The sequence below is a fragment of the Marinobacterium lutimaris genome, assembly GCF_900108065.1.
In the GTDB taxonomy this organism is placed as follows: Bacteria; Pseudomonadota; Gammaproteobacteria; order Pseudomonadales; family Balneatricaceae; genus Marinobacterium_D; species Marinobacterium_D lutimaris.
The window spans coordinates 1485159-1708664 of sequence record NZ_FNVQ01000001.1; the positions used below are offsets into that span (position 1 = coordinate 1485159).

General features: G+C 57.1%; 260 protein-coding genes and 4 tRNA genes (1 of these 264 cut by a window edge). 88 read left to right on the forward strand and 176 right to left on the reverse strand.

Going from position 1 to position 223506, the window contains the following annotated elements:
* The first annotated feature begins 128 nt into the window (after positions 1 to 128).
* Positions 129 to 833 (forward strand): hypothetical protein, encoded by a 705-nt coding sequence (locus tag C4S72_RS06620; protein ID WP_104002236.1) that lies wholly within the window; start codon positions 129 to 131, stop codon positions 831 to 833.
* A 137-nt stretch (positions 834 to 970) separates the two neighbouring features.
* On the opposite strand, the gene C4S72_RS06625 is transcribed toward C4S72_RS06620, so the two are convergent.
* The 10 genes from C4S72_RS06625 to C4S72_RS06665 all read right to left on the reverse strand — a co-directional run bounded on the left by C4S72_RS06625 (position 971) and on the right by C4S72_RS06665 (position 11276).
* A complete protein-coding gene (locus C4S72_RS06625) occupies positions 971 to 2707 on the reverse strand; it encodes a putative bifunctional diguanylate cyclase/phosphodiesterase (RefSeq protein WP_104002237.1) in 1737 nt (578 codons plus the stop codon).
* A 327-nt stretch (positions 2708 to 3034) separates the two neighbouring features.
* The gene (locus tag C4S72_RS06630; protein WP_160115456.1) at positions 3035 to 3523 is read right to left on the reverse strand and encodes a GNAT family N-acetyltransferase; all 489 of its coding nucleotides are present in this window, start codon (positions 3521 to 3523) and stop codon (positions 3035 to 3037) included.
* A gap of 93 nt (positions 3524 to 3616) precedes the next feature.
* Positions 3617 to 4018: a hypothetical protein gene (locus C4S72_RS25610; RefSeq protein WP_146071867.1), complete on the reverse strand. Its 402-nt coding sequence runs from the start codon at positions 4016 to 4018 to the stop codon at positions 3617 to 3619.
* A 270-nt stretch (positions 4019 to 4288) separates the two neighbouring features.
* Positions 4289 to 4786, reverse strand: a complete 498-nt coding sequence (locus tag C4S72_RS06635) for a nuclear transport factor 2 family protein (RefSeq protein WP_104002239.1) — start codon at positions 4784 to 4786, stop codon at positions 4289 to 4291.
* A gap of 115 nt (positions 4787 to 4901) precedes the next feature.
* Positions 4902 to 5261, reverse strand: coding sequence for a hypothetical protein (locus C4S72_RS06640; protein WP_104002240.1), 360 nt, complete (start codon positions 5259 to 5261; stop codon positions 4902 to 4904).
* Positions 5262 to 5669: 408 nt separating this feature from the next.
* Positions 5670 to 6488: an alpha/beta hydrolase gene (locus C4S72_RS06645; protein WP_104002241.1), complete on the reverse strand. Its 819-nt coding sequence runs from the start codon at positions 6486 to 6488 to the stop codon at positions 5670 to 5672.
* A 145-nt stretch (positions 6489 to 6633) separates the two neighbouring features.
* Positions 6634 to 8973, reverse strand: coding sequence for a TonB-dependent siderophore receptor (locus C4S72_RS06650; protein ID WP_104002242.1), 2340 nt, complete (start codon positions 8971 to 8973; stop codon positions 6634 to 6636).
* Between the two features lie 172 nt (positions 8974 to 9145).
* Entirely contained in the window at positions 9146 to 10141 is a 996-nt protein-coding gene (locus C4S72_RS06655) for a FecR domain-containing protein (RefSeq protein ID WP_104002243.1), read from the reverse strand.
* Between the two features lie 50 nt (positions 10142 to 10191).
* Positions 10192 to 10716: a sigma-70 family RNA polymerase sigma factor gene (locus C4S72_RS06660; protein ID WP_104002244.1), complete on the reverse strand. Its 525-nt coding sequence runs from the start codon at positions 10714 to 10716 to the stop codon at positions 10192 to 10194.
* 200 nt (positions 10717 to 10916) lie between these two features.
* Positions 10917 to 11276: a YbaY family lipoprotein gene (locus C4S72_RS06665; protein WP_160115457.1), complete on the reverse strand. Its 360-nt coding sequence runs from the start codon at positions 11274 to 11276 to the stop codon at positions 10917 to 10919.
* Positions 11277 to 11771: 495 nt separating this feature from the next.
* Between C4S72_RS06665 and C4S72_RS06670 the strand changes: the two genes are divergently transcribed.
* From C4S72_RS06670 to C4S72_RS06695, 6 genes are all read left to right on the forward strand, one after another.
* Complete coding sequence (locus C4S72_RS06670; protein ID WP_104002246.1) at positions 11772 to 12824, forward strand: CobW family GTP-binding protein; 1053 nt, start codon at positions 11772 to 11774, stop codon at positions 12822 to 12824.
* A 505-nt stretch (positions 12825 to 13329) separates the two neighbouring features.
* Positions 13330 to 14481: an FUSC family protein gene (locus tag C4S72_RS06675; protein ID WP_160115458.1), complete on the forward strand. Its 1152-nt coding sequence runs from the start codon at positions 13330 to 13332 to the stop codon at positions 14479 to 14481.
* A gap of 10 nt (positions 14482 to 14491) precedes the next feature.
* Positions 14492 to 16129, forward strand: a complete 1638-nt coding sequence (locus C4S72_RS06680) for an MATE family efflux transporter (protein ID WP_104002248.1) — start codon at positions 14492 to 14494, stop codon at positions 16127 to 16129.
* A gap of 731 nt (positions 16130 to 16860) precedes the next feature.
* On the forward strand, positions 16861 to 18480 hold the full coding sequence (locus tag C4S72_RS06685) for a GMC family oxidoreductase (RefSeq protein WP_104002249.1): 1620 nt from the start codon (positions 16861 to 16863) through the stop codon (positions 18478 to 18480).
* Between the two features lie 27 nt (positions 18481 to 18507).
* Positions 18508 to 19998 (forward strand): aldehyde dehydrogenase family protein, encoded by a 1491-nt coding sequence (locus C4S72_RS06690; protein ID WP_104002250.1) that lies wholly within the window; start codon positions 18508 to 18510, stop codon positions 19996 to 19998.
* Positions 19999 to 20303: 305 nt separating this feature from the next.
* Positions 20304 to 20765 carry a MarR family winged helix-turn-helix transcriptional regulator gene (locus tag C4S72_RS06695; RefSeq protein ID WP_200826680.1) on the forward strand — a complete coding sequence of 154 codons (462 nt, stop codon included), beginning with the start codon at positions 20304 to 20306 and terminating at the stop codon, positions 20763 to 20765.
* Between the two features lie 6 nt (positions 20766 to 20771).
* Here the strand turns inward: C4S72_RS06695 and C4S72_RS06700 are convergent, their stop codons facing one another.
* The 4 genes from C4S72_RS06700 to C4S72_RS06715 form a co-directional block, all read right to left on the reverse strand.
* The gene (locus C4S72_RS06700; protein WP_104002252.1) at positions 20772 to 21053 is read right to left on the reverse strand and encodes a putative quinol monooxygenase; all 282 of its coding nucleotides are present in this window, start codon (positions 21051 to 21053) and stop codon (positions 20772 to 20774) included.
* An 84-nt stretch (positions 21054 to 21137) separates the two neighbouring features.
* Complete coding sequence (locus tag C4S72_RS06705; protein WP_104002253.1) at positions 21138 to 21683, reverse strand: DUF6624 domain-containing protein; 546 nt, start codon at positions 21681 to 21683, stop codon at positions 21138 to 21140.
* A 355-nt stretch (positions 21684 to 22038) separates the two neighbouring features.
* Positions 22039 to 22632, reverse strand: a complete 594-nt coding sequence (locus C4S72_RS06710; RefSeq protein ID WP_104002254.1) for a glutathione S-transferase family protein — start codon at positions 22630 to 22632, stop codon at positions 22039 to 22041.
* Between the two features lie 69 nt (positions 22633 to 22701).
* Positions 22702 to 23118: a VOC family protein gene (locus C4S72_RS06715; protein ID WP_235009064.1), complete on the reverse strand. Its 417-nt coding sequence runs from the start codon at positions 23116 to 23118 to the stop codon at positions 22702 to 22704.
* Between the two features lie 126 nt (positions 23119 to 23244).
* Between C4S72_RS06715 and C4S72_RS06720 the strand changes: the two genes are divergently transcribed.
* Entirely contained in the window at positions 23245 to 24183 is a 939-nt protein-coding gene (locus C4S72_RS06720; protein ID WP_104002256.1) for a LysR family transcriptional regulator, read from the forward strand.
* Between the two features lie 136 nt (positions 24184 to 24319).
* On the opposite strand, the gene C4S72_RS06725 is transcribed toward C4S72_RS06720, so the two are convergent.
* Together C4S72_RS06725 and C4S72_RS06730 are read right to left on the reverse strand one after the other, a co-directional pair.
* Entirely contained in the window at positions 24320 to 25855 is a 1536-nt protein-coding gene (locus tag C4S72_RS06725; RefSeq protein ID WP_104002257.1) for an EAL domain-containing protein, read from the reverse strand.
* A gap of 691 nt (positions 25856 to 26546) precedes the next feature.
* Positions 26547 to 27446, reverse strand: coding sequence for a hypothetical protein (locus C4S72_RS06730; RefSeq protein ID WP_104002258.1), 900 nt, complete (start codon positions 27444 to 27446; stop codon positions 26547 to 26549).
* Positions 27447 to 27599: 153 nt separating this feature from the next.
* Between C4S72_RS06730 and C4S72_RS25990 the strand changes: the two genes are divergently transcribed.
* Together C4S72_RS25990 and C4S72_RS25995 are read left to right on the forward strand one after the other, a co-directional pair.
* A complete protein-coding gene (locus tag C4S72_RS25990; RefSeq protein ID WP_235009112.1) occupies positions 27600 to 27767 on the forward strand; it encodes a phage integrase N-terminal SAM-like domain-containing protein in 168 nt (55 codons plus the stop codon).
* 273 nt (positions 27768 to 28040) lie between these two features.
* Positions 28041 to 28556 carry a tyrosine-type recombinase/integrase gene (locus C4S72_RS25995; RefSeq protein WP_456085541.1) on the forward strand — a complete coding sequence of 172 codons (516 nt, stop codon included), beginning with the start codon at positions 28041 to 28043 and terminating at the stop codon, positions 28554 to 28556.
* A gap of 52 nt (positions 28557 to 28608) precedes the next feature.
* Here the strand turns inward: C4S72_RS25995 and C4S72_RS06740 are convergent, their stop codons facing one another.
* From C4S72_RS06740 to C4S72_RS06770, 7 genes are all read right to left on the reverse strand, one after another.
* The gene (locus C4S72_RS06740; RefSeq protein WP_104002259.1) at positions 28609 to 28902 is read right to left on the reverse strand and encodes a HigA family addiction module antitoxin; all 294 of its coding nucleotides are present in this window, start codon (positions 28900 to 28902) and stop codon (positions 28609 to 28611) included.
* Positions 28902 to 29180 carry a type II toxin-antitoxin system RelE/ParE family toxin gene (locus C4S72_RS06745; protein ID WP_104002260.1) on the reverse strand — a complete coding sequence of 93 codons (279 nt, stop codon included), beginning with the start codon at positions 29178 to 29180 and terminating at the stop codon, positions 28902 to 28904. Before C4S72_RS06745 ends, C4S72_RS06740 begins: the two co-directional genes overlap by 1 nt.
* A gap of 131 nt (positions 29181 to 29311) precedes the next feature.
* A complete protein-coding gene (locus C4S72_RS06750; RefSeq protein ID WP_104002261.1) occupies positions 29312 to 30550 on the reverse strand; it encodes a saccharopine dehydrogenase family protein in 1239 nt (412 codons plus the stop codon).
* Between the two features lie 36 nt (positions 30551 to 30586).
* Entirely contained in the window at positions 30587 to 31684 is a 1098-nt protein-coding gene (nspC, locus tag C4S72_RS06755; protein ID WP_104002262.1) for a carboxynorspermidine decarboxylase, read from the reverse strand.
* A 170-nt stretch (positions 31685 to 31854) separates the two neighbouring features.
* Positions 31855 to 33027, reverse strand: coding sequence for an NAD(P)/FAD-dependent oxidoreductase (locus C4S72_RS06760; protein ID WP_160115459.1), 1173 nt, complete (start codon positions 33025 to 33027; stop codon positions 31855 to 31857).
* Between the two features lie 32 nt (positions 33028 to 33059).
* Positions 33060 to 34976, reverse strand: coding sequence for a sensor domain-containing diguanylate cyclase (locus C4S72_RS06765; RefSeq protein WP_160115460.1), 1917 nt, complete (start codon positions 34974 to 34976; stop codon positions 33060 to 33062).
* 111 nt (positions 34977 to 35087) lie between these two features.
* A complete protein-coding gene (locus C4S72_RS06770; RefSeq protein ID WP_104002265.1) occupies positions 35088 to 36434 on the reverse strand; it encodes an ABC1 kinase family protein in 1347 nt (448 codons plus the stop codon).
* 115 nt (positions 36435 to 36549) lie between these two features.
* Here C4S72_RS06770 and C4S72_RS06775 point away from each other — a divergent pair, with 115 nt between their 5' ends.
* Genes C4S72_RS06775 through C4S72_RS06785 form a run of 3 tightly spaced genes read left to right on the forward strand, consistent with a single transcriptional unit; the run spans position 36550 to position 40145 of the window.
* The gene (locus tag C4S72_RS06775; protein WP_160115461.1) at positions 36550 to 37989 is read left to right on the forward strand and encodes a 3'-5' exonuclease family protein; all 1440 of its coding nucleotides are present in this window, start codon (positions 36550 to 36552) and stop codon (positions 37987 to 37989) included.
* Positions 37986 to 38399 carry a DUF3429 domain-containing protein gene (locus C4S72_RS06780; protein ID WP_104002267.1) on the forward strand — a complete coding sequence of 138 codons (414 nt, stop codon included), beginning with the start codon at positions 37986 to 37988 and terminating at the stop codon, positions 38397 to 38399. The genes C4S72_RS06775 and C4S72_RS06780 overlap by 4 nt, the downstream gene beginning before the upstream one ends.
* A gap of 45 nt (positions 38400 to 38444) precedes the next feature.
* A complete protein-coding gene (locus C4S72_RS06785) occupies positions 38445 to 40145 on the forward strand; it encodes a VRR-NUC domain-containing protein (RefSeq protein WP_104002268.1) in 1701 nt (566 codons plus the stop codon).
* On the opposite strand, the gene C4S72_RS06790 is transcribed toward C4S72_RS06785, so the two are convergent.
* The 18 genes from C4S72_RS06790 to C4S72_RS06875 form a co-directional block, all read right to left on the reverse strand.
* On the reverse strand, positions 40142 to 41062 hold the full coding sequence (locus tag C4S72_RS06790; protein WP_104002269.1) for a LysR family transcriptional regulator: 921 nt from the start codon (positions 41060 to 41062) through the stop codon (positions 40142 to 40144). The two genes, C4S72_RS06785 and C4S72_RS06790, sit on opposite strands and share 4 nt — an antisense overlap.
* The gene (locus tag C4S72_RS06795) at positions 41056 to 42702 is read right to left on the reverse strand and encodes a dipeptide ABC transporter ATP-binding protein (protein WP_235009065.1); all 1647 of its coding nucleotides are present in this window, start codon (positions 42700 to 42702) and stop codon (positions 41056 to 41058) included. Before C4S72_RS06795 ends, C4S72_RS06790 begins: the two co-directional genes overlap by 7 nt.
* Before the next feature lie 20 nt (positions 42703 to 42722).
* Entirely contained in the window at positions 42723 to 43961 is a 1239-nt protein-coding gene (locus C4S72_RS06800; protein ID WP_104002271.1) for an ABC transporter permease, read from the reverse strand.
* On the reverse strand, positions 43961 to 45148 hold the full coding sequence (locus C4S72_RS06805; RefSeq protein WP_104002272.1) for an ABC transporter permease: 1188 nt from the start codon (positions 45146 to 45148) through the stop codon (positions 43961 to 43963). Before C4S72_RS06805 ends, C4S72_RS06800 begins: the two co-directional genes overlap by 1 nt.
* 152 nt (positions 45149 to 45300) lie before the next feature.
* Entirely contained in the window at positions 45301 to 47355 is a 2055-nt protein-coding gene (locus C4S72_RS06810) for an ABC transporter substrate-binding protein (protein WP_104002273.1), read from the reverse strand.
* A 15-nt stretch (positions 47356 to 47370) separates the two neighbouring features.
* Positions 47371 to 48114 (reverse strand): HAD family hydrolase, encoded by a 744-nt coding sequence (locus C4S72_RS06815; RefSeq protein ID WP_104002274.1) that lies wholly within the window; start codon positions 48112 to 48114, stop codon positions 47371 to 47373.
* Complete coding sequence (locus C4S72_RS06820) at positions 48114 to 48932, reverse strand: alkaline phosphatase family protein (protein WP_104002275.1); 819 nt, start codon at positions 48930 to 48932, stop codon at positions 48114 to 48116. The genes C4S72_RS06815 and C4S72_RS06820 overlap by 1 nt, the downstream gene beginning before the upstream one ends.
* Positions 48933 to 49168: 236 nt before the next feature.
* Positions 49169 to 50002, reverse strand: coding sequence for a phosphonoacetaldehyde hydrolase (gene phnX, locus C4S72_RS06825; protein WP_104002276.1), 834 nt, complete (start codon positions 50000 to 50002; stop codon positions 49169 to 49171).
* A gap of 10 nt (positions 50003 to 50012) precedes the next feature.
* Positions 50013 to 51164: a 2-aminoethylphosphonate--pyruvate transaminase gene (locus C4S72_RS06830; RefSeq protein WP_104002277.1), complete on the reverse strand. Its 1152-nt coding sequence runs from the start codon at positions 51162 to 51164 to the stop codon at positions 50013 to 50015.
* 214 nt (positions 51165 to 51378) lie between these two features.
* A tRNA-Gly gene (locus tag C4S72_RS06835) sits at positions 51379 to 51452 on the reverse strand.
* Between the two features lie 122 nt (positions 51453 to 51574).
* Positions 51575 to 51811: a hypothetical protein gene (locus C4S72_RS06840; protein WP_104002278.1), complete on the reverse strand. Its 237-nt coding sequence runs from the start codon at positions 51809 to 51811 to the stop codon at positions 51575 to 51577.
* Positions 51812 to 52003: 192 nt separating this feature from the next.
* A complete protein-coding gene (gene tcdA, locus C4S72_RS06845; RefSeq protein ID WP_104002279.1) occupies positions 52004 to 52801 on the reverse strand; it encodes a tRNA cyclic N6-threonylcarbamoyladenosine(37) synthase TcdA in 798 nt (265 codons plus the stop codon).
* 57 nt (positions 52802 to 52858) lie between these two features.
* Complete coding sequence (locus tag C4S72_RS06850) at positions 52859 to 53074, reverse strand: hypothetical protein (RefSeq protein WP_104002280.1); 216 nt, start codon at positions 53072 to 53074, stop codon at positions 52859 to 52861.
* A 27-nt stretch (positions 53075 to 53101) separates the two neighbouring features.
* The gene (locus tag C4S72_RS06855) at positions 53102 to 53806 is read right to left on the reverse strand and encodes a TIGR01621 family pseudouridine synthase (protein ID WP_104002281.1); all 705 of its coding nucleotides are present in this window, start codon (positions 53804 to 53806) and stop codon (positions 53102 to 53104) included.
* 55 nt (positions 53807 to 53861) lie between these two features.
* Positions 53862 to 54227, reverse strand: a complete 366-nt coding sequence (locus C4S72_RS06860) for a hypothetical protein (RefSeq protein WP_104002282.1) — start codon at positions 54225 to 54227, stop codon at positions 53862 to 53864.
* A gap of 241 nt (positions 54228 to 54468) precedes the next feature.
* Positions 54469 to 55176: a DnaA regulatory inactivator Hda gene (gene hda / locus C4S72_RS06865; RefSeq protein WP_104002283.1), complete on the reverse strand. Its 708-nt coding sequence runs from the start codon at positions 55174 to 55176 to the stop codon at positions 54469 to 54471.
* A 1-nt stretch (position 55177) separates the two neighbouring features.
* Positions 55178 to 56260, reverse strand: coding sequence for an AI-2E family transporter (locus C4S72_RS06870; RefSeq protein ID WP_407657699.1), 1083 nt, complete (start codon positions 56258 to 56260; stop codon positions 55178 to 55180).
* Positions 56253 to 57329, reverse strand: a complete 1077-nt coding sequence (locus tag C4S72_RS06875) for a DUF2066 domain-containing protein (RefSeq protein WP_146071869.1) — start codon at positions 57327 to 57329, stop codon at positions 56253 to 56255. The genes C4S72_RS06870 and C4S72_RS06875 overlap by 8 nt, the downstream gene beginning before the upstream one ends.
* A 283-nt stretch (positions 57330 to 57612) precedes the next feature.
* On the opposite strand from C4S72_RS06875, the gene purM reads away from it, so the two are divergent.
* From purM to C4S72_RS06895, 4 genes are read left to right on the forward strand one after another with little or no spacing between them, the layout of a single operon-like run.
* Positions 57613 to 58671, forward strand: a complete 1059-nt coding sequence (gene purM, locus C4S72_RS06880; protein ID WP_104002286.1) for a phosphoribosylformylglycinamidine cyclo-ligase — start codon at positions 57613 to 57615, stop codon at positions 58669 to 58671.
* A 1-nt stretch (position 58672) separates the two neighbouring features.
* Positions 58673 to 59323, forward strand: a complete 651-nt coding sequence (gene purN, locus C4S72_RS06885) for a phosphoribosylglycinamide formyltransferase (protein ID WP_104002287.1) — start codon at positions 58673 to 58675, stop codon at positions 59321 to 59323.
* Positions 59324 to 59331: 8 nt separating this feature from the next.
* Positions 59332 to 60048 (forward strand): DUF3108 domain-containing protein, encoded by a 717-nt coding sequence (locus C4S72_RS06890; RefSeq protein ID WP_104002288.1) that lies wholly within the window; start codon positions 59332 to 59334, stop codon positions 60046 to 60048.
* Complete coding sequence (locus tag C4S72_RS06895; RefSeq protein ID WP_104002289.1) at positions 60045 to 60329, forward strand: YfcL family protein; 285 nt, start codon at positions 60045 to 60047, stop codon at positions 60327 to 60329. Before C4S72_RS06890 ends, C4S72_RS06895 begins: the two co-directional genes overlap by 4 nt.
* On the opposite strand, the gene C4S72_RS06900 is transcribed toward C4S72_RS06895, so the two are convergent.
* The 25 genes from C4S72_RS06900 to C4S72_RS07020 all read right to left on the reverse strand — a co-directional run bounded on the left by C4S72_RS06900 (position 60263) and on the right by C4S72_RS07020 (position 82881).
* Positions 60263 to 61510, reverse strand: a complete 1248-nt coding sequence (locus C4S72_RS06900) for an EAL domain-containing protein (RefSeq protein WP_104002290.1) — start codon at positions 61508 to 61510, stop codon at positions 60263 to 60265. The genes C4S72_RS06895 and C4S72_RS06900 overlap by 67 nt on opposite strands.
* A 163-nt stretch (positions 61511 to 61673) precedes the next feature.
* On the reverse strand, positions 61674 to 62336 hold the full coding sequence (locus tag C4S72_RS06905; protein ID WP_104002291.1) for a PASTA domain-containing protein: 663 nt from the start codon (positions 62334 to 62336) through the stop codon (positions 61674 to 61676).
* A gap of 17 nt (positions 62337 to 62353) precedes the next feature.
* The gene (locus C4S72_RS06910) at positions 62354 to 63514 is read right to left on the reverse strand and encodes a PASTA domain-containing protein (protein WP_104002292.1); all 1161 of its coding nucleotides are present in this window, start codon (positions 63512 to 63514) and stop codon (positions 62354 to 62356) included.
* Positions 63514 to 64155, reverse strand: a complete 642-nt coding sequence (locus C4S72_RS06915) for a hypothetical protein (protein ID WP_104002293.1) — start codon at positions 64153 to 64155, stop codon at positions 63514 to 63516. The genes C4S72_RS06910 and C4S72_RS06915 overlap by 1 nt, the downstream gene beginning before the upstream one ends.
* Before the next feature lie 75 nt (positions 64156 to 64230).
* Complete coding sequence (locus C4S72_RS06920; RefSeq protein ID WP_104002294.1) at positions 64231 to 65190, reverse strand: hypothetical protein; 960 nt, start codon at positions 65188 to 65190, stop codon at positions 64231 to 64233.
* A 3-nt stretch (positions 65191 to 65193) separates the two neighbouring features.
* Positions 65194 to 65760 carry a hypothetical protein gene (locus C4S72_RS06925; RefSeq protein ID WP_104002295.1) on the reverse strand — a complete coding sequence of 189 codons (567 nt, stop codon included), beginning with the start codon at positions 65758 to 65760 and terminating at the stop codon, positions 65194 to 65196.
* Positions 65761 to 65800: 40 nt separating this feature from the next.
* On the reverse strand, positions 65801 to 66538 hold the full coding sequence (locus C4S72_RS06930; RefSeq protein WP_200826681.1) for a hypothetical protein: 738 nt from the start codon (positions 66536 to 66538) through the stop codon (positions 65801 to 65803).
* Positions 66539 to 66550: 12 nt separating this feature from the next.
* Entirely contained in the window at positions 66551 to 67015 is a 465-nt protein-coding gene (locus C4S72_RS06935; protein ID WP_104002296.1) for a hypothetical protein, read from the reverse strand.
* Between the two features lie 19 nt (positions 67016 to 67034).
* A complete protein-coding gene (locus C4S72_RS06940; RefSeq protein WP_104002297.1) occupies positions 67035 to 68825 on the reverse strand; it encodes an OmpA family protein in 1791 nt (596 codons plus the stop codon).
* Between the two features lie 30 nt (positions 68826 to 68855).
* The gene (locus C4S72_RS06945; RefSeq protein ID WP_104002298.1) at positions 68856 to 69476 is read right to left on the reverse strand and encodes a tetratricopeptide repeat protein; all 621 of its coding nucleotides are present in this window, start codon (positions 69474 to 69476) and stop codon (positions 68856 to 68858) included.
* Positions 69473 to 70600, reverse strand: coding sequence for a pectate lyase (locus C4S72_RS06950; protein WP_104002299.1), 1128 nt, complete (start codon positions 70598 to 70600; stop codon positions 69473 to 69475). The genes C4S72_RS06945 and C4S72_RS06950 overlap by 4 nt, the downstream gene beginning before the upstream one ends.
* Before the next feature lie 413 nt (positions 70601 to 71013).
* Positions 71014 to 71811 (reverse strand): M15 family metallopeptidase, encoded by a 798-nt coding sequence (locus C4S72_RS06955; RefSeq protein ID WP_200826682.1) that lies wholly within the window; start codon positions 71809 to 71811, stop codon positions 71014 to 71016.
* A 116-nt stretch (positions 71812 to 71927) separates the two neighbouring features.
* Positions 71928 to 72365, reverse strand: coding sequence for a secondary thiamine-phosphate synthase enzyme YjbQ (locus tag C4S72_RS06960; protein ID WP_104002301.1), 438 nt, complete (start codon positions 72363 to 72365; stop codon positions 71928 to 71930).
* Between the two features lie 63 nt (positions 72366 to 72428).
* Entirely contained in the window at positions 72429 to 73934 is a 1506-nt protein-coding gene (locus C4S72_RS06965; RefSeq protein ID WP_104002302.1) for a diguanylate cyclase domain-containing protein, read from the reverse strand.
* Between the two features lie 160 nt (positions 73935 to 74094).
* Positions 74095 to 74838 carry a spermidine synthase gene (locus C4S72_RS06970; protein WP_104002303.1) on the reverse strand — a complete coding sequence of 248 codons (744 nt, stop codon included), beginning with the start codon at positions 74836 to 74838 and terminating at the stop codon, positions 74095 to 74097.
* 7 nt (positions 74839 to 74845) lie between these two features.
* Positions 74846 to 76015, reverse strand: coding sequence for an HD-GYP domain-containing protein (locus tag C4S72_RS06975; RefSeq protein ID WP_200826683.1), 1170 nt, complete (start codon positions 76013 to 76015; stop codon positions 74846 to 74848).
* Between the two features lie 103 nt (positions 76016 to 76118).
* Positions 76119 to 76895 (reverse strand): CLCA_X family protein, encoded by a 777-nt coding sequence (locus C4S72_RS06980; RefSeq protein WP_104002305.1) that lies wholly within the window; start codon positions 76893 to 76895, stop codon positions 76119 to 76121.
* A 3-nt stretch (positions 76896 to 76898) separates the two neighbouring features.
* A complete protein-coding gene (locus tag C4S72_RS06985) occupies positions 76899 to 77822 on the reverse strand; it encodes a ZIP family metal transporter (RefSeq protein ID WP_104002306.1) in 924 nt (307 codons plus the stop codon).
* A 279-nt stretch (positions 77823 to 78101) separates the two neighbouring features.
* Positions 78102 to 78698, reverse strand: a complete 597-nt coding sequence (locus tag C4S72_RS06990) for a DUF3833 domain-containing protein (RefSeq protein ID WP_104002307.1) — start codon at positions 78696 to 78698, stop codon at positions 78102 to 78104.
* 6 nt (positions 78699 to 78704) lie between these two features.
* Complete coding sequence (locus C4S72_RS06995) at positions 78705 to 79220, reverse strand: chalcone isomerase family protein (protein WP_104002308.1); 516 nt, start codon at positions 79218 to 79220, stop codon at positions 78705 to 78707.
* Positions 79201 to 79770 (reverse strand): DUF2878 domain-containing protein, encoded by a 570-nt coding sequence (locus C4S72_RS07000; protein WP_160115462.1) that lies wholly within the window; start codon positions 79768 to 79770, stop codon positions 79201 to 79203. The genes C4S72_RS06995 and C4S72_RS07000 overlap by 20 nt, the downstream gene beginning before the upstream one ends.
* 50 nt (positions 79771 to 79820) lie before the next feature.
* Positions 79821 to 80666, reverse strand: coding sequence for a M48 family metallopeptidase (locus tag C4S72_RS07005; RefSeq protein WP_104002310.1), 846 nt, complete (start codon positions 80664 to 80666; stop codon positions 79821 to 79823).
* Between the two features lie 68 nt (positions 80667 to 80734).
* On the reverse strand, positions 80735 to 81982 hold the full coding sequence (gene stpA, locus C4S72_RS07010; protein WP_104002311.1) for a glucosylglycerol 3-phosphatase: 1248 nt from the start codon (positions 81980 to 81982) through the stop codon (positions 80735 to 80737).
* Positions 81983 to 82075: 93 nt separating this feature from the next.
* Positions 82076 to 82567 (reverse strand): gamma-glutamylcyclotransferase, encoded by a 492-nt coding sequence (locus C4S72_RS07015; RefSeq protein ID WP_104002312.1) that lies wholly within the window; start codon positions 82565 to 82567, stop codon positions 82076 to 82078.
* The gene (locus C4S72_RS07020) at positions 82564 to 82881 is read right to left on the reverse strand and encodes an antibiotic biosynthesis monooxygenase family protein (protein WP_104002313.1); all 318 of its coding nucleotides are present in this window, start codon (positions 82879 to 82881) and stop codon (positions 82564 to 82566) included. Before C4S72_RS07020 ends, C4S72_RS07015 begins: the two co-directional genes overlap by 4 nt.
* Positions 82882 to 83056: 175 nt before the next feature.
* Between C4S72_RS07020 and C4S72_RS07025 the strand changes: the two genes are divergently transcribed.
* Positions 83057 to 83713: an HAD family hydrolase gene (locus C4S72_RS07025; protein ID WP_104002314.1), complete on the forward strand. Its 657-nt coding sequence runs from the start codon at positions 83057 to 83059 to the stop codon at positions 83711 to 83713.
* Positions 83714 to 83788: 75 nt separating this feature from the next.
* Here the strand turns inward: C4S72_RS07025 and C4S72_RS07030 are convergent, their stop codons facing one another.
* The 24 genes from C4S72_RS07030 to C4S72_RS07150 all read right to left on the reverse strand — a co-directional run bounded on the left by C4S72_RS07030 (position 83789) and on the right by C4S72_RS07150 (position 111169).
* Entirely contained in the window at positions 83789 to 84841 is a 1053-nt protein-coding gene (locus tag C4S72_RS07030) for an ELM1/GtrOC1 family putative glycosyltransferase (protein ID WP_104002315.1), read from the reverse strand.
* 371 nt (positions 84842 to 85212) lie between these two features.
* Positions 85213 to 85440: a hypothetical protein gene (locus C4S72_RS07035; RefSeq protein WP_104002316.1), complete on the reverse strand. Its 228-nt coding sequence runs from the start codon at positions 85438 to 85440 to the stop codon at positions 85213 to 85215.
* Positions 85441 to 86259: 819 nt separating this feature from the next.
* Positions 86260 to 88464 carry a hypothetical protein gene (locus C4S72_RS07045; protein WP_104002318.1) on the reverse strand — a complete coding sequence of 735 codons (2205 nt, stop codon included), beginning with the start codon at positions 88462 to 88464 and terminating at the stop codon, positions 86260 to 86262.
* Positions 88465 to 88468: 4 nt separating this feature from the next.
* Positions 88469 to 89038 carry a hypothetical protein gene (locus tag C4S72_RS07050; RefSeq protein WP_104002319.1) on the reverse strand — a complete coding sequence of 190 codons (570 nt, stop codon included), beginning with the start codon at positions 89036 to 89038 and terminating at the stop codon, positions 88469 to 88471.
* Complete coding sequence (locus tag C4S72_RS07055) at positions 89039 to 90130, reverse strand: RCC1 domain-containing protein (RefSeq protein ID WP_104002320.1); 1092 nt, start codon at positions 90128 to 90130, stop codon at positions 89039 to 89041.
* Positions 90127 to 93630: a hypothetical protein gene (locus C4S72_RS07060; protein ID WP_104002321.1), complete on the reverse strand. Its 3504-nt coding sequence runs from the start codon at positions 93628 to 93630 to the stop codon at positions 90127 to 90129. The genes C4S72_RS07055 and C4S72_RS07060 overlap by 4 nt, the downstream gene beginning before the upstream one ends.
* 1 nt (position 93631) lies before the next feature.
* Positions 93632 to 93982, reverse strand: a complete 351-nt coding sequence (locus C4S72_RS07065) for a hypothetical protein (RefSeq protein WP_104002322.1) — start codon at positions 93980 to 93982, stop codon at positions 93632 to 93634.
* A complete protein-coding gene (locus C4S72_RS07070; RefSeq protein WP_104002323.1) occupies positions 93982 to 94368 on the reverse strand; it encodes a hypothetical protein in 387 nt (128 codons plus the stop codon). The genes C4S72_RS07065 and C4S72_RS07070 overlap by 1 nt, the downstream gene beginning before the upstream one ends.
* A 70-nt stretch (positions 94369 to 94438) precedes the next feature.
* A complete protein-coding gene (locus tag C4S72_RS07075; RefSeq protein WP_104002324.1) occupies positions 94439 to 99061 on the reverse strand; it encodes a phage tail tape measure protein in 4623 nt (1540 codons plus the stop codon).
* 327 nt (positions 99062 to 99388) lie between these two features.
* Positions 99389 to 100138: a phage tail tube protein gene (locus C4S72_RS07080; RefSeq protein WP_104002325.1), complete on the reverse strand. Its 750-nt coding sequence runs from the start codon at positions 100136 to 100138 to the stop codon at positions 99389 to 99391.
* 13 nt (positions 100139 to 100151) lie between these two features.
* Complete coding sequence (locus C4S72_RS25740; RefSeq protein ID WP_160115463.1) at positions 100152 to 100325, reverse strand: hypothetical protein; 174 nt, start codon at positions 100323 to 100325, stop codon at positions 100152 to 100154.
* 4 nt (positions 100326 to 100329) lie between these two features.
* Positions 100330 to 100611: a co-chaperone GroES gene (locus tag C4S72_RS07085; RefSeq protein ID WP_104002326.1), complete on the reverse strand. Its 282-nt coding sequence runs from the start codon at positions 100609 to 100611 to the stop codon at positions 100330 to 100332.
* Positions 100604 to 101077: a hypothetical protein gene (locus tag C4S72_RS07090; protein ID WP_104002327.1), complete on the reverse strand. Its 474-nt coding sequence runs from the start codon at positions 101075 to 101077 to the stop codon at positions 100604 to 100606. The genes C4S72_RS07085 and C4S72_RS07090 overlap by 8 nt, the downstream gene beginning before the upstream one ends.
* A complete protein-coding gene (locus C4S72_RS07095) occupies positions 101074 to 101709 on the reverse strand; it encodes a hypothetical protein (RefSeq protein WP_104002328.1) in 636 nt (211 codons plus the stop codon). Before C4S72_RS07095 ends, C4S72_RS07090 begins: the two co-directional genes overlap by 4 nt.
* Complete coding sequence (locus C4S72_RS07100; RefSeq protein WP_104002329.1) at positions 101709 to 102020, reverse strand: hypothetical protein; 312 nt, start codon at positions 102018 to 102020, stop codon at positions 101709 to 101711. The genes C4S72_RS07095 and C4S72_RS07100 overlap by 1 nt, the downstream gene beginning before the upstream one ends.
* Positions 102020 to 102355: a DUF2190 family protein gene (locus C4S72_RS07105; RefSeq protein WP_104002330.1), complete on the reverse strand. Its 336-nt coding sequence runs from the start codon at positions 102353 to 102355 to the stop codon at positions 102020 to 102022. Before C4S72_RS07105 ends, C4S72_RS07100 begins: the two co-directional genes overlap by 1 nt.
* A 36-nt stretch (positions 102356 to 102391) precedes the next feature.
* Positions 102392 to 104368, reverse strand: coding sequence for a prohead protease/major capsid protein fusion protein (locus C4S72_RS07110; RefSeq protein ID WP_104002331.1), 1977 nt, complete (start codon positions 104366 to 104368; stop codon positions 102392 to 102394).
* Positions 104369 to 104410: 42 nt separating this feature from the next.
* Positions 104411 to 105919, reverse strand: coding sequence for a phage portal protein (locus tag C4S72_RS07115; protein ID WP_104002332.1), 1509 nt, complete (start codon positions 105917 to 105919; stop codon positions 104411 to 104413).
* Positions 105916 to 106125 carry a phage head-tail joining protein gene (locus C4S72_RS07120; RefSeq protein ID WP_104002333.1) on the reverse strand — a complete coding sequence of 70 codons (210 nt, stop codon included), beginning with the start codon at positions 106123 to 106125 and terminating at the stop codon, positions 105916 to 105918. Before C4S72_RS07120 ends, C4S72_RS07115 begins: the two co-directional genes overlap by 4 nt.
* Positions 106122 to 106400: a hypothetical protein gene (locus C4S72_RS07125; RefSeq protein WP_104002334.1), complete on the reverse strand. Its 279-nt coding sequence runs from the start codon at positions 106398 to 106400 to the stop codon at positions 106122 to 106124. The genes C4S72_RS07120 and C4S72_RS07125 overlap by 4 nt, the downstream gene beginning before the upstream one ends.
* A gap of 62 nt (positions 106401 to 106462) precedes the next feature.
* On the reverse strand, positions 106463 to 109579 hold the full coding sequence (locus tag C4S72_RS26000; protein ID WP_235009067.1) for a phage terminase large subunit family protein: 3117 nt from the start codon (positions 109577 to 109579) through the stop codon (positions 106463 to 106465).
* Complete coding sequence (locus C4S72_RS07140; protein WP_104002335.1) at positions 109563 to 110102, reverse strand: terminase small subunit; 540 nt, start codon at positions 110100 to 110102, stop codon at positions 109563 to 109565. The genes C4S72_RS26000 and C4S72_RS07140 overlap by 17 nt, the downstream gene beginning before the upstream one ends.
* A gap of 404 nt (positions 110103 to 110506) precedes the next feature.
* Positions 110507 to 110845: a hypothetical protein gene (locus C4S72_RS07145; RefSeq protein ID WP_104002336.1), complete on the reverse strand. Its 339-nt coding sequence runs from the start codon at positions 110843 to 110845 to the stop codon at positions 110507 to 110509.
* Between the two features lie 30 nt (positions 110846 to 110875).
* The gene (locus C4S72_RS07150) at positions 110876 to 111169 is read right to left on the reverse strand and encodes a BrnT family toxin (protein ID WP_104002337.1); all 294 of its coding nucleotides are present in this window, start codon (positions 111167 to 111169) and stop codon (positions 110876 to 110878) included.
* Between the two features lie 359 nt (positions 111170 to 111528).
* On the opposite strand from C4S72_RS07150, the gene C4S72_RS07155 reads away from it, so the two are divergent.
* Entirely contained in the window at positions 111529 to 112278 is a 750-nt protein-coding gene (locus C4S72_RS07155; RefSeq protein ID WP_104002338.1) for a hypothetical protein, read from the forward strand.
* Between the two features lie 3 nt (positions 112279 to 112281).
* On the opposite strand, the gene C4S72_RS07160 is transcribed toward C4S72_RS07155, so the two are convergent.
* The 13 genes from C4S72_RS07160 to C4S72_RS07225 form a co-directional block, all read right to left on the reverse strand.
* Positions 112282 to 112665: a hypothetical protein gene (locus tag C4S72_RS07160; RefSeq protein WP_104002339.1), complete on the reverse strand. Its 384-nt coding sequence runs from the start codon at positions 112663 to 112665 to the stop codon at positions 112282 to 112284.
* 5 nt (positions 112666 to 112670) lie between these two features.
* Positions 112671 to 112826, reverse strand: a complete 156-nt coding sequence (locus C4S72_RS26255) for a hypothetical protein (RefSeq protein WP_456085543.1) — start codon at positions 112824 to 112826, stop codon at positions 112671 to 112673.
* Positions 112753 to 113127: a hypothetical protein gene (locus C4S72_RS07165; RefSeq protein WP_146071870.1), complete on the reverse strand. Its 375-nt coding sequence runs from the start codon at positions 113125 to 113127 to the stop codon at positions 112753 to 112755. The genes C4S72_RS26255 and C4S72_RS07165 overlap by 74 nt, the downstream gene beginning before the upstream one ends.
* A gap of 38 nt (positions 113128 to 113165) precedes the next feature.
* Positions 113166 to 113459 (reverse strand): hypothetical protein, encoded by a 294-nt coding sequence (locus C4S72_RS07170; RefSeq protein ID WP_104002341.1) that lies wholly within the window; start codon positions 113457 to 113459, stop codon positions 113166 to 113168.
* A gap of 2 nt (positions 113460 to 113461) precedes the next feature.
* Positions 113462 to 113986: a transglycosylase SLT domain-containing protein gene (locus C4S72_RS07175; protein ID WP_327332540.1), complete on the reverse strand. Its 525-nt coding sequence runs from the start codon at positions 113984 to 113986 to the stop codon at positions 113462 to 113464.
* A complete protein-coding gene (locus tag C4S72_RS25615; RefSeq protein ID WP_146071871.1) occupies positions 113952 to 114188 on the reverse strand; it encodes a hypothetical protein in 237 nt (78 codons plus the stop codon). Before C4S72_RS25615 ends, C4S72_RS07175 begins: the two co-directional genes overlap by 35 nt.
* 313 nt (positions 114189 to 114501) lie before the next feature.
* Complete coding sequence (locus C4S72_RS07185; protein ID WP_104002344.1) at positions 114502 to 114978, reverse strand: hypothetical protein; 477 nt, start codon at positions 114976 to 114978, stop codon at positions 114502 to 114504.
* A complete protein-coding gene (locus C4S72_RS07190; protein ID WP_104002345.1) occupies positions 114971 to 115213 on the reverse strand; it encodes a hypothetical protein in 243 nt (80 codons plus the stop codon). Before C4S72_RS07190 ends, C4S72_RS07185 begins: the two co-directional genes overlap by 8 nt.
* A 352-nt stretch (positions 115214 to 115565) precedes the next feature.
* Positions 115566 to 116246, reverse strand: a complete 681-nt coding sequence (locus C4S72_RS07205) for a replication protein P (protein ID WP_104002348.1) — start codon at positions 116244 to 116246, stop codon at positions 115566 to 115568.
* Positions 116246 to 117103: a helix-turn-helix domain-containing protein gene (locus C4S72_RS07210; protein WP_104002349.1), complete on the reverse strand. Its 858-nt coding sequence runs from the start codon at positions 117101 to 117103 to the stop codon at positions 116246 to 116248. The genes C4S72_RS07205 and C4S72_RS07210 overlap by 1 nt, the downstream gene beginning before the upstream one ends.
* Positions 117100 to 117399 carry a hypothetical protein gene (locus tag C4S72_RS07215; RefSeq protein ID WP_146071872.1) on the reverse strand — a complete coding sequence of 100 codons (300 nt, stop codon included), beginning with the start codon at positions 117397 to 117399 and terminating at the stop codon, positions 117100 to 117102. Before C4S72_RS07215 ends, C4S72_RS07210 begins: the two co-directional genes overlap by 4 nt.
* The gene (locus tag C4S72_RS07220; RefSeq protein WP_104003076.1) at positions 117396 to 118199 is read right to left on the reverse strand and encodes a BRO-N domain-containing protein; all 804 of its coding nucleotides are present in this window, start codon (positions 118197 to 118199) and stop codon (positions 117396 to 117398) included. The genes C4S72_RS07215 and C4S72_RS07220 overlap by 4 nt, the downstream gene beginning before the upstream one ends.
* Positions 118200 to 118579: 380 nt before the next feature.
* Entirely contained in the window at positions 118580 to 118822 is a 243-nt protein-coding gene (locus tag C4S72_RS07225; protein WP_104002351.1) for a hypothetical protein, read from the reverse strand.
* A 653-nt stretch (positions 118823 to 119475) separates the two neighbouring features.
* Between C4S72_RS07225 and C4S72_RS07230 the strand changes: the two genes are divergently transcribed.
* Complete coding sequence (locus C4S72_RS07230) at positions 119476 to 119844, forward strand: hypothetical protein (RefSeq protein WP_104002352.1); 369 nt, start codon at positions 119476 to 119478, stop codon at positions 119842 to 119844.
* A 228-nt stretch (positions 119845 to 120072) separates the two neighbouring features.
* On the opposite strand, the gene C4S72_RS07235 is transcribed toward C4S72_RS07230, so the two are convergent.
* Together C4S72_RS07235 and C4S72_RS26210 are read right to left on the reverse strand one after the other, a co-directional pair.
* A complete protein-coding gene (locus C4S72_RS07235) occupies positions 120073 to 120507 on the reverse strand; it encodes a phage regulatory CII family protein (protein ID WP_104002353.1) in 435 nt (144 codons plus the stop codon).
* Positions 120508 to 120549: 42 nt separating this feature from the next.
* Positions 120550 to 120750, reverse strand: coding sequence for a Cro/CI family transcriptional regulator (locus tag C4S72_RS26210; protein ID WP_104002354.1), 201 nt, complete (start codon positions 120748 to 120750; stop codon positions 120550 to 120552).
* Positions 120751 to 120868: 118 nt separating this feature from the next.
* Here C4S72_RS26210 and C4S72_RS07245 point away from each other — a divergent pair, with 118 nt between their 5' ends.
* Positions 120869 to 121585 (forward strand): XRE family transcriptional regulator, encoded by a 717-nt coding sequence (locus C4S72_RS07245; RefSeq protein WP_160115464.1) that lies wholly within the window; start codon positions 120869 to 120871, stop codon positions 121583 to 121585.
* 10 nt (positions 121586 to 121595) lie between these two features.
* Positions 121596 to 122108 carry a hypothetical protein gene (locus C4S72_RS07250; protein WP_104002356.1) on the forward strand — a complete coding sequence of 171 codons (513 nt, stop codon included), beginning with the start codon at positions 121596 to 121598 and terminating at the stop codon, positions 122106 to 122108.
* On the opposite strand, the gene C4S72_RS07255 is transcribed toward C4S72_RS07250, so the two are convergent.
* The gene (locus C4S72_RS07255; RefSeq protein ID WP_104002357.1) at positions 122065 to 122775 is read right to left on the reverse strand and encodes a BRCT domain-containing protein; all 711 of its coding nucleotides are present in this window, start codon (positions 122773 to 122775) and stop codon (positions 122065 to 122067) included. The two genes, C4S72_RS07250 and C4S72_RS07255, sit on opposite strands and share 44 nt — an antisense overlap.
* Before the next feature lie 158 nt (positions 122776 to 122933).
* Here C4S72_RS07255 and C4S72_RS25745 point away from each other — a divergent pair, with 158 nt between their 5' ends.
* From C4S72_RS25745 to C4S72_RS07340, 18 genes are all read left to right on the forward strand, one after another.
* Positions 122934 to 123089 (forward strand): hypothetical protein, encoded by a 156-nt coding sequence (locus C4S72_RS25745; protein ID WP_160115465.1) that lies wholly within the window; start codon positions 122934 to 122936, stop codon positions 123087 to 123089.
* Positions 123089 to 123388: a hypothetical protein gene (locus C4S72_RS07260; RefSeq protein ID WP_104002358.1), complete on the forward strand. Its 300-nt coding sequence runs from the start codon at positions 123089 to 123091 to the stop codon at positions 123386 to 123388. The genes C4S72_RS25745 and C4S72_RS07260 overlap by 1 nt, the downstream gene beginning before the upstream one ends.
* A gap of 12 nt (positions 123389 to 123400) precedes the next feature.
* Complete coding sequence (locus C4S72_RS07265) at positions 123401 to 123742, forward strand: hypothetical protein (protein ID WP_104002359.1); 342 nt, start codon at positions 123401 to 123403, stop codon at positions 123740 to 123742.
* A 6-nt stretch (positions 123743 to 123748) separates the two neighbouring features.
* A complete protein-coding gene (locus C4S72_RS07270) occupies positions 123749 to 124561 on the forward strand; it encodes a DUF2303 family protein (RefSeq protein WP_104002360.1) in 813 nt (270 codons plus the stop codon).
* A gap of 76 nt (positions 124562 to 124637) precedes the next feature.
* Positions 124638 to 124958, forward strand: a complete 321-nt coding sequence (locus C4S72_RS07275) for a hypothetical protein (protein WP_104002361.1) — start codon at positions 124638 to 124640, stop codon at positions 124956 to 124958.
* A complete protein-coding gene (locus C4S72_RS07280; protein WP_104002362.1) occupies positions 124955 to 125713 on the forward strand; it encodes a 3'-5' exonuclease in 759 nt (252 codons plus the stop codon). Before C4S72_RS07275 ends, C4S72_RS07280 begins: the two co-directional genes overlap by 4 nt.
* A complete protein-coding gene (locus C4S72_RS07285; protein ID WP_104002363.1) occupies positions 125710 to 125919 on the forward strand; it encodes a hypothetical protein in 210 nt (69 codons plus the stop codon). Before C4S72_RS07280 ends, C4S72_RS07285 begins: the two co-directional genes overlap by 4 nt.
* A gap of 10 nt (positions 125920 to 125929) precedes the next feature.
* Positions 125930 to 126832, forward strand: a complete 903-nt coding sequence (locus C4S72_RS07290; protein ID WP_104002364.1) for a hypothetical protein — start codon at positions 125930 to 125932, stop codon at positions 126830 to 126832.
* Positions 126829 to 127116, forward strand: a complete 288-nt coding sequence (locus C4S72_RS07295; protein WP_104002365.1) for a hypothetical protein — start codon at positions 126829 to 126831, stop codon at positions 127114 to 127116. Before C4S72_RS07290 ends, C4S72_RS07295 begins: the two co-directional genes overlap by 4 nt.
* Entirely contained in the window at positions 127113 to 127985 is an 873-nt protein-coding gene (locus tag C4S72_RS07300; protein WP_104002366.1) for a DNA cytosine methyltransferase, read from the forward strand. Before C4S72_RS07295 ends, C4S72_RS07300 begins: the two co-directional genes overlap by 4 nt.
* 10 nt (positions 127986 to 127995) lie before the next feature.
* Positions 127996 to 128202, forward strand: coding sequence for a hypothetical protein (locus tag C4S72_RS07305; protein ID WP_104002367.1), 207 nt, complete (start codon positions 127996 to 127998; stop codon positions 128200 to 128202).
* Between the two features lies 1 nt (position 128203).
* Complete coding sequence (locus C4S72_RS07310) at positions 128204 to 128410, forward strand: hypothetical protein (protein WP_146071873.1); 207 nt, start codon at positions 128204 to 128206, stop codon at positions 128408 to 128410.
* Between the two features lie 64 nt (positions 128411 to 128474).
* A complete protein-coding gene (locus tag C4S72_RS07315) occupies positions 128475 to 128819 on the forward strand; it encodes a hypothetical protein (protein WP_104002369.1) in 345 nt (114 codons plus the stop codon).
* Positions 128816 to 129145, forward strand: coding sequence for a hypothetical protein (locus tag C4S72_RS07320; RefSeq protein WP_104002370.1), 330 nt, complete (start codon positions 128816 to 128818; stop codon positions 129143 to 129145). The genes C4S72_RS07315 and C4S72_RS07320 overlap by 4 nt, the downstream gene beginning before the upstream one ends.
* Positions 129142 to 129753 (forward strand): hypothetical protein, encoded by a 612-nt coding sequence (locus C4S72_RS07325; RefSeq protein ID WP_104002371.1) that lies wholly within the window; start codon positions 129142 to 129144, stop codon positions 129751 to 129753. Before C4S72_RS07320 ends, C4S72_RS07325 begins: the two co-directional genes overlap by 4 nt.
* A gap of 201 nt (positions 129754 to 129954) precedes the next feature.
* Entirely contained in the window at positions 129955 to 130194 is a 240-nt protein-coding gene (locus C4S72_RS07330) for a hypothetical protein (RefSeq protein ID WP_200826684.1), read from the forward strand.
* 2 nt (positions 130195 to 130196) lie between these two features.
* Positions 130197 to 130409 (forward strand): hypothetical protein, encoded by a 213-nt coding sequence (locus C4S72_RS07335; protein WP_104002372.1) that lies wholly within the window; start codon positions 130197 to 130199, stop codon positions 130407 to 130409.
* Between the two features lie 25 nt (positions 130410 to 130434).
* Entirely contained in the window at positions 130435 to 131625 is a 1191-nt protein-coding gene (locus C4S72_RS07340) for a tyrosine-type recombinase/integrase (RefSeq protein ID WP_104002373.1), read from the forward strand.
* A 2-nt stretch (positions 131626 to 131627) separates the two neighbouring features.
* Here C4S72_RS07340 and C4S72_RS07345 read toward each other — a convergent pair.
* From C4S72_RS07345 to C4S72_RS07375, 8 genes are all read right to left on the reverse strand, one after another.
* Positions 131628 to 131703: transfer RNA gene (locus tag C4S72_RS07345), tRNA-Ala, on the reverse strand.
* An 18-nt stretch (positions 131704 to 131721) separates the two neighbouring features.
* Positions 131722 to 131797, reverse strand: a tRNA-Glu gene (locus C4S72_RS07350).
* Positions 131798 to 131894: 97 nt separating this feature from the next.
* Positions 131895 to 131970 (reverse strand) — tRNA-Ala (locus tag C4S72_RS07355).
* 186 nt (positions 131971 to 132156) lie between these two features.
* Positions 132157 to 133644, reverse strand: coding sequence for a glutamate--tRNA ligase (gltX, locus tag C4S72_RS07360; RefSeq protein WP_104002374.1), 1488 nt, complete (start codon positions 133642 to 133644; stop codon positions 132157 to 132159).
* A 498-nt stretch (positions 133645 to 134142) separates the two neighbouring features.
* Entirely contained in the window at positions 134143 to 135090 is a 948-nt protein-coding gene (locus C4S72_RS07365; protein WP_104002375.1) for a TAXI family TRAP transporter solute-binding subunit, read from the reverse strand.
* A gap of 18 nt (positions 135091 to 135108) precedes the next feature.
* Positions 135109 to 135285 carry a hypothetical protein gene (locus C4S72_RS25750; RefSeq protein ID WP_160115466.1) on the reverse strand — a complete coding sequence of 59 codons (177 nt, stop codon included), beginning with the start codon at positions 135283 to 135285 and terminating at the stop codon, positions 135109 to 135111.
* A 9-nt stretch (positions 135286 to 135294) separates the two neighbouring features.
* Positions 135295 to 136056: a hypothetical protein gene (locus C4S72_RS07370; protein WP_104002376.1), complete on the reverse strand. Its 762-nt coding sequence runs from the start codon at positions 136054 to 136056 to the stop codon at positions 135295 to 135297.
* Between the two features lie 606 nt (positions 136057 to 136662).
* Positions 136663 to 137037: a diacylglycerol kinase gene (locus C4S72_RS07375; protein ID WP_235009068.1), complete on the reverse strand. Its 375-nt coding sequence runs from the start codon at positions 137035 to 137037 to the stop codon at positions 136663 to 136665.
* A 232-nt stretch (positions 137038 to 137269) separates the two neighbouring features.
* Here C4S72_RS07375 and C4S72_RS07380 point away from each other — a divergent pair, with 232 nt between their 5' ends.
* Together C4S72_RS07380 and C4S72_RS07385 are read left to right on the forward strand one after the other, a co-directional pair.
* Positions 137270 to 137965, forward strand: a complete 696-nt coding sequence (locus tag C4S72_RS07380; protein WP_104002377.1) for a class I SAM-dependent methyltransferase — start codon at positions 137270 to 137272, stop codon at positions 137963 to 137965.
* Between the two features lie 342 nt (positions 137966 to 138307).
* The gene (locus C4S72_RS07385) at positions 138308 to 138562 is read left to right on the forward strand and encodes a hypothetical protein (protein ID WP_104002378.1); all 255 of its coding nucleotides are present in this window, start codon (positions 138308 to 138310) and stop codon (positions 138560 to 138562) included.
* Between the two features lie 2 nt (positions 138563 to 138564).
* Here C4S72_RS07385 and C4S72_RS07390 read toward each other — a convergent pair whose 3' ends face one another.
* From C4S72_RS07390 to C4S72_RS07455, 14 genes are all read right to left on the reverse strand, one after another.
* Positions 138565 to 139110 carry a hypothetical protein gene (locus tag C4S72_RS07390; RefSeq protein WP_104002379.1) on the reverse strand — a complete coding sequence of 182 codons (546 nt, stop codon included), beginning with the start codon at positions 139108 to 139110 and terminating at the stop codon, positions 138565 to 138567.
* Positions 139111 to 139121: 11 nt separating this feature from the next.
* Positions 139122 to 139751, reverse strand: a complete 630-nt coding sequence (locus C4S72_RS07395) for a LamG-like jellyroll fold domain-containing protein (protein WP_104002380.1) — start codon at positions 139749 to 139751, stop codon at positions 139122 to 139124.
* Positions 139751 to 140440 carry a hypothetical protein gene (locus C4S72_RS07400; RefSeq protein ID WP_104002381.1) on the reverse strand — a complete coding sequence of 230 codons (690 nt, stop codon included), beginning with the start codon at positions 140438 to 140440 and terminating at the stop codon, positions 139751 to 139753. The genes C4S72_RS07395 and C4S72_RS07400 overlap by 1 nt, the downstream gene beginning before the upstream one ends.
* On the reverse strand, positions 140430 to 141404 hold the full coding sequence (locus tag C4S72_RS07405) for a hypothetical protein (protein ID WP_104002382.1): 975 nt from the start codon (positions 141402 to 141404) through the stop codon (positions 140430 to 140432). Before C4S72_RS07405 ends, C4S72_RS07400 begins: the two co-directional genes overlap by 11 nt.
* Entirely contained in the window at positions 141404 to 143203 is a 1800-nt protein-coding gene (locus C4S72_RS07410; RefSeq protein ID WP_104002383.1) for a hypothetical protein, read from the reverse strand. Before C4S72_RS07410 ends, C4S72_RS07405 begins: the two co-directional genes overlap by 1 nt.
* On the reverse strand, positions 143200 to 143625 hold the full coding sequence (locus tag C4S72_RS07415; protein WP_104002384.1) for a hypothetical protein: 426 nt from the start codon (positions 143623 to 143625) through the stop codon (positions 143200 to 143202). Before C4S72_RS07415 ends, C4S72_RS07410 begins: the two co-directional genes overlap by 4 nt.
* Positions 143625 to 143858: a DUF6171 family protein gene (locus C4S72_RS07420; RefSeq protein WP_104002385.1), complete on the reverse strand. Its 234-nt coding sequence runs from the start codon at positions 143856 to 143858 to the stop codon at positions 143625 to 143627. The genes C4S72_RS07415 and C4S72_RS07420 overlap by 1 nt, the downstream gene beginning before the upstream one ends.
* A 23-nt stretch (positions 143859 to 143881) precedes the next feature.
* Entirely contained in the window at positions 143882 to 145846 is a 1965-nt protein-coding gene (locus C4S72_RS07425) for a phage tail length tape measure family protein (RefSeq protein ID WP_104002386.1), read from the reverse strand.
* Positions 145843 to 146025 carry a hypothetical protein gene (locus C4S72_RS25620; protein WP_146071874.1) on the reverse strand — a complete coding sequence of 61 codons (183 nt, stop codon included), beginning with the start codon at positions 146023 to 146025 and terminating at the stop codon, positions 145843 to 145845. Before C4S72_RS25620 ends, C4S72_RS07425 begins: the two co-directional genes overlap by 4 nt.
* Positions 146026 to 146090: 65 nt before the next feature.
* On the reverse strand, positions 146091 to 146468 hold the full coding sequence (locus C4S72_RS07435; protein ID WP_104002388.1) for a hypothetical protein: 378 nt from the start codon (positions 146466 to 146468) through the stop codon (positions 146091 to 146093).
* A gap of 47 nt (positions 146469 to 146515) precedes the next feature.
* A complete protein-coding gene (locus C4S72_RS07440; RefSeq protein WP_104002389.1) occupies positions 146516 to 146938 on the reverse strand; it encodes a hypothetical protein in 423 nt (140 codons plus the stop codon).
* A gap of 20 nt (positions 146939 to 146958) precedes the next feature.
* Positions 146959 to 147348, reverse strand: coding sequence for a hypothetical protein (locus tag C4S72_RS07445; RefSeq protein WP_104002390.1), 390 nt, complete (start codon positions 147346 to 147348; stop codon positions 146959 to 146961).
* A gap of 4 nt (positions 147349 to 147352) precedes the next feature.
* Entirely contained in the window at positions 147353 to 147931 is a 579-nt protein-coding gene (locus C4S72_RS07450; protein WP_104002391.1) for a phage tail protein, read from the reverse strand.
* A gap of 84 nt (positions 147932 to 148015) precedes the next feature.
* Complete coding sequence (locus tag C4S72_RS07455) at positions 148016 to 148396, reverse strand: hypothetical protein (RefSeq protein WP_104002392.1); 381 nt, start codon at positions 148394 to 148396, stop codon at positions 148016 to 148018.
* Positions 148397 to 148458: 62 nt separating this feature from the next.
* Between C4S72_RS07455 and C4S72_RS07460 the strand changes: the two genes are divergently transcribed.
* Positions 148459 to 148911, forward strand: coding sequence for an Arc family DNA-binding protein (locus C4S72_RS07460; RefSeq protein WP_104002393.1), 453 nt, complete (start codon positions 148459 to 148461; stop codon positions 148909 to 148911).
* Here the strand turns inward: C4S72_RS07460 and C4S72_RS07465 are convergent.
* The 22 genes from C4S72_RS07465 to C4S72_RS07565 form a co-directional block, all read right to left on the reverse strand.
* Entirely contained in the window at positions 148908 to 149243 is a 336-nt protein-coding gene (locus C4S72_RS07465; protein WP_104002394.1) for a hypothetical protein, read from the reverse strand. The genes C4S72_RS07460 and C4S72_RS07465 overlap by 4 nt on opposite strands.
* Entirely contained in the window at positions 149240 to 149614 is a 375-nt protein-coding gene (locus C4S72_RS07470; RefSeq protein ID WP_104002395.1) for a hypothetical protein, read from the reverse strand. The genes C4S72_RS07465 and C4S72_RS07470 overlap by 4 nt, the downstream gene beginning before the upstream one ends.
* Before the next feature lie 2 nt (positions 149615 to 149616).
* On the reverse strand, positions 149617 to 149823 hold the full coding sequence (locus C4S72_RS07475; protein WP_104002396.1) for a hypothetical protein: 207 nt from the start codon (positions 149821 to 149823) through the stop codon (positions 149617 to 149619).
* Between the two features lie 609 nt (positions 149824 to 150432).
* The gene (locus C4S72_RS25755) at positions 150433 to 150570 is read right to left on the reverse strand and encodes a hypothetical protein (RefSeq protein ID WP_160115467.1); all 138 of its coding nucleotides are present in this window, start codon (positions 150568 to 150570) and stop codon (positions 150433 to 150435) included.
* Between the two features lie 44 nt (positions 150571 to 150614).
* The gene (locus C4S72_RS07480) at positions 150615 to 150932 is read right to left on the reverse strand and encodes a DUF2190 family protein (protein ID WP_104002397.1); all 318 of its coding nucleotides are present in this window, start codon (positions 150930 to 150932) and stop codon (positions 150615 to 150617) included.
* An 86-nt stretch (positions 150933 to 151018) separates the two neighbouring features.
* Entirely contained in the window at positions 151019 to 153187 is a 2169-nt protein-coding gene (locus C4S72_RS07485) for a ClpP-like prohead protease/major capsid protein fusion protein (RefSeq protein ID WP_200826685.1), read from the reverse strand.
* A 24-nt stretch (positions 153188 to 153211) separates the two neighbouring features.
* Positions 153212 to 154699, reverse strand: a complete 1488-nt coding sequence (locus C4S72_RS07490; RefSeq protein ID WP_104002398.1) for a phage portal protein — start codon at positions 154697 to 154699, stop codon at positions 153212 to 153214.
* The gene (locus C4S72_RS07495; RefSeq protein ID WP_104002399.1) at positions 154699 to 154911 is read right to left on the reverse strand and encodes a primosomal replication protein PriB/PriC domain protein; all 213 of its coding nucleotides are present in this window, start codon (positions 154909 to 154911) and stop codon (positions 154699 to 154701) included. The genes C4S72_RS07490 and C4S72_RS07495 overlap by 1 nt, the downstream gene beginning before the upstream one ends.
* A 3-nt stretch (positions 154912 to 154914) precedes the next feature.
* Complete coding sequence (locus tag C4S72_RS07500) at positions 154915 to 156933, reverse strand: phage terminase large subunit family protein (protein ID WP_235009069.1); 2019 nt, start codon at positions 156931 to 156933, stop codon at positions 154915 to 154917.
* The gene (locus tag C4S72_RS07505) at positions 156824 to 157330 is read right to left on the reverse strand and encodes a terminase small subunit (protein WP_104002400.1); all 507 of its coding nucleotides are present in this window, start codon (positions 157328 to 157330) and stop codon (positions 156824 to 156826) included. The genes C4S72_RS07500 and C4S72_RS07505 overlap by 110 nt, the downstream gene beginning before the upstream one ends.
* 205 nt (positions 157331 to 157535) lie before the next feature.
* Positions 157536 to 157718 (reverse strand): hypothetical protein, encoded by a 183-nt coding sequence (locus C4S72_RS07510; RefSeq protein ID WP_104002401.1) that lies wholly within the window; start codon positions 157716 to 157718, stop codon positions 157536 to 157538.
* A complete protein-coding gene (locus C4S72_RS07515; protein WP_104002402.1) occupies positions 157693 to 158220 on the reverse strand; it encodes a hypothetical protein in 528 nt (175 codons plus the stop codon). The genes C4S72_RS07510 and C4S72_RS07515 overlap by 26 nt, the downstream gene beginning before the upstream one ends.
* Positions 158220 to 158435 (reverse strand): phage holin family protein, encoded by a 216-nt coding sequence (locus tag C4S72_RS07520; RefSeq protein WP_104002403.1) that lies wholly within the window; start codon positions 158433 to 158435, stop codon positions 158220 to 158222. The genes C4S72_RS07515 and C4S72_RS07520 overlap by 1 nt, the downstream gene beginning before the upstream one ends.
* Before the next feature lie 10 nt (positions 158436 to 158445).
* Positions 158446 to 158928 carry a lysozyme gene (locus tag C4S72_RS07525; RefSeq protein ID WP_104002404.1) on the reverse strand — a complete coding sequence of 161 codons (483 nt, stop codon included), beginning with the start codon at positions 158926 to 158928 and terminating at the stop codon, positions 158446 to 158448.
* 127 nt (positions 158929 to 159055) lie between these two features.
* A complete protein-coding gene (locus tag C4S72_RS07530; RefSeq protein WP_104002405.1) occupies positions 159056 to 159466 on the reverse strand; it encodes a hypothetical protein in 411 nt (136 codons plus the stop codon).
* Positions 159467 to 159468: 2 nt separating this feature from the next.
* Positions 159469 to 159948: a hypothetical protein gene (locus C4S72_RS07535; RefSeq protein WP_104002406.1), complete on the reverse strand. Its 480-nt coding sequence runs from the start codon at positions 159946 to 159948 to the stop codon at positions 159469 to 159471.
* A 285-nt stretch (positions 159949 to 160233) separates the two neighbouring features.
* Positions 160234 to 161694, reverse strand: a complete 1461-nt coding sequence (locus tag C4S72_RS07540) for a DUF5906 domain-containing protein (RefSeq protein ID WP_104002407.1) — start codon at positions 161692 to 161694, stop codon at positions 160234 to 160236.
* On the reverse strand, positions 161691 to 162128 hold the full coding sequence (locus C4S72_RS25900; RefSeq protein WP_200826686.1) for a hypothetical protein: 438 nt from the start codon (positions 162126 to 162128) through the stop codon (positions 161691 to 161693). The genes C4S72_RS07540 and C4S72_RS25900 overlap by 4 nt, the downstream gene beginning before the upstream one ends.
* Positions 162125 to 163186 (reverse strand): PriCT-2 domain-containing protein, encoded by a 1062-nt coding sequence (locus C4S72_RS07550; RefSeq protein WP_160115468.1) that lies wholly within the window; start codon positions 163184 to 163186, stop codon positions 162125 to 162127. The genes C4S72_RS25900 and C4S72_RS07550 overlap by 4 nt, the downstream gene beginning before the upstream one ends.
* A 10-nt stretch (positions 163187 to 163196) precedes the next feature.
* Positions 163197 to 163577, reverse strand: coding sequence for a hypothetical protein (locus C4S72_RS07555; RefSeq protein WP_200826687.1), 381 nt, complete (start codon positions 163575 to 163577; stop codon positions 163197 to 163199).
* Positions 163577 to 164173 (reverse strand): deoxynucleotide monophosphate kinase family protein, encoded by a 597-nt coding sequence (locus C4S72_RS07560; RefSeq protein WP_104002409.1) that lies wholly within the window; start codon positions 164171 to 164173, stop codon positions 163577 to 163579. The genes C4S72_RS07555 and C4S72_RS07560 overlap by 1 nt, the downstream gene beginning before the upstream one ends.
* Positions 164174 to 164253: 80 nt before the next feature.
* Positions 164254 to 164466 (reverse strand): helix-turn-helix domain-containing protein, encoded by a 213-nt coding sequence (locus C4S72_RS07565; RefSeq protein WP_104002410.1) that lies wholly within the window; start codon positions 164464 to 164466, stop codon positions 164254 to 164256.
* A gap of 71 nt (positions 164467 to 164537) precedes the next feature.
* On the opposite strand from C4S72_RS07565, the gene C4S72_RS07570 reads away from it, so the two are divergent.
* The 25 genes from C4S72_RS07570 to C4S72_RS07685 all read left to right on the forward strand — a co-directional run bounded on the left by C4S72_RS07570 (position 164538) and on the right by C4S72_RS07685 (position 176984).
* On the forward strand, positions 164538 to 165377 hold the full coding sequence (locus tag C4S72_RS07570; protein WP_104002411.1) for a LexA family transcriptional regulator: 840 nt from the start codon (positions 164538 to 164540) through the stop codon (positions 165375 to 165377).
* A 50-nt stretch (positions 165378 to 165427) separates the two neighbouring features.
* Positions 165428 to 165739 (forward strand): hypothetical protein, encoded by a 312-nt coding sequence (locus C4S72_RS07575; protein ID WP_104002412.1) that lies wholly within the window; start codon positions 165428 to 165430, stop codon positions 165737 to 165739.
* A gap of 26 nt (positions 165740 to 165765) precedes the next feature.
* Positions 165766 to 166029 carry a hypothetical protein gene (locus C4S72_RS07580; RefSeq protein ID WP_104002413.1) on the forward strand — a complete coding sequence of 88 codons (264 nt, stop codon included), beginning with the start codon at positions 165766 to 165768 and terminating at the stop codon, positions 166027 to 166029.
* Between the two features lie 196 nt (positions 166030 to 166225).
* Complete coding sequence (locus C4S72_RS07585) at positions 166226 to 166774, forward strand: response regulator transcription factor (protein WP_160115469.1); 549 nt, start codon at positions 166226 to 166228, stop codon at positions 166772 to 166774.
* Entirely contained in the window at positions 166771 to 166953 is a 183-nt protein-coding gene (locus C4S72_RS07590) for a hypothetical protein (protein WP_104002415.1), read from the forward strand. The genes C4S72_RS07585 and C4S72_RS07590 overlap by 4 nt, the downstream gene beginning before the upstream one ends.
* A gap of 14 nt (positions 166954 to 166967) precedes the next feature.
* Positions 166968 to 167276, forward strand: coding sequence for a hypothetical protein (locus tag C4S72_RS07595; protein WP_104002416.1), 309 nt, complete (start codon positions 166968 to 166970; stop codon positions 167274 to 167276).
* Positions 167273 to 167494: a hypothetical protein gene (locus C4S72_RS07600; protein WP_104002417.1), complete on the forward strand. Its 222-nt coding sequence runs from the start codon at positions 167273 to 167275 to the stop codon at positions 167492 to 167494. Before C4S72_RS07595 ends, C4S72_RS07600 begins: the two co-directional genes overlap by 4 nt.
* Positions 167491 to 168213, forward strand: a complete 723-nt coding sequence (locus C4S72_RS07605; protein ID WP_200826688.1) for an ASCH domain-containing protein — start codon at positions 167491 to 167493, stop codon at positions 168211 to 168213. Before C4S72_RS07600 ends, C4S72_RS07605 begins: the two co-directional genes overlap by 4 nt.
* A complete protein-coding gene (locus tag C4S72_RS07610; RefSeq protein ID WP_104002418.1) occupies positions 168210 to 168500 on the forward strand; it encodes a phage antirepressor KilAC domain-containing protein in 291 nt (96 codons plus the stop codon). The genes C4S72_RS07605 and C4S72_RS07610 overlap by 4 nt, the downstream gene beginning before the upstream one ends.
* Positions 168500 to 168697: a hypothetical protein gene (locus tag C4S72_RS07615; RefSeq protein WP_104002419.1), complete on the forward strand. Its 198-nt coding sequence runs from the start codon at positions 168500 to 168502 to the stop codon at positions 168695 to 168697. Before C4S72_RS07610 ends, C4S72_RS07615 begins: the two co-directional genes overlap by 1 nt.
* Entirely contained in the window at positions 168664 to 169116 is a 453-nt protein-coding gene (locus C4S72_RS07620; RefSeq protein ID WP_146071875.1) for a hypothetical protein, read from the forward strand. Before C4S72_RS07615 ends, C4S72_RS07620 begins: the two co-directional genes overlap by 34 nt.
* Positions 169117 to 169151: 35 nt before the next feature.
* On the forward strand, positions 169152 to 170057 hold the full coding sequence (locus C4S72_RS07625) for a DUF2303 family protein (protein ID WP_104002421.1): 906 nt from the start codon (positions 169152 to 169154) through the stop codon (positions 170055 to 170057).
* Between the two features lie 50 nt (positions 170058 to 170107).
* Positions 170108 to 170590 carry a carbon storage regulator gene (locus C4S72_RS26215; protein ID WP_104002422.1) on the forward strand — a complete coding sequence of 161 codons (483 nt, stop codon included), beginning with the start codon at positions 170108 to 170110 and terminating at the stop codon, positions 170588 to 170590.
* Positions 170587 to 170832, forward strand: coding sequence for a hypothetical protein (locus C4S72_RS07635; RefSeq protein ID WP_104002423.1), 246 nt, complete (start codon positions 170587 to 170589; stop codon positions 170830 to 170832). The genes C4S72_RS26215 and C4S72_RS07635 overlap by 4 nt, the downstream gene beginning before the upstream one ends.
* On the forward strand, positions 170829 to 171122 hold the full coding sequence (locus C4S72_RS07640; protein ID WP_104002424.1) for a hypothetical protein: 294 nt from the start codon (positions 170829 to 170831) through the stop codon (positions 171120 to 171122). Before C4S72_RS07635 ends, C4S72_RS07640 begins: the two co-directional genes overlap by 4 nt.
* Positions 171119 to 171415, forward strand: coding sequence for a pyocin activator PrtN family protein (locus C4S72_RS07645; RefSeq protein ID WP_104002425.1), 297 nt, complete (start codon positions 171119 to 171121; stop codon positions 171413 to 171415). The genes C4S72_RS07640 and C4S72_RS07645 overlap by 4 nt, the downstream gene beginning before the upstream one ends.
* Positions 171412 to 172146: a 3'-5' exonuclease gene (locus C4S72_RS07650; protein ID WP_104002426.1), complete on the forward strand. Its 735-nt coding sequence runs from the start codon at positions 171412 to 171414 to the stop codon at positions 172144 to 172146. Before C4S72_RS07645 ends, C4S72_RS07650 begins: the two co-directional genes overlap by 4 nt.
* Positions 172143 to 172319, forward strand: coding sequence for a hypothetical protein (locus tag C4S72_RS25760; protein WP_160115470.1), 177 nt, complete (start codon positions 172143 to 172145; stop codon positions 172317 to 172319). The genes C4S72_RS07650 and C4S72_RS25760 overlap by 4 nt, the downstream gene beginning before the upstream one ends.
* Complete coding sequence (locus C4S72_RS07655; protein WP_104002427.1) at positions 172316 to 173968, forward strand: DNA cytosine methyltransferase; 1653 nt, start codon at positions 172316 to 172318, stop codon at positions 173966 to 173968. The genes C4S72_RS25760 and C4S72_RS07655 overlap by 4 nt, the downstream gene beginning before the upstream one ends.
* A gap of 68 nt (positions 173969 to 174036) precedes the next feature.
* On the forward strand, positions 174037 to 174507 hold the full coding sequence (locus C4S72_RS07660; protein WP_200826689.1) for a hypothetical protein: 471 nt from the start codon (positions 174037 to 174039) through the stop codon (positions 174505 to 174507).
* A gap of 3 nt (positions 174508 to 174510) precedes the next feature.
* Complete coding sequence (gene ssb, locus C4S72_RS07665; RefSeq protein WP_104002428.1) at positions 174511 to 175047, forward strand: single-stranded DNA-binding protein; 537 nt, start codon at positions 174511 to 174513, stop codon at positions 175045 to 175047.
* A 32-nt stretch (positions 175048 to 175079) separates the two neighbouring features.
* Positions 175080 to 175571, forward strand: coding sequence for a hypothetical protein (locus C4S72_RS07670; protein WP_104002429.1), 492 nt, complete (start codon positions 175080 to 175082; stop codon positions 175569 to 175571).
* Positions 175568 to 176257 carry a hypothetical protein gene (locus tag C4S72_RS07675; RefSeq protein WP_104002430.1) on the forward strand — a complete coding sequence of 230 codons (690 nt, stop codon included), beginning with the start codon at positions 175568 to 175570 and terminating at the stop codon, positions 176255 to 176257. The genes C4S72_RS07670 and C4S72_RS07675 overlap by 4 nt, the downstream gene beginning before the upstream one ends.
* An 11-nt stretch (positions 176258 to 176268) precedes the next feature.
* Positions 176269 to 176538 (forward strand): hypothetical protein, encoded by a 270-nt coding sequence (locus C4S72_RS07680; protein ID WP_104002431.1) that lies wholly within the window; start codon positions 176269 to 176271, stop codon positions 176536 to 176538.
* A 44-nt stretch (positions 176539 to 176582) separates the two neighbouring features.
* A complete protein-coding gene (locus C4S72_RS07685; RefSeq protein WP_104002432.1) occupies positions 176583 to 176984 on the forward strand; it encodes a hypothetical protein in 402 nt (133 codons plus the stop codon).
* A 37-nt stretch (positions 176985 to 177021) separates the two neighbouring features.
* Here the strand turns inward: C4S72_RS07685 and C4S72_RS07690 are convergent, their stop codons facing one another.
* Positions 177022 to 178197, reverse strand: a complete 1176-nt coding sequence (locus C4S72_RS07690; protein ID WP_104002433.1) for a site-specific integrase — start codon at positions 178195 to 178197, stop codon at positions 177022 to 177024.
* A gap of 107 nt (positions 178198 to 178304) precedes the next feature.
* Here C4S72_RS07690 and dusA point away from each other — a divergent pair, with 107 nt between their 5' ends.
* The 9 genes from dusA to C4S72_RS07735 all read left to right on the forward strand — a co-directional run bounded on the left by dusA (position 178305) and on the right by C4S72_RS07735 (position 186500).
* A complete protein-coding gene (dusA, locus tag C4S72_RS07695) occupies positions 178305 to 179390 on the forward strand; it encodes a tRNA dihydrouridine(20/20a) synthase DusA (protein WP_104002434.1) in 1086 nt (361 codons plus the stop codon).
* Entirely contained in the window at positions 179368 to 180315 is a 948-nt protein-coding gene (tal, locus tag C4S72_RS07700; protein ID WP_200826690.1) for a transaldolase, read from the forward strand. The genes dusA and tal overlap by 23 nt, the downstream gene beginning before the upstream one ends.
* 210 nt (positions 180316 to 180525) lie before the next feature.
* Positions 180526 to 181314, forward strand: coding sequence for a putative hydro-lyase (locus C4S72_RS07705; protein WP_104002436.1), 789 nt, complete (start codon positions 180526 to 180528; stop codon positions 181312 to 181314).
* A gap of 24 nt (positions 181315 to 181338) precedes the next feature.
* On the forward strand, positions 181339 to 182073 hold the full coding sequence (locus tag C4S72_RS07710; RefSeq protein ID WP_104002437.1) for a 5-oxoprolinase subunit PxpA: 735 nt from the start codon (positions 181339 to 181341) through the stop codon (positions 182071 to 182073).
* Positions 182070 to 182747 (forward strand): 5-oxoprolinase subunit PxpB, encoded by a 678-nt coding sequence (pxpB, locus tag C4S72_RS07715; protein ID WP_104002438.1) that lies wholly within the window; start codon positions 182070 to 182072, stop codon positions 182745 to 182747. The genes C4S72_RS07710 and pxpB overlap by 4 nt, the downstream gene beginning before the upstream one ends.
* Positions 182744 to 183685, forward strand: a complete 942-nt coding sequence (locus C4S72_RS07720) for a 5-oxoprolinase subunit C family protein (protein WP_104002439.1) — start codon at positions 182744 to 182746, stop codon at positions 183683 to 183685. The genes pxpB and C4S72_RS07720 overlap by 4 nt, the downstream gene beginning before the upstream one ends.
* A gap of 17 nt (positions 183686 to 183702) precedes the next feature.
* The gene (locus tag C4S72_RS07725; RefSeq protein ID WP_104003084.1) at positions 183703 to 184539 is read left to right on the forward strand and encodes a DUF4392 domain-containing protein; all 837 of its coding nucleotides are present in this window, start codon (positions 183703 to 183705) and stop codon (positions 184537 to 184539) included.
* Between the two features lie 24 nt (positions 184540 to 184563).
* On the forward strand, positions 184564 to 185451 hold the full coding sequence (locus tag C4S72_RS07730; RefSeq protein WP_104002440.1) for a LysR family transcriptional regulator: 888 nt from the start codon (positions 184564 to 184566) through the stop codon (positions 185449 to 185451).
* Positions 185452 to 185636: 185 nt separating this feature from the next.
* Complete coding sequence (locus C4S72_RS07735; protein WP_104002441.1) at positions 185637 to 186500, forward strand: aminotransferase class IV; 864 nt, start codon at positions 185637 to 185639, stop codon at positions 186498 to 186500.
* Positions 186501 to 186752: 252 nt separating this feature from the next.
* Here C4S72_RS07735 and C4S72_RS07740 read toward each other — a convergent pair whose 3' ends face one another.
* From C4S72_RS07740 to C4S72_RS07825, 18 genes are all read right to left on the reverse strand, one after another.
* Positions 186753 to 187238, reverse strand: coding sequence for an STAS domain-containing protein (locus C4S72_RS07740; protein ID WP_104002442.1), 486 nt, complete (start codon positions 187236 to 187238; stop codon positions 186753 to 186755).
* 2 nt (positions 187239 to 187240) lie between these two features.
* The gene (locus C4S72_RS07745) at positions 187241 to 188404 is read right to left on the reverse strand and encodes a PP2C family protein-serine/threonine phosphatase (RefSeq protein WP_104002443.1); all 1164 of its coding nucleotides are present in this window, start codon (positions 188402 to 188404) and stop codon (positions 187241 to 187243) included.
* Positions 188405 to 188478: 74 nt separating this feature from the next.
* Positions 188479 to 189186: an MlaA family lipoprotein gene (locus C4S72_RS07750; RefSeq protein ID WP_104002444.1), complete on the reverse strand. Its 708-nt coding sequence runs from the start codon at positions 189184 to 189186 to the stop codon at positions 188479 to 188481.
* 338 nt (positions 189187 to 189524) lie between these two features.
* Entirely contained in the window at positions 189525 to 191441 is a 1917-nt protein-coding gene (htpG, locus tag C4S72_RS07755; protein WP_104002445.1) for a molecular chaperone HtpG, read from the reverse strand.
* An 87-nt stretch (positions 191442 to 191528) separates the two neighbouring features.
* On the reverse strand, positions 191529 to 192242 hold the full coding sequence (locus tag C4S72_RS07760; protein ID WP_104002446.1) for a DUF599 domain-containing protein: 714 nt from the start codon (positions 192240 to 192242) through the stop codon (positions 191529 to 191531).
* A gap of 411 nt (positions 192243 to 192653) precedes the next feature.
* The gene (locus C4S72_RS07765) at positions 192654 to 193376 is read right to left on the reverse strand and encodes a tellurite resistance TerB family protein (protein WP_104002447.1); all 723 of its coding nucleotides are present in this window, start codon (positions 193374 to 193376) and stop codon (positions 192654 to 192656) included.
* A gap of 316 nt (positions 193377 to 193692) precedes the next feature.
* Positions 193693 to 194907, reverse strand: coding sequence for a 4-hydroxybenzoate 3-monooxygenase (gene pobA, locus C4S72_RS07770; RefSeq protein ID WP_104002448.1), 1215 nt, complete (start codon positions 194905 to 194907; stop codon positions 193693 to 193695).
* Positions 194908 to 195115: 208 nt separating this feature from the next.
* Complete coding sequence (locus tag C4S72_RS07775) at positions 195116 to 196090, reverse strand: porin (protein ID WP_146071876.1); 975 nt, start codon at positions 196088 to 196090, stop codon at positions 195116 to 195118.
* A 93-nt stretch (positions 196091 to 196183) separates the two neighbouring features.
* Positions 196184 to 197371: an ABC transporter substrate-binding protein gene (locus tag C4S72_RS07780; protein WP_104002450.1), complete on the reverse strand. Its 1188-nt coding sequence runs from the start codon at positions 197369 to 197371 to the stop codon at positions 196184 to 196186.
* A gap of 93 nt (positions 197372 to 197464) precedes the next feature.
* Positions 197465 to 198163: an ABC transporter ATP-binding protein gene (locus C4S72_RS07785; RefSeq protein ID WP_104002451.1), complete on the reverse strand. Its 699-nt coding sequence runs from the start codon at positions 198161 to 198163 to the stop codon at positions 197465 to 197467.
* Positions 198160 to 198882, reverse strand: a complete 723-nt coding sequence (locus tag C4S72_RS07790) for an ABC transporter ATP-binding protein (RefSeq protein ID WP_104002452.1) — start codon at positions 198880 to 198882, stop codon at positions 198160 to 198162. Before C4S72_RS07790 ends, C4S72_RS07785 begins: the two co-directional genes overlap by 4 nt.
* Positions 198879 to 199859 carry a branched-chain amino acid ABC transporter permease gene (locus C4S72_RS07795; protein ID WP_104002453.1) on the reverse strand — a complete coding sequence of 327 codons (981 nt, stop codon included), beginning with the start codon at positions 199857 to 199859 and terminating at the stop codon, positions 198879 to 198881. The genes C4S72_RS07790 and C4S72_RS07795 overlap by 4 nt, the downstream gene beginning before the upstream one ends.
* A 19-nt stretch (positions 199860 to 199878) precedes the next feature.
* Complete coding sequence (locus tag C4S72_RS07800) at positions 199879 to 200730, reverse strand: branched-chain amino acid ABC transporter permease (protein ID WP_104002454.1); 852 nt, start codon at positions 200728 to 200730, stop codon at positions 199879 to 199881.
* Between the two features lie 57 nt (positions 200731 to 200787).
* Positions 200788 to 201570 (reverse strand): SDR family NAD(P)-dependent oxidoreductase, encoded by a 783-nt coding sequence (locus tag C4S72_RS07805; protein WP_104002455.1) that lies wholly within the window; start codon positions 201568 to 201570, stop codon positions 200788 to 200790.
* The gene (locus tag C4S72_RS07810) at positions 201567 to 201902 is read right to left on the reverse strand and encodes an NIPSNAP family protein (RefSeq protein WP_104002456.1); all 336 of its coding nucleotides are present in this window, start codon (positions 201900 to 201902) and stop codon (positions 201567 to 201569) included. Before C4S72_RS07810 ends, C4S72_RS07805 begins: the two co-directional genes overlap by 4 nt.
* Complete coding sequence (locus tag C4S72_RS07815) at positions 201880 to 203664, reverse strand: FAD-dependent oxidoreductase (protein WP_104002457.1); 1785 nt, start codon at positions 203662 to 203664, stop codon at positions 201880 to 201882. Before C4S72_RS07815 ends, C4S72_RS07810 begins: the two co-directional genes overlap by 23 nt.
* 41 nt (positions 203665 to 203705) lie before the next feature.
* Positions 203706 to 204491: an SDR family NAD(P)-dependent oxidoreductase gene (locus C4S72_RS07820; protein WP_200826692.1), complete on the reverse strand. Its 786-nt coding sequence runs from the start codon at positions 204489 to 204491 to the stop codon at positions 203706 to 203708.
* Positions 204492 to 204797: 306 nt separating this feature from the next.
* Positions 204798 to 205835: a TRAP transporter substrate-binding protein gene (locus C4S72_RS07825; protein WP_104002459.1), complete on the reverse strand. Its 1038-nt coding sequence runs from the start codon at positions 205833 to 205835 to the stop codon at positions 204798 to 204800.
* A gap of 169 nt (positions 205836 to 206004) precedes the next feature.
* Here C4S72_RS07825 and C4S72_RS07830 point away from each other — a divergent pair, with 169 nt between their 5' ends.
* Complete coding sequence (locus tag C4S72_RS07830) at positions 206005 to 206895, forward strand: helix-turn-helix domain-containing protein (RefSeq protein WP_104002460.1); 891 nt, start codon at positions 206005 to 206007, stop codon at positions 206893 to 206895.
* A 217-nt stretch (positions 206896 to 207112) separates the two neighbouring features.
* Entirely contained in the window at positions 207113 to 208084 is a 972-nt protein-coding gene (locus C4S72_RS07835) for a helix-turn-helix domain-containing protein (RefSeq protein ID WP_104002461.1), read from the forward strand.
* Here the strand turns inward: C4S72_RS07835 and C4S72_RS07840 are convergent.
* The gene (locus C4S72_RS07840; RefSeq protein ID WP_104002462.1) at positions 208012 to 208797 is read right to left on the reverse strand and encodes a cytochrome c oxidase assembly protein; all 786 of its coding nucleotides are present in this window, start codon (positions 208795 to 208797) and stop codon (positions 208012 to 208014) included. The two genes, C4S72_RS07835 and C4S72_RS07840, sit on opposite strands and share 73 nt — an antisense overlap.
* A gap of 30 nt (positions 208798 to 208827) precedes the next feature.
* Positions 208828 to 210837 (reverse strand): primary-amine oxidase, encoded by a 2010-nt coding sequence (locus C4S72_RS07845; protein WP_104002463.1) that lies wholly within the window; start codon positions 210835 to 210837, stop codon positions 208828 to 208830.
* 324 nt (positions 210838 to 211161) lie between these two features.
* Here C4S72_RS07845 and C4S72_RS25625 point away from each other — a divergent pair, with 324 nt between their 5' ends.
* The 3 genes from C4S72_RS25625 to C4S72_RS07855 all read left to right on the forward strand — a co-directional run bounded on the left by C4S72_RS25625 (position 211162) and on the right by C4S72_RS07855 (position 212917).
* Entirely contained in the window at positions 211162 to 211362 is a 201-nt protein-coding gene (locus C4S72_RS25625; protein WP_146071877.1) for a hypothetical protein, read from the forward strand.
* Complete coding sequence (locus C4S72_RS07850; protein WP_235009070.1) at positions 211362 to 212267, forward strand: phosphatidylglycerol lysyltransferase domain-containing protein; 906 nt, start codon at positions 211362 to 211364, stop codon at positions 212265 to 212267. The genes C4S72_RS25625 and C4S72_RS07850 overlap by 1 nt, the downstream gene beginning before the upstream one ends.
* Before the next feature lie 95 nt (positions 212268 to 212362).
* Positions 212363 to 212917: a hypothetical protein gene (locus C4S72_RS07855; protein ID WP_104002465.1), complete on the forward strand. Its 555-nt coding sequence runs from the start codon at positions 212363 to 212365 to the stop codon at positions 212915 to 212917.
* A gap of 80 nt (positions 212918 to 212997) precedes the next feature.
* Here C4S72_RS07855 and C4S72_RS07860 read toward each other — a convergent pair whose 3' ends face one another.
* From C4S72_RS07860 to C4S72_RS07880, 5 genes are all read right to left on the reverse strand, one after another.
* Positions 212998 to 214422, reverse strand: a complete 1425-nt coding sequence (locus C4S72_RS07860; RefSeq protein WP_104002466.1) for a gamma-aminobutyraldehyde dehydrogenase — start codon at positions 214420 to 214422, stop codon at positions 212998 to 213000.
* Positions 214423 to 214437: 15 nt separating this feature from the next.
* Positions 214438 to 215244: an ABC transporter permease gene (locus tag C4S72_RS07865; RefSeq protein ID WP_104002467.1), complete on the reverse strand. Its 807-nt coding sequence runs from the start codon at positions 215242 to 215244 to the stop codon at positions 214438 to 214440.
* Complete coding sequence (locus C4S72_RS07870) at positions 215234 to 216181, reverse strand: ABC transporter permease (protein WP_104002468.1); 948 nt, start codon at positions 216179 to 216181, stop codon at positions 215234 to 215236. The genes C4S72_RS07865 and C4S72_RS07870 overlap by 11 nt, the downstream gene beginning before the upstream one ends.
* Positions 216178 to 217203 carry an ABC transporter ATP-binding protein gene (locus C4S72_RS07875; RefSeq protein ID WP_104002469.1) on the reverse strand — a complete coding sequence of 342 codons (1026 nt, stop codon included), beginning with the start codon at positions 217201 to 217203 and terminating at the stop codon, positions 216178 to 216180. Before C4S72_RS07875 ends, C4S72_RS07870 begins: the two co-directional genes overlap by 4 nt.
* 108 nt (positions 217204 to 217311) lie before the next feature.
* Entirely contained in the window at positions 217312 to 218466 is a 1155-nt protein-coding gene (locus tag C4S72_RS07880) for an ABC transporter substrate-binding protein (RefSeq protein ID WP_104002470.1), read from the reverse strand.
* Between the two features lie 358 nt (positions 218467 to 218824).
* Between C4S72_RS07880 and C4S72_RS07885 the strand changes: the two genes are divergently transcribed.
* The 6 genes from C4S72_RS07885 to C4S72_RS07910 form a co-directional block, all read left to right on the forward strand.
* Complete coding sequence (locus C4S72_RS07885) at positions 218825 to 219742, forward strand: LysR substrate-binding domain-containing protein (RefSeq protein WP_104002471.1); 918 nt, start codon at positions 218825 to 218827, stop codon at positions 219740 to 219742.
* Between the two features lie 24 nt (positions 219743 to 219766).
* Positions 219767 to 221200: a gamma-aminobutyraldehyde dehydrogenase gene (locus tag C4S72_RS07890; RefSeq protein WP_104002472.1), complete on the forward strand. Its 1434-nt coding sequence runs from the start codon at positions 219767 to 219769 to the stop codon at positions 221198 to 221200.
* Between the two features lie 246 nt (positions 221201 to 221446).
* On the forward strand, positions 221447 to 221788 hold the full coding sequence (locus tag C4S72_RS07895) for a YegP family protein (RefSeq protein ID WP_104002473.1): 342 nt from the start codon (positions 221447 to 221449) through the stop codon (positions 221786 to 221788).
* Positions 221789 to 221792: 4 nt separating this feature from the next.
* Positions 221793 to 222434 carry a hypothetical protein gene (locus C4S72_RS07900; RefSeq protein WP_104002474.1) on the forward strand — a complete coding sequence of 214 codons (642 nt, stop codon included), beginning with the start codon at positions 221793 to 221795 and terminating at the stop codon, positions 222432 to 222434.
* Positions 222435 to 222515: 81 nt separating this feature from the next.
* Positions 222516 to 223208: a hypothetical protein gene (locus tag C4S72_RS07905; protein WP_104002475.1), complete on the forward strand. Its 693-nt coding sequence runs from the start codon at positions 222516 to 222518 to the stop codon at positions 223206 to 223208.
* Positions 223209 to 223306: 98 nt separating this feature from the next.
* Positions 223307 to 223506, forward strand: the beginning of a protein-coding gene (locus C4S72_RS07910) for a LysE family translocator (RefSeq protein WP_104002476.1). It continues 400 nt past the right edge of the window; 200 of the gene's 600 nt are visible here — the first part of the coding sequence; it begins with the start codon at positions 223307 to 223309; its stop codon lies beyond the right edge, outside the window.

The window sequence follows — 223506 nt, forward strand, 5'->3', positions numbered from 1 at the left end:
CTGCGGCCCGAACAGGCATCAGGGCGAATGAGTTCATAACACGACATTGCAGATCGTAGCGAAGAAGCAGATCATGTGGTCTTTCAAAAGTTGGATAGTCTGTACGGGATTAAGCATCGAATAGCAGTATGGATATAAAGCACCTCGATATTTTTAAAAAATACTACCGGCATTCAAGCCACTCCGGGCAGAAACTGGAAGCGGGCTTCGCGCTGCGAACAAAAGGCCAGGTCAAACTCGGTAGTGATTTCGTTGAAATAGGCTGCTCACTGGACGACGGCTATTTTAAGTTTTCAGTCAGTGACGATGGCTACACGCTTTCGCTCTCCAACGCCCACAAGACCATCTCCAAGGGTCCGGGACTGGTGCGTTTCATCGAGCGTCTGTACGGCATCGGCGATAAATTCAAGAAGCTCCACACCGACATCACCGATCACCAGTCGGTTGCGCTGGAGTGGGTCTGGATCAACCTGCCTGACTGCAAGCTGGGGCTCTACCTCTACAAAGGGACCTTTGGCCTGGATATACGCTATGACGGCTACCCCAGACGCAAGCTGGAACTCGGTGCCTTTACACTGGAAAACATCGAGATATTCGATCACCAGGTGAAACAGGTGATGGATGCATTCATCAGAGCCTATGTGCGCGCCATCGGCCTGACCGAAACGGCCCCCGATGCGACTGAAGAGTCCAAGACGAAGACCGCTGTCGTTGCCGAACCTTCGCGGCCCCTGGTCTCGGATAAGGCATTCAAAACAACCGGTATCGCAGCGGCACTGATTATTGGCACGGCGCTGCTGGCAGTCGGCTACTGGGCGACTCACCTGATCTGATCAAGCAAACGGAAGCAGGCCCGGATATCCTCCAACCTAAGAGGCGGCATTGGGGTCTGCAGTGGCGACTCGCTCTGGCGACTTACTCTGGCGCTAACGGAGCGCTCTCGCCACTCAAGGCTTGATTACACCCAGCCCTATTCGTTTACAGCAGACTGCTCGAAAAACCGGGTCACTTCATCTGCCGACAGGGGTTTGCTGAACCAGTACCCTTGCGCGTAATCGATTGCCAGGCGCCTGCAGAACTCCGCCTGACGCTCTGTCTCTATACCTTCAACGACAATATCGAACTTGAGCCGGTGGCCAACATGAACGATCGCCTCCAGAAGCGCTCCGTCGAGCTCATTCTCTGGGGCTTCCGCCACAAAGGCGCGATCAATCTTCAAATTCGTAATGGGGAAGATCTTCAGGTAGTTCAGTGACGAGTAGCCGGTACCGAAGTCATCGATCGATATCTCTACCCCCTTCTCCTTCAGCTCCCTTAATCCGGCAAGCATCCGGTCATTGGATTTGATCAGCACATGCTCGGTCAGCTCTATCCCCAGGTCCCCGGGCGACAAACCAAAGCTACTGCGGCACTGCTCAAGCCGGGTAAAAAAGTCGGCCTGTTCCAACTGCTTGCCCGACACATTGATATCTACCCGCACATTAAAGCCGCGCTTTTTCCACGCACTGACCTGAGCGCAGGCCTGCTCCATCACCCAATCGCCGATCAGAATGATCAGATCAGAGCGCTCGGCAATCGGAATGAATATATCGGGAGATGCCCCAATGCCAGCAACCTGAGGACGCCACCGCAGCAGGGCTTCACAGGCTTTCACTGTCTGACCAGTCATATCGAACTGAGGTTGGTAGACCAGCTCAAATTCGCCCTTACCGATCGAGTCACGCAATCCCGAGCCGATCTCCCGTTGAGCCTGGAGCTGCCTGCTAAGTTCAGCGGTGAAAAGGTGCGCACGGTTACGCCCGCTCTCCTTGGCGCAGTACATCGCCGCATCCGCATGCTTTAACAGCGTCTCAGGTTCGGTACCGTCTGCGGGATAGGTACTGATACCGATACTTGCGGTGATATAGACACTTTCGTTATCAAACGAGAAGCTTTGACGGAAGAGTAGCAACAGGCGCTCTGCCAATGCGCTGACCTCAGCAACCGATGCAATATCGGGCGCTACCAGCACAAATTCGTCGCCGCCAAAGCGGGCAAGAAGGTTAGCCCCCAGGAGCTCAGACTTGAGCCGCTCGGCAACAGCGCCCAGCAGCTTATCGCCCCAGGTGTGGCCGAGGGTATCGTTGACCTCTTTAAACAGATCCAGGTCGATAAAAAGCACTGCAAACTGCTCATTGCTCACCTGTTTCTGACAGATCAAGCGCGACAGTTCTCCGGCGAGGAAGCGCCGGTTTGGCAAACCGGTCAGCGCGTCCGTCGTTGCAAGCGCCCTTAGCTCTTCACGTGCCGTGTACTGTTCCCGCAGATCCACATCGATACAGAACATTTCCGGTGATGAGGTATGCTCCTTGAGCATCACATGTGAGGAATATACGGGGACCGGGCGCCCATCCTTATGCTTGAGCACCAGTTCTGCGGACGGGATCGCAATACCTTTTTCCATCCAGTCTTTATGCAGCCGGATAACATCGGCAGCCATTTCAGCCGGGATAATTAAATCCTCCAGCTTGCGACCTAGCGCCTCCTCTTTTGAATAGCCGTAGATGTCGGCGCTAGAACTGTTCCAATAGATCACCCGCCGATTCCGGTCGTACCCCTGAACAGAGACCTTCGGCAGAGTGTCGATCAGCTGCACAAACAGTCGTTCACCAGAAGCGTCACTCTCTGCTGATGTGGTGCAATCCTTCTCTTCCGGTTCCTTCGCCACCGATGCTGCTCCCTGTCTCTTCAGATGAGCTATGTCGCCAGGTACAAGCGCCTGATACGGTTCACACTGCTATTTATCCTGCATTTATACGCAGGGCGGAATTCATCCAGACCACCGCAGCAAGGCTAAACCTGAGTTTCCCAAGCAACCGGCCCAGATTAAAGACGGTTTACCCACCTAAAGGTAGCAGATTGGGGTTAAAGCAAAGCAAACCTGCCCCTTCGAGTGGTACTTAATAGAGCGGCCGGTAAGCGGAGCGGTTTATGGGGAATGAAACATGGAGAGCGGAGCATTGAGAGCATCAGCCCCAGCCTCCTAACCGGCAGGCTAGAACACCAGGGCCTTTTCCATCATAACGGCATCATTCCCATAACTGGGGCAGACGCGGGTTGTCCTTACCTCGTTAAAACCAAGCCTCGCCCAGTAGCTTGCTGCCCCCTGCACCGCGACGAGCCTCAGCTTAGTAATCCCGCGCTCACGCGAAACCCTCTCCAGAGCCTCGAACAGCTCGCCACCAACACCCTGTCCCCGTGCCCTGGAGCTTACGGCTATATCATGCAGGTATAAGTGATCTCCCGCCTCAATCACCGGTAACCGGGTAAACAACTTCGGCGGTTGATGGCCACTCCAGAGGTGCGCCAGCAGATAACCCTGTACCTGCCCCTCGTCCGAAAGGCACACAAAGCAGGTCTCGGGGGAAGCTTCCGACTTGCTTTTCAGTACTGCCAAATCCTCGAGGCCGACCTGCTGATAGGCTTCGCTTTGAATCTCCAGAACACCTTCCCAGTGCGCTGATTCGATCGCTTCAATTTTCATCGGTATCCAAAAGATATAAGGCGCAATTAGCACCATACTTCAAAGAGCACTGATAGCGCCTTAATCAGCTCCGCTTTACTCCGCTGTGCTTTATCAGGTTTTATCGCGCATTATTTTCAATATCTCTCTCGAATGAGCAGCATTTTCTGCCGTCGATTTTGTCACTTCTCCAGCAGCGATAATCAAGAGCCCAGAGATAGAAAAGCCGACACAGGTCAATACAGCGGGAGGTCCGCCCGACAGCATCAACAGAGATCCAACTGCGCCCAGGGAGAATACAACCCAGCCAATAATGGAAATAAGCAGCGCTATTTTATGGGTAGACTGAGTCGAGAAATCTACCGTTGTCGATGGCCCTCCTGTAGGAGCAGGCTTTATTAAACCCGCTGCGACCTGATCCATTATTTCCTCAGAAGAACTGCATCCGTTACAAAGCACTGCGTTTGAATTACCGTAGTTAATTCCGGTTTCCGCGTTACAAATATCACATTTCATATCTAAACATTAATCAATAAAACATCTAAAAAATCGGATAATTAAACCCTAATGGCTATTAGTCATTTAATATCAAATTACTTTCATCTGCCCGCGAGCCGTCTGCTTGTCTCTGTCGCCAAACAAGGGATCCGGGGCTTCCAGATCTCCTGAGCCAAGCGGGTTTTGAGGCATACAGCTGTCAACCCATGCGACTCCTAACCCGCGAAACTGTCGCCTGAAAAGCTCTCTGGTGAAGGGCCTTCACCCTAGCCGCACTGCGAGCAACAATCAGGGTGCAGGAATCGTCGCCGGATCCCAGTGCTCGTCGGCCTTGCCATCCACAAAGCGGAAGGTGTCGTACCAAGTGGTGGTGTAGGTCTCACCTTCTTTGGTCGGGTGCGGATAGGTACGGGGCATCATCACCGTTACCAGATCGTCCTCAGCCATCACCGCCACAACCGGAGTCTTCAGCTCACCACAGTTCTCGGTGGGCTCGCGCTTCAGCACCTGCGTGAAGTAATAGATCACACCTTCCACGCCAGAAGCGGCATTGGGGTTGTGCTGGATGTACTGCTCGGTCATCCATTCCCGCGCGCGATCCCACTGGTTGCACTGGAGCAGCTCACGCATGATATGTAGCGTTGCCTGCTTGTTCTTGTGCAGCAGCGGATCCTCATCGACAAACAGTGACTCCGGGTTGGCGACACCGACCACCGGTTCCTGGGCGTGAACGGAGCTGCTGAGTGCTAGCAGTGCAACGGGGATAAGCTTTGTGAGGGTTTTCATTCTGGCTACCTTATCTGACATCCTTGAAGTACCGGGCTGGATACTCAGCTCCAGCCCGGTGAGCAGATGAAAGATACTACAGGTATGAGTGAGGGTGGGAATACAAATTATCTTTTTATTTGGCGGCTTTACTATGGTGGTAGAACAAATATGCCAAGCCCACTGGTGCTATAAAAATAGAAAGGAACCAGCACATCACTATAGTGAAAAACTTCACTATCAACATAAAAATAGCATTAACAAAAAATACGTTATCTCCTAGGACGAAGTTAACAATACTTTCATAGACAAAACGTGAGTATGGATATAGTAGAGTGGCAATAACAGCATAAATGATTGACCCAATATCCATCGACTGCTTTGCGTTGATAGTCATAAAAATAAAAAACGCAGCCACAAGTACACCAAAGAAAAACTGGCGTAGGTAATACTGGGTAGTCAGGCCACCGAATGTCTTTCGAAAAACATCTTGCATATTTCCTCCTTGAATTTTAAAGCTCAATCCTTGAGCCGAGATTTATAGCACTGAAATCATTTACAGAAAGAAACGCGCCTGTAAATGTATTTACGAAGCATAAAATTCGCTACTATCTTCAGCCCCGACAATTCTGCAATAAACAGCCTGCCCGTTTCAATAGTGAAATGCACCCCTGCTATCTCAGGATCATCCTGGCACTTACATCTATAAGTGAATACCAGATTGAAGAAGCTCTAAAAACTCACTTCAAGGCCCTGGTCCGATCGCTACAGCCCGCTCGAACAGCGGCTGTAAACGACCTGGAAGCAACCTAGAAACAATCTAGAAACAATTTAGAAACAACAACGCCGCCCCTCGCATGCGGGACGGCGTTCAGGTGGTCTGGCCAAGCCGCGCTGTCGATTATTATTCGCTACGACTCTGGAGCACCTGCCTCAGCACCCGTGCGCCGATACTAAAGGGTACAGACATGTGGTCTTCATCATCCGCCACATAGAAGCTGCTACGCAGCCCATAGGCAGACAGCCCCGTTACCCGCTGATAAAGCTGCTCAGCATCCTGTTGCGTCTGCAGTGATTCCTCTCCACCGACGATCAGCGACAGGCTGCGATGGATAACATCTACCTGCTGGGCTTCAACCTGCTGCCTGAAACGACGCTCATGCTGGAGCAGATAACGGTCGCTCCACCAGAGGCTTGGGCTAGCCGCGACATAGTGATTAAACATCGCTGGCCGGGTAAACAGGGCGTAGAGAGCAAACATGCCGCCAAACGAGTGCCCATAAAGGCTTTGCTGACTGGCATTCACCGGAAAGCGTTCTGCCACGGCAGGCATCACTTTAGCGCTGAGAAAATCGAGCAACTCATCCTGCCCGCCCTGTGGCGGATCATTCTTTCCCTCCGGCGCTGGCGGCGAGAAATCGTAGGCGCGACGCATAAAGTTATGTGGGTCCTCGCCTGGATAAGCAATGCCCACGATAATCGCCTGACGAAACTGCTTTTGTGCCCTCTTGGCCTCGTGCAGCGACGCAAAATAGGCGTTGGCATCCAGCACGTAAATCACGGGATATCCGCCGGTATAGGGCAGATCCCCCTCCGGTTTACTCACCAGGATTCGGTAGCTGTCGCCCCGCTGGTTCTGCATCTGCCACTCCAGCGTCTGGTCGAGCTCTACGCGTGATTCCCGTTGTTCCTGCCCCGTTTCGCGCTCTACCGTCTGCGCCATTACTCTGTCTGCTTGCACTGCTGATACCCCTGTAATCAAACTTATCGTCAAAATGGCGCGCGCGAAGAAACCCGGTGTAATACAGATACCTTTCATCACCAGGCTCCCGCTTTTTCGCTGCGGCCAACACCTGCCAGCACACCCATTACCAACGGTAAGCAAGGCTGGCGATCAGGCTGCGACCCGCCCCCCGGTAGCAGTAAGCACCTTCACAGGAGATATGCTCTTCATCGAACACATTGGTGGCATTGATGTTCAGACGAACGCCATCGAGAGAGCCGCCAAACTCATAACGGGCGGCGAGATCAACCAGGTGATAGGCCTCATTCTTGTCGCTGTTGGCGTTGTCGATATATTCACTGCCGATATAGCGCGTACCACCGGATAGGGAGAGCCGTTCGATGGCCGGTACATCGTAATCGAGCCAGACCGATGCCAGATGACGCGGGGTGTTGGCGAGGTCATTACCCTCGTTGCCATCGTTGTCTGCCGAGAGTTCGGCCTGGTTGTAGTTGTAGCTGGCGGTCAGGCGCAGGTTCTCGCTGACGTTGCCCACCGCTTCCAGTTCAACGCCTCGGGTGCGCACTTCACCGGTCTGCACGCTGAAACCCGGGTTATCCAGGTCGGTGGTGGTGCGGTTGGATTCGGTAATTTCATAAAGCGCCGCGGTAAACAGCGCCTCGGTGTCCTGCGGTTGATACTTCAGACCGAGCTCAAACTGTTCACCTTCGGTGGGATCGAAGCTGTTGCCGTTAACGTCGGATCCACTTTCAGGAACGAAAGACTGGGCATAGCTGAAGTAAGGAGAGATACCGCTATCAAAGGCGTAAAGCGCACCAAAGCGCCAGGTGTTTTTCTCATCATCGGTTTTATCGGTGATGCCGGTCAGGTTGTTACGTGTTTCATCACGCACCCAGTCACGTCGCACACCAGCTGTCAGATGCCAGTTGTCGATCTTCACCTGGTCCTGCAGATAGACGCCGGTTCTATGGGTCTTGCCGCTCGAATCGGTCCAGACACTGGTCGGTCTGGGCACCGACTGGCTGTAATCGGGGTTGTCCATATCGATGCTTGGCGCACTGCCACCAGCGTAAATAACCTCATGCTCCAGATCGGCGTAATCGAGGCCCAGCAGCACCTTATGTTGCAGTTCCCCCTGGGCAAAGCGCGCCACCAGGCGGGTATCGGTGCTGAGTGATTGCATATCTTCATAAAGGCCAACGCTGCTGCGGCTCAGTGTAGATCCACTCAAAGTACCCGGCGACAGATACTGGTTGGTCGTATCGACCTCGCCATAGCGAACGTTCTGCTGCAGTTCCAAGTGTTCGTTGAAAACATGATTCAGCTCGTAACCCACCGCCCACTGCTCTTGGTCGAGCTTGTCGAAATCCTCATCCCCGGCCCAAAAATGGGTCAGCTTTTCGCCATCCTGGTAGGGTCGTGGCGAAGCTGAGGTGAGACGCTCCTGATACTGGGAGATAAAGGTAATATCGGTACGGTCGCCGATCTGCCAGTGCAGCGTAGGCGCGAGCATTTTCACATCATTATCGACCTGCTCAATATCGGTCTGGGCATCACGCACCAAGCCGACCAGGCGCACCTGAACGTCCGGGTTCAGCGAGCCACCTAGATCGAACTGGCCCTGCAGGTGATCATGACTGCCCACCTGGACCTGAACCTCCTGCTCAGCATCCTCCCGTGGACGTTTGCTGACACGGTTAACCAGTCCACCCGGCGAAATCTGACCATAAAGCACAGAATCCGGGCCTTTGACTACGTCGATCCGCTCCAGGTTATAAGGCTGGGTGGCGAAGTAAGACAGCCAACCCGAGTTTGGCTGACGCAGGCCGTCGAGGAAGTCACCGTTATAGACGGTCGGAAAGCCTCGCAGCGTAATGACATCGAAACGCGGATCCAGCCCGGAGGCTTCAACCCGCACACCGGCGGTGTAAGCCACCGCCTGATCCACCGTCTGGGGCTGGCGGTCCTGCAGCTGCTGCTCGGTTATCACACTGATGCTTTGCGCCGTTTCCAGCAGCGGAGTATCGGTTTTGCTCGCTGAGCGGCTGGAAACTGCCATGTAGCCCTGATTAACGCCTTCACCCAATACCTGAACTGGATCCAGAACAACGGAACCGTCCTGCTCGACCCGCTCAAGCACATAGTCTGCGGCTCCCTGCTTGACCACATACAGACCGGTGCCAGAAAGCAACTGAGCAAAACCCTGCTCAACATTGTAACGACCGTTTAGCCCCTGGCTTTGCAAGCTGGCGGTCAGCTCGGCGGAAAACGACAGCACAATATTTGAGTCGCTGGCGAACTGGCTCAATACACTGCCCAGCGAACCCGGCTCGATGCTGTAGCTTTGCGCTCCCGGAACACTTTGCTCAGCGGCATGCACCGCTTGCATCGGCAGGAGGACCGCCGGGCTAGTCAGCGCACAGCTGACCGCGATGTTTCTCAGCACCCGGCAAACAGGTTTCATGCGAAAAGGAGTCACCGTTGGGAGGGGTTGCTTAGGCGTATTCATTGTCTGCTCGCTCATACCAAAATTGTTGAATTAACCTTGGGTCGAACGAGATCGGAAAAAGGACAATATTTTCTCATTTTTTGCAGGCGCCATTTCAGAGGACCAGAGTCGGACTGATAACGAATGCCTATAAAAGCGCTGTAACGGTTACCCAGTAATCGGTAATACGTGACACCCTGACAGGCAACGCATTGCTGATCGCCTGCAGCGCCCTCTCGGTATCATCCAATGGATAAGCGCCCGATATCCGCAACGCCGCAACCGCCGGATCACAGCGCAGTACGCCGGCACGATAGCGGCTAAGCTCCGCCACCAGCCGGCTCAACGGCCAGTCCACCGCCACCAGCAGCCCACGTGTCCAGCTATCCATCTGCGGGCTGGCCGGCGATATGGCCACACCGCCGCTGCTCATCTCAGCCTGCTCACCGGCATCCACAAACTCTGATTGGCCCGCAGCCGATACCGGGATCAATTCCACGCGATCTTCAATCACGGTTACCGAGGTCGATACCGGGTGCTTTCGCACGGTAAACACAGTCCCGAGAGGGATCACCATGCCCTGTTCCGTATGCACCTGCAGAGGCTTGGCCCCCCTGCCTGGCTCATTGCCAGACACCCCGCTGCCGGTGCGCACGAAGATCTCGCCGTCATACAGGCGGACTAGCCGTGAGGTGTCAGTCTCCAGCAGATCCAGTGCCGTGTCGGTATTCAGGATCAGTTGCGTACCATCATCGAGTGCCAGCTCGCGACGTTCGCCGGTAACGGTGCGATGGCCCGCCGTCCAATCTTTTATCAGGCCGTTAACCGGCGTCTGTCGCCAGGCCAGGCTGCCCAGGGATGCTCCGCCGGCCAGGAAGGCGAAACTGCGCAGCACGGCGCGCCGTTTCTGGCCTTGCTGCTGTTTGATCTGCAGGGTATGAAAGGCAGACGCGCCGGGTACCGATTGCAGCTGCTGGCGAAGTTTTTCCACCTGCTGCCAGGCAAGCTGGTGAGAAGGATCAGCCTCTACCCACTCGGCATGTTCCCGCTTCTGCTGCTCCGTGACATCCTCACCGCAGAGCACTGAATACCAATGCGCCGCGGCTCGAAGAATCTCTTTCTGCGCCGACTGAGAACTACTCAAGGTGTTTGCTCATAGGTTGTACTCATAGCGGGTTAGATACAGCGAGCTGCTTACAACGAGTCTTCGCACATCAGTAAAAGACAGTGCTCGGTGGCCTTGGCCATATATTTTTTAACTGAACTGACCGACACACCGAGGCGTTCAGCAATTTCGCTGTAGCGCAGTCCTTCAAGCTGCGACAGCAGAAAGGCCTGGCTGACTTTTTCGCCCAGCCCCTCCAGCATCGCGTCCACCTGGAACAGGGTTTCCAGAATCAGCGTCTGCTCTTCGGCGGAAATGGCCACCGGTTCCGGTTGCTGCTGCAGCGCTTCCAGCCAGGCCTTTTCCAGCGCGTCACGACGCACGAAGTCTATCCAGACGCGGCGGGCGATGGTGGTGAGATAGCTGCGGGGTTCACGCACCTCCGCCAATTGAGCGCTATTACGAGGGGATGTCAGGATACGCAGAAAAGTGTCCTGAGCCAGATCGGCAGCCTGCCAGCTGCAACCGGTTTTGCGCTGCAGCCAGCCCCGCAGCCAGCCGTGATGCGCATCATACATCTGCGCGAATGGCGTCGTTTTAGCGGAGCTTCGCATCCACTTCCCTCTCAAGTTCGGCACTGAATCAGAGGGGATTCTAAGCAGCACGACTCATTAACGCAAATCATTCGCATTCGTGTTATTCGAATTTCAGCGACAAAAAAGCCCATCACGATGATGGGCTGTCTGATCTCTACTAATGGTGTCCCTGCCAACCAGCACCTGGCGCTATCGATAGCAACCCTGGCCGTCTGGGATTACTGCTTCACCACCATAATACGTACCGGCTCGCCAGGCTCGCCGGCAAACGGATCGATATGCTCGGTGCTGGTGAACAGCAGCTTACCGTTGTATTCGATTTTTGCTCTCAGCCCGTAGCGCATACGCTCATCAATGGCTGAAGGGTCATACACCAGCCTGAACGTCAAAGGCCCTGCCCCATCTACGATATGGGTATAGTCAGTTATGACCTTGGCAGGCGCGTCCATACGCGACTGATCTTCAAGCGTTACGTGAACTTCGGCGCCCGGCGGTAAGGCGATGCGCTCGCGATACCAGACCTCACCGGTGATCACCCGCATCAGCGAGTTGTCAGCTTTCTGAGTTTGTTCCGTCATCGATCCCTCCATACTGCTGCACGCTGCCAGAAACACAGCACAAACACCCAGCAACCAACTTCTAGCCTGAATCATGTTTCCACCCTCCTTGAGACAATCCATCTAGCCGTTACCTGTTAAACCCACACCCGATAACCGATCGCGGGCAAACAAGTATCTGAAACAACCGTTTAGTCTAAGCCTGATCCAAAGATAGCGACTTCAGGGCGAAAAAGCTCGCCACATGAGCGATTTCGCGAATACGGGACCCACAGGCCGCTGCCAACTCTGAACGAGACGCAGAGGCGCAGGCCCAGTGATCCGAAGTGTTTTATTCTATCCTGCGTGAAGGGCGCGAACCTCTCCAGAGTTCGCACATCAATCCTCGCAGTACTCGCAACGGAAATGGTTATAAAGTAACATCCCGGCCGAATCGAGCGCGTGACCACTCAACTGTTACGCACCAGCTTCATCGAACAGTCTCCCCACAGCTGTTTCCAGAACCGAAGAGTCACTATGAACGAGCAACCCAGAGCCATCCCGACCAATATCATTACCGGCTTCCTTGGTGTCGGCAAAACCACATCGATCAATTCGCTGCTGGCCAACAAGCCGGAGGGCGAATCCTGGGCGGTGCTGGTGAACGAGTTCGGTCAGGTCGGCATCGACCAGGAGATGATGCCCGACCAGGAAGGGCTGCACGTTCAGGAACTGGCCGGCGGCTGCATCTGCTGCGCCCTGGGCCCTTCGCTGCATATGACGGTGAAGAATCTGATTGAACAGGCCAAACCCGACCGCCTGATTATCGAGCCCACCGGCATCGGTCATCCTGAGGGCATTATCGATACTCTGATGAGCCGAGCGTTCGCCGACAAGCTCGACCTGCGCGCGACCATCTGCCTGCTGGACCCACGAGTACTGGAGCAGGAAGAGGTGATCAACGATGAAACCTTCCATGACCAGCTGAACCTGGCGGATGTGGTGCTGATCAACAAATGCGACCTGGCAGAAGCTGCCCAGGTCGAAACCGCTGAAACCAGCCTGGGCAATATGTTCCCGCCCAAGCAGCATATCGGTCGGATTACCCGCGGCGTGATCGAACCCGCCCTGCTGGATCTGGTGCGTAATGGCCAGCTCAAGGCGCAGTTCCCCAATGCGCATCAGCACGATCATCATCACGGACACGAACATCACCACGACCATGATCATGAACACGCGCATAAGGCTGAATCTGAGCACGTACAGGAAGCCCTGCCCGAGCCCGGCCAGCCGATCCGCAAGGCGGGTAACGGCAGCGGGCGTTTCAGCTGCGGCTGGATCTTCCACCGCGATGACTGCTTCGATTACTGGGCGCTGGAAGAGATTCTGAACGGGCTGGAAGGCGTTAACCGCATCAAGGGCGTGATCCGCATTGGCACCGCCTGGGTGTTCTACAACCGGGTTCAGGACAAACACGATTTCGACAAGGTCGCCTACCGCCGCGACAGCCGTATCGAGATCATCAGCCCACGGGAGTTGGACTGGGAACAGATCGAGCGGGATATGCTCGCCTGCCAGATCAACGAGTGACCGCTCTGAACGCCAAGGCCTGGTAAACCCGGGCCTTGGCTTTATCGAACCGCAGCTCAGCACTGAGCTGTGGTAACACATCCTCTGCTCAGCCGATTAATCTGTCTGCCTGTAGCCAGGCCAGACCTGCCTTAAAAGCCTCCCTGCTCGACCTGGTTGAATCTATACATTCACCCCGACGCCACTCTCTGCAACGCCCCGCACTCTCGCCGACGTTATCCAAACACCGCACAACATCCAGATTCATTCGCCAATACAAAAGCTTAGCGTTTCCCCGACCGCCAGCACCTTTGTTCTACAAATACCTGACTGCTGAACTATGAAATACAAGGTTCCAGTAACGGAACAATAATTTGATTTGAAACTCAAACTATTTGATCAATAATTAACTCATCCGGATATGCGCTCCACAAGAGCTTTGCCACTCCCGGAAAAGACAGATCGCCATACCAGTCACCCACCGCACTCAAGCGGGCACCGATTTCTTCGAGACAAGCCAGAACCAATGAGCCAGTCCAACCAAAAACAGACCACAACACCCGATACTGCAGAGATAGGACTCCTGCGCACTGTCATGCATCTGCTGCATGGCCAGCAGGTCAAAAGTTGTGTGTATGTTGGCAAGCTGCCCTCTTTCCGCAATGAGTGTCTGGCCGGGGCTCAAACCGGCTTGACCGCGGTGCTTGCGTTAATCGCTGTGTACCTGTCGCCCTGGTCGGATATGGTGGGTTTTGCCGGCATCGGCTCTCTGATTGCGCTGTTTGGCCGCTTCGAGTCACGCTCTGGCCGTAACCGTCTGCTGCTGCAAGCTGCGGCGATCCAGACTCTTTCCGTACTGCTCGTCTCCTCTGCTAAGTTCGCCGGACTTCCCGAAGCCGGCCTGCTGCTACTTCTGGCTTTGCTGTGCGGCATCTACCTGTTTATCTGTGTCACCGGCCGTTATGGCGCGCCGGGCCCGCTGATTTTCGTCTTCGCTGCCGGTTCCTGCATCGGTGGTGACGTGACTCAGCAGGTTATTCTCGAACGCACCCTGGTCACCGGTGGCGCTGCTCTGCTGGGCTGGTTTATCTGCATCTCCACGGCCTTTCTGCGCCATCCGCCCAGCGCTGAGCGGAATTTTCCGCAGGTACCGCCAGCCCCACCGGTGAGCCATCGACTGATCGCATCAACACGTACCTTTATCAGCACCGCGGTCGCCATGTTTATTGTTCGCTACGGCTTTGACGCCCACTACCCTGCCTGGGCCGGCATGGGTGCGCTGGCGGTCACTCAGGGAGCCTATCTGCACGTCAGTATGAACCGCGCCATGCAGCGTATGGCCGGCACCACTATCGGCGCCATGATGGCCTGGGGAGTGTTGCAGTTTGAGCCCAATATCTGGGGGCTGATCGCCGTTATCGGCGTGTTCCAGACGGTTACCGAGATGGTGATTGGCAAGAACTACGCGCTTGGTCAGATGTTCGTAGCCCCCACCGCGCTGCTGGTCACCCACCTGGCTGCGCCCTGGATCCCGAGCGAAACCCTGGTGCCGGAACGGGTGCTGGATACGGTGATAGGCCCCTGTATCGGTATGCTAGTGGCAGTGATTCTCTCCACCATGGATGACCGGCGTTATCTCGACAAACTGCGCAAGTCCGCCGCAGAGAAACAGGCGTAACGGAGCAACTATGCCTGAGACTAACGCCAATCGCCTCACCGCCGGATCGATTCCGCGCCAGCTGATCCTCTTCGCCATCCCGACACTGGCCAGCTCCATGCTGCAGTCGGCAGGCGGCTCCATCGACAGCGCCTGGGTCGGTAATCTGCTGGGCGAAGCCTCACTGGCAGCCACCACCAACGGCAATCTGGTGATGTTTATCATGACCAGCTTTGTGTTCGGCTTTGGCATGGCGGCGACCATCCTCATTGGCCAGTCGATTGGTGCGGGTAATCTCGTGCAGGCACGTCGCGTTGTGGGCACCACCGCCGGCAGCTTTGTACCAGCGGTGCTGGCACTAGCCATAGTCGGTTACTTCACCGCACCCTATCTGTTGCAGCTACTTGGTACCGCGCCAGAGATCATCGAACTGGCGCGCGATTACCTCAAACTCACCTTTGTCGGCCTGCCCGCCGTTCTGCTGCAGACAATCCTGATGATGGCGCTGCGTGGCTCCGGCGATGCCAACACGCCGCTGAGATTCATGTTACTGGCGGTAATTCTGGCCACCATGCTCAACCCGGTGTTCATTCTCGGCCTCGGCCCGCTACCGGCGTTCGGTATCGGTGGATCGGCCCTGGCACTGGCGGCTTCAAACTACATCAGCCTGGCGGCCATGGTGGTCTACATCTATCGCAAGGATCTGCCGCTGCGGCTGCGCGGTGAAGAACTGCGCTGGCTGCGCCCAGATCCACAACTGCTGAAAGTGATGGTGACCAAGGGTGTGCCGATCGGCCTGCAGATGATTATCGTGACCACGGCGGCGCTGACGGTGCTGCGGATCATCAATGGTGAAGGCGTGAATACCATCGCCGCCTTCGGCGCCACCCAACAGCTCTGGACTTACGTACAGATGCCCGCCATGGCGCTGGCCGGTGCAGTGTCTGCCATGGCCGCGCAGAATATCGGCGCCGGACGACTGGATCGGGTTAAACGGATTACCCGCGTTGGCATCGGCTATAACTTTCTCCTCACTGGCGGCCTGATACTGCTGCTGTCCTGGCTCGACCGCTGGGCACTGGGGATCTTCCTGACCGATTCCGGCGACGCCATGGAGATCGCGATCCATATATTTCAGGTGGCCACCTGGGGCTTTATCGCCTTTGGCATCAGCCATGTGCTGTTTGGCACCGTCCGCGCAGCCGGTCAGGTGATCTGGCCCATGGTGATTCTGGCCGTTGCACTCTATCCGGTCCGGCTCGGTGCGATTCATCTGCTACAACCCACGCTGGGCAGCGATGCGATCTGGTGGAGTTTTCCGGCCGCGTTTATCGCCACCATGCTGATGGCCATGGCCTATTACCTCTGGGGTAACTGGCGTCAGACCCACCTGGTTATAGACTCTGCGCAGCATCGGCCCAAAGATAGCGAGTATCTGATCGACGAAGGCCCCCGAGTGATCGAAGCGCCCGCCAGTGCCGACCCGACCCAGTGTGTCGTCTGCTCGGGTTCAGAGAGAAGCCCCGATCAGAGCCTTAACAATCGCAATGATGAAACGCTGGGCGCTACAGCGAATCGGCGTTGCAGCAAACACTCTTTCACGGGTGCCGAGGCAGAAGCCAATACCGAAACAAAGGCGAACGCACAGATGACAGAAGGCTACCCGTAATTTTTTAAGACACCGGAATTTAAACCTTTGGGTTTATGCCGATTTAATTGAAAGAAATATATAACTAACGGTTTGATACCAACGGTTAATAGCCCATCCATACTTACGCAAAATAGATCACATAAAATGGAACACTAAAAACCCGTATAAAAACGGTCAGCATTAGCAGAATGGAGGTATGATTAAACCATAAATACAACAGAGTAATTTGCAAAGTATATTAAACTAACTCCTTTTTATTGAGTCATAAAACGTATCGAACATTAAATGCTTTAAAGCTTAACCTGTAACCTTCTCTGCCCAACCTACCGAGGGTAATTGTTCGACAGAGAGCATCGCAACCCGCTGCCACATCTTATCTTTCAGTGCTGTTGCAACGCCGATGCCTTGCCAGGTTCCAAGGCCCTTAATCCAGGTGCCTGAATGAGCTTGAAAGCCTTATGAGCTAGGGACTCCACGCTTGGGCGTGTCTGTTCCACAGGAGTTAGTAGAGAAAAAATCTAGTTTTATTTATCCAGCCATCAATGTCATGGCGCCAGCATCGTCACGCCTATACACGCCGAACGTTGAATATGGATAAACACTAAGATGCAGAACAACAGGTAAAGCCCGCGAATAGATAGCACGAATACCAATCCATTAAAGCTATCCAGGACGGGATATTAAAGCATATCGATAGACAGAAATAAGAGGCTATCGGTCGCGCACTAATGCGCACGGAGGGAATAAAAATGGCTAATCAAACTTTCGACTATATCATTATCGGCGCCGGCTCTGCCGGTTGTGTGATCGCTTATAACATCCTCACACAAACCAACAGCAGCGTACTGCTGCTGGAAGCCGGTGGTAGCGACAACAACCTGTTTATCAAAGCGCCAGGCGGTATGGCCAAGGTGATTCCGACCAAATCCTGGCCTTATATGGCTGAACCGGAAACCTACACCCAGAACCGTAATATGGATGTGCTGCAAGGCCGCGTGCTCGGCGGCGGTTCATCGATCAACGGCATGGTGTACGTGCGCGGCCAACGCTCTGACTACGATGCCTGGGAAAACGATTTTGGCGCCACCGGCTGGAACGGCGACTCCATGCTGCACTACTTCATCAAGGCGGAAAACAACGAAGCCATGGGCAACAGATACCATGGCGATCACGGCCAGCTGTATGTCTCTGAAAACCGCTACCGCCACCCCATGAGCGATGCCTTCGTCCGCGCGGGTCAGCAGGCCGGTTATGAATATATCGTCGACCACAACGGCGCCCGCATGGAAGGCGTAGGCTTCTACCAGACCACTACCCACAACGGTGAACGCGCCTCTACCGCCCGCACCTACCTCAAACAGGTGCGCGACCATAAAAACCTGAAGCTGCAACTCAATGCAATGGTCAGCCGTGTCGAGATCGAGAACGGCCGCGCCAAAGGCGTGACCTACAAGGTACATGGCCATGAGGTCACCGCCAACGCCCGTAAAGAGGTGATCGTATCCGCCGGTGCCATCGGTTCCGCCAAAGTGCTGCAGCTCTCCGGCGTTGGCCCTGCCGATGTACTTGCCCGTGCCGGTGTAAAACAGATAGCCGAACTGCCGGTGGGCAAAAACTTTCACGATCACCTGCACATGTCGGTTAACGCTACCATCAAGGAGCCGATCTCTCTCTATGGCCAGGACAAAGGCCTGAAAGCACTGCGCCATGGCATCGAATGGGTATTCATGCGCTCCGGTGTGCTCACCTCGCCGATCCTGGAAGCCTTTGCCTTTATCGACAGCACCGGCTCCGGTCGGCCGGACGTACAGTTCCACTTCCTGCCGATTCTGGATACCTGGGATGACCCGGACCTTAACCAGAAAGGCCAGACCCACGGTGTCACCATCAAAGCCGGCCATTTGCAGCCGAAGTCCCGTGGTGAAGTCGAGATTCGCTCGGCCAACCCGGAAGATCTGCCCAAAATCCGCGCCGCCTACCTGGAAAAAGAAGAGGACGTACAGGGCCAGATCCGCGCCACCAAACTGGCACTCAACTTCTTCGCCCAACCGGCACTGGCCGACCATGTGGTCGAGATCTTTAACCCCAACTGCGCCGCCGATGACGAAGCCGCTCTTGAAGACTATGTCCGTCGCGTCTCACGCACCGTTTACCACCCGGTCGGCACCTGCCGCATCGGACAGAGCCCGACCGACTCGGTCGTCGATCCAGAACTGAAGGTTCACGGTATCGAAGGCCTGCGCGTGGCCGACAGTTCGGTCATGCCTCACATCCCATCAGGCAACACCAACGCCCCAACCATAGCCATCGCCGAGAAAGCCAGTGACCTGATTCTGGGCATCTCCGACGCTGTTAAAGCGGCTAGTTAATTGGATTCAACAAAAGGAAATAACATCATGGCTACTGTAGAACTACTTCCTGAAGTAAAAGCATTTCTTGCACGTCAGCAAGGTCATTTCATCAACGGCCGCTCAGTACCCGGCTCCGCCGATGACCGCGAAGAGATCCGCAACCCCGCCAACGGCGAGCTGATCGGCACCGTGGCCCGCGCCACCCAGGATGAAGTGGAGGAAGCGATCGCTACCTCTTACGCCGCTTTCAAAGGCGCCTGGGCCGATACCACACCGGCACAGAAAGAGCGCATTCTGCTTCGCTTTGCCGATCTGATCGAAGAACACGGCGAAGAGATCGCCCAGCTGGAAACCCTGCAATCCGGCAAACTGCTGAGTCTGTCGCGCATGATCGAAGTCGGCTGGGCGGCACAGTTCCTGCGCTACTACGCAGGCTGGGCCACCAAGGTATCGGGCCAGACCCTGACCCCATCGGTACCTTCCGCCAACGGCGAGCGCTACACCGCCATGACCCTGCGTGAACCGCTGGGCGTGGTATTCGGCATCATCCCCTGGAACTTCCCGGTCATGATTCCGATCTGGAAACTGGGCGCCGCACTGGCAACCGGTAACACCGCGCTGCTGAAGTCCGCCTCCCCCACTCCCTATTCACTGCTGCGCGTGGCAGAGCTGGGTAAAGAAGCCGGCCTGCCCGACGGCGTGCTCAACGTGATCAACGGCCCGGGCAAACTGGGCGACCAGATCATCCCCGATAGCCGTATCGCCAAGGTGTCGCTGACCGGCTCCGTGCGCACCGGTCATATCATTGCCGACGAAGCGATGAAGGCAAACCTCAAACACGTCACCCTGGAACTCGGCGGTAAAAATGCTGCGGGCTTCCTGCCGGATATGAGCGTCGAAGAGATCGTGAACGGCATGTTTGAAGCGGGCTTTATGCATACCGGCCAGATCTGTGCGTCTGCCGAGCGCTTCCTTGTTCACTCCAGCCAGATCGATGAGGTGGAGGCTGCCATCCGCGCCCGCCTTGAGGGTATCGAGGCCGGTGATCCCATGGATGAAAATGCCGCTTTCGGCCCCGTTGCCACTGAAGACCAGTACAACAAAGTGATTCAGGCATTTGAAACCGCCACCAAAGAGGGCGACCGCTTTGTGGTCGGTGGCGAAACCTATAACCGTCCGGGCTTCTTCGTGAAGCCGACCGTGATCCGCCCGAAATCCCTCGAAAGCACCTCATGGCGTGAAGAGGTGTTCGGCCCGGTAGCCACACTGGTGAGCTATGAAACCCAAGAGGAGATGGTGCGTGAAATGAACGACACCCCCTATGGCCTCACCGCCTCTGTCTGGACCCACGACCTGTCCAAAGCACTGCGTCTGGTGCCTCAGGTGGAAGCCGGTACCGTATGGGTGAACATGCACACCATCGTTGATCCGGGCGTACCCTTCGGTGGCGCCAAAGGGTCAGGTATCGGCCGCGAGTATGGTTCTGCATTTATAGAGGATTACACCGAGCTAAAATCGGTGATGATCCGCTACTAAAAAGCCATATTTAGCGCAGTTCCGTCACCCAGGGAGCAGCGGCGTGGATCATCCCTCCATAGCGCCCCCTGTTCCCACAAACAGCGCCCCGACCTTTACTGGTCCGGGGCGCACAACAGCGGCTTTTTTAAACACAGCAAAGCAACATCCTTTCAACGGCAAGCTGCTCTGGGAACAGATAACGTACCACCACGAAATCAAAGCGGTGCAAACCAGGCGCTCAGGCATCACCCACGTTTAGCCCCTGCAAGACTTATTTGATTTGCATTTCAAACCAGTTTGCCAATAATTGCGCCATGACCACTATGACTACTCCCCGTGCCCGTTTTGGCCTTCAATTCTCGCTGATCGCCCGCCAATGGCGCCGCGTGATGCAAACACACCTGGCGTCCATCGGCCTGACCGATACCACCTGGGTCCCCCTGGTACACCTGAGCGAATGCGAAGATGGCATCACCCTGAAAGATTTGGCGTTACGGGTGGGGGTGGGCGGCTCCAGCCTGGTTCGTATCATCGACTCGCTGGAACGTGATGGGCTAATAGAACGCAAACGCGATGCCGCCGATGGCCGCGCCAAACAGATCGTTCTGACACCGGCCGGGCAAAGCCGCGTTGACTGCATCCGTAACGAGCTCAGCCGCTTTGAGGAAACCCTGCTAATCGACCTGAGCGATGAAGAGCTGGAGGCAATGGCCGGTGCATTTGAGCGCCTGCAGAAGCGTCTTGATGCGTATGAGAGCAATGCGGGGGCAGAGGCTTCGACCTGATCCGAGCTAATCCTGCTCTCTGACCGTGTAATGCCGCTCTACGTTGGTGGTGATCGCGCCCCAGGCCGATTGCCTTACACGCTGCTGATGTAATTCAAATGCAGACTGGTCGACAAACTCCTCATAAACATTGAAAACGTTCGGGGCGCCGGGCTTCTGTGTCACCTGAAACAACAGGCACCCCTCCTCTTCGTGAGTTAACGCTATATGGGTTGGGAGCTCTGCGGATACGGCTTCGAGATCATCATCTGGAACGACGATATAACCCTCGAGGATTATTTTGGACATGCGGTTTCTCAATAATTTCAAATACGTAAGGTGCTGGCCACCAGGTTACAGCGATACGGATATAAGAATATCTCTAGTGCTTAGCTAATGCCCGTGTTCGGTATTAGCCCGGCGTTGGCGCTCCCGTTCCTTCATCTCCTCCAGGCGCTCTTCGAGAGAGTTCAGCCCAAGCCGTGCACGGCGCTCATTAACGCCGGCGGCATCCTCGATAGGAAACGGCGTCGGCCAGCCCTCATCATCAATATCAAACTGGGTGCCGTAATACTGCGGCTTACCAGCTAGCGTACATACCCGATCCTGAAGGAACGCCAGTTGCCAGCCCGCGACATCGGACCGCCCAACAGCGGCTTCCAGCAAGCCGACACACTCCGCCATAAACTCAGGGTCTGAAACAGAATGCTGAGCCACCAGCCATGCCGCTTTGGCGCCCTCTTCACCCACTAACGAAATGCCGGGCCAGCCGTGCGCGCTGATCATCTCTTTCAGTCGGGAGGTATTGGCCTGGTGCAGGGCTTTTATCCGGGGATGATAAGCATCGGAGGGCAGCTCACCGGAGTCGAAAAGCTGCTGCAATAACTGCTGGTCTTCGGTCATCATGCTGATGAGTTCATCTGCGAGGCTTTGACTCATGGATTCCTTTTCCTGCTAACACCCTGATTGCCTTTCACTTCTACGCCAATAACCACCCAATCTATCGTGCCAGCGGGAAAGCTGATGGCAACCGCGACCTACAGGGCTAGATTGGCAATGCCCTGATGGGTTTCAAAGCCGGCCGTATACCGAGTTTTGATGGGCTAGGTGCTGCGCCAGGTTCAGGGCTAACCAGGGTTCATCCTTGGTTCTTTTGAGGGCTTTACCCTATCTATTGGTAAAACCATCGTAGCGAGCGTGGGACGAAAAAGCAGTAAGCGATTGAAATAACCAGAGTTGTTATTGGCTATACCGGCTGCTTTGCACAGCCGATATAGCAACAGGCCAGCCTTTACTAAATACCCGGCATATCGATGTAGCCCGGCAGCTGCTTGATACGCCCAATCCAGGCCTGAATGGCCGGATATTCGTCCAGCGTTACGCCACCCTCCCAACCCAGCGCCACATAAGGGAATACCGCCAGATCGGCAATCGTCGGGCGATCCAGAGCCAACCATTCATTGCGCTGCAGATGCTGCTCCAGCAACGGCAAAATGTGAGCACTGACGGCCAGAGCGCGCTCCTTATCCAGGGCTAAGCCGAATTTGTCGACCAGTCGCGCGGCATTGGGGCCGTTGAATATTTCGTTGGCAGCAGTCGACAGCCACTGCATCACCTCGCCTTGCTGGGCAGCGCCGTCCGGCCACCACTGGTGTCCACCGTATTGGCGCGCCAGGTACACCAGAATGGCTTGCGAATCGCGCAATACCACCTCGCCATCCACTAGCACCGGCAATTCGCCAAACGGGTTGAGGTCGATCACCGGTAAGCGTTTGTGAGCACCGTCAAGGAAGTCGACCGGCTCGATGTCGAGCTCCACACCAATCAGCGCCGCCAGCAGGCGCACCTTGTAGCAGTTACCGGAGAGTTCAAGATCGTAGAGTTTCATTTCAATACCTTTGGGGTTTTATTGTTATCTAACGGTGGTTAAATCCGCACCGGCTCGGGAAATCAACGGTCACGACTCAGGCACAGCCAACAGCTGATTGAATTCCAGCACGTTACGGTCAGGGTCGCGGATAAACAGAGTGATGCGTCGCGGGCCAATTGGATGAATACCTTCGGTAATGGCGATGCCCTGCTGATCAAGCCAATCTTTCATGGCGTGGAGGTCATCCACTACAAACGCGGCGTGAGTGACGCCGGGCAGTTTGACCGGCTCGTCGAGCAACGCATTACGCCCGCACCGCGCCTTGCTCGCATTGAAAATAAGATTAATGCGCACGCCGTCCGGCGATTCCATTTCATTGGCTTCATAGGCGCCAAAGCAGCGCACCTCTTCAAAGCCCAACTGCTGGTAAAACGCCACCGCAGTCTGGCGGTCGCTGACACGAATTCCGACATGGTCGAAGGCACGAATAGCTTGTGGGTTCACAACGGGCTCCAAAGTACGAGAAGACGCCCCCAGTAAACGCCTTTCGGACAGTGCAATAAATGTCGCTGGGCTGTAAGGTTTATTGAGTTTTTTGCACAAATACATTTTTACGGTGGGCAGACGGCGATGGATAAGCTCAAAGCCATGACAACCTTTGTGGCGATTGTGGATCACGGCAGCATGAGTGCAGCAGCAGAGCAGCTATCTCGCTCCCCCGCTGCGGTGGTGCGAAGCCTGGCCGAACTGGAAAAGCAGCTCGGCGTGCGCTTGCTAAATCGCAGTACCCGCAGACTGGCGCTGACCGATGAGGGACGTGACTACCTGCAACACTGCAGGCAGATTCTGGCAGACATCGATGCGGCCGAATTCCAGCTCGACAGCCGACGGGCCAACCCGGCAGGCAAGTTAGCGATCACCGCGCCGATCATGTTCGGTCGCTTGCATATTGCCCCGGTGCTGACCCAATGGCTGCAACAACACCCTTCCATGAGTGCCGAGCTGACCTTGCTCGATCGTACCGTCGATCTGATTGAGGAAGGCTTTGATCTGGCTTTGCGCATAGGATGGTTGGCCGACTCATCGCTGGTTGCCAAGCCTGTCGGGGCCGTGAAGTGGGTTCTGTGCGCGAGCCCGACGCTGCTTGAATCCCTGCAGCTGAAATATGGAGCGATTAAACAGCCCGATCAGTTAAGCCAGCTACCAACGCTTGGCTTTGCGGCCGCTGGCAACCAGTGGCAATTTAACGAACATGGCCGCGATCTAAGCGTGCCAGTTAATCCGCTATTCACCTGTAATCAGATCGATACCCTGCTCCAGGCCTGCCGCGATGGTCTTGGAATAATCCGGGTATTGTCGTATCAAGCGCAACGGGATTTTGAACGAGGCACCCTGGTCCCCCTGTTCCCCGACTTCGGCCCGGCGCCATTGCCGGTTCAATTCGTGATGCCGCACAACCGGCTGGTTTCACCCAGAGTGCGGAGCTTTTTGAGGAGCGCGACAGAGCCTCTGCAACAGCGCCTCACGACGGTAGAAACCACGCTATCTGCTTGCTCCATATCCCTGTAGTCCTGACGGCAGGTGAGCCTTGGCGATGTGAATACAACGGTGATTGACACCCATCTATTGAAGCAAGCTGCTCTGGGAGTGCGGAGTTCCCTTCTCATAAAAGGCCCTACAGCGGGAGCTGGCCCCTGTCTCCGCCTCAACTGTCGTTCTGTGCCTCAATAAGCGCGACCAGATCTTTGAAGCTAGTCGGTTTACCGAACAGGTAGCCCTGACCATAATGCACCCCTACATCGACCAGTGCCTTTTGCTGCCTGCTGGTTTCGATACCTTCGGCAACCACTTCCGCGCCTATTTTAGCGGCGATATCGACAATATGCGGGATCAACGTAGAACGCACCGAGCCCCCATCCATAGCGCTGATAAAGCTGCGATCAATCTTCAGGGTATTGCATTGAAAGTCCCGGATCTGGCTCAGGTTCGAATACCCGGTGCCGAAGTCATCGACCGCGACCTGGAAGCCATTCTCTGCCATGGTCACCAGCACGTCTGAGCTCTCCAGCGTGGAGAGGCGCTCATTCTCGGTCACTTCAAGCACATACTGAATGCCCTCCCGTTGTAGCTCACTGCTGGAGAGCAACTCCAGTATGCGGGCATTCTCGATATCCTGGGCGAAGAAGTTGATATTGATCTTGAACGGCTTCGGCAATATAGCGATTGACCCCACATCATCCAGCATTCGGTTGATGATCAGCTGCGTAAAGGGCCAGGTTTTGTTTCTGGAATGAATCACCGGAATAAACAGATCGGGGCCTATATCGCCATTAGCATCCCGGAAACGGGCCAAAGCCTCACAGCCGATAATCTTGCCGCTGCGAAGCTCTACGATGGGTTGATAAAGGCAATGAAAGGCATCGGCATTAAGCCCACGCATGACCCGTGCCTCGGTGGAACGGTAACGGCGGATAAAGCTCGCAACGCCTAACGCGCTGAACAGCGCCAATAAAAACGAAACGGCCACCCAGCCCACCAGAGCCTGGTAATACTGCCGGTGGAAAAACAGATTGGTCGCAGTAATCGTGATACAGAACGGCAGGGTCTTTATGCAGTCGTGTACTTTGAATGCTTTACCCAGTCTGCGCGCAGGCCCTGCAGCAACGAGACTGTCTTCCAGACGACTGGTTACTCCGTCCGCCACATCGAGACGCCAGGCGGTATCCAGAGTAACCAGTTTCTCAAGAAAATCACGATGGATAACCCCGCTGAAGCTACCGGACTGGATAACCATCGCCTGAAGCTCTTTATCGGTCAGCCGGATCGGCACATCTATCCAGACCGAAGCGCCACTGTCGGTAATAAAATCCGGCTCTTCAATCTTTACGGCCTGCTCCAGCCGCCCCAACGCGGCGCTGCAGATCAGATACCCCTCTTTTACAAAACTGACGCCCTTGATGTTGGCTGAGACAAACATCGCCTGGCGCATCTCAAGCAGCGTATCGGCATCGCAATCCTGACTGCGGCCGGCATCGAGTGCATTAAGCGTATCGAGTGTCGACAGTACATCGTCGGCGACCACTTCGATCTGATTCAGACTGGCGCTAGCCTGACGCTGAAGAGAAGCCTCAAAGTCCCCTTTTAACAGGATGTAGCTGGTGAAATAGGTCGACAGGCCCACAAGTACGCTGATGAAAATCACGCAGACCTTGTCAAATACTCCGTTTGCAGTGCTGTTCACCCTAGGCCCCTACTCAGACACTTTCCGTGTGGTTATCCGCTAACCCGAATGCAATCCACCGCACTTTGGGATCAGCTGCCTTTCGATAATCCTGTTCTTATATCTTTGCGTTAAGGGTCCTGTAGCTCAATCCAGCCCAGCGCTGAACCACCAGGGAGCCCTGCGCCTTAGCCTTTAATAGATCGCATGTTCTCGGGAGCAACATTTCCATCACGCTCCCAGATTATAGATCGCCAGGGGGGCACAGATGACCGAGTGACGGGAATGAACTCGCTGGCCGCAGCGAGCCGCGGCTGGCTCACTTTTTGGGCGGAGGTGCTCTGGCTATCTGAGGCAGCCACTGAGCGAAGATAACAGCCTGTGGCTATGCGTTATTACTGCACCGCCGCCGATTGATAAGATACAAGACTAAGCTGAAGAACGCCCCGCCTGCGACACAGACAACCGCAAACCAACCGACCCACAACATGAACAAATAAAGCCAGTCCACCGAACCATCACTGTGGAGTTCACATTGAACGTTGTGTTGCCAGCCGATGTAACTCATTAGCAAACCAACTAATGCTCCAACTACACTGCTGGTTTTAAGGGCCGTTGCTATCGTTTTCATGTCAATGTGGGTACATTAGGCCTGTAACACTTGACCGGAAAAGCGTAGTTTTTTTGGGTCAAGTGCTTACGTTTTTTATGCCTATTTCTTTAAGTTCATGTATTTTTTACATACCCACTTGAATTGTTCTGTAGGAATGTATTCCGCATGTTGAGGAATGGGTTGGTCCTCTGTTCCTTCACCTATAAATAGCAAAGGAGATGTATCCTTTGGAATCCCAAAAATTTTGTAAAATGTAGATATATAAGAATTACACGATATTAGATCTTCAGCGTGTAGATCAATATATTTAACCAGTAATTTTTTAAGGATACCGAAATAAATATCTACAAGAGGAATGATATCTATATTTTCACCCTGATTTTCTATTTCCGCCCTTAATTTTCTCCAATTAAAATCATCTTCCAAAAGGCTATTTCGAGACACATACACAGATAATTCAATAGACTTATCGTTTGTGAGCATATTATCTATTAAAACATTATGCCCTGATATAGGAAGACCATAATGCTGAGAGTAATTCCGTAGATCGTACATAAATCGATAGGCAAAACTCTCTTCATGCATACTTCGTCTATACTCATTCCATGAAGCTAGCTCACTAGATTTTTTACCAAATACTTTTTTAATAAGCACTTCACTATTAGTTAAATATAAACTAGCAGAAGCTAGAAAGTTACTAACTCTCTGAGCAAAAATCACCATAGCATCAAGTGATTCATCAACAACTATAGGACTAGGTGCTTTCACACTTTTTAGGTCTTCGATATGCTCTTCAACTGAAGATTTAATTTCATGAATATTATTTTGAACAATCTCGAAAGAAGTAATAGCTGGTTTTATTTTATTTATTACGTCTGTTATATGGTTCAACTCAGCATAGCATTCATCATCGAAGTCTTGGCTGTGAATGGAAATATCAAAACCGCCATTTTCCCCTTCTTTAAAAAAGCCTACTCTTCGACGAATACTTGAACTCACGATGATACTTTCTCCATATAAGCATAACAGCCTGTTAAAGGGGCATCGTGCTCGACGGATGCCAGCTCCAGGGGATACAACGTTTTCAAAAATTTCATGGATAAGGTGTTACACATGGCAAGATCCCCTTTTCTTCAATCCGTCGAAAATTATATGCGGGTACACCGTTACAGCCGGCGGACCATTGATTCCTACCTGTACTGGATCAAATTTTTCATTCTGTTCTGGAACAAACGGCATCCGTCCGAGCTTGGTGATGCTGAGATCGAGGGTTTTCTTACCTTTCTCGCGACGGAGCGCAACGTATCGGCGGGCAGCTAAGCATTGGCGTTGAATGCGATCGTATTCCTGTAAACCAAATTTCTGAAACAAACGGTAGGCGACGTCTCCGGCTTCAGCAGGTCTCAACGACAACCTAAACTGCCAGTCGTTTTGACACATAACGAGGTGAGTGCATTGCTCTCGACGCTCAGCGGACACCACTACCTTATGGCCGCTTTGCTTTACGGATCTGGGTTGCGGCGTATCGAACTTATTCGCCTTAGAGTGAAAGATGTCGATTTTAGCTTTTGACAGATTACGCGGCAGATTCGAGTGAACTACGGCAAAGGCGGCAAGCACCGACTTGCAACCTTGGCTGATGAACTCCCTGAACCTTTGAATAGCCAGGTAAAGAAAGTTAAAGCCTTCCTGGGGATGGATAAAGCTGCCGATGGGTATTCCGGCGTATGGTTGCCAGATGCACTGGCCCGGAAATATCCAAGCGCACCTTTTGAGCTTGGTTGGCACTATCTCTTCCCTGCCTCTCGCTTGAGTATCGATCCTGAAAGCGGCTGTTTACGGCGACATCACTTTGACGAGCATAACCTTAATAAAATTGTGAAGAAAGCGGCCAGGGAATCCGGCATCAGGAAGAATGTCTCCTGTCATACCCTAAGACATTCATTTGCGACTCACCTGCTGGAGTCGGGAGTAGATATCCGAAGTGTCCAACAGCAACTCGGCCATGCCGATGTAAAGACCACAGAGATATACACCCATGTATTAAAGCAAGGCACTCAGGGTGTGAGGAGTCCACTGAGTGGACTGACCCGGCAAAGGGAAAACTAAGAACGCCCTCGCTTTCGCCTGGTAACCAACAGCATCAACTTCTCAGACACGCTCATGCAACGGCAAAATCCATAGGCTCAATACCATCAAGATCGACGGTATTACGCGCCACCCAAAGATCATACTTATCCTGCATGGCGAGCCAGCTTTCCGGCGTACGGCCAAGCACTTTAGAGAGGCGCAGCGCCATTTCCGGGCTGATGCCGCTGGTGGCTTTCAGCACACGCGTCAGCGTTGAGGGCGAGACGCCCAGCTTTTTCGCCAGCTGCCTTGCGCTGATCGCGTAAGGTTCCATGTAAACATCATGGATGAACTCACCGGGGTGTGGCGGATTATGCATGGTCATCAGTGATAATCCTCGTAATCAAGAATGTAGGCATTCCCATCGCGAAACTCGAAGGTGAGACGCCAGTTGCCATTGATCCATATGGACCAACGGTCTTTGTCTTTTCCCTTCAGCGGATGGAATCGGAAGCTTGGGATATCCATATCATCGATGGTCATGGCCGTATCCAAAGCCGCCAGTTGCATGCGCAGTTTACGAGCATGATCTGCCCGGATTCCCGCTGTGCTTCCCGATAAATAAAACCGCTTCAGTCCTTTGTGGCGGAATGATTTAATCATAAGGCCCAGTGTAGACCGTTGCGCACTGTGCAACAACCTTGGCGCTGAATGACGTGATCGGGGCAAACAAAAACGCCGCCCCACAAATGTGGCGCGGCGTTCAGAATCAGCTAAGGCTGATCGTACAGGACTTACTCGAAAGAGACCGGACGGTCGCCCTCTTCGTCCTTGATGCGGGTTGGCAGGCCGATTTTGTTCAGGATGTTGATGAACGGACGCGGGTCCAGTTCTTCAACGTTGACCATGGTCTTGGCATCCCACTCGCCGGTAGCGACGAGCATGGCGGCAGCGACCGGCGGTACGCCTGCGGTGTAGGAGATGCCCTGGCTGCCCACTTCGTTGTAGGCTTCCTTGTGGTCTGCAACGTTGTAGATGAAGACCTCTTTCTCCTTGCCGTCTTTGGTGCCCTTGACGAAGTCACCGATGCAGGTTTTGCCGGTGTAGTTCGGCGCCAGTGAAGACGGGTCCGGCAGTACGGCCTTGACCACTTTCAGCGGTACCACTTCCTGACCTTCTGCGGTCATGACCGGCTGCTCGGAGAGCAGGCCCAGGCTCTGCAGAACGGTGAAGACGTTGATGTAGTGCTCGCCAAAGCCCATCCAGAAGCGCACGTTAGCCACGCCCAGGTTCTGGGACAGGGAGTGAACTTCATCGTGGCCGCTCATGTAGGTGGTCTGCGAACCCACCACCGGCAGATCATCGGTACGGCTGACTTCGAACATCTTGTTGGACTGCCAGGCGTTGTTCTGCCAGGAGTAAACAGTGCCGGTGAACTCGCGGAAGTTGATCTCCGGATCGAAGTTGGTGGCGAAGTACTTGCCGTGGTTACCGGCGTTCACGTCGACGATATCGACGGACTCAACGGTATCGAGCATATCGCAGCCGAGGCGCGCATAGGCGTTAACCACACCCGGGTCGAAGCCGACGCCGAGGATCGCGGTCAGGCCCTTGGCCTTGAACTCGTCGCGACGCTTCCACTCGTAGTTGGCGTACCAGGGCGGCTGCTCGCAGATCTTGTCCGGCTCTTCGTGGATCGCGGTATCCAGGTAGGCCACTTCCGCTTCGAGACAGGCGCTCATTACGGACATGTTAAGGAACGCGGTTCCCACGTTGATAACAATCTCGGAACCGGTTTCGCGGATCAACTCGACCGTGGCGTTCACATCCAGGGCATTCAGTTCGTGAGCGGTCAGCTGACCATCCACTTTCATGGCGCCCTTTTCTTTGACACTGGCCACAATCTCTTCGCACTTGGAAAGTGTGCGCGATGCGATTGCGATATTACCCAGTACGTCGTTGTTCTGGGCACACTTGTGCGCCACAACCTGTGCGACGCCCCCTGCCCCGATAATCAACACGTTTTTGCTCATCGCGTTCCTCAACTTCTTTTATCGCTGGGTGAATCCTCAAGAGAGGTTTTTTACAAAATCCTGATAGTCAAAATCCCGCACCAGGCGTTCGCTGCCATCGAGCTCACGCACGGCGATGGCCGGCATCTTGACTCCGTTAAACCAGTTTTTCTTTACCATCGTGTAACCGGCGGCATCTTTAAAAGAGAGCCGATCCCCGATCTTGAGTTCATTCGGGAAGTTAAATTCGCCGAAAATATCGCCTGCCAGGCAGGACTTGCCGCACACTTCATAGGTGTGCGGACCTTCGTTCGGTTCCATCTTCGCTGTTTCGCGGTAGATCAGCAGATCGAGCATATGTGCTTCGATCGATGCATCGACCACCGCCAGGTTCTTGCCGTTGAACAGGGTGTCCAATACCGTGACTTCCAGTGAGGTGGTCTTGGTGATGGCCGCTTCGCCCGGCTCCAGGTAAACCTGCACGCCGTAGGTTTCAGAGAAGCTACGCAGACGGTCGCAGAACTGATCAACCGGATAGCCTTCACCGGTAAAGTGGATGCCGCCACCGAGGCTGACCCAGTCCACTTTATGGATCAGATGGCCGAAGCGCTCTTCGATCTGGCAGAGCATCTCGTCAAAACGCTCGAAGCTGTCGTTCTCACAGTTGTTGTGGAACATGAAGCCGGAGACCTTATCGATCACTGTTTCGATCTTCTCCGGGTCCCACTCGCCCAGACGGCTGAACGGGCGCGCAGGGTCAGCGATGATAAAGTCGGAGGTGCTCACCTTCGGGTTAACGCGCAGACCTCGGATCACGCTTTCAGACTGGTCGCTGAAACGTTCCAGCTGGCTGATGGAGTTGAAGATGATCTTGTCGCAGTTGGCGATCACCTCTTCAATTTCTTCATCGGAGTACGCCACGCTGTAGGCGTGAGTCTCGCCGGCGAACTTCTCGCGGCCCAGCTTCACCTCGAACAGGGAAGACGAAGTGGTGCCGTCCATGTACTCCTGCATCAGGTCGAACACAGACCAGGTGGCAAAGCATTTGAGCGCCAGCAGGGCCTTGGCTCCGGAGCGCTCACGCACGTAGGCGATCTTCTCCATGTTGGCTTTGAGGCTGGCCTTGTCGATCAGGTAGTAAGGTGTCTTAAGCATCTCGATCCGGGCTGAAAATTAAAAGTCGTGCATTGTAGTGAAGCGGCACAGCGGGGGCCATTCCCCGGGCGGCAAAAATAGTATTTTTTGCGTTTTTTTCCTGTACCGGCCCCTTATCTTAGCCGATCCAGGCCGGTATTGATGTGACAGAGCCGCTTAGTCGGGAAAATCTAATCGGTCAGTGGCTTCGAAACCTGGATGATCGCCTCGATAAATCGCCGCTCGATCAGCTCCTGTTTACGCCGGTTTCCCTGACTGCATGAGGTGAACGGCCCGAAGCGGCCGATGGCTCTGCCGCCGCTACTGGCGATGGGCGCAAGGCCCGCAGAACGTTCGGGGAGCGATTTCAGCCCGCGGCCAGCAACACCGGCCAGCAGGTTGTTTGACAAGACTTTCCCGTTAGCGGCCAATACTTTGGCCGGGTGCGTAGCTGAGGTTCGCGGGCGGGATGATATCCAGCCCAGGGCGATTAGATTCGGGTGGGAATTACTGCGCTGACAGCCATCGACGCTGATTCGGCCCTTTTCCGTCATTTGCAGCCCGGCAGTTTCCAGCCAGGGCGGCAATGCGGGGGTATCGACGATAATCAGACCGTCTGGGCTGAGCAGCTGACCATCGCTCAGGCGCAGTTGGTTGTTTTCCAGCCGCACCGAAGTTTGCTGCAGTTTGATCCCGGCCTGCTCAAGCTCACGTACTGCTCGCTGGCGGATACCGGATGGGTACTGCGCCAGCAGGGTTTGCTGACCGGTGTACAGGCTTATATTCAGGGACGCACTGGATTGAGACTCACGAATCGCCAGCGCCAACTCTACCACTCTCGGGCCACTACCGACCAACGCCAGCTCTGCGCCTGGCTTTTTGCCGAATGACTTTTCAGCCAGGGATTCGCTGAGGTTTTTCCAGCCACGCAGAAAGCGCTCGCCGGTTTCATAGCGCAGCAGGTTATCGGCCCCAATATCGATATCGGTCAGATCTTCGCCGAGATCCAGAGAGAGCCACTCGTAGCCCACCTCGGTATCGTCATCGAGCACCAGGGCGTTATTTTCAAGATCCAGCAGTACCGGCGTCTGTTCGATAAAGCGGATACCGGCGCGCTGCGCCAGGTTGCGCAGATCAATGCGGCACTGCTCCTTGCTGTATTGGCCGGAGATCACACCGGCGATCAGCCCCGGCGGATAGAACCAGCGCGATGGCGATACCCAGGCCGCATCGGGGCAGACTTTTTCACCCTCGATCATCGCCGCCAGCGCATACAGCTGAGCGTAACCGGCACCCACCAGCAGCAGTTGATGCGGGCTACCCGGGCGCTTGGTGGGCTTGATGGCGAGCTTTCTCACAGGCATGGCGTGGCTCCTGAAATAGACTTCGGCTCTATTTACGCACATTCAACCCGGTTACGCCCGCTGTGTTTGGCCTTGTAGAGCGCCCCATCGGCACGCCGCAACAGGTCGCTGGCATCACGCTCATTCTGCTTGAGTTCACAGATCCCCACGGACAGTGTCATGGAGATCTCATCCCCCGCCTCAGAGCGGGTCGTAGAATTTTCAACCTGTTCGCGCAGACGCTCCGCCAGAATACGGGCGCCTTCGATATCGGTATCCGGCAGCAGCACAGCGAGTTCCTCACCGCCGATGCGGCCCAGCACGTCGGTCTCACGCAAACACTGGCGCGCCAGCTCCGACACATGCTGCAGCACCCGGTCGCCGGCATCGTGACCGTAGGTATCGTTGATCTGCTTGAAGTGATCGAAGTCGATCATCATCACCGCACTGTTGGCGCCGCTACGGTGCAAACGCGCAATCTCGGCAGAGATCGCCGCCATCAGCGCCCGGCGATTCAGCAGGCCGGTCAGCTCATCAACGGTGGCGAGACGCGCCAGCCGCTCCTCCATTTTTTTACGCTCGGTGATATCGCGGAACACGGTCACCACGCCGGCGATGTGTCCATCCTCTATCATCGGCCGGCTGGTGACGACAACCGGGAAGCCACTGCCATCCCTATGCATAAACCATTCGTCGCCCTCGTAGGGCACGCCGGTTTGCAGGGTTTTAAGAATCGGACAGGGCGCCCCCTTATCATCGGGGCCGTGCCGATGGATGAGCGAATGTATATCGCTGTTCAACAGCTCTTCAGGGCTATAACCGGTGAGCTGACAGGCGCTGCGGTTGACGTAGACCGACTCGCCTCTGTGGCCCAGAACGAAGATCCCCTCGCCCACCGCGGCGCTGATCGCGTCCATGCTGCGGTTGTTGCGTCGCAGACGGTTGTGCTGAAACGACAGCACCGCCAACAGAATGCTAATGACTGAAATCACCAGTAACCCAACGGTGAGATCATGACGGTAATCCTTTTCTACGCGGGCCAGCAGCGGCGCATCGCCGTAGGAAACCAGGTAAGCCGCCACCTGCTGATCCACATCAAACACCGGCACAAACGCGGCTTTATAGACGCGACCGTCCAGGCTGAGCGAAAGACTGAACGCTTTTTCACTCGCCAGCCCCTCTGTAAGCCCCTCGGCTTCGGCAAATAGCGGCGCCAATCGATCTCGTGGAATCGGCGTACCGGTAGTCGAGCCTTTGGCGGTTTCATCGATCACCAGGTAATTCGGTAACAGCTGGGACTGAAGCAGTGGCTGCCGCTCCCGGTAGCGGTTCAATGTCACCGACTCGACGGGGTTGGCGCGCAGCAGAAACTGGTAGGAGTTGCCGGGTTCGATCTCGGTCAGCTGCTCACGAACGCGCTGAAAGGAAACCGCCATTTCGACGGAGCCAATCAGCCGCTCATTGATAAACAGTGGCTGGATATGGCGGAAACCGATAAACAGCCGCCCCACCTCGAACACATCCATCGGCTGCCGGCTGTCGGCCAGTAATCTTAATGAAGGACGGTAAGGCAGCAGAAAGTCGTCGTGACGGTCCGGCGCATGAAAACGCAGGTAGCTGTAGCCATCCGGGGTATGAAACTGCAGATCGGTGAAGCCCTCTGACTGCAGGCGTTCGTAACTGGCGGTCAGGTCCGCATGCAACTGCGCACGCAGCAGATCACGCTTGTTACCCTCAGCCTTGATACCGGAATCCAGCAGGTATTTGATATTGTCGTTGTTGGCGGCTTCATTCAGAAATACCGACATCGCCGTGTCGAACCGCCCACGGCTATAGGTCAATGCCAGTTCACTCAGCGCTGTCGTCTGAGCGAGGTACTGCTTTACCGTCGTGTCCCTGACCTCACGCAGATGCGCGTAAGCCATCAGGGCAAAAACGACCGGCACCAGCAGGTAAACGAAACGCCGCATCATCTGAACCTGAAATATAAAGGTATCCTAATGAAGTGTAGCTCCGCGCCTCCGCGCGGCACAGCATTTCGTCTACTATTTAAGTCAAAAGAACTCCAACTCACGCATCTTTTAATCTACCTCAGCGCCGAGCGCCATTTTGAACGGGGTCGCCACATCGATCTTGGCGCCAAAGCGCGCCGCCATCAAATAAAGACCGGCCATTTTTCGGTGCAGGAAGAGCACATCCGGCGGTGGTGTGTGCCAATCCTCCGGGTCTTTGCTCACGGACATACCGCGGCTGTGAATACGGCGGGCCAGATCAGAAGCACCAAAATCGTAGGGGCCGCTCTGGCGCAGCGGCTCTGCCGCCATCAGGAAGATATCCAGCACCACATCGCGGTTGGCCACATCCGCTCCGCTGCGGAAAAAGCCCAGCACCTCCAGCGCATGGGCCAGTTGCTGGCGGTCATTATCGGCAGCAGCATTGAGCGCAGCGCCATAGCGGCCGACAAAATCGGCAGAGAAGTGACGCACGGCGCCGAAGTCCAGTAACACCAGCCTGTCTTCGGCCCGGTTGTAAAGATAGTTGGCAGGATTGGGGTCGGTCTGTACCGCATGGAACTGGAACAGCTCAGCGAAGAACAGCTCCATCAGCAAAGACAGCACCCGGTTAGCCAGGTCAGGACGAACCGTCAAAATCTGCTCCAGCGGTTCTCCATCCAGATAATCCATCGCCAGAATACGGTCCGTGGAAAGCGCCTGGTGAAAGCCCGGGATCGCCAGCTCATCCCGACGCGCAAAGCCGGTCAGCAGATTGCGATAGTGCTCCAACTGGGTGCCTTCATGCCGGTAATCGGCCTCCTGCTTCAGTTGGTATCGCGCTTCATCGATCAGCGGCTCTATATCCTGGCTGCGCGGCAGCAGACCGGCCATACGCAGCAGCGAGCAGACGTTGGCGATATCGCTGTCGATGCTTTCGCGAACGCCCGGATACTGAATCTTGATTGCCAGCCGCTCGCCATCGTGACTCAGCGCTTCGTGTACCTGACCAATGGAAGCGGCAGCCACCGGCTCGAAAGAAAACCGCGCCAGCTTGCGATCCCACTCTTCGCCCCAGTTGCTCTCAAGCACTGACACCAGCTGTGCCGACGGCATGATCACCGCATCCTGACGCAGTCGGTCCAGGATAGACGAGAGCTCCCGAGGCAACACCGTGCCCGCATCCATGGAGATCAGCTGCCCCACTTTCATGGCGGCACCGCGCATGGTCGCCAGTTTGTCCGCGACCTGGGTAAGGTTGCGCGGCGTCAGCAGCAGATCATTGATCGCCGGCCGTTTACCCTGCGCCAGGTGACGGCTGCCATCGGCCAGCACGTTGCCGGCGATACGACCGGCGAGGCCACCCAGACGAACCATCCGTGAGAAACGCCCCTGTGGAACGGCGGCTGATCGGCGTTGCGGCTTGTCGTTGGACATCTCTAATCCCTGAAAGAGTGTTTACTGATTGGCTGAAGTTATGGGCTTGATACGCAATAAAACGGGCGCTGGATTCTGCTTAATCCAGTTTCAGCGCCGCCCCGTACAACAAGGCATGACAACAGGATTCCCCGACCAGTACCTGGTGCTTGATTGTCAAAGCACCGGCCCACGCCCCACTCGTGACCGTTTGATCGCTGTCACGCTGACGCTCATTGAGCAGAGCAAGGTGCGCAACCAGTGGCAGACGCTGATCAATCCGCAGATGCGGGTAGCTGATCGAAGCTTCGCACCGCTGGGGATTGCGAACGGCGATCTCGACGCCGCTCCCGATTTTGCCAGTATCGCCTCGTTGCTGGAGACCATGCTGACAGGCCGGGTTCTGCTCGCTCATCACGCACGGCTTCAATACGCCTTTCTTAAGCAGGAGTTTCGCCGGGTCGGTGTCAGGTTCAATGCCCGACCGATCTGTACGCTTAAACTGTTGCGGCAGCTGCTACCGGGCCAACAGGACTATACCCTGAATCATCTCTGCTCTCTGTTCGGAATCTCAGCATCCCACTATCGCGACATTGCTCAAAACAGCGACCGGCTGGTTCAGCTGCTGGCCGCGCTGGAACGGGAACTGCCCGCGGCACAGCTTGAATCGGCATACCGTTCGCAGCTTAGCCATCGCGCCCTGCCTGCGGCTATCAGTAAGCAGATGCTTGATGCCATCCCCGACCTGCCCGGCGTGTACCGCTTTTACGGCGACAACGACCGCCTGCTTTATATTGGTAAATCGGTGGGTCTGCGCAGCCGTATCCTCAGCCACTTCAACCAGGACCACAGCGACCATCGCGAAATGCGGCTGGCGGAAACGGTCCAGCGCATCGAACATGAACTCTGTCTATCTGACTTCAGCGCCCAACTGCTGGAAAGCGAGCAGATCAAGGCACTGAGCCCGGCGTACAACCGGCGCCTGAGACGCACTCAGACACTCTGGCAGATTGTGCTCAAACCGGACGCTAACGGCTATCTCGGCATCAGTTTTGTTTCCGCCGGGATGGATGAGCCGGATCTGATCACCCAGCGTTATGGCCTGTTCCGTAACCGCACCCAGGCGCAACAGCGGATCACCCGGCTCATTGATGAGCAGGGTATTTGCCGTAAAACCGCGTGGTTGGAAAAAGGCGCCTTGGGCAAGCCTTGCTTCGGCTTTCAACTGCACCGCTGTCGGGGAGCCTGTTGCGGCAAAGAAAGCCCGAAAGATTTTAACGCAAGGCTGCTGGCTGCCATGGATAAACTGCGTAACCAGACCTGGCCCTGGCAAGGCCCCGTGTTGGTCGAAGAATCCGGCGATGCGCGCAAAGACCTGCATCTGATCGAACAGTGGGTTTACTACGGTAAGGTCCGCGGTCAGGATAAGGCCCACGAAAGGCTCGCATCCGATGAACGGCCAGCCTTCGATCTGGACAGCTACCGTATACTGCTGCGGTTTCTCAGTGATGAGACGCTGATGAGAACTAACCGGCTGAGAATCCAGCCGCTCTTCAAGGAGGATACACCCCAATGACACCCTGGCACTCACGACTCGGTTACGCCGGCCTGATTCCCTTTATCGGCCTGAGTGCCCTGGCGCTGCAGTCTTTTCCCGGCGCTTCCTACTGGCTGCTCACCTACGCGGCACTGATCCTCAGCTTTCTCGGAGGCCTGCTCTGGTGCGCGAGCCTCAACCGGCAGGTGCCCACCCATGCCCTGTTTGTCTCGGTCGGCGTGATGATCTGGGCCTGGGTCTGGTTGCTGATGCCGCAGTTCAGCTGGTATCTGCCGGGGGCGATCACCTTTGTACTGCTCTGGCTTTATGAACGTATCTACCTGTCCGATGCCTACCCACGCGAATTCATGCGCCTGCGCGAGTGGTTAACAGGCTTGGCAGCACTCAGCCTGTTTCTGGCGGGCAGCTTCGCAACCCCGGGGGTATAATCCCGCTGTTCCGGTCTTACTCGCATACCAGAAGCCTGATATCAGATGCCCACAAGCAGCACCGACCTGTTCCAGTTAGATACGCCTAAAGGCGCTGATTTGGACGATCCCCGCTATTACCTGCGCAACTTCCATACCCTGACCGACTGGGTGGAGACCTACCACGGCGATCTGCTGCTGGATAGCGAACGGAAGCGGCTGGCGGCGCTGCGGGATCTGCCGGAAGAAGCGCGCTGTCTGCTGGTGCGGATGGTGATGCGCTCCGGTGAGCTGTTTCGGCAGAGCAAGCTGAACTACTTAGAGATCGGCGATATCGCTACGCCCCTTCAGTTACTGGAGCAGCAGGGCTGGGTAGAACTGGACCCCGCCATCGATGTTGTTCATTTCTGTGCCCTGGTAACCCGTCCGGAACTCAGTGCAGCCTTTAAAGATGAACTGGCCCCCCTTCCCGCTTCGGCAAAAAAAGCGAATCAGATCGCCCTGTTGGCGGACCTATATGGTGACGAACTCAAACCGTTCAGCCAGTGGTGGCCCGAAAGCCAGGACCTACTGGCGAGACTTACCGATGATGACCTGCTCAGCCGTCTGCGGCTGATGTTCTTTGGCAACCTGAGCCAGGACTGGAGCACCTTTGTGCTGACCGAGCTGGGCCATCACCGTTACGAAAGCGTGGCGTTCTCACCGGAATCCCGCGCCTTCGCCAGTCGCGACGAGGTGGATCATTATCTGCAGATGCACGCGCTTAGAGATCTGTTGGATTGCGCTGAAAACCCTGCGGATATCTACCATGCTCTGCCGACAAGGCCCGAAAACAGCTGGCTGCAAAGCCGCTACAGCCGCCTGCTGTTCCAGATCGCCCGTGAGGCGGAACGTGCCGGTGACAGCGAGTTTGCCGCAGAACTTTATGCGCAAAGCCAGCATCGTGAGGCTTTGATCCGGCGCTTTCGTGTGCTGGAAAAACTGACACCGACCGAGGCGACGCTGGCAGTTCTGCGCGAACAGATGGATGATCAGCTGCGCCCGGAGGTTCAGGAGGCACTGGAGCGTATAGAACATCGCTTGGCCCGTAAGCTGGGCGAAAAAAAGAGCGCCTCTCGCAAGACCGACAACCTGCCCCGTATGGATCTAAGCCTGCCGGCATCGGGCTACGTGGAAGGTGCCGTGGCAGAGCATCTCGGCAGTGAATCAGCGCCCTGTCTGCATGTGGAGAACAGCCTGATAAACGGCCTCTTTGCCCTGCTCTGCTGGGATGTGCTCTACGCACCGCTGCCCGGTGCTTTCTTTCATCCCTTTCACGCGGCTCCCGCCGACCTTAATCGACCCGACTTTGTCGAACGGCGCCGGGCGCTGTTTGAAGAGCGCCTGGCGGGCCTGACCAGCGATGAGTACAAAATCCTTATCCGACAGAACCTGGCCGACAAATGGGGTATCACCAACCGCTTTGTACACTGGGGGCTGCTGACGGCAGACGTTGTTGAGCTCGCCCTGGAGTGCATCCCCGCAGCGGATCTGAAGGTCTGCTTCCGCCGTCTGCTGGAGGATATTCCCGCCCACCGCTCTGGCCTGCCGGATCTGGTGCAGTTCTTCCCGGCAGAGCGCCGCTATCGCCTGATCGAGGTAAAAGGCCCCGGCGACCGCCTGCAGGATCACCAGCGCCGCTGGCTCGATTTCTGTCTGGCAAAGGGTATGGATGTGAGCGTCTGCTATGTGACCTGGTCGGATCTGGCTGATCTGTCCGATGCTTAGATTCCCGAAGCTTGACCAAACTGACGCGAGCGCATCTCCAGCGCCATCGACACAAAAAGCTGGATCTCCGGCAGATGGGTGCGCGACTTCAGCCAGACCAGGTGCTCCTGCACCTCCTGGCTTGCCTCTTTGATCGGCACCGCGCTGTAGCTCGGGTCAGGCCGGATATCGTGGCTTAGCGCAAACCCCACCCCCAACCCCTGAGCCACCGCTTCGCAGATATCGGAGCGCACGTTCATCAGGATATTGGAGCTGGGCGCGAGCCCCTCGCCCGCGAATGCTGCATCTACCATCTGCTGGGTGAAGGACTCTCTGCGCGAGAAGATCAATGACTCATCGATCAGGTCATGGACGCTGACACTTTCATCAGCGGCGAGAGGATGTTCAGGATGCAGGATCGCCACCAGCTGATGCGCATGAAAGGTCAGGTGGGAGAGTCCAGCACCAGGTTTAGGCAACGGAAACAGACCTATATCCACCTCCCGCGCCAGCACATGTTCACGGCATTCGTCGGTCGTGCCAGAGGTTATCTTCAGCGTCGCCTCGGGGTATTGCTGGCGAAACGCGGCCAGCAGCGGCATAAAGACGAGCGGCGATGCGGTGGCGATATGGATCTCCAGCGAGCGCTCGTCACCGGCAGGGTTGATCAGCGACTGCACCGAGGCATCCAGGTCCACATACTGACGGGTAATCTTGTACAGGCGCTGGCCCAGATCGGTGGCCCTGACCCCCTTGCTGGTGCGCTCCAGCAGTGGCACATCGAAGCGGCCTTCGATCTTGCGGATCTGCGCCGTAACCGCGGGCTGGCTGACACCGAGCAGATCAGCGGCGCGGGTAAAGTTGCCCTGCTGAATGGTGGCGTTAAAGGCGCGGATCTCGGTCAACGTAAGATCCGATACCGACTCTTTCTTCAGCATCTGGCGATAACTGGCTCACGACTGGGCGCTTCAATCACCGGAATCGCCGAGATCAAACGACGCGTGTACTCCTCCTGCGGGTCTAGGAAGATCTGTCGCACACTGCCCTGTTCCACCAGCTTGCCGTGCTGCATGACGCAGATATGGTCGCAGAGGTTCGCCACCACACTGAGGTCGTGGGAGATAAACAGAATCGTCAGGCCCAGCTCATCGCGCAGTTCCCGCAGCAGGGTCAGAATCTCTGCCTGAATCGATACATCCAGCGCAGCTACCGCCTCATCCGCTACCAGAAACTGGGGATCGGACACCAGCGCCCGGGCGATACTGATGCGCTGCCGCTGACCGCCGGAAAACGCATGGGGAAAGCGGCGCAGATGACTGACCTCCAGATGGCAGCGTTTGGCCACCGCGATCACTCGCTGATCCACCTCTTCGCGGGAGGAGCAGATTTTCATCGCCTCCAGCGGCTCGGCGATGATATCGCGCACGGTCATGCGCGGGTTCAGCGAGCTGTAGGGATCCTGAAATACCAGTTGCGCCACCCGGGCGAACTTGCGTCGGTTGATCCGGCTCTTGCCATCCAGCCGGATCGGCGAATCTACATGGTAAACCACCTCGCCAGCGCTGATCGGCGCAGCGCCAAGCAGCGCCTTACCCAGCGAGGTTTTGCCCGAGCCACTTTCGCCCACCAGCCCGATAATCTGCCCCCTGGGCAGATCCAGGCTCACATCAGGTACCGCGTTGAACGCTTCCGCCTTGCGCCGCCCGGACTGAGGGTAGCTGATCGACAGGTTACGCACCGACAGCAGCGGCTCGGGTTTATGCGCCGGCGGCTGCGGCAGGTTATTCAGGTGCGGCAGCGCATCCAGCAGCTTGCGGGTGTAGTCATGCATCGGCGCATGCAGCACCGCCTGGGCGTGGCCTTCTTCCACCATGCGGCCGCGCTTCATCACCGTGAGCCGGTCAGCCACCTTGGAGATCACACCCAGGTCATGGGTGATAAACAGGATCGCCATGCCGAGCTGTTCGCGCAGCTCCATCATCAGATCCAGCACCTGGGCCTGTATGGTCACATCCAGCGCCGTGGTGGGTTCATCGGCGATCAGCAGTTTCGGTTTGGTGGCCAGCGCCATGGCGATCATGGCGCGCTGGCGCATACCGCCGGAGAGTTCGAACACATACTGATCGAAGCGCTTCTCCGGCTCGCGGATACCGACCCGCTCGAAGAGTTCGATACCGATCTTACGGGCGGTCTGCTTATCGTGGCCGAGGTGCAGGCGGATGGTTTCCACGATCTGGTCACCGATGCGGATCGCCGGGGCGAAACTGGCCATCGGCTCCTGGAAGATCATCGATACTTCGCCACCGCGGACGATGCGCAGGTCCTTCCCGCGCAGTTTCAGTACATCCACACTGGGATCACGATGCAGCTGGATACGGCTCTGGCGCTGGATCATCGCATTGCCGGGATTGAGCCGCATGATCGTTTTGGCGGTGATCGACTTGCCGGAACCGCTCTCACCCACCAGCCCCATCACCTCGCCCGGTTCGATATGCAGGTTGAGATGATCGACGGCGCGGATCTGGCCTTCCGGGGTGTTGAAGTCCACGGTCAGATCGTTGATTTCGAGTAATGGCATACGGGGCTTCTGCTCCAGTCTCATTGGTTGCGCTCCGAATAGGGATCGGCGGCATCTCGCAGGGCATCACCCACGAAAACAAACGCCATGATCAGGGCAACGAACACCACCACCGGGAAGAACTGCCACACCATGTTCTGCTGGATATCCGGATCCTGGGCTTTCTGCAGCAGCACACCCAAGCTGTTGACCGGCTCGGTCAGGCCTAACCCAAGGAAGCTCAGGCTGGTCTCGGCGAGGATCACGTAGGGGAAGTTGATCAACGTATCGACGATGATGTAGCTGGAAAAACTCGGCACCAGGTGGCGCCAGATAATACGCCCGGTGGAGGCGCCGGAGAGCTGCGCCGCCAGCACGTAATCCTGGTTGCGCTCTACCAGGATATGGGTGCGCAGGCGCCGACCCAGGGTGGCGAAGTCCAGCGCGCCGATTACCAGGGCGATGGCAAAATAACGCTGCACCGGGGTCAGATCGATCTGCGACAGCGCCACGGCGCAGGCCAGGTAGATCGGGATCGGCGGAATCACCCGCACCGCCTCGGTAAAGCTCATCAGCACCGCGTCCACCCGGCCACCAAAGTAGCCGCTGACGCCGCCCACCAGCAGCGAGGTGAACAGCTTTACGATCAGCGCGACGATGGCGATGCTGATGGTGACCCAGACCGCATGCAGGGTGCGGCTGAACACATCCTTGCCATCCTCATCCGTGCCCATCAGATGCAGCTTGCCCTGCTCCACGCCAAACAGATGCAGGTCGGAGCGGAGATCGATACCGAGCCAGCCGATCTCCAGCAGGCTGTATTCCCAGCCGCGTACGAAAAACTGCAGGTAGCGGCGCTGCTCCCTGTCTTCGATAAATTTGTTCTGTGACGAGGCGCTCAACGCACCGCTGGAGGTGAGCTGATCCAGCGCATTCAGATCGCCACCGGCCAGCGCGCTGAGATCGAACTTCGGCTTCTCTTTCGAATAGGTGTAACTGAACGGGCGCAGCGAGCAGCCGTTCTCATCGCAGAAGTTCAGCGCCTGGGGCGCACCGCGACGATACTCGGCATCGGCACCGCGGATGGTCGGGTCCACCGGTGAGAAGAACGGCGCAAACAGCCCCATCAACACCAGCGCCAGCAGAATAGTCCCGGCGATCAGGCCACTGGTTTTCTTCATGAACCGGGCGCGGATCAGCGCGAACTGTCCGGCGGTGTAATAGGCCTCCTCCTCGGAGGCGGCTCCCTTGCGGCGCCACTTGGCGGGAATGGCAAACATCACTGGCCTCCTGAAATAACACTGCGGCGTACGCGGGGGTCCACGGCGGCCAGAATCACGTCGGTGAGCAGGTTCATACCGATCACCACCAGCGCCACCAGAAACAGGATTGCGGCGGCCAGCTCCTGATCGTTGGTCATCGCCAGCGCCTCGATCAGCAGACCGGCGGCATCGGTGAGGCCGATCACCACGGCCACAATTGGCAGGTCATTGAACACACGCTGGAAGTCGAAACCGACGGAGTTGAACAGCGGGCTGATGGAGTGGCGCACCGGGTAGCGAGCCCAGAGCGAGAAACCCTCGACGCCGCGCGCCCGGGCCGCCTCGACGTAGAGTTTGTTGGACTCATCCACCACCAGCGCACGCACGGTCTGCAGCTGCAGCGCAGTGGCAGCCCAGCCGATAACGAAGATCGGCAGCCAGATATGACCGAGGAAGTCGCTAAGCTTGCCGAACTGGAAACCGCTGTCGGTAAACCAGGGCACGTTTCGCCACTCATCGGAGAACAGGCCAGTCGGCGTGGGTTCGCCGGCAAAGACGTAAAGCAGGATGATCGACAGTGCCAGCAGGAAGTTGGGCAGCGCTAAACCTAAGTAGCTGATGATGCGCAGCTGCAGGTCGATCAGCTTATTGAAGCCGAGCAGCAGCGTATTGGTGAAGCGCTCACGCGGAGAGCTCTGCGGATCACGATCCGCCCATGGCTTGTTCAGCACATAGGCAGAGAGGATGCCGAACGGCACCGCGATCAGGTATGCCAGCAGCAAACCCGCCAGACAGAAACCCAGGCTCATCCAGAAACGGTCGCCCACCGCGAGGTTCACCGACTGGCGCTTGGCGCAGCTGAAGCCCAGATCGCCACGCAGGGTAAGGTCGGTCACCCAGTTGCCCCAGCGCTGCAGCATCGGCTGATCCAGCCCCATGCGGGCGCGCTCGGCATCGATGGTGGCCTGACTGATCATCTCCCCCTGGGTGTTTTTGTAGGCGATGTACTTCTCGGCGCAATCGCCGGGCAACACCTCCATCAGACCAAAGACGACAAAGCTGACCAGCAGCAGCGTGCCCAGCGCCATCAGGTAGCGGTGCAGTACGTAATGAAAGTAGTCGCTGTTGCGCGCCGCCAGCCAGAGCACGGCGCCGGTGATGAGCAGAATCCAGAGCAGCCAGGTGTTGGCAAAAAAGTCGATCATGCTGCGTTCCAGTTAACTATCGGATATTTCGGAAGAGGCGTGTCCTTCTGCGAAAGGTCGCCGCGGGTGCGTACGGCACTTCCAGAAAGAGGCCGGTACCGCGGCTGCGGCACCGGCACTTAACCTTGCAAAGAGCGCTTATAAAGCGAGTCTTACTCGGTCAGGAACCACTGCTTGGGCTGGTACGGATAATCCCAGTAGTAGTCGGCAGATGCTGTCTTCTGAACGTTGAAGTTCTTCAGCTTGTTGTTGTAGTAGATCGGGCTCACCGCCTTCACGGTACCGATGATGAACAGATCATCCACGGTGCGCTTGGCGATCTCGAGGCCTACCTTCTGCGACTCTTCGCTGCCCAGCTCCAGGGTGCCGAACTGCTCGGCCAGCTTCTGCATCTCGTAGACGGTCTGCGGCGGCTTGGTGCCTTCGGCACCGTTGGAGCTCAGGTACTGCCCCCACTCCATACCGGTACGCAGTTCGAAGAAGGTGCCATACGGCGGCAGCATCCATGCAGGGTCGGTGGCCAGGGAGAACTGCGGCTTGCCCATGTTCCAGACGCTGACTTCCAGATCGTTTGCGGTCTGGGAGTTGCGGTACTCGTCGCTGGTTACTTCCTTGATGCTGGTTTTCACGCCCACATCGGTCCAGTTGGCGGCGACCATCTCAACCACCTTGGTAGCTACGCCCTGGGTGGTGTACTGGATATCCAGTTCGAACTTGGCGCCGGAAGGCAGATCGCGCAGGCCATCGCCATCCTTGTCGATCACGCCGGCGGCATCCAGCAGCTCGGCGGCATTGGCGGTGTCGAACTCGGTCCAGGCTGACTTCACCTCATCGGTAACGAACGGCGCGGTATCGGCATCGAACGCGGTGTACTGGGCCGGTTTACCCAGGCCAAAGTAGGCTACCTCGTTGATCTGGTCGCGGTTGATCGCCACGGACATGGCGCGACGGAAGTTGACGTCGTTGAAGACTTCACGCTTCTCCGCATCCTTTTCGGTCAGGTTGAACGAGAAGGTGGTCATGCCGATGGTCGGACGTAGCGCCACCTGGTAGCCGCCCTTCTCCTTGTTCTCCAGCAGTACCGGTGCGGAGGTCAGGTTGACCGCCTGGGTTTTGTAGTCGATCTCGCCGGCGATCATCTTGGCGCTCTGGATATCCTCGTCGCCGATGTAAACCTCGCTGATCTCGTTGATATACGGCAGCTGGTTACCGGCGGTATCCACCTGGAAGAAGTACGGGTTGGCCACCAGGCGACGGCCTTCCAGCGTATCCTCAACCACGATGTGAGATTCCAGCGTCGGTGCGGTGGCGGTGAAGCCAGCGTCGACCAATGCCTTGGCCTTGGCGGCATCCTTCAGCAGTGGTGTCGGTACGTCTTTCCAGTCGGACTGACCGTAGTAGAACTTCACCGCTTCGTAACCATTCTCGAAACCGAGTGACTGCGCCAGCTTGTCGGCGTCCGGGTTAACCTCCGGGTGGAACTTGCCGATGAGGTGCTTGGGCTGGAACGGCTGAGCGTAATCGGAGGCGAACATGGAGGTCATGCCCGGCTTCGGCAGGTTCAGGGTAAAGCGCACGGTGGTGTCGTCCACCGCTTCAACCTTCATCGGCTTGCCATCGGAAAGGAAGCGCGCGTTCGGCTCGGCGATCACGTTCTTGTCGAGAATCAGGTTGTTGTACCAGAAGACGATATCTTCAGCGGTGAACGGCGCGCCATCGGACCACTTGTGACCTTCACGCAGCTTCAGCGTCAGCTCAGTGTAGTCGTCGTTCCAGCTCCAGGAGCGGGCCACGTTAGGCACCACGGTGCTCAGGTCATCGCTGAAACGAAGCAGGTTCACATGACGCACAGAGAGCAGATCGGAGGTACCGGACTCGGTGGCCTTGGAGATACCATCCAGCACGCCACCGTAGCGACCCACTTCGCTGTAAGGCACAACCACCAGCGGCTCCTGCGGAATGCGGTTAGCCAGCGCGGGCAGTTCCGGGTTTCCGGCGATGCGTGCGTTCAGCTCGGCAATTTCCGGGTTGGCGCTGAAGTTCATCACGCAGTCATGACTCGCCTCGAATTCGTCCTTTTCGAACAGGTGCGGGTACTTGCCGCCCTGCTCCGGACCTGCCACGGTGGGGCAAGCGGCCAGCGCGCTGCCTGTCACCAGCGTTGCAATACCGGCTGCGATACTTTTCGCTAGGAACTGCTTGGTCATGCTTATCTTCCTGTATTAAGCGGTTTCGGGAGTGTTGGATCGCGGTGTCACGGAATCGCGGGGTGCTGCCCCCTGCACAAAGCAGATATTTTCCGGGTCATCCCAGCGCAGAATCGGCCAGCCGCGGCGTTCGGCGATTTTTGTCAGCCGCTCATCCGGGTTGGTGGCAAAGGGGGTATCGACCTGTTCCAGCAGTGCCAGGTCATTGATCGAATCGGTGTAGAAACGGGCGCCCGCCAGCGTCTTCTGCTGCTGTTCCAGCCAGGCGTGCAGGCGGGAAACCTTGCCTTCGCGGTAGGTCGGAATACCCTCAATCGCGCCGGTATAGCGGCCGCGTTCAGACAGTTCCAGATCGATGGCCAGCACATCGGCCACGCCCAGTTCCCCGGCCACCGCCTGCACCAGAAACGCAGGGGTTGCCGAGATAATCAGCGGGAAGCGCCCTTTCTCACGCTGATGCTGGATCAGCGCCCGCGCCTGCGGATAGATACGCTCGCGTACATAGCCATCGATAAACGCCGGCATCAGCGCCTGCACCTCTGCCGCCGGGATATGCCGCAGCGGCTTGAGCATGAACGCCACATATTCCGGCATCGACAGGGTCTCGTCGGCGTAGCGCTGCATCAGCTCCTGTTCGTGATCGACAAAGGTGCCATCGGCAAGCCCGGTATCGACCATGAAGCGGCAGAACAGCGAGGCGGTATCGCCGCGAACCAGGGTTTCATCCAGATCGAAAATCGCCAGTGTCTCAAGCGTCATCAGGGCGTCTCCTTCAACAGCGCGCGGATCTCCGGATTCTCGCTGCGCTGGATGCCTAGCAGCTCAAGCGCCAGCGGGCAGATTTCGGTCTGGCGCAACGCCGAGTGTTCCACCTGGCTGAAGCGCCCGCCGATGGTGAACAGCGGCACTTCGCGCTCCTCCGCCAAAGTGCCGCCGTGGGAGCAGTCGTTATTCATGCCATGATCGGCGGTGATCAGAATCTGGTAGCCGGCGCGGATCCATTCCGGCAGATGGTGCGACAGGGCCACATCGGTCATGCGTGCGGCGTTGCGATAACGGCTGCTGTCGAGGCCTTCCTTGTGGCCAGCATCGTCGATATTCATCGGGTGGATCAGCAGAAAATCCGGGTCGTGCTTGCGACGCAGCCACTCGCCGTCGAGCATCAGGTGGTCGTCCGGGTAGTGGTCCAGGTGGTAAAAGCAGCCGTGCTGGATCGGCAGTTCCGGATCGTCGGTGAAGCGGTCTCGTACTGCATCGTAGGGGGTGCGGTTGTACAGCTCGGAGATCCAGTGGTAAGCCGCAGCGGCCGTCACCATGCCGGCATCACGTGCGCGGTGGAAGATGCTGCGCTGGTTGGAGTTGCGGGTGATGTTGTTGTGACTGATACCGCTGAGCGCAGGTGTCACGCCGGTGAGAATAGTTTCGTAGAGCGGGCGTGATAGAGAGGGTAACTCACACTCCAGCTTATACAGCCGGGCGATTCCCTGCTCCGTCAGGGCATGCATAAAGCCCATGCAGCTGCGGGCCGTTTCATATGCGAGGCCGTCCAGTACGACCAGTATCACCTTGTCTCTCATAAATACCTGAATCACGGGTTAGTGTGCCCAACAGGTTAAAAATAAGAGATTGCCGATTCGTGACGGCTTAAAGATATATTGATGACCAGCTTATGTATTTGCTTAGAGACCCAAGGATTATTTATGCGATGACTTCAAACCGTCATCACTTTTTCCTGGCCAGCAAAAAGCCCCGCTGCCACCGCCCTTTTCTGGGGAAGTTACAACGGGGCTGAATGTTTTAGTGCGATCAAGCGCTAACCTGCAGGATGCTCTCCCTTGGCCAGACGGCGTTCGATCTCTTCAATCACCGGAATGATATCGGCCACCGAATCGATGACGTAATGGGCACCGGATCTGGCCATAATATCCGTCGCCGCGGCTCTTTTTTCCGCCTGTTCATTGATGCTGAGGGCCTGCCACTGCGGCAGATCCAGCCCCACCTGGTTGCCGCTAATAGCAACACCGATGGTCCACATACCGGCGTTAAGCCCTTCCTCTATTCCCGTGGGCGTATCGTCCACCTTGATGCAGGCGGCCAGATTACTGACACCCAGTTCCATGGCGTTACGCAGACTCATATGCGGCCAGGGTCGCGCCTTGGGGACTTCGGTGGCACAGACATTGGAGCCGGGTGCATAGCCTTGGTTTGCCGCGAGTTGCAGCAACTCAGGTACCATTTCCGTGGCGTAACCGGTGTTGCCACCCAGGCCGATGCCGCGTTTGCCGGCCCAGGCGGCGAACTCCGCCATACCGGGAATCAGCGTTGCGCGCTCGCGGATCGATTCCACCTGCAGCGGGATCAGCTTCTCGTAAAGACGATCCACATCTGCACTACTCGGCACTGAGCCAAACCGGGCCTTCCAGCTTTCAGCCACGCGCGGCATCTCGCAGATCAGCCGCACATGTTCGCGCTTCTCACTGCCCATGGGCTTGCGCGCCTCTGCTTCGGTGATAGGAACACCTTCTGCTGCGAACAAGCGGGTAAATGCATGGATAGGCGCCAGTGAACCGAAGTCCACCGTAGTGCCGGCCCAATCCAGAATCACGGCCTGAACGGGGCCGGTATAGTGTCGTTTATACGAGTACATAGTCAGTTCCTCAGGCTTGGGTGGCATTGCTGACCCGGTTGGGCAGTGTGATATTCATCTCATCAAGCGCGGCGCTGACAGCATCCAGCAGCTCCTTAATATCCTCAGAATAAAGCTGGCCGATCACACCCAGCCGAAAGGTTTCCGCCTGGGTCAACTTGCCGGGATAGATAATGAATCCGCGTTTTTTCATCGCCGCATAGAAGCGAGCAAAAACAAAATGTTCGTCGGCCGGTGAGAGAAAAGTGATGATCACCGGCGAGAGCCAGTTGTCATCCAGCAGGGTTTCAAAGCCAAGGCCTCGCATGCCGCTCACCAGCAGATCACGATTGCGGCTGTATCGGGCAAGCCTGCCTTCCACACCGCCCTCTTCTGCATGCTCCTTCACCGCCTGCAGCGCTGCCGCTACCACATGGGTCGGCGGCGTGTAACGCCACTGCCCGCTGCGCTGCAGATAGCGCCACTGATCGTAAAGATCCAGGCTCAGCGAGTGCGCACGCCCTTCGGCTTGTTGAAGTACCGTCTCGCGGATCAGCGCAAACGCGAACCCGGGCACCCCTTCAAGGCACTTGTTCATGGAGGAGATCAGCGCGTCGAAGCGGATCCGCTGCGCATCGACAGGGATAGCACCGAAACTACTCATCGCATCGATTATCAGCGACCGCCCTTCACGTTCGACCAGCTCGGCGATCTCTTCCAGCGGATTTAATATGCCGGAGCTGGTTTCACAGTGAACCAGCGCCACCTGGGTAATTTCTGGATCGGCTGCCAGCGCAGCACGCACATCCTCGGCACGCGGTGGCTCGTAATCGCCCTTGTCGAGCAGTACAAAGGGGCGGCGTAAACGGGAAAGAATCGCGGCGATACGCTGGCCGTATGCACCGTTCGCCAGCACCAGCACCTTGTCCTCAGGGCCAACTAAGGTGCCCAGCGTCGCCTCCACCGCAAAGGTGCCGCTGCCCTGCACTGGCACACAGACATGGCTGGAGCCCGCGTTGGCAATATCGGTAAGTTGGCAGCAGAGCGAGGCTGTCAGCTCGCTAAAATCACTGTCCCAGGAACCCCAGTCTTTCAGCATCGCCTTTTTCACGCTGGCGGTCGTGGTTATGGGACCCGGCGTCAGCAGCTTGGCCGGCTTATCGATGGCTGGATCATCACACATGCAGTTATCCCGTTCCTGTTGGTCTGGAATAGCACTCTAAGCCAAGGCGACCGGGAGAAGCGTGACGTTTGGGTGACCGTAAAAAAGCTGCAGTTAGCGCTATAAGAAACGGTTATGGACGAGATCCGTTACTTAACTCTTTGCAACGAAGCGCAATAGGAATACGGGTCAGAGGTGAGAAGCTTGAGAAGTCGCCGAAACGAAGGGAAAGGAGTGGAGCGGGTGATGGGAATCGAACCCACGTTAAGAGCTTGGGAAGCTCCCGTTCTACCATTGAACTACACCCGCTCTACGAGCTACTCGATTAGAGCACAGCTTAGCCAAATGGCGCAACGTACTGATTGAAAGGGGTTAAACCAGTTAGCCCCGATAAAACTCGGGGGCACTGGCTTCGCTAGGGGTTCTGCCGCTTAGTGGCTGAACACGCGCCCGGTCATGGAAGACAGGGATGCGAAAAAGTGTTTGATCTGGTTTGCAACCTGGCCTTTGAACTCTTTCATGGCAAGGGTCCGCAGTTCGTCTTCGCTCAGCTGGCAAAGCTCAAGTGCAACCTTGAAGCCTTCGTCGATATCCTGACGATAGCGGTCCCCGCCCAGGTTGTATGCAGATCTCATATGTGAGTTGTAGTAAGCATACGGATATTTCATGCGGGTCACCTTAGTATCTAATTCGTACCTGTTTGAGAGACTGGCTATCCTCTTTCACCCATTTAATGGCTGGTTGAGGAGGATTATCGCTCTCGACAGGTATTAGACTAACGTCTTAGATCCTGAATGACTAACGCTTAGATGTACACCAAAAGATGAATATAATTCATCTATATTGCAGCTACTGAATTCTCAGCCGGCGTTGGCCCGCTGATGACGCTCATACAGTTTCAGCAAGACGCGCGATACCGCCACAAAACCGAAGGTGGCGGTAACACAGGTGGATGCGCCAAAGCCACCGGAGCAATCGAGACGGGTCTGGCCATCGTGCAGGGTTTTCTGCTGGCAGACGGAGCCATCCGGCTGGGGATAACGCAGCTGCTCGGTGGAGTAGACGCAATCTACGGCAAAACGGCGACCGCTCTTGCTGAAACCGAAGTGGCGACGCAGCAGGTTGCGCAGCTTGGCGGCCAGCGGGTCGTGTTCGGTACGGCTCAGATCCGCAATGGTGATGCAAGTGGGGTCGATCTGACCGCCGGCGCCGCCCACGGTGATGACCGGGATCTTGTTGCGCTTGCAGTGGGCGATAATCGCGGCCTTCACGCCAACGGAATCGATGGCATCGATGACGTAATCAAAGCGGTCATCGAGCAGATCGCGCACATTGTCCTGGGTAACAAAGGACTCCACCTCATGTACCAGACAATCAGGGTTGATATCACGCATGCGATCCGCCATAACCGCCACCTTGGACTGCCCCACCGTTGAGCTGAGCGCATGGATCTGGCGGTTAGTGTTGGTGACACAGACATCATCCAGATCGATCAGCGTAATCTCGCCCACGGCAGAACGGGCCAGCGCTTCCGCTGCCCAGGAACCGACGCCGCCGATGCCGATCACCGCGATATGGGCGTTGCGGTAAAGCTCCACCGCTTCCTGCCCGTAAAGCCTTTCGGTGCCGCCAAACCGCTGGTCCTGCTCTGCTGTCACAATCCGCCTCGATGCTCTTTAATAGGGATAGAATATGGATAAAAGTCTAGATGATGGTCAGAAATCGTCGTCGGTCAGTTCGGTGAGAACCGTCTCGCCGCATTTGTTGCAGCGTCCTTCGATAAAGATGATGCCGTAGAGTTCGTACTCTTTCGGTTCGCTCATGCCCAGGTTCAGCTCCTGGCAGTTGTCGCACCAGGTTTCCTGCAGGAACAGCGCCTGCTCGTCGGCATCGCGCGCATAGAAGTCTCGGGGAATGGCTGTTTCACTCATCGCTTTGCCTCCGCTAAAACCGGCGCATCATACCGCCGGGTGTCCTGCCTTGCCAGCGGAGCGCCATTTCAGCGCAGCAGGATCACCGATAGCAGCGATGGCATCGATCACCTCCACTCGCTGAAACAGCTCGCCCTGCTGCGGATCGGCGCGAAAGACATACTCCTGCGCATCCAGTGTGAAGCTTAGCTGCCAGGCGTGCAGGTAACCGCGATCCGGCGCTTCAGTTACCGCCTCGTGGTAGATCGGATCACCGATGATCGGCGCGCCCACGCTTTTCAGCGCGACACGAATCTGGTGGGTTCGGCCGGTGCCTGGCTTACAGAGAAGCAGTCGCAGACCAGGAGCGGCGGAGTAGCTGTAAAACTCGGTGATTGCCGGATTCTCGCGGCTGCGCAGCAGTTTCCAGCTACCGCGACGGCCCCGTTCCATATCACCGATCACCTGCCCCTGCTTTTTAGTGGGCTTTTTATCGCTGAGCGCGAGGTAGAACTTTTCCACCCGCTGCTCACGAAACAGCTCGGCCAGGCGGTTACAGGCATCGGCGGAACGGGCCAGCAGAAGCAGCCCGGAGGTGATGCGATCGAGGCGGTGCACCAGCCAGAGCTTCTCGCCCCGGTCCTGCTCCACCTGCATCACCAGACCCGTTTCGGACTGGTCGCGATGCACACTGATACCAGGTGCTTTATCAATCACCAGGAAGTGTTCGGTCTCTGCATGGAGTCTGTACATCGGCTGATCCGGCGGCGTTAGGGAGACGCGATTTTCCGGAAAAGCCGATGGGGGATCAAGCGGATGCGGACAAAAGCCGGGCGATCTGCTCAGCCTGACCGCTGAAAATACGCAGCTCCCAGTAGCCGTGCAGATGGTCTGTGCAGCGCTCCGCATCCAGGTGCAGCTCAAGACATCCCGGCGTGGGCAGTTCCAGTTCAAGGAAACCGTCAGGCTGACGCGGCCGGATCACGTCGAGCACGATCAGCCCGGTACTCGAAGCGATCAAGCGCGATGGAGCCACAGCCACGCTGCCATGAAACCAATGACGCGCCATTACCGCGCGGGTGCCGCGAAGCGGCGAGACCCGGTGCGCCAGTGTCATCCTGACATCGGGGATTTCGAGCCAGTAGAGACTCTCTTCCCCAGCCGTGTCATCCATGGAGACACTTTCCGGACAGGGGAAAGATCGAGATTGAACCACCGAAGCATCAAACATGCAGTCCTCCCAAAACGGATTCGTTAAGGCAGTCTTGTTAAGGCCAAGTATCGTTTAGGCAAAGCACTCCCGAACCGGTGCACACTAGGTGCGTCCGCTGTTCAGAATTCACTCAAGCATAAAACTTTCGGTGGATGAGAATGTGAAGCTGTGGTGACGTCTTGATGACAACGCTGGAAGCGTCTTACCAATCCATCACCTGTTTGACGAAGGGCACGGTGATGCGGCGCTGAGCGCTGAGAGATTCGTGATCGAGCTTATCGAGGGTAACCAACAGGTTGGCCATATCGCGGCTGCCGTGATGCATCAGGTAACGCACCACCTCGTCGCTCAGCTTCAGGCCGCGGGCCTCGGCGCGGGCCTTGAGGGCGATCTCCTTGGTCTCATCGTCAAGCGGGCGTACCTGGAACACCAGACCCCAGTTCAGGCGCGATTCCAGGTCCGGCAGTTTCAGCCCCAGAGAACGCGGCGAACGGTCCGCCGCCAAAATCAGTACATGACCAATGGCACGCATGCGGTTGAACAGGTGGAACAGCGCCTCTTCCCATTCCGGTTGCCCGGCCACACGTTCGACATTATCGATACAGACCAGCTGCAGCTGGTCGAGATCTTCCAGCAGCTCGGGGCCTGCATGGCTCAACTCGGCCAGCGGCATGTAGACAGCGGTACGGCGCACCGGATCGGCGGCATGGCAGCAGGACTGCAGCAGATGAGAACAACCGACGCCGGCATGGCCCCAGAGGTAGATATACTGCTCCCCCTGCCCCTGAGCGGCACGCTCGAGCTCGGCACGGGCCAGCCCGTTGTCGCCCGACACGAAGTTCTCGAACCGCGCGTCGTCACGCAGGCCGATACCCAGAGGTAGCTGAATTGGCGCCTTTTTCCTACTCATTTCACTCTACTTCACCGGTCGATTCCGGCTTGTCGGAGCTATACAGCCGACTGCTTTTATAGCCTTCGTGCAGGTGCCGCAGCAAAACCATGATTACTGCAGCCACCGGCAGCGCCAGCAACACACCCACAAATCCGAACAGCTGGCCGCCCGCCATAATGGCGAAGATCACGGCAACCGGATGCAGACCGATGCGATCACCCACCAGCAGCGGCGTGAGCACCATCCCTTCCAGCGCCTGACCGATACCGAACACCAAACCAACCCAGATCAGAACCATGGGTTCCTGAAACTGTACGTAGGCCGCAACCGCAGCCACCACGATGCCAACGAAGAACCCCATGTAGGGAACGATGCTCGCAAGGCCGGCAAGCATACCAATGAGCAGCGCAAGATCAAGTCCGACTATCGATAACCCCAATGCATAGATCACGCCCAGGGCGCACATCACCAGCAGCTGACCCTTGATAAACGCACCCAGCACCTCGTCGCACTCCCGCGCCCACAAGGTTACCCGCGGCTCCAGGTTGCGCGGCAGCAGACGCTGAATTTTCTCCATCATCAGGTCCCAGTCGCGCAGCAGGTAAAAGGTCACCACAGGGATAAGCACCAGGTTGGCCACCCAGGCGGCTACGGCAAGGCCGGAACGGGTCAAGCTGCCCATGATCTGCGCCGCGAGGTTGCCGGTCTGCTGCCAGTGACTGCGGAAGAACTCCCGCACGCTGTCGATATCCGGACGGTTAATCGGCACACCCAGGGTGTTTTCGATCCACGGCAGCAGACGGTTATGCAGCACATCCAATGCCAGCGGGATCTGCCGGATCATGGTCTGGATCTGTTCGCTGAGCTGCGGAATCAGCAGCAGCACCGCCGCCACCATGATCAGCGACAGGAACAGGAACACGATCACCACGGCAAGGGTACGACTGGCCCCGCGCGCTTCCAGACGGTCGGCGACAGGGTCAGTCAGATACGCCAGCAGCGCCCCGACCAAAAAAGGAGAAAGTATCGGGGCAAGCAGGTAAACCAGTACACCGACGACCAGCGTCGTGATCAGTAAAAACCAGCGTTGGGACTCACTCAGTTCCATCCAGTTGTTCCTCCGTTTCCCCACTCGGGAGTTCTTCTACCGCCGGGGCGGTGACCTGAGGCCCCACCCAGGAGTAGACGCCGCTACTCAATTCCGTGATACGGCTGTCGCCCACCAGCAGTGAGCGCAGGCTCGGGCCGGTGCCATCCAGTTCGATAATCAGTTTGAGTCCGCTGCCGGTGCGACCGGCGGTCACCACCCGGGTCACACCCGGCTGCTGGTTGAGCCAGCCACTCAGGGTCAGATAAGCAGCAGCGCTGTTGAGCCCCTGTATCTCGATCTCTTCGCCTGATGGCAGGTATTCGTCAACTGCAACCGGCTGCAGCGGCAGAGAACGCTGACCGCCGCTGATCTCCTCAACGCCAAAAAGACTGTTGGCGACCTGATCGACCATGCGGCGCAGATCGATCGGTTCGAGCTCGCTGTTAAGGCTGACCTGGCTGGCATCGCTGAGCAGCATCCAGTCCGCATTGGACTCCATCAGATGACCTACCAGCACCGCATCCGTGCCATAGCGCTGCGAAGCCTGAAGCACCGCTTCGGTGGCAAATCCCGCGAGCTGTGACGGCTCCAGCGCCAGTTGATCGGTCAAATCCAGCAGCGGATCGCGCATCGGCAGGCCGCGTTCGGCGGCGGATGCGTGCAGCTGGCGGTAAATCTCGGCTGAGGGTTCGACAAGACTGGCGTCGGCGCCGTTGCCGCGTACCAGCCAGACCAGCAGTTCGGGGCGATCTTCCGGCATCACCGGCATATCCAGGCTGTTCATCAGCTTGGTCAGGGCCAGCGGATCAAAGGCGATACGATCCGGCTCCGCGGCGGGAGCCAGCAGCAGAGAGGCGTTATCGAGCACCGTCTCATAGGCGGGATTATCCAGAATCTCACGACGTCCGCTCACCTTCACCATCACCTGCGCCAGGGCGCTGCGCAGCTGCTGCTCCTGCGGCGCCTGAGCGTTAACACTGGCACTGAACAGTTGCTCTACCGGCGCCGCAGCCACCGACAGGGGCATCACGGGCAGAAGAGCAAGAAACAGGTTTCTAAGCGTGGACTTGAACAACAACATCAGCGCCTTTTCCTCTGGCTGGGGCAAACACCGGTATCAGCCCTCCCTGCGCCGCACTGAGCAGCTAGGGGCCGGTTCATCATGGGCGCTGCCAACTCTATCACAGAACGAAGAAAACTATGATTAGCACTGTAGCCAGCCTCACACATTGAGGCGCCACGAATTTGTTCAGCCTTTCCTGAACAAGGGTGGCGCGAAAACTGGCCTTACACCCACCCGGCGCTGTAAACTAGGCGCCTTCTTTAACGCTACTCTTCCCGCTGTTGAAAGGTTGATTCGATCCATGTCTACAGGTTCTGAGAAAACATCCCTGAGCTACAAGGATGCAGGTGTTGATATCGATGCCGGCAATGCGCTTGTCGAACGTATCAAAGGCGTCGCCAAACGCACCTCGCGCCCCGAAGTGATGGGCGGTCTGGGCGGCTTCGGCGCACTGTGCGAACTGCCCGCCGGATATCGCAAGCCGGTACTGGTCACTGGTACCGACGGCGTCGGCACCAAGCTGCGCCTGGCGATGGACCTGGGCAAACATGACACCATCGGTATCGACCTGGTGGCCATGTGCGTCAACGACCTGGTCGTTGCCGGTGCCGAGCCGCTGATATTCCTCGACTACTACGCTACCGGCCACCTGAACGTGGATATGGCCGCTGACGTGGTGACCGGCATCGGTGCTGGTTGTGAACTGGCAGGCGCTGCGCTGGTTGGCGGTGAAACCGCCGAAATGCCGGGCATGTACGAAGGCGACGACTACGATCTGGCCGGCTTCTGTGTCGGCGTGGTCGAAAAAGACGACATCATCGACGGCAGCAAGGTCAGCACCGGCGACACCCTGATCGCCCTCGCCTCTTCCGGCCCGCATTCCAACGGCTACTCCCTGATCCGCAAGATCTTGGAAGTCAGCGATGCAGACCTGCAGATGCCCATGGGTGACAAGACCCTGGCCGACGCACTACTGGAACCGACCCGGATCTACGTCAAACAGCTGCTGAAACTGATCAAGGAAAGCCAGGTTAACGCCCTGTCCCATATCACTGGTGGCGGCCTGCTGGAAAACATCCCCCGCGTACTGCCGGACAACGCCAAGGCAGTGATCGATACCAACTCCTGGGAAATCCCGGCCGTGTTCAAATGGCTGCAGGAGCAGGGTAACGTCGAGCAGCGCGAAATGTACCGCACCCTGAACTGCGGCGTGGGCATGGTGATCTGCGTTCCGGCCGACAAGGCTCAGGAAGCACTGGACCTGCTGGCTGGCGAAGGCGAAACCGCCTGGGTGATCGGCTCCATCGAAGAAGCCGCCGCAGGCGAAGAACAGGTGGAACTGCGGGGACTCAGCGCCTGAGATGAGTGACAAAAGGATCGTCGTACTGATCTCCGGCAGTGGCTCCAACCTGCAGGCGATCATTGATCAGATCGACAGCGGCCGGATCTCCGGCCGCATCGCTGCGGTTATCTCCAACAAGGAAGAAGCGTACGGCCTGACCCGTGCGGCGAATGCCGGTATTGCCACGACGGTGCTGAACCACCGCGACTACGCGGACCGGGAAGCGTTCGATGGCGCCCTGCAGGCGACCATCGATGCCCATTCACCGGACCTGGTGGTACTCGCCGGCTTCATGCGGATTCTGACTCCGGAGTTTGTGCGTCACTACGCCGGACGCCTGTTCAATATCCACCCGTCACTGCTACCCAAGTACAAAGGACTGCACACTCATCAGCGCGCGCTGGAAGCGGGTGATGCGGAACACGGTTGCACCGTGCATTTCGTCACTGAGGAACTGGATGGCGGTCCGCTGGTCGTACAGGCAGCCACCCCGGTGCAGAGCGGGGACGATGCCGACAGCCTGCAGCAGCGTGTACATCGACTCGAGCACCGGATCTATCCACTGGCGGTAGAGTGGTTCTGCAGCGATCGCCTGCGCCTCGATAACGGCCAGGTGCTTCTGGACGGAGCCCCCCTTCCCTCATCGGGATACCGCTACGCTAACGAGTAGTAGTCTTGATGCGACAGAGCCTTAGCACTCTGCTGTTTGTATTGAAAGGGATGTTTGTATTTGCCGCGCTGGCCCCAGCGGTCAGCGCGGATACTCTTACGCCCTTTCGCGCCAATTACACCGCCAGCCTCGACGCAGGGGTTGAACTAAACGCCAACGCCTACCGTGAACTGCGCCAGCAGGAAGACGGCAGCTGGGTGTTCGACTCCACCGCTGACGCCGTGGTCGCACGCCAGCACGAAGGCTCCCACTTTACCTACAGCAATAACGAGATTCAGCCGCTGGAATACCGCTACGAGCGCAAGCTCCTGGGGCGGGAACGGCTGGTGGATCTGAAGTTCAACTGGTCCGATAACCAGGTAACCACCACGGTGGAAGAGAAGCCCTGGCGGATGAAAATACCCGCCGGCACCCAGGACAAGCTCAGCTACCAGTTGCAGCTGCGGCTGGACCTGGCAGCGGGCAAAACGGATCTTGTCTACCAGGTCGCTGATGGTGGTTTGCTGTCGGAATATCACTTCCGCGTGATCGGTGAGGAGACGGTAGAAACGCCTGCGGGCAAGTTCAACGCGCTGAAAGTGGAGCGCGTGCGGGGTGAAGACGCCAAACGCACTACCCATCTCTGGTTTGCGCCGGAGCTGGAATACCTGATCGTAAAACTTTACCAGGTGGAGTCCGATGGCAAGGAATACGGGCTCCTGCTGAATCAACTGGAGAATGAATGAGCGCTTTTGAACAGGCCGCAGACCAGGCCTATAACCAGCTGACCCAAATGGAAACCGAAGCAGGCTTTGACGATAACGATAAACGCTTCTTCGCCAGCTACCTGCTTGGCCATCTGAGCCTGGTCGCCGCCGAGGGTGGCGACGACCTGGAAGCGCTGGACCGCGAGGTCAACGCCAGCCTGGATAAAGCGTTCAGCGTTGACCGTCTTTCCGATCAGGACAAGCTGGGCATCCGGTCGCTCTGGCAGGCGATTAACGCCGACATCGGCCGCGGGCTCTGAGCCCGGTCGACCACATCCACCAGCAGCACCCGGCGCTCATCCAGCGCCAGCGACAGCGTATGGCAGACCCGACCAGTCGATATATCGCTGTAGCTGGTTGAGCTCATCACCCGGGTGTTGTAATCGTCCGATCCCACCAGCTGATAGAAGTACGGACGCCAGCTCCAGTTGGCGCCGATCACCCGTTCATCCGCGCACCACTGCTCATCCTTGAACGACCAGTTCGGTGAAATCTGGTTGCCCTGGCGATCACAGATGTAGAACCGCAGAATGTCCGGGTCGGGGCGGAAACTGGACAGGTGGGTATCGCCACCAGCCAGCAGCAGTTCACGTAGCGCCATCAACTCAGACTTAAGCCCCTCATGATGAAACTGACGCCGGGCGGTTTCATCGATGGCCAGATCCAGATGGTTCTCCAGCAAACCCTTTACCTGCGCCTTGAAACACTCTCGCGGCGCCAGCTCTGCCTGGGCCGGCGAAAACAGAAAGCCCTGGATATGGCTCGCGTTACAGTGCAGCGCGAGGAAAAACTCATCCTCGGTCTCCACCCCTTCGAAGACCACCTTGCAGCCCATGCGCGCACCAAGGTCACCCACCATCTGCATCAGCGCGCGTTTTTGGTGCGTGATCTCGCCAGCGCTGAACATGCGGATATCCACCTTGATCACATCCGGCGTGAACGCCATAAGGCGATCAAGTTGCTGGAAGCCGGCACCAAAGTCGTCATAGGCAACACGCACCCCCGCCTTGCGGTAAAGCGTGGCCAGTTCACGAATGCGATCGATATCGCCGTTGATCTCGGTAATTTCGAGCAGTACCTGCTCCGGCTTAACACCGGCTTCGCGGATCATATCCAGGGTGGGCAGGTTCTCGAACGACTCCAGGGAGTCGATCCACTCAGGGGAAAGGTTCAGCGCCAGCACCTGGCCGGCTTCAGCCTTGGCGGCGAACATTTTCAGCGCCTGGACACGCAGGCTGCGATCAAGCTCCAGCCGCTGCTCCGGGGAGGAGCTGTTATCGGCTCTGAGCAGATGAGCGGCAGACACCACTTCGCCCTGCTCGTTATAGCGCCGGGCCAGCGCCTCGTATCCGATGATCGTCCCCGTAGCCACATCCACAACCGGCTGAAACCAGGGAAACACGTTATTAGATGTTATTGTTGAATTCGTATCTTTTTGCATAGCTACCTCAAATCATGCGCCTGCGCATTAAGCAAAGCCCGGGCCAGAGTCCTGCAGACAACCGTCAGACGGGAATATCGCTAAGCATCAATTCTAAAGGTAGCACCAGAGTTGTAGGTGGGAAGCGTCTTATTATCATCGGCCCAACAATTCAGCCGCCGCCCTATTCAGCCAGTGTTAGTTTGATCGAATCCCCCACCCTGGCGATGCCGCCGGCGACTGGTTCCTGGCTCAAAATCTCGGGATCGGCGTCTTCAGCCGGATCGGCATCAATCTCAAGTTCCAGCTCGTAAGCCTCCAGCAGCAGCCGTGCCTGCGACAGCTTTTTGCCTGTCAGTTCCGGCACCAGGCGCAGCTCGTCGACACCTTCCGGCGGCGGTATCGGCACGATGCGAAAGGTGAGCTTGGCACTGATATCAGCGCTGTAGCCGTATTGGTTGCTGTAACCTGCGTCCACCGGAGAAGCGTAAAGTTTCTGACTCAGATTCAAGCCACGAGCGCCCAACCGGGCCATCACAGCCGTTGGCGCCGAGCTCTTGCTTACCGCCTTGGCTGACGAAGCGCCGGCAGCACCCTGTCCGAGCTTCAGCGCCACCCGCACCTCACCCGTGGTATCGGGCAGCGTATAAAAGGTAGGGCGGTAACCGATTTCACGCAGCAGCTGCATTTTTGCATCATCACCATCGGCATACAGCTCAAGCACCGCCGCCAGCGAGCCCTCATCCAGAGCATGTTGGGCCGCGGCCACTCCTTCACCCACCGAGGCAATAACATCACCCAGAGGCGCCGCCACCACATCGTTCACCAGGTTGCGTATATTCTTCATCGCCCTAAGCCTCCTGATCAGACTGAATCGCCCGAGCCTTCACCAAACACCACCATCACCTCGCTTCCGTGCGGCAGCGCCCCACCGGCAGCCGGGTGCTGACCTATCGCCTGCCCCGGCACACCCTGCCCCGGCTTCAACTGCTGATGGGCGACACTCATGCGTAACCCAACCGAACGCAGCACCCGTCGCGCCGCCGATTCGGTCAACCCCTGAATGGCGGGCACGGGTACCTTCACCTCTTCGCCGGCGGTTTCCTCATTGATCAGCTCGGTGCTGATCACGCCCCCCTCGCCAAACACCAGGGACTTGCCATCCGCCGTTAACGCGCCGTGCAGATCCACTTTGATATTGCCGATACGGTAAGGCAGCTGCTGTTTCTGCATCTGCTTACGCGAAGCATCCAGTTTGCTGCCGAGCCCAAGCAGCATCCCCTCGATCTCCGCCGGCTGCTTCGTCCTGGCCTTGATCAGCTCCAACTCCCGGTTCAATGTCTGCCTTTCGACCTGGATAGAAGCCAGATCCCGCTCCAGCAGCGCGATACGCTTGTCGGCAGTGGCGATCTGCTCCACATAGAGAGTGTTCTCCCGGGTTTTGTCCATCAGGTCCGCGTTCAGCTCCAGCTCCCTGGCCTTAAGTACCTGTAGCTCTTTATTCTTCAATAGCTCCGCCTGAATCAGCGGCGTCGCGGTAATCTTCGGGTCCACCTCGGCGGCCAGATTGACGCCGGTGAACAGCTGCGGATTCGCGATGGCGACACGGTTCAGTGTCAGCCGGGAGGTCTGTGCCGGCACCGCTGCGGCGCCAGCCACAGTTTCACCGTTTTGTGCGAAGCGGGTTTGCGTGTGCTGCAGCGCATGGGCGGTTTCCTCAAGACGCTCGACCTTGCCAAAATCCAGATACAGCAACTGCGAACGGGGAACATAGGACATCAAGCCACCATGGGCGAGCACGCGGGGAGCGGGATTGCCCGCCTCCACCAGCCGCAGCGATGGCGCCAATGCTCCGCTGACCACACCCGCCGTCATCTGGATATTGCCTTTGGCATCGGTCTTGCCACTGGCCACCGCCAGCCAGGCATTTCGCTCCAGGTTAAAAGCTTCAAGCTTCAGCGTATGCCCCGACGCCGGCTTGCCCTCATCAGTAAACAGCTGGACCGTTGCGACCACCTTAGCCATCACGCTATCTCCTTGCCGATTACCACACGCAGACGCTCAGCGCCCAGTTCTGCCACCAGCACGATCACGGCCTTGGTCTGCAGCGCAGGCCCGAGCGTCACTTCGACTGCTGCCTCGCCGGCCTCATCGGTCTGCACCAACGCCCGCGCCAGCTGTACCGATGCCAGCTTGGGAGCGGCAACACCGGCCGCACTGGACAGACCTATCGAGGCTTCCCTGTCCAGGTTCAACTCGATTTCGGCGCCCTGCAGCAGTTGCCCGGCGCTGGTACTGGCCTGCAACACCAGGGTTCGTTTCGCGCCCTCGGACAGTACCTCAGCCTCAAGCCTGGGCACCGGCATCCCCTCGCCGGGGGGCACGGCAATGAATCGGCCGCTGATTCGGCTCGCTACCTCCCTTGAGCTTTTCTCCTGCTTCAGCGGCAGAAACTTGAGGCGGAAACCGCCGGCGGGAGTCGACTCCGACTTCAACTCAAAGCCGATCTCAAAATCCAGATGGGGAATGCGGTACTGCGGCATGGGCCTGCCATAGCTATCCAGCGGAGCCAGGGTGTTCAGCTCCTCCTGGGCCTCGCGCAGACTTTCGGCCATACCGGCGAGCAGGCTTTCCAGGGTATCTGCGATGAACTGTCCTTCGCTCATTCCAACAACCTCATACAGGTGACTTCATAGAGATGACTGCATACAGATAAGCAACAAGGTTCTATGTACCGGGCACTAGCCTTCAGTTTCTTCCCGTTGACGTTCACGGTGTTTCTCTCTGGCACGCTGCCGACGCTGCTCGTCGCGTTGTTCTTGCAGCATCGCATCACGTCGGCGCTCCAGCGCACGCTGGCGATTAGCCCGCATCCGCTCAAACAGATCGCCGGAGCCACCCCGCTCCAGCGACATTTGTTGTTCGCGGCGCTCGGCATAACCGGAGTACCTATCCATGGCGCCGGTGATCTTCCGCTGCCGACCGAGCCAGCCGGATTCGATCTGTTCCGCTGCCCGTTTCGGCCTGTCCATTACTGCGTTGACCCGATCCAATACGGCGCCGGCCTTGTCGATTTTGTCGCCATGGAGCGCCTTTCGCACTTCGCTTCGCTCCGCGTCCGATACCCCTTCGCTGGCAAGCTGGCGATCAAGATCACGCAACTGGGTGCGTGCACCGCTGACAGAGCGCTGCGCACTGTCGAGCGTATCGCTCAGCGGCCGCACCGCCTCCGCGCTCCTGGCCAGCGCACTGCGCGCTGCACCCAAGCCACTGCTGAACCGGTCGCCTATACCTCCAGCCAAACCACTACGCCCCGCCAGCCCTGCATCCATTCGTCCTTCCAACGGAGATGGACCCAACTGTCGTTCAGACCGACCGGTCCCACTGCGTTGCTGACCCGCGGCACGCTGGACCGCCCAGGCCTGCTCCTGCGCACGTCGTTCGGCAAAGCTGGCCACCGGGAAGCGTTGTCGCATCGCATCATCGGCGCTTTCTTCGCCGGTGACCTGCCGAAGTCTGGCTTCAAGCTCATTACGCTTCTCAAGTAAGCGGCCCAGCTCAGTACCCGGTGCGAGATTGGCGGCCTGTTCCAGGTTGCCCTGTGCGCCGGGCGTGATGGATGGCAGCCCGGGAAACAACGCCGCCGACGACTCCGTATCAGCAGCGGTGGCTTCCAGGTCTCGCCAGCTACGCCTGGGCATGATTCAGCCGTTATCCGCTTCGGCCTGGGTGGCGGCGATCATCGCGCGAATCCGTTCTTCGAGAATCGCCGGCGGCGGCACCGGGACCAACTTGGTGCGCAACAACGACGAGCCCTCGGCTGAGTACTGGTACTTGGAGGAATAACTCGCCGAAACTGAGCTGACGCTCATTTTGGCTGAGGCAGAGAAGAACCCCACCTTGCCGCTGACCGAAGCGTTTACCTGGGTAGACGAACGCTTGAAGTTGGTCTCCCGTGACATGGAGATCGAGAGCTTGAGTTCGATCAGCGTATCGACAAACTGGTAGAAGGTCGGTACGAAACCGAGCTCAAGCAGCGAGTACTCCTGACCATCGCCCAGCTTCACCAGTATGTTGCGCTCCGGCGGCTCCGCAGCCGGCGGCGACGGTTCCCCCTCTTCCGGCTCAGGATCCGGCGCGTAGCCCGCCATCATCCTGGCAATCTTCAGCGACACCAGATCGAGCTCGTACTGGGCCTCTGCGATACCCACCCCCAGCGCCCGCACCATCTCGGGGAAGGGGGTATTCTGCATTTCTGTGCCAATAGACATGGGCTTACCCTCTGCTTGGTAGCGAACAAAGGCTCAGGCGTCAGCTGTTGTCGGCCTCTTCAAGACTGGCATTACGCCGCGCCTCTTCAGTTTCCATAAACGAACGGATGCGATCCTCCAGCACTGCCGGTGGCGGCACGGGGACGATTTTTGTCCGCAGAATCGACGCGCCCTCCGCCGAGTAGGAGTACTTGCTCGAGTAGGTTGCATCGACCTGGCTGGTGGCTACCGAGCTGCTGCTACCACTGGAGCGGCTGGTCCCCCAGAAGGAGCGCTTGCGTTTATAGGCGTTGGCCTTGTCGGTTTTGGTGTCGCTGCGGGTACGGCTATATTCGCGCTCGCGGGTGATCTTGATGGCTATCTTCACCTCGATGATGGTATCGACGAACTGGTAGAAGGTCGGTGTAAAACCCAGCTCCATCATCGAATGCCGCACCGGCACGCGGATCTCCGCGTTTTCATCAAGCCCTTCGATCAGCGGCGCCAGCACCTCGGTAAGCTTGATGACGTCATCGCCGAGGGTGCCGCTGAGCGCATCGTCCACGGCGGCGTAGGCAACCGCCTCCTTAACGGTCATATATTCGTAGCCGAAGAAGACCCGGCTATCGTCAAAGCTGACCTTGCCTCTCTCGTCGTAAACCGTGGTCAGGCCGCCCATCATCTCGGCCACGTTGATGGAGTTTTCGTCGAGCTGGTACTGACCGTCGGCGATGGCAAAGGCCATCTGCCGGATCATGTCCCCCATAGGTACGTTAAGCAGTTCCTGTCCGATAGCCATCGTCGTTCTCCTTTAGATCTCTTGCTGATACTGCTGCTTGAGCAGCAGCAGAAACGTCTCCGGGGCCGGCAGTGAAACCAGGCGCGCCGCGATGGACGACATCCCCTCCGCCGACACGGAAAACTTGCGCGCATAGCCCACATCCACCGATGCCGCCGCCATGAAGATGCCGTAGTTGACGCCCGCCTGGACGCCCACATTGACCGAGGTTTCGGTGCTTTCGGTCATACTGAAACTGAGCTTCGCCTCCACCGTAGCTTCGGTGAAGGCATAGAAACTCGGTACAAACCCCAGCGACAGCAGGTTGTAGGTGTTGTTACCGATCTCCACCTCCGACTCGGCCAGCGACTGCGCGATGTCGATGGAGTTCTTGTCCAGCGCCAGCTGCGCCTGCGCCACGGCAACCCCGAGCTTTTCGATAATCTGGGGCAGCGGCGCCGACATCAGCGAGCGGGTGACCGCAGGTACCTCACTCATGACACTCCCTCCCTGCCAATCAGTCGTTCGGGGTCAAAAAGGATTTGATCGTCTCCAGAAACTCCGGCGGCGCCGGAATGGAGACAAGCCGCGCCGAGATCGCCGAATTGCCGCTCACGTTCATCTCGAACTGGCGCGAGTAGCGCACATCCAGCGAAGCGCCCACGGCCACCGCCCGGTTGCCCGTGTTCTGGCGCGTGAGGCTGGAAGACTCGGTGCGGGTAAAGCTGCGGGTAATGGTGATCCCCTCACTGCCGCTAAGCTGAATCGAACGCTGCTCTGACGAGATCAGCGTGAGGCGGAACGGTGTGCTCTTGCCGAAAACGGTGACCATATTGGCTTCGGCGGAAGCGCTGAAATCGACTCCGGCATTGGCATTGATCGCGTTCTTTAGGTTCTGCGCATAGGCAGAGGGACTGCCCGCGGCATGCCCTCCCGCCGAGGCGCCGGAGAGCAGGAAGTCGGTGCCATCGATGCTGACCTTTTTTCCACTGAGGGAGAGTGCTTGCGGACGATAGAGCCAAACGAAGCCGTTACCGCTGCTGCCTGGCGCCGTTTTGTCTGGCGCTATATCAACGATTGTCAGGCTCGCCGAGGTTGAATGCACGATCAGCAGATATGCGCTACGACCACGAATACGCACCTCCGCCTTGCGAAACGCCACATTGTCCGCCGGCCCGCCGGCAGCCTGGGCTGCAGCACGGCCCCGGGAGGCGGTGCGATGCACCTTGCCGGCTTCCATACCGTTGGCAAGCAGCACCCGGATCACCTCATCGGCACGCCGGTTACCCAGCTCGATATTGCTCTGGTCCGAGCCGGATTCAGACTGGTTCTGGTAACTCTGGGCGTCTGCAAACCCTTCAACATCGAGATCGTAGTTATGAGCGCGTGCGAAACTGGCCAGATCGCTCAGGCTCTGGAATACGCCGTCGTTATAGGTGGTGCCATCGACATCGAAGGTTTCAAGGTGATGGCGCCCTGTGCGGAAGTGAGTGGTATAGATGGGCGTCGAGGTGGGGAATATGCCGGCGTTATAACCCGCTGCACGAACCTGCGCCTCGACATGGTTAGCATAGGCCTCAAGCGACGCCTGCGCCGTTGTATTCACGGTCACGCTGCCATTGAAGACATAATCGGTCGCGCTGTTTGTATCGATCTGGATCAGGCAGCGATCAAAACCGCCGCCATTGAAGACCACGGTTTTGTCGGTCGTTTGAACCTTCTCCGCATCCGCATCGGTGGTGATCACGAAACTGCGCTCGCCCGGCTCATAAAGAAGGCGCGGCACCCCCGCTTCGGCGTCGTTCATTACTGCATCCTGAAGCGCACGGATGCGAGTCAGCGGATCATCCCCACTGAGGTTAAACGAGCGCCCACCGATGCTCAGCGCACCGGTGCTGGCGGACTCGATGCTGACCTCAGCGGTGCGCTCCCGCGTGGCAGTAGTGGTACCACTTTCGGTGCTTTCACTGCTGTCCGACTGGTTGGAGTTACTGGTCTGGTTGTCGCTGTAGGAGCCATTCAGATTAAGGCCGACACTGAGGTCTTTTTCCACCCTCAGGCTCAGCTGCAGCGAACAGCTGATATCGGCATGCTGATAGTGGTAAAACGCCGGTGACAGCCCCAGATCCAGCAACGTTTTGCCACCCAGGGATTCCCGCGGGACCAGAAACTCGCCGATCTGGTCCACCGAATTTTCGTCCAGCGCCTGCTGCGCTTCGGCTATCGACAACCCCAGCGTCTTGATAAATTCGGCAACGCTGGCGTCGGCCAGCACCTGCCCAGGGGTCAATCCATCGTAATCGGCCATTGCTCTGCTCCCGACCGCCAGTGGGCGGCGTCAGTCCGAGATATTGAAGGGGTTCACCCCTCGGTGATGCTTGCTCCCCTGATCGGCGGTCAAGGGTCGTGCCCGGCGGGCATCAACCTGCTCAGCCCGGACGGTAAAATATTGGTGCTTGCGCTGCGCGGCAGTGAGTCGCGCCACATCCGGCACCATGCCGCGGCGCAGCCAGCCATAAACCTGTTCGGTCAGTGCCAGCCTTTCACTGCCAGCCAGGGTACGCGCCTTCTCGAGGCAGGCGATGGCCGCCTCACTCTCTCCCTGCTTGGCGTAGATCAGCCCCAGGCGTTCCAGGATGCTGGCGTGATCTCTGCCGTGCAGCTGGCTGGGGGCTTGCTTCTGACTGCTGATCTGCTCGTAGTAGGCGTCGGCCTTCTCGCAATACTCGATCACTTCCTGAAACTGACCGGTGAGCTCCAGGCTCTCCAGCACACACTGGCAGTAGTGACGGAAAAACACCTCAGGCGCTGACGCAGACACCGCCAGCCGCATCGCTTCGCGGTAATGGCGCAACGCCTCGCGATGATCTCCCTTCAGGGCGAAACACTTGCCCGCCTCGGCGACGCCCAGATGATAGGCATGGGCTTCCGCCGCCGCGGCCTGATGGTTCTGATTCATGCGGCCACCTCCACCAGCTCCACCTCTGTACCTGCAGCCTTGAGCGCGCTGCGAATAATGCGTGCCTGCAGCTCGGGAAAGCTGCAAGGTAGAGAAAAAGGCAGCTCCGGCAGGGAGTTCTGCCCCGGATCGAGCAGCCCCAGACTGCTCAAGGTGCTGTGCAGCCGCGCCGGTTGTGAGGTACGCGTTATTCTCAGCCCCAGATGCATAAAGCTGATCAGGTCCGCACGTACATTGAGTCCAGCGGCACAACAGGCCTCCATGGCCGCTTCGAGCTGCGCCGCCGGCAGCGCTTCGATCAGCGTAATCGGCGTTGCCGCGAACACCTTATCGATCAGCCCTGGCGGGATACCGGCCAGCTCGGTCAGTAACCTTCGAGCCGGTTCGGTCGCTCCACTGCCGGAGTCGACCAGCACCAGGTCATAGCGCAGAAAGTCACGATTGATCACACGTAGGGAGTTTGACCTGTGGAACACGGACCAGAGCTCGTCGGCTTGCTGCTTACCGAGGTTCATCAGCACGCAGCCCTGCTCTGCCTGCAGCGCGTAGCCCCTGCGCCTAAGCTCGGCACAGGTGCGCCGGGCCTGATCCGCCGATTCAGCCGCAAGAAACAGATCGTAGGTCGCCTGCTTTGGATTAGAAGCGATCAGCTCAATCCCCTCTCCCAGCCGTTGGCGCAGCGCCTGAAGCGTGGCGTCGCTGACGCTCCCGAGCACCACTCCGGGCGGCGTGCTCAGCAGGCGGGAGGCATCCGCCTCGCTGGCGCCGATAAAGCCAGCCAGCTCAGCGGCAACGCGATCAAATTGGTCGACATCGGTGAGGTAGGCGGCGATATCCAGGTATTCGCTGGGGACGGGTAACTTGTCCGCGATGGACTCGATCGCCGTTTCGTATCCGAGGGATTCCAGCAGCGTCTGCATCTGCTCGGCTATTTCCCTCGGGATCTGGTCCACCAGAACGGAAGGGGCACGGTAAAAGGCATCCAGCACCGTCTGTACCGAGACATTGAGCCCAACCGCAATGGAGCGTGCCGTGGCGGGCGAGGCGGTGCCGATGGAGGTGACAACAAGGCGATAGTCGCCGCTTGGCGCCTCAGGCTGGAACCGGACTGCGGATTCCTGCATGAACCAACTCCTTGTCCAGAGTTATTATTTTTTTCGCTTGTCCGTGACGGTTTTATGACCTGATAAATTCGCGCAAAAGAACGATCACCGCAGCGCTCAGGCTGATTCCATCAGCGGGCAAAGGAAGAAAAGCAGCAGATCCAGGAAAGGTCAAACGACCGTTTTACTGTTTTTAAGCGGTGTCTTAAATAGGCCACAAATCTATATTAAAACGAATTCATCTTGGTTATTAAATTCGTACCTAATAGATAACATCCGTTTTAAGTAGTATTAATCCAGGCCAAAAAAATGCATATCCCCGCTGTAAATAGCGGGGATCGATAGAAAGAAAGAGGTAAAAAAACCAACGATACGACTATGAAAAATTCTAATTCAACATATCTTGAACATTTAGAGTAACTTGGCCACCTCGATTAGAGTAACTTGGCCACCTCGAAATGCATGCCATCGGGCCGTCCCTTAAAGTGACCACCCCAGAAAAAGCCAAACTGATTTGCGATCGCCACCAGCTCACGGACCGATCCTTCCCGCCCCATGGCAACGGGAATGGCGCCCAGCGGATTCCAGCGGGCATTGATATCGAACGCGCTACCAAAGGCATGATTACTGAGCGTGGTGCGACTGCCGCGAATAAAACGGGCATTAAAGCTGCCATCGTAGGTCAGGACTGTGCGCAATACCCCGGCATCTTCCCAGGCGGCCCACATCGCTTTCAGTTGCTCCACTGCGAGTCGATGAAACCGCATCCGGCCGCTGCTGCGTTTACCGAAAACCGAAATACCCTCAAGCTGTGGAATATAAACGGTTACGATATTCTGCTTTTCCCAGTCGCCGATAATATTGATCGCTTCCCGATTTCCAGGCCTGGGATCCGGCTCGAAATCGAACTCTCCAAACAGGCGTATGCGGGTAGCTGCAGTCGCGGGTTTTAATACCGCGTTGCCCGGTAAAAGATCCTCGGCATCGCCCTGATCCGGATCACTGAAACCCGCGTCAAAGCCAAGAAGAATCGCCTTACCAATGGTTTGAGGCCCAACGATACCGTCGGCAGAAAGGCCCTGTGAGCGCTGGAACGCTTTGCTCGCTTCTTCGGTACGCGGACCAAAATCGCCATCGACCGCAAAGTGCAGAAACCTCAACCCGACTAGAAAAGTCTGCCAGCGCTCTACAAACTTGCCCTGACTACCGCGACGCAGGATCTGGATAGACATACTGTCCCCCTCCTTGAGATACGGTGAGTGATGCAGCGACTTACCCATTCAGTCTATAAGGGTAAATCCTGAGGCGTTTCAGTATAGACAAGAATCATTGACTGGCACTTTGGCCTTTAAACGCTGCCGGTCAGCGTTGCGACAATCCGGCGGGCACCGGCATGATCACGATGCTCACAGAGGTACATGCCCTGCCAGGTACCCAGCGCCAGCCGCCCGCGGCTGACCGGAATAGTCAAAGCGGGTCCAAGAATACTGCTTTTGATATGCGCGGGCATATCGTCCGGCCCTTCATAGTCGTGACGATAAAGCCCCGGCTGCTCCGGCACCGCGCGGGTGAAGTGACTTTCAAAGTCCTGACGTACCGTAGGGTCGGCGTTCTCGTTGATGGTCAGCGATGCAGAGGTGTGCTGAAGAAAGAGATGCAGCAGGCCGCAATCGAGCCGCCCGAGCTGTACACTCAGCTCGCGCTCGATCTCATCGGTAATCAGATGAAAACCCCGACGCCTGGCCTTGAGGGTCAGAACCTGCTGGTACCAAAGGGTTTCGGCCATGCTGTTCTCCTGTTACGAAGCTGGAATGAGGCCATTATCCGCACCTGACCGGCGCTGACAACGTCAGGACTCCAGATCGCTCCAGAACGCGATACTGCCGGGGATATGGTGCTTGGCCCAGTACATCGCTTCATCGGCATGTTTGAGCAGGGTTTCGGCGCTGTCACCATCCTCAGGAAAACTGACCACGCCGATACTGGCTCCGACCTGCATCTCCCTGCCTTCGATAAAGTAGGGTTTGGTGATCTCCTGGTGCAGGTTGAAGACCAGCTTTTCACACACCGAACGTACCGGAATATCGGTCAAAATCAGGGTGAATTCGTCACCACCGCGCCGCGATACCGTATCGGTGCTGCGCAGCGAGTTGTTCAGCCTGGCCGCAAACTGACGTAACAGCTGGTCGCCCACATCGTGGCCATATTTATCGTTGATCGGTTTGAACTGGTCCAGGTCGATAAACAGCACCGCCAGGCGGCTATCCAGTCGACGGCAGTGGTTGAGTTCCAGCTTCAGACGGTCATCGAACAGCAGCCGGTTAGGCAACCCGGTCAATTGATCGTGATAAGCCAGGATCGAAAGGCGGTCGTGGGTTCGTTTCTGCTCGGTCACATCATTGATGGTGTAGACCTCAACCGGCTTACCGGCCAGCTGCGCCAGGCTCACATCGACCGAGCAGTAGTAGCTTTTGCCATCCCGGTTGACCGCAATCATCTCTTTACCGCTGCGACGTAGAACCTGCTGCACCGGGCGCGACAGCAGCTCCGACTCGCTATAGCCACAGAGCAGCTCCATCGCCTCATTGGCACGGATGATCTGCTGACCGCGATCGACCACCAGAATGCCTGAAGCAACCCGATCGATAACACTGTCGATCAGATCCCTTTCCTGGTGGGCACGCTGCATACGCACCAGGTAGATGGTGATCGCCACGCAGAAGTTAAGCAGCGCCAACAGGAAAGCGATCCCCTGGAACAGGCGGATTTGCGACGCTTCATGGCTGGTATTCTGCTGCAGTTCGAAGGTGAGCCGGTTCATCAGCTCAAGCAGATCATCGTTCCGATCCTGCGCCAGCGCCACGGCGTTCTTAAGCGCCTCTTCACCGGGCTCATAGAGCAGTTCAACCATGGCGCCGCGATAGGGAAGCCAGATTCTCTGCGCATCCTCAACCAGAGCTTTCGGCTCCTCCCTGTCGAGCGGTTCCAGGTAGATCTCTTTACCGAGGCCGTCACGGGTGAGACCTCCCCCGTCAAAAGCCAACAGGGTGCGGTCAAACAGGCTAAAGGTGTGTTCCAGCCGCTGTTTCAGCTCGGCGGAATCCTGCTCCGTCTGTTGTGGACTCTCGATTTCGAGCAGTGTTTTTACCATCTGCTGCGACAGCATCCGTTGCCGTCCAGCAAGGTTGATATAAACGGTTTGAGATTCAATCCGGTAAGTTAACCAGATATTCAGTGCCAGGGCGGTGAAATCGAACACAAGAAACAACACGACAGCCGCAAGCGCCAGACGTGTACTCAGACATCTGTTCAGCCCACCTAACCACTGCACGACCCGCTGTAAAATCCCTTTCATACGGCGTCTGCCCGGGTTGGATAGAAAATCAATGATGAACTGTCACTCCTTGACGGTTCATCAAGAACAACTGTAGGTCTACCCTCAAAGCAAACCTCATACCAATATTTTTTTGGAATTGATCAGCAGAAGCTGCGATACCGCTTTTTCTACCGTGCGTTCAAATTAGGGATTGTAGACGCTTAAAGCCCGGATGAAGAGAGAAACCTAGCTGCTTTTCCAACTGTTTTAGCCTGGACTTGATCTGGCTGTTACTCAGCTGGCTTGGCTTTTTGCCGGCAAACAGCACCCAGTTGCCATCGCTGGTACGCACGCTGTAAAGCTCTGTGAACCAGGTGGATAGCAGGTTGGGCAGCTCGCTGCTTTCATGTTCGCGCCAGCAGTTGAGCACCAGCCAGCCGTCGGCCTTGATCAGATCTGCGCAGCGCTCGATAAAGTCCGGATCGAGCTGCATCTCATCCATGCCATCCGATCCGTAAAGATCACTGAACAGAATGTCGACGCCGGATACCTCCGGCGCCCCGAGATAGACTTTGGCATCCATCTCATGCAGCACCAGCCGCTTGCTGCGCGGCAGCTGGAAAAAGCGTCGCGCCGCCTCAATCACGGCGGGGCGCAACTCAACCACCTCCTGCTTGATGCCGGGAAAGCGGTTATGCAGGCAGGTGTTGAGGCTGCCGGCGCCCAACCCCAGGGTTAGCACCCGGCGCGGCTCGTTGAATATCAGCGCCAGCAGCATCGCACGGGTGTACTCGTGCTGCAGGTCGGTAACATCGGTTTTCAGTACGCAGCTCTGCTCATCGTCATCGCCGAAGCTCAGGATGCGGCGGTTGCCGTCATCAAGCACACGGACAACGCCGTACTGATCATATTCACGGAAGATTTCTCGGGCTGAAGCGGTCATTACAGGATCAGTTTTCCTTGTAAGGCTGGCGTTCGCCACCAGCCTCTTGCGGGGATACCAGGTCTTCGATGGAATGGAGGCTAAGGTCGGTCAGTGATGGGAAAAGATCCTCCAGCACCAGAGATATGCGCGCGAAGGTATCTTTAAGATCGATAAACGCATCGACCACATCGGGATCAAAATGTGTGCCGCGACCGGCAGAGATCACCTCGACCGCGGAATCGTGGCCCAATGCATCCTTGTAAGGGCGGCGCGAGGAGATAGCGTCGTAGACATCGGCCACGGACATCAGGCGTGCGGCTACCGGGATCTGTTCGCCCTTGAGCCCCTGGGGATAGCCTGCGCCATCCCAGCGCTCGTGGTGACTCAAGGTGACCTGTTGCCCCACCTTGAGAAACCGCGCTGCGCGCTCGCCCAGTGAACGCTCCATCAGTTGTTCAGCTGTGTGCATCGCCTGGTATCCAAACCAGGCATGCTGTTTCATCACCTCGAACTCTTCCGGCGTTAAGGGCCCCGGCTTTTGCAGAATGGCATCGGGAATCGCCACCTTGCCGATATCGTGCAGCGCCGCGGTCTTGTAGAGCAGTTCGATGGTGTCTGAATCCAGCTCTTCGCTAAACCTGGGGTGGTGACGCAGATGCTCGGCCAGCGCTTTGACATAGTGCTGGGTTCGCAGAATGTGGTTACCGGTGGAGTGATCGCGGACTCGCGCTACCGAGGCCAGGCAGAGAATCGCCGCATCCTGAACCACCGAGAGCTCAGTCATTACATGCGCCATGGCATCGCTCTGCTCGTCATAACGCTGCTGCAACTCACTCAATTTGAAATGACTGCGCAGTTTAGCTTCGACAACCGGCGCCAGAAACGGCGCGGCAAGATAGTCGTCACAGCCCAGTTCCAGCGCCGATAAGCGGGCCTCGGGAGTCGCCTGACGATTCAGCATCAGTACCGGTAATGAGCGCTCCTTGGCCTCACTGACAACGGCGCGGCAGTTGAGCTCGCCGAGATATCCAGCGGCGGCGTCATCGAGCAATACCGCGTCAAAACCTCCGCTTTTCAGCCGCATCTGCACCTCTTCGGGAAGTGTCAGTACCTCCAGGGCATATGCGGGGTCTAGAACCTTGATGAAGCCTTCGAGGATAGCCTCATCTGCGGAGAGGTAGATCAGTTTTGCCATCAGCATTCCTTGATCCGATGAACAGTCGGGCTGGGGACGTCGCAATTCATATACACCATTACAGCAATGACCGACATCTTACCACAACCCTTATAACAACCATTTAACGTCGCAGGGCTCTACCGAGCAGACTGAAATAGTCGGCGAAAGCCTGCCCTATCAGATCTCTCTCGGCGCCACGCGGATAAACACCGGCCTTGGCCTCGGGAGATTCCTTGGTGCCTTTCACCAGGAAGTGATTCTTCAGCCTTGCATCCTGAATCCAGGATTCGAAGGCACGGGCGCACACCTCTTCCGGCAAACTGAAGTAGAGATGCCCCTGGGCCCGATCCACCTTCATCGACCGCTTCACCAGGTCACTGGGAGCGCTGCCGTCAGCGTTAAGCATGATCGCGTTATAGCAGGCGAAGAGCCGCTGGTTCAGTGGATGCTCGATCTGTTCTTCATCGTGCAGCCAGGCACGAGAGCCAAACACCGAGGGGGAAAGTGCATTGAACGCCTGGCCGGCGATGTAATGATCGAAGGCATGAAACCACTCATGGGCAATACTGCCCGGGCCGGCGTTTTTAGCCAGTGCAAAGGTGTGCTGCGCCGCATCGTAATGCGCAGCGACGCCCGGACGGCCCCCGGTGCCGTAATGCAGCGCCAATGAGCCGCGCAGGGAGATAACAACCTCCGGCACCTGAAGAATCTGCATCAGATCGCAGAGCGCTGCATGAAACTGGGGCGCCACACTCGCCTGCTCCGCCTTGGTTACCCAGCGGCCGATCCGGATACTGCGGAAATCGAACTGGCGCCGGATCGCGGCAAAGTCGGAATTTTCCAGCTCGGCGTAGATCGGGCCGTTGCGGTAAAACTGCCTTTCGCGGATAGAACTCATCGATTAACCCAGCGCCGTATCCAGGATCATCATCAGCCCAAAGCCGGCCATCAGGCCGATGGTCGCCGGCGTTTGGTGACCATTACGATGAGTTTCGGGAATAACCTCGTGGGACACGACAAACAGCATCGCCCCTGCCGCCAGCCCCAACCCGACCGGGTAAGCGATAGGCACGCCGCTGGCCACACCTATGCCAAGGAAAGATCCCAGCAGCTCCATTAACCCGGTGGCGCCGGCCAACAGCACCGCGGTGGACGCTTTCATTCCGGCGGCGCGCAACGCCATGGCGACCGCCAGCCCTTCGGGAATATTCTGCACCGCAATGGCCGTGGTCAGCGGCAGACCAACACTCAGATCACCACCGGAAAAGCTGACGCCGATCGCCATGCCCTCGGGCAGGTTGTGCAGCGCAATCGCCAGGGTAAACAACCAGACCCGGCTCAGCCGCTGATAGTCTGGCCCATGCGCGCCCAGGTGCTCGTGCTGATGGGGCGTAAAGCGATCCAACCCCAGCATCAGGGCGACACCAAGCGCCAGCCCGAGGGACAGAATCAGCGACGAAAGGACCGGACTGCCGGTAAGCCGCTCACCTTCGGCAAGCCCTGGCAAAATCAGCGAAAAAGAAGAAGCGGCCAGCATCATGCCCGCTGCGAAACCGAGCATGGAGTCTTCCGTGCGCGCCTTGAGATTGGTTAACAGCAGTGCGCCACAGGCACCGAGCGCGGTGGAAGCAAAGCCTATAAAACCGCCAATCGCCGCCTCGCCGAAGGAAACAGACAGAACCGATGCTCCCAGCAACTGGCTCAGTAACAGCACCAGGATAGCCAGCACCGCAGTCAGCAGCGCTGCCGCCGTCCGGGGACGCCCACGGATTTCAGCCAGCCAGGCATTGATAAAACCCTGAGAGGGTGGATCGTAACTACTCATAAAATGAAGTCATAACGTCCTGTCATAAAATGCTGTCATAAAGCCCTGTCATAACGCCCTAATAGAACTCCTTGTGATCAATCGTCTGCGGTTCGGGAGCTCTCGATATCTGCCGCATCAGCTCAAGCAGGGCTCGCTCAAATACCGTTTTTCAGATCATATCGAGCACCCAGTATACCCAAGAGTCGTCCGCAGGCCTTACCCATCAATGGTGAACACTTGCCCGAATCACCGGAATGTAAAACCTCCCGACACGATGCCAGGATGCAGGCGGCTAACTTAATCCAGCGTACAGTCTTCTGAGAGCGGCCGCTGCGCGCTGCCGTCTGTTTTCGTGATATACAGCGTTACCTCACCGACCGCCAGGCCCCACTTAGACATTTGTGTCCGATTGATCAGGGTCCGGTCATCCACCAGATACATCCAGTCATCCATGGCCAGTACCCACTCTTTTCCAGACACCGGTACCCGCAGTTTGTACTGCCAGTTCAGCGCGTTGCCCTCGGCACTGCCTGCGGCCTCGCCTACCACATCGCCGGCGGTTCCGGTGTAGGCGTAGGCGCCGCTTCGATCGTCCTCAGCGAGACGCCAGCAACGAGTCTGCTCACTGCCATCGGCATAGATAAAGCGCTCATCCAGAACACCTCGCCCATTCTCATCCCAGTGACCGACAATATCGGCACTGAAACGGCGTACCACCTTGCCGGTGAAGTCCTGCACTATGCCCTTGGCTTCCAGCTGGCCGGAAAAGAACTCGCTGAGCTTGAGACGCGGCTTCTCGTTTCGATAGTCACTGAGGTTCGCCGAGCAACCTGCAATCAGTACCGCGCCAATCAGCGCAACGGATAGCCGGGTCAATCTGATCTTGGGTATCACCTTCTCTTACTCCTTTCCTTTAAGCCGCCGGGTCAGCTCCGGATACTCGCTATCAGGGGCCAGCCAGATATCCAGAAACGCACGATTGAAGTCGGAGTCATCCAGCTCACCCAGGTATTTGCCATTGAAATAGAACGCACCAGCGCCGTCCGCTCGCAGGTAGAACGCCAGTTGGTCGCCATCATCGACGCTGGGCAGCAGGTCGTTTAATTCACCGGGTACCGCAGCCCTCTCGAAGCGCCCCTCCAGCTGATTGAGCGTCTCGTCGACAAGCTCGCGACTAGAGATAGCGCGATGGTAGGTCAGCTCAAGCAGTAGCGGTGCCTCACCCGGTCGATAGGACCCATCGGCGCTGAAAAGCCGGGCGTCGTAGATATCCAGCCAGAGCAGACTGAAACGCGCCTGCCCCACCTGCTCCAGCCCCTGCGGATAACGGCTTTGCGCCGTCGACGTCAGCGATACGCAGAGCAGTGCAACCAGCAGATAAACGCTGAGAAAAGGTTTAACGCGACATGCAGACATGATGCACCTCGATACGATCTTTCAGCAGGATCAGCAGCGGAAACAGCAACGCCCAGACCAGTGTCAGTAGAGCGACAGAGGACAGCACGCCTGGACCAAAGGAAACCGCGCCAAGCTCAGACGCCGCCAGGTAAGTGCTGCTACCGCCAGGCCCACCGATCAAGGCGGCAAGACGGTAACGACCGGAAAACCAGTTGAGCGTCTGGTTCAGCGTCGCCGCAAAGGCAAACCAGAGCACCAGCAGCCAGAGAGGTGGCCAGATTGGCGAGGGCAAATCAGCGGAAGAAAATCGAAAAACACCAGACAGGGTCAGCAGCGAGTCGACCGCAAAGCCAACCACGGCCACAACCAGCATCAGTTGCAGCTCTTTACGCGGCGAGAAATGCAGAAAAACGTGGATCAGCAAGAGCAGCAGCGCGACAGGCATCGCCGCGTTGCCCCAGAGCACCAGCGACCACCAGATCAGCTGAAAGCCGACCAGGTTAATCCAGAAATTAGATGAGAGACCCGATCCACCTAAATCGGAGAGCCGGGAAAGCCGCGATGCCATAATCTGCTCCAACATTGATGCTGGAGTTACGCATCCCGGTCAGGGGTGGATCAGCGCAGAGCATCACACTGGGGCGCCCTGCCCTGAGCTCGCGCCTGCTGGTAGATCGGCAGCAGCTCATTGACACGATCGCCAAGGATGGTGACGCGGCTGGTGGGCGCCGGGTGGGTCGACATAAACTCCGGCGGTGCGGAACCGCCCTCTGCCGCCATCTTGCGCCAAAGGCTGGATGCCTCACGTGGATCAAATCCGGCGTCCGCCATCAGATCCTGGCCAAGCACGTCCGCTTCACGCTCGTGAGACCGGCTGTATGGCAGGATAACGCCATACTCTGCGCCCAGCCCCATGGCGCTCATCAGCGCCTGCTGGGTGCCCGCTTCAACCCGGTTGGTCAGCAACAGGTTGGCCAGGTTGAGACCGGTAGACGTCACCTGCTGCTGGCTGAGCCGGGCATTGCTGTGCTGGGCCAGTACATGGGATATCTCATGACCGATAACCGCCGCCAACTGATCCTGGTTATCGACCATTTTGAGCATGCCGGTGTAGACGCCGATTTTACCGCCCGGCACCGCGAAGGCATTGACCGCGTCGTCCTTGAAGACACGGATCTCCCACTGTTCGGACTGCAGCCCGTAGCTGGCAGGAATCCGGTCGATCAGCGCCTCACTGACACAGCGGACATAGCGGTTTACCTTATCGCCTGAGTCGATAGGCGTTTTGGCCTTGATCTGCTCGAAAGATTGCTCGCCAATCGCATTCATCTGTGTCGGCGAATTCAGCAGCAGAGTGCTCTCACCGGTCGGTGAGGTCGCGCAGCCGGCCAGCAAGGCGCCGCCCAGCAGAGGAAAAAAGGTGGTGCGGAAAAACCGCGCTAAGGGTTTGGCGCTCAGGTTCATCAACTCAACGTCCTGGTCAGGTTTATGGTCAGATTCAACGGATTCAAAGGCAGCCAAGCCGCCCGATCTCACTGCGCCCGGCGCGACGCCAGCTCGCAGAAGAAATTCACATATTCGCTATGACCGCGGGTGAACAAAAAATTCAGTCGCAGCTCATCTTCAGGATCGGTAATTCCACTCAGCGCTGCACAAACATCGCTAGCGAGCCGGTCTATGTCGACCCCGGGGCGCACCACTTCACCACCGCTGCTATCGATAAACACGCAGGCGTTATCGGTAGCAAAGCTTTCTCCCAGTGCCTGCACCAGGGTCAGGAAACCGCGGTCGCTGCCGCCGCGCTGATAACCGCTCTCGGCACGCCTGTGCGAGGTGACCGTATCGCCGACAGCGACGATACGCGGCATCTCGGCCGGGTCAAAGTGGCTCTGCGCCAACGCCAGCAGCTGATCGATATCCGCCGGCGCCTCACGGGCATTAAAGTGCTCTCCAAGGGGATACTCGCCGGTGCGGCGGTAATAATAGTGGTTCAGCAGCACGAGTACACCCACCTCTTTTACCGCCCCCTGCAGCATGAACTGAAAATCGGTGGTACCGGCATCGGAACCATCACTGATGCGCGGCTGTTCGTGACCGTCAACCCGACCGAGATTGGGTGCATAGTGGATGAAGAAGGAATCTTCGAGACCGGCGGTTACAGCCTTCTGCAACAACCCTTCACTGAAATGGACAGCAAGCCTCTGAATCCGCGTATACAGCTCCGGTCGCTGACGAAAATGGTGGTAGAGCACGTTGATATTCAGCGTTGGCGAGACGCGGTTATCGAGCACGCAGGCCTCTACCAGTGCAGAGAGCGTCTCACCACTGAGAGAAAACGGCGCTCGTCCGAGGCTTTCAGCGAGAAACTCCCGTCCCCATTGCGGCACCTGCGCCAGAAACCCGAGCTCTGCATCACTAACACCGGGGTGGCTCACGCGCCCCGATGAACCCTGCAGCTGCACACCGCCGCCGGCGAGGCCTGGCAGATACAACCCACGTTCAAACGCCTCTTCCGGCGCATCGAAGGCGCGCTCGACGATATCGTTCACACCTCGCGAGCCGATATGCTCACCATTGGTCAGCACGAAAAAATGCCCATCCATCAGCTTGCCCGCCTCAACGTAACGGCGCTCAATCTGACGTGTCAGAGGATCACTGACCAGCCCCATACAGACGCCATCCAGATCCTGGATGATGAGCAGGTTTTCACAATCAGACAGGGTATCGAGCAGCGTGGCGTGATCGAGCGAGTAGCGGGCTTCATGCAGTGATATGGGCATCGTCCAAGGTGACCTTTCCTGACCTAGGGAGACCCAACATGGTTGCGGCTCTGCGCCGATCAGTCAACCGAGCACCTGAACACCAAGTTCCACTCAGAGATACAAAGCACGCTGACGAGCCTCACGCTCAAGGTCGGGATCGTCAACAAACCCTGCCGCCTCGATCCGCTGCAGGTAGCTTTGCGGCAGACCCAGTTCTTTTGCGCCCACCAACACATGCTGGAGGTACCAGCCGTACGGCAGCAAACGGGGGTCGATCAACGTGGCGTAGTAGGTAAAAGCGGTATATTCACGACCGAGCACATCCACCACGTTGACAGACTTTTTATCGTAGCCCCGTCCCAGCCCCTCAACCCTGTCCAGCTCACGTTCCGACGCCGTACCCAGCTCGTAGATCGCGCCCAGCACCCGATCGTCGCGATTACCGGTATAGAAACTGTCACACTTGGCTGAGCCATCGGGGCTTATCTTGTGAAAGCGCAGGTCGTGCTCGAGCAGCGCACAGGTAGCGATTCGCTGTGCATCCGGCGCACGCTCCCTCAGCCTCAGTAACGACATATTGGAACCATAGGCAAAGTAGATCATCCGCCCTCCCCGGGCATCACCACCCATTCGGGTTCTTCGAACTCGCCCAGGGTTTCGATCTCTACAAACGGGGCGGCGCTGAGAATAATCTCTTTGACCTGCTGACTCGGCTTTGCCTCCATCGCATCACGCTCCGCCTTGCTATTCCAGTGGGCGATGGCGATCAACCTATCCGGATCGCCAATCTTGCGATGCAGCTCAGTTCCCAGTGCCCCCGGGGCCCGCTGAATCAACTGACTGGCCCGTACCCAGGCATCTGCATACTGCTCAGCGGAATAGCCCGGTTTGATTCTGACCTGGAAGATATATTTCACCTGTTTTCCTCCTTAACTCCCTGTCATTAACGCCCTGTCATTGCCGCTTTTAGCGGCGCTCGTTCTGGCACTGCTACTGACTCCTCAGCTTGTCATCTCTATAGCTGAGTATAGCGATCTGCAACCTGCGGTCTGCGTGTTAGACTCGCCAATCCAAACCCGGTATGGAGGTACGATGAAGTTCAACGCGGTGTTATTCGACCATGACGGCACCCTGGTCGATTCTGAAGCGATCCACATGCAGCTCTGGCGTGAAGTGATGGCGCCCTATGGTGTGATGATCAGCGATGAGGATTACTGGGAAAAGATGCTGGGTGTGCCGATGGAGCAGAGTGCGGCAGAGCTGATCGAGCGCTATCGCCTGGATACCAGCGTAGAAAACATCTCGGCCGCCAAAAACAGCGCCAACAGAGAGTTCCTCAGCAGCAACTGTTTTCCGCAGATAGCCGGCGCCTCCGACACCCTTAACTCTCTGGCTCAGCGTACCCGGCTCGCCCTGGTGAGCGGCTCCCAGCGCGATTGCGTTGAAGCGTCTATTCGCGGCCATGGCTGGAGCTCTATTTTTGAGCAGGTGGTCAGCGGCGACGATGTGGAACGCAACAAGCCACACCCGGACAGCTACCTCAAAGCACTGGACCTGATGGGACAGTCTGCAGAGAACAGTGTCGCCGTAGAGGATACGGAAACCGGAATTATCGCCGCACGCGCCGCCGGCCTCGAAGTCATCGCAATTCGCAGCCCGCTATCGGACAGCCACGATTTTTCTGCCGCGACAGCAGTCGTGGACAGCCTGAACGAGGCGCATCAGTGGCTATTGGCAAGGCTGGCATAAACGCCTGAATAGATGATTGGGCGTGAGCCAACTGTTGCTGACCCACGCCCAGATGCGGCCCGTAACGCGGCCTGCTCAGTAACTGCGCGGCAGGTATTCCAGCGCTGCTTTCGGCGGACGCGAAAGCCCCGCAACAACCTGGCTGGTCGCCGCCTCCAGCACCTGATCGTAGGTTGCGAGAATCTCCGGGCGCGCGGGTACAAACTGCGCCATGGCGGCGATATCGCAGAACTGCAGCCAGTTCGCATCCACGTAGTGCTGCAGTGTCTGGCGATGCACACCATCCTTGAGAGTGACCTTCTCAGGCCTTAGCCCGACTACAGGCAAGGCTCGGTTTTGCGCTACTGCCTCGGTCAGCATACTGAGACTGTCGGCGGTGACGAATATGCGCTCCGCCCCCTTAAGATAAGCGCCAAGACCAGCTCTCGATTCCTGATAATCGATAACATCATGGCAATAAGCGCGCAGCTCAGCATCGGATAACAGGGCGGTCCCCGCTGCAGGGGTGCGACGCGAGTTGCTAACCAACCAGCGGATATCGTACTTTTCGGCCAGATCGATCATTGCCGCTTTCAGCCGCTGCCAGTCCTGATCCTGGTAACAGAACCCCGACCCCTCTCCACCTATCAGCAGTAACCAAAGCGGGCGTGAAGCACTCCTGAGATAGTCGGCTCTGCGAACATCATCTGCACTCTTTCCCTGACCTGCACAGCTGAAAGGAACACGAGTGGCCACCTGATTCGGCAAACCTTCATCCCTGGCGGTCACGAGCACGGAAAACAACCTGGCCGGGATTCCATACCGATTACCGATAAGAATATTGTCACAGTGATACAGCGACGCCAGCGCGACATTCAGCGGAACGATTTTTCCGCCAAAGGATAGAATCTGTTGCGGCATTCCCTGAGGCAGCTCACAGCGATAGAAGCTAAGAAGCAGGCGCGGTGAGATCATTCCCAGACGACAGAGCCACACCGCCAACAGCCGCAATAGTCCGGACCGGGGATAGGCTTTGATCGTCCTCACCTCTGCTCCGGTTCGATTAGCCAGCCGTTGCGCCAACCCCTGAGACTGGCTCAGGTGACCCGCCTTGCCATCGTAAAGTACCCAGATTTGCGCGTTAGTCATCGACTTACCTCCTAAGTTGAAGGCAAGGCTAGACAAGAAACATTAGAGTTAACTTAAGGGAGGGTGACAGTTTGACTACAGCTAAAATCCACACGAGACAAAGCGACGGCCGTCATCGATATCAAACGATCAGGTATTTAATCTTAGGAGGAATTGGTGGAGCCTAGCGGGATCGAACCGCTGACCTCAACACTGCCAGTGTTGCAAGGACAAAAAATTAAGCGCCTGATCAGACTGAGGATTTCAGGTGTTCGGCTGTCGTCATTTTGTCTACATGTGTCAGCAACCGACGTGTGAGGATTTGTCACAGATAGCGCTACACCAGGCTGCCACTCCAGACACAAGAAAGGGCGCCAGCGGCGCCCACCCCTTCAGAGTCCTGACGCTTCGATTTCTTGAACAATTCCGTTGAACTGGCGATAGATACTGTCGAGCGCGAACACCAGCTCTTCGGTCGAAGCAGACTTTATCAAATCCTCATTCGACAGCGCGCTGGCATGTATCTGACCGGTGACGGCTAAGCGGCGGATTTCATCGAACGCTATCCCTGCGGTGACAGCCTTCTGACGATCTCGAATCCTCTGTGTTAGACTACCCATCGGGCAACCCCTCCTGCTATGTAACTGGCTATGTGATTGGTTGTTCATGAGCGCTGGGGGGCGGAATCCCCCAGCTGCTCCCCCTTCCTTTTGTCGTCACATCCGAACTGCTGTATATAACCGACAAAGCCAATCATAGAGCGACATTTTAAAATCGCAACAACTTTTTGCGAAAAATTATATTTTGCAGGATTTTTGTCACCGTTAGAAAAATCTAAAAAGCGTTAGAGCCCAGCAGTAATCAATAGATGGCATGTTGTAGAATGCCCAACATACCTCCCTACACTGTAGATTGTCCTGTCGACACAAACTACAGTCAGTTATTACTTACGTAAGTCTTTGTCCTGACAGTACAGTTTTACACATAGATAGCTCACAGATAGCGTTTCCTTTAACGATTTAACGATTTAACGATTTAACGATTTAACTCATTACATAATTAACGAATTAACGTGGCCACGACTTAGCTTACATTTGGTGTAATCAAATAAACGCTTTGTGTGTATCTTACTGCTGCTGGCTATCTATTAATAAGTGTAGAATTAATACTGCCTAATAACTATTTAATAACACTATTTAATATTAAGTCAGTGGTTATCTACTTAATAAAGGATCATATTGTATTGAGTTAACGTACCAGCTTCCTGGATTATCTCCCCTCCTCGTACGTAAACCTTGCCGCCTACGGTACCGGTACCTCGCACTGCCAGCATATCGCCAGACAGTAGCTCTACTGTGCTGGTAGTACCGTCAGTGCTGCTTACTGTAGCCACTAGCGTTACGTCTTCCGGTATCAGGCTTTTGAACTGGGTCCAGATGTTAGGCATTGGTCACACTCCTTTCCGCTGTCAGCGTCTGCCGGACTATCAGCTCATCTTCACTGCTCTGTGCGCTGATACTGGTGCCAGTAATCTGGACTGGGTAGGTTTCGGCGGTGTCCTGCAGCTCTACCAGGTAGCCAGGCAGTATCAGGCCGGGGGCCTCGCCTTGCTGGGTGAGCCAGGTGGTTAGATTCATGGTTTCCCAGACGCCACCTTTGCCGATTTCTACGCGGCCGCGTTCATAGCCGGCGTTTTGGTGAGTAATCAGGTTATCCGTGATCTGGGGCGCCAGCACATCGCCAGCGGTACCGTCGCGGGTGACGGTGACAATTACCCCGCCATTGATGCCACCGGCAACGATAGCGCGGTTGTAAGCCGGGCGGCTGGTGTTGTCACTACTGATCTGCTGAACCAGGTCAGCGGGTAAGATCGCATCGAGCTGGGTACCAGCATTGCTCCAAAGATGCGGGCTTACGGGGTGGCGCGATTTGACGATCAGTGTTTTGCTAGCCGGGTCGCTCATGACGAATGCGCCAATACTTTCGGCAAGGCGTTTGATTGCGCCGATCGGGGTCAGTGTCTCGTAGCTGTAGGCACCAGCCGGAATAAGCCAGTCCTGTGCCTGCCAGTCCAACGTCCATCCTGTGTTCTGCAGCTCCAATTCAGCCAGCTGGCTGGCTGTGTAAGGTGCAGTGATCAACTTGCTGCGGGCCGGGGCATGAGGATCTGACAGCCAGCCAGATAGGCTCACACCTCGGATCGTAACGGTTTCGCCGTTGGCAAAGTCTCGCGTCGGTGCGCAGCCCCGTACCATGCCAGTGAACGTATGCCCATTGATCTCGCAGGCAATCTCTCTAGGGCCATTGCTGTCCGCCTTGAGCAGTGCCTTCTGTGAAGGGTCGGCTAGTGTTGCGTTGAAGCGCCAGCCCCAGGAGTCGGTATCGGTGGACCAGGTGACGTTGGTGGCCTCGATCTCGGTGCCGTCCGGGGTGCGGTAGAGTGTGATGCTCGGCATAAATATATAGACCTCTCTGATCGTGGGCTGAACGGGCCGATCTGCAGTTTCACCTGGCTCTGCGTTCCATCCCGGCTCTGCAATGTAATCTGGCAGCGGTCGGGTCCAGCTTCCGGCGCCCCATGGCACGGTTCGGCTTGTATCTGCGGTCGGTGATATTTCATGAGGGATGGCGACGCCTGGATCTGCCGGCCTAATCCCAACGGTGCGCTCTGGCTCTACCACTTCGACAATCTCACCGAAGTTGATTGCCCCAGCGTCTGGCGGGATGTAGTTCGGGTAACCTGCAGGCGTGAAATTGACAGCGTTCCAGAGCGGCGGCGTGTAGGTGATATCCTCGCCGCCTTCATCGGCTACAACTTCCGGGTCGAAAAATAAAGCGGTGCTGAACCAGCGGTAATGGCTTCCGCGATCCACTGCCGGCGGAATGAGCCAGGCCGGCAGCTGGTACCGATCGATATGGTCTTCAAAATCTGCCCACGGCAGGCCCTTGTTGATATCGGTGGGCAGCGGGTAGTTTTCGGGCAGCTCGGTGTCGCTGTCTGCCCAGGTATCAAAATCGCCCCATGGCTGCCCCTGTTCCCGTTCAACGACCGGCATCATGTTGATGGGGACGGCCGTTCCGGCATCGCGGTGCTCGCCCTCTGCCCACGCGCTGCCGGTCATCGTGTCTATCTTGTCCGATGCGGTGAAGCTGGCGTTAAGCTCTGCCTCTGGCTGTGTGGCCTTCGACCAGGGCAGGGTTTTGATATCGGCAGATAGTGCGGCCGTCGGTACCGGGTCGCCCCAGGCGGCGCTAAAGCTGACGGTTTCGGCCTGGTTGATGTTTATGGTCGCATCGATCGGGACGATAAACGTCAGCTGCAGGCTAACGGCTTCAGCGGGCTCGCTGACGGCCATTGAGGCGGTTGCCGGTGCGTCTGCCGTGATCTGGAACAGCACCGTTTCTGCCGGCTCTGTTACGGCCAGGGCAATGCCGATTTCTGGGAGGCTTGAAACCCCACCAAAGCGGACGTCATCCCACTGCGGCGGGGTGTAGCCATCCTCAAACGCGAAGTTGATAGCGCCCGCGTCGGGCGGTGCGTAGTCAAACGCTACCTCGGCCGCATTCCAGACCGGCGGCGTGTATCCGTCGCTAAAGCTGAAATCCAGCGCGGCCGGGTCTGGCGGGTAGTAGTGCTCGGCCATGCCGTTACTCGATCGTCAGCGAATCGGGGCGCAAAGGTCCACCCTGGACAAGTTCCAGGGTGTTCAGCTCAACAAAGGCGCCGCTGCCGGTCAGGTCGCAGTCGCCCTGGTAGATCCAGGTTCCGGCGCCGTTCTCCAGTCTGGCCCAGGCGGCAGTTCCGCCGGCGGTCACAAATTGAGTGACGGTTGCGACCAGCGTCAGCCTGCCATCTGCATCTACGGTACCGGCCGGCTGATCCAGTGCCAGAGTGCCGAGCAGTGCCGGGATCTCGCCCATGTCCTGCCAGGTGATGTCGTTATCTGTAACGGTTTCGCCGGTGGTCGGCCAGGTGGGCCCGGTACCGGCGCTGGTGCCGTCGTTTTCGGCGCGGTAGTAATGCAGGCCAGCGGTCACGTAGTCGCCGGTGGTGTAAGCGGTACTGACCGCGTGGGCTGGAATGGCATCGATCGCTCGGCCTTCGTCCGGCTGTCCGCCGGAGTAAAACAGCAAGGCGGCCGGGTTGGCGTCTGCGTCCATCAATCCGAGGCGGGCTTGCGCTACCACCACTTTTAATTCAGTGCTGCGGTAGAGCATTTAAACCTCCGGCGGCGGCGCTATCGGTCCGTGGACTTGGGGTTGGTAGCCGTTGTCGTAGATCGCCATGACGTAGGCGTTCCAGCGGCGCGGAAGCCTGAATGAATAGGTGCCATCGACCGGGGAGCTGGTTGTTTCCCACACCTTTGAGCCTGTATCGGCGTGGTAGGCTCTTAGCGTAGCCTGTACTGGCGTTCCGTCAGTGAGCGCTGTGACGCCAACCATGTCATAAGTTGGTTCTGTGTCCACGTCGGTTAAAGCTGCGGCTCCTGATACTTGTCCATAGGTATCACTACCAAAGGCTGTAACCGTACCATCGGTATGTAGGGCTAGTGAGTGTGCCCCTCCTCCAGCCACCTGCACCACCCCCGTCAATGCGTTTGCGATATTTGTAAGGGCTGCTGACAGACCTATGGCTGTTACCGTTCCGTCAGAATGCAAAGCCAGAAGGTGGTAATAACCGCACGAAATCTGGACCACATCCGTTAATCCGCCGGCACCTGTTACCTGCCCGGTATTATCCTGACCAAATGCCGTAACCGTTCCGTCTGAGTGGAGCGCTGCCGTAAATCCATAGCCGCATTCAATCTGCACCACATCTGTCAATGCGGCAGCGCCAGAAACTTTACTGTACTGGTCATACCCAAAACCAGTAACGGTTCCGTCTGAATGCAAAGCCATTGAGTGGTTCCAAAAGCCCCCCGCAACCTGCACAACATCAGTTAGCGCTGCTGCGCCTGATACTTGGCCGAGGTTATCAGAACCAAAGGCGGTAACGGTTCCATCAGAATGCAATGCAAGTGAATGATCGCCACCACCAGCAATCTGCACCACGTCGGTTAATGACGCGGCTGGGGATACTTGCCCTGATGCGTTATAGCCAAATGCGGTCATTGTTCCGTCAGCGTACAAAGCAAGCGTATGGTAGTTGCCACATGACACTTGGATTACGTTTGACAGCGTTGCCGCTCCAGTCGTCTGGCCATAGTTATTCTGCCCAAAGGCTGTGGCCGTACCATCGGTATGTAGAGCTATTGAGTGGTTTCCCCCTCCAGATATGGACCCTATGTGCTTATCATCGTAATAACTCATCCCGCATCCCCCCTGATCTGCAGCTTAAAGCTGTCATCCTCGGTTGTTGGTGTGCCGCTGACCGTGGTTCGCGCTATCCAGATCGGCGCGTGGGCGGCGTCGGTGTTGAAGCGCATCACGTAGTTGGTTGCCCATCCAGAGCCCCATCCGGCCGCCAGGATTGTGAAATACGGCGCCCCTGTCACCGGGTTAACCGGAGCGCAGTCGGTGCCGGTGTTGCCGGTGGCGATCTGGCCGCTGGTTTCACCAACTACATTGAAGGTGGTCGATCCGGTGAAGATGATCGCCCAGCGCTCGCGGATCGCGTTCTGGTTGTCCACCTGGATCGGGTAGAGCAGGTCGTTGTATTGGGCGGTTGTGGTGCTGCCGATCCGCGCATCGGACCATGTACCCGTCCAGGTTGCCTGACTAAACATGTGGTGCACTCGGCTGCCTAGGTCGCCAAAAATCAGCGCAGAGCTGATCCAGGTATCCGCCGGCTCGTAGGCGCGGCCGATCGCGCCAACCAGACTCAACTGGCCGTTGATCTGGGCCTCATTGACCAGGGCCATGTCCTCGATGCGGTACCGAGCCACCAGCGGTTGCGTGTAACCGGAAAGATCCAGCGGATCTGCCATGGTGACAGCGCCTGTTTCGCGGTTGACGGTATAGAGTGCGCCGTCTACCAGCGCCCCGGTCTGGTCCTCCAGGACGCAGCTCGCTAACTTGTCGAAGGCCAGTGTTTCGGTATCGTTGGCGGCCAGCGGGTTGCTCAGGGTTTCGGTTTTCGTGCTGTGTATGACGACGACCATGCCAGACCTAATGATCGGCACACGGCCGTCAATGGGCAGGCGCACTGGATCGAGCCCAAGGATCGAGGCGTCGAGCGGCATGTTGCTGTAAACAACGGCGTTGAACTTCATAGTGCCGGGATCCACCGGCGCCGGTACCCAGATGGTGCCGTCTTCCTCGATATCGTTTGCGTCGTACCAAAGCTGGGATTTCTGCGCGGCGGTCAGTGCACTATCGAGCACGAATTGCCCGAATCGAACATCGACAACGCCAGTTTCGTAGTCGATGGATCCGCTCATATCGGCGTTGCTGATCACGCCCTGTCCGTCCGGTGTTCCGGTAACGACCACGCCATCGATGCGGGTGGCGCGAAGGTAGAAGCTGGCAGGCCTCAGCGGTGCGCCTGGCGTGCGGAAATAAAGATCGTAGGCCAACCATGCGCCCATCTTGGTCAGCAGCGTTTTGATGGTGATGGCGTTACTTCCGCCGCCCTGGTAGCTGTCGAACTGGGCCACGCCTGTGGCGTAGTTGATTGATCCCATGGCCGTGGCGGCCCCGGTCTGGCGATTCCATCCAGCATAAAGGGTGCCTTCGCGGTCGATGATCGTCAGGCCGTTCCACACAAACTCCAGGCTGCCAGGCACGATCTGCCGAGTGGTGCTCGGTGTCAGGTTCACAGAGATATTCGGGATGGCAGCGCTTTCGCTCTGCGCAGTTGGTGTGACTGAATCCTGGGTGTAGCGGACGGCGATGCTGCCGTTCAGGGTGAAGGTTCGCGGCAGGTCGCGCTCATCATAGCCGCCCTCTGGATACACCCAGCCAGCGCGTTCGATGTACTCGATCCAGGTCACTGGCATGGTCACTGCGCCGGTGGCGTAGTTGATGGTGCCGCCGTTGCTTAATGTGCCGTTGCCGTTATCAGTGACGCGAGCGCTGCTGCTGCCCGTGTCATCCGCGCGGGTTCCCGCTATGCCTTCCAGCGCCGTTGTGTCGGTGGTGTAGGTGGTATCGAACTCTGCCACAAACGTGCCTACCTTGATCGGCGCGTTGGCGACGGTAAACGAGGCGTCATTGCCGCTGATGGAGTGGCTGACGGTTTCCTGCTCAGAGCCGCCGGTGTCGTAGCTGATCTGCAGGATGGCTCCGGAATCCGGCACTACTGAAGGCTGCAGGCCAACCTCGCCAATGCCATAAATGACGCGCCCGGTGCCGTCGCCCTGCAGGTTTCCTGCGCCGTCATCGGTGATGGTTTTTGTGGTGCCATCCACGTCATAGGTCAGCGTCAGCGAATTGGGCAGGATCTCTCCCTGGGCGACCGTAAACACAAGGTACGGCATTTCGCTGTCTGGGTCGGTGGTGCGGATCTCGTAATGTACCGGGGTGGTCCAGCTATAGATTACCCGGCTCGGCACATCGGGCAATCCGCCCAAGGTGGCCACCACTGATCCTGTGGCGTAGTTGATGGTGCCGGTGCCGCCGTATTCATCCACAAGGACGCCCTGTCCGCCGTCCTGCATGCGGTACCATTCGCCGTCGACCATGTAGTCCACAAACAGGGTTCCCGGTGCCGGAATCGGGCTCAGGGTTTTTACATAGTTGTAACCGCGATTTGCCAGCTCAATCAGCGTGCTGCCGGTCAGCGCCGTATCGTAGATCGCCACGGCCGGCGTGGCTGTAAAGGTGCGGGTTCCGGTGATGCTCAGGCCAGTAATCAGGCCGGTTTCGTAGTCGATCAGGCCGCGCTGGGTGCCGCCGGAGTCGCGCATAACGCCGGCGCCGTCATCGGTGTAGTCTCCAAAAGTGGTGCTGCCGCGCACCACCGGGCGGCCAAAACTTGCGGAGCTGTTGGCGATGGTCACGCTGACGGAATAAGCAGGCCCGGCCGCGACAATGTTGGCACGATCCACGCCGGCTTGAACGTCTACAACCGGGCTCTCTACTGTTGCGCTGGGGACCAGCTGGCCATAGATGGTTTCGGCCTTCACTGTCATGTCACCGGGGGCGATCGCCTCTTGCAGCTTAACAATGCCGTAATAGCGCGATGCATCGGCCACCTGGGTGGAGCGCAGCAGCGTCGGGCTGCCGTGGGCGCTGTAGCGTGATGCGGTTTGTGGACCTGGGAAGGTGTAAAGCAGCGGTGTGCCGATCTCCAGGGTATAAACGCGGCGGGTGAAGACGCCGGCGTTGTCCTCAAACTCCTGCTCGCCGTGCTCGATGCTATCGATGCGGACATACTGCTCGTTTCCGGTAAGATCGCCGCTACTGTCTTCTTCGCGCAGCAGGTAAACCTGCCCCACTTCAGGCAGTTTCGCGTCCAGGCGGCTGTACAGGCGCAGCATGCGCTGGCCTTCCAGCTGATCCCCCAGCAGCACGTAGGGCGACTCGGGGCCGCGCACCACGTAGCTCTCGATGCGGTCCTGCGCCTGGGTGCGCTCGTCGGTGTAGCTGCCAGTGGTGAACATGACGACCGAAACCCTGGGGTCATCCGGTGCGTCGGTCAGGATCGCGTGGCTGCCGTAGTACATGTCCTGGTTGGCTGTGCGGACGGCTGCAAATGCCTTGCGCAGGTTCACACGGCCGTATGTGCGATCGAGGCGACTGATATCGGGGAATAGGTTGTTCACCACTCCGTCCTCGATAACAACGGCACTCATCATGCCGCCGCCGTCCTCGGTGTCTGCCAGGCGCTCGGAGGCCATCAGTTTTATGTCGGTGTCTAGGATTGCCATTTCAGTCGCCTATTCCGAGTTTTTGTTTAACGCCGAACCAAACAAGGGTTCCTATCCCGACCAAGCCGGCCCATGCCCCGCCACTTGCCAGCTTTTCCAGCACCGCGGCGCGCACTCGTTGGCGCTGCTCTGATTCGCGGATCAGGGTCTGGATGAAGTCGTGGTGTTCCTTGTGCTCTGCATCCGGCATGGCGTTCATGCGATGCGTCAATTCGTTCAGGCACTTCCTTAGATCTTCCTGAACCAATCGCCCTCTAGTCCGCTCATCTTCAGCGCCTTGCACGATCTGCTGCAGGGCTTCTACCTTTCCCGTCAGATCGATGATGTGATCAATCGGCGATTTCTCGGGCATCAAGCCACCTCCATGAGCCGCAGCGTGAAGTAATACTTGTGGTTTGGTCCTGGATTCATGATCCGAGTGACCTGGTTCGCATCGATGGGCGGCCCGTTTTCACGATTCCAGATCACGGTGTGATCGGTGCCGTGATAACTCAGCGTCATCTCTAAACCGGGGGTTTCTGTCAGGGCGAATAGCGCGGTGATCGTTGAGCGAGGTACCCAGCAGGCATTGGCACCGCCAAACAGCGTCATTGGACGGCCGCCCACCTTGATGGCTTCATCGATCATCAACTTCCCGGTCAATGAGCGATCGGTGGCCTGGCGAACCGGGTTCCAATCGAACTCGTCCTGCCATTCCAGATCTTTGGGGAGTGGTATGCCTTCCAGGCTGATGGTCATAGGGCGCCTATAGTCTTGGTACAGTCTTGCTATAGGTGCCCGTTTTACAGCGGGGTTCTAGTGTTGTCTGTTAGCGCGAAACACTGGCCAGGCCTTCAAGTTCATCCAACAGACTAGAGGCGACTGATGGCTCGAAACGCCCCGGATACTGCCGACCACTGATATCGAATTTAACCACCACTTCATTGGACGCCGGAGCCTGTACCTGCTGACCCGGCTGCTGCAGTGGCCCCTGATTGCTGTTCACAAGATTGGAGGCCTGGGTCACGATACCCACTAGGTCAGCTTCCAGATCAGCAAAGCGGTTTCTCTGCGCCAGCAGGGCCTCGGCTGCTTTAACATCGCCGGCGGCAATATCTCGCTGGTACCGCGCCAGCTCATCATATTTGCCCTGCACCGCATCCGCCTGCTTGAGCGCTTGCTGCTGGGCTTGATCCCACCAGCGGTTCCAGCCGTCTATGCCTATACCGGTGTTGCTCGGAACATCGCCGGCGGCAATGTTCTGCAGCAGCAGATCAGCGGCATCTCCACGGCCTTGGGCGCGCAGCCTGTCAGCCACCTGATCGCGCATCGGCCGGTTGATGACTTCGTTGTCATCGTCGTCACTGTTGCTGCTGTTGCGATTGGCTCTCTCTTTCATCCGCTCGGCTTCATCACCCGCTTCCTTGAAGCCATCCGCCAGCTTGCCGACCTCTTCTACCAGTTTGCGGATCTCTTTTATCAGTTCGCCGATGGAACCGGTGCCGACCTTTTCGGTTTTCTCGATCTCCCGGTTCAGGTCTTCGATTTCATCAGTAGCCCCGCGCGCCGCCCCGCGCGTATTATCCAGTTCGGTTTTCAGCTTTTTGATCTGGGAGTCTGCGCCCTGGTAGGCGTCGGTCAGAGCCTTTCCGGACAGGGTGCCTTCACTACCCAATTCCTTGAGCGTCTGCTTAAGCAGTTCGGCATCAGCCTGAGTGCGCGTTCTTGAAAGGGCCGCATCGAACGCCTGCTGGATAACGGCGCCGCTATATTCGCCCGACCTTGCAATATCAACGAACGCCTCTGTGGCTTTCTTGCTGCCCTCAGTGACCTGGTTGGTGACCTCCTCCATATTGAGGCCGAGCGCAGAGAAAGCTTCATCGATCTCAGTCGCGGCTTCGCGGGCCTTTCCGGTGGCCAGATCAAACGCCTGCTGCAGCGCCTCACCGGTCAGGCGTCCCTCTTCGGCAGCCTTTTGAAGCACTGCTATAAGCGCTTCGACATCAGCCCGGGTGGTGGTCTGTGATAGCGCAGCGTCGAAAGCCTGTTTCAACTGATCGGAGGTGTACCGCCCAGACTCAACCAGAACCCTGAAGCTTTCTGTCGCGACACGGCCTTGCTCAGTCAGTGAACCGGTTACCGCATCAACGTCCAGCTTCAGCGCCTTCCAGGCGGCGCCGACACCTTCATTGATCTCTTTAAGCCGGGTATCTACCAGTTCCAGCGCGGCATCCATCTCATTGGAAGAAAGCACACCCTGAGCACCAAGCTGTCGAAGGCTGTCTGTCAGCTGATCTACCGCATCATTCGATTGGATTCCGTCCAGCGTTGAAGAGAAGGCCTGCAGCACCTGGTTGGAGGAGTAAACGCCGCGGTCAGCGAACGCCTGAAAGCTTGCGATGGCTTGAGTTTCAAAGTCGTTGACGCTTCCGGTTGCCTCGTTCAGCGAGTCGCTGATTTTGGACACGGCGCCAGCTTCAGATTCAGCGGCCTGCGCAGAGCGTGAAGCGGATGACTCAGCCGTGCTGGCCTTGCGCTCCAGGCTCTCAGAGAGGTAGTCCAGTTCCTGGCGCACCTCCTGAGTAACCTTTATGCGGACGGTATCGGATTGCGCTTCCTGTTCTGCCGTCCGCTTGCGCTCGGTCGCGTACTCCTTGGCGCGGCGAATCGCCTCCTCTTCCTCAACGCCTTGCGCCTTGAGCATGGCGATATGGTTGTTGAGCAGCGCGTTCTCTTCGTCCGTCAGGTCTTTAAGGATCCGCTTCTCGCCCGCGGCGCGCTGAATCGCCCGGGTCAGATCACGGTAGGCGGCATCGTTACCCTCAAGATAACCGGTGGTGTTGATGATGGTTTCAGCCGCCTGGCGCTGGGCAGCATCCATTCGGTCAAGCGCATCGCGGTTTTCGTTATAGGTATCGCGGAGGTCTTGGAACGCGCGTGATGATTCACCATTCAGTCGGTCCAGGTTGTCGTTGTAGCGCTTCACCTTACTTTCGATACGATCGAAGGCGTCTTCCTGTATCTTGCGCCACTTCTCTACGTCTTCGGTGTCGCCAAAGAACTCATTCCATGCAATACCGAGCTGAGCAAAACCACCGACCAGCAAATCCACATAGGCGGAAACCCGGTCAATTGTCATCGATAAGCCGGTGAGCAAGCCGTCAAACAAACTTACATCACCGAGAAGAGCCCCCAGCGACTTCCCTATACCATTGATAGTGCCGATGAAGTCAGCAAGCTGCAGAACCAAATCGGCGACCAACTCACCGAGCTCAGCAATACCCTCTTCGAGGTTATCAGTCCCATCATTCAGCTCATCCAGCTTGCGAGACAGGTCATCCGCGAACGCCTCACCCATGGCCGCCTGCAGCGTCCTGGCACGGTTGGCTAAACGGGTGAATCCACTTTCCAGAGAGGCTGCCTTCTTGGCCATCTCCTCGAAGTGCGCATTACCTTGGTCAAAGGCCGCGTTGGAACGATCAACTGCCGCTGTCAGCCCCTCGTGGCGCTGGGTCAGCAGGCCGAGGATACGGGCGTTCTCATCAGACTTGATGCCCAAATCAGAGAGGATTTGGTTAAGCGTAGCGCCACCATCCTGCATGCGGCCCATGCCAGCTACAAAGTCTGCAAATAGCTGAACTTTATCTTCACCAAAAGCGTTTTCGATCTCTTCAGCGGTCTTGCCGGTGATCCGCTGCAACTGCTCCATGGGAGCGCCACCGCCCTGCACCGCATCTGCAATATAACGGAAGGTACGGCCGATAACGGTACCAGTCCCCTCGGCCTGCAAGCCCATTTCCGCCATCGCAGCACTCAGGCCAAGTACCTCGGCGCTGGTCAGGTTGACGCTGGCGGTATCCGAGGCCAGGCGCTTGGCGAAGTGGACAATCTGCTCTTCAGTGGTCGCGCTGGTATTACCCAGTTCAGCGATGGCTGAAGAAACACCACGGACATTACTCTGGGCCTCGCCGGTCACGTTCAGGATCTGCGCAATCGCCTCGGCGGTCTCATCGCCGGCCAGGTCGGTAGCGGATGACAGCGCATCGATAGAGGTGGTGAACTCGCGGATATTCTCGGCTCCCTGAATACCCATACGCCCTGCGGACTCGGCTACATTGAGCAGTTCTGCCGCGGTGGTTGGCGTCACATCCCGCGACAGGCGCCGCATCTCATCGGCCAATCCGTTGATTTCGAAGCCGGCCAGTTCGGTGGTTTTCTGAAGGCCGAGCATAGCGTTTTCCTGCTCAACATAGGCGCCATATCCACCAGCCACGGCCTGCGCAGATCGTTGAGCCGACAACAGCACCGCATAAGCCTGCGCCAGCCGGCGGGTCATTTTGGCTAAGCTATCGGTGGACTTGTTGGCTCTATCGGTCACCCCTGGCGCACGCTCAATCTGGGTGACATAGGCGCTCATCTCCTGTCGCGTTTTCCGCACCTGATCTTCGGTAAGGTCAAACTTCTGGCGAAGCTCTTCGGTGGACTGCTCAAAGCGCTCTGAATCTATATTGCCCTGGCGGTAATCCTCCACCAGTTTTTTCAGGGCCAGACTGTACCGTTCTGTTGCCTTCTCTACGCGCTTGGTTTCTGCTTCCTGTTCTCGCAGAGCTTGGTTGGAACGGCGAGCAGATACCACCTGTTCCTCCATGGAGCGGCTGATATCTGCGACCTGTTTACGTGTCAGATCGGCACTGGTGCCCGCATCGCGTACCCGGCGCTGGTAGTCCTGCCAACTGATCTCGCCGCGCTCCAACTGCCCGATCTGGTCGCGAATCTCGGTGGTCAGTTTTTCGGTTTCAGCAGTAACTCTGGCCTGCTCTTCACGCTGCCGGGTGTAGGCGCGATACTGCTGCGTCAGCATGTCACCCTGCTTTCGGATCTCCTCGTTATAATCGGCCTGTGCCTTGGCCTGATCGCGCGCGGCATCCGCCTGTTCCTTGCCGCTGGATACCAGGCTGTCCTGCTTCTTACGAACTTCCTCCAGCTCCGCGGCCATGCGCTCAGATGAGCGCTGCATGAGAGACTGTTGTTCATCCACGTCTTTGATGGACAACCCCATGCTACGCAGGGAACCCGCAGTCTTATCGAACTCTTTCTGAGCCCGGTTGGTAGCGGTGCGGAAAGAGGCCATTTCGGCCCGAGCCTTAGCCAGTGAAGTGGCGGTTTTCAGGTTTTCGCCGTTGGCTTCCTTGTTGGCCTTGGCGAGCCGGTCAACCTCCTGGCGAGCCCTGGCCTGCAGTTCTGACAGGCGCTGTACTTCGGCTTCTTGCTCCCGGTAGGTTTCGGACAGGTCCAGTGCCCGCTGCATCTCGGTAAAGGCCTGCTGGGTTTCTTCAGCCTGGCCTGATAGTTCGACCAGCTCCTGGCGCACTTCTTCCGAGACGCTGGAATACTCATCCTCGCCCTGGATGATGAGTTTTACGATATCGTCATTCTTTCCGTTGCTGGCCATCTCGACTACCTGTTTTTGCGGGGCAAATAACCGTTATAAGCTGAACAAAAATGCCTGTCTGTCAGGTGCGTTCGCGCACTGAAAGCGCTAGCCTCAATACCAATCGCCCCTAGACAAGGAGGTCTTATGCGATTCATCTTCCGGCCGTTTTGCAAAATCCTTGGCCATAAGTGGAAATATCTATGCACCAATGAGTACGGGAAGGTGTTCGAGTGCCGGCGCTGCGGGAGAGTGTGGGCATCTGATACTGGCGTCATGCGCTGAGCCAATACTGAGGCAACAAAAAAGGGCCGCACTGGCGGCCCTTTCCGGTAAAGCAGGGATGCATTACGCCGCCATTTTGATGTTCGCGTACTTCGACTTTTCAGAACCGGATACGGTGTCATCACGCAGGATGGAAACCGTGAACTGAGCCGTAGCGTAGTCGTCAGAGATCAACGGCAGGCCACCGGTCGGAGACAGCTTGCAGCGGTGGAAAGTGCCCAGGTGCGGTTTACCGGAACGCACTTCGTTGAGGCCGTCGAAGTAAAACTCGTACTCTTCTCCCACTTCCAGCAGCATTTCCACGGTACGGGAGTTCAGCGCGGTATAGCTGACTTCGATATCAGCGGCGTCGGCAATATCACCTTCAAGGATCAGAATACCGCCGTTCTTCAGCTCGTAGTCGGTGCCTTCCACGTATGTGGTAGAAGCGCCGGTATTGGTCACAGTGACGGTATCGGACATATCCGGTACGTGATCGAGCTTGACCAAAGAGCCCTGAATACCAACGGTATGAGCCTCGGCAGACTGTGCACCGCCGGTTACCTCAGTGGCCTTACCTGCGGTCAAGCGCGCCACGTTGGAGGGGCTGAGGTTGGTCAGGGTAATGGTCGCAGTCATGGACTCAATAGAGTCCTGCTGATCGGCCAAGCCGCCACCGGCATTCTCATAATCCTGCATCTGCTGGGTGGCCACGGAGATCGCAATAGAGATCTCGGAAGCGTTGCCCATCGGCAGCAAACCCTCGGTACCTGAGCGCTTACGCAGGTAGCCGGTGCCCTTGCCCTTGTAGTATTCGTTCACCAGTACAGACATGGCTTACTCTCCTTTATTCAGCCACACGCTGGGCTTTCAGGATGTTGGCCTGGCCCGGTGTGCAGGTGATTTTTGCGCCCTTCTTGTATTCCTTACGGGCGAAGGTAGTGCCAGCCTCAGCCGTGACAGTCACGGTGACTTTGGCGGTATCGTTTGCGGCTTCAGTCGCCTTGGTTGTTTCTGTCACGGTCTTACTCCTTGCACAGAATGAACTCTTCCGAGATCACCAGGTAGTTTTCATCGCCCTGCTTCACTTCGGTACCATGGGTTTTGCCGAAGTAGACGGTATCGCCCACTTTGACTTCGCACTCCTTCACCGAGCCATCCGGCATAGTGAAAGATTCGTTGGCCGCTACCACTTCGCCGCGGTAGGGCTTCTCCAGCGCAGAGCCTGGCAAAACGATGCCACCAGCAGTCTTCGCTTCCTGTTCAATTACTTTCAAAACGATGTTGTCGCGGATCGGCTTAAGCATATTGTTCTGTCACCCTGAAACTGATTGCCTGGCTGAAAAATGCGTAGTCATCACCCGATTCAGGCGTATCGAAAGGACAGTCCTGAATGGTCAAATCTGAGATCTTCAGTCTCTGGTTTTCAGGGTCGAAAACAAGTGAACGGCGAACGTCTTTGAGCAGGTTAAGCAGATCGGTTACCGAGTCTTCAGAATCCTTGACGGAGACGGCGCCATCGATATGCACAGTCACCACATCAATAAGGCTTTCATTACCCGCGGTGGCGTTTTGCGGGGCGCTTGTCTTAGGACGGTAAGCAATGACCGGAAAGGCGATCGGCTCACGGTGGCGGTTCTTATTACTGAAGATAAACTCCAACCAGCCACGCTTGATGTTCGGGCTGTGGTTGTAGCCGTTGGCAGTAGAAATGGTTTCCAATCGACTCTTGATAAAATCGAGCCCTTCCAGAATATCGCTGGTCTTGTTCATGCGCCTATCGCCTTCATAAATCGTTGTTTGGCTTCGCTCATAGCCCTGGGTGCAACGCGGGCGCGGGAGTCATAGAAGTGCTGGTTCACCGATGGGCCGTAAAGCGCCTTGAAGCGCAACTGTTCCGCCGTCCGAACGCGACCGAACTGTTCCGCTCTCTCCTTGCCACCATGCTTGAAGTTGCGCGCTTCGCCCTTCTTGTACTTCACCAGGCGCTCTATGATCAGCGGCTTGCCGTTGGACTTTGCGCGAGGGATCACGAATGCGTTTCTAAGTACCCCACCACTTCTGCCACGCCGCACGCGCAGCCGGACACCCTTGCGACCCGGCATGACCTTGTAATCGAAGTTATCCGCGCGGGTTGCGCGTGAACGGGCACCTACCACCGCCTCTAGCCGCCCAGGGCTGGCCCTGCGCATTACGCGCACCTTGTTACCGATGTAATCGGATTTGATGCGGAAGTAGGCGTTCCACTCTTCGGCAGTCAAAGTAACGGTGTCTTCAGCGGCAAAGTTGACGGCATCGGCCAGCGCGGCCTCTATTTCATCTTCGCGCTTTTTCAGCTTGGACTTGATCTGTTCAAAGGCTGCAGAGTCGAACAGGTGGGCGCCGCTGCTTTGATACCTGGCCATTACCGCTCTCCGATAATGAACACCAGCTTGGCGGGGGTTTCGTCCTTAACGGCTTCCAGCAGGTAATCGATGCCGGTTTCCAGATCCTTCAGCGTGTCACCCAGCTTAGGATCGCTGTTGGCCCGGTCAAAGGTACCGGTGGCGACAATGCCGCCGAACATGCCGTCTTGGTACAGTTCTACTTTGCGGTTGATCACCACCATCACCGGGGTTTCTTCCTCGGTGGTGGCGTTGATCAGAATAGAAGCGTGACCCAGAACGTCATTAACGACGCTCTGGTTCTCATCCATGATGTCACGCAAAAGGGACATTAGACCGCCACGCCATTAAGGCGAACATCGGCCTCAGTGGTACCGGAGGCCAAAGCTTCCATAAACACACCGATTTCGGTGTTATCTGTGGCAGTGGTGGTCACGTAACCGTTGGTCGCATCCCAGTAGGCCTTGCCAAACTGGCCAGGGGTGTCGGTGGACAGCTTTGGCAGATTGAACACGCCTTCCACCGTGCCTACGCACTCATAACCTTCCGGCACCGAAAGCACCGGAATGACAACCAGTGAACCAACTACCAGGGGGATGCCCGCAGCAGCACCACCAGTCGGTGCAATAAAATCGACTGTTTCACCCTTCTGTACGAAGTTTTTCATCACTTATCTCCTGTACCTGTAAGAGGTGTCCGGCGCTTATTCAGCGCCGGTTGCCTTGGCCATACCGCGCCAGTCGATCAGACCTGCCCCGAAGTCCTTGCGAACTTTGATTTCCAGACCATCCACGTCAGTGCTGGTGTTCACTTCGGTGTACATCTCCTCTTCACCGGAGAGGTAGGCGTACTCGAAAGTGTCAGCCATCGCACTGAAGGCGTACCAGGCAGCGGGGTCGATTACAGACAGGCGCGGCTCAACGACGATTTCCATACGCTGACGCGGTGCCTGGTCTTCGATCTTCGCGGCCACGATACGCGGCAAAAGTAGGTCTTCCGCGGTGGTTTCTAGCTCTTCAGGTACCGCAATCGCGTCGTACATGATGTTCATGAACTGGCCGTCTACAGTCTTCTGCTTGCGGCCAAGAACGCGCAGGGCGGTGAGCGCAGCCTTGCTCAAAGCAGAACCGCTGGTAAGCAGGTTGCCGTGATCGGCATGGTACAGCGCCTTACCATCGGACATTTTGTGGTTAGCGGCTGCGCCTTTGATGAAGTCGTAGTTCAGGAGCAGGCCCCAAACGATATCGCTTTCGAGGCGAGCGCCAGCCGGACCAAACATCCGCGGGGTACGATCAATGGCGTTCATATCGTCATTGATCAGCATCTGGCGGGTGAAGCCGATTTTGCGGGCAAAGGTGCTGATGGCGTACTTCTCTTTCTGTTCAGAGAAGGTGCCAGCCTTGTACTCGCCGTGTTCACCCAGCGGCAGCAGGGACGGCGCATCACCAAGGCGGTACAGGTGCTTCTCGCGGAAATCGTTCACGGTGGCGCGACGACCCAGCCGCTGGAAGGTACGCGGGGTTTCGTTGTAGGCGTCCAGCAAATTCTTGTTCATTACGTTTTCAAGAATCAGCGGGAAGTCACTTGTCGAGTGCAGCGCACGCTCCGCGATCTTCTGGCGAGACATACCACGGATGCTGACGCCCTGACGCGCCAGCAGGTCGCGGGCCATTTCCATCATGGTCATGCCGGAGAATTCGCGGGCGCCATCGGTCATCTTGGCTCCACCCACGTTGGCGCGAACCATCAGATACTCTTCAGCGGAACGAACCAGCGCCTCACCGTGATCACGACGACCATCAGAGCGCAGATCCAGGTCGGTACCGTAAGACTTCAGATCGCCCGCCTGGCGGGTTTCGGCCATCTTGTCGAGCACCTGTTTGCGGAATTCATCGATCGCCACACCACGGCCAAAGGCGTCGATGGCAAAGTTATCGTCCAGGCCAGCAGCACGGGAGGCTTCCAGCATCGGGTTGAGTTGAGCCCGGGCATTGGCCGCAACCTGCTCTGTATCAACAGCGCGATTCTGCGGTTCAGCCGGAGTTTTGCGCTGCTCGGTAGCAGGCTGATCCTGCGGAGCATCTTCGCGCTTGTCGTCTACAGGTTTCGGCATCTCATCCACCTTAATTGTCAGTTTGACTTCGTGAGTTTCGGTATTCGCACGCTCGGCCTCACGGGTACCGTTCGTGGTTTCAAAGCTGACCGGGACGATGGACAGTTCCAGCGGTTCCCAGTCGACTGCTTTGCGTTTTTCGGTGCCGCCGGCTGGGCGCCCCACCTGGTATTCGTAGATCCGGTAGCCCAGCGACACATGGCGAAGAATTCCGTCAGCCACATCATTGAAAACGTCTTCATGATTGCGACTGAAACGGCAGGTGCCGACCAGCTGACCACCCTCGATACGCCACTCTTCCGTCACGCCGAGAACAGCATCAATCCCGGCGTATCGGTTATGGCTGTCCAGAACACTAAGGCCTTTATCAAGACGCTCAGCCCGAATGGCCTTGTCGCTGACTTCAAGCGACTCAAGAAAACGGGAGTCATTCCACCAGTCGTAGCGCTCCCCCTCTTCGCCGGTGGTGAACACCACTTCAACCGTCCGGTTTTCATGATCTACCGTGTCCGGCTTGAAAAACGCCTTACCCTTAAGGTTTGGCATCTGCTCTTTGCGGGTCGGCATACTCCGTCTCCCTGTTTCAATTACTGGCCATTTGTACAGCCGTTACTCGGGGGTGTCTGTTGTGGAATCGTCTTTATTTGCGCCAGCATTGCTGTCGCTATTACTGCTGGCCGAGTCGTTGTTATCCAGCTGATTACCGGCAAAGCTGAACTTGCTCGGATCGAAGTCGAACGGCAGATCACCCATGGTCGTTTTGGCTTCTTTCCAGGCCTCGATTGCATCCTCGAACTTGAGTCCGTATTTCTGGGTGAACTGCTGTGGCGTCATGGCGCCGGTGCGCACCTTGCGGATATCCACCTCAAGCTCTTCTTTCGGATTGACGGCAGATCGGGGCGGAAGCACCCATTTGCGGGTTACGTTCGGCTTACCAGATGTGACGGTGTAGATTTCATCGAACCAATCGTGAACGCGGTTCAGGCCTGGCAGCATCATGAAGTTCTGCCAGCGGTCCAGGTTGGTGTAGAACTCGCCACGCGCCAGACGGCCAGACGCCCAGGTCACCTTGCTGAAGTCGCCGGTTATCTGTTCGCGGGTAGTGCCAACACCCACGGCGATATCTTGAAGAACGTCACCATTGAAATCGGTGGTCTGGTTCAGATTCGGCGGGGTGACGGTGGTGATATCGGTGTTCTGATCGACATAAGCGATCATCCCCTTCTCGATTTCTGAGTATGGGGTGCCGTCTTCATCGCGCAGCGGGTTGGACTTATCACCCAGCCCCATATCCTTTGGCGGTTCTTTAATGATCACACCAAAGCAGGCTGCCATGTGCTGTAGAAGCAGGGTCGCGTCTCGCCATTCCTGACGCTGGTTGATCAGGTCGGCAACCGGGTGGTACCAACTAACGCCAAGGTGTTGGCCCGGGCGATCTTTCCAGTAGATATGGATAATCTCGCTGGCCGGGTAATACTTGCTCTCTTCGTAGTGCAGCCGGGTGGTCAGCCGGGTCTTCAGCCAGTATCCCTGGATGATGCCGTCGCCGTTGTACTGAATGCCGCTGACAATCTCGCCACCGCCATCGGTGAAGCCGGACTTACTTTCGTCCAGGTACTGTTGTTCCAGCGTTTGCAGGACCAGCGGAAATGCGAGGGCGTTGTTCATGACGCGACGAATAAATACGCCGCCAGACTCTACGACGGTACCGGCCCATAGGTGCTGTAACCCCCACAAGTTGTAGTGCCCTTCGTAGTCACAGGCGGTGCTGCTGGCCCATTCGTCAAAGGTGGTTTTGTACTTCTTCACCCGGCGCTCAGATCCGCCGATATAGTTGGGCTTGATGCCGTCGCCAACCATGTTGGAAGCGATCACTGCCTTGATTCGATTACCGATGGCGGTATTACGCACCAGATCCTGAGCGCCGCCGGCTAAGCCTTTGTGACCCCGCGCCGCCTCTTCAGCCGCACGCCCACCGGTGCGCTTATAACCGCCGGAGGTTCGAGTAGGCCGGGCAGCGTCGTAGTCGCGCAGCGCGGTCAGCATCATGCGGTCCCGCTGACGCTCTACCGCCTTGCTCGGCTTAACGACTTCATACCATTTATCGATCAGGTTCATTTAACCGTCCCAAAGCGTACCCGGCGAACACCCCGGGGCTTGTTGGCGTGCTCAATACCAAGTTCCGTTTCCATCAGTTCGATCGCTTCGCGCATCTGCTTCATGGACTGGTACTCAATCCAGGTATCACCCTCGCGCACACGCAGTACGCCACGGGCGTATGCCTTTTTGAGGTTGGCGAGTTGATCTGTGGTGAAGGTGGTCATTCACACACCTCTTCACGCGGATACGACACCGGGCCTGCTTCATAGGAAGAGATACACAGACCGTTTTCGTCAGTAATCGCATCAGGCAAAGGCAGAATTCCGCTGCCTTCCATCTCTTCAGCGACCTTTTGGATATAAACCGCGCAACGCTCACCGTAGTCCTCGACCGGAACTCCATCGTCATCAAGGATCTCTTCGAATTCGTCCGGGTTATCGGCGTAACGGGTGGCCCACTCGTTGAACACGGCGACCAACTGGCTTCGGGTGAGGTTCATGACTCGCTCCGGCATTGATATATGCCACCGAGTCTCCGGTGATCGGCGTCGAAAACAATTCCCTACTTGCGGAAGAATTTAGCGGGGCGCTTCTTGCGCTTAGGCGTGCTGGCGGGCTGCTCCGGTACCTGTTGGGGGGTGGTATCGGATGGTTTGTCTTGCGAGTCACCGGCTTTACCGTAACGGACTTCACGCTGCTGCCAGTCATTTTCATCCATGCGATCAAGCCCCAGCATGGCGGATCCGGCACGGGCATAGTTGCGGCAGTCAAGGAAGTGGTTATGGTCGCGGATTCGTTCCCACCGCTGAACCATGAAGCCTTTGTTGTCAGCCCGCTCGACCAATATCTCGGCAGTCAGCTGCTTGAAGTAGTCTTCATCCCACTCAGGGAAGTGGCAGTAACCGGTTGGCCACTCGCCACCGGCAGCCAGGGAATCGTCAGTGGGTCGCGCCAGCATCAGCCATTTGTACAGCTGCTCTTTCAGCACGTTGACACCCAGTGGCCACATCTTTATACCGCCATCCTTGCGCACACCATCGATCGTGATCTGCACTGGTTTAGGGTTGCCGATCATGGTGGTTAGTGATCCCTGCCCCTTGATCGCCCTTAACCGGGGTGTACCGATCTGGGCAACTGTGCTGTAAACCTCCTGGGTATCGTTCGATGAGTCGATCAGCGCCAGCTCTATCGGCATGGCGATGCCGTGCTGGTTGGTGTAGCGGGTTTCAAGAAACTTGGAGAGCTCTTCTTTCACCCGGTCTTCAGAGATATGACCCTCGATGACACCGGTATCGATAGACCAGCTACGCTTTTTACGCCCCCAGGCCACCACCTCAAAGATTAGATAGGTTTTCTGAACGTCGATACCGCAGGTGATCATGAGGCCGCCCGGCGGCACCTCGCCGATATTCCAGTGTTCACGGCGCTCATAGAGGCGCTGCCAGTCCGGCGCATCCCCTTTCTCGCGGTACACATCAGCCAAACGGGTGTTATAGAACGCCTTCAACGACTGCGAATTGTCGCCGGCATCCACGAACTCGCGCGCCAGTGCCACCACTGATATGAACGGAGACGCGAGCGCAGACGCTTTATAGCCGCGGTGGTGTGTCACCTCCGGCCGCTTCGGTACCCATTTGTGATTTGCGATTGACCAGAACCTATCACTCTCTGACCATACGTTGCCGCACTCATGACAGATGATGCGCGCCTTTTCCGGCCTCAGCTGCCCATGCTCATCTTCTGGAATATCTACGTGCTTAAACCAATCCAGCGCCTCAGAGTGCCCACAATGCCGGCAGGGCTGGTGAAATTCTCGCTGATCAGACTTCAGGTACTCCTGATGAATACGGGAGCGCCCTTCGACCGTTGGAGAGCAGGCGGTGATCTTCTTGGCCCGCCAGCCGTAGGTAGTGGCACGACCCCAAGCCACGTTGATCGGATCCCCCTCACCACCAGCGCCGCCTTCTGTCGCCCCCACGTTCAGCGGGTACTTATCGCACTCATCAAACAGCATGATTCGACAGGCGCGCATTGCCAGATCCGTTGGGTTCTGAGCCGATACAATCGAGATCTGACCGCCCGGGAACTGCTTCTGCAGGATGGTGTTACCCTGCCCCCGCCTGTTGCTGCTGAAGATATCCCTCACCGCCGGGGTCGCGGTGACCGACTTCACCAGACGCTCTTTCGACCAGGCTTCAGCCGTTTCCTTTTTCGGCGCCACATACATGATCGGCGACGGCTCCTGGTGCATATAGAACAGGGCCGCATTGATCATTAACTCGGTATTGTGAGTGGGGATCATGCCCTCGCCACACAGATATAGGTGGTCTGGCGAAGCGACAGCTATGCACTGGACAGGGACTGGATCTACCTCAGCCACATTGGTAATCCGGCGGCGTTTTGATTCGCTGACCCGGGTGTTGCCGGCGATATCTTTAAGCCTGGCTTGTTTGCGGTGCAATCGGAACAATGGTGTGTCTGAGTACGCCATAAAGGTAATGTGAAACGCATGCTTTGTTGGCTTCAGCACCGGCTTAAGCCCAAGCCCCCTAAGCAGTTCGATCACCTGGGCAGCGAAAGCGAAGCTGTTGGTGCAAAAGGCCGGGTGACCCTGTTTCGATATAGTGCCGTCTGTGTCCATCAAGCCCTGAAGCAGTGCCAGCCGCTGAGCTTTGCTAGCGCGAAGATAGCTGTCAGGTATGTGCTTGTTCTGGAGCACATCCAGTTCGCTCAACAGTTGGTGAAGTCGCTTATGCTTTCTGTCCCGGTATTGCGGGTTCTCTTTCCTTGGGTTGGAGCGAAGGCTTGCACAAGTACGGCAACGCTTTCCATCCTCAATAGGATGGCCGTAAGGGCACTCATCATCAGGCCGCACCGTTCCGACTAGCCACTCTCTGGTTCCGGTATCTGTTTCAGATTTCAGTTCAGCGGTATACCCGCAGGCCACTATCTCATCGATGATCTGCTGGTCTTTGGCGTGATTGGTAATACGCGACGAATAGCTGTGCCCATCTCCCAACCATGCGCCCAGCAAGTACGGATCAATAGGCAGTTCTGCTACCGGCAGGTCCAGCGGCGCTGTAAGCGGTATCGCGTACCGGTTTGCAGTCCGTCCGCCGCCGAGATTGCTTTTGAATGCCTGGCTTATCTCCAGCGTGTTGGTGACGCGGGTACACTGAGTCGATGACCGAGTTCTGCTGTCATCCACCTGCCACTTGTGCCCGGCATCCGCCACCACGCTAGTACCGTCAGAAAATTCGACACGAAAGCATCGATTGGCAGTCTTTATCTCCGACTTACCGAGCACCGGGTACGGCTTACCATCTGCGCCAAAAACGAGATCACCCGTGCGAAGATCACCCATTGTTAACCAGCCGGCAGGAGTTGGGATTGGCGTATCAAGCGCCAGCGCTTTCATCAACTGGATGCAACACATTACCGTCACTTCCTGAACGCTGGGATCGGTGATAGACATCATCGGTTCACGCGCAGCTTCCACGCGGTCAGTTCGCCACTTACCAGCTTCAGCAGAGTTATCAGGCAGGTAGCGGTATTCGTCCGCCCACTCAACCAGGTTGAGTTTCGGGGGCGGTTTCAGGTTGGCGCGGATGGCATCCTGCAGCCGGACCTGTATGTTGCGCCGGCAACGGAAGTGAAGCGGTTCAATCGCTGCTGTCATCATCCTCTACCGTGAAATCGGCCAGTTCTTCCAGCATCCGGTAAACCTCTTCCTCAAGGCGATTTTCGATAAAGGTGGCATCCTTATGCTCAAGCTGAGCAGCGTATTTCGGCAGCGCCATCAGACTGGCCCTGATCGTCGCCAGTGAGTGGCCGAGCTCTTCCAGAATGGCTTCAACGTCGCCGTACCGCTCCTCTTCCACGGCCAGGCTGATCTCTTCCTTTTTCATCTTCGCCAGCTCGGTGCGGCGTCGGATCTCATCTATATCCAGTTCGTCGGCATCGCTACCGCCTCGCGCTTTTTGTAGTTCGAGGTCCTTCCACCAGCGTATGCAGGCTGCAGAGTCATAACGCGGAGACTTACGGTGACCCTCATGGTCGTAGACCGGCATCCCCTTCTTGGTGAAGGTGGTTACCGACTGACGGCTGACCCCGAGGATTCGCGCCAGATCAGTTCCGTTGCAGATGGTGCCAAACCCACCATCTGAGTTACCCCCTTTGTGGTTGCTTCCGCTTTTCGCCATACCCAGACACCCGACTTTTCGACTCCCGCGACCATAGCGCCTGCCGCGGCGGTCGTCTGTCGCCGCCAAGTGCTTGATGGACTTAACAATCCTCGAAAAATCGGTGAGTGCGCGGATTCGGCGGGTCTACGGCCTCGCACGGGTGGGGTGGCCCAGATAGAACCTGCCCAGGGGCGGCCCGGCGCCTGGTGCCCGCCCTTCGCCGTTGTCGTTCGATGGATTGCGCGCGCGTTCGCGCTGGTCTGGCTGGTGCCTGGTGGCTGTCGTGGTCTGGTATGGCTGGCGCTCGATCGACTAAGCGTTGCCGCTTGAGCTGTCGCGCTGTTGCTGGTGCTGTCACCTGGTGTGATGTTGCTGAATAGTGGGCACAAAAAAGCCCAGCTCTCGGGCTGGGCTTTCTATGGTTAGCCGCACACTGCTGCTTGCGGTTCTTCTCTATCTTTATATTCTTCTGCAGCTCTGCGTCGAGCCTCGCTCGCCTTTTCTCGCAGCGCCTTCTTCTTTTCACTCTCTACAAATCGAGTAAGAACCTGTTTCATGAGCGGCTGATATCCTAGACCATTGATCTCCGCAATGGCCTTTAGGTCGTCGATCAGGCTGTTTGGCATTCTCACAGAGATTGACTTCAGCCCTACGGCTTCATCGAGAGCGCCATTATCAATCGGCGACCGCTTCGCGTGCTTCGGATCTTGGCCTAACTGACCACTATCCCAGGCTTCATCGGTACCTTTGATATTTTTCATGTCTATCCCCTAGATGGTTTTTTTGTGTGCTTATTCGTCTTCACCGAAAAACATCCGCATTTCCTTTCTACTAGGCTCATATGCGGTCTTTAAGTACACATTTTGATCATCACAGACCACAAAAACGACCTTTAGTCGCCTTCCATGATCCGTTTCAGCAATTAGCCAGTGTGTAGGAGGATCTGTTCTATTTTCCTCTCTATCATCAATTAAAGGATCTATCTCTCGATCTCTGTTGGCAAAGCACTGTACGACTTCTTTTCGCGACACACCGTGCTTATGTGTCAGTTTTTGCTGTATTTTCTCAGAAATGATCAGTGCCACAGAGCCGCTTCCCTTATTGATCCTACGCCACAAGTATATACAAAAATATGCGTTTATGTATATACAAGGCACATAAATGACCAATACAACCGATCACCAAACCATCTCTAAAAGTGCCGATTAACGGGACTTTTAGGACTCGAAACGATGTGACAACCATGAGCCTCACAGAAAGAATTTTAATACCGTCACGTATATGCATGCACATAAGCAACCAGCTTCAGGTATAGCCATGGCTCACGCCCCTCCCCCCCCACGGGCATGACTGATCATCAAACGTGCCTACAGGGGAACCCAGTAGCTATGCCTTTTAATATGAGGCAAGGTTTATACGGCAATTCATTGGGACCAGGACAGATATGGGCACTGAACAGTTTCAGCAGAGCATTTTTGATAACGCTTCAGCTGTAGGCGGACATGAAGGACATGCTGTTCGATCTTGCTTGCGGCACCTTCAGAGAGCCAAGCAACTGATAGAGGAAATGCCTGAGCTAGCCGTTTTCTCTGCGATCACGGCGCAGGAAGAAGCCGCAACTGCATTACTTCTCACGTTGCGAAAGAGAAAGTATACAGGCAGTGAAAAACTGAATATCCGGAATCACGTACATAAGACCGGTGTCCTGCCAATGGTTGAGTTGATCACGTCGGCATTTCTACCCGCTGCTACAGATTTTTCCGTGACATTGGGCTTTGCTGAGGAGGGGAAGCGGAAAGTCCTGAAATATAAAATTCCTTTCCGGATCAATAATGAGCAGTTTTATATGGAGCCTGTTCCGCCTCTACAAATTTTCTCAAAGGAGAAAGGCGGTCTTCCTCCGGACTATCACGCCAAAATCAGTAAGATAGCCACAGAAGCAGGTATCGACTCCATATTTGAACACATCAAAAAGCTCGCTAACGAGCGAAACCGAATGCTTTACGCATCGAGTTCTGGAATTCCTGAAGAGGTGAACCCAAGATCCCGGGTTCAGTATTTCGATGAAGCAGCCATGCGAACCCTGATTCTCTATCTGCTGATTGAGCCATATCACGAGAAACAAAATCTTGTTCAAGAAGCCCTGAGTGCATATATCAAGGTGCTGGAGCGTGTACCGCCAAACCTGGAATAGTTTTCACATCCGGTCACCAAACAGCGCCAGCTGGCGCCCCTTGTATGTCTCGACCCGACGCGGCGACCACGGGCCATACAGATAGCGCTTAGCCAGCTCCCTGGTGCTGCACCCACGGCTGGATGCTTTCTCACGGCACTTATCACAACAGTAACCATCATCCTCGATAGATGCCATTTCATAGATGCCGCGACACTCATTGCAGATCCCGAACGTCACATGCTTTGGCCCGCCTCGCTTGAGCATGGCGATTCGCCGCTTCTCTGCTGCCGCTGGCCCCTGGCACTTGCGGCATAGTCTCTGCTGCCCACGAGCCAGCTTGTCAGGGCTGACCTTTCTAACCGCCCCACAACCTTCACAGGCATGATCGATCATCGTGCGCGCCATCGCTGCTACTCCTCGCCTAATGCTCTGAGGTCTGCTTTATCGAGATTGCACTGCCAAAGCTGAAACTCCAGTCGTTTGGCATATTCATCAACCCCCAGGTTTTTCGTCCCCAGAGACGGACGCTCCGGGTAGGGGGTCTCCTGAATTAAGCTCTGCGGTATCGCTGGGCATTGATCCGGACGTATCAAGCCAGACTGGCTGCTGCAGGATGCTAATACGATCGGCAGTGACAACAGCGTGAGCACACGCATCAGCCTTCGCGTTCCTGAGTGCGTCAATCTGCTGTTCCAGGTTGCTCTGAACACGGTATGTCTCCCTTTTTTGTGCTGCGTACAGCTGGTCCAGTTGGGTGCGCTCATTGGCGGCGTACTCGTAACCTGACCGAAGCGTCTCGTTATCGGCCTGCAGCCGGCCTATCTCTTGATTCGCCGAAATCAGCGCCCAGATGGTGGTACCGCTCATACCTATCAGCGCCAGCCCGATTACAATCACTAGCCGGTTCAAAAATGATCCTCCTCGACAGCGCCCTTCTGCAGCTCAAGAAGCGCCTTAATTTGGTCCGACAGAGCGCCAAGTCGATCGCGTACCAGTAGATCCAATACTGTTTTCATCGGGACATACTCAGGCTTAGCAACATCAAGGAATCTGCCTTCTCTTAGGAGCGCCTGCCTGTACTCAAAAGCATCGTCACTAACCGTGAAAACACCTTCGACCTGGTAATCGTCAAACCCGGCCCGCACAGCCTGAACCATGTAAACCATCGCGCCATCAATACGACTTACCTGCATTTCCATAGTCACTTCACCCCCAGCAGCATTTCCGTCCAGTACCGCCAAATCCTCTGGACGTAGGTTTTCGTCTCTGTCGCGTGATCACCGGTAACCCGGGGTAAGCAGGCGATGATTTCGGCGTAGCCGTTGGCACCACCACATACCCGCTGGGAGGCCAGCACGTTTCCAGCGCCAGCGTTGTAACTGGCTGCGCCCAGGCTGTACCGATCAGAGTCAGGCCGTGGAGCGCTCCACATTCGCACCTGCCGCCCCTGGTAATAAGCGCCAGCGATGATCGCCGGCTCGGCCATATGCGGGCTCAGGTTCTGGTAACCCAGCTGCCGGCTCACCTCTAACCAGGTACCCGGCATAAACTGAGCAATCCCCCTTGCCCCTACCGGGCTGACGGCATCCGGGTTCAGCAGGCTCTCCTGGTACAGCTGCGCCTTCCAAAGTCGCCAGTCGTAACCAGGCAGCCACCGCTCAGCGGCCTGTTTGATTTCGGCGTCGTAACGGTCAGGAAAGGACCATGCCGAGGAGGACGCAGACACCAACAAAACGCAGGCCAAAATAAATCGCAGCCGGTTTAGGCTCATAGGTGATCCTCCCTACCGTTTCCTTGAAGTTGATACCGCCCATCCGGTCCAGCAGGCGTAGAGAAAGCCAGCCCATAAAAAGCGCCAGCAGCGCAAAGGCGAGTGTCAGCAGACTGCTGACCATCAACACGCCATCCATCGTCATTTGATCGATCATCACGTTCTCCCACTTTGTCGGTTAATCACGCTTTGCAGTTGTGCGGGGGTCTGGCCGGTACTGCGCCAGCTCCCTCACCTGTTTTTTTAATCTCTCAATCTCGCGCCTCTGCGAAATCACCAAACGCGCCAGCAAATCGTTCGCCTCACGCTCCGGTACCGCGGAGCCGTCGCTTAAAACCACGCCCAAACCGTTACAGTTTCCGCAGGTACACTCGTACAGAGAGCCACGCAGCAGGCCTGGCTGTTCCGGCAGGCACTTTGGGCATGGGTCAACGTCAGGCCGGGTGATCACCAGTCCAGGGCCAGCGCCCTTATCGAGCCGCCGCATCGCCCAGCCTCCGTTGCCGGGTTCCAAATAGAGCCAACATGGCGGCATCGCGGGTGTCCTGGTTGCTCTTCCCATACCAGCCGGTTACCTGGCGAAAAAACACCGCGTCTTTCTTGGCTTTCTTCGCAGTGCCCTGCAGGGGGGTAACCATTTCGTAGTTCGCACCCTGCCGCTCGAGCCAGTCACCAATGAACCGGCCAACCGCCTTCACCTGGCCCACGTTTTGGTTCACCTTGTCCCTCTTACCCCGAGATCCGCGGTCACGACCGGGCTTCTCGTAGTAGGTGCCATCGACTTCCACGTTCTCGAGCACATACTTGTACTGCTCGGGGTCGCTGTGCTCAGTGATAAATGCCTGCAGGTCGTGGTAGTGGAGCGCCAGCAGTTCCAGCACCTTTCCGTTTTCGGTAACAGCCACGCCGCATTTCACCAGGTCAGGATCGATCCCAATCTCACGCATCGCGAAGCCCCTCCAGTGCATTCAGAATCCGCTTACCCATCTCGCTAAAATCCGGCCCATGCGCTGCCATCAAATTGCGTCCGATCTGCTCCAGGTGCTGGCGCGGTAACCCCATGGTGGTAACGCAGACCTTCAGGTGGTCCTGCAGTAGTTCGGTCGCATTGCGCTGCGCTAGCTCCAGTACCAGCCCGATCTCTACGCGGCGATCCTCTTCAGTCAGAACTCCGAGCGTCATTGGCCGCTGCCCTCCTCTCATCACGTATCCTTTTCATCCGTGCCCTAATGTCATCCAGAAACGCGGGCTTCTGCTTCTTTGCCCACGCCAGCTTTTCTTCTTTCGTCATGCTGAAAAGCGCATTGGCCAGGCACTCGCGGCGATAGTCTTCTTGCGTTTGGCTACTCAACGATCAGGCCCCACTTTTTCAGCCGGTTAGAGAGCTTCGAGATGAAGTGATACCACCTACCGAAATCGCGCTTTTTGAGCTCTTGGTGCGTCTCAACGAGCAGTTCATCGCGCTCTCGGAGCGCCCGTGTGAGCCTTGAGTTTTCTTTCATGGCATCGTTTAGCTGGCGCCTCAGTTCTAAGCTCACGCTAGCCCCCGCTTCAAAGCAGCCAATGCTTCTTTACCAACTGCCACTTCAGACTTCGTTTTAATCCGGTTGCCGTTGGTGTGATGCTCCAAAGCGCCTGCCTTCGGCTTTGGCACCTCGAACTCAGCGCCAGCCATCACCGACTTGCACACATCGGCGTACACCGCACCGAACGCCTTCTGCATCCGGGTTGCCTCTTCACTGCGCAGTTCAAACCAACCAGTCCGGCGTCCTGCTTCGTAAACCGCCGGATGGCTCCAGGTGTGGGCGTAAATGGCGTGGGCGTGGTTGCAAGCTTCGTGGTAGGCGTCCCGCTCGCTGGGCAGACCCAGATCTTCAGGGGTCGGTTTGCACCACTGGATGAATTGCCCAACCGCAGGGAAAAAAGCGGATCCGCTGGCGCGGGCTTTCCGGGTGCCCAGTTTGATCTGCTCCATTTCGGTAATACCTGCTTCGAGCAGCGCCCGAACCCATACCTTCTTCGCCAGGTTCAGCTCCTGGGTAGTGGGGAAAGCCTGCTTCCACGCCGGGAATGAAGCCTGCAGCGACTTGAACAGATCGTTGACCTGTTTCGTGCCGGCTTCTCGCTGCTCTTCGGTCCATTCCGAGACGGATGCGATCTCGCCGGTGCGCTGGTGCTGCATGGCCTGGGTTGTCAGTTCAGTTACGGTTTTCATCACAGCACCTCATCCACGCCATCGATCCACTGGTCATCGTCAAAATCGACACCGGTACCGTCCGGGCCAGCAGGTGGTTTCCCGCCCTTCTTGGCCAGAATCATCTGCAGCCGGGTGCGCAGCTTGTGCTCCCACTGCGACTGGGTTTGCTCAAGGTTCTGGCCGATCCAGTAACTGCGGAATTCAGCGAGAATGGTTTCGGACTGCTCAGGCTCGAACTTGGACAGGTCTAACCTCGCCAGCCGGCAATGCTCTGCGAACTGAGCGTGAGGCTCCCAGTCCCAGGACATTGGAAACTTGCGGGGATCTACGGCTTTGCGGAATGGAACTACTGAGCTCTGTTCGCTTGGTTGATCAAACAGGCGTTGCTCGTGATCAGGGAGCTGATCAGCGGGGATGTGATCACTATCGACAGCGCCAGCAGCCTCATGTGTGCGGGCGTCGTCGTCTTCTATGACAGGTTCAGGAGAGTGACTGGTTCTGGGGTCAAGATCTGACCGGGTCAAGGGGTCAGAATCTGACCGGGGGGTATCACTATCTTGACCGGGTTCATCCTTGACCGGGTCAGGTTTTGACCCGGTCAGGTTTGCGTCCCCTTTCTTAATAGTCAGTAGATAAGCGTTGCTGCTTTTTCCATCGTTACGGGCGGTAACCTTGATAAACCCAGCAGCGGCCAGTGCCTTGATATGAGCCTTTACAGTGCTGCGGCCCATTTCGCACTGATCCGCCACATGCTGGTATGAAGGCCAGCATTCGCCCTTGTCATTCGCGTTATCCGCCAACTTAATCAGCACCAGTTTTCGACCAGGGTTGCCAATACGCGCCTGTAGAGCCTCAACCATAAGGACCATGCTCATCCGGCCACCCCCAGCTGTACCGCCTTCACTTTGTTAAATCGGCGCTCCATGCGGCGCTCGGCGTTGTACTGCTGGCGCTTTGCCTTCTGGTAGGCGGCGTAGGACTTACGGGTGCACAGCTGGAATGCCGGGTCGTTCACGTACTGCTCCCACTTCTCGCGAGGCATCGCCGCCATAAAACTGTTGCGCTGCGTTTCATATTCCTCCCGCGCCTGGCGGGTAATCTCTTTTGCTTCCATCACTTCTATGGCCACCACGCCCATCTCAAGCGTTGCCATCATGCTGTTCATACTCACGCGACAGCCTCCTGTGCCGGTTGATCGAACAGCATATGGGTGTGCTCACCATCCCAATCGGCTTTCATCACCAGTTCGTTTTTGAGATACATCTGGAACAAGCGCTTGGCGCCCCTCTTGGTCAGCAGCACCTTCTCGCAAGCACGGCCTTCCTCAGTTTTGAGCTTGCGTTCGGTGAAATATTTGTCGCGGTATGCGCCAGCAGAGCGGTAGCCGTGATCTGTCTTAATCAACAGGCGACGCTTGACCAGCGTTGGCTGCACCTGGTTGATATTCACGCCGTTCAGCATTCGGGCGAACGCTACCGGGGTCAGGCCGTCACTCAGGTTCTGCGCCAGCGAGTGGCAAGCGTCCTGCAGGCGCTCGGTTTCATGGGTTAGCGCCACTACCTGGCTGTTCAGATCTTCGATGGCGATGCGGGCTTGTGGGCTGAGATTTTGAATCCATGGCACAGCTTGCGCGTTAAAGCTTCCGGTCTTGCGGATTTCAGGTAGTACCTCTGAGGTGACCCACCGCTTAAAGCGCTTCGCCTCCGGCTTGCGGCTGGTTAGGATCAGGGAATAGAGCCCAGACTCATTGATGGTGCTCAGATTCTGACGGCCACCAAGGGTGTCGGTAGTAGCGACACCCTTCTCATCTTCATCGAGGCGGCCTAGTGCGTCTCGACTGTTCCTCAGCGCCAGCACTTCACACACATCGGCTGCCACAAACCACGGCTCACCATCGATCATCAGAGTGCGAACATTCAGTCCTTCAAAGCGAAATTCGGCCGGTTGTACATCCGGTATTGCTTGGGTCATAATCACCTCACTCACTGAGTACATGAAGCCCCGCTCTGGTCCCCACCTGTCGGGGCTTCGTCGTTTCTCTCCGGTCAAACCGGCCTGCCGTCTCGCGACGCGAGACCGGGGCGGTACCTAACCCGGATACCGGGAGATCGCTGGATCACCTCCTCAAGGCGGTTGCCTGCGATTCTTGTTGCGGTGCTGACACCCTCCCCCTCAGCACGTCACATTGCGTCCCGCAACGGGGAGCGGTCTTACTTCGTACTGCGTCATAGATCCTCATCGCCTGATGGCTCCGATCTGATACAGCTGGCCTCAACCTGACTTTTCAAACCGCTTTCCGTTGCCCTCTGTTGCTTAGCCCGCCAGAGGGATGCGGGCGATACCTTCAGCTACTAAGCCTTCGTGAAGTCCAGGTAGAAGGCGTCGCCTTCTTTAAACTTCCCGGCAAGTGCTGGGTTATTCACAACCATCGTCAGGTCAGCTGCCGGAGTGAACTGGGCGAATGTGTTGTTTTCGTCACTACCGTCTTCCGGATAAGCATCGTTACGGCATACGGCCCGCATGCTCAGCTGTTCTGAACCGTCGTCGCCCACTACCACCGAGTAGATCGCCATCTTTGCGCGCATTTCAGGCATTGCTATGTCCTCTTAATCGGTTACCAGGTAATTGAGTTGGCTTCCGCCTTCACCCAGAAAACCCCAATGAAGGGGCTGAATAGAGCCGGTTACGATCTCCGGCACCGGTACACTGCTCCGGTCGATCTGCCAGGAATATCAACTGACAGGAGGCAACCCTGTATTGACGCCCAGGGCGGGCTCTAATTTGGCGTTGCGGTCCCGCATGTCGCATAACTTCTGCGCCGTATCGGTACCCACAGGCTTACCGCAACTGAACGTGGCACTCAGCGCGCCATCCCTTATGACTATTCCGGCACCGCTTAACCGGTACCAAGTGTCACGTTCGGTTGCGCCTCCGGATTCACCGCCGGAGGACGGCCCAGCCAAGTAGTCAGCAAGGCTGGTACTGATCTCGCTCAGTAAGCGCCCTTTTCGCTCTCCCGGTTGGGCGACCGGTCATTGGGAACATGAACCCCCGGCTTGATGTTTATTCACCAAATGCGCTCGACTGCTGAGGAAGGGAGGTCCTCCTCCTGATTACGCATCGGCATTGCGAACACCCACGCTGCCACGCCCTCTCATCACACCACCGGCAGATAACCCGCTGCCGGCACCGGGAGTCCTGTGTTAGCGTTGGAGTTCCTACACACCACGCTAGACAGGGAATTCTTATGCTCATCTACCAGTTTCAATTTCGTGGAACCCCAACGAAGGGGTCTCCAGAATTTGGCGTACTCGCCGGCGCTCTGATCCACGCCTGGGTTTACGCCGACAATCAGGACGAAGCCCAGGCATCAGCCGCGGCGGCTGCAAAAGTCATGGACTTCGCGTGGCGCATCGACAGCCTTGAGCAAGTCGCTCAGCTGACGCCCGACGAGCTGCCGCCTCACTTGGGTAAACTCGAATCAGCGGACACAGCTCTTCAGCACCCAAGAGTTGTTCTTGAGTTTGTTGGCTATCCGATTGAGGAGCGGGATGATGAGTCTTTTGAAATTCGCCAGGTGAAGCCTTATCACCAGACGCCAAGCGACCAGCACTGACTTCATCGGACCGCGGTATTAATCCACGAACCGGCTCAAAACCTTGAAGGGCAGCAGCCATCCATACAGTGGCTTCCTGCCGCGTGGCGGGCCGGTAACTTTCATCACTCTGGCCTTCAACCATGCGCCTGAGCATCACGGTGCCGTCTTCGCGAAAACCGACGATCCAGCATTCAGGAAACTCGGCAATGTCTTGCATGATCAGTGTTTGCTGCTCTGTTAAAGCCATTACTTGTGCTCCTTGATCGCCAAACGCATCGCCATCAAAGAGTCGATTGCTTCAGCAACCTCCCGCTGCATGTCTGCCTTTTCGCGCTCGGTCAGGCGGCCGTCTTCCATGGCCTCGCGAGTCGCGCGAGAAACGTCGCCACACTCGCTGACCACTGTCAGCAGCGCTTCAACCAGAGAAACCGGCTTCTCCGGCTCTTTCAGCACCAGGGAGTTAATCCCCAGTTCCATCGCTACCGCTTCATGAATCGCAGTGCTGCCGGTGATTTTCTGGATGGCCACCGCCTCGCGCAGCGTGAGCTTGTTGAAATCGTTCTGGGAGTTGGCCTTGTTGATCAGCACCTGTTTGCTCATACCGAGCAGTGCGGCGATTTCCTTGCACTTGATTTCGGACTTGTGAACCGTGTCGTGAACGGCGATATCGATCTGATCCATTTTCAATGTCTCTTTTAAATGTGGTTTCTTGGCGCCAGCTCGTTAAGCTGCAAATGTGGATTCGGAGGAATTCCGCTTTAGCGCTCCGCCGGTGATCTCTTCCAACTGCCGAGCGCGCAGCTCAGGGATCTCTTCGGGCCACTTACTGATAGAGGGTTGGGATATGGGGTAACCAGCATCCGTCAGCTGACGCGCCAGCTCGTGCTGACTGCCAAAGTGCTTTAGGACTTCTGTCTTTGTCACGATTGATACCCCTAGTTATCACTTAATAGAGGCATGATAGCCTATGTTATCCCTGAGTCAACCGCAAAAATACCCTGGCCACGTTGTCCAGTTTTCAGGGGTCGATAACAATAGTTATATGGATAACGTCTCTCGAAATGTCGCCGCACTTATGACGGCGCTACAAATCAGTCAGCGCGAACTCGCCCGTAGGGCTGGGGTTTCGCAGCCGACTATTCACAAGATCGTCAAGGGTGGCGGTAGAGGTGGCACGGATCGAAGCAAATACATCGACAAGGTCGCAGAGGCGCTAGGCGTAAAGGTTGAAGATCTCTACAAAGAAACTACGCCAATAAGCTCATTTACTGGCGAAACGCCGCGACAGGCTAAGGACACCACCCCACTGTATCGAGGCATTACAGAGGAAAGGTATGCTCAGATCCCGGTGCGCAGCGGCGCCAGCCTCTCTGCTGGATCAGGCTTCTTTGTCGATGATGAGCAGGCCACTGAAACCGTGCCTGTCTCACTGGAAAGATTGCGTTCCCTCGGCGTTAGCCCATCATCCGCTGAAATAGTTAACGTCAGTGGCGAGTCGATGTTCCCGACACTCTGGGATGGCGACCAGGTGCTCGTTGATACGGCCAAAAATAGGCCGCAAAACGACAAGGTGTTCGCATTCCTGTTCGACGGTGAAACCCGGGTGAAGCGATTCAGCCGTAAACTGGATGGTAGCTGGCGCATCATCAGCGACAACGAAGACAAAAATCAGTACCCGGATGAAGTGCTGGCCAACCACAACATGGATATGATCAGCATCATCGGCGAGGTAATGATACTCACGTACCGCCGGATCTAAGGAAGGGATAATGTCTGACGGAAAAAAGTGCCTGAAATGCGGATTCGTCAACCAGCAGGAAGAAGCTGAAGCCTGTCCCGACTGCGGCGCTTACTACGCCAAAGTTGAAGCCCATCTGAACAACACCCAGAGCAACAAACCTGACCCCCGCCCTTCTGCCGGTCCGTCCCAGTTAGAGAAGTTTTCCAAGGCCCTGGTGGCAGCCAAAGAAGCGCCAGCCAAGGCGAAAGCAGAAGCCCGGCAATCGCAAAACACCCTCGTTAGAAACTACAAAGGCAAACAGGAAGAGGCGTTTGTGGAGTTCCAGAAAGATGCAGCCCTGCTGGAAGCCGAAGGTTTTGAACCGGTCAATCAGGTTTGGATCCCAGGAAGCTGGGGCTGCGGTTCGTTTCTGGTAGCGCTGGCGCTATGCCTGCTGATCATAGGCATCCTGGTGTTCATCTACATGATCATCGTCAAACCGGCAGGCACACTCACCGTCACGTACCGTCGTAAGTCGCATTCTCAAGATTCAGCGGCATAGTCTCCCTAAACGCTTTAAGTAGCCGCTCTTCCGATATAAGCCGGATATCCTGTCCGGCTTTTTTCCTCTCGATAGCCCCTTCTATTTTCCGACCTAGGTTACCGTGAACCCAGTCACGACTACCGAATGTCCCGATCGCCACATACTGTGTGGAACGGTTCGGATTTTTCTGACAAACACCTCCGCGCGCGACTATATCCTTTTCGATATCTCTCCGTTTACCGCTGCAAAACTCGCCAGTCAGAACAAAGGATTGATCAAGGAATGCAATATCGACCCCGTCGGTAATGGGAAGCTCTGTTGGCGCTAGCTTCCGAAGCTCCTCACCAGTTTCAATATCGACCTTCTTAGCCACTGCCTGAACCTGCCCGCCAGTGATAGCCAGTATCATATCCAGCACATCTTTGGCTTCACCTTCGTCCAGCACATCATCGCTCAGTACATCTGTCAGGCGCTCGTATAGCACGTCGCCTGGGTAGGTAGCCGTAAGCTCGGCGTTATCAGATAGCCACTCCAAAAGCTGTACAGCCTCCGTCTGGTTCACTTGGCCATCAAAAGCGATACCTCGACAAATCCCAATCAGTTCGTCCACATCGCGGGTTTTCCTTGCCACCCGCTGAAGCCGCGCAGTGATTGGCTGTCCGTTGTCATCCACTGGTATATCCATTTCCCTCTCCTTGTTTAATTTCCCTTCAACAAGACAAGCACCTAAGCGTGATCTGACCAACCGTACACAAAAAAATATAACCTAGGTTATTGACCTTAACGATAACCAACACTATCGTTAGTGATAACTTTGGTTATCAATTAAGAAAGAGGCCGATAATGCTCGACCAACTCACCACAGGCGCATTCATCGCACTACTGGTCATCGCCATCTCTGGCGGCGCTCTGTTTATCGGCTTCTGGGCAGCAGTCGTACTGGTCTGGGCAGTTAAAGGCCCAGCGGCAGCCCGCCAGTTCATCAGGGAGGAATGGTAATGCAGCAACTCAGCCACTACCTGGACGGCCTAATGCGCGACCACATCAGCGCCAGCATCCCGGCAGAGCCGAAGCAGATTAGTGACGACGCCTTTTTCTGGGCCGTTCAGGATCTCAACGCAGACGACCGATCCGATGTACTGGTCCGCACCCTCAGCATGATCGAAGGCGCCGCGGTTACCGACACCGCCGCCCGCGACCTGCTGGAGCAGATCAAACGCTCCGTAAGTGAGCGCTTCAACCTGAACCTGGCGAATGGCGCCAGCAGTTCACAACACAGCAGTACCCATAACCTCTGAGAGGAAACCGCTATGTCTACCAACCTGCAAGAACTGCTGCCCGACCTCGATGGCGGCGTATTTGAACAGAAGATCGCAACCATGCTGTCCGAGGTCGCCCTGGGCGTCGTGACCCATGGCCGTCAGGGCAAGGTCACTGTCGAGTTCGACATGAAACAGATCGGCGAAACCCAGCAAGTCGCCATGAAACACACCCTGAAGTATCAGAAGCCGACCAAGCGGGGTAAGGCAACTGAAGAGGACTCCACCGAAACCCCGCTCTATGTGGCGAACAATGGCGACCTCGCCCTATTCCACCACGATCAAACATCCTTCGGTTTCATGAACCGCAAACAGAAAGCAGAACAGGAGTAACACCCGATGTCTTTGACACCTGAAGCAATCAACCGAATTGGCGAACTGGCCACCGCATCCGCCGGGTTACTGCCGCACGAGCTGAAAGACGAAGCGGTGCTTGTCCCGGAATATATGTCGATCCGGGATCTTGAAAAGTACCTGCCCAACCGTCGCCGGTTCCGCGGCACGATGGAAACCGACAACATCGCCGCTTTCTGCGAATACGTGAAGGGCCAGAGTTCTGCTGAAGTGTTCATCGAAGCAGAAAAGATGCGTGCGGTCGCCTTCTTCGATATGGGAAACAGTGCTTCGCCTGGCCACTGCGAACATAAGGCTGTTATCCAGCTGCGCAGCTCAGCACCGTATAAAGCCATCAAGAACGTTGATGGCGAAGCTATGAGCCAGAAAAGCCTCGCTGAATGGATTGAAGACTGGCGCCGTTACCTCAACTGCTTCGACGACGCGAACGAAGATCTCCACACGCAGAAGGCATTAGCTTCCGTTCGCAAGATGACCATCGAAACCGCGCGAAAACTGGAGTCTGATCAGCAGAATATGGGCCACAAGCTGTCCGCAATGGAACAGATCGATGTGAAGTCCGAAGGTGCACAGCTCGGTGGCGTGAACTTCACCTGCGAGCCTTACACCGGCTTCCAGCTGCGTACATTCTCCATGCCGCTTTCGGCGCTCACAGGCTCCGAGAACATCCGTCTGAAGCTGCGCATTCAGGAGCTGGATGCCATTCAGGAAGAAATCCTCGAAGAGTTCCGCAACAAGATCAGTTCGGCCCTCACCGGTGACGACTTCAAGATCTGGATGGGCTCTTTCAGCTCCTAACCAAGCTGCGTAGCGGGCAATAAGACGGCTGGCGTCATGATCGGCGCCAGCTGCACCAGCAACTCGGAGAAACGGCATGTTGAGCAAAGATTTGTGTGAACGGATATGGCACTGCCATCGGGAAATAGACGCCGGCTTGGCGCTGCTTGTTGAGGTTGAAAAAATAGCCGCTGAAAACATTAAACGGCGCCAGCAGGGGGATGCAGAGCAAGGCATCACCGACAAATTCGGACGTGACCAGCACCTTCAGCTTGGAGTCCCGACCAGCGATAACTCACATCGTCTTTATAGCGTGTCGTTCGAGTTGGCTATGCCGGTTATCCGGGCTCACATCTCCAACAAAAAGGCCGAGCTCACAGAGTTGAACGAAGTGGCCAAGCTGGAGATGTCGGTATGAGCTTCCTTAACCCAACCACCTGGCCCCTGTTTGCCAAAAAACCGAGGACCGAGGTGGCAAAGCCGTATTACCCCTACATCATGATCGATGGGGAAACCGCCGGCACCGGGCCGACCTCTGCCCTCTTCTCCATCGGCGCGGTGGCCTACAACCCAATGACCGGTGAAGTCGATATCGATAACGCCTTCTGCAGCAATATCGACCTGCAGAGCTGTATCGATGCCGGGCTCACCATCGACGGTGAAGCCATCTACTGGTGGCTCGAGCGCAGCACTGAGGCCAGGGCTGGCATATGTGAAGCGACAACCACCACCGAGATCGATGAAAACGGCACCAGGCGCCAGCACACCAAGCGTTATTCGCTGCTTGAGGTGCTGACCGACTTCAGCGACTGGATGGCTCCCTATAACGCCGAATACTGCCGCATCAACAAGCCGCGTCATGAGGGTGTCGCCAGCGCAATGGCATGGAGCAACGGCGCAGACTTTGACCTCCCGATCCTCGCGAACGCCTATCGCGCCATCGGCCACGCTAAGCCCTGGGCGGCGTTCCAGGGCCGCTGCTACCGCACTGATAAAAGCGCTGGCTGGGGCATCAAGATGGAGCGCACAGGCACTCACCACAATGCGCTTGATGACGCCATCAGTCAGGCCCAGCACCACATCGATATCGTCAATGAGCTCCGCAGCGCAAGGCGCGCCCTGGCACAACAGAGACTGCAAACGCCCGTCATCAAGGAGGTAGCCAAGTCATGAAAAGCACTCGAGACATTGCCGAGGCCGGAATGCGAGCCGCCTGCCTCTACAAACGCAGTCCGGAAGAGTTCGGATCCGCCGATATCATCGCCGCCGATCACGACCTGCTCCAGGCACACATCGCATCTGGCGACATGGATGCAGAGTCGATCGCCAGAGCGCACCGGACTCTTGCGCTGATCAAGTCCGGACAGAAACGGGTTTAAGGAGAGTCTCATGGGATATTACGTATCTACCCTATTCGTACCGTTGACGCCTGACGAGCTGGACAACTGGTTCAAGGCACACGCCATGCTGGACCTGGACCCCATCATCCCGGTACCGGAAATGGGCGATGACGACAGCCAGCCGGCCCGGTACCGCGGGCCAGCAGAGACAGTGCATGTGCCCCGTTACGTCGACCTCAGCAAGTCGTCAATGACCATTAGCCAGCAGTGCGAAGAGGCTGGAGAAACCGGTATCTGCGCCGACGGCCAGCGCTGCGGCCCGGCGTATTGCCAGTGGTGCCCGAACCGTGCCGAGTGCGCGCCAGCCCCCGTTCAAGATTTCGGCGAATCAGACAGCATTCCCGATCGCTACCGCTGCATCGACTGCAAAGATCCGCTTACAGATGGAGAGCGCCAGCAGTGCCACATCTGCGAGGCCGAGGATCTGCGCGAGCAGGAACTGAACCTTGAAGGCACTATAACGATTGAGCTTTCGGAAGAAGATCAGCATGCACTTGAGGCGCTACTTAATTATGAGGAGCCCGCTGAAGTCCCCTCAAATGACAGCGATCTTGGCTGGAACGGGCCGAAAGATGGCTTACCTCCGGTAGGAACTGTTTGCGAAGTTGATCACTGCAATGAATGGAAAGTCTGCGAGGTTATTGCCCACTTCAAGCAGCGTGTAGCAATGGTTGCAGCCTTCACTTACGAATACTCAAGCGACGGGGGAAAAGGGCTGGATTCTCTTGTCGCTGAATGTTTTCGACCGTTGCGACGTTCCGAAGAGGATAAAGCAGTTAATGAGATGTCTTTAGTCATCTTTGAGGCCGGCTTTGATTCTGGGATCGATCACATAGGTTATGCCGAAGCGCTTTATGCCGCTGGCTACCGGAAGCAGGAAGCCCGCTCATGACCAGCACCCACAAAGAGGCTCAGCGCCTCCTCGCCCTGGACGCCCTTCAGTTCTCCGAACGCATTAACCCAGAGTGGGATACAGAGCGCCAGCTGCAGCACCTGCGTGAGCAGATCGCGATGGCTACGCGGCACTTGGAGAACGAGGCCGGCGAACAGTACGTCCTCATCAAGTCAGTCACGCCGGCAATGATCGAAGCTGCCGAAGAGGCTTACATGCCGTTCGGCGACATGGAGACTGCGTTGAATGCAGCCATCGCGGCGGCGCGGGAGGTTGGCCAGTGAACGCCGTCATCAACTCCTACTTCTCAGGCGGTGGCCTGCTCGATATCGGCCTGCTTCAGGCTGGCGTTAAGATCGGCCAGTCCTACGAGATTGATGCAACCTGCTGCCGAGTCCAGGGCGAAAACCTCGGAGCTCACGTCAAACAGGCCGATATCGCAGAGAAACTGGTCGAGGGCGACAGTGCTGACGGCATGGTGTTCACCTACCCCTGCACCAAGTACAGCGCTATTGCCGATATCCACGGCACCCGCACCGGTGATGAGCTGTTCCTGCATGCATTACGTCATCTGGCGATAGCCCGGCCAGAAGTGTACGCGGTTGAGAACGTCCCAGGGATGCGCGCCTTCCCTGTGGTGATGGAAGCCATGACCCGTATGCCGGATTACTTCGTGCAGGTCTTCTGTCCCATCGAATCCAGTACCTGGTTACCCCAGCGCCGGGACCGTCTGATCATCATTGGCAGCCGCCGTCGCTTTAACTGGCGACCGCCTGAGCTCGGCAGGCAGATACGGCTGGCAGACATTCTGGAAGACGAGCCGCGAATCACGCTACCCAAGGCCATCGCTGAGCGCATGAACGGCAAGTACCGCGACAAGCCGATCATTTCAGACCCGGCAAGAGGCGATATCGCCCCTACTTGCGTCGCGCACTACGCGAAGGATAAAAGCACCCGGCTGGTCGCCGATAAGCGCTTCCCGCTCGGCGTTCGCCCCTACTCCGTTCGCGAATACGCCCGCCTTCAGGGTGTTCCGGATTGGTACGAGTTCAACTGCTCCGATACCGACGCATACCGGATGATTGGCAACGGAGTCAGCGTGCCAGTGGGCGAATGGCTTGGTCGTGAATTTAAACGCTATTTCGGGCACTGAGGAGAAAGCCATGAACTACCAACCCAGTGAAACCCAGTGTGACCGCTGCTTGCGTGATCGCGCTGACTGCATCGGGAATATCGACTTCAGCGGCATGCTGAAGACGGCGCAGATCGACAACCATAAAGGCGAAACCACCATCGTCTGGTGTGACCAGTTCGACCGCCAGCTCGACCACCTGGCAGATCGGGCGGCACCGGAGGTGAGTAATGGCTGAAATGAAGATCATTCACATGTCGTTCGCCAAGATCTACGGATTCAAGTCGATCACTTTTGAGTGGCACGACTACCTTGGGCCGACATTCCTGCGCCGAAAGGATTACGAGCTTCGACCGGTGCGCTCAATACCGCTGCGCCAGTGGGGAGAGCTTGGCCAGTGGATGCGGTTATCTGATGTACAGAGAGAGGAGTACAGGCGGATATGAGCCACCACTGGGACTGGCAGCGAGCCTGCCGACAGGCTAACGGACATAGTGAGCGGAGGCAGAAATGATACGCGACGAAGCAAGAAACAAGTTCGCTGAAGCCGGGCTGAATTATTCAGATCTCACGCGGCAGAATCTGCAGCAGCTGCGCAATCTGATTAATCAGGAAATGATCGACTCAGGCCTGATCAAGGGTTCATACCGCTGCAGGCAGCGCCCGGTATTTAGGCCTGACGCTAAGCGTGGGCTATTTGCTCAGATTCAATGCAGAGCGTTCTATTTCGATGACCGCGAGGCTGTCAGCTTCAACCATACCGGCTTTATCGGATTTGCTGGCTGGGCTGATGACTCAAACATACAGCCGGTATTGAGCGGCTTCTGTAAGTGGGTGGAGGCGATGAAATCATGAGCAACGTAACCATGCAGGTGAAGCTATCACCCACACAGGCCGGGAAGCTTCTCCAGAAGAGTATGAAACTCGAAAAGGAAGTGGCTGAACAGGCAGCCGAGCTTGAAGCATTCAAACACTTCACCGACGAGATGCTGAGCATATCCTGGCAAGGCGGTGATGCAGGTGGCGACACCATTCAGGAATTAGCAGAGAAGCACGGACTGATTAAGGCCGTCACCCGAACAGAGCGGTGCGATGACGAATACTGCGCCTGCGCGGAGATCTCCGACTTCCCTCTCACCTGCTACCGCAAAACGTATATCGATCAGGAGTCACGGTCATGAGCGAATACACCCAAGGCATCTGCCAAGACGGCGCAGCGATCCTGCGTGACGGTCAGCCGATGACCATTGAAGAGATACTGGCGGCGCTGCGTAGTGGTGACCAGCAATCCGCCGAGATTGAGCGGTTGCGTGCAGATCGCGACAGCCAGCAACGGCTGTGCATAGATGCGATGCTGGAAGTTGATGAATTGAAGCAAGAGCGCGACCAGCTGAAAGAAGAGGTCCTTCGACTCGGCAGCGTGATAGTAGATCACGACCATGAGCGTGATCGGCTGAAGGCCGCAGTCGAAGCTCTGCGTATGCAGTTGATGGTCGTTAATGACATTGCCGGCGAGGCAATAGACACAAAAAGCTACGACTGGAATGTTAGAGCAACCAACGCAGTCAACTCGACCTACAGCCTACTGAAGAAAACGCCAGAACATAGCCTCGCCGCCCACGATGCCGAAGTCGCAGAAAATGCAATCAAGGCGCTGAGAGACTGGACGAGGCCGCTCAATACAGCCGATGGGGTTCACCAGGTTCACTACTTGAATGGTGCAGCTCGCGAGAAGATCGACATGTATCTCGGCCAACTCCGCGCCAGCGCTGAGGAGGTGAAGTCGTGAAACCTCAAGTTGAGCACGCTTGGGTTGTGTGCTCCGACTGGCATCTTCACCCGACAAACATACGAAGAACTCGCAGTGAGGCGATACAGGCTTTTATGGAGTACGTCGGCGAGCCGCGCCACCGCTGGGAAAGCTTCAGAAAGAAAGGCTGGCGTTGCAGTAGAGTTCGAATTGAAGAACTGACGTTCGGGAGGTGAAGTCATGAGCAAAGACTACTACAACGGCTGCTGTGAGTTCTCCACCTTCCTTGAAGGTTTCCTGTCTTCAGCGAGACGGAACAAGGTTCCACTGGTTTGTATTAACCGCCTGCAGGCTCGCCGACATTGGCGGATGGGTATGACTGGAAACGAAGCCCTGCTTACGCAGAGGATGGAGTTAGCGCGAGAAGGCGAATACAACGCCCTGACACCGGGCGGCAAAAGGAGCGCAAAGAGGAAGTAACTATGCAGCTTCAGAAATGGTCCACAGTTAACAAGCGCTACTTCGCAAGCCGGTCAGGCCCGAGCGAAAAGGAGTGGCAGGCCATGATCCGCGACGGAATCGTGAACGGCAGAATACTGGGAACGCTGACATACATCGATATCGATCAGATCGCAGCGTTTACCGAACTGCCGAGCCAATCAACAGAGGAAGCGGTGCCAGACCTACTGGCCTGACCGCTGTATTTAGCGAGATAGAACAATGGTGCGCCCAAAAAAAGACCGCTTCTTTAACGGCATCAAGCTAGAAGACAACCTGTACCCGGATAACCGTGGCAGGGATGGACACTGGCGTTACATGCGTCCGGACGGAACTTTCCGCCACTTCAACGCGGAAACGACTGAAGCGGCCAACCAGATCGCCAGCCACAACAACGCGCGGCGTGAGAATTATACCGGACCCAAGAAGCGAGGTTCGCAGTTCGGCACCCTGGCGCACTACGTTGATGAGTTTATCGATCACCGCGAAGAGCAGTCGCCCGATCTGAAAGCCAAGGGCAGTTGGCAGAACCGGTGCTATGCCCTGCGCCAGTTCACTCGCACCATCACCAAGCCGCTGGCACGACTGACCCGTGCCGACATCGATACCTGGTGGACTACCCTATCCCACCACCAACAGAAACTGCGCCATGCCGAGTTCAGGAAATTCTTTAACTACCTGATGGGCCGACAGCTTCTGCCAAACATGGATTACAACCCGTTCACGACAGCGGACGATAAACCACGGCTATATACCCGAAGTAAGCCGAAGCGCAAAACCAAGCGTCTCACCATCGAGGGATTTTGGCGAATCTACACCGCCGCCGGAGAGCTTGGATATACAGGCCTGCAGGTCGCGATGGGTATTAGTCTTCTGACCGGCATGCGTGAAGGCGATATTGTCGATCTCCGTCTCGATAAGGACGTTGCAGACGCGCTGATGCGCCGCGTGATTGGTAAATCGGCCAACCAGAAAGGCGATTATAAAGCGGCCAGGCTGAGCTGGAACATGGGGAGTTATGATCTACTGCGCCAGCTGGTACAGCGCGCCAGGGAGCTGTCCCTGCAGAATCGCCGCTGCCCGTTTGTGGTCAGCCAGTGGCCGAAACAGCGCAGGATGGGCAAAACCAAAACCCATATGGCCCAGGTCACCACTCGCCGTCTGATCAGCATGTTTGATGAGTCACGAAAGGCTGCAGGATTCACCGGCGAGAATGAACCGACCTTTCACAGCGTCCGGTCGCTGTTTGACAAACTGGCGTCCGATGCAGGGTATGATATCAAGCTGGTTCAACACGCCATGGCGCATTCATCCGAAGAGATGACCAGGGAATACTTGGAAGGCCACGAACTACCGTTCGAGCCGGTCGATATTGTGTTTACGGAAAAACAGATAGGAGGGAATTTCGGCTGAAGTGGTGGAGCCTAGCGGGATCGAACCGCTGACCTGTTCGCTGCCAGCGAACCGCTCTCCCAGCTGAGCTAAGGCCCCACTTCAGGGTGTTGTGAGTGGCGTCCCATAGGGGGTTCGAACCCCTGTTACCGCCGTGAAAGGGCGGTGTCCTAGACCACTAGACGAATGGGACATAATCTCACAAATACCAGACGCACCGGGTTTTTGTCCCGAGTTTTTGTCCAGTTTTTGTCCGGTTAGTAAATCCTAACCGTATTGCCCTACGGAATTGGTGGAGCCTAGCGGGATCGAACCGCTGACCTCAACACTGCCAGTGTTGCGCTCTCCCAGCTGAGCTAAGGCCCCTCCGTAAGGACGAGGCGTATACTACTTAGCAGCCCCTGGAGTGTCAAGCGTTTCACAACCACTAGTTAAAGATTTTTTTCTTTTACGATCAACAGGTTAGTTTTTAAACAAAAAAGGCCGCCGTGCGTTTGCAACGGCGACCTTTTAAGTGAAAGCCCTACCCTGCCCGGGGCAGGTTAAGCGCGATTAACCGAGTTCCAGAGCGCGGTACTCTTTTTCCCAGCTCTTGGTCTGCTTCTTGGACGGGCCGCCAATGGTATCCAGCGCGAAACGCACACGGGCACGGCTCATATCCGGACCCAGAATCGCCATGGCATCGACCACCGATACGGTCTGCGCCGTACCAGAGATCGCCACAAACAGCGGGAACAGGAAGTCACGGATCTTGAAGTCCAGCGCTTCGCCCAGCGTTTTCAGGCCATTAAACAGCTGATCGCGATCCCAGTGACGCTGTTCATCCAGGTACCAGGAAGCGAACTGAAGAATGCGACGCACGTCTTCGATAGTCAGCTTCTTGTGCTCGAAGCTCGCTTCGCTCACCGGCATCATGCCCGACAGGAAGAACCCGGCCAGCGGCGCGATATCGGCGAATTTCTCTACGCGCGGCTGAATCAGCGGGATAATCTGCATCAGGTACTCGGGGTTGAGCGCCCACTGCTGCACCCGAGCCGCAAACTGCTCCGGATTCAGCTCTTCACGGATCCACAGACCGTTAAGCCAGCTGAGTTTTTCCTGATCGAAGACCGGACCACCCAGGGAGACACGCTGAATATCGAATGCTGCGAACATCTCTTCGCGGCTGAATTTCTCGCGCTCGTCCGGCATTGACCAGCCCATGCGACCGAGGTAGTTGAGCACCGCTTCAGCCATGTAGCCCATACGCTGGTAGTAAAGAATGCTGGTCGGGTTCTTACGCTTGGACAGTTTGGTCTTGTCCGGGTTACGCAGCAACGGCATGTGGCAGAGCTTCGGCATATCCCAACCGAAGTATTCATACAGCAGCTTGTGCTTGGGAGCGGAGTTGATCCACTCTTCACCGCGGATCACATGGCTGATCTTCATCAGGTGATCATCAACCACGTTGGCCAGGTGATAGGTCGGCATGCCATCGGACTTGAGCAGGATCTGCGCATCAACCTGCGCCCAGTCCAGCTCCATGGTGCCACGCAGCATGTCGTCGACTTCGCAGACACCTTCGGTGGGCACTTTCATGCGCACTACGTAAGGCTCGCCAGCCGCCATGCGGCGCTCTGCTTCTTCGGCCGGTAGTTCCAGGTCTTCCTGTTTCAGCGCGCGCTGACGCCCGGCTTCTTTATTCGCTTCGCGCAGCTCGTTCAGCTCATCGGCAGTGCGGAAGCAGAGGAACGCCTTGCCCTCTTCCACCAGGCGCATCGCAAAGTCTTTATACATATCTTTGCGTTCGCTCTGGCGATACGGGCCGTGCTCGCCGCCCACATCCGGGCCTTCATCCCATTCCAGACCGAGCCAGCGCAGTGAATCCAGAATCGCCTTTTCCGACTCCGGGGTACTGCGGGTCTGATCGGTATCCTCGATACGCAGGATGAACTGGCCACCGTGCTGACGGGCAAAAGCCAGGTTGAAGAGGGCAATGTAAGCGGTGCCAACGTGCGGATCGCCGGTGGGTGACGGCGCGATACGAGTGCGAACGGTCATAATGTCCTGATTCGGTTTGAACGTGATAAAAGCGCGATTATAGCCTTGTCGCGGACCTGTTCGCTATCGGGGCGCCTTATCCCGACAGAGATTCTCCGGCGGACACAAGCACCACTTCGGTGCACTAACGCACTCTTATGGATGAAAAGCTGGTGATTTTTTAGCTAGCTGCCAGGTCCAAGCCAACGAATAAAATGGCGAAACCGCATAATCACAGGGTTTTCATAAGTTGGCACGGCATATGCTTTATAGAATTACAGGTTGGTAAGCCAGACGCCTATGTCTCGACCAACCAGTTTTTCGCACACGAGGGGCACTGCGAATCCGCCGCATCCGATAGGATAGCGGCGTTTTTTTTTGCCTGTCTGCCAGGCGCCGCCAGCATCCGGGCGCCCCCCCCCATGCCCTTACGCGCACATAAAAACGGGCCTCCGAAGAGACCCGTTCACCAGGCAGCAGAACCAGACCCTGCTGCCCTGCCCTTACCTGCCGCCCCTATTACTGGGCCAGCGCTCCTTCATTGAGCGGAAAGTAGGACCAGTCAGACTGACCTTCAGCTTCGATATAATCGTAGACACTGGCCCAGTTCGGGTTGGTGTCCGGATCGTCCGCCAGGTCAGCGACGTTGGCGTAAATGCAGGTCGCCAGGTTGATCATTGGCTCGTTGCGGCTTTCCTTACGAAAGGATTTACCCAGCAGCAGCGCTCTAATACCCACGGTCGGGATAGAGCGCACCTTGCCGTCGATCTGATAGTTCACTGTCTGGTTGCTGTAAAACGCCGCCGTCTGTGAGATGGCGTTGTAGTCGAGGCTAGCCAGTGTCCATTTACCGGAATCCAGGTACTCGGTGACCGGCCCGTAAGGTGCTCCACCGACCAGCACAATCGGCTTGCTGGTGTCGTTTACGTTTTTGCTGGTCTCGACCACATTGAGGTTCAGACCAAAGAAGTAACCCAGCGCCTCGGCAGAAACAATGGAACCGCCCCAGGAACCCACCGACTGGTTCTTCAGCATCGACAGCTGGAACTTGGAAGGCTGTTCAGAATCGGAGCCGAACAGCATGCTCCACATATTTTTGTCACCACTTTCGGGCTCATAGCCCTTGGGCACGAGCAGGTGCACAGATTCCTCGTGCAGGCCGGTAATGACCTTGAGGCGGTTGCGGTTCACGCGCTGCGGCGAGCGCTTGGCGTTGTAGTGCAGCACATCTTCCTGAACCATGGCGATGGAGTAGTCTTTATTCGTCATACCCAGCAGGTTGGTCACCGACCCGCCGGTTTCCATGACGTTAAGATCAGCTCCAATCTCACCGGCGCAATAGTTCTTGATATCCTGTCCCATGGCGTAATAGTTGCCACTAGTACCACCGGTACCCATGTTTAGAGCATGGGCTGACACTGGGGCAACGACGGCAGCCAAGGTCACTGCGGCCAACAAAGATCTCATAAGCTATTTCCTTCCTGGTTAAAACGGACTCTCTACGTTCCTGGGTTCATAGTTGTTGCTTGCGGGCTTCGAGCCGCTGGAATGACCGAACACAAAGCTGAGAACAGACAACGCCATCACCAGTAAAAAGATGATGCCGATGACAACCCGCATTACCTGTGTTGTCTTTTCCGGTTTGTTTTTTTCGTCACTCATCGTCGTTCTTTAATCGTTATCAATTTCAAAATCGGACACGGAGTTCTCAATGCTGACCATCGCCTCCTGGAAGTCCTGTTCAATGGCCGCAAAGGCTTCCATGCCGAGCATTTCATCCAGCGTGCCGGTATTGGATTTGGCAAAAGCCATGGCATCACCGACGATGTCCGAGAACTCGGCCATCTCTTTGTATTCCTCAACCTTCTTGGTCAGCGCCTTATGGGCGGCACCGGCGCGGTCCACATTGCCGCAGACCATCTCGTAGGCGCTCTCGACACGCTCAGCCATCTGCACCTTGGTGGCATAGCTGGAAGAGTCCTGATCGGACTCGTTGAGACGGGCCTTGATCTTCTCGACATAGCCACCCATTTTGTTACGTGCCTCACGGGCCGCATCCAGGCGGTTACGCGAATCAATCACCAAGTTGGTGAGGGTTTCGATTTTGTGGGTTTTCGCCTCTTCGATCATGTTGGCGATCACACGGTTCTGCATCTTCTGCTTGATATGCTTGTCGTTCATCTTCAGATAACGAATCGCATAAAACATAAATGCCAGCCCACCGAACCCCACCAGCAGCGCGAAGGTTCCTGCGATAATCTGAAACGCCATCAGACCAACAAGACCGACCCCAACCAGGCAGAACGCCAGGAAGCCCAGGTTTCTCGCCCTGTCCGTGATCTTTACACCCTGCTCATGCTTAATCTGGGCGATACGGTCGTTACTCTGCTCGACCAGGGCGCCGATGTTTAAAACCGGATTAGTGGTAGGCAAAACATCCTCCGTGATTTTCGTTGTTAATAATTTTTCTGCTTCCGACCCACTCTTGGGCCGAACGGATAAATTCTTTTTTTTGCACGCGGTTCTTCTCCGCACACTCAGCCATAACGCTGTCGCCACCGGACTAAGCCCAGGATCGGGAATTCAGATTCTGATGGGTGGAAAACACCTTGCAGCCAACAGCCAGCGCGAGCCCCGGCAGCCGCCCACGAGGAAGAACACTAGAGCACGCTGATAGCAGGCAAAGGCGCAAGACACAGCAAAGGTGAAAGCGGGTGCGAACAGCATCGCCGACCGACCGGTCGCCGCCGTAATAAGAGAGAGGTTTGGTATCTGTGTAAGGCAGGACGCAACTTGTGAGCAGTTACGTGCAATCCACGTGTTCATGACAGCTCTTCCCTGACCCGCTGATCCGTATACGAGCGCAACAGCTCGGACACACAGCAGTAAATTCCTTCAACCCATGGTTCTAATACCAGCAAACAAAATGTATCTATTTCCTATAGATACATACGAAGCAAGCAGTACTTTACCTGCGCAAAAGCGCAAAGTACACCGCCTGCCTGGATAGTACCAACGCCCGTTTCAAGAAAGGCTTTGTCAGCTGAGGAAGTTATCCCAGATGATTCCGCCCCAGACCACAGCGACAATAAACAGCGCAAAGAACACCGCTGCCGAGCCCAGATCCTTGGCCAACCCGGCCAGCGCATGAAACTCGGTGCCGGCACGGTCCACTATCGCCTCGATCGCCGTATTCAGCAGCTCCATCACCAGAACCAGCAGCAGTGACGCGATCATCACCCCCCACTGAAATCCCGTATTCGCTACAAAAAAGGAGGCCGGCGCCATCAGGGCCACGATCCAGCTCTCATAACGAAATGCGGGCTCACTGATATAAGCCGCACGTATCCCTTTCATCGAATAGCGGGTTGCATGGTAGAAACGGGCAAATCCGGTGGCTTTTGTAACGATCACTCTACTACCTCGGCGTTCTGATAACCTGGTTATAAATTGGGTCGTATCCTGCCAGAGACAAGCTGGCAAACGAATAGTCTGACTTCAGCAGAACCGCTTATACTTCATTTTGCTTAAGAGAAGTTTAAAACCTGAGTCAAAGACGGCATTTTCGGACGACTGCGCGGCCTTCACAGCTCAGAATTTCACCCAGCGTTTTTGTATTAAATCCGGCGTCAGCCCAGGAGCCCACATGAGTGACGACCTCGAGAGCACCCGGCAGTTTCTCCAGCGCCATCACGGCGGCGATGGCCACAGAGCCGCCGAGCGCACGGTGACCAGCCATGGACGCAACCATGACGAGGATTTTTGGGCGTTCTGGGACAAATATACTCCCCGGGCTGACAACCGCCATGTGGCGGATCTGGGCTGCGGCCCGGCCCTGTTTCTAAAACAGTTGGCCGCAAAGCATCCGGGGTATACGCTCACCGGCATCGAAATTGCGCCGTACATGCTCGCCCGCATCGATGACAAGCCCCATAACCTGGATATACGCATCGCCGATCTCAACGCTCCAGGCGAAGAGGTATTCCCGCCTGCCTCTATCGACGCCTGCCTTGCCAATATGCTGGTGCATGAGCTGTTCCAGCCGGTAATACTGTTTCAACGCCTGCATCGCTGGATCAAACCCGGGGGCCTGCTGGTACTGACCGATAACGTGCGCCAGCCGCTGGAAAACTTTCTGCACCACCGGTTTCCGGACACTGACTTCAGTTCAGATGCGTTAAGTCCGCAGGATCTGAACGACAGTTTCCGCGACTATTTCGAGCACAACCGCTACACCGCCGACGAGCTTGTGCGGCTATTGGAACTCTGCGGTTTCGAACCAATCGAACAGCAACAACTGCGAGAGGGGCGGGCTCTGCGGATCGCCGCCCGAAACCGTTAAGCCCCTCTATCTATCTCACCTGCGCCTTCTTAGTGGTTCCTAATACCCTTGTGGTAGACTGGCTTTCTCCATTCGCCCGTAAACTGATACTGATTCGCCCATGCCAGAAACACCGGTCACACAGGTGCCTGACCAGCCCGCACAGCCGACAGCAATCGAAGACAAAGTAGACCGCCGACTTTCCGTTGCACCGATGATGGATTGGACAAACGATTACAAGTGATACTTAAAAACAACAACTTAAAATAAAAACAAAATAGTTTAAGCAAATTTTAAGCAAGTCGCTTATTTTTCTGTCCGTCTGATCTACCTCCCCATATTGCGCAAACAAAGCAGCTGACCATGAGCAAATGCCCACACCTGAACGAACCAAGATTCATCGCCCTGGTCGAGCGCATGGTCGAGCGGTACGAACAGAAGCGTGCTGCGGGTGAGGATCGGATCGAAATGAGACTTCAGGCAGGCGCCGGCGAGGCGTACAGCAGCTGGCCGGCGATGTATCTGGAGGAGGTTTTGACAGCGAAGGGGTATCGGGTGAATGTACGGAGCTGGACCGGGGAAGGGTTTACTTCGGTGGTGCTGGTAGAGCCTGCCTGAGGTTAGGCGGCTTCCGGATCGACTGCCGGCAGGTAGTTCGCAAACTCGATAGCGTTTAGCTGTTCGATAGCATCCGTAGCTGTCAGATCCACATCAGCCAGTGCGCGCATGGCGGACTGCTTAGCGGCAAAACGTATGCGGTATTGCGCACCCACGGCAGCCGCAACCGCTTTGCCTTCGGCCAGGGTCAGGGTGTGCGGGTCGTTGTTGATATCGAAGAGGGTTACGGTCGTGGCACCGTCGAACTCCTGCAACTGGACCTCTCCATTGATCGCCATGGCAGAATCAAAACCGCCGTTCCATGCCGATCCATCACCAAATGTCACTGACTCCCGATAACTGGCTTCTGCGTCATTGCGCACCTGTTCTTGATGAAGTTGTAAAACTTGCTCTACAGTCAGCGGTTTATTTTCTACCGTTACCTTTTCCCACGGTCCTTTCGGCCAATTTTCGGGGTGTTCACGCGGGAGTGACACTGCTCCTTTAAGATAAATATCACGCACCTGATTGAACGTACCTGTGAACTCTTCGTTTTTGTACTGATCCATTAATTTACCCCTTAATCAGCGTCTATTTCAGACTGTGTCATGGCGTAATTGCGAATGGTCACTTCATCCATCCAGCCCACGAAATAGTACGAATTATTCTGCAGCCCTCCCATTCTAGCTACGGTTGATGCTGTATCCGCAGAACTTGGAGTCCTAGTAGCGACAAGAACCTTGTCCTTGTAAAACTTTATGCTGTCAGTATCGCCGGTCCCATCCCATGTTATATCAAGCCTATAGGGAACACCTTGCGTTATAGATACGGCGTTGATTGTTAGCCCCGCCATATATATCCAGTGAGAGCCACCGAATGTTCTGATCTGGAAGCTGGCTTGGTGCCACAGAGCGCGCCAAGCTCCTGTCGAATCGTTCTGCGCATAAAGCGTTAACGTAAATGCGGATGTGTAGAACGGTGGTATATCAGCGAAGGATACATAGGCAACGGAGTTGAAATATAATGCCTGACCAACCTGTCCAGGAGTTTGTGTCACGTTCGTCATCACGCCATTATAATTCCCGCCTTCATCAAATAAGGTGGTACCGCTTATATTATCCCCTGTGTATTTTGCTATCGTGCCTTCAGGGAGGCCACCAGAACCGCCACCGTTACGCCCAGCCGTAGCCCGCGCCATGTTGTGAAACATTAACTCCAGCCCCCGCAGTCGAACCCGACGACTTCATCGCCATCGTGAGTGAATTCTAAATAGTGTGTGGCTTCTAGCGTTGGTGTGGTGTTGTTCGACCAATGCCCCAACCCGGTGTAGCCCAGCGTCCATGTGTCACCACCGATAACTTTGTAGGACACCGACTGACCAGCAGCCAGATCAGTGAGGTCGAGCGTTGTATTCGCCGTTAGCGTGAGCTTCTGTTTCCCTCCAGTCCCACGATCAAGCGTTGCTCCGGCTGCGGCGTTAATGGTTTCTGTGAACTCGGTAATAGCTCCGTCGAGCAGCGTTCCACCAGAGGTTGGCATAAACCCTGACGGGTCTGGGATACCCTCTAGTGTCTCAGCAGTAACTACAAGCTGCAGTTCGTCATCCGCCTCCCACGTCTGAGGAATACTGACGTCATTCCCCCACGGGTCAGGGTCCAACCCCGCTTCGTAGCGGCGTATGGTGAGATCGTTTCCGCTAATCGCCGTCACATCGACAAATTCTGATTTGACCATCACGCGCTGACCGTTAACTGTCTGAAACCGGCAAAGCTGCATCCTGTAAAAGTCGCCAGCTCCAAGCGAATCAGGTGCAGTACCAACAGATACAGTTGTATCGGTATCAGAAATGCCAGAGGTCAATAGCGTTGAGTAGTTATTCATTCCATACTTACGCGCCATTTATATAACCCCCTGTTGATCCAGCCGGTAGCAATTCAGTCCTGATTCCATTTTCATCATATTTACCGCCAGAATTAATACCTGTTGGGTCATATAAAATATATCCGCCATCAGCCGTAGCACACATTGTTCTTTCTTCGCCAGAGTTATTGCAGATGGTGATGCACTCGTTGCAGGCCTTTGCTGCGGCAGATGCATCTGTGTCGCAGGAGCTGGCGGTAATACAGCCATTCATCACGGTGTATTCGGTGAGGTCATCAGCCTCCCAAGCGTCACCAATTGTGGTGGGCGCTTCAGTAATCTGACAATATGGCTCTGATTCATTACCATGTAATACGCATGAATATTTTGTAACCGTTCGCGCCTGATCAACCGGAGTTCCGTTTACTAACTGGTGCACTATTATTCCTATAGAACCTTCTCCTTCAGGAATCCCGTTGGTAACGGTGTACCCGTTGTAGTAAAACGTGTTACTACCAACGGTGTGCGGGTATGCATCTGCCGCCGTAAGTTCGATGGTTTCATGCAGGGTCGCCGCCGGAACAGATGCCGCATATACGAGGCTTGCGGAGAAGTAATAACCCTGTTCCCACGTCTCATCCGCATACTCGTTTTTACACGTCTCGATCTGGGTAAAACCAGCAGGGCTGAAGTTAATCGCCGCCCCCGTCGCGCAGTCGGTCCACTCCTCTTCCGCGCACAGGCCGCCGCCCATATCCGTGGGTGCATCACCTTCGATGGACTGGCATTCCTTTTCGAAGGGGGATTCGGTGCCGTTTAAACCGTTGGAGCAGCAGCCGTCTTTATATTCCTCATCACTGGCACCGCCGATCTGCATGTACAGGCCGTCGATACCGCCGCGGTTACGGATTATGGCCAGCAGTTGGCGAACCTCGGTCATCTCCGGGGCTTTCATAGCGATCTTCTGAACAGCCCGGAAAAGCTTTTCTCTTTCAGTGCTCATCAGCGTCCATTCACCAGGGTGATGCTGTTGATTTCCAGCGGGAGGGTATACGCGCTTTCGGCGATAGCCGGCTCAAGCTCGTCGGTATAGTCCGCCGGTATCTCAGCCACGTTGATCTCAAAGGCACGCACTTCGGTATCCGCGTTGTATTCGGCGGTGCTTTCCAAAACGAGGTCCGCTTCCGGATAGCCTGGCGCCAAGGGGGCTGCCCAGTTTTCTGCCGGGGCAGCCACCAGGGTATCCATATAACTGATCGTCATGCGGATGGTGGTGCGGCGGATGCCGTTGCCGATGGCGTACTCAAAACCGGTAATCTGGCCGATGGAATCTACTATGCGGTTGTCATGTTCACAGACGTCACCCAGATCGACCGGGAAAATACTGTGGACGCTACCCCGGATATGGGTCTGCCGATGGGCGGCAACGATCTGCTTCTTGCCGATCCGGTAGGCGGCTTCAAACGCCAACGCCAGGTCTGCACGGCGGTTATCTGCCGAGGCCTGGGCGACCGCTCGGGCGGCATCGAAATCCCGCTTGCGGGTCTGCTTGAACTCCTCTTCCCAGAGGGCTTCGTCGTACTCGGTGTCGAGCGCGTAGTTGAGTTCGGTACCGTCAATGGTTTTGCCGTAGGCATCCACCGACTGCGGCGCCGTAATGGTGAATTTGTAAGACTCGGTCACCGGTTGCGCTACGCGCCGCGCGATGCTCGATTTAAAACCCTGGCACCAGGTATCAGCCACCGGCCACAGGTTGTCGAACACAAAGCCGCCATTACCGGCCTTTTCCAGCGGGTAGATTGAGTAGCTGAGGGTTTCCCAAGGCTCAAAAGACTGGGCCTTTTCGATCATCAAGTCGCGCCGAAACGCCTTATAGTCGATGATATCCCGGGGCCCAAACTGCGTGCTGAACTGGCCGGTTACCAGGTTGCGCTCTTTGTAGACATTCACCTCGCTGGAGATAGAACGCAGCAGCGAGTACCGGTAATCGATATTCACGGTGACACGGTTGATCACGCTGGACCGGGTCTGAAACTCTGTACTAGGGTCCGCATAGGCCACCTGCGCACCGGTCAGCGTCCGGTTGACGGGCTTGCCCGCCACCCCCCAGTTATAGAAGCGCCGATCACCGGCACGGTCATAACCGATAGAACCGCACACGGTTTTCATCAGCTCGTTGGCGTAATCACGCCCCTTGGCGTCTTCCACCTGGGTTACGTTGCTATACACGCCGCCTGTCAGCGCCCGCAGCTGGCCCGCATCCTCATCGCCCAGCCGCTCATCCCGCAGGTTAGAGCAGGTAAACGCGATGCCACGCCGGGTGCGGTCATGCTGCGCCGTCTCGATCCAGCCGGTAAACAGCGGGAAAACGTCAGAAGCGGGATCGTTCGGGTCCACATGGGTTTCGATACGGATCTGCTTGGCGTGAAAGGACGGGATATTGATCACCGCATCCAGCGGCCTGAAGACGAAGATAGAGGCAGTGGCGGACTGATCCTCGTTAAAAGACACGCTCACTGAGTCCAATGCGGTGTAGCTGGAGTAATCCACCCCGTTGATCCAGATGTAAGCCTGCGGCAACCGGCGCCGGGCAGCTACTGACCCAACCCGCTGTTGAAAGCGGATCAGGTCGCGCGCGGGCTCAATCTCACCAACAGACTGTTCGAACACGATCAGATCAGCAGAGGGCTCAATCTCGCGAAATTTTACGTTCTGGTTGAACTGGATCAGGTCGGCTTCTGGGCTGATGATGCCCAGTTCGCCCGCAACAGCGCCGACGCCGATCACGCCTGAACCGATCATGCCGCGTATACCCTACCTTCAGGCTTGCGAAGAGATAGCTCGACGGAAACGCCTGCAGAGGTCACTGCATTGGTAACTCGAACGTGGATGGGGATTGCACCAGTCACGCCCGATGTCGCTGATACACCAATACTGAGAGCCGCGCCGGGCACGGCGTTATCGAGACCGGCAGATGTCAGCGCAGTTTTGATCTCGGTAGTCTCATGGCCGCTGCCAGGCGTTGCGTCTTCGATAGTAAAACTATAATTACCGCCGCCAGGCATCTTGAGCAGGTATGCGCCGTTATCAGCCGGATCACGCTCGACATCCGCGAAGTAAAACACATAATCCAGCGATCCTTCGCTGTGGTCGGAGTAATGCACCGTTGATAGCGTGCCGCCGAACACCTGGGTGCAGGCCGCATCGGTGTAAAGCTTCCACATCAGTCAGTCTCCAGTGCTACGGCTGTGCTATAGGCAAACTCGATCACTTCGGTTTTACTCATCGCGACCCACTCACCCCGCGGGCACTTGGCGCCCATGATTCGTGTTTTAAGATCCATGAAGCAGCCACAATCCGGGCAACGCCGCCGGGGCGTCAGGTCGCACTCCTCGCACAGAGAAATGCGCGCACGCTGAACCAGCGCCTCTTCAGGCGTCAGCTTGATCATTCCCATAGGAGATACTCGCGGAGGTGGGTTTACGCGCCGGAGGCGGCGCGAGATAGAACATCGGCCAGATAAGACAGCTCTGCGTCGGGGCCGGACAGGGTCACCGGCCTCACGTTTTTGCCGTTGTCGACCTTCAAGGTCACCGTGCCGTGGTTGGTTCCGCCCTGGCCTTTCTGGGCGGTTTCCAGCCAGCTGCGCACCTCTTTGCCCATCGCTTCGGCGGTTTCGGCGGCCATGCTCAGGTTGATGGTTTCGCCGGCGATCTCAAGGATGGAGCCGGCGCGCTCTTCGCTGGTTTTGCCGTTGATGGTTTTGCCGCCGGCAGTGATGGAGTAGCTGCCGCCCTGCTCACGCTGTGCGGTTACCGCTTTCTGCAGGTCACCAAACTTGACGATGGCTTTGTCTTCCATCAGTTTGATCACCTCGCGCATCCCCTCCACGTCGTAGTTGTGGCGGGTGTCCTGCATGGCGCTGTCATACACGGCGCGCATCCGGTTTAGCCAGCCGTCAGAGTTCACTGCGTTGCCGCTGTTGATCTGCGCCTGCGCCGCACGGGTGGCTTCGCCGAAGTAGTAGTTGCCCTCAACCGGGCCATCGGTTTTGCGCTGCGGGGTGCGGATGCCGAAGATATCGTTGTAGAGGCTCTTGCCGGCATTACCAAAGCTGGCTTTGCCGAGCTGGCTTTCCATCGCCTTGGCGATACGTTCTTCGGCGGCTGCACGCTGTTCGGCGATTTTGGCGGCATCACGCTCCTGCGCGGCTGCTTCTGCGGCTGCTTCAGCCTTGCGCTGGGCCGCACTGGCCGCCTTTTGTTCTTCAACGCGCTGATCCTGCATGGCGCGCAACTGTTCATTCAGGCTGCCCATCAGACGCTGGTCATTCCACCAGTCGTTCTGGTCATACACGCCCGGAAGCGGTACTGAAATCAGGTCATCAAAGTTAACTGCCGCCAGACGCTTGCGGGCTTCTTCCCGCTGGCGAACCAGATCGTCAAACAGCTTCTGCTGATCCATGGTTGATGGATCAATCAGATGGGTGAAATCTTCAAGGGTACGGGTCAGGCCGGTGATGAACGCGCCGCTGGCCTGCTGGATCGGGCCGGTTTTACCCAGGGTTTCCAGCATCTCTTCCCAACGCTGGGTCAGGGTATCAACCTTGCCAGTCAATCCACCGGCGGCGGCCTCACCGGTACCGCCCAATTGGCCGGCCACCTTATCCAGGATCATTCCCTGGGCTTCCAGCACCTGGTTACCTTCAACCAGCTGCTTGACCATATCTTTTTCAGCCTGGGTAAAGGTGACGCCCGAGCGGCTCAGGGTGGTAAGCCCCCGCACCGGATCTTCCAGCGCTTTACCCAGCTGCAGCGCCGCTGACTTGGCATTGCCGCCCATGATCACCGACATATCCTGCGACAGGCTGATGGTGCGCCGGAACGTCTCGCCGCTCACTGAGCGGAACGTCAGCAGCACATCGATCGCTTCACGGATATCAGCAGTAGACGCCAAAGTGTTCAGGGCAACGCCCCGAGCCATGCTGTCCAACTGGCTGGCAGTAAACCCCGCGCTATAACCGGTGGAATTCAGCAGCGCCTGGGTTTTCGCCTGGCGCACTTCCAGTTCGGCATAAGCCTTGGATGCCGAGGTAACCGCCGCTGCCAGACCACCCGCCGCAATCCCCACACCCAGCATCAGCGGACCCGCCGCTGACAAACCTGCACTAATGGACGAAAGCCGCCCCGCGACACCACCCAGCGGCCCCTCAAGAATCGCTGCGCTATTGGCCGCACGGCTAAACGCACCGCCCAGCCGATCACCACTGTTGGCCGCACTTTTAGAGGCACGGTCATACCGCTGCGCCGCCTGGCTGGCCCGGTCATAGGCGCGGGAGGCGGTATCGCCATAGCGCCGCGATGCCGTAGCCGCCCGGTTGTGCTCGCGCGCATACTGGTCGGCCCGGGCGCGTAGTTCTACGTCCAGGTAGCTGACAGTGGTCATTTGCTTTTGCGTCCTAGGTGGCGAATTCCATCAAGCGCATATGTCTGCATCTGCTTGAGCTCTTCGGGTTTTTCCTGGGCGATGATTTCGTTGTACCGGTTAAGCCGGTACTGAGGGTCTTTCAGGCGGTTGTGGGCATGCCACCAGGTGAGCAGGTCACCGTCGATCTCGTCCAGCATCTCAAACGGGTTAACGATGCCCGCCCGCTCTGCCAGCTCGAAGGCAAGATCAAGCTCCGGGCTGGCTAGTATTTTTTTTCGGCTTCGCTGGTGGTCAGGTCAGCGCCTTCCAACTCCTGCACCTTGATGCACACAGCGTCCATCAGCGGGTATTCGTAGTTGTCCAGCAACTCCTGGGCGGTCTCGCCTTCAAAGAGCTGCGCGCCAGTCTTATCTACCGCATAAAACTGGGCCTTCAGGGCGAACAGAGCCATACCGTGGTGAACCGAATCATAATCTTCGGCTTCTCGATCAAAGCTCTTATCCAGCTCCCGCTGCCGCCGGCGATATTCAATCTGTTCGGCACCGGTCTTATGCAGCTTGAGGTAAACCTCATGCCCCGTTACCAGCGGATGTTTTTCTGGCGCGGTGCGTTTCTTTGCGCTCTCTTTGGTCAGCAACATGAAAGAGTTCCAAAAACAGAAAAGCCCGGATCACCGGGCTTTAGGGGTTAGGCTTCTACCGGCTCGCCGGAGACCTCAAAGTTGATGGTGCCTTCGTTACCACCGCCGTTCGCGCTGCCGCTCCAGGGGTGGCTCATCACGAACACATCGTAGGTGGTCACGGTGCTGTCGGTTTCGGTCACACGCAGCGTGGTTAGCGCACCGGCCGCCTTGTGGGTTTTGGTGGCCGCCTGACCAGGATCGGCCGTGTTGCGCTGCACCGTCAGCGCGATGTTGCCGGCGTCTGGCAGGCCGATGCTCTTCTCCTGGTAGGTGGAGTCGAGGACGGTTTCATCGTTAACCGGCGGCGAACCTTCGTTCACCTGGTACGACTTATGGCCCTTGATCTGAATGTATTCGCCAGGGGTGGCCGGATCTTCAATTTCCCAGACGGTACCCTGCGACGGAACGGCAATGGATGCACCAGGCATGGTGGCCTCCTATAGTTGATTTAAAAACGCACGGAATAGGTGTCCCGCAGGGCAGTCCACCCTTGATATACATCGCGCTCGTACTCCCACGCGCTGTACAGAAGTTCCGGTATCTCACCATCGCTATACGCGTCCTCAATGGCTTGCTGAGCAATAGCGGCGATCGCGTCCAGCTGATCATCCACATAGTCCGTATCCGGTAGCAGCACGTAGACATTCAGCGGGGCAATGTTCTCGTCGTAATCGATACCGTTTTCGATCTGCCCGTTATCCAGGTAGATGCACACCACCCCGTCATTTCGCTTGGGCGCTGCCTTTTTAAAGGGGTACACCTGCAGGTCAGCGTCATAGGCGGCAAGCGCAGGCGTGACAACGGCCACGATGGCATCGCGTATCTGTTTACGGTTCATGAAATCAGGCTCGGTATTTGTTGATGCGGTACTGCAGATCGGCCCGCAGGCGGGGCCCGTAGTTGCGCTTGAACTCGCTTTCCAGCGTGGATGCGGTCAACTTTTCAGCGGTGGGTTTCAGATCGATGCGGGGCACGATCACGCCACCATCAGCACCACGCATAAAGACCTGTTCACGCCCGTTGGGTGCCTTGCCGATCCAGCCTTTCGGGTAGCGATAACCGCCCCGGGCTGATACACCACTACCCACCTTGCCGCGACGGCCCTGCAGGTACTTACCCTTGTCGCGCACCGATGGCAGCTCAATGGCCGGCAGCCCCTTGTGATACACCCGCAGGTTGCCAGACAGTTCGCGGTTGTTCGCCCGGCGGATGTACAAACGCCGGTTAACACGCCGCTGCGGCAGTTTCAGCTGCTGAGCAATAGCACGGCTGACCAGGGTGCGGCCAACGGCCAGGGTGCGGTTTAACGCGCTGGCCTGCGCCTGGGGAATTTCGCGATCTTTGATAACCGACAAGCGCCCGATCAGCTGCGCCACCTGAACATCAATCGGCGGCAGGTTGGAAAGCTGGTTCGTTGCCATGCTGAACTCCGGGCACAAAAAAACCCGCACGGCATTACCGGGCGGGTTTCTCGTTTGCGCAATAGTTGCACACTAACTGAAATACTAGCTGCCAGTCTCAACGTGGGCAAGTGTTGTTTTTACCGGTATCTGGCGGACATAACCCACCCAGAATACCCGGCCCAGCACGGCCACATCGGCACCATCAGCCCACAGGGTAGGATCGCGCGGCGCCCGACCCAGCCGGTAGCCGCTCCCCTCCGGCCACAGGTAGCGCACCTGGTGCTGGCACCCCCTAAAAATTAAATACATATCACCGGGTACAGGGGTTTGATCGGCAGCATCTACCCCCACCCAAGCACCCACCGGCACCCCGGTACACCCATTGACTACCCGATGTTCGCGGGCCGATACCGGGTTTACCCCTGCCTGCACCATGTCGTCTAAAGAAAGCCGCAGCACCGGCGGGTTCCGTACTTCTTCCATGCGATCCTCCGTGACAACTGTAGTGTTGCCTAATGGTAACGAGGTAAAACAGTAATGGGCGCATGGAGATGGGGCAAGTTGCCCTTATAGCAGTGACCGCCTACAGTGATTATGCTGCGCGGATGGAAAACCAATACCCCAGCCACGCACTCGCCAAGTTCCAGATCAGGCTCTCTCACAAACTGAGGGAGCAACTACGCATCGCTGCCGATGAAAATAATCGAAGCATCAATGCAGAAGTGGTGAAACGGCTGGAGGAGACCATGCACGGCGCCGACTTCATACCGGCTACGGATGCCGCCACCCTGGCGGAAAAAGCCAAAGCGGATCAAACAGCCGCCCTGCGCCACGCTATCGCCTGCGCCATCCGCGATACCGCCAGCGCCGGGCATCGCACTGCTACTGTGAAAACCGACAGCTACCACCCGGATGTGCTGAAGCAGATCATCCAGCAGCTACGCGAACTGGGGTATGACGTATCCAGCAGTGAGGCCACGCTGGCGGTGGCGTTTTAAACAACCTCCGCAGCTTCTACCGTGGCCGCCCAGCGCCCTACCCAGTTATCCCGCTCGATCAGCTGACGCAGCACGTACGTTCCGGCATTTCTGCCGCTGGCGATGATCACCTGCCATTCGTTATCGATGCCCGCCGGCGGGTTGTTGATGGTGACCACGGTGCCGATCACGGTCATTTCACCGTTCAGGATCAGCGAAAGATCCTTGTCGATCACCACGCGCCGTTCCCAGGTACTGGCCGGGATCGAGCCGTCGCTGACGGTGGCCAGTTCGCCCAGCTCTTCAAAGATGTCGGCATCGGCTTCTGCCATGATGTCGTCAAAGTCGCTCATGCTTCATCTACCTGCAGGGCTGGAAGGTCCGCATCCGGCACGACCGGCACGGTGGTGACGTACTGCATCCAGCGGGTTTGTTTATCATCGACCACGTAACCGGGCTTACTAAGGATGGCATCGAACAGATCCACCGCCCCGGCGCGCTTGGCCGCCCGCCGTGCATGGGCCTCGCCCCGGGATGACCAGAGCACCAGGCTGTATCCGGCCGCTTTCTGCCGGCGGCACCAGGCCACCAGCGTGGTATTCACGCAGCCACCAAGGAGCAGCGTGGCGTCTACATCCACGTAGATCGCCGCCGCAGGCGCATAGCGCCGGGCACCCGGGTTTACCCCGGCCCGCACCCGGCGCAGCCATCCCTGCTGGTTCACGCTCAGGCTTTGGTTTCGGTGGTGCCGGCAGTTTTAGCGCCGATCAGCTGCAGCTTTTCCGCCGCCGCGCCGGTCGCCCACTTCGCCCGGCTACGGGATACCAGCCGCGACGCTTTCTGGCGCTTCTCCATATCCCAATCGGTGGCGTCATGGTTACCCTTTTTGAACTCGCCGGAATCTTCAAACACTTGCAGGACTTTCTTGCTCATGAGATCACCATTTTTTTAGTGGACAGAACTCTTTCATGATTTTGGTTTTTGCTGTGATGTTGCAGCCGCACTGGCCGCAGTGCCAACCACGCAGCGTGCTTGTACGCTGCTCATCGCAATTGCGACATAAGTTTCGACGCTTGGCAGTCAGCACAGGGCCGGCAATGTATTTAACCAACAACTTCAGGATGAATAGTTTGACCTGATACGCCGGCTTCATCGCGTTAACTAATTAAATTACCGTTGGATTGGGAGTGTGGTGGCCGGTGCTGTATTACCCGGCTTGGTTGCTACTCATCGACTCGAACGACTGTCACCACCAGCAACCGGATACGGGGTTTATCCGCACTTACCTGCGCATCAGCCTACGCATTCACCACACTGGCCAAGCAGCCCACCCGGAAGGGGAACCAGGTTCGTACAGGGCTGCTTGCCGGTGAGGCCCGGGGATACTCCGCCCCGGGTCGGTTAAGCTGTTGGCTCACATGGCCTATCTCCGGCTAGGTGGAGAGCGCTCACCAACGCGGCGTTATCCGCGAAGCCTTCAGCCAATAGACTGTTGTTTGTTACCGGGGCCCGTCTATTTATCTCGGCACCAGGCCCCGCTATTCAGCCGTAGTCCATCTGTTCAGCACGTTCGGGCGGTCTGCTGGGCAGCAATGCGATCGCGCCCTGTATGGCACCGCACTGCCGGTTACCCGCCGATATATCGAACAGATGGAGCATGAAGAAGATAATCAGAATCATCTTCGCTCCTCAGATAGGGGTGCCCGTCCTTGGGCAGTCAGGGGTTAACCTTTCAGCAGTACCGGGATAGTGGCATCGCCACTGGTACCGGCTGCTGCCGCGTGACCGATGAGGTCGTTGTCGGTGGCGGTTGCGGTGATGGCGGAACCATCCCAGTAAACCGGCGTGCCTTCAGCGATGTTTTCAGCGGCCATCGGCAGGTTGTATACGCCTTCCAGATCCACCTGGCCGCGAGCGCCCGCTTCGATAGCAGAAAGCGCGACACCGACCAAGGCACCGGACACCACCACACCACCAGCCAAAACCGCGCCAGTAGAGGTCAGCGGGATGACTTTGCCTGCCTGTACTTTGTTTGTAGCCATGAGAGTTTTCTCCGAATAGGGGTTAAATCAGCCCGGGCGGTACTCCGGGCTTAATAGCCGTTTGGGGCTTAGTGACCGTTTAGGGGTTAGGCGCCGGGGTTTTTAGCCAGGCCACGGTAGTCGAGGGCTTTCACACCGGCATCCATGCGGACTTTGAATTCCACGCCGTCGATGTTCCAGCCGTTCTGCTGTTCCAGCGTCGGGGTCTGGATGCCGTCCAGGTACTGCACTTCGATGGTGTCGAACATTTCCGGGTTGGCGGCCAGGTGCCATGCGGTACCGGTGAGACGCGGATCGGCGATGACTTCGGCGATGTTGCGCACGTAGTTGGGTGCGGTGTTGGCTTTTGCAGCGGCACCCACTTCGAATTCAGACTGGATGGTCTGAATAGCCAGGCCCTCTTTCTCTACCGGCACCAGCATGTATGCCGGAGTGATGTTGAGGTGAGCATCACCCAGCTTCTGCTTACGCATCAGTGCACGCAGTGCATCAACTGAGGCGGTGGAAATGGCCGCTGCTGAACCCAGGTTGTTGTGGTCGGCATGGAACAGGGTTTTGCCGTCGGCCATGTTGGGGTTGCTGTTGAGGATGGCGTACACCAGGTTACCGATGGTGCGGCGTGCAGCGCGGCCCATTTTCTGCGGGATGCGGGTGAACGCGCCCAGATCGTCGTTGATGATCGCCTGGCGGGTGATGCTGAACAGGCTGCCGTAGGTGGCCAGCTGGACGGTTTCGCCGCGATCATTGATGGTGCCCTCTTTGTATTCGGCACCTTCGTCCACTTTTTGCAGATCCGGGAAAGCCCCAAGATCAACGCGGGTGGTGGCCTTGAAGTCCGGCAGCTCGCCCACGCTGGTCCAGCGTTCGAAGGTTTCAGCCGCTTCGTCGTAGCCTTTCAGCATCGCCTTGTTGGCGACGGCCGACAGCAGGTTGCCGAAATCGCTGGTGGAATGAGTGAACGCCGCACCGACGATTTCCAGCTTGCCCATGCCGTAGGCGTTGATGCCGTTCATCTGCAGGGCGTTGCGGGCCAGCTCATACAGGGTGTAACCGGCCATGGGGTTGGAGGCATCCGCCTTAACCAGACCGACACGGGCCGCCAGGGCGTTGGTGACGTCTTCACGATACTTCGCCACCACGGTTGCGTCACGACCACTGGACACGTGCGGCTTGGCGGTCGGCTCGGTACCGGACCCCAGCGCGGCCAGCAGCTTGGCCTGGGCCTGCTCAACGCTGCACTTGAAGTCATCCAGGCAGGTGTCGAGGATGGCGCGGTGCTGATCTTCAAAGCCTTTGAAGGCGGCGCGGATGCCGGCACGGCGGTCGCGTTCCGGTTGCAGCGGATCGTCGCCTTTCGCGGCGGGTTCGATGATTTCGATGATGTTCAGGATGTTGCCCTGTTCATCAACCTCTGCCAGCACCAGGTTACCCTGAGCGTCACGGACTTTCTTACGCATAGTGATTCCACCTTTTGGAGTTTCGGGAGTTGCTGAGGGTGCGGCGGTGCCGCGCGGTTGTGCGGGTGTTGCGGGAGTCTGTACCGAGCGTTGCCCGGTAATCTGAGCCGGAGCGTGGGCAAAACCCATGCGGGCCAGGTCGAAGTTAGCGGATGCAGCCAGATCCACCGCTGCACTGGTTTCGTCGGCAAAGCCAGCGGCGACGGCCTCGGTACCTGTGTACCAGGTTTCTTGGTCCATGATGGCGGTGACGTCTTCGGTGCTCAGCCCGGTGCGACCGGTGTATACGGTCAGCAGGCTGGCCTTCACCTTGTCGAGCACTTCCGCCTGCTTGCGCAGTTCATCGGCATCACCTACTGCCCCGCCCCAGGGGTTGTGAATCATCATCAGGGCGTTTTCCGGCATGATGATGCGATCACCCGCCATGGCGATAATGCTGGCCATGCTCGCTGCCAGGCCGTCGATATGCACGGTGACGCTGGCTTTGTGATTCTTCAGCAGGTTGTAGATGGCGGTGCCATCAAAAACGCTACCGCCGGGGCTGTTGATGTGCAGGTCGATGGCGTTCAGATCACCCAGGGCTTTCAGATCCCGCGCAAAGTCTGAAGCAGTAATGCCCCAGTAGCCAATTTCGTCGTAAACGTAGACCTCAGCCGCGCCGGGGCTGGCGGCTGCCTTGATGCTGTACCAGCTTTTACCGTCTGGCTTGATCGGGGTGACCGATGCGCTGGCCATAATGCCGGGCAACGGCGCGGCCAGGGCGCCGACAATCGCCAGCGTCATGAGTCGTTTTTTCATGGGTTTGCCTCTTGGTTTGAGGGGTCAGTCTGCGGGACTGTCGGGGATGATTTCGGTCGGGCCACCGGGCGGCGGCGTCACTTCGTTCTCGCGCACCTGCTGCTGCCACTGTGCCCAGAGGTCGATCACCTCATCAGGGTTGCCGCCCGCGCTGCGGATAATCTGCTGCGGGGCTTTGGTCATGTTACCCAGGGTGATACGGTTGCCGTTGGCTTCTCTCTGCGGGTCGATCCACGGCATCTGCGGGCCGAAGTAGTCAGCGTCGTAGAGGCTGTCCATGTCGATGTCATCGGGCAATTCAATCTTGCCGCTCATCACCGCCATACGCAGGAAACGCTCATACACCGGGCGGGTAACCATATGGACGAACCAGCCGGTCAGCAGCTGGTAATCCTCCCAGCTTTCAACCAGTTCCTGCCGCTGGGCGCTGTAGGTGCCGTTGTAGTTTTTGCTGCTGGCTGAGTAGCTGCACCAGGTGCCACCAGCCACGGCACGCTGCATGGCATCACGGTAGGGCGTCAGCAGCCCGCTCGGGCGGTTGCTCTGGATGGTACCTACATCTTCGCCGGGGCGTAGATCATCGAACACGGTACCGGGGCTGATCTCAAACAGGCGATTGCCTTCGGTGTCGGTATCGTTGTCCAATGCGGTATCGCCGTACATCTCCGGCATACCCTTGCGGATGTAGAACGCCATAGCGGCGGCGATCCGGGCGGCGACCTGCTCAGCCTCTTCGTAATCCTTGAGATTGTTAAGGCGGTCCATCACGGCGGCGAACACGCTGACGCCACGGTTCTGGTGCAACCGATCGATCAGCTTGAGGTGGTGGATCAGGTCTGCATTGACGGCCTTGGTATCTGCAGAGGTCACCAGCCGGGTCATATCGCCCGGGTGCGAGGTCAGCAGGTAGTAGTAGTTTGCGCGCCCCCAGCCGTTGCGCTGAATGCCTTGGCGGATATTTCGGCCGCTGTCGTTCAGTTCAATCGGGCAGTAGTCGGGCTCCAGCAGTTCAATGCTGTAGGGCACCACACCGAGGTGGGTATATTTGGGCACGTTGCCCATTACATCTTTGATCAGCGCCTCACCATCGCGGAACCAGGTACGGCCCAGCAGCTGCTCAGACATGGCCAGCGAAAGCTCGCCGGTGGTTTCTGGCGACTTGGCCCAGCGCTTACGCAACTGGCTGATCTTCTTCGCGAGTTCGCGATCAATACTGCCGTCTAACTTCTTCGGCATCGGCTCGACGTTGATGCCGTTCTTGCCAATCACACGGGTGACCAGGGTATTTAGCACGGCCTTGGCCAGATCGTGGTTCTGATCCAGGTGGCGAGCCTGACCGCGCAGGGTTTCTGCTGCGCCGGCCACATGGGTACCGCTGGCGTTGTCGCCCTTATTCTTGCGGGTGCGCCGCGGGCTGGCTGCTTCATAGGCGGCCAGCACCTGACGCGCACGCGCGCGGCTCACCGCACGCTCTGGCGAAAATGGGGCGATCAGTCGGTCAGTCCAGTGCATCAGTCAAAACTCGCTAGTGAACGGCCACGACGGACACCCGCCGCTTTCTGTGCCGCAGCGCTGGCTTTTGCTTCCCACTCCTGCCGGCCGGCACGGATCTCCGCCAGGTTGGCGCGGGTGAGCTCACGCCCGTTTACTTTGACGGTCTGCCCCTTGAGCACCTTTGCCTCGGCATCGGTGTAGAGCTGGACCATTTCAGCGGCGGTGGTCATGGGTTACTCCCGGTTCAGCCAACCACCCAAGGCGTTACCCCGAGCGCGGCGCTTCTGTTGCGGTTGTGGTTTCGGCTGAGCCTGCTGCTCTTCCACTACTGCCGGCTGTTCTGGCTCGGCGCTGAACATATCGCCCTGGGCCAGATCGGCTTCTATTGCATCCCACTGAGCAGGGCTAAGCAGGTGCAGACGTTCGGCACGGGCGGCGTGGATGGCGTAGCCGGTGCAGTCCCAGGCTTCTACGCGGGAGCCTGCTTTCTGCTGCCAGATCAGTTTGCCGCGCTGGGTGCGGCTGGGTGCTTTGATCTCGCCGGTCATCTGGTCATAGAAGTCAGAGCGCACTTCGGTGTACCAGTGCATGCGCCCTGCCCCGTTGCCCGTCAGTTTCATACGGGCGGCCATCAGGTCTTTGACCTTGTTGACGCCAACGATCCACACCTGCAGGCCGTACTTGGCGGCCTTGTTCATCTTGCTGACGTCTACTTTTTTCGGGGCGGTAACGATCTCGGCGTCGATGCTGTTCGCGCCTTTGATGGCACGCAGTTTCACGCCCCGGTTCGCCCGGCTGCGCACGTAGTGGTACACGGCGTCGTTGGTCTGGCCATCGCCAGAATCGAGGTCGGCAGCGCGGATCCGCAGGGCCCAGCCCTTTTCGTGCTGGTAGGTGCCAAAGAGGATCTGATCGAGCTCGGTCCACACCGGGTCGTTTCGGTCAGCGGTATTGCCGACAGCGGCGATTTCACCCCAGTAGACGAGCCAGTTTTCTTCCCCACGGCCGTGGGCCCAGATGGTGATCGCGAGGCGATCATGCTGGACGTCAACGCCGGCGGTGAGTATCAGGCCGCCGTTGGGGACGGTTTTCTCGGCGTAGGCTTCGGCACGCTGGGACAGTTTTTCTACATCCGGCGCATCGCTCGCGTATTCATACGGCAGGCCCAGAGTGTTGTTGGTGAAGCCGATCATTTTGGATTCGTCGCCCCACTCCAGCGCGTGCTGCGCTTCCAGGTAGCGGCGAACCAGTACGTTCAGTTTTGAGCCGGGGAACGGGCTGTAGAGCTCGTTGATGTAGAAGCCGGCTGTATCACCGCCGGGCTTGTCGGCAATCCATTCGCCCTGACGAACGTTGAGGTTCTTCTGGCGATCGGTCCATTCCACGGCGCAGTGTGGGCAGACGTAGGCGGCGCTGTCCGGATCGGCGCTGCCGTAGACTTCATCGTGCCGGTCTGGGTCTTCATCCCATACGACGTTGGCCCAGGTGAGCACGTGGCGTTCGCCGCACTCATGGCACGGCACCCAGAATTTGCGTTGGTCCGATTTCTTGTAGGCATCTTCAACGCGACTCAGACCTTTAACCGTAGGCGTGCCGCCGAAGATGACTTTGCGGTTTTCGTACGTTTTGGCGCGCTGTTCCAGCAGGTCAACCGAGTCACCCTGACCGCGCACATCGCTGGAGCAGTCGTCGGGCTCTTCCACCGCTACCACGGGAGCAGATAGCGATTTGACGTTGTCCGGTGCGTTGGAGGCGACCAGCGCGAGAAAGCCACCGGGGAAACGTTTGAAGTCCATGCGGTTGCCAGCGGATCGGCTGGTCTCTACGTCGATCAGGTCACGCAGCACCGGCGTTGCCCGCACGGTGGGATCAAACTTCTGATCCAGGTACTTGCGGATGGTTTTCTCTTTCGGGAAGAGCAGCACCACACCGCAAGGATCCAGGTGGATCCGCTTCGCCAGGTAGTTGTTCCAGACACCATCGGTCCACGCCACCTGGGCGGACTTCATGCACACCACTTTGCGGATGTAATCATCATCCAGCGCGTTGAGCATGCCCGGCACCCAGGGTGTCAGGTCGGTGGTGTATTTGCCGGGGCTGGCGGTCTGTTCCGCCGCCATCCAGCGGTATTCGTTCGCCCAATCAGCCGTCGACATCTGGCGCGGCGGAAGCAGTTTCTCCAGCGCGCGACTTATCACCAGCTCCAGTGTTTCCTGCAGCTGTTGATAGGTGTGTAAGGATGTGTCGAGCATGAGTGTCGAGAATATCGATATCCAGGTTGATGTCGTGGGCGAGGTCGATTTCGTTCTTCAGCTTGGTGAGGCCAGTCATCATCCCTGAGCGAATCGCAATGGCCATGTCAGTCAGGCGGCGTTCAACGTCATCGGCTGGAACTAGCTTGCCCACCATTTCCCCGATCTTGATCTCTTCCGCATCACCGCGGAGACGGTCTAGCCGTTCCTTCGCAGACTCGCGGGACTTGTTCGTCGCCCGCTCCACCAGCCAGTCATGCACTTCAATCGTGCTGTACTGGTTTTCATGGCCACGCTTGGCAGACTGATAAGGGAACGTCGGGTCGCGTTGGTACTCGGTAAACGAACGCTCACTGATACCGAATATCTCGGCGAGCTGCTTCTTGTTCACCTGCATCGCGGCCACCTGGTCATCTTTGAAATCATTACCCGGCGCCGGTGTCGATCAGCTGAAGTAGGGAGCGCCTCGCATAAGTCACTGATTTATCTATAAGGAAGGAAGTCCTAAGCCATCCCAGATCTGCACGAATTTCGCGATCAGATTGCCCAAATAGCCCCGGGGGCCCAGGAGGACCCATGGCCTTGATGGTCATCGGCGATGATCAGGGGTACAGGTCCGCACGCAGCTCGATGATCTGCATTTCGAGGGCTACGGCTTCACGGCTTAGCGCTTCGATCTTGTCGAGTGGCCGTGCCATCAAGGGGATGGCGTTCAACTGCTGCAGCTGCTGGTCGATCTCGATCACGCGGGCACGCAGTTCATTGGCCTGGTCGATGTTCGTCACTGATCATCCTGATGCTGGCCTTGTCCACGTTGCATGACTGAATCGCGCTGACCAACATCGGTACGTATTCCACTACGCCCGCGTAGGTGTAGCACGCAGCTCTGGTATCGGGGTCGGCTCGGTTAATACTTCCGGGATCGGAATACAGACCGCCGGCGGTTGAACTACCGGTGATGCTCCGCAACCGGTCAGCAGTAGCGTCGGGGATACAAGCAGAAGCACGCACATCACCTGACAAAGTTGAGCGCAGCGCATCGACCTCTCCCCGTAACCGGCTATTGATGTTCTGTTGTTGGCGGCGGTTAATCACCAGCGCCTGGTCGGCCTGCTGATACAGGCGATTGAGCTCTTGCATAGCGCTGGAGGTATTCAACAGCGCCTGCTCAGTCTGGGTCAGCTGCTGCTGCAGTTGGCCGTTCTGCTGGTACCGATCCAGCAGCAGCCAACCCATCAGACCAACAGCGCCAAGCACTGCAGCTAGCAGATAGATTCGCAGACGCATCAGTCCTGCCCCGCTGCCTGCTCTCCCTGACGGATTCGCTTGCGTTGGTAATACCAGTTAACGCCGGTAGTAATGGTCACCATAATGGCACCGACCGCTCCGGCATTGTTGTTTAGCCATTGCAAGGCATCACCCAGCATAAGGCCGCCGCCGGCGGTATATGTGAGCCCAGCAGCCAGCCGCTGCACAGCGTCGGCATGTTGGTCGAGGTTCACTCGGCGCTCCTTACTGATTGGTTGCGATGACATCTGATGATTCCAGGCCTGATAAACACAGGTCGCGCTCATCAGCGCGCCGATTCACCAACCCTGGCCATTTCTTCCCACCGGCGTACACCCAGCGATCCAGCTCCCGGCAGGCATCACTGCGCAAACCGGCATTGGCCAGCCGCCGAAGCGTGCTGGTACTGGCCGCGCCTATGCCCACGTTGTAGGTCCAGCTGGTGTAGGCCGCGAATTCCTCAGTGCTCAGCTCAACGGTAAACATCCGATCAACCGCGTCAGCGTAATCAAGCACCTCTGCACTCAGCAGCTGGGCACACTCGGGGATGGTGGCGGTATCGCCCATCTGAACGTCACGGATGTGACCAAAGCAGATGGTCGGAATACCCACCGGATCACGATACGCCTTGAGCTCTTTGCCCTCATAAGACGCAACCAACCCCACCGCCAGTGCCACAGCAGCAATGAAGGCGCGGGGTTTCATCATGGGAGGTACCGAACTTAAGGCAACAAAAAAGCCCGGCGGGGTTAACCGTCGGGCTTCTGTATGCGCATTGATCGCAATCTATGTGAAAGAGACTAGATTAGTCTCAGGCGAGGGTCAAACATTATTTTTAGAGCCGCCAACGGGCACACTCCCGCGCCGCCCTGGCAGTTTCGCGATGCACTTCACCATAACCAGAGAACTGACGGTGTAGTCTTTCGATATCACTCACTGCCCGCGCAAGCGACAATTCGTAATATGACTCCACCCAGTCATGGTCAAACACAGTACGCCCCTGCGGGGTGCCATAGTCAAATAGCCGTTCCGGGCACTCAGGGCTAACGACGATACAGCCAACATCCAAACCCCGTTCGCGGACCAGGTTCTTCAAACGCCTCGCTTCATTCGACGAACGGCAAACCACCCGATCCCCATCCTTCAAGCTATCCAGCATCAAGGTGGTGCGCCCCGTCCGCCTTGCTGACTGCGTGTAAATCCTCACCATTGCCTGCAGCGCGTTTCCAATACCGAAGAGATCCATAATTAACCCCTCCCAGCTTTACGGGCAGCACGGCGTTCAGCAGCGGCAGCCATCGCACCCGCCCCACTCCGCACCTTCTTCTCTGCCGGCAGCATAAACAGGATATGCTGGTGGGCCTTGGCCAGTCGGCGGAAGTAAGTGGATCGGCTACATCCGCAACGGTACACCCGTTTGGCTTCAGGCGCATCCTCATGGCGGTAGTGCTCTACCACCACCGTTTTCAGGTCGGCACCCAGCTTCACCACCGCCTGGTCGATCTCATAGTTCGGATCGTAGCTGTCCGGCTGGGCAGCGGTGCCCGTGCTGCGGATGATCATACCGCCGTTATCCACGGCGCCGCCGATGGGGTTCTTGCCATACCCCAGGCCCACCACCACGCCGCCGGTTTCGCACCACTCGGCCCAGGCCTTCAACCGCACATCGATCCAGGCGATGGTGGTCGGTTCCCGCTGTTGATCCAAAGTCTCTGCTGCATCACCCATGATTCACCCCCTGCTCACCGCGAATTAACCCGCCGACACTTTGAAAAACACCGTTCTCAATGTGTCGGAAGAAGTGTCGGAAATTATTTCCCTTAACTATCAAACCTTTATTTATATTTCCGACACTTCCGACACTTCCGACACTAAAAAACAGACTCTCACATGTACGCGCGCGCCCGCGTGAAGCGTCTGTGAGAAAAAGTGTCGGAAGTGTCGAGGCCCCGCCATTGCTGGGCTCAAAGTGTCGGAAGAAGCGTCGGACAAAGTGTCGGAAGTGTCGGACCATCACTGGACCTCCCCCTTGTGGTACCGCCCCACCTCCTGATTAGCCGCCTGGCAGCACTTCTCAATGCACCGCACACGCTCAGCCGGATTCTCAGGCACCCAGGTATCAGGCACCCAGACGCGCTTCGTTCGGCGCTCGGTATCGGCCATCGGGTGCTGTATATCCACCCGTTCCTGCCGCAGAAACCGCTTAAGCTCACCGCTGAACTTACGGTGGCTCATCACATACTCCCGTGATTTTTCGCACCACCGCTGATACGCCAGGTAGAGATCATCATTCACCACCGGCCCCAAGGGGATAGGAAGATCACCGCTGGCCCATTGCCGATAAAAATACTGAGGGCTCGGCATCGACATATCGATCAACGATTCCTTCGCCTCAGTGCTCGGCGGTGCGTCATGGGGCGTAAAATCCGCCAGATCCAGATCCACCAACCAGTTGTAGAAAGCCTCAACACCGCCATCCTCAACCCATGAACCCAACTCCTGGTAATACGACTTCGGTTTCGGCTGGCCCATAAACAACGCCAGGTAACGCCGATCCCCGTAGTCCAGCTCAAGCGGCTGCGTATTGTTCGACAGAAACACGAAGTTCATCAGGTTATCCTCTTCGCGTTCCGGCAGGTTCTTTTCATTGATGATGTGCTTATCGCCCGTCACCATATGCTTGAGCTGGCCCTTGTAGTGCGCCTTCTCCGCCCGGCTCACCACCTCCTCAGCCACCACAAACAGCTTATGGCTCTTCCAGGTGGTAAAGGTGCTTTCCAGCTGCGCCTGCCCTACCGTGATGCCATACCGGCCATACATCCGCTTAACCACCTGCTCCCACAGAAACGATTTACCCGTTCCCTCAGCACCGTAGTTAATGATCGAGCTCTGCATCTTCGCGCCCGGGTTCTGCAGCGGATACGCAATCCACTTGATCAGCCAGCGGTAAACCGTCTTATCCCCGCTGGCCATCCACCAGATATGGTTAAGGATCGGTTTAACATCCTCTTCAGTGGCCGGCCCTCGCTGCATCGGCAGGCCGTCATACAGGTTCACATACTCGTTGACGTCATAGCGGCCCGATGGATCAAACACCACGTTGCGCACCACCACCCGTTCTTCCGACGATTGCCACGCCTTATACCGCTCAGCACCCACCGCCTCTTTCAAGTGCGATAGCCGCATGATCTTTCGCTGTATCCCATCGAACACCGTATCGGTGCCATAGATCAGCGCGAAGTGGTGCTTCAGGTCGAACAGCGCCGGAACAACCATCCCCCTACGTTTGGCTCCGCCCTGCCCGGAGGGAGAGCGAGGGAGGTCATCACTTTCATACTCTGGCGGTATCTCTTCCGGTAGGGGCGGTTCATCATTCGCCGCACGGGCGCCGCGCTCCACCGCCTGCATCACCTGGTCGCGGACTGCGTCCAGGCCCTGGGATACGTGGAGGTCGTTGAAGTCGGATAGGCTCATACAGACTCCACCTCATCAGCGTTTTTCATCCTTGTTCCTCGCCAGTATTCAACCTCCGACCGGTTGAATACTGGCATGTCACACCAACGCCAAACGTCCGAATCTGGAAGATAAGTAGCCCCCATCAATACACTTCCGTCGAAAGCCATAATATCGACAGCTTTTAAGCCAGTTGGGATGTCTTCCCAATCTGTATCTTCAACCGACTCCCAGTGACTCACCTGATCCACTAGCAAACGAACACTATTAACAACTTCGTCTATTTCGAAACTGTGGTTGATACCGAATACTCCAGCGATCCGGCGTATACCCCGCTCCCACCGATCTTTCCGAACCAACTGGCCATCATCACGAAACTCCAGGTCTTCCAGATCAGCGTCACGAAACTCAGGCATTCTCAAATCCCGCTCGGTGACTTTGCGTTTACTACTCATGCCGCCTCCAAAAACTCAGGCACCAGTACAACACCACCCACTTCCGCAGCGGCCTGCTTGGCTTTCGTCACACCGGGGTTACCTTCGGTTTCAGTGTCGTTATCCGCGCAGAACACCAACAGCGTGTCGGGGTAACGTTCGCGCAGCGCCTTTGCCACCGTGGGCAGGTTGCCGCTATCGATCGCCATCACTGCCGGATAACCGGTGGCCATGTGCAGACTCGCTGCCGTGGAATAGCCTTCGGCCACCAGCAGGGTTTCAGGGATATCATCAGCGGTCAGATCAAAGCCGATGCCATGCATCAGGCCCGACTTACGCCCGCCTTTGAAAAACGTCTTTTTGCCGGTTTTGTAGATCACCTGCAGGTTATGGATCACGCCGTTGATATCGCGCAGCGGCACAATCACCGCATCGCCACTCAGGTAGCGGAACGAACGCGGATCGGTATCTTTATCGCGGTTGTTCGCCTCGGTCAGCGCCGAACCGCACTCGGTATTACCGATCAGCAGCCGGGTGTCGCAGGTATCGGTATTCACCTCGGCAAACATCGCCAGCTTGGCAAAACCCACCCCGAAGGCATTCACCTTCTTGTTGGCGATATAACTGGAACGGCCCACCGGCTTCACGTTGTGCTCGGTGAAAAGCTGCTGGCACAGCTTAGCCACCGCAGCGGCCAGTTTCGCATCGTGCGCCGCCTGAAGCTTGGCACGCTCTGCCGCCTTTACTCGGCGCTTTTCTGCTTCAATCCGCAGCCTCTCCTGTTCCTGGTCGGTCATTTCACGAGGCACCCAGCCTGCCTGTTTAGCTAGATAGACCAAAGAACCAAGCGTTGCAGTCTTTTCACGACCGTAGGTTTTAAGCCCCTTCCATGTGTTTTTAACAACCTTGGCGTCATACTTGTCGTAACGGCTGGACCACGTATCCCAAGCGTCAAAACCAGCATCGCCGAACTCATTTTTTAGTGCACCGCCCATGCTGATCCACAACTCGCGATCAGAATCATTAAGGTACTGAAGCGCCTCAGCGGCATCCTCCAGGGTGTAGTCTCTGCGTTCCATCATGCCCCCCTTATGCGTAATCCATTTGCCAGCAGGGAAACCCCGTGGCCTGATTGCAGTGCTGGGTTACGTGCACCAACACCAACTCAGGTTCATCGAAATAGGCCTGCAAAAAAGCCTCGATCAACTCTGGATCACGCTGATCCCAATACTGGCCGGTATTGCCAAAGAACTCAGTGCACAGGCGGTCATGCTTTTCCGCATCCCACTGATACAAGCGATCCGAATAGACTGACTTTGCCGGCAGACCCTCATACTGCGTGTTGGCGAACAGCAGAAATGAATCGTAGTTATAGGGATGTGTTGTGGGCGTCCGCTTCAGAACAGCGGGCTTACCCGCATCATCAAAGCCGATCCAGACCAGCGGCCCATAAGTACGGAAACGGCTCATCACGCCACCCTCCGTTCAACCTGGTAGTGCTCACCCTGATCCAGCCATCCGGCCACTTGATGCAGCACCTGGTGGCGCAGGTCATCGATAGAACCGTCATTCACCACCACAAAATCGATCAGCGCCTCCGGCAGCGGCATTTCAGACACATGGCCATGCACCGCTGCTAGGCCCGGGCGGGTGATATGGATCACCACCCCACCGCTCTGGCGAATCCAGCGCGCCTCTTCGGCGAAACGGCAATCGGTGAACACCACCACATCACCGTCGTAGCGTTCATCGGCATCAACGGCCAGCAGCTCCTCCAGGCCCAGCGCCGCGCGCTTCACCCAGGTATCCGGGCCAAACACATCACGGATACTCTCGGTACCCAGCAGTTGCAGCACCTGCCGCGGCGAATAGCCCCAGTAAGGGATCACCTTCTCTTTAAGGTCCCGGTCCGTCATCTGCTCCAGCGTCAGGCCGAAAATCTCCATGGCCGCACGACGCAGCGGATCGGCAAACGCCCGCTGCTGCCCGGTGACATGCTCCAGAATCAAACCGGCCAAGGTGTCTTTGCCGCTGTTGGCGCGCCCGGCGATGCCTATCAACTTCATCCTGAATCCCCTGTATAGCTGACCAGTACGGCCGTTTGTCTAAAAAAAAGAACCACCACCGCCTAGACTGAAATTGTCAGTCAGGCGGCGGTGGCTCCTTCTTCATCTTCGAAATAAGAGTTCGCCGGGACTTCTCCGTTGGTTTTGCGCTCGATGGCATTAGCCAGCTTATAGCTGGGTGTGCGATGACCACCGGCCAACTGGTAGAGATACGCAACAGTCGTACCCGCTGCCGTTGCCAGAGCCTTGCGCTCTTCCGCGGTGTGATCCTTAAGCCACTTGCTTAGCTTCATCGGTGCCTCCTATACGAACACCGGAAACTTTAGCATCGCGCTAAATTTTCAGCAAGAAAGCATTTAGCACAATGAATATTTATCACAATGCTAAACAGTCGGATAATCAGCGAATGGACGTAAACAAAACCAGAATCATCAACTTACGCACGCTGATCGCTGAATCGAACCTCACCCAAGAGAAGTTCGCCGAACGCTGCGGCACATCAGCTAGCACCCTGAGCCAGATCCTTTCTCCAAAAGGGAAACGCGGGCTCGGGCCAAAACTAGCGCGCAAAATTGAAACCGCGATGCAGCTCGAAGAGGGCTGGTTAGACACCCCTCGCCAATCAAACAACGACACACTCGCTGCATCTTTTAAATACGCACCGAAAATCATAGATCTCAAAGTTGAAGACGCCTTCGTAAAACAACCAGGTGCACAGCACCACCCTGCCCTCATGCCAATTTCAGGATGGGATAGCCAAACCCCGCTTGAAGATGACGAAGTAGAGGTACCCCTGTTCATGGAAGTAGAACTTGCCGCCGGGACCGGTGCGACAGAGGTCGTAGAACGCCAGGGCCCGAAGATCCGCTTTTCTCGTTCAACCATGCGCAGCGCCGGCGTGCAGCCGGAACACGCCGCTGCCTGCTTCGCCAAAGGCGACAGCATGGGCAATGTGGTACCGCATGGTGCAGCTGTTGGCGTCGATACCAGCTGCACCGATATCATTGATGGCGAAATATACGCCATTGAGCATGGCGGCATGCTGCGCATCAAATACCTGTACCGCCTGCCCAATGGCGGCATCCGCATCCGCAGTGAAGAGCGCAACGAATACCCCGATGAAGATCTATACGGTGACCAGCTCCATGACTTCCGTATAATCGGATTCGTATTCTGGATCTCAACGGTGCGCAGACGCCGATAATCCCAAACCAGGCGCAGGATGCAGTCGTGCCGACAAGGAGAGCAAAAACCATGAAGAAAGCCCTTACCGCCGCAGTGATCGCGGCTTCATGCCTCGCCGCCTCCCAAGCACACGCCCTTCGCGTCGATAAACCCGGCGGCGGCTCGATCCTGATTGACGCAGGCGACTCCATCGTTAAAGCACAATCAGCCCTTGGCCGCGCCGCCCGCTGGGATACCGCCAGGGTCTGCAAACAACCCACCCGCTCATCCTGCCGGGGCGACACCGGCTGGGGCACCCGTCACCAGTACATCGTTAACGGCCGCACCTTCATCATTGACGAGTATGACGGCGTGATCACCCAGGTTGATGTGATGCGCTAATCGCCACCCGCAATAAGGAAGGGACCATGGGCACCACCATCAACATGCGCCATTGTGAGCAGTGCAACAAAGTCACCGAACACATCGAGCACCCACCCAACCACATACTAATGCTACTGCTGGCCATCGTGTTCGCTGGCCTGGTGACCATCCTGTTTGGCGGTGCCATCGCCACGGCAGTCATCGCCTTTCTCGCCTTCTGCGTCTTTGTGTGGCTCCCGGCCATAGGCCTGCAACGCTCACCCCAGTGCCGAGCCTGCGGCACCAAAACGGGGTTCTGGAAGCTGTAAACCCAGCACCAACACCAAAATAGCCCGCCGAGTGCGGGCTTTTTTATGCCTACTACAAAGAAACTTCTACTTCCTATCTCATTGATTTAGCAGAGTGCGCAAAACTTTAGCACCTAAAATGCTAAATCTCGCTTGATCAATCTTTAGCATGAAGCTAAATTTACTCCCAGAAACGCCAAACAGGGAGTTTAGCAACATGATCACACTCGCACCCCGCGAACTCGAATACGTTGAGCTAACCCGCGACGGGCTCAGCACCAAAGAGATCGCCAAAGTCACGCACCGCTCACCCGGTACCGTTGAAGGCACCGCCCGGCGCGTGCGTTTCAAACTCAACGCCAAAAACCGGCTGGAGTGCGTGCTGAATGCGGTGCGCGAGGGCTTTATCTCCCTGGGGCTATTGATCGCCATCGGCGCACAGGCACTCGGCATCGGCCCGGCGCTGGCCGACAACGTGGCGGAACTGCTCAGCAGCAACACCACAGACCCGATCAACCACCCCGACCGCCCGGCACCCCGTGGCGGACGCAGCGGCCGAAACACCCGCAGCAGCCGATCCAACCGCAGCGGGCGCAACAGCCGCAACGGCCAGATCGCTCCCCAGCTGTTCGCCGACTTCAACACCGCCAGCCCCGCCGAACGCCTCGCCATTCTGGACGAGCTGACCAACGGCTACGCCGGCGGCATCTACCAAACCTACGACCTCAACTGGCAGGCCGAACCCCAGCAGGAGACACGCGCATGAGCACCGTACTGGTACACCCCACCGTCAGCAGCTGTATCGACAAAATCCGCAACCTGCAGGCCACCACCGGCCGCCTGGTTGTCATCGACGGCACCGGCAAGGTCGCCAAATTGGTCAACACCCGTCGCCTGCGCGCCGCGCTCGCAGAAGCGGATACCGGCAACCTGCCGGCGGCATAAGGGAGGGGATGAAAATGTCTCGATACATGGAGTTTTTCTACCTCGATTCGACTAACGCCGCGAGGTACACCGGAATCGGCGCAGCTTTCAAAACCGATAGCGAAACCACCAACGCTTTCGATAGCTACAAAGCGCTAGAAGTAGACCCGAAAGAAGCCCAATTCGCGCTAGATCTTTATGAAGAGAACGGCGACATAGCTGCAACCCTCTTCCTTGCCACTGAAACATTTGAAGCACTCAGCAATAGCGCATGCCTTAGCGAAGAACTCTATATCGCTAACGACGCGGCCTACTGGCAAAGACAGCAGAGGGAAACGGTATGAACCTGATCGAACGCGCACGTTACTACCGCGAACAGCACAACCACCCGGATGGCGTGATCATCATCGCCCACGGCACTGAATACGCGGGCTGGATGAACGAACTGCGCAACCCGGAAATGTGGACGCCCGGCTGCATCGCCATCGACCCAGAAGGCAACCAATGGGAAGCCACCGGCGGCGGCTATCGCACCGCCGAGCGCTGGGAGGTGCGGTCATGAAAGCACGTCCGATGTTATTTACCGGAGATATGGTCCGCGCCCTGCTGGACGGACGAAAAAGGCAGACCCGGCGCTTAGTACCTGAGTGGCAACTGCCGAAGCTAACCCATGATGCCACTGAATACATGTCAGTCGCGCAGCGCCACCCGCAGTGGGGCTTCGGTGTCTTCGGCAAAACCGAACAAGAATGCATGAACAACTACAACACTGAGTATGGCGGCCTGTGCCCGTTCGGCCGCACCGGCGACCTTATTTACGTCCGTGAAAAAACGATCAAGGTCGAAGAGCACGGCTATCTCGGCCCCGTCTATGCGGCAAGCGAACTAGGCACCGAAATTCTAGATACAGGCCTGCGCCCCGCCCCCGATGACATGACCGAGGTCGAGCCCTATGACATCAGGCTTCGCCCCTCCATCCACATGCACCGCAGTGCCAGCCGCATCACCCTGCGCATCACCAGCGTCCGTGTTGAGCGCCTGCGGGATATCAGCGCCGCAGACGCTGCTGCAGAGGGGTGCGATAAGCCGGATCTGCCGAGGGCGGTAGGCGGAGTCGCTGGCGACTTCGTTGCTGATGAACGCACATCATTCGCCATTCTGTGGAATCGAATTAACGGCTCTGGAAGCTGGTCAGCCAACCCCTGGGTCTGGGTAATCGAATTCGACGTCATCAAAGCCAACGTCGATGCCGTCATCAAACAGATGGAGGCCGCCGCATGACCACCCAACACATCCACGGCCTCAGCATGCAAGCCGCCGCCCGCACCCTCGGCACCACACGCCCGCAGCTGTTCAAGTTCCTGCGCGAACAGAAGCTGCTGAACAAAGAAAACATCCCAAGCGTTCGCGCCCAGAAAAGCGGCTGGCTCACCTTTGACACCCGCAAATTTACAAACCCGGTAACCGGCATCCCCGACGAATACGCCGTGCCCCTGGTCACCGGCGCCGGACTGATCTGGCTACAGGAACAATTTCACCCACAAGACAAAGACACAGAGGCCGCCTGATGCGCACCACAGACGTCAACCTGACCGAACGCCACCTGCAGCAGATAGAACACGCCATGCAAAACGCCCGCGCCGCGCTGCAGATCAACGGCACAACCGCCCAGCAAGCCAACGAAGCCGTCACCGAACTTAACGCCGCCCTGCGCCTGCTCGAAATACCCGAATGCCCACTACTGCCCGCACCGGCAGCGGCATAAACCAGCAGTACCACCGACAACCCAAGGGGAAATCAATGAACAAGCACCGTCCCGATCTCTTCATCAACACGCTGTCCACCATGGACTACGGCGTTACCGCCAACGAACTCAGCGATGACCTCGCCGAACTGCTGCGCGCCGTTCAAGACACCGGCAAGCAGGGCACGCTGACGCTCAAGCTCACGGTAAAGCCTGAATCCCTTGCCACCGGCCAGGTCGGCATCATCGCCGACACCACCCTCAAGGCACCGCAGCAGCCCAAAGACAAGGCGTTCATGTTCATGACACCGGACGGCAACCTGCAACGCGAAGACCCGCGCCAGAAGCGCCTCCAGTTTGAGGCCCACGAAGGCGCCGCCGCCGCAGCACCGATCGCTGCTGAAGAAGCACCGGCACCCCGCGCCGTGCAACAGGCATAAGCCACCACCCACCGATCCATAAAGAGGAACAGTAAATGGAAACCCTGACCGACGTTCAATCCGCCATCAATGCCGGCATGACCATGGGCAAAGTGTTCGAAATCAACGAATACCCCGCCGTTATGGTCCCAGAAGGCGCCCAGCTCAAAGTCCTGCCGGAGCTGATGCCCCGCCCTGAGCGCATCAAAAAAAGCGTACAACTGCGCACCATTGAAGACTTCATCCGCTACCACAACCGCTACGCCAACAAAGACAGCACCGTATTCGCCAATATCGATACCGGCAGCTTTAAAAGTGTGATCGACTACCACGAAGCACCCTGCTTCGCTGATAACTGCGACCACACCGCAAACTACACCTGCCCGGAAACCAATGAATGGGCATCCTGGAAGCGCCATAGCGGTGACTGGATGAAGCAGAACGAGTTTGCAGAGTTCCTGCAGGACAACCACCTGCAGATCTACAAACCCAAGGAAGAAGAATTCAAGCCGGAAGAGCTTGATGTGGTGGTCGACAAACTACCCGACAGCACCACCATGATCGAAATCGCCAACACCCTGCAGGTCACCAGCGAAAGCAAAGTCACCCAGGGCCAAAACCTGCACAACGGCGCTATGCGGATCTCCTACACCGACGAAGTCGACGGCCGCGCCGGGCCCAACAATGAAATCGAAATTCCCACCTACTTCCTGCTCGGCATTCAGCTGTTCAAGGGTGGCAACCACTACATGATTCTTTGCCGCCTCAAATACCGCAAAGAAGGCCCCTCCGTGCGCCTGCGCTATGAACTGGTGCGCCCGCACAAAGCCCACGAACGTGCCGTGCTCGATGTCATCAAGCGCCTGCGCGGTGAAACCCCGGTAAAAGACGCCGACGGCAAGCCGACCGAAGAAACACTCCCCGGCATCGAACAGGGCCACATCTACGAAATCGTCAGCTGACACCAAACCCCGCGGGGCACCCGCCCCGCCCATAACCCGAGGGACTGACCATGCTCATATTCACCCGCAACGTCGATGAAGCCTTTCACATCGGCGACAACGCCAAAGTCACCGTACTGGGCATCAAAGGCAACCAGGTACGGATCGGCGTCGATGCACCGAAAGACACCCGCGTTGACCGCGCCGAAATTCGCCAGCGCCGCCTCAATGAAGAAGCAATCCTGCGCCGCGTCTCCGTCTATCAGTACGCCTTCGACTGCACCAACGGCGGCAGCAAACTGACCGAAATCGCCGCCAACTGCGAAGAAGACGCCCTCGCCTACCTGCACAGCCAGTTCCGCGGCATCGACCCGAAAAGCCTGATGCTGGATATCACCTGGTACCCGGAACTGCTGATCAAAGACGACCTTGGCCGCCTCGATCCGAAACAGGCCGCCACCCTCACCAACCTGCGCGACACCCTGCGCCACAACGCTACCCTACCCGTCACCCTGATCGACTCCACCCTTGAAATCACCGAGGAGGCCGCATGAGTAACCACATCACAGTGGGGTTTAAATTTCCCGATGATGCCGAAATCCCACGCGAACTGCTCAACCTCGGTGGCGAATTTATGGGTGCCGAAATCTACGCGGCGGCCTGCTACGACATGTTCAAAACCATGGAAATAGCCGAAGAAGCCATCGCCAATAGTTTCACTAACCTGAGCTCCGATGCCGCGAACGAAATTAATAAAGTCATCGCTCAAAACATGAAAAGCAGGAGATCAGTATGAACTGCTCAAGCTGCATAGAAGGCATCTGCACCAACGGCTGCGCGAGCAACTTCCGCATGCCCAACCTGGTTGCACCCGCTGCCGACAAAGCCATCGCCGCCGCCAAGCATGACCCCAAAACCCTCAGCGAAGCGCGCGCACTCGACATGGCCCGGATCCGCGCCCACATGGAACACATGCACCCGGGCCGCATCCCCTACGCCATCAAAACCATCACCCAAATCGCCTCCGGCCAGCGCCGCTACAACGACCAGAGCCAGGTGAAAAGCGAAGACCGGAGCGCCGCATGAGCACGCAGCCCAAGGAAAAGCCCCGCACCAAAACCCTGTTCATGCTAATGGCTGAGTTCGATGGAGCCCCGGCGGTAGAGCTCAAGCGCTGTTACCACTATCTGGGGTACGACACCGCTGCCCACGCCGAGCGCGACGCCTGCGAACGCGGCCTTGAAGTCCCCTGCTTTCGCTCTCGCAACAGTCAAAAAAGCAAACGGATGGTGCACCTGGAAGACCTCGCCAAGCATATCGACCGCTACGCCGAAGCCGCCCGGGACGAGTTCAACAAAATTCATGGGAGAGCAGCATGAACCCGAAACACTTGATACACGCCATCAAGGCGAGCCTTAGCCGCAAACCGACTGCCCAGACCATGCTCGGTTGCGAACCACGTATGGAACCGGCCAAGCCGAAATACACCGATGTGATGGTCGATCTGGAAACCCTAAGCCAGCAACCCACTGCCGCCATCCTCAGCATCGGCGCCGTCGCATTCAACCCCGAAACCGGTGAGCTCGGTGCCACGTTCTACACCGTGGTAGACCTGCAGAGCTGCATCGATGCCGGCCTGACCATCGACGGCGGCACCTTCTACTGGTGGCTAAAACAAGCCCCTGCCGCGCAGGAAGCCATCATGGAACAGACCGTGGACGTCACAACACTCAGCGACGACCTACCTCAAACTGAGTCAAACATGAGACGCCTTGACCAGGCGCTAATATCGTTCATGGATTTCATTAATCGCAAAACCGTCGGTGAGCGTCATGTGCATCTCTGGGGTAACGGTTCAGACTTCGACAACGCCATCCTCGGCAACGCCTACCGGGCCAGTACCCTGCCGATCCCCTGGGCGTTCTGGAACAACCGCTGCTACCGCACCCTGAAAAACCAGTTCCGCGACATCAAGCTAGACCGCAGCGGCACCCACCACAACGCCCTGGACGATGCCATCACCCAGGCCGAACACGCCATCCGCCTGCTGCAGCACAAACGCGAAATCGAGCGCAAAGCAGCCCTCATCGATGAGAGGAAAGCGGCATGACCTACCAACCCAGCGAGAACCAGTGCGACCGCTGCATCCGCGACCGGGATAACTGCCTCGGCAATCTCGACTTCAGCGGCATGCTCAAAACCGCCCAGATCAACAACCAGCACGGTGAAACCACCATCGTCCTGTGCGACCAGTTCGAAGCACCGCAGGAGAGCGCCGCGTGAACCTGTTCAGGGAAATAATCGTCGACAACTTTGCCGGGGGTGGTGGCACCTCCACCGGCATCTACCAGGCCACCGGGCGCCACGTGGATATCGCCATTAACCACGACCCGGACGCCATCGCCATGCACGCGATGAACCACCCGCATACCCGGCACTACTGCGAATCCGTATGGGAAGTAGACCCCCGCGAAGCCGTGCAGGGTATGCCGGTGGCCCTCTGCTGGCTATCGCCCGATTGCAAACACTTCAGCAAGGCCAAGGGCGGCAAGCCCGTCAGCAAAGAGATACGCGGCCTCGCATGGGTCGCCGTGCGCTGGGCCGCCACCGTCAAACCCCGCGTCATCATGCTCGAAAACGTCGAAGAATTTCAGACCTGGGGCCCCATCCTCAAAGACGGCAAACCCTGCCCGCGTAACAAAGGCCGGGAATTCCGCGCCTTTATCAACGCCCTCAAACGCCAGGGCTACCAGGTAGACTGGAAAGAGCTGCGCGCCTGCGACTATGGCGCACCGACCATCCGCAAACGCCTGTTCCTGATCGCCCGCCGCGATGGCCAGCCCATCACCTGGCCCGCACCCACCCACGGCGACCCCAACAGCCCCGCCGTAAAACGCGGCAAACTCCTGCCATGGCGCACCGCCGCCGAGTGCATCGACTGGAGCATCCCCGCCCCCAGCATCTTCGAACGCACCCGCCCACTGGCCGAAAACACCCTGCGCCGCATCGCCCGGGGCCTGCAACGCTTCGTGATCGACAACCCGGAGCCATTTATCGTCCCGCTGCGCGGAACAAGCCAGCACCACACCTCTACCCATGAGACACGGGCGCCGCTATCAGCGATCAGCGCGGGCGGTACGCACCATGCACTGGTCACCCCGTTCATCACTGAACACGCCAACGCCAGCAGCCAACGCAATATGGCCGCCGACGAACCACTGCGTACACAGTGCGCCAGTGTTAAGGGTGGGCACTTTGCGATGGTAGCCCCAACCCTGATTCAAACCGGGTACGGTGAACGTAAAACAAAATATCGCTGCAACCACTGCCAGACAGTTTTCGACTTAGAACCAACCTGTGGTTGCACGGTCTGCGGCGCAGAAGATGACTTAGCCAAACTGCCGGCGCAGAAACCCCGATCTCTTGATATCCATAACCCGCTCGGCACAATCGTCGCCGGCGGCAGCAAACATGCACTGATAACCTCGTTCCTCGCCAAGCACTACGGCGGCAACTACACCGGCCCCGGTACCGACCTGCGCAACCCCATGAGCACCGTCACCGTACGCGACCACCACGCACTGGTGCAGGCATTCCTGATCAAATACTACGGCAACGACAAAGACGGCCTGCAACTGCGCGAACCGTTGCACACCATTCCAACCCGTGACCGCTTCGGCCTGGTCACCATCCACGGCACCGACTACCAGATAGTCGATATCGGGATGCGCATGCTCCAACCCCGCGAACTCTTCACCGCCCAAGGCTTCCCGCTCGACTACATCATCGACCGCGACGCCGAAGGCAACACCATCACCAAAACTAAACAAGTCGCCCGCTGCGGCAACGCCGTACCGCCTCAATTCTCCGAAGCACTGGTACGCGCCAACCTGCCGGAGCTCTGCACCGAACCTATGGAGACAGCAGCATGAATTCAAAAAGAGCCCCAAAAGAAGTTAAGACGCTCTGCGAACATTGCAGCACCGAGTTCGAAATCCGCATGGAGCACAACGCCTGCCTTTCTCAATCGATTTCGAACTTCGACGACTGCCCTAAATGCGGAACCCGCAACGACACCTGGCTGGCGATCAACTGGCAGGGCGCGGCAGAGACTTTTCAGCCTCGCGTCGATCAGTGGATGGCTAAATGCTTCGGCCGTGAAATCTCAGCCGACGTTACCGAACGAAACCACCGGTTTCTTGAAGAAGCTCTGGAGCTTGTTCAAAGCAAAGGCTGCACGGCATCAGAAGCCCACCAGCTGGTTGATTACGTATTCAACCGTCCCATCGGCGAGCCTGACCAAGAAGTTGGCGGCGTGCGCGTAACACTGGCCGCGCTCTGCACCGCTGCAGGCCTTGATGAAAACGAATGCGCAGAAACAGAGCTCAACAGAATCTGGACGAAGATTCCCGAAATCAGCGCCAAACAGGCCGCCAAGCCAAAACATTCACCACTGCCGCAGGAGAGCTAACCCATGGCCAAAGGCATCAACAAAGTCATCCTGATCGGCAACCTCGGCGGCGATCCTGAAGTCCGCTACATGCCCAGCGGCAACGCCGTCACCAACATCACCCTCGCCACCAGCGACACCTGGAAAGACAAACAGACCGGCCAGCCGCAAGAACGCACCGAGTGGCACCGCATCGTCTTCTTCAACCGCCTGGCCGAAGTCGCCGGTGAATACCTGAAGAAAGGCTCAAAGGTCTACATCGAAGGCAGTCTGCGCACCCGCAAATGGCAAGCCCAAGACGGCCAGGACCGCTACACCACCGAAATCGTCGCCGCCGAAATGCAGATGCTCGACGGCCAGAACAACAACGCTGCCGACCAACGCGCCGCCCAGCAGCAACAGGCCTACCAACAGCAACCGGCACAACAACCCCAGGCCGGACGCAACCCCAACGGCAGCCAGACGTCACCCTATGCCGACCAGCCACCCGCCGTCGGTGACAGCTTCGATGACGATATCCCCTTCGATCGCTACGCCCGTGGGGCTGAATACCTGTTGTGACTGAAGAATCAATACGGTAAACGGAGAAATATATGAAAAGGCAGGTATTACAAGATGGTAACGGCTCTAGCCTAATCCAAGTACAAGGGCTGGGAACTTACATACTGGTTGCGGAATACCATCAGAAAGACGACGAGATTAAACGGTTACAGGAGGAAGTGGCGAAACGCGAAGTAGATTGCGACGCCTCCATAAAGTTAATTGAGATACGCGAGAAAGAGCGCGACCAGCTGAAGGCGCAGATCACGCACCTCGGAAAAGCACTACTGGTTGTGACGGATGAGCTTGAATCGTGGAAAGCGACAGAAGAATGCCCCGAGTCCATCCGAGCAATCAGAGAAGGGAAACTAGCGCTGTTGAAATCAGCAAAACAATGCTTAGCCATTCATGATGCAGAGGTGATTGAGCGGTTCAAAGACGAGCTGGTGAAGTCGGTCAACGTGATGTTCCAGCCACACATCGAAGGCGTATGCGCGGTGGTTCAGCAGAGAATTCACTTCAACGCTGAGGAGGTGAAGTCATGAGCGAATTTAAGCGAGAAGACCGATACCTGGTTCTTAAGAGATCTGATATTGCGAAATATCTTGGTGAAGATGACCTGCTCGAACTAGAAGCAATGGCAGAAGAAATAGCCAATCGCCGGATGGATGATGGCCGCTCTAGAGAAATGTACTGCGTGGTAGTCGAACACGACTGGCCGAACTATGTGCATGTTTGGCAGACGGTACAGCAGGTCGCTGAAGGAACTTTCAAAGATCCATCCGCCGAGATTAAGCGGTTGCGAAAAGGCTATGAGCTCGCTATCGATGAGCGCGCCGGAAAGCTCCGAGAGATTGGAAAAAATCGCGACCAGCTCAAAGATCGACTCACCGAATTATATCTGCTACTCGATGAACACTTTGTTGAGTGGGAAAAAGACAGCGGAAAGTGGGACGAATCTGACTGGCATAACCGAGTATCGATAGCTCTCGCCGAAGGCGGTGCAAACCTGACCGCGCATAACCAAAGAATCGTTGAACTTGCCATCACCCCAGAAGCAGTGAAAGAAACGATGCAAATAGTGTGGGATGAGCACACTACCGATACCCAATGTTTTCCACCAGATTTTCACCTCGGGGATGATGGCCTGCTTTACTTTAAAGCTGGCGGGTTTGCCGAAAACTTCGCCGCACAACTCCTCGGCAGAGCCCTTGCCACCATTGAAAATTAACGAGACTGACAATGAGTAACTTCCCTGCCCTGATAAACGGCGACAACCGCCCGCTGCTCTGGTCCTACGCACTCAACCAGGTTGAAGGCGAAAAGCTGCCAACCAACTCGGTCACCATCCTTATGGAGCCAAATACAGACTACGACGAGTCCGGGGAATACCCGGGCCGTCCACTTTCCAGCGTTACCCTCACCCGAGCCGAGCTGCGGGAAATGCTTAAGGCGCTGGATGAAGATATCGAACGACTAAGACGAAACTGTCCAGATATTGAGTTTGAGTAACCGCTCTATCCTGAGTTATTAGGGTTTTTTAATTGGAGACTGAAATGGAAAATGCAAAGTTTATTGAGGTAAGCGCCGCCGTACGATATTGGGACGACGCGCTCGTGAACGGTAAAGAGGATACTGACGGAAGTTTAATTCCGTTTACTAACGGGGATCTATGGGAGCCTGTGATTGATTTAGAGGCAGGTAAAATTCAAAGTTGGCCGCAAGGAACTGAGGCGGATATCCATTATAAGGTTTGTGACGCCGGTGAATACTGGCTACTCGATGCCGATAAAAAACGAATTGCAAAATGGCTCAGCGACTATGTACCAAATAAATATCTTTGCCACGGCGACAACGGATATGGCGATTATATTATTTTAAAAGTGACAGAAGACGGAAATATTGAAGATTTTGAAAAACCAGATTTCCACGCAGATGAGTGGGATTTAGACGCTTAACACCAGAATCAAGGGGCACCAGGCCCCTTTAATTTAATCACCGCACCGGCTCATGCACCGGCAGATCGAAATGCTTCACCCAGCCCCAATCAGCATACTTATCGACGTGATCAATATCCATCAGGTGCGTATAGCGTTGCAGCTGCGCCCAGGTCTGATGCCCGGAAATCATGGCCACCCGTGGGATATCGTAACCCAATTCGAAATAGTGGCTGATCCCCTCATGCCGCAGATCATGCAGCCGGATATGAGGGCCAAACGACTTGCCCGCCTTTTCCGCCTCCTCTTCCGCCCAAGCCACCGCACATTCAAACTGCCGCCGGATCGCCGCTGAGGTGTAAGGGAAGATCAACTCACTCACCTGCGGCATCCGCTCAATAATCGCCATCGCACGGGGCGGCAGGTGCACCCACACATTATTCCCCTGCTTCTTGCGCGGGTGCTTCATATCGCGCACCAACACCCGCCGCTTCGCTACATCCAGATCATCCCAGCGGATACTGGCCACCTCACTCAAGCGGCGGGTAGAAAAGATCATAAACGGTACAAGCAAAAGCATCGGCGTTTCCGCCGCCGGCGTGCGGTGCCCGCGCCGGTTAAACTCCCGCGTCCAATAACCCATGATCTGATCCAGCTGATCCAGCGTTGGCCGCACATCCCGACTGGGCGCCTTCGCTATCACCCCCATCTGCCGAGCGCGTACCCCGGCTTCATCCAGCGCATTCAGATCAGCCTTCACACCCCAGGCAATCCGTGCGTGCTCGAGCACACCCTTTAAATAGATAAAGTCGTCCTTCACCCGCGAAGGCCCGGCCTTAACAAACCGCCCATCCGGCAACTCTCTCCCCTTCAGCCGATCCGCCAGGTACTTTAACCAGTCTGACGACTTCGCCCGCATCAACGTCAACTCAGCCAGCATCGGGTGCCGCGCCATCGCATTCAACGTCTGCGCCTTAGACCGCGCCACACCCCGGGGTGAATTCTTCAACTCCTCCAGGTACCGGCGACACCCTTCCGCCACCGACATACCATCAAAGGCACTCGGCAACCCCTCTTCATCCAGCGCCGCCTCCCGCTTACGCACCCAGGCTTTAGCCGCCGCTTTGGAATCAAACGACTCAGACTCCGAATACTTCACCCCATCCCGCTGCATCCGGATCTGCGCCGTATACCGAACGCCCTTGACACCCTTCCGCTGTGTTATAGTAGCCATCGTAAGCAACCCCTTCCGTTTTGTAGCAACTCAAGACTTGCTACAAGCCAGATTTGTAGCAATTGCTTAAGCAACTCGAACGGAAAAATAGCATAAAACGGCACTAAATGAGCAATAATCCGCGCCCTGAAAACCTCAATGAAAACAGCGCAAAGCCCGCAACCACGCGGGATACGGTGGATAGGCGCCTCAGCGTAGCGCCCATGATGGATTGGACTACTTCGGATGCACGCGTCTTTCACCGCCTGATCTCGCGCAACACCCTCCTTTATACCGAGATGGTGACCACCGGCGCACTGATCCACGGCGACCGTGAGCGCTTCCTGAAGTATGACCCGAGCGAACATCCGGTCGCGTTGCAGCTTGGCGGCAGCAATCCGCAGGAACTGGCAGAGTGCGCGCGCATGGCGGAAGACTGGGGCTATGACGAGGTCAACCTTAACGTCGGCTGTCCGTCCGACCGCGTCCAGAACAATATGATCGGCGCCTGCCTGATGGCACACCCCAAGCTGGTGGCCGAGTGCCTGAGTGAGATGCAGGCGGCGACCAAGCTGCCGGTGACCGTAAAGCATCGCCTCGGCATCGACGATATGGACAGCTTCGAGCACCTGCACGCGTTCGTCGACACCGTAAAAGAGAGCGGCTGCCGCAGCTTCACCATCCATGCACGCAAAGCGATTCTGGCGGGTCTGAGCCCAAAGGAGAACCGCGAGATTCCGCCCCTGATCTACGATCACGTTTACCGTATCAAACAGCTCTATCCTGAGCTTGAGGTGGTCATCAACGGCGGTATCAAATCACTGGACGAAGCAGAACAGCACCTCAAGCACGTCGATGGTGTGATGATCGGTCGCGAGGCGTATCAGAACCCTTACGCGATTCTTAGCGAGGCGGACAACCGTATCTTTGGCGCGGACCTGCCTGTGGCAGAGCGCATTCATATCGCCGAAGCCTTTATCCCCTACCTTGAGCGCCGCCTTGCCGAAGGCGCACCGCTTTACGCCGTGGTCAAACACCTGCTCGGGCTGTTCCACGGCCAGCGTGGTGGCCGCCAGTTCCGCCGTTACCTGAGCGAGAACGGTCATAAACGCGGCGCAGCGACAAATACTTTCCGCGAAGCACTGAGCTTCGTGGCACCGAATACTCTATCCAACGAGGATGAACACCCACATGGATCAGCTAGAACAGCTTAAGCAGATCACCACCGTCGTTGCCGACACCGGTGATATCGATGCCATCCGCAGCTTCAAGCCCGTGGACGCCACCACCAACCCGTCCCTGCTGCTGAAAGCCAGCCAGGACGAGAAGTATACGCCGCTGCTCGACAAAGCCCGCGCATACGCCCGCCAGCAGGGCGGCAGCGATACCGAAGTACTGGCCAACATGAGTGACTATCTGGCGGTGCTGATCGGGCGCGAAATCCTCGATATCATCCCGGGGCGGATCTCTACCGAGGTTGATGCTCGCCTCTCCTTCGATACCCACGCCACCGTTGAAAAGGCCAAGCGCCTGATCGGCCTTTATGAACAGCAGGGTATCGACAGCTCCCGCGTACTGATCAAGATCGCCTCGACCTGGGAAGGGATCGAAGCGGCACGCCAGCTGGAAAAAGAGGGAATCCAGTGCAATCTGACGTTGCTGTTCGGCTTCAGCCAGGCCCAGGCCTGCGCCGACGCAGGCGTTTACCTGATCTCTCCGTTCGTGGGCCGTATTCTCGACTGGTACAAGGCGCGTGACCCACAGGCAGACTTCACCGGTGCCAACGATCCGGGCGTGCAGTCGGTCAGCCGCATCTACCAGTACTACAAGACCCACGACTACAACACCGTGGTTATGGGCGCGAGCTTCCGCAATATCGGTGAAATCCAGGAGCTGGCCGGCTGCGATCGCCTGACGATCTCCCCGGCACTGCTGAAAGAACTTTCTGAAGTGAATGCCCCGCTGGAGCGCCGCCTTTCACCCGAGTCTTCGGCGGATGCCGATGCCAAGTCGGTACTGGCTGAATCCGGATTCCGCTGGGCGATGAACGGCGACGCCATGGCCACCGAGAAACTGGCCGAGGGGATTCGCAACTTCGCCAAGGACCAGGTCACCCTGGAACAACTGCTCAGCCGTTAAGCTTCCCCCATCCATGACGGCGCTATGCGGCGCCGTCATTCTCCCCTTTCTGTTTTCTGCTAGGCTTCACCTCTGTCTTTAGGCCGCACCTTCTGATAACTTTTTCTTATCACTATCACTAATCTATTTGATTAGACAAAGGCATTTGTCCCTATAAACTCAGTTCTATACTTAAAGTTTGTTCTTTTTGATAAAGAGGGCTTTGCATCAATGGCGGATATTCTCTCTCCCTACCAGCTTCGTCAGCAGATTCGCAGCGGCGAATTCAGCACTAATACCTCCGGCTACTGCGCAGGTTTCGTTCAGGGCAACCTGGCAATTTTGCCAGCGGACTATGCCGATGAATTCCTTAAGTTCTGCCAGTTCAACCCCAAGCCCTGCCCGCTGATCGGCATGTCCGCATCACCGGGCGACTTTATGCTGCCGGAACTGGGCGAAGACGTGGATATCCGCACCGACGTGCCGCGCTACCGCATTTATGAGCAAGGCGTGCTGCAACGCGAAGTTACCGACATCAAAGAATACTGGCAGGACGACATGGTCGCCTTCCTGCTCGGCTGCTCCTTCTCCTTTGAGGAAGCGCTGCTGGCCGACGGCCTCGAGATTCGCAACATCAGCGAGAAGGTCAACGTGCCGATGTACCGCACCAACATCGAATGCAAGAGCGCCGGTCGCTTCAGCGGTACCACGGTGGTCAGCATGCGCCCGATGAAACCGGCCGATGCGATCCGCGCTATCCAGATCTGCTCCCGCTTCCCGTCCGTGCACGGTGCGCCGCTGCACTTCGGTGACCCGGACGCGATCGGCATCCGCGATATCAACACCCCGGACTTCGGCGACGCGGTCACCATCAAGGACGGCGAAGTCCCCGTATTCTGGGCCTGCGGCGTAACCCCTCAGGTGGCGATCGAATCCGCGCGTCCGCCGCTGTGTATCACTCACAGCCCGGGCCACATGCTGGTAACCGATCTGCCCAACAGCCGTCTGGCCATTCTTTAAGTCAATTTCCAGGAGGAGATCCCTATGCCAATGCTGCTTAACTGCGACCTCGGCGAAAGCTTCGGCGCCTGGTCCATGGGCATGGACGAACACGTCATGCCGCATATTGACCAGGCCAACGTGGCCTGCGGCTTCCACGCCGGCGACCCACTGGTGATGCAGAAAACTCTGCGGATGGCGAAAGAGAACAATGTCCAGGTTGGCGCTCATCCGGCCTACCCGGACCTGATGGGCTTCGGCCGCCGTTCCGTGCATGCCAGCGCCAACGAGATCCACGCCCTGATTCACTATCAGCTGGCTGCCCTGGACGGCATGGCCGCCTGCGCCGGCATCGAGCTGGCCTACGTCAAACCCCACGGCGCCTTGTACAACGACATGATGGCGAAGCCATCTGTACGTCAGGCGATCATGAAGGCGATCGCCGACTACTACCGCCCGGTTAAATTGATGCTGCAGGCAACGCCGGAAGCAGAAAATCACCGTCAGGAAGCCGAGCACTATGGCATCGAACTGCTGTTCGAAGCCTTTGCAGACCGCTGCTACGACGACGACGGCAAGCTGCTTTCCCGCACCAAGCCTGGCGCCGTACACAACCGTGAGAAGATGCTCGCCCAGGTGCGCCAGATCGCCGAAGACCAGACCATCACCACCGTCAGCGGCCACACGCTGAAGCTGCAGATCGATACCATCTGCGTCCATGGCGATAACATCGAAGGCGTCGAAGCGATCCGCGAGATCCGGGAGATGCTGTCGAAATGAGGATTGAGATCGCCGGCGAAAACGCCCTGATACTCTATTTCGGCGAGGAAACCGATCCGCGCGTCTCGGCACAGGTGCAGCGCGCCGTCGCTGAGACCGAAGCCCGCCTGGGCAGCGCCGTCATCGACCTGGTGCCCTCCTACGCATCACTGCTGGTGATCTACGATCCACTGCAGCTCGACCATCTTCAGGTTAAACGCCTGCTGTCCGATCTGGGCAACTCAGGTGAAGACGAGGAAGTCAGCGAAGGCAGCCTGATCAAGCTGCCTGTGTGGTACTCCAGCGAGTCCGGCCCGGACCTCGACGCCCTGGCCGAGCGTGCAGGCATGAGCGTCAGCGATGTAATCGACCTGCACGCCAGCACCGAATACCGCGTGTACGCCATCGGCTTCGCCCCCGGCTTTGCTTACCTCGGCCAGGTCGACGAGCGCATCGCCGCTCCGCGTCTGTCCACCCCCCGCCAGGTTGTACCGCGCGGATCGGTCGCCATCGCCGACCGCCAGACCGCGATCTATCCGGCAGCCTCTCCGGGCGGCTGGAACCTGATCGGCCGCTGCCCCACCCGCATGTTCAATCCGGAAGCCGATCCCTGCATGCCGGTACAGGTGGGTGACCGCGTCAGCTTCGAACCGATCGACAAGGAGCGCTACCTGGAACTCGGAGGTGAACTGTGAGCGGACTTAAAGTACTGCAACCTGGGCTAATGACCCTGATCACCGACCTGGGTCGCTTCGGCCATCACCGTATCGGCCTGACCACCGGCGGCCCGCTGGATCCTTTCGCCTTTCGCTGGGCCAACCGCCTGCTGGGCAATGATGACAACGCCACGGCGCTGGAGGTCAGCATCGGCGGCCTGGTGATTGAAGCCCAGGTCGATACCTGGGTCGCATTCACCGGCGGCGAAATGCCGCTAAAGATCGGCGGCGAAGAAGTTGAGGGCTGGACCGCTCACCCGGTCAAAGCCGGCCAGCGCATTGAAGCCGGTTTCAGCAAGTGCGGCGCCCGCGGTTATCTGGCGGTCAGCGGCGGCTTTGATATTGCGCCGATGTTCGACAGCAGCGCCACGGTCCAGCGCGAAAAGCTCGGCGGCCTCAACGGCCAGAAACTCCAGGCCGGCGATCTGCTGCCCTGCGCGCCGGCCGCAAACGCCGGCGGCTTCACCCTGCCGAAGCAATACCGCCCCGACTACGCCAGCAAAGCTCCGCTGCGCGTCATCCTGGGCTACCAGCAGGACGCCTTCAGCGAGGTGCAGAAGCAGATCTTCTTTACCAGCACCTACAAGATCAGCGACCGTGCCGACCGCATGGGCTATCGCATGGAAGGCCCGGCGATCTCTCCGTCGATCAACGGTATTCTCTCCGAAGGAATCTGCCTGGGTGCGATCCAGGTACCGGCCGACGGCCAGCCAATCGTGCTGCTGAATGACCGCCAGACCATCGGCGGCTACCCGAAGATCGGCAGCTTGTTCTCCGAGGACACCGCGCGCCTGGCACAGATGCTCCCCGGCACCGAGGTGACGTTCGAGCCCTATACCCAGGCCGAAGCGCACAACCAGCTACTGCTGCAAAAACGCTTCAACGACAATATAGAACCGATCAAGGTTACAGCCTGATACAGGACAGTATGGCCATGACAGACACACAACTGAGCAAACAGATCGAAGACCTGCTGGTACGCAAAAATCTGCGCGGCATGAAGGATGTCCAGCCCGCACTGCGTGAAGGCTACTACGAACGCGCGGCGAACTTCCTGCGTAAAGCCAAGGGCACGGTTCTGATCGGTACCGGCTTCCCGGTGGTCGATACCTTTGAAACCGACGGCCCCGTGGGCGCCATCGCGCTGTACCAGACCCTGGAACATCTCGGCGCCGACCCCGTCATCGTCTGCGGCAAGCCGATCTCGAAAATGCTGGCGCCGGACTACAAGGTCCACGAGATCCAGGTCGGCGAGCACGACGAGCGCGAACTGGAAGCTCTGGAAGCGCTCGCCCGCTTCGATCCGGACGTAGTGCTCTCCATCGAGCGCCCGGGACAGGCAAAGGACGGCGGCTATTACAACATGCGCGGCGAGAGTATCAGCCCGCGTACAGCCTGCTTCGACACCTTTGTTAAGGCCGCAAACTGCCCCACCATCGGTATCGGTGACGGCGGCAACGAGATCGGTATGGGCAACATTTACGATGCGATCAGCAAGCTGAACATCGTACCTGCCGCCACCCGCGTCGATGAACTGCTGATTGCCGACGTATCCAACTGGGGCGCTTACGGCATCATCGCCATGCTGGGCTACTGGAGCGGTGAAGACCTGCTCGCACGACTGGACCCGGAAGCGATTCTGCAGTACCTGTCCGAGCGCGGCAGCGTCGACGGCGTTACCCGCCTCAACGAGCTGACAGAAGATGGCCTGCCCTCCAGCGAAGGCAACACCGTCATTGAAGACCTGCGTAAACTGACCGGTTTCGCCTGAAACCAGCCCGAGGAGTAACACGCGTTGCGGATAAGAAACCTGAACACCTTTCTGACCGTGGCGCGCCTCGGCAGCTTTCATGCCGCCGCAGCCCAGCTGCACGCTTCCCAGCCGGCCATTTCAGCGCGCATCGCCGCGTTGGAAGAGGAGCTGAACGTGCAGCTATTTATCCGCGACAAACGTGGCACCCACCTGACCAGCCGCGGCACCCAGCTGATCCCTTACGCCGAGAAGCTACTCTCAATCAATAGAGAGATGCGGGCACAGCTGGCCGATGACAGCCTGGAGCGCGGCACCATTCGCGTCGGCATCGTCGACACCCTGGCGCATCTCTGGCTGGCCAAGCTTCTCTCCACCTGGCACGACGAACACCCACTGATCGCATTCGAACTGATCGTCGATACCACCTCCTCCCTGATTGAGCAGCTCAAGTCCTCCGAACTGGACCTGGCGCTGATGGTCGCGGATGAGCACCCCCTACCCAACTTCGTTACCGAACCCCTGTGTAGCTACCCTCAATGCTGGGTTGCCTGCAAATCCCTGGACGGCGTTGAAAAAATCAACAGTCTTGAAGATCTGTCGAAGTTTCAACTGCTCTCGTTCACCCATCGCAGCCGTCCGCGCCAATACCTTAGCGAACTGTTCCGACCGCTCGGAGAACAGGCACCGGTGATTCATTCCTGCAGTTCGGTACCGAGCCTGCTATCGTTAGTAGAGCAAGGCGTGGGCGTCGCGTTTATGCCCGAGCCACTGGTGCGCTCAGGGATAGATACGCGGCAACTGGTCGCCATTAATGGACTGCCTAAAGCACCGGCACTAAACTTCTGTTGTGCCTGGCGACTGGACGACGACAGGATTCTGCCTCGCCTTCTAGCGGACACCGCTCGCAAGATGATCAAAAATCAGCAGTAATATTTCTCGATTATCTTAAATATTTAAGAGCTTTTTATAGATCAACACTGTTTTTCGCAAAATTTTCTTTTTGTTTGAAACAGTCTTGCATTGATTTTTCTCTTTCATAAAAATCATTCCATTCCGAACACTAGCATACAGGGATTCGCTGGCCTCCAGCGCCTGGTAACACGAGGTTTTCAACGATGAGCATTGCTTACCTGAACGGCAGCTTCCTGCCCCTGGAAGAAGCGCGGATCTCTCCGCTGGATCGCGGCTTCCTCTTTGGTGACGGCATCTATGAGGTCATCCCCTACTACGGCGGCAAGCCGGTCGGTCTGGCTCCGCACATGCAGCGCATGGCTGACGGCCTCGCTGCCATCGAGATCAAGTGCAACAAAAGCATCGAAGACTGGCGCGTACTGCTTGACGACCTGATCGCCAAAAACGCTGACCAGGGTGCAAACCTCGGCGTCTACATCCACGTTTCCCGCGGTGCAGATACCAAGCGCTACCACGCCTACCCGGAAAACGTAGAGCCGACCATCTTCGCCTTCGCTTTCCCGATCAAGGATCCGGAGCCGGTTGATCGCACCAAGGCCCACGGCTATGCCGTATCCAGCACCCAGGATCTGCGCTGGAAGCGTTGCAACATCAAGTCCACCGCACTGCTCGGCAACGTCATGCACTACCAGCAGGGCCACGCTTCCGGTCACGGCGAAATCCTGCTGTACAACGAGAACAACGAACTGACCGAAGCCAGTTCAAGCAACGCGTTCATCGTTAAAGATGGCAAGGTGATCACCCCGATTCAGGATCATCAGAACCTGCCGGGCATCACTCGCCGCATCATCATCGACAGCCTGAAAGCCGACGGCTCCATCCCGGTTGAAGAGCGCACTGTGACCATGGACGAAGTTCGTAACGCGGACGAAATCTGGATCACCAGCTCCTCCAAAGAGATCGCTCCGGTTATTGAGCTGGACGGTAAGCCGGTAGGCAATGGCGAAATCGGCCAGGTGTGGGAAAACGCATTCCGCATCTACACCGAGCGCAAGTTCGACTTCTGATTTAGCTGGCGGGCTTCTGCCCGCCCCCTCAGATTCCCTGCCCTATGCGGGCTGGCGAATCTCAGGCACAAAAAAAGGGCCAATCGGCCCTTTTTTGTGCTCAAATTCTGTCACTACCTAAGCATCTGCGCGAAGCGTGACTGCTTCAACCTCAGGATGCCTAACTGCCAGCCTCAAACAAACAGCTTTAACCAACCACTTAACACTGCGGCCGGCAGCTCAGCACAAACTCCAAACGATCGAGTTCGAGACTCAGCCACAGCCCTCAAGCGTTGCCACCAGATCCTTGAAAGCATTCCTGTTGGCATCGTTCAGATCGATCAGAATCCGGTGCGCATCAATAATCCGCGCCCGTACCTGATCTTCCGACTCCTGCACAAAAGGCACCCGCTCCAGGTCCGCCCCACTGGCCGGCACGCTGTCGAGCAACAGGAACACCTGATCAAACCCCATCGAATAGAGAATCTTGGTGATATCGCCGTTGGTGGAGATTAGTGTTGGGCGCGGCATGCCCTGTTCGGCCGCCTTGACCGCGAGTTTGGCGATCAGCCCGAGGGAGGTACTGTCGATCGTCGTAGTTTCCGTCAGATCGATCAGGGTGTCGCTGATTTCACGCCGTGCCAGCACCTTCTCAAGGTGCAAATCGATGGTAGAGCACAGCGTCAGACGCACCTCACCAACGAATTTAAGTACGTAATGTCCGTTACGGCAGGCGTAATAGATAGAGCCGTCGCTCATACTTATACTCGGGATACTGTCATAATGGCTACATCGTCGGGGTTCACCCGACCAACCGGAATAATCGCATCACAAATAGACTGGGGCGACAGGTTCCTGCCGCTACAGGCTTCCAGGAGCTTCTGCTCTTTCTCATCCAAGGAATGACCCTCGGCAACTTCAAGTATGCCATCAGAAAACAGGGTAATTGAATACTCTGACGCCAATTCAATACGTTTTTCGTCAAAGACCGGTTTTTCAAACAATCCTATCGGCATTCCGCGTCCTTCCAGAAAGGATACCTTCCCATTCTGAGACAACACCGGCATAGGATGGTGCCCACCGATAGCATAGGTCAGCGTGGAATCTCTTGCATCTATGAGCCCGATGAACATGGTCAGGTGCTTGCCTAGACCGGTCAGCAACAGCTCACGGTTAACGCGATGCAGCGTCGCCAGCGGTGACTGGATGTCAAAGCTGGAATTACGATTGTAGTTACGCATCAGGCGATAGGTCATGTTTTTCAACAGAACCGTTACCAGCGCCGAAGACGCGCCGTGACCCGATACGTCGGCAAGATAAAAGATCGTCTGATTTTCATTGATGGCGATTGAGTCGACGAAGTCGCCACTTAGCAGCAGACTGGGCTGCAGCACATACTGAAACTGGATATGGTTCAGTTCCCGGCTTGGCGGCGGCAGAAGCTTCTGCTGCAGCTGCTGGGCGGCGTGCTGATCCTCTTTTAGCTCATCAAGGCTGCGCTCGAGGCTTTCACGCAGGAAACGCGCCTCCTCGATCATCCTTATCCGCTCCAGCTGACGCTGTAACGAGCCGATAAACAGCTTCGGATGTTGATTCAATTCAGCCAGCGAGAAGACATCATCGGCGCCATTGCGCAACGCAGCGACCATCTCCTCGGCAGTACCGCCCGGTATCAACACCACGGTGGACATGGGACTGATTCGGGCCGCCAGCTGGTCTATGTATTCGATTTCACTGAAGGTGCTGCGATCGACAATCGCCAGGGAGATCTCATGGTGCTCCAGCACACTTTCAACGTCATCGGCATTTCTGGCCACAAGCAGACGCAGCCTGACATCCGGGCACTGCTCACATAGCTCGAAAATATGGTCAATAACGTCGGTAGAGGCAGATACCGCAAGGATCGCCTGCTCTCGATGTCCCATTAATCAGTCACTCGAATATACTGACAGCCAGATACAAAACGCCGGACATAAAGCCCGGCGTCTGCTCGGTCGTATCAGAAGTCGTTGTCGTCGTACTGGACCGGAATATTGCCATCATGGATCAGATATTCGCGGCGCTGCAGGTACGCATCACGCACAAAAATATACTTGTCGCCGCTGACGATCTGTTCGGCCTGCAACAGCTGTGCACGCGCGTCGATCAAAGCCAATCCGTAGAGAGTGTTACGTGTCGGCACATCATCCACGTAGGTAACCGGTGTCAGGTACCAGTCCGGCACCAGCCCGATGCCGTCGCGCACGGTGCTTGGGCCGAGGAACGGCAGCACTACGTACGGACCAGAATCCATACCCCAGACAGCCAATGTCTGGCCGAAGCCTTCGGGATGTTTTTCCAGCCCCATCGGTGTTGCCACGTCGATAAGACCAGCCAGGCCGAAGGTAGAGTTAAACACGATACGTGCAACGCTGGTCAGAGCATCATCGCCTTTGCCCTGCAGTGCGCTGTTAACCGCAGAGCGGATGTCGCCAAGGTTGCCAAAAAAGTTGCTGACGCCCTTTTCAGCCATGTCAGGCATGACGAAGCGATAGCCCTGGGCGACCGGTTTGAGCGCGTACTTATCAACCGTCTCGTTGAACGAAAACATGGCGCGGTTATAACCCTCCCAGGGGTCATTTTCGCTGGCAACGGCGCTAACCGGCGCCGCAGCTGCCAATGTCATGGCTGAAAAGAGCACTCCCTGACGCAACCTTTTGAACAGCATTGCAAATCCTTAACTATCAGAACGTATTCGCGGCATTTTAACTCTGTTGCAGGTGCGATAAAAAGCAAATGCGACTCTTTTTAGATGAAAATGTTCCATCTACCCGGTCAACCCAGAGCTTTATCTTTCAATTGACTAAGTCGCGTGGTGCAAAAAACACAGTTACAACAAGATGTTGCAGTGCAACATGCACTATAGGTCGCAGGGATAGCAGGTGCAGAGAGAGCTACAGAGGATGAGTGGCTAAAGATGCAGGAAAGATGAATTATTTTAGAGAAAGGAACTCCCCGACGCGTCGCCGGGGAGTTTTCAGCGGTTCTTGACCAGCAATACTGTGATCAGGCGCTCAGTTCAAGCAGCAGCTTGTTGAGGCGGCTGATGTAGGCAGCTGGATCTTCCAGCTGACCACCGGCGGCCAGGTCGGCCTGATCGAACAGAGTCAGTGCGAGGTCCTTGAAGCGGTCTTCGTCCGGTTCCTGATCCAGCTTGGCGATCAGCGGATGCTCCGGGTTGTACTCGAAAGTAGGCTTCACTTCCGGTACCGGCTGGCCGGCGGCTTCCATGATCTTGCGCATCTGCGCGCCCATGTCGTAGTCACCGACAACCAGGCAGGCCGGAGATTCGGTCAAACGGTGAGTCACGCGCACTTCGTTGACGCGATCGGCGAAGGCAGTCTTCAGGCGCTCGGTGAGGCCTTCCATCTGCTTGGCGACTTCTTCCTGCTGCTTCTTCTCTTCTTCGGTTTCGGTCTCACCCAGATTCAGCTCACCTTTGCTGACATCCTGGAAAGACTTGCCTTCGAAGTCGAACAGCTGGCTCATCATCCACTCGTCGATACGCTCGGACAGCAGCAGAACCTCGATACCCTTCTTGCGGAAGATCTCCAGGTGCGGGCTGCTCTTGGCGGCGTTGTAGGAGTCGGCTACCACGTAGTAGATCTTCTCCTGGCCTTCCTTCATGCGGGCAACGTAGTCGTCCAGACCCACGGTCTGCTCGGCGTTGTCGTTATGCGTTGAGGCGAAGCGCAGCAGCTTGAGGACCTTCTCGCGGTTCGCGTGATCTTCAGCCGGGCCTTCTTTCAGAACCTGGCCGAACTCTTTCCAGAAGGACTGATACTTTTCAGCATCGTTCTTGGCCAGCTTCGCCAGCATATCCAGCGCGCGCTTGGTCAGTGCAGAGCGCAGTTTGTCCACGTTCGGATCCTTCTGCAGGATCTCACGGGAGACGTTCAGGGACAGGTTTTTGGAGTCAACCACACCCTTGATGAAGCGCAGGTACAGCGGCAGGAACTCGTCCGCCTGATCCATGATAAATACGCGCTGGATGTAGAGCTTCAGGCCTTTCGGCGCATCGCGGTTCCACAGATCGAAGGGTGCGCGCTCCGGCAGGTAAAGAAGGCTGGTGTATTCCATATTGCCTTCAACCTGGTTGTGCGCCCAGCTCAGCGGATCGGCGAAGTCATGGGATACGTGCTTGTAGAACTCTTTGTACTCTTCATCGGTGATCTCGCTTTTGCTGCGGGACCAAAGAGCAGTCGCGGTGTTAACGCTTTCGAATTCCGGCGCCTTGTTCTCGTCTTTGCCTTCTTCGTCTTCAGACGGAGCTTCTTCCTTCTGCATCAACACCGGAATAGCGATGTGATCAGAGTATTTACGCACCAGAGTGCGCAGACGGAAGCCGTTGGCGAACTCTTCTTCGCCCTCCTTCAGCTTCAGCACGATCTTGGTACCGCGCTGCGGCAGATCAACGGGCTCGATGCTGAACTCACCTTCACCGGTGGAGGACCAGTGCACGCCTTCGCTGGCGTCGAGGCCGGCGCGACGGGTAAAGACATCAACCTGGTCAGCAACGATAAAGGCTGAATAGAAGCCGACGCCGAACTGGCCGATCATCTGGCTGTCTTTGGCCTGGTCACCGGTCAGGTTGGAAAGGAAGCTGGCAGTGCCGGACTTGGCGATGGTACCGAGGTGATCGATAACATCCTGACGGCTCATGCCGATACCGTTGTCGGCGATGGAAACGGTCTTGGCTGCTTCATCAAATTCAACGAAGACTTTCAGGTCACCGTCGTTCTCGTACAGATCAGCGTTCGAGAGCGCTTCAAAGCGCAGCTTTTCGCCCGCGTCGGAAGCGTTCGAAATCAGCTCGCGCAGGAAGATTTCCTTGTTTGAATACAGTGAGTGGATCATCAGCTGGAGCAGCTGCTTCACCTCAGTCTGAAAGCCAAGGGTCTCTTTCTGTGTTTCTGTGCTCATAGGTCGTCTACCAACTCCACATAGCGATTTATTGTCCTCTGCAGAGATGGGGACGGCCTATTGGATTTCAAGAGAAAAAATGCGGTTTTACAACTTGGTACTCATCATCAACGTTTTCAGGGTCGGCGAAGTGAACTCACGATGATAGAGCACGTAAACGACACCGGCAGACACCAGCATGAACAGCCAGGGGTTGATCAGCCAGCAAAGCACCGCCAGGCTGAAGTAGTATGTACGCAGGCCAACGTTGAAGTTGTTCGCCGCCATGGAGCCCATGCGCGCCATGCGTGTGGCATGAGCCTGGATCTGTTTTTCATCCAGACCATCACTGGGCAACGGTGAAGAACCGATCATGACCGAGACAAAGCCGTACTGTCTCAGGCTCCAGGTGAACTTGAAGAAGGCGTAGACAAACAGCCCCAGCAGCACCAGCAGCTTCACCTCCCACTCCAGCGGCGTGGAGGGATGCACCATCGGCAGATGCTCCACCAGCGTGATCGCCCGGTCGGTGTAGCTGAGCAGTGTCATCAAACCCGCCAGCACCAGCATGGTGGTAGAGGCGAAAAAAGCCACCGTACGCTCCAGGTTTGCCACGGCGGCGGTATCCGAGATGCGCACCTCACGGGTGAGAATTCGCATCATCCACTCCTTGCGGTACATATGCATAACGCTGGCAAGACAGGAGGTGGTGTAGCTTTTGCGCTTCGCGTAATACATGTAGCCGCGAAAGCAGATCAAAAACCAGATCAACGCCACTATGTTGAGCCAGTTTTCAGTAAAGAGTTGAATGGTTTCGAGCATGATGTCTGCACTGATCAAATGAGTAATATCATCAGCTTAGCTACGTTCTGCCCAACTGTCTGCAGTTTTGTAGCAGAAGGCACGCACCCAAAGGGCATAAAAACCCCGTGCCGATCAAACCCGGCAGGGTGGTGATTTAAAACCACGGAGGATGATCACGACGGGGTCGTCGCTACGAAAAACGAACCACCCTGCCCATTGACGGAGGTGCACCCTCGCGCCAGTTGGGCAGACTCATTATTCATGGTCCCGGCGGATGGGCGAGTGATCACGACCGGTGCTCCAAAGCCCCTGCCATTGGTCAGCCACGCCCTTGCATTTCCCCTCGGTCAAAGTAACGCCAGCGTCTTTCAGATGGCTGGGTTTGCCGGCGTCGCCGAGCACACGAAGGACCTTGGAGAAGAAGCCTGTTCAGCCAGCCGCAGACTGCGCCTGCTGTTCCAGTGCCAAACGCATGTCTGCGTCAAGCGCCAATGCCTGTGCCAGCTGGTCGAGCCAGGCGCGCTCCATCGGACTCTGTTCGTCGACGATTGCCAGACTGACCAGGTAGATCTCGCGTGCGGCCTGAGGTGAATCGGCTTTAGCTGCGAGCGCTGTTGCATCCAGCGGAGCCTGCAACTGCTGCTCGACCCAGCGCTGTAACTCGGCGTCGGCACCCAACTGTTCCATTTGCTCGGTAATCAGTTCGGTCTCACGAGCATCGATGTGTCCATCCGCTCGGGCCGCCATGATCATCGCCTGCAGCAGTTCCAGGCTGCGCTGCTCCTGCGCCTGATGCGAGAGCTGTTCAATCGGCTGCCCCTCGCTCGCCGCGGCAGTCGGGGCAGCGCTCGCCTGGCTCTGTTGCGCGTTCTGCCAGGCTCTCCACGCCAGAGCGCCCACACCGGCGATGGCACCATACTTCAGGGCCGAACCACCCAGTTTACGCCCGCGTTTGGAGCCGATCAGCAGCCCCAGTGCACCGCCGCCGAGCAGGCTTTTTATATCTATCCCGCCCGAGCTCTGCCCACCACTGGAGCCCTGCCCACCACCCAATTGGCGCGAGACACTATCCAGTAATCCCTTCGGATCAAACCCGCCGGACTGGCCACTGGACTGCTGCATCAATTGCTGAAAAATCTGGCTGGCGTTCATTACGCTCTCCTCATACCTGGCCTGGTGCTGAATGATCACTTCGCCACCCGGCGAAGCAGATACCCTTAGTGACTCAACACAGCGGTAAAAGATCCTGCCACTAACAGGATTCTGCCCTGCCCGGGCCATTATGAGGCGGATGAGGATCTATCCGCGGGCCGTAAAACGGCGCGGCGTCGACGCTATCATAAAAAATGCCAGTCAGTTGGCTTAACTGACTGGCATTACGCACAAGGCGGGAATCAAGGGGGCACTGCTATAGATCTGTAAGCGGCTTTTCCTTCAAAGCTTTACTTCAGACCTTTGCTTCAAACCCTTACTTCGGCTCTTCGTAAGGCAGGCCGACGTACTGTTCAGCGATCACCTTGCGGCCGTTTTCGCTGTTCAGGTAGTAGTTTAGCTCAGACTGCATGAAACGCTTCTGCATCAGCGGATCCATACCGGTGCTGGACACTTCGCCTTCGAAGTCATGCATCATGTTGGTCATCCACCAGGAGAAACGCTCACCGTTCCAGACGCGGCGCAGAGCGATCTCTGAGTACTGGGAGATGCAATCCTTATCGCCGTTTTTGTAAACACGGGTCAGGATCTTGTACAGCGTAGCCACGTCGGAGGCAGCCAGGTTCAGGCCCTTGGCGCCGGTAGGCGGTACGATGTGTGCGGCATCGCCGACCAGGAACAGGTTGCCATACTGCATCGGCTCACAGACGAAGGAACGCAGCGGCGCGATGCTCTTCTCAATGCTTGGACCGGTCTGCATGTTGGCAGCAACATCAGCAGGCAGGCGCTTTTTCAGCTCATCCCAGAAACGCTCATCGGACCAGTCTTCAACCTTGTCGGTCAGCGGCACCTGCAGGTAGTAGCGTGAACGGGTCAGGGAGCGCTGACTTGCCAGAGCGAAACCGCGATCGCTCATGGCGTAGATCAGCTCTTCGTTGCACGGAGGCACATCAGCCATCAGGCCCAGCCAGCCGAACGGGTAAACGCGCTCGTGTTCGGTACGCAGTTCTGCCGGGATAGTCTGGCGGGAAACACCGTGGAAGCCGTCGCAGCCGGCGATATAATCGCAGTCCAGACGATACTCTTCACCACCGTGTTTGAACGTGATGTATGGAGTATCGGATTTCACGTCGTGCGGCTGCACTTCGCTGGCTTCGTAGTAGGTTTCCAGCTTGGCAGCCTGACGCGCGTCCATCAGATCACGGGTGATCTCAACCTGGCCGTAGCAGACAACCACATCGCCACCGGTCAGTTCTTTCAGATTGATGCGATGACGCTCGCCGTTAACGGAAAGCTCAACACCTTCGTGAACATGGCCTTCAGCGTCCATACGCTCGGCAACACCAGCTTCACGAACCAGATCCGCAAAACCCTGCTCAAGGATACCGGCACGGATGCGGCCGAGGACGTAATCGCCAGTCACGCGCTCAAGAATGACGTTGCTGATTCCCTGTTTGTTCAGCAGCTGACCAAGCAGCAAACCGGAGGGACCTGCACCAATAATCGCAACCTGAGTTTTTAAAGTTTTCATCGCAATCTCTTGTTCTGTCGTTGGTTGGGTGACAGTGATCTTCTAACAGTTCAGCCCACCAAAGAATGGAGGATTCATTCTTATGTTTGTACTTTTGAAACACCCCTGGCATTGACCAGTAGCACTATCAGCGCATCCATAGCGGTACTTTATAAGCAAAAAAGGCCTGGCGAAGGGGAGCCAGGCCTCAATACAAGTACAACACTGCTTAGAAGCTGTACTTCGCCATCACCTCCAGCTGCTGGCCATTAGTTCTGGCATCCGGCGTAAACTCATACTTTCGCCACTCGATACCGAACTCCAGATTCGGCAAGTAGTTGTAGATCAGGTTGACGTGATAAGAGTCGTACTCGGTCTCTTCAACATCATCCACTTCTACATGAGTGTATTGAAGGCTACTGCGCAGCTCGGACGACCAGAGATGCCGATAGGCCAGGTTGTAACCAAACTGGTCAACGGCATCATCCAATTCCACATCTTTCCCTACCCCAGTATAGGCCGCCAGTCCCTCACCGTAGTGAGCATTGAATCGCAGGTCGTCCTGACCGAGCATCAGCTTGCCGGCAAAGCCAACGCCCGCCGTCACGTCGTCGTTTTCCATTTCGCGGACGCTGAGCAGAATACCTGCGACATTGCCGGTATCGCCTGTGTAGCGGTAACCAACGGCCATATCCGGCATATCCGCATCGTCATAGTAGGGATCCTGGAACGAGAAGCGCGCCCCACCTAACTGATAGTGAACCAGAGTCGGCCGCACATTCGCCTTGGCCAGGGTACCTCGGTCAGCGTTCGCAAAGTCGATAATGTCATTGCCCATCTTGCCGAGGAACTGACCAGACCAGGTTTGTCCGAAGGTCAGGTTATCCACTTTCACGTAAGCGTGGCGCAGCCGCCAGTCGTAAGTCGTGCTACCAGCATTACCACCGTAAAAATCCCCCTCGATAAAGGCACTGACGTTATGTCCCTCTATCGTTTTTTTGCTGCCGAAGTTGATTCGGGTCTGACGCGCAGTAGCGTCGAAGCTGCTGTCAGCATCGTCGGGATCATTGATCACGCCCTGCCCCTTGATGTATCCCCCCACTGAAAACGTAGTGTCATTAAAGGTACCGAGCTCAAGAGCCGCTGCCTGGAGGCTAACGCCAGACAATAGGGTGCCTACAGCCAAACACGTTGACATTTTCATCGTCGAACTTTCCTTTTTTTATTGGTATGGATTTACTACTGAGTTCCTGATTTCGGAACAGGTTTTAGGAGCGGTACCGAAGCACCTTGATACTCAGATCGAGCAATCAGCTGAGGGTGTGGAATAAAGTGAAATGGGGTAGGTCTTCTCAACGACCGGACGCAGTTTGCCGTCTACCTGGGCCACCTCGCCCACGTAGTTGGGTATCTGCAACTGGTGATCGGCGCCGCGCATCAAAGCAGGACCGTAAATAGATTCGTATTCCGCATCTTCGAGCGCCTTGGCAACATCGCCCGGTGCTGTGCTGCCAGCCAGCTTCACACCTTCAAAAATCAGCTGCACGCCGTTGTAAGCCTGTCCCTCATTCTCGGTAGGCACACGTCCGAACTTTTCCGTCCAGGCGGCGACGAATTGGCGGTTACGTTCCGTATCGATATCGGCACCATAACCGATGTTGCCCCATACACCATGAGTGGCATCGCCGGTGGCATCAACCAGGTACTGGAATATCAGGGCGTGACCGATCAGGCGGGAAGTGTCATTAAGACCAAAGCTGTCAGCCTGTTTGACGAAAGAGATCGCATCACGGCCAACCATGGCAACCCAGACGGCATCAACATCGGCATCCCGCAGTTGTGCAACGTAGGGGGCGAAATCCTTGGTGCCCAGCGGAGCGAACAGGGAGACTTTCACCTCTTTACCCAGCTCTTTGGCTGTTTTCTCAAAGAACTCGGTTGAGCCATGACCCCAGGTGTAGTCCGCTGCGATGATGCCGAATTTTTTCTCATCCACGGTTTTCATCCACTCCTTCATCATCGCCAGATCCATAACGTCGTTATGGTTGGTGCGGAACATGCGGGCATGGCAGGACTTGCCGGTCAGTGCATCCAGCTTGCTGGCAACCACTACGTACATGGCATCCCAGCGATCCAGGTTCTGAGACAGGGTCATGGAGATCGAAGATGATATCGGCCCGATCAGCAGGTTATGCCCCTCACGGGCCAGCTTTTCGGCGGAACGACGGGCACCGTCCGGCGTACTCTCATCGTCGGCGACCTCAATTGCCACTTCGCGGCCATCAACACCACCCTTGGCATTGGCCTCTTCCACCGCAAACTCGATCGCTCGCAACACCTCCTGCCCCTGCTGCTCGAACACGCCGGACATTGACGAGACTGCGCCGATACGCACCGGATCCTTCTCGCTTGCCGCAACCAGCGGAGAAAGCAGGCTGATGCCGGTAGTTAGCGCGATCGCCTTGAGTAGTTCACGTTTTTTCATTCGAACCTCGCTTATTAGATTTATTGTTTGCGGCAGTCATTTCAGGCACCTGCCGCTGCGCCTTCTTCGGACCGGGAGTTAACTCAGGCCAAGTCAGACAACGACAAACTGTTGCAGCTGTTCAATCTGTTCAGGGTCAACTATCCCCTCGGCGATCACGCTGCCCTTTTCCACCGCCAGGTAGCGCCGGGAAACCCGTGCCACCAGATGCAGGTTCTGTTCGATCAGCAGGATCGTGGTGCCCTGCTCGTTGACCTGACGGATGATGTCCCCAAGCTGGTCGACGATGACCGGCGCCAAACCTTCAGTGGGCTCATCAAGGATCATCAGCGTCGGGTTACCCATCAGCGCCCGTCCGATCGCCAGCATCTGCTGCTGACCACCCGACAACGCGGTTCCCGGCGTGTGCGCTCGTTCCCTCAGGATCGGGAAGAGCCCGTAGATTTTCGGCACCGTCCAATAGCCTTTGCGCCCTGTCGCTGCTCCCAGCAGCAGGTTTTCCTCTACGCTCAGGTTGGCGATGATGCAACGCCCCTGGGGCACCACCATCACCCCCTCTTTCGCCGGCATATAGGGATGCCAGCGGGCACTTTCTTTCCGGCCAAGACGGATCGAGCCGCTGCGCACTTTCGCTTGCCCCAGCAGGGCGTTGACGAAGGTGGTCTTGCCCACGCCGTTACGACCTATCAGAGCGAGACTTTCCCCCTCCTTCACGTCAATAGAGAAGTCGTGCAGGATATGTGCATTGCCGTAATAGGCGTTGACCTTGTCGAACGAAAGCAAAGTATTCATGCGGCACTCCCCAGGTAGGCTTCACGGACTTTTGGATTGGCGCGAATTTCGTCGGGCGTTCCCTCCGCCAGGGGTTTACCCAGCTCCAGCACCGTTACCCGGTCACTGATACCGAACACCACCTCCATGTCATGCTCCACCAGCAGCACGGTTACGTTGCGCTCGCGGGCCAGGCGCTTGAGGTGCTGTGCCAGATCACGGGATTCGGTAACGGTCAGGCCCGCCATCGGCTCATCCAGCAACAACACTGATGGGGATCCCACCAGCGCCAGCGCAAGATCCAGCCGGCGCTGCTGGCCATAACCCAGGTCACCCGCGCGCCAGTCGGCGTACTGCAACAGATCCAGCTCCTCAAGAATCGCGACAGCATCACGCTCGGGGTCTTTTGCCTGCGCCTGATGGGAGGCCAGGAAGACCTGTTCCAGGACATTCATGTCATGAAAGATGCTGGTGCGCTGAAATGAGCGGGAAACTCCGCGCATGCGACGCGCGACCACCGCCAGTTGAGTAATATCCTCACCACCGAGCTGAACCTGCCCGGCGGTGGGAATACGTCGCCCGGTAACTGCATCGATAAAGGTGGATTTTCCGGCACCGTTGGGACCAATAAGGCCTCGAATTTCACCCTTGTTGATCTCCAGATGGACACCGTCTATGGCACGTACACCGCCGTAGTCGACGACCAGGTCGCGCACAGAGAAAAATGGAACCTGAATCATGAGCGCACCTCCATGCGACGAACAATCACATCCTGTTTACGTTTCTGACGGCGCTCCTGCAGCTGCATCAGCAGACCGGAAACACCGTTGGGTGCAAACACCACGATGAAGATCACGACCGCACCGAGCATTGCCATCCAGTAGTCGGTGAGCTCGCCCACGTACTCTTTCACGAAGAAGTAGAAGATCGCGCCAAGAATCGGCCCCCAGAGGTAACGCACTCCACCCAGGATCGTCATGATCAGCGCCGTACCGGACACACTCCAGTGCAGGGTTTCCGGTGAAATGAAGCCGGTGTAGATAGCCGAGAGAACACCTGCGAGCCCCGATACCACCGCCGAAAGCGCATAGACCACGGCCTTGGGGAGCATCACGTGCAGACCGATAAAGCGGGCACGCTCTTCATTGTCGCGGATCGCACTGGTGATACTGCCGAAGCGAGAACGGAACAGACGGTCCAGCAGGTAGATGGTTACCAGCATCACCACCCAGCTGATGACGAACATGCTGGCCGGGTCGTAGAACAGGCGCACATCAAGACCGAAAATACTCGACGGCCAGTTGATATTGAGGCCATCCGCACCGCCCAGGGTTTCCCGCGACTTCAATGCAGACAGGTAAACCGTCTGACCTATGGCCAGTGTCAGCATGCCGAAAGCGATCCCGGGGATACGTGAAACCACTAGCCCCAGCAAGAAAGCCACTATCGCCAGTGCTACCAGCGTCAGGACAATCGCACTGGCCGCTCCCAGCTCGAGGTCACGCATTAGCAGCGCCACCGAGTAGCCGGAGATCCCAAAGAACGCCGCGTGACCAAAGCTCACCAGCCCACACTGGCGCAGCAGAATGCCCACTCCCAGCGCAAACAGCGCGTAGATAAGAGACTGGGTCAGCAGGGACATCAGGGTCGCCGAACCCACCAGTTGAGGCAGCAGTACACCCACTGCCAGCCAAAGCAGATATTTAAAATGCAGCATCGGGAATATCCTCGTGGGCTTACACGCGGTTACCGGCCAGCCCGGACGGGCGCCAGATCAGAATCGCTATCATCATCAGGAACGGCAGCACAGCGGACAGGCCTGGCAGGTAGATGGTGCCGAACGACTGCACCTGACCGAGAAGAATCGCGGAAATCAGCGCACCGCCCAGGCTACCCAATCCACCGATGACCACCACTACGAAGGAGTCCACCAACACATCAGCGCCCATGCTTGGCGCCAGCGATAGCATCGGCGCCGCCGCCACACCGGCAAGACCCGCCAGTGCCGTTCCGACACCGACCACCAGCGCGTTTACCCGCTCTGTATTCACGCCCATCATGGCGGTCGTCAGTGGATCGGTACTGGCCGCCCGGACGTAAAGACCCGTGCGGGAAAAGCGCAGCCAGGCCCAGATAAGTACCATGGAACCAACACCCAGACCGATCACTGCCAAGCGGTACAGGGGAGTCGGGTTTCCGAACAATTCGATGCTGTCAGCCAGCAACGCCGGCACTTCGATCGACAGGCTGCCACGGCCCCAAAAAGCCCGGACCAGATCTTCTATCACCAGCAGTAGACCAAAGGTCACCAGCAGAACGGAAAGAGGGTCGCGCTCCTGAAGCGGGCGAAACACCGCCTTGTCGAGCAGGACGCCGATCATCCCCATCGCCAGCGGCGCCAGCAGGAGTGCAAACCAGATATTGAGGTAAAGGCTGAGGGTGTAGCCGATATAGGCACCCAGCATGTAGAGCGCACCATGAGCGAAGTTCACCACGCGGCGCAAACCATAGATCATCGCCAGCCCAGAGGCGCAGATGATCAGTAACGACCCGTAAACCAGACCGTTGAAGATGCTGATTCCAAGCATAAAAAATCCTCTTACTTATTGTTATTACGAGGGGTTTGTTGAGTTTTGCGTTGCCAGTCAGATGTCGGGAAGCGCCGTTTCAGGTGCGCCTAGCGCCAGCCAGCCACCATCCACATGCAAGGTGGTACCGGTGATATAACTGGCCTTGTCCGAAAGCAGGAAGGCGATCGCTTCAGCAATCTCACAAGGCTCTGCCAGGCGCCCCATCGGTGTCCGCCGCCTGAGTGCGTGGTCATCGAGCGCACCGGCGCCAGCCAACCCCTTCACCAGTTCAGTTGATACATATCCCGGTGCAACCGCATTGACGCGGATGCCTCGCCTCGCCCATTCGCATGCCATGCTGCGGGTCATCGCGCTGATCCCTGCCTTAGCGGCGCTGTAGGCGTTACGCCCCGGAATACCGCCAAACCCGGCGATGGAGCTGAGGTTCACAATCGTTCCGCCACCCCGGGCCAGCATCCGCGCCACACAGGCTCTGCTAAGCTCAAAAGTGCCTCCGAGGTGGACCTCAAGGAGCTGCAAGAAAGGTGCGGACTGCTGCTCCAGAGTGCATACCGGCTGATCTGCTACGCCAGCGTTATTGACCAGTGCCGTAATCGGCCCCTGGTCGCGCTCTATTCGCTCTACCAGCTCAACCACCTGATCGGTATCGCACACATCAAGCGCATAGCCCGAATGGCCGCCAGCTAATTGACCGGCCATTTCGCGGGCCTTTTCACAGGCCAGGTCACCATCCAGATCGACCAGAGCCACTGAATAGTTTTCAGCCGCCAGGGTACGGGCCGTTGCCAGCCCTATCCCCCGTGCCGCGCCGGTGACCAGGGCCACCTTCCGATTCATGACTCCACCCACTCGTTCAGGGCGTCGATCCCTTTAATCAGGCTGGTTTCCTGGGAAACGATCAGGTGCGCCGAAGCAGCCAGGTAAGCGGGAAACTCCGGGTGCGCATCCCGCGCGGCACTTCGGCGCTCGTAGTCCTCCAGGGAGTCATAGCCCCAGAGGTGTACGAACTGGCTCTGCTTACCCACCAGCGTGGTGTAAAAGCCCAGCGGCGTGCCCAGCGTTTCCTTCAGAATCGGCATCGCCAGACGGTTAAATACATCGACAAACTCACCCATTTTGCGCGGTGCAATGGTATACACCCGGTAATCAACCAGCGGCTTGACGGCCATGAGCAGCTTCCTCCATCAGTGAATGAGCCTGAGTCTCGGACTTGGGCTCCGACAGTTCGAGACTGTCGTCGATACCGGCCACCCGACGCCCCGTTATGTAGCCGAACGTCATGATCGGGCCGAGTGTGATACCAGCACCCGGATAAGCCCCACCCATGATGCTGCGGCGATCGTTGCCCACGGCGTAAAGCCCTTCGACACCCTGCCCTTCGGCATCGAGCACCTGTCCGTACACATCGGTATCGATACCATCAAAGGTACCCAGATCACCCACGAAGACTTTGACGGCGTAATACGGGCCCTTCTGCAGCGGAGCCACACAGGGGTTTGGCTTGTTCTCGGGATCGGCAAGATAGCGGTTGAAGGCGGTGGTACCGCGACCGAACTGACGGTCCTCACCGGCAACAGCGCCCTGGTTATACTCTTCCACGGTGCGGCTCAGCTGATAGGCATCCACGCCGATCACCTCGGCCAGCTCCTTGAGGGTCTTGCCACGTTTCAGGTAACCGTTACGCAGGAAACTGCCAATCGGCATCGGAGCAGGCTTCACAAAGCCCAGACCGTATTTGCTCAGACAGGTCTGATCGCAGATCAGCCACATGTAGGTCTTGGCACTCTTGGAGCAGGCTTCGATCATCGAAGAGCCCACATCGTGGTAGGACTCGGACTCGTTACAGAAACGTTTACCCAGTGGCGAGACGCCGATCACACCGGGCTTGTAGCGGTCCAGCAGGTGGGGAAACTTGCCGAAGCTGCCATCTTTGTTCGGCACAAGCGATGTGGGCATCCAGGCAGAGGTATCCTTGAACTCGCATTTCACCGCCACGCCGATCTGCTCTGCCAGGGCAATACCATCGCCTGTGTTGCTCTCCGGCACCGGCGAGTGGTGCTCACCACCGCGCTTCAGGTGCGGGTAGGCCTCAGCGATACGCTTCACATCATGGGCAAAACCGCCACACGCCAGCACCACACCCTTGGCCGCCTCGATCACCACCTCGCGACCATCGATCACCGTCCTTACGCCCGTTACACGGCCCTGCTCCTGGATCAGCTCCCTGGCTGGTGCCGAGGTATGGATCGGAATATTCAGATCCAGTGCGCTCTTGGCCAGGCTAGAGGCCAACGCATTACCGCTGGTCACATTTACGCCACGACCGTATCGCGCCAGCTCCTTCATGTGGATAGCCAGACGTTTGCAGACATACAAAAAAGAGCTCAGCGACTTGGTGGCATTAAAGAAGTGCTTCAGATCGGCGTTGGATGAGTTGAACATCATGCCGATGAAGGTGATCGTCTTCAGCGGCGGACGCATCCGTTTGATGTCCTTACCGAGCTGACGGATATCGAATGGCGCCGCCAATATAGAGCGGCCGATATCGACACCGCCACCAAGCGTCGGGTGGTAATCGGGATACAGTGTGGGAATAAACTTCACTGCCGTCTCACGCTCGAAAAAGTCCACCATCTCCGGGCCTTTATCGAGAAACGCATTGACGCCTTCAGTGTTGAAATAGCTTCCGGCTTCGTTGCGGATATACTCCACTGCTGCATCACGGGTATCGTTCGGGTTCTGCGCCCGACCATGGTGGTTGCCCGGAATCCACAGCACACCGCCGGAAAAAGCCGTAGTCCCGCCGAACACCTCGTCCTTTTCCAGAACGATCACATTCAGACCGTTCTTCTTTGCCGTCACTGCCGTGGACAAACCGCCGGCGCCGGAGCCAACGACCACCAGGTCGCAGCTCAGTTTTTCAGTAGTCATTTTTTATTCTCCCGCTTTAAGTTGATCTGCCTGGCTGGCTCTCAGCCCTGCTGCCGAGCCGAAAAACCGGGTCGAGGAATCAGGTCCATCAACATCACCTCCATGCCACCGTCGACAGTCAATTCTGCGCCGTTGATGTAAGCGGCTCGTTCGCTGAGAAGGAAGCTAACTGCATTGGCAATATCCGCGGGCGCGCCGATTCGACGGCTGGCGGTCATCGCCTCACGTTGCTCTTTGATACCGGGTTCCTGATAGAAGGGCTCGGACAGCGCAGTGCGAATCATGCCCGGACAAACCACGTTGCTGCGGATTCCCGCTGGGCCGTATTCCGCGGCTATCTGGCGTGAAAGCAGAGTGATACCCGCCTTACTGGCACTGTAAGCACCGCTGTAGGTTTGGGGGTGGTGCGCCGCGACGGACGCGATATGAACCAGCGAGCCGCCTTCGGTCATCAGCTCGGCAAACTGACGGCTGCACAGCATGTAACCGGTCAGGTTGGTACGTAAAACACGATCCCACTCTTCCAGCGCCACCTCTTTGATCGAGGCCGCGCGCAGCATGCCTGCGCAGTTAACCAGCCCATCAATCGAGCCGAAACGCTCCTGAACCGCCTGCGCAGCTGCGGCTACGCTTTGTTCATCGGAGATATCGCATTCATGCACTGCTGGCTCCAGGGCTGAACCGGCATGAACCTGTCGCAGCGTTTCCGCACCGGCCGTATTCCGATCCAGCAGTGCGACCTTAGCCCCTGCATTTATCATGGTTTCAGCAATTGCATATCCAATACCGCTGCCGGCACCGGTAACGACATATTTATGACCTGACATACCAAGCCAATCATCAGTTTTTAAAACAGCCGACATTTTTATTTACCTCAAAATTAAAACGCGTTAATAGCGCGGTCTTAAAGCACTTGGCCTTCTTCCAGGCAAAACTTACCCGTAGCTTTTAAAAAGCCATTTATAGAATGGAAAAAGCCGGTAACCTTTTTCTAGGATCCCATTTGTTCCAAGAAGCAATCGCTTCTAAAAGCAAAGAGTTCCTATGATCCAATGGCTACCGGAAAAGGTGAGGTTTTATATCCCCGGACCAAGGGATCCTCCCCATCTGCGAACGCCGCCAGCAAACCGATATCAGCTGCTGGCTACCGATAATGACTGACAGGATTCTGACAGTGTCTTAGCTCGTCCAAAGACCTCTTCCGCAGGCAGACCTTTCTGAGAAAGCTCTCCTATATAGTCTTCGGTTATACGATCAAGCGCCGGCTTCCACGCGGGATTTTCAGCGCCGTTTTCAATCACCGTGATGGTATGCCCCATTTCCTCTGCCTGCTTGACGCCAACCATATCCAGGTCGTCATAGGCTTTACCCAGGCGCTCCGCCCAGCGCATGCCGGTGTTGTCATCAATCACCTTTTTAAGATCATCGGGCATGCGGTTATAGGTGTTCTTGTTCATGGTGACCACGAAAGCCAGGGAATAAAGCCCTACCTGCGTATGGTGATCGGCCAGTTCGTTGAGTCGAAACGAAGCCATCGCTTCCCAGGGCAGGGTCACGCCATTGATAATGCCGCGCTGCATCGCCCCGTACATATCTGGCGCTGCCAGACCCACCGGCTGGCCACCCAGGCCTTCAAGTATCTCACCGACGACAACCGTTGGACGGCGAATCATCAGCCCCGCCATATCTTCGGGCTTTTCGACTGCCTTGCCGTTGGTGTGAATATGACCCGGACCATGAGTAAACATGAAGAGCACATGAGCATCGCGGTACTCGGAATCCAGCGAACCCTCATCGTAAAGTTTCTGCAGTACACAAGAGCCCTGAACGCCCTTGGTAACGATGCCCGGAAGCTCTACGATCTGGGAAAGAGGAAAGCGGTTTGCGGTGTATCCCTGAATGATTGCGCCTACATCAGCGATACCCTGCACAACGGAGTCATAGGTCTGGTTCGCTTTCGCAAGCGTTTGAGAAGGGTAGATGTCTACACTGATACGTCCGTTGGACTCGGCTTCTACTGTTTCTCCCCAGGACGCCAGCGTTTGAGCGATCCCGGAGTTTGCTGGCCAGAAATGCGCAAATCTCAGATTTACATCGGCAGCATTAACAGTATGGGCGATCGACAAACCTGCAACTGCTATAAAAGCGGCAAGTTTCTTCTTATTATTCATAGAAAACCTTTACTAAAATTATATTTATATTAGGCTTCGAAATATCAACACACCGATTTAACGGTTGCGTTGTTGAAATGAAGAATAATTAAAACGCCCCCGGATCCGAATTGACAAAACAGGCCACTGATAGGACATTTCGTGCATCCGCTTTTGGTAGAGCAGTCCAATGAGCAGCATTCCAAGCTATGCCCTGTACGGAGAAACACCCGAGCAGCGCTGGTTCGAGTCACTCCATTACGAACCGATCTCCCGGCGCGCCCGGCATTACGAGTGGAAGATAGACCCCCACCAGCATGAATCACTGGTGCAGCTGCTTTATGTGCAGGAGAAAGGGGGGGTAGTGCATCTGGACGGAACCCGTATCGAGTTCAAGGCCCCCTGCTTTATTCTGATACCCGCGCAGACCGTACATGGTTTCGAGATGGGCGCCGGGATAGATGGCTCTGTGGTTACCGCTGCCCAGAGGCCCCTGGAATCGGTGATCGCCACGGCAGCACCCATTCTCGGCGATCTGTTTGAAAAGCCGCTGGTCACCTCCCTCCCCAGCAATCGGCGCATGCACAAAACGCTGTCGACTCTGTTTGAACTTATCGAGCAGGAGACTCTCAGCACAACCGAGATGGAGCTGAGCGCCGCCAACACGCTGCTGGTCTCACTGCTGGTACAAGTGCGCCGGATGGTCCATTCCCAACATGCGCTCCACCCGGTTCAGGGTTCACGCAAGGCCGAGCAGGTAGAACGCTTCCGTACCCTGTTGAACAACAACCTGGGGTCACTGAAAACCGTAGAAGAATATGCCGAGCGGTTGGGGATTACGGCAGGCCAGTTAAGGCGTATCTGCCAGGAGGTACTCGGACAGTCGCCCTTGCATGTGATCAATGCGCGCCTGATACACGCCGCCCAGCGCGACCTGGCGTATTCAACGATGACTGTCCAGCAGGTAGCCTACTCTCTCGGTTATGACGATGCGGCATACTTTTCCCGCTTCTTCCGTAAACATACGGGGCTGACCCCTACTGAATTCAAGGAACGTGTGCGCGCCCATCAACCGCTTTAAAGGGAAGCTTCTCTCTTCTACACGAAGCCGTTAGCTCGGCTAGCTATCTGCTACATCCTCAGCGAATACAAAACGGTGCAGATTCTTATAAAAAGCAACGCGGGTGCACAGTCTTCAGGCGAAACTTAGATCCAAAGCACATATTTCCGGGCCCGCATCTTGCTAGCCACCTTCACTGCACCGTTTTTCAGTCCACGGCAACCGGAGTGTGCTCGGGATGTACATATGCACTGCAACCTTCAACGAGGTAAACCAACACGCCAGCTCGCTGACCCACTGGCCTCAGGAATACGATCAGGTCACCGAAGGGCGTTTCGAGGGCTATCTGAATGATGTTCGCATCGGGCCGGTACGCCTGTTCCGCGAGAGGATGAACTGCGGTGTAGCCCAGCACACCCATACCCCCGCCGGACAGTACGGCTTGCTGATTCCGTTAAGGCTCGATGCCCGTAAAACCTCGGATCAGGCACGCTGTGTGCTGTCCGATGGACTCACGCTGCTGCCCTTCGACCAGGATTTCTTTTTCGTCGCACCGCCGGAGACTGACTACACGGTGATCGCTCTGGACCAGGCTTACATGGAGTCGACCCTGAGCGCAGAGGATCTCGAGCTGCTGCGCAGTTCACGCCGCAGCCAGGGCGCCAGTCTTACGCCGCATCAACTGGCAAGTGCGCGCAGCAAGATGCTGTCGCACCTGCAGGAGATCGAAGCACTGACAACCGGAACGGACGGCTGTAACCAGGGCGCCTGCCCCCGCTCCACCGCCAGCCTGGAGTGCGGCATTCGTGACCGACTATTGCTGCTGGCACTGGAGCTTTACGACCAGGCGCTTGAACAGGGCACTCCCCAGCCGCTGGGGAACTACCACCATCATATAGTCAACGCCAGCCACGCCTACGTGACTTCAGAGGAAGGCGCCACGGCCAGCATTTTGCAACTGTGCAGACAACTGGATATTCCGCGACGCTCTTTGAATTACAGCTTTGAAAAAGTGACCGGCACTTCACCGAGCAAATACCTGCGCTCGGTAAAGCTCAATGCCGCACGCCGCCAGCTTTTGACCAGCGAGCTGCCGATCACCTCGGTGGCGGCCAACTGGGGATTTTTCCACCTGGGTTATTTCGGCCAGGAGTACCGGCGCCTTTTCGGTGAAACACCCTCGGCAACACGCAGCAGTGCCGGACGATAAGCGAGCCCGAGGCAGGCAAGCCCGAACAGCAGAAAGATGATTCCCCCAAGCCGCTGATCCAGCGCCATCGGCAGGCTGAGAAACTCAGGCAGGGCTGCCATCATCATACCGTGGTCCATCGTCGTATGGGCCTGAAGGTAAAGTTCGGGAACCGCCAGCATCATTACGCCCCAGGCCAGCATCGGCCCGGACATGGACAGGTTGATCCAGGCTCCCAAACGATATCCGGCAGCTTCTCTCGTCTGCGAAGCAGCTCTCGTTTTCCAGACAGCAACCAACATCGTCAGCCCGCTCAGCGCCATGGCCCAGCGCATCGCCATATAGAGCCCAGCATCGTGCATCAGCGGCGTATGCAGAGCAGGTAACATCCAGATCCAGGACAGCAGCGCGAACGCCAGCAACAGCGCGATGGCTAAAACCGGCGCCGAGCCGGTTTCCCGCGCATCCCCCCTGCCGCTCGCATTGGTAAACGCCAGCATCCAGAGCATCGGCGCCAGATGGTGCACCGCCACACTCTGCAGGCTGTGCAGCCAGATGGAGAAGCGCGCCAGCTGATCGCCCCAGGGCAGCATCCCCAGCAGAAACACAAGGCTCCCTGTGAGCATCGGCGCCCGGGCCAGGCCGAGCCTGCTGCTCCATCGCAGCAAGCCCAGCACAACCAGTGACGACGCCAGCAGATCCAGCAACATCAACCAGAGCGGCAGATTCATCATCGGCTCTTCTCCTACAGATTAACCAACGGATCAGCTACAGCAGCTACCGGATCCTTTTTCCTCCTCATGCGCATTGACGCTGCCGCTGTCCTTGCTGGCAGGCAGATCCATGGCCGGGTTGGCGTTAAAGAAGTTGTTCGGTTTCAGCGTGAAGCCCACATACTCAACCGGCATGATCGGGAAGTCCTCCGGCTTGCAGACATGGGTGTGACCATAAGTGTGCCAGAGCACGATATCGGTGTTCTCGACGCTGCGGTTCTGCTGGATGTACTTCGGTAATCCATCGCCCGGATGCTGGTTGGTGTATTTACCGGTGCCATAAAGCTCGTTCGGATCATAGGGCGTTACCCAGACATGGTTGCGGGCGAAACCGGCGCGTCGGCCAATGTAGCTGTCGGGCTGCGCCAGCAGCGCAGGGTTATGCTCGGCCACCAGTTTGTAGCCGGTGGGGTTGCCCACCTCGTTTTTCACATTCGGGTTGATCACCTTCCAGAAGCGGCCGGTCTGACCGTTCGCCTGCCTGGCGGCTTCCTGCTCGGTCTTGAGAAGTGCAGCTTCGGTCTTGAACGCGCTGCCCCAGGGGTTCGCCTCGCCCTGCTCCAAGGGGCTGAAGTTGGTCTCCATCACGCTGTTCTGTTCGCCATCGAGCATCATATGCAGGCGTGCGCTGAAGAAGTGCTGATGGGTCGGGCCGTAAATCTCTGGAGTAACCAGCCCACCACCGCTTTCCGGCCGAGTGCCAGGCACCATGCCGGCGGTCTGGATAATACCGGTGAGCTTGGTTTCAAGCTGAATCGTGCCGTCCTGGTAGAGGTACCAGTAAAAGCCGTAGTCGTAGTTGCCGACGGTACAGAAGAAGGAAATAACCAGCCGGCGGGAGCGGCGCACCTCAAACACCCCGGTGCGGAACTCGTAGTGCTTCCACAGGGTGCCATAATCCTCTTCATGCATGCAGACGGCATTCTTCATCAGGAACGGCTCGCCCTTGTCATCCACGGCTGGGATATCAAAGTAGCGTATCGCTCCCAGGCAGTCGCAACCGAGCTCCAGTTGGTTGGCGAGGCGCCCCAGACCGTATTCGCTGCCATCGAAGGCGCATTTCCAGTAGTGGTTCAAGGCCGTATCGGAGTATGGCACCGCCATATCGCTGACACTGGCCCGATAGATGATCGGGCGGGTTTTACCTTTGTCGTTGTAGCCCAGCTGATTCAGTACCAGCCCTTCGCGGGGCGTAAAGCCGACACGAAACTCCCAGTTCTGCCACTTAACCTGCCAGCCATCGACCTCAAAGCTGACCCCTTCCGGCTGCACGATATGCAGAGGCTTGAGATCCTTACGCGGCTCACCCAGCGAGGGCGTATCGTAGTTGCGCTTGGTCTTGGGGATCGGCGTATCGCGGCCGTCGTCGAGCAACTCAAGCACCCGTTCCTCATTAAGATCGATGATCGCCACCAGCCCCTCAATCGGATGGGCATAGCCGTTATCGACCATCTCATCACGATAGAACGCCACACCACGCATCAGGCGCTTACCTTTGTACTTGGGATCATCGCCGAAGTAGCCAAAGGACCAGGGATCGATCTGAATCTTCTCAATATCCTCGTCGGTCAAACCGCGGCGCTTCACTGCCGCCCGCCAGGCGGGATCTTTCTGCACGATTTCAACGCAGGTGAAAAACTCCTCCATCATGATCGGCGCCTGGCCGGATACTGCCGGGTCAAGCTCCGTCCACTGGACCACCTCTTCATGCACCAGATCAACCACCGCCTCGGCCATCTCGCCGCTGTCCTTATCCAGCACCAGCGCAAACGCCCGGCGGGAGAACGTCTTGCCCGGCTCGTGCGCCAGCACCTCCTCTTTCGGCGGCTCCTGCAGCTGCAGATAGGGAAAGCGGCAGGCGTTGGAAAGTGACTTCTGCTCTTTCAGCAGGCTGGCGGCCAGCGCCAACTCTTCGACCGAGAGTGGATCCAGCGGATGGGTGGCGATAACGCCGGGGGAGGTTTCAGCTTTGAAAGACTCGGTAGAGCAGCAGGCGGTCATGGCATTTCCTCTGACGGATAAGTGAGCTTCACTCCATCCTAGGGAAATGCGGGAGCGGGATTATCACAAAACGGCAAAAGCGGTCTCGAGAAGACGCTAAGTGCCTGGCACTGATCGCCTATGACCTGCGCGCCGTTTGCAGATATTCACTCTTCCGATACGTTGTATTACAGATATAACAAAGCACGCTTGGGCTCTGACAGGTTAAATCCCGTGCAACGGCGACTAAAATCAGCCCGACAGCAAGCCCCGGACTTAGCGCCTTAAGCAGATTGCAAGCATTTGAATGCACGATGAGCGGAAATTTACTTCGCGGAGATCGGTTTGATTCCAGACGAGAGCTCGCACAAGCCGTTGATTGCCTGGCTGCGCCATTACGCGTCTTCACTGCTGGTCTTCGGCCTGTTTATCGCGATCCGCGCGCCACGCTATAAGCGCCTGCCGACCCGGAAAAAGCCACCGCCATCATTAATGGCCAAAACAACCCAGACGCCAACTTTGCGCTCACCCGAGACAAGCCGTTGATGTTCTCCGAGAACGGCCAGGCATTCGTGATGTTCGGCGTACGCGGCAAAACCCGGGTGTCGATGGGCGATCCGGTGGCCAGCAACGAGCAGAATCTGGTCGATCTTATCTGGGACTTCAAAACTCAGGCCTCCCGCGATCAGGGGCACGCCACCTTTTATCAGGTCCATAAAACCAATATTCACCACTATATCGACGCGAACTTTGCGCTGTTAAAGCTCGGCGAAGAGGCTCTGGTAGACCTGCCGGGCTTTGCACTGGAGGGCAGCCGCAGAGCCCGGCTGCGCCAGGCACATAACCGCGCCAAGAGGGATGGCCTGAGTTTCGAACTCCTCGCCACTCCTCATACCGACAGCCTGCTGGATGAGCTTAAGACGATCTCTGATGAGTGGCTCACCGATAAGGGCGTGCGTGAAAAAGGCTTCTCGCTGGGATTCTTCGACCGCGATTACCTCAAACGGAGCCCACTGGCACTAGTGCGCCAAAACGGTGAGATCTGCGCTTTCGCCAATGTACTGACAACCGACACCCACCACACCGCGACCATCGATCTGATGCGCCACCGCAACAGCGCCGACAGCAGCACCATGGATTATCTGTTCATAGAGCTGATGCTGGCCTTGAAAGAACGCGGTTACGCCTGGTTCAGCCTCGGCATGGCGCCCCTATCCGGCCTGACCGAAAGAGCCTCAGCCCCGCTCTGGGACCGCTTCGGCATGCTGATCTATAAGCGCGGTAAACGTTTCTATAACTTTGAAGGCCTGCACAAGTTCAAGGAGAAATTTGACCCGGTCTGGGAGCCCAGATACCTTGCCACTGACAAACGAGGCGTCAGCCCCTACCTGGCACTGGCCGATGTGGGAGCCCTGGCCGGTGGTGGCTTTTCGGGGATGTTTCGGAAGTAACGCCAGTCGGCATCTGAGGCCCAGGCTCATTCTGGGAAAAATGCCACGGCGCCCATAAATGCTGAGTTTAATGTATTAGGATAGACGGCCTGCTAATGTTAAATGAAACCTTCAAGCAGTTGATTAGTAATTACATCCTGGCCAAAGACACCAACCGGCCCTGGCATATGCAGCACGCCTTTGAGGCAGACGCTGTGCTGGAGATGGAACTACTCACCAGTAATATCGAGTTCCCTGCTCATGTCGAGGGCCGTCAGGCGATCAGTGAAACCCTGGTGTCGAACTTCGGCAAGACCTTCGAGAACGTCTATACCTTTTGCCTGGAAGATAGCGTTGATCAAAGCGCCAGCCTTCTGACCTGCGACTGGCTCGTGTTTATGACAGACAAGGAAGGCACCGGCCTGAAGGCAGGATGGGGAACCTATGAATGGCGGTTTTCCGGTTCTGAAAACGGGGCGTTAACGCAACGCCTGAAGATAAAGATAGAGCAGATGGAGATTCTGCCACTGGCCCTGGTAGATGCGGTCTATCGCCAGGTAACGGAGCTTTCCTACCCCTGGACAACGGCTTCGGCGGTCGCGGATAAAATTGCCGCAATTAACGCACTGTCAGACCTTTCGGCCTACCTGAACCGGGCGACCTGGTCCTGACCACAACGGGCAAATGGTCGTTACGGATCAGCAGGAAATAGCGGCGAAGCCACCCGCAGCCAGGCGGCTTCGCCCGGCGATCAGTGCTTGATCATCACATGGCGGATGGTGGTGTAGTCTTCCAGGCCGTACATCGACATATCCTTGCCATAGCCTGACATTTTCATACCGCCGTGGGGCATTTCGGTGGTCAGCATAAAGTGGGTGTTGACCCAGGTGCAGCCGTACTGAAGGCGCGCGGCGAAGCGGGCAGCGCGGCCGGTATCGGCGGTCCAGACCGAGGACGCCAGGCCGTAATCGGAATCGTTGGCCCAGGCCAGCCCCTGCTCTTCGGTGTCGAACTCGGTGACCGAGACCACCGGGCCGAACACCTCCTTGCGCACGATCTCATCATCCTGTTTTGCGCCGGCGATCAGCGTCGGTTCGTAGAAGAAGCCGTCCATATCCGGAATCTTGCCACCGGTGGTTACGGTGATATGCGGCAGCGCCCGGGCGCGCTCAACCATGGCAGCCACCTTCTCCTGCTGGGCCCTGGATACCAGCGGCCCCATCTCTACGCCCTCCTCCTTCTGGGTACCGATCTTGATGCTGGACACCTCTGCGGTGAGTTTTTTCACCAGCTCCTCGTAGATACCCTTCTGCGCATAGATACGACAGGCGGCGGTGCAATCCTGGCCGGCGTTGTAGTAACCGAAGGCGCGGATGCCGGACGCTACTTCGTCCAGGTCCGCATCGTCAAACACGATCACCGGCGCCTTGCCGCCCAGCTCCATATGCGTACGTTTCATGGTGTCGGCGCCGCAACCCACGATCTTTTGACCGGTGGGGATGGAGCCGGTCAGCGAGACCATGCGCACCTTCGGGTTGGCGGTGAGCGGCGCGCCCACCTCGGCACCGGTGCCGAAGACGATATTCACCACCCCCGCCGGGAAGATCTCGGCCAGCAGTTCGGCGAACTTCAGCGTGGTCAGCGGGGTGATCTCAGAGGGCTTGAGTACCACCGTATTGCCGGCGGCCAGCGCCGGAGCCAGTTTCCAGGCGGCCATCATCAGCGGGTAGTTCCAGGGCGTGATAGAGGCCACCACGCCCACCGGATCGCGGCGGATCATGGAGGTAAAACCGGGTAGATACTCGGCCGCCGCCGAACCGCTCATACAGCGGCAGGCGCCCGCAAAGAAACGGTACACATCGGCAATGGCGGGGATCTCATCCTCCAGCGCGGCGCTGTAGGGCTTGCCTACATCGAGGGATTCAAGCTCGGCAAACTCTTCGGCCATCGCCTCGATCTTATCCGCAAGCTTGAGCAAAAGGCCTGAGCGCTCCGCCGGGGTGGTCTGACTCCAGCTGTCAAAAGCGGTATCGGCGGCAGCGACCGCGGCAGCGACCTGCGCCGCACTGGCCTCGGGTATATCGCAGATTTTTGCCCCGGTGGAGGGGTTAAACACTGCAACGGCGGCACCTTCCCCACTTACGAGCTTTCCGTCGATCAACATCTTGTTAAGCATCTGCATTTCCTCTCGTCATTTGCCGCTGCCGGCCACATCCTCACCCCCTTTGGTGAGCAGGTAAGCCAGCAAAACAGGGATCATGGTGACCAGCATCACCATCAGCGCGACTACGTTGGTAACAGGCACATCCCGGGGCCGGGTCAGCTGGTTCAGCAGCCAGATCGGCAGGGGTTTCTCATGACCGGCAGTAAAGGTGGTCACGATCAGTTCATCGAACGACAGAGCGAAGGCCAGCATGCCGCCCGCCAGCATGGCGGTGCCCAGGTTCGGAAGGATGATGTAACGAAAGGTCTGCCAGCCATCGGCGCCCAGGTCCATGGAGGCCTCGATCAGGCTGTGCGAAGTACGTCGAAAACGAGCCACCACGTTGTTGTAAACGATCACCACGCAGAAGGTAGCGTGACCGATGACAATCGTCATAACGCCGGGCGAGACATCCAGTGTCTTGAATGCGCTGAGCAGCGCAAGGCCGGTGATGATACCGGGCAGCGCTATCGGCAGTATCAGCATCAGGGTGATGCTCTCCTTGCCGAAAAAGTTGCGTCGGTACAGTGCGGCAGCGGCAAGCGTGCCAAGAATCATGGCGATCACCGTGGCGATACAGGCGATCTGCAGCGACAGCAGAATCGAGTCCAGCACATCGGCCCGGCTAAAGGCGACCGCGAACCACTTGGTGGTCAGCCCCGGCGGCGGAAAGCTGAATGCCGACTCCTCGGTATTAAAAGCGTACAGCGCGATGATAAAGATCGGGAAGTGCAGGAACACCAGCCCTCCCCAGGCGGCGATTTTCAGCCACACAGATGCTTTTTCAGAGTGCATCGAACGCCCCCAGTCGCTTGACTATGCTCAGGTACACCGCGATCAGTACGATGGGCACCAGCGTAAAGGCTGCCGCCATCGGCATGTTGCCTATCGCCCCCTGCTGCACATAAACCATGTTGCCGAGAAACAGCCCCGGCGGGCCCACCAGCTGCGGCACGATGTAATCGCCCAGGGTCAGCGAGAAGGTAAAGATAGAGCCTGCAGCGATACCGGGAATCGCCAGCGGAAAGATCACATGGCGGAAGGTGCGCCAGGGGTTGGCGCCCAGATCCGACGAGGCCTGCAGCAATGACGGCGGCAGACGCTCCAGCGCCGCCTGGATCGGCAGGATCATGAACGGCAGCCAGATATAGGTGAACACGAAGAAGCGGCCAATATTGGAGGTAGACAGCGTATTGCCGCCGATTCCGGGTATCCCCAGCAGAAACTCCAGCACCGCATCCAGCCCCAGCAGATGGATAAACCAGCTGGTGACGCCCTCCTTTGCCAGCAGCAGGGTCCAGGCGTAAGCCTTGACGATGTAACTGGTCCACATCGGTAGCATCACCGCGATATAGAAAAACGCCTTGGTGCGGCCGGTAGCGTAGCGGGCCATATAATAGGCCACCGGAAACGCGATCAGCGCACTGAACAGGCTCACCGCCAACGCCATGGTCAGGGTGCGGACGATGATGTCGAAGTTGGCCGGCTGAAACAGCTGAGCGTAATTGGCCAGCGTCAGCGTATGACTCACCAGCATGGTGAAATCATCGAAGGTGTAGAAGCTCTGCCAGAGAAGACTCAGCAGGGATGCAATATACACCGCGCCGAACCAGAGCAGCGGCGGTACCAGCAGTAGCAGCAGATAGAAGGTGGGCCTGCGGTAAAGGAAATCGGAAAACCGCCCCAGCAGCGAACGCCGCGGCGCTGCGTTCATATCTGCGGCGGCATTCATAGCGACGCCCCGCCCTGCAGCTCAACCATGGCGTCGCTGTGCCAGCTGACGCTGACCTGCTGCCCGGCTCGGGGGCCGCTATCGTTGCCATGGAAGGCGTTGGCTTCGCTGGCGTTGATCACCGCCCCACCCTCCAGCTCGATCTCGTAGCGGGTATTAGCGCCCTGGTACTGCACATCGCGGACGGTGCCACCCATGCGGATATCCCCGCTGGTGTCGGCCCCGTTGACGCTGACGTACTCGGGCCGCAGGGCAAAGGATTTTCCTGCCCGCGACAGCCGCTCACTCAGCGCGCCCCCAATCACATTGGCAGTACCGACAAACTCCGCCACAAAGGCAGTAGAGGGCCGGTTGTAGAGGTTGCGCGGCGAATCCATCTGCTCGATACGCCCCTTGTTGAACACCGCCACCCGGTCGGACATGGACAGTGCCTCGGTCTGATCATGGGTGACGAAAATAAAGGTGATCCCAAGACGGCGCTGCAGGCTCTTAAGTTCGCTCTGCATCTGCTCTCGCAGCTTGAGATCCAGTGCACCGAGCGGCTCATCCAGCAGCAGCACTTTGGGCCGGTTAACCAGTGCGCGCGCCAGGGCGATACGCTGACGCTGGCCGCCGGAGAGCTGGGCCGGTTTGCGGCTGGCATAATCGCTCAGCGCTACCATGGCCAGCGCCTCTTCGGCACGGCTGCGGCGCTCTTTTTTACCGACGCCCTTCACCATCAGCCCGTAGGCGATGTTGTCCAGCACGTTCATATGGGGGAACAGCGCGTAGTCCTGAAACACGGTATTGACGTTGCGCTTATAGGGCGGCAGCCCGGTGGCGTCGCGCCCTTCGATGATTACCCGCCCTTCGCTGAGCTGCTCAAAGCCGGCGATCAGGCGCAGGCAGGTGGTTTTGCCGGAGCCGGACGGCCCCAGCATGGAGAAAAACTCCCCCTCGGCGATCTCCAGCGAAACCCGGTCAACCGCGCGGACTTCGCCGTAGTGCCGGCTGACGTTGGAGAATTCGACAACTGTCGTCATGGCGAGCCTTCACTCCCTTAGCATCTAATGACCGGGCGCGCCTTTCGCGCTTATCAGGCGTTTAAGAGAAGCGCGGCCCCGGTCTCCCGTTTGCAGAATAGGCGCCGTTCAGCGCCCGCCCATGATGGCGATGTAGTCCTGGGTCCAGCGGCTGTAGGAGACGCAGGTTCCCTGGCTGTCACACTGTGCGGTGGGGGTTTTCCAGAAATGGACCTTTTCGAAGTTATCGAAGCCGTTGGTGGCGCAACCGTTCTCGCCCAACAGCTCGTTGCCTTCGCAGGCCGCTGGTACCGCAGGCACGGCGCCAAACCAGGCCGCCAGGTCGCCCTGGAGTTTCGGCGTGATCGACCAGTTCAGCCATTCGTAGGCACAGTTGGGGTGCGGTGCATCGGCGGCCATCATGGTGGTGTCCGCCCAACCGGTGACGCCCTCTTTCGGGAACGTCATGGCAACGGGCTGCTCCTCGCCCATCAGCAGGTTGGCCATGAACGGCCAGGAGCTGGAGGCCACCACGCCCTCATTCTTGAAGTCGCTCATCTGCACGTTGTAGTCATGCCAGTAACGGTGGATCAGGCTGTGCTGGCCGCGCAGCAGCTCCAGCACGGCGGCGTACTGGGTTTCATTCAGCTCATAGGGATCGGTAATGCCCAGCTCCGGCTGGGTCGACATCAGATAGAGTGCGGCATCGGCGATGTAGATCGGGCCGTCATAAGCCTGTACACGACCCTCGTTGGATGAACCATCCGGCAGCTGCATATTTTCAAACACCACTTTCCAGCTCTCAGGCGCTTCCTTGAATACGTTGGTGTTGTACATCAGCACGTTGGGACCCCACTCAAAGGGTACGCCGTAGTGAACGCCATCCACGGTGTGCCAGGGCGCTTTCTGCAGACGACTGTCGATGGTGTCCCAGGCCTTGATCAGGTTCAGGTTGATCGGCTGCACCCGCTTGCCGTAGATAAGGCGCAGGGACGCATCGCCCGAGGCAGTCACCAGGTCGTAGCCTCCCTTGGCCATCAGGCTGACCATCTCGTCCGAGGTCGCGGCGGTCTTTACGTTGACGGTACAGCTGGTGTTCTTTTCAAACTCGGTGACCCAGTCAAACGCAGGGTCGGTTTCACCCCGCTCGATGTAGCCCGCCCAGGCGATGATATCGACGCGCCCTTCCCCCGGGCCGATCTCATCGAGCGCCATCGCGTTACTGCCTGTTGCCGCCAGCAGAGCACCTGCGAGGGTGCCGGTAATCAGATTAGCCTTTGCCATGGTGAAGTCCTCTAACCTTGAGTTTATCGATGCGTTCAAACCCGCTGTCGCAGTCTAGTTCGCATCCAACTGCGCCGTCTGCGTTCTCCTCAGGCTAAGGTCAGTGGCAAAGCTATCGCCAATTGTTAATAAAGAACGGGGCCTTCTAAAAAAGCGATAGCTCCATCAGCTCAGGCTGTGATATAGATTGTTGCGGCACTAAGCGTTTGTATTACATAGCCGACCGCCCGCTAACATCCAGCCGCCAGCGGATAGGACTGCGGCGATATACTTGGATTGCTGCGACGACGTCCGGTCGACAATCGTTTTATTGGATCGCTCCACGAGAGCATTTCCCGCGCAAAGAGCACCCAGCCCAATGATGAGCCTGCGCCAGATTCGCTACTTTATCGCCATCGCCGAGACCGGTTCGGTTTCCGCGGCGGCCCAGGCCGTGCATATCTCCCAGTCCACCCTGACTACTGCCATCAAGCAGCTGGAAGAAGAACTGGGCGCTATCCTGTTCGCCCGCCACGCCAAGGGAATGGAGCTGACTCACCAGGGGCATCAGTTCCTGCGTCAGGCCCACCTGGTGCTGGCCTCGGTGTCCAACGCCAAGCGCAGCCTGCAACAAAGCACGGAAACGGTCAGCGGCGAGATAACCCTGGGGGTAACCAGTCTGGTGGCCGGCTACTACCTGGCCGATCTGCTGGCCCGGTTTCAGCGCATCTACCAGGGCGTGAAGATCCATGTGGTGGAGGATGACCGCAGCTATATCGAACACCTGCTGGTCAGCGGCGAGATCGACGTGGGCGTGCTGATGCTGTCCAACCTGGAGTACCGTTCGGCGCTGAATACCGAGGTGCTGACCTACTCCCGCTACCGACTCTGGTTGCCGCCGGAGCACAAACTGCTGGAGCTGGACTCCATCGGCCTAAACGAGCTCAGCGGCGAGCCGCTGATCCTGCTTAACGTCGACGAGATGGAAGAGCGGATCCGCAACCTGTTAAGTGGCAGTGGCAGCCGTCCGGTCGTCAGCCTGCGCAGCTCCTCGGTGGAGGCCGTGCGCAGCCTGGTCTCTGCCGGTATGGGCATGGCGCTGATGCCCGATATGACCTACCGGCCCTGGTCCGTGGAGGGCGACCGCGTTGAGGCACGGCGGATTCTGGAAGTGTCGGAAACGCTTGATATCGGCCTCGCCTGGCGCCGCGGCGGAGCGCGCAATCCGCTGATCGATCATTTCCTGCCGGTGGCGCGGGAGTCCCTGCCGGCCCTGCAACCGCAGAACCTGGGCTGACAACCGATGCAACAGGGCATAACCATGACATACCCCAGCGAACTACTGATCAACGGCGAGCGCTGTGAAGGCGAAGGGGAAGCCGAGGCGGTGATCAACCCGCGCACCGGGGCACTGATTACCGAGATCAGGGAAGCCTCCAGTGAGCAGATCAATGCCGCCATCGCCGCGGCCCGCTCAGCCTTTGCCAGCTGGAAAAGATCGAGCCCGTCAGAGCGCGCCGCCCACCTGCTGGCGATCGCCGATGCCATCGAGGCCAGGGCCGAACCGCTGGCCAATATGGAAGCGCTGAACTGCGGCAAGCCGCGCCACCTGGTATTGCGCGATGAGATCCCCGCCGCCGCCGATGTCTTTCGCTTTTTCGCCGCCGCGGTGCGCTGCCAGAGCGCCCCTGCCGCCGGTGAGTACCTGCCCAGCAACACCAGCATGGTGCGCAGAGACGCACTGGGTGTGGTGGCAACCATCGCGCCCTGGAACTATCCGCTGATGATGGCCGCCTGGAAGATCGCGCCCGCCATCGCCGCCGGCAACACCCTGGTGTTCAAGCCCTCGGAGCAGACGCCGCTGACCACGCTGCTACTGGCGGATGCTCTCAACGCAATTCTTCCGGCCGGCGTAGTGAATATCCTGCCGGGCCGGGGTGACAGCGTCGGCAGCCGGCTGATCAACCATCGGGATGTGGCGATGGTGTCACTGACCGGGGATATCTCCACCGGCCAGAAGGTGCAGCAGGCCGCGGTACGCACACTGAAACGCACCCATCTTGAGCTCGGCGGCAAGGCGCCGGTGCTGGTGCTCGATGACGCCGATATCGCGGCCGTTGCTGACGCCATTGCCCATTACGGCTTTTACAACGCCGGCCAGGATTGCACCGCGGCTTGCCAGGTCTACGCCCATAATGACGTTTATGAGGCGCTGCTGAGCGCACTGGCAGAGCGGGTTTCCAAACTGGTCTACAACCACGCCGACGACAGCAGAAATCACCTGGGCCCTTTGATCAGCCAGCGCCAGCGCAACAGCGTGGCCAGCTTTGTCGAACGGGCGCTGGAGCTGCCCCACACCGAGCTGATCAGCGGCGGCGAGATCCCGGATCTACCCGGCTTCTACTACCCGCCCACCGTGATCGCCGGCGCCCGTCATGAGGACGAGATCGTGCAGCGTGAAGTGTTCGGCCCGGTGGTCTCCGTCACCCGCTGCGACTCGGTGGAGGATGCAATCCGTCAGGCCAACGATTCTCAGTATGGCCTCGCCTCCTCGGTCTGGTCCGGCAATATCGGCCGCGCCCTGGCCACCGCCGCAGAACTGGAATACGGCTCAACCTGGATCAACAACCACTTCCTGCTACCGGCCGAGATGCCTCACGGCGGTCTGAAACGCTCAGGTTACGGTAAGGATTTGTCGATGTTCTCGCTGGAGGATTACTCGGTGATACGGCATGTGATGGTGAATCATCAGTAGTACTCTGTGTGCTCTACAATCGCTTGTTCAGACCCAGGTTTCTGCTCCCGCTTGCAGTACTTTGATGCACGACATTTCTCGCCCGATGAAATGTCGTCTATGCCACACAACACCTCTGCAATACGCATTCGTTTTATAAAAGCCTTTTAAAATCAATACCAAAACCATGGCACCTCCTTTGCAAAAGCCGATTAGAGCAACCATCGAACAATTCCGCGCTCAGCATCCGATACCTAGGAGAATGACATGGCAGCCACGTTTGAACTCAAAACCACCCCCGAGCAGCAGTTTCATTTCACCCTGGTCGACACTGATGGCATTGACCTGCTGATCGGTGGCGAGTATCCATCGCGACAGGAGGCTGAACAGGCGATCAGCGAGGTACGTACCGGCAGTCTGATGGGACACCTGATCGCGGCGGGCAAGGTCCCGGCAGGCGACAGCTTCTTTGTGATTAAGAATGGTGGCGGCGAGATCATCGCCAAAAGCCAGCTGTTCAGTTCGCAGATGGAGTTCGACAGTTCTCTGCACCAGGTGAAGGACAATGCCTGCGTGGCCGAAATCACCGATCTGACCACAGGTAGCTGACGCCATGGGTACAGAACTGACCCTGATCCGGGAGATGACCAGTGTCTGCGCCACCGCCTCCGAGTGGGACGGCATCGCCCGCACGGTCAATACGCTGCTCCGTTCCGGCGACTTCAACCGCCAGTTCAACCTGATGGTCGCCGAGCTGAACAAAACCTACGTGATGCTGGCGGACACGCTATCCCCTTTCGCCGAGCTCAATAGCGAGGAACGCTTCGTCAAACAGTTCGATGCGTTGTATGAGCAGTATCGCGGCCGCTATCTGCTCGATGTAAGCCAGCCGCGCAAGCTTGCCGACGAAACCTACGAGATCTATCTGCTGCTGCGGCAGAGCAAAGAGATCCGCACCGGTTATCCCCTGCTGAAACGCACCTTCACGCGGCTTGATGAGTTCATCGACAAATGGGTCACCAACGATGCCTGGCTGGCGATGAGCATCGATACCCTGCTGAAGATGCTCAACCGTTTTTTCACAGAGATCGCCGACATAAAACGGGGTGACTCTGAAGAGGCGTTCCTGGTCTACGATGCGGCCTTTGCGGAGCTGCGGATCTATCTGGCGCTGCTGGAGAAAAAACAGGATCGGCACAGGGAGAGCCTGATGGCGGGTACAGCGGCAAGCGAAAGAATCTCGCAGGCAGGGTAAGCCCCCCGCCTGCGCTGTAACCAGTTTGTTTTACCTGCGTCCTATGCTGTTCTCTCTTTTTCCGGAGGTGACAACGAATCGATGGAACAGCACTCTTTATCGGCAAAGGTCTATCAAGCCAGTACCGCATTTCCCGAACACTGGAAGGTGTCCTGCGCTGAGGAGGTCAATGGCGTCGCCTTTCCCCACCTGATCATCGATAACTTTTTCACCACCGAAGAGTTTAATCAGATCAGGCAACGTGAAGCGGATGTTAAAGATAAAGAAATCAAGATCGCGCACAGCCTGATCCGGAAAAATGGCGAGGTGAAATCGGACGTTTTCGATGCACCTTTCCTGACCGGGGTCGACCGCAAATACCGCCCGCCACTGCTGGCAATGCTAGGCGTGCTGTCTAAAAAGAAAACCTCACTCTACGAATTTTCAGACTTTCACCTGATCTCCACCGGTCCCGACTACGAGCACGCCATTCATGACGACATTCCCAAAAAGCTGCTCAGTGTCGTTATCTACATCAACCCGGAACAGAATAACGGCACCTTTATCCATGACGGCCGCTATACCAAAGAGCCGGTCGGCGAAATCGAATGGAAGCAGAACCGGGCGTTCGTGTTTTCTCGTCTGGACAGAAAGACCTTGCACTCCTACGCCGCCAACAAGGTCGATAACCGCTTCTGCGTGGTTTACAACCTCAACACCTACAAGGCGTTCAAGGCGCACTGGGCGGAAGGTAATTTCCTCAAGTTTCTGGAGAAGGGGCTGAAGTACGAATAGGAGGTTCGCCTTTATCCCCATTCAGCCCCTGCAATTTCGTTCAATACAGCGTGCATCTGCGTGACTAGAGTGCTCCGGAATCACCACTGGAGATATAGATGCTCACTCTGCTCGCTTCCATGATCACCTTCGCCTTTGTCGGTGCCGTGACGCCAGGCCCGGTCAACCTCGTCGCCACCAGTACCGGCGCCCGGTCGGGCTGGAATGCCGCCCTGCCCCATGTGTTAGGCGCCTCGCTGGGTTATACGCTGGTCGTGATCTGCGCCGGCGCCGGTATGTCGCTGGCCAGCCAGCTGCT

Coding starts and splice junctions, on each gene's coding strand:
- C4S72_RS06620 (WP_104002236.1), top strand. CDS start 129: ATGGATATAAAGCACCTCGATATTTTTAAAAAATACTACCGGCATTCA.
- C4S72_RS06630 (WP_160115456.1), bottom strand. CDS start 3,523: ATGAAAATTGAAGCGATCGAATCAGCGCACTGGGAAGGTGTTCTGGAG.
- C4S72_RS25610 (WP_146071867.1), bottom strand. CDS start 4,018: ATGAAATGTGATATTTGTAACGCGGAAACCGGAATTAACTACGGTAAT.
- C4S72_RS06635 (WP_104002239.1), bottom strand. CDS start 4,786: ATGAAAACCCTCACAAAGCTTATCCCCGTTGCACTGCTAGCACTCAGC.
- C4S72_RS06640 (WP_104002240.1), bottom strand. CDS start 5,261: ATGCAAGATGTTTTTCGAAAGACATTCGGTGGCCTGACTACCCAGTAT.
- C4S72_RS06645 (WP_104002241.1), bottom strand. CDS start 6,488: ATGGCGCAGACGGTAGAGCGCGAAACGGGGCAGGAACAACGGGAATCA.
- C4S72_RS06650 (WP_104002242.1), bottom strand. CDS start 8,973: ATGAAACCTGTTTGCCGGGTGCTGAGAAACATCGCGGTCAGCTGTGCG.
- C4S72_RS06660 (WP_104002244.1), bottom strand. CDS start 10,716: ATGCGAAGCTCCGCTAAAACGACGCCATTCGCGCAGATGTATGATGCG.
- C4S72_RS06665 (WP_160115457.1), bottom strand. CDS start 11,276: ATGACGGAACAAACTCAGAAAGCTGACAACTCGCTGATGCGGGTGATC.
- C4S72_RS06670 (WP_104002246.1), top strand. CDS start 11,772: ATGAACGAGCAACCCAGAGCCATCCCGACCAATATCATTACCGGCTTC.
- C4S72_RS06675 (WP_160115458.1), top strand. CDS start 13,330: ATGAGCCAGTCCAACCAAAAACAGACCACAACACCCGATACTGCAGAG.
- C4S72_RS06680 (WP_104002248.1), top strand. CDS start 14,492: ATGCCTGAGACTAACGCCAATCGCCTCACCGCCGGATCGATTCCGCGC.
- C4S72_RS06685 (WP_104002249.1), top strand. CDS start 16,861: ATGGCTAATCAAACTTTCGACTATATCATTATCGGCGCCGGCTCTGCC.
- C4S72_RS06690 (WP_104002250.1), top strand. CDS start 18,508: ATGGCTACTGTAGAACTACTTCCTGAAGTAAAAGCATTTCTTGCACGT.
- C4S72_RS06695 (WP_200826680.1), top strand. CDS start 20,304: ATGACTACTCCCCGTGCCCGTTTTGGCCTTCAATTCTCGCTGATCGCC.
- C4S72_RS06700 (WP_104002252.1), bottom strand. CDS start 21,053: ATGTCCAAAATAATCCTCGAGGGTTATATCGTCGTTCCAGATGATGAT.
- C4S72_RS06705 (WP_104002253.1), bottom strand. CDS start 21,683: ATGAGTCAAAGCCTCGCAGATGAACTCATCAGCATGATGACCGAAGAC.
- C4S72_RS06710 (WP_104002254.1), bottom strand. CDS start 22,632: ATGAAACTCTACGATCTTGAACTCTCCGGTAACTGCTACAAGGTGCGC.
- C4S72_RS06720 (WP_104002256.1), top strand. CDS start 23,245: ATGGATAAGCTCAAAGCCATGACAACCTTTGTGGCGATTGTGGATCAC.
- C4S72_RS25990 (WP_235009112.1), top strand. CDS start 27,600: ATGCGGGTACACCGTTACAGCCGGCGGACCATTGATTCCTACCTGTAC.
- C4S72_RS06740 (WP_104002259.1), bottom strand. CDS start 28,902: ATGACCATGCATAATCCGCCACACCCCGGTGAGTTCATCCATGATGTT.
- C4S72_RS06745 (WP_104002260.1), bottom strand. CDS start 29,180: ATGATTAAATCATTCCGCCACAAAGGACTGAAGCGGTTTTATTTATCG.
- C4S72_RS06750 (WP_104002261.1), bottom strand. CDS start 30,550: ATGAGCAAAAACGTGTTGATTATCGGGGCAGGGGGCGTCGCACAGGTT.
- nspC (WP_104002262.1), bottom strand. CDS start 31,684: ATGCTTAAGACACCTTACTACCTGATCGACAAGGCCAGCCTCAAAGCC.
- C4S72_RS06760 (WP_160115459.1), bottom strand. CDS start 33,027: ATGCCTGTGAGAAAGCTCGCCATCAAGCCCACCAAGCGCCCGGGTAGC.
- C4S72_RS06765 (WP_160115460.1), bottom strand. CDS start 34,976: ATGCGGCGTTTCGTTTACCTGCTGGTGCCGGTCGTTTTTGCCCTGATG.
- C4S72_RS06770 (WP_104002265.1), bottom strand. CDS start 36,434: ATGTCCAACGACAAGCCGCAACGCCGATCAGCCGCCGTTCCACAGGGG.
- C4S72_RS06775 (WP_160115461.1), top strand. CDS start 36,550: ATGACAACAGGATTCCCCGACCAGTACCTGGTGCTTGATTGTCAAAGC.
- C4S72_RS06780 (WP_104002267.1), top strand. CDS start 37,986: ATGACACCCTGGCACTCACGACTCGGTTACGCCGGCCTGATTCCCTTT.
- C4S72_RS06785 (WP_104002268.1), top strand. CDS start 38,445: ATGCCCACAAGCAGCACCGACCTGTTCCAGTTAGATACGCCTAAAGGC.
- C4S72_RS06790 (WP_104002269.1), bottom strand. CDS start 41,062: ATGCTGAAGAAAGAGTCGGTATCGGATCTTACGTTGACCGAGATCCGC.
- C4S72_RS06795 (WP_235009065.1), bottom strand. CDS start 42,702: ATGCCATTACTCGAAATCAACGATCTGACCGTGGACTTCAACACCCCG.
- C4S72_RS06800 (WP_104002271.1), bottom strand. CDS start 43,961: ATGTTTGCCATTCCCGCCAAGTGGCGCCGCAAGGGAGCCGCCTCCGAG.
- C4S72_RS06805 (WP_104002272.1), bottom strand. CDS start 45,148: ATGATCGACTTTTTTGCCAACACCTGGCTGCTCTGGATTCTGCTCATC.
- C4S72_RS06810 (WP_104002273.1), bottom strand. CDS start 47,355: ATGACCAAGCAGTTCCTAGCGAAAAGTATCGCAGCCGGTATTGCAACG.
- C4S72_RS06815 (WP_104002274.1), bottom strand. CDS start 48,114: ATGACGCTTGAGACACTGGCGATTTTCGATCTGGATGAAACCCTGGTT.
- C4S72_RS06820 (WP_104002275.1), bottom strand. CDS start 48,932: ATGAGAGACAAGGTGATACTGGTCGTACTGGACGGCCTCGCATATGAA.
- phnX (WP_104002276.1), bottom strand. CDS start 50,002: ATGTACTCGTATAAACGACACTATACCGGCCCCGTTCAGGCCGTGATT.
- C4S72_RS06830 (WP_104002277.1), bottom strand. CDS start 51,164: ATGTGTGATGATCCAGCCATCGATAAGCCGGCCAAGCTGCTGACGCCG.
- C4S72_RS06840 (WP_104002278.1), bottom strand. CDS start 51,811: ATGAAATATCCGTATGCTTACTACAACTCACATATGAGATCTGCATAC.
- C4S72_RS06850 (WP_104002280.1), bottom strand. CDS start 53,074: ATGAGTGAAACAGCCATTCCCCGAGACTTCTATGCGCGCGATGCCGAC.
- C4S72_RS06855 (WP_104002281.1), bottom strand. CDS start 53,806: ATGTACAGACTCCATGCAGAGACCGAACACTTCCTGGTGATTGATAAA.
- C4S72_RS06860 (WP_104002282.1), bottom strand. CDS start 54,227: ATGGATGACACGGCTGGGGAAGAGAGTCTCTACTGGCTCGAAATCCCC.
- hda (WP_104002283.1), bottom strand. CDS start 55,176: ATGAGTAGGAAAAAGGCGCCAATTCAGCTACCTCTGGGTATCGGCCTG.
- C4S72_RS06875 (WP_146071869.1), bottom strand. CDS start 57,329: ATGTTGTTGTTCAAGTCCACGCTTAGAAACCTGTTTCTTGCTCTTCTG.
- purM (WP_104002286.1), top strand. CDS start 57,613: ATGTCTACAGGTTCTGAGAAAACATCCCTGAGCTACAAGGATGCAGGT.
- purN (WP_104002287.1), top strand. CDS start 58,673: ATGAGTGACAAAAGGATCGTCGTACTGATCTCCGGCAGTGGCTCCAAC.
- C4S72_RS06890 (WP_104002288.1), top strand. CDS start 59,332: ATGCGACAGAGCCTTAGCACTCTGCTGTTTGTATTGAAAGGGATGTTT.
- C4S72_RS06895 (WP_104002289.1), top strand. CDS start 60,045: ATGAGCGCTTTTGAACAGGCCGCAGACCAGGCCTATAACCAGCTGACC.
- C4S72_RS06900 (WP_104002290.1), bottom strand. CDS start 61,510: ATGCAAAAAGATACGAATTCAACAATAACATCTAATAACGTGTTTCCC.
- C4S72_RS06905 (WP_104002291.1), bottom strand. CDS start 62,336: ATGAAGAATATACGCAACCTGGTGAACGATGTGGTGGCGGCGCCTCTG.
- C4S72_RS06910 (WP_104002292.1), bottom strand. CDS start 63,514: ATGGCTAAGGTGGTCGCAACGGTCCAGCTGTTTACTGATGAGGGCAAG.
- C4S72_RS06915 (WP_104002293.1), bottom strand. CDS start 64,155: ATGAGCGAAGGACAGTTCATCGCAGATACCCTGGAAAGCCTGCTCGCC.
- C4S72_RS06920 (WP_104002294.1), bottom strand. CDS start 65,190: ATGCCCAGGCGTAGCTGGCGAGACCTGGAAGCCACCGCTGCTGATACG.
- C4S72_RS06925 (WP_104002295.1), bottom strand. CDS start 65,760: ATGTCTATTGGCACAGAAATGCAGAATACCCCCTTCCCCGAGATGGTG.
- C4S72_RS06930 (WP_200826681.1), bottom strand. CDS start 66,538: ATGGCTATCGGACAGGAACTGCTTAACGTACCTATGGGGGACATGATC.
- C4S72_RS06935 (WP_104002296.1), bottom strand. CDS start 67,015: ATGAGTGAGGTACCTGCGGTCACCCGCTCGCTGATGTCGGCGCCGCTG.
- C4S72_RS06940 (WP_104002297.1), bottom strand. CDS start 68,825: ATGGCCGATTACGATGGATTGACCCCTGGGCAGGTGCTGGCCGACGCC.
- C4S72_RS06945 (WP_104002298.1), bottom strand. CDS start 69,476: ATGAATCAGAACCATCAGGCCGCGGCGGCGGAAGCCCATGCCTATCAT.
- C4S72_RS06950 (WP_104002299.1), bottom strand. CDS start 70,600: ATGCAGGAATCCGCAGTCCGGTTCCAGCCTGAGGCGCCAAGCGGCGAC.
- C4S72_RS06955 (WP_200826682.1), bottom strand. CDS start 71,811: ATGTCTATCCAGATCCTGCGTCGCGGTAGTCAGGGCAAGTTTGTAGAG.
- C4S72_RS06960 (WP_104002301.1), bottom strand. CDS start 72,365: ATGGCCGAAACCCTTTGGTACCAGCAGGTTCTGACCCTCAAGGCCAGG.
- C4S72_RS06965 (WP_104002302.1), bottom strand. CDS start 73,934: ATGAAAGGGATTTTACAGCGGGTCGTGCAGTGGTTAGGTGGGCTGAAC.
- C4S72_RS06970 (WP_104002303.1), bottom strand. CDS start 74,838: ATGACCGCTTCAGCCCGAGAAATCTTCCGTGAATATGATCAGTACGGC.
- C4S72_RS06975 (WP_200826683.1), bottom strand. CDS start 76,015: ATGGCAAAACTGATCTACCTCTCCGCAGATGAGGCTATCCTCGAAGGC.
- C4S72_RS06980 (WP_104002305.1), bottom strand. CDS start 76,895: ATGAGTTCTATCCGCGAAAGGCAGTTTTACCGCAACGGCCCGATCTAC.
- C4S72_RS06985 (WP_104002306.1), bottom strand. CDS start 77,822: ATGAGTAGTTACGATCCACCCTCTCAGGGTTTTATCAATGCCTGGCTG.
- C4S72_RS06995 (WP_104002308.1), bottom strand. CDS start 79,220: ATGTCTGCATGTCGCGTTAAACCTTTTCTCAGCGTTTATCTGCTGGTT.
- C4S72_RS07000 (WP_160115462.1), bottom strand. CDS start 79,770: ATGGCATCGCGGCTTTCCCGGCTCTCCGATTTAGGTGGATCGGGTCTC.
- C4S72_RS07005 (WP_104002310.1), bottom strand. CDS start 80,666: ATGAACCTGAGCGCCAAACCCTTAGCGCGGTTTTTCCGCACCACCTTT.
- stpA (WP_104002311.1), bottom strand. CDS start 81,982: ATGCCCATATCACTGCATGAAGCCCGCTACTCGCTCGATCACGCCACG.
- C4S72_RS07015 (WP_104002312.1), bottom strand. CDS start 82,567: ATGATCTACTTTGCCTATGGTTCCAATATGTCGTTACTGAGGCTGAGG.
- C4S72_RS07025 (WP_104002314.1), top strand. CDS start 83,057: ATGAAGTTCAACGCGGTGTTATTCGACCATGACGGCACCCTGGTCGAT.
- C4S72_RS07030 (WP_104002315.1), bottom strand. CDS start 84,841: ATGACTAACGCGCAAATCTGGGTACTTTACGATGGCAAGGCGGGTCAC.
- C4S72_RS07035 (WP_104002316.1), bottom strand. CDS start 85,440: ATGGGTAGTCTAACACAGAGGATTCGAGATCGTCAGAAGGCTGTCACC.
- C4S72_RS07045 (WP_104002318.1), bottom strand. CDS start 88,464: ATGGCCGAGCACTACTACCCGCCAGACCCGGCCGCGCTGGATTTCAGC.
- C4S72_RS07050 (WP_104002319.1), bottom strand. CDS start 89,038: ATGCTCTACCGCAGCACTGAATTAAAAGTGGTGGTAGCGCAAGCCCGC.
- C4S72_RS07055 (WP_104002320.1), bottom strand. CDS start 90,130: ATGAGTTATTACGATGATAAGCACATAGGGTCCATATCTGGAGGGGGA.
- C4S72_RS07060 (WP_104002321.1), bottom strand. CDS start 93,630: ATGGCAATCCTAGACACCGACATAAAACTGATGGCCTCCGAGCGCCTG.
- C4S72_RS07065 (WP_104002322.1), bottom strand. CDS start 93,982: ATGCCCGAGAAATCGCCGATTGATCACATCATCGATCTGACGGGAAAG.
- C4S72_RS07070 (WP_104002323.1), bottom strand. CDS start 94,368: ATGACCATCAGCCTGGAAGGCATACCACTCCCCAAAGATCTGGAATGG.
- C4S72_RS07075 (WP_104002324.1), bottom strand. CDS start 99,061: ATGGCCAGCAACGGAAAGAATGACGATATCGTAAAACTCATCATCCAG.
- C4S72_RS07080 (WP_104002325.1), bottom strand. CDS start 100,138: ATGTCTGTACTGGTGAACGAATACTACAAGGGCAAGGGCACCGGCTAC.
- C4S72_RS07085 (WP_104002326.1), bottom strand. CDS start 100,611: ATGCTTAAGCCGATCCGCGACAACATCGTTTTGAAAGTAATTGAACAG.
- C4S72_RS07090 (WP_104002327.1), bottom strand. CDS start 101,077: ATGAACAAGACCAGCGATATTCTGGAAGGGCTCGATTTTATCAAGAGT.
- C4S72_RS07095 (WP_104002328.1), bottom strand. CDS start 101,709: ATGGCCAGGTATCAAAGCAGCGGCGCCCACCTGTTCGACTCTGCAGCC.
- C4S72_RS07100 (WP_104002329.1), bottom strand. CDS start 102,020: ATGTCCCTTTTGCGTGACATCATGGATGAGAACCAGAGCGTCGTTAAT.
- C4S72_RS07105 (WP_104002330.1), bottom strand. CDS start 102,355: ATGAAAAACTTCGTACAGAAGGGTGAAACAGTCGATTTTATTGCACCG.
- C4S72_RS07110 (WP_104002331.1), bottom strand. CDS start 104,368: ATGCCGACCCGCAAAGAGCAGATGCCAAACCTTAAGGGTAAGGCGTTT.
- C4S72_RS07115 (WP_104002332.1), bottom strand. CDS start 105,919: ATGAACCTGATCGATAAATGGTATGAAGTCGTTAAGCCGAGCAAGGCG.
- C4S72_RS07120 (WP_104002333.1), bottom strand. CDS start 106,125: ATGACCACCTTCACCACAGATCAACTCGCCAACCTCAAAAAGGCATAC.
- C4S72_RS07125 (WP_104002334.1), bottom strand. CDS start 106,400: ATGAACCTCACCCGAAGCCAGTTGGTCGCCGTGTTCAACGAGTGGGCC.
- C4S72_RS26000 (WP_235009067.1), bottom strand. CDS start 109,579: ATGACAGCAGCGATTGAACCGCTTCACTTCCGTTGCCGGCGCAACATA.
- C4S72_RS07140 (WP_104002335.1), bottom strand. CDS start 110,102: ATGGCGAAAAGCGGAAGCAACCACAAAGGGGGTAACTCAGATGGTGGG.
- C4S72_RS07145 (WP_104002336.1), bottom strand. CDS start 110,845: ATGAAAAATATCAAAGGTACCGATGAAGCCTGGGATAGTGGTCAGTTA.
- C4S72_RS07155 (WP_104002338.1), top strand. CDS start 111,529: ATGGGCACTGAACAGTTTCAGCAGAGCATTTTTGATAACGCTTCAGCT.
- C4S72_RS07160 (WP_104002339.1), bottom strand. CDS start 112,665: ATGGCGCGCACGATGATCGATCATGCCTGTGAAGGTTGTGGGGCGGTT.
- C4S72_RS07165 (WP_146071870.1), bottom strand. CDS start 113,127: ATGAGCGGTACCACCATCTGGGCGCTGATTTCGGCGAATCAAGAGATA.
- C4S72_RS07170 (WP_104002341.1), bottom strand. CDS start 113,459: ATGGAAATGCAGGTAAGTCGTATTGATGGCGCGATGGTTTACATGGTT.
- C4S72_RS25615 (WP_146071871.1), bottom strand. CDS start 114,188: ATGATCGATCAAATGACGATGGATGGCGTGTTGATGGTCAGCAGTCTG.
- C4S72_RS07185 (WP_104002344.1), bottom strand. CDS start 114,978: ATGCGTGAGATTGGGATCGATCCTGACCTGGTGAAATGCGGCGTGGCT.
- C4S72_RS07190 (WP_104002345.1), bottom strand. CDS start 115,213: ATGACGCTCGGAGTTCTGACTGAAGAGGATCGCCGCGTAGAGATCGGG.
- C4S72_RS07205 (WP_104002348.1), bottom strand. CDS start 116,246: ATGAAAACCGTAACTGAACTGACAACCCAGGCCATGCAGCACCAGCGC.
- C4S72_RS07210 (WP_104002349.1), bottom strand. CDS start 117,103: ATGAGCATGGTCCTTATGGTTGAGGCTCTACAGGCGCGTATTGGCAAC.
- C4S72_RS07220 (WP_104003076.1), bottom strand. CDS start 118,199: ATGACCCAAGCAATACCGGATGTACAACCGGCCGAATTTCGCTTTGAA.
- C4S72_RS07225 (WP_104002351.1), bottom strand. CDS start 118,822: ATGCCTGAAATGCGCGCAAAGATGGCGATCTACTCGGTGGTAGTGGGC.
- C4S72_RS07230 (WP_104002352.1), top strand. CDS start 119,476: ATGCTCATCTACCAGTTTCAATTTCGTGGAACCCCAACGAAGGGGTCT.
- C4S72_RS07235 (WP_104002353.1), bottom strand. CDS start 120,507: ATGGATCAGATCGATATCGCCGTTCACGACACGGTTCACAAGTCCGAA.
- C4S72_RS07245 (WP_160115464.1), top strand. CDS start 120,869: ATGGATAACGTCTCTCGAAATGTCGCCGCACTTATGACGGCGCTACAA.
- C4S72_RS07250 (WP_104002356.1), top strand. CDS start 121,596: ATGTCTGACGGAAAAAAGTGCCTGAAATGCGGATTCGTCAACCAGCAG.
- C4S72_RS07255 (WP_104002357.1), bottom strand. CDS start 122,775: ATGGATATACCAGTGGATGACAACGGACAGCCAATCACTGCGCGGCTT.
- C4S72_RS25745 (WP_160115465.1), top strand. CDS start 122,934: ATGCTCGACCAACTCACCACAGGCGCATTCATCGCACTACTGGTCATC.
- C4S72_RS07260 (WP_104002358.1), top strand. CDS start 123,089: ATGCAGCAACTCAGCCACTACCTGGACGGCCTAATGCGCGACCACATC.
- C4S72_RS07265 (WP_104002359.1), top strand. CDS start 123,401: ATGTCTACCAACCTGCAAGAACTGCTGCCCGACCTCGATGGCGGCGTA.
- C4S72_RS07270 (WP_104002360.1), top strand. CDS start 123,749: ATGTCTTTGACACCTGAAGCAATCAACCGAATTGGCGAACTGGCCACC.
- C4S72_RS07275 (WP_104002361.1), top strand. CDS start 124,638: ATGTTGAGCAAAGATTTGTGTGAACGGATATGGCACTGCCATCGGGAA.
- C4S72_RS07280 (WP_104002362.1), top strand. CDS start 124,955: ATGAGCTTCCTTAACCCAACCACCTGGCCCCTGTTTGCCAAAAAACCG.
- C4S72_RS07285 (WP_104002363.1), top strand. CDS start 125,710: ATGAAAAGCACTCGAGACATTGCCGAGGCCGGAATGCGAGCCGCCTGC.
- C4S72_RS07290 (WP_104002364.1), top strand. CDS start 125,930: ATGGGATATTACGTATCTACCCTATTCGTACCGTTGACGCCTGACGAG.
- C4S72_RS07295 (WP_104002365.1), top strand. CDS start 126,829: ATGACCAGCACCCACAAAGAGGCTCAGCGCCTCCTCGCCCTGGACGCC.
- C4S72_RS07305 (WP_104002367.1), top strand. CDS start 127,996: ATGAACTACCAACCCAGTGAAACCCAGTGTGACCGCTGCTTGCGTGAT.
- C4S72_RS07310 (WP_146071873.1), top strand. CDS start 128,204: ATGAAGATCATTCACATGTCGTTCGCCAAGATCTACGGATTCAAGTCG.
- C4S72_RS07315 (WP_104002369.1), top strand. CDS start 128,475: ATGATACGCGACGAAGCAAGAAACAAGTTCGCTGAAGCCGGGCTGAAT.
- C4S72_RS07320 (WP_104002370.1), top strand. CDS start 128,816: ATGAGCAACGTAACCATGCAGGTGAAGCTATCACCCACACAGGCCGGG.
- C4S72_RS07325 (WP_104002371.1), top strand. CDS start 129,142: ATGAGCGAATACACCCAAGGCATCTGCCAAGACGGCGCAGCGATCCTG.
- C4S72_RS07330 (WP_200826684.1), top strand. CDS start 129,955: ATGAGCAAAGACTACTACAACGGCTGCTGTGAGTTCTCCACCTTCCTT.
- C4S72_RS07335 (WP_104002372.1), top strand. CDS start 130,197: ATGCAGCTTCAGAAATGGTCCACAGTTAACAAGCGCTACTTCGCAAGC.
- C4S72_RS07340 (WP_104002373.1), top strand. CDS start 130,435: ATGGTGCGCCCAAAAAAAGACCGCTTCTTTAACGGCATCAAGCTAGAA.
- gltX (WP_104002374.1), bottom strand. CDS start 133,644: ATGACCGTTCGCACTCGTATCGCGCCGTCACCCACCGGCGATCCGCAC.
- C4S72_RS07365 (WP_104002375.1), bottom strand. CDS start 135,090: ATGAGATCTTTGTTGGCCGCAGTGACCTTGGCTGCCGTCGTTGCCCCA.
- C4S72_RS25750 (WP_160115466.1), bottom strand. CDS start 135,285: ATGAGTGACGAAAAAAACAAACCGGAAAAGACAACACAGGTAATGCGG.
- C4S72_RS07380 (WP_104002377.1), top strand. CDS start 137,270: ATGAGTGACGACCTCGAGAGCACCCGGCAGTTTCTCCAGCGCCATCAC.
- C4S72_RS07385 (WP_104002378.1), top strand. CDS start 138,308: ATGAGCAAATGCCCACACCTGAACGAACCAAGATTCATCGCCCTGGTC.
- C4S72_RS07390 (WP_104002379.1), bottom strand. CDS start 139,110: ATGGATCAGTACAAAAACGAAGAGTTCACAGGTACGTTCAATCAGGTG.
- C4S72_RS07395 (WP_104002380.1), bottom strand. CDS start 139,751: ATGTTTCACAACATGGCGCGGGCTACGGCTGGGCGTAACGGTGGCGGT.
- C4S72_RS07400 (WP_104002381.1), bottom strand. CDS start 140,440: ATGGCGCGTAAGTATGGAATGAATAACTACTCAACGCTATTGACCTCT.
- C4S72_RS07405 (WP_104002382.1), bottom strand. CDS start 141,404: ATGAGCACTGAAAGAGAAAAGCTTTTCCGGGCTGTTCAGAAGATCGCT.
- C4S72_RS07410 (WP_104002383.1), bottom strand. CDS start 143,203: ATGATCGGTTCAGGCGTGATCGGCGTCGGCGCTGTTGCGGGCGAACTG.
- C4S72_RS07415 (WP_104002384.1), bottom strand. CDS start 143,625: ATGTGGAAGCTTTACACCGATGCGGCCTGCACCCAGGTGTTCGGCGGC.
- C4S72_RS07420 (WP_104002385.1), bottom strand. CDS start 143,858: ATGGGAATGATCAAGCTGACGCCTGAAGAGGCGCTGGTTCAGCGTGCG.
- C4S72_RS07425 (WP_104002386.1), bottom strand. CDS start 145,846: ATGACCACTGTCAGCTACCTGGACGTAGAACTACGCGCCCGGGCCGAC.
- C4S72_RS25620 (WP_146071874.1), bottom strand. CDS start 146,025: ATGCTGGACGAGATCGACGGTGACCTGCTCACCTGGTGGCATGCCCAC.
- C4S72_RS07435 (WP_104002388.1), bottom strand. CDS start 146,468: ATGTTGCTGACCAAAGAGAGCGCAAAGAAACGCACCGCGCCAGAAAAA.
- C4S72_RS07440 (WP_104002389.1), bottom strand. CDS start 146,938: ATGCCTGGTGCATCCATTGCCGTTCCGTCGCAGGGTACCGTCTGGGAA.
- C4S72_RS07445 (WP_104002390.1), bottom strand. CDS start 147,348: ATGAACCGTAAACAGATACGCGATGCCATCGTGGCCGTTGTCACGCCT.
- C4S72_RS07450 (WP_104002391.1), bottom strand. CDS start 147,931: ATGGCAACGAACCAGCTTTCCAACCTGCCGCCGATTGATGTTCAGGTG.
- C4S72_RS07455 (WP_104002392.1), bottom strand. CDS start 148,396: ATGGAAGAAGTACGGAACCCGCCGGTGCTGCGGCTTTCTTTAGACGAC.
- C4S72_RS07460 (WP_104002393.1), top strand. CDS start 148,459: ATGGAGATGGGGCAAGTTGCCCTTATAGCAGTGACCGCCTACAGTGAT.
- C4S72_RS07465 (WP_104002394.1), bottom strand. CDS start 149,243: ATGAGCGACTTTGACGACATCATGGCAGAAGCCGATGCCGACATCTTT.
- C4S72_RS07475 (WP_104002396.1), bottom strand. CDS start 149,823: ATGAGCAAGAAAGTCCTGCAAGTGTTTGAAGATTCCGGCGAGTTCAAA.
- C4S72_RS25755 (WP_160115467.1), bottom strand. CDS start 150,570: ATGATTCTGATTATCTTCTTCATGCTCCATCTGTTCGATATATCGGCG.
- C4S72_RS07480 (WP_104002397.1), bottom strand. CDS start 150,932: ATGGCTACAAACAAAGTACAGGCAGGCAAAGTCATCCCGCTGACCTCT.
- C4S72_RS07485 (WP_200826685.1), bottom strand. CDS start 153,187: ATGAAAAAACGACTCATGACGCTGGCGATTGTCGGCGCCCTGGCCGCG.
- C4S72_RS07490 (WP_104002398.1), bottom strand. CDS start 154,699: ATGCACTGGACTGACCGACTGATCGCCCCATTTTCGCCAGAGCGTGCG.
- C4S72_RS07495 (WP_104002399.1), bottom strand. CDS start 154,911: ATGACCACCGCCGCTGAAATGGTCCAGCTCTACACCGATGCCGAGGCA.
- C4S72_RS07500 (WP_235009069.1), bottom strand. CDS start 156,933: ATGCTCGACACATCCTTACACACCTATCAACAGCTGCAGGAAACACTG.
- C4S72_RS07505 (WP_104002400.1), bottom strand. CDS start 157,330: ATGCAGGTGAACAAGAAGCAGCTCGCCGAGATATTCGGTATCAGTGAG.
- C4S72_RS07515 (WP_104002402.1), bottom strand. CDS start 158,220: ATGCGTCTGCGAATCTATCTGCTAGCTGCAGTGCTTGGCGCTGTTGGT.
- C4S72_RS07525 (WP_104002404.1), bottom strand. CDS start 158,928: ATGATGAAACCCCGCGCCTTCATTGCTGCTGTGGCACTGGCGGTGGGG.
- C4S72_RS07530 (WP_104002405.1), bottom strand. CDS start 159,466: ATGGATCTCTTCGGTATTGGAAACGCGCTGCAGGCAATGGTGAGGATT.
- C4S72_RS07535 (WP_104002406.1), bottom strand. CDS start 159,948: ATGGGTGATGCAGCAGAGACTTTGGATCAACAGCGGGAACCGACCACC.
- C4S72_RS07540 (WP_104002407.1), bottom strand. CDS start 161,694: ATGAGCCTATCCGACTTCAACGACCTCCACGTATCCCAGGGCCTGGAC.
- C4S72_RS25900 (WP_200826686.1), bottom strand. CDS start 162,128: ATGAGTAGTAAACGCAAAGTCACCGAGCGGGATTTGAGAATGCCTGAG.
- C4S72_RS07550 (WP_160115468.1), bottom strand. CDS start 163,186: ATGGAACGCAGAGACTACACCCTGGAGGATGCCGCTGAGGCGCTTCAG.
- C4S72_RS07555 (WP_200826687.1), bottom strand. CDS start 163,577: ATGAGCCGTTTCCGTACTTATGGGCCGCTGGTCTGGATCGGCTTTGAT.
- C4S72_RS07560 (WP_104002409.1), bottom strand. CDS start 164,173: ATGAAGTTGATAGGCATCGCCGGGCGCGCCAACAGCGGCAAAGACACC.
- C4S72_RS07565 (WP_104002410.1), bottom strand. CDS start 164,466: ATGAAGCTAAGCAAGTGGCTTAAGGATCACACCGCGGAAGAGCGCAAG.
- C4S72_RS07570 (WP_104002411.1), top strand. CDS start 164,538: ATGAATATTTATCACAATGCTAAACAGTCGGATAATCAGCGAATGGAC.
- C4S72_RS07575 (WP_104002412.1), top strand. CDS start 165,428: ATGAAGAAAGCCCTTACCGCCGCAGTGATCGCGGCTTCATGCCTCGCC.
- C4S72_RS07580 (WP_104002413.1), top strand. CDS start 165,766: ATGGGCACCACCATCAACATGCGCCATTGTGAGCAGTGCAACAAAGTC.
- C4S72_RS07585 (WP_160115469.1), top strand. CDS start 166,226: ATGATCACACTCGCACCCCGCGAACTCGAATACGTTGAGCTAACCCGC.
- C4S72_RS07590 (WP_104002415.1), top strand. CDS start 166,771: ATGAGCACCGTACTGGTACACCCCACCGTCAGCAGCTGTATCGACAAA.
- C4S72_RS07595 (WP_104002416.1), top strand. CDS start 166,968: ATGTCTCGATACATGGAGTTTTTCTACCTCGATTCGACTAACGCCGCG.
- C4S72_RS07600 (WP_104002417.1), top strand. CDS start 167,273: ATGAACCTGATCGAACGCGCACGTTACTACCGCGAACAGCACAACCAC.
- C4S72_RS07605 (WP_200826688.1), top strand. CDS start 167,491: ATGAAAGCACGTCCGATGTTATTTACCGGAGATATGGTCCGCGCCCTG.
- C4S72_RS07610 (WP_104002418.1), top strand. CDS start 168,210: ATGACCACCCAACACATCCACGGCCTCAGCATGCAAGCCGCCGCCCGC.
- C4S72_RS07615 (WP_104002419.1), top strand. CDS start 168,500: ATGCGCACCACAGACGTCAACCTGACCGAACGCCACCTGCAGCAGATA.
- C4S72_RS07620 (WP_146071875.1), top strand. CDS start 168,664: ATGCCCACTACTGCCCGCACCGGCAGCGGCATAAACCAGCAGTACCAC.
- C4S72_RS07625 (WP_104002421.1), top strand. CDS start 169,152: ATGGAAACCCTGACCGACGTTCAATCCGCCATCAATGCCGGCATGACC.
- C4S72_RS26215 (WP_104002422.1), top strand. CDS start 170,108: ATGCTCATATTCACCCGCAACGTCGATGAAGCCTTTCACATCGGCGAC.
- C4S72_RS07635 (WP_104002423.1), top strand. CDS start 170,587: ATGAGTAACCACATCACAGTGGGGTTTAAATTTCCCGATGATGCCGAA.
- C4S72_RS07640 (WP_104002424.1), top strand. CDS start 170,829: ATGAACTGCTCAAGCTGCATAGAAGGCATCTGCACCAACGGCTGCGCG.
- C4S72_RS07645 (WP_104002425.1), top strand. CDS start 171,119: ATGAGCACGCAGCCCAAGGAAAAGCCCCGCACCAAAACCCTGTTCATG.
- C4S72_RS07650 (WP_104002426.1), top strand. CDS start 171,412: ATGAACCCGAAACACTTGATACACGCCATCAAGGCGAGCCTTAGCCGC.
- C4S72_RS25760 (WP_160115470.1), top strand. CDS start 172,143: ATGACCTACCAACCCAGCGAGAACCAGTGCGACCGCTGCATCCGCGAC.
- C4S72_RS07660 (WP_200826689.1), top strand. CDS start 174,037: ATGGAGCACAACGCCTGCCTTTCTCAATCGATTTCGAACTTCGACGAC.
- ssb (WP_104002428.1), top strand. CDS start 174,511: ATGGCCAAAGGCATCAACAAAGTCATCCTGATCGGCAACCTCGGCGGC.
- C4S72_RS07670 (WP_104002429.1), top strand. CDS start 175,080: ATGAAAAGGCAGGTATTACAAGATGGTAACGGCTCTAGCCTAATCCAA.
- C4S72_RS07675 (WP_104002430.1), top strand. CDS start 175,568: ATGAGCGAATTTAAGCGAGAAGACCGATACCTGGTTCTTAAGAGATCT.
- C4S72_RS07680 (WP_104002431.1), top strand. CDS start 176,269: ATGAGTAACTTCCCTGCCCTGATAAACGGCGACAACCGCCCGCTGCTC.
- C4S72_RS07685 (WP_104002432.1), top strand. CDS start 176,583: ATGGAAAATGCAAAGTTTATTGAGGTAAGCGCCGCCGTACGATATTGG.
- C4S72_RS07690 (WP_104002433.1), bottom strand. CDS start 178,197: ATGGCTACTATAACACAGCGGAAGGGTGTCAAGGGCGTTCGGTATACG.
- dusA (WP_104002434.1), top strand. CDS start 178,305: ATGAGCAATAATCCGCGCCCTGAAAACCTCAATGAAAACAGCGCAAAG.
- tal (WP_200826690.1), top strand. CDS start 179,368: ATGGATCAGCTAGAACAGCTTAAGCAGATCACCACCGTCGTTGCCGAC.
- C4S72_RS07705 (WP_104002436.1), top strand. CDS start 180,526: ATGGCGGATATTCTCTCTCCCTACCAGCTTCGTCAGCAGATTCGCAGC.
- C4S72_RS07710 (WP_104002437.1), top strand. CDS start 181,339: ATGCCAATGCTGCTTAACTGCGACCTCGGCGAAAGCTTCGGCGCCTGG.
- pxpB (WP_104002438.1), top strand. CDS start 182,070: ATGAGGATTGAGATCGCCGGCGAAAACGCCCTGATACTCTATTTCGGC.
- C4S72_RS07725 (WP_104003084.1), top strand. CDS start 183,703: ATGACAGACACACAACTGAGCAAACAGATCGAAGACCTGCTGGTACGC.
- C4S72_RS07735 (WP_104002441.1), top strand. CDS start 185,637: ATGAGCATTGCTTACCTGAACGGCAGCTTCCTGCCCCTGGAAGAAGCG.
- C4S72_RS07740 (WP_104002442.1), bottom strand. CDS start 187,238: ATGAGCGACGGCTCTATCTATTACGCCTGCCGTAACGGACATTACGTA.
- C4S72_RS07745 (WP_104002443.1), bottom strand. CDS start 188,404: ATGGGACATCGAGAGCAGGCGATCCTTGCGGTATCTGCCTCTACCGAC.
- C4S72_RS07750 (WP_104002444.1), bottom strand. CDS start 189,186: ATGCTGTTCAAAAGGTTGCGTCAGGGAGTGCTCTTTTCAGCCATGACA.
- htpG (WP_104002445.1), bottom strand. CDS start 191,441: ATGAGCACAGAAACACAGAAAGAGACCCTTGGCTTTCAGACTGAGGTG.
- C4S72_RS07760 (WP_104002446.1), bottom strand. CDS start 192,242: ATGCTCGAAACCATTCAACTCTTTACTGAAAACTGGCTCAACATAGTG.
- C4S72_RS07765 (WP_104002447.1), bottom strand. CDS start 193,376: ATGAACGCCAGCCAGATTTTTCAGCAATTGATGCAGCAGTCCAGTGGC.
- pobA (WP_104002448.1), bottom strand. CDS start 194,907: ATGAAAACTTTAAAAACTCAGGTTGCGATTATTGGTGCAGGTCCCTCC.
- C4S72_RS07775 (WP_146071876.1), bottom strand. CDS start 196,090: ATGAAAATGTCAACGTGTTTGGCTGTAGGCACCCTATTGTCTGGCGTT.
- C4S72_RS07780 (WP_104002450.1), bottom strand. CDS start 197,371: ATGAAAAAACGTGAACTACTCAAGGCGATCGCGCTAACTACCGGCATC.
- C4S72_RS07785 (WP_104002451.1), bottom strand. CDS start 198,163: ATGAATACTTTGCTTTCGTTCGACAAGGTCAACGCCTATTACGGCAAT.
- C4S72_RS07790 (WP_104002452.1), bottom strand. CDS start 198,882: ATGATTCAGGTTCCATTTTTCTCTGTGCGCGACCTGGTCGTCGACTAC.
- C4S72_RS07795 (WP_104002453.1), bottom strand. CDS start 199,859: ATGCTGCATTTTAAATATCTGCTTTGGCTGGCAGTGGGTGTACTGCTG.
- C4S72_RS07800 (WP_104002454.1), bottom strand. CDS start 200,730: ATGCTTGGAATCAGCATCTTCAACGGTCTGGTTTACGGGTCGTTACTG.
- C4S72_RS07805 (WP_104002455.1), bottom strand. CDS start 201,570: ATGAATCGGAAGGTGGCCCTGGTCACCGGCGCGGCACGGGGGATAGGG.
- C4S72_RS07810 (WP_104002456.1), bottom strand. CDS start 201,902: ATGGCCGTCAAGCCGCTGGTTGATTACCGGGTGTATACCATTGCACCG.
- C4S72_RS07815 (WP_104002457.1), bottom strand. CDS start 203,664: ATGACTACTGAAAAACTGAGCTGCGACCTGGTGGTCGTTGGCTCCGGC.
- C4S72_RS07820 (WP_200826692.1), bottom strand. CDS start 204,491: ATGTCAGGTCATAAATATGTCGTTACCGGTGCCGGCAGCGGTATTGGA.
- C4S72_RS07825 (WP_104002459.1), bottom strand. CDS start 205,835: ATGAATAATAAGAAGAAACTTGCCGCTTTTATAGCAGTTGCAGGTTTG.
- C4S72_RS07830 (WP_104002460.1), top strand. CDS start 206,005: ATGAGCAGCATTCCAAGCTATGCCCTGTACGGAGAAACACCCGAGCAG.
- C4S72_RS07835 (WP_104002461.1), top strand. CDS start 207,113: ATGTACATATGCACTGCAACCTTCAACGAGGTAAACCAACACGCCAGC.
- C4S72_RS07840 (WP_104002462.1), bottom strand. CDS start 208,797: ATGATGAATCTGCCGCTCTGGTTGATGTTGCTGGATCTGCTGGCGTCG.
- C4S72_RS07845 (WP_104002463.1), bottom strand. CDS start 210,837: ATGACCGCCTGCTGCTCTACCGAGTCTTTCAAAGCTGAAACCTCCCCC.
- C4S72_RS07850 (WP_235009070.1), top strand. CDS start 211,362: ATGTTCTCCGAGAACGGCCAGGCATTCGTGATGTTCGGCGTACGCGGC.
- C4S72_RS07855 (WP_104002465.1), top strand. CDS start 212,363: ATGTTAAATGAAACCTTCAAGCAGTTGATTAGTAATTACATCCTGGCC.
- C4S72_RS07860 (WP_104002466.1), bottom strand. CDS start 214,422: ATGCTTAACAAGATGTTGATCGACGGAAAGCTCGTAAGTGGGGAAGGT.
- C4S72_RS07865 (WP_104002467.1), bottom strand. CDS start 215,244: ATGCACTCTGAAAAAGCATCTGTGTGGCTGAAAATCGCCGCCTGGGGA.
- C4S72_RS07870 (WP_104002468.1), bottom strand. CDS start 216,181: ATGAATGCCGCCGCAGATATGAACGCAGCGCCGCGGCGTTCGCTGCTG.
- C4S72_RS07875 (WP_104002469.1), bottom strand. CDS start 217,203: ATGACGACAGTTGTCGAATTCTCCAACGTCAGCCGGCACTACGGCGAA.
- C4S72_RS07880 (WP_104002470.1), bottom strand. CDS start 218,466: ATGGCAAAGGCTAATCTGATTACCGGCACCCTCGCAGGTGCTCTGCTG.
- C4S72_RS07885 (WP_104002471.1), top strand. CDS start 218,825: ATGATGAGCCTGCGCCAGATTCGCTACTTTATCGCCATCGCCGAGACC.
- C4S72_RS07890 (WP_104002472.1), top strand. CDS start 219,767: ATGACATACCCCAGCGAACTACTGATCAACGGCGAGCGCTGTGAAGGC.
- C4S72_RS07895 (WP_104002473.1), top strand. CDS start 221,447: ATGGCAGCCACGTTTGAACTCAAAACCACCCCCGAGCAGCAGTTTCAT.
- C4S72_RS07900 (WP_104002474.1), top strand. CDS start 221,793: ATGGGTACAGAACTGACCCTGATCCGGGAGATGACCAGTGTCTGCGCC.
- C4S72_RS07905 (WP_104002475.1), top strand. CDS start 222,516: ATGGAACAGCACTCTTTATCGGCAAAGGTCTATCAAGCCAGTACCGCA.